This window comes from Streptococcus downei MFe28, from assembly GCF_900459175.1.
GTDB classification, from domain to species: Bacteria; Bacillota; Bacilli; order Lactobacillales; family Streptococcaceae; genus Streptococcus; species Streptococcus downei.
In genome coordinates this window covers 230,369-461,054 of record NZ_UHFA01000002.1, presented here as the reverse complement: position 1 = coordinate 461,054, position 230,686 = coordinate 230,369, and the positions used below count along the sequence as shown (strand labels likewise).

169 protein-coding genes, 22 tRNA genes, 3 rRNA genes, 1 other RNA gene and 17 pseudogenes (1 of these 212 only partly in view) are annotated in these 230,686 nt (G+C 41.9%); 98 read left to right on the top strand and 114 right to left on the bottom strand.

The genetic code is table 11. The features are described 5' to 3' along the window. The 4 genes from purD to DYE66_RS02135 all read right to left on the bottom strand — a co-directional run. A protein-coding gene (gene purD, locus DYE66_RS02150; protein WP_115324843.1) for a phosphoribosylamine--glycine ligase crosses the window boundary here: on the bottom strand, positions 1-853 show its 5' portion. 407 nt of this gene lie to the left of the window's left edge; 853 of the gene's 1,260 nt are visible here — the first part of the coding sequence; it begins with the start codon at positions 851-853; its stop codon lies off the left edge, out of view. Positions 854-1,083: 230 nt separating this feature from the next. Next, complete coding sequence (locus DYE66_RS02145) at positions 1,084-2,082, bottom strand: Abi family protein (protein ID WP_115324841.1); 999 nt, start codon at positions 2,080-2,082, stop codon at positions 1,084-1,086. Between the two features lie 158 nt (positions 2,083-2,240). Continuing rightward, positions 2,241-3,452: a LysM peptidoglycan-binding domain-containing protein gene (locus DYE66_RS02140; RefSeq protein WP_115324839.1), complete on the bottom strand. Its 1,212-nt coding sequence runs from the start codon at positions 3,450-3,452 to the stop codon at positions 2,241-2,243. A 325-nt stretch (positions 3,453-3,777) separates the two neighbouring features. Next, positions 3,778-4,299 (bottom strand): HXXEE domain-containing protein, encoded by a 522-nt coding sequence (locus DYE66_RS02135; RefSeq protein WP_002996358.1) that lies wholly within the window; start codon positions 4,297-4,299, stop codon positions 3,778-3,780. 152 nt (positions 4,300-4,451) lie between these two features. On the opposite strand from DYE66_RS02135, the gene DYE66_RS02130 reads away from it, so the two are divergent. Beyond that, the gene (locus DYE66_RS02130; RefSeq protein WP_002959581.1) at positions 4,452-4,991 is read left to right on the top strand and encodes a TetR/AcrR family transcriptional regulator; all 540 of its coding nucleotides are present in this window, start codon (positions 4,452-4,454) and stop codon (positions 4,989-4,991) included. Positions 4,992-5,194: 203 nt separating this feature from the next. Here DYE66_RS02130 and purH read toward each other — a convergent pair whose 3' ends face one another. The 9 genes and pseudogenes from purH to DYE66_RS02085 all read right to left on the bottom strand — a co-directional run bounded on the left by purH (position 5,195) and on the right by DYE66_RS02085 (position 18,655). Then, positions 5,195-6,742 carry a bifunctional phosphoribosylaminoimidazolecarboxamide formyltransferase/IMP cyclohydrolase gene (purH, locus tag DYE66_RS02125; protein WP_002996206.1) on the bottom strand — a complete coding sequence of 516 codons (1,548 nt, stop codon included), beginning with the start codon at positions 6,740-6,742 and terminating at the stop codon, positions 5,195-5,197. Beyond that, complete coding sequence (locus DYE66_RS11160; protein WP_019789041.1) at positions 6,739-7,491, bottom strand: hypothetical protein; 753 nt, start codon at positions 7,489-7,491, stop codon at positions 6,739-6,741. The genes purH and DYE66_RS11160 overlap by 4 nt, the downstream gene beginning before the upstream one ends. Then, the gene (gene purN / locus DYE66_RS02115) at positions 7,488-8,042 is read right to left on the bottom strand and encodes a phosphoribosylglycinamide formyltransferase (RefSeq protein ID WP_002996067.1); all 555 of its coding nucleotides are present in this window, start codon (positions 8,040-8,042) and stop codon (positions 7,488-7,490) included. Before purN ends, DYE66_RS11160 begins: the two co-directional genes overlap by 4 nt. After that, positions 8,042-9,061, bottom strand: a complete 1,020-nt coding sequence (purM, locus tag DYE66_RS02110) for a phosphoribosylformylglycinamidine cyclo-ligase (RefSeq protein ID WP_002996189.1) — start codon at positions 9,059-9,061, stop codon at positions 8,042-8,044. The genes purN and purM overlap by 1 nt, the downstream gene beginning before the upstream one ends. Before the next feature lie 165 nt (positions 9,062-9,226). Beyond that, on the bottom strand, positions 9,227-10,672 hold the full coding sequence (gene purF, locus DYE66_RS02105) for an amidophosphoribosyltransferase (protein ID WP_002996056.1): 1,446 nt from the start codon (positions 10,670-10,672) through the stop codon (positions 9,227-9,229). A gap of 140 nt (positions 10,673-10,812) precedes the next feature. Then, positions 10,813-14,538, bottom strand: coding sequence for a phosphoribosylformylglycinamidine synthase (locus DYE66_RS02100; protein WP_115324837.1), 3,726 nt, complete (start codon positions 14,536-14,538; stop codon positions 10,813-10,815). Between the two features lie 196 nt (positions 14,539-14,734). Then, positions 14,735-15,454: a phosphoribosylaminoimidazolesuccinocarboxamide synthase gene (gene purC, locus DYE66_RS02095; RefSeq protein ID WP_002996204.1), complete on the bottom strand. Its 720-nt coding sequence runs from the start codon at positions 15,452-15,454 to the stop codon at positions 14,735-14,737. A gap of 129 nt (positions 15,455-15,583) precedes the next feature. Next, on the bottom strand, positions 15,584-17,893 hold the full coding sequence (locus DYE66_RS02090) for an ABC transporter permease (protein ID WP_002996352.1): 2,310 nt from the start codon (positions 17,891-17,893) through the stop codon (positions 15,584-15,586). Between the two features lie 2 nt (positions 17,894-17,895). Further along, positions 17,896-18,655: pseudogene (locus DYE66_RS02085) on the bottom strand (ABC transporter ATP-binding protein). Positions 18,656-18,973: 318 nt separating this feature from the next. Between DYE66_RS02085 and DYE66_RS02080 the strand changes: the two are divergent. Continuing rightward, positions 18,974-19,849, top strand: coding sequence for a helix-turn-helix domain-containing protein (locus tag DYE66_RS02080; RefSeq protein ID WP_002996079.1), 876 nt, complete (start codon positions 18,974-18,976; stop codon positions 19,847-19,849). Between the two features lie 42 nt (positions 19,850-19,891). On the opposite strand, the gene DYE66_RS02075 is transcribed toward DYE66_RS02080, so the two are convergent. From DYE66_RS02075 to DYE66_RS01775, 59 genes and pseudogenes are all read right to left on the bottom strand, one after another. Then, positions 19,892-20,086 carry a hypothetical protein gene (locus tag DYE66_RS02075; protein ID WP_002996044.1) on the bottom strand — a complete coding sequence of 65 codons (195 nt, stop codon included), beginning with the start codon at positions 20,084-20,086 and terminating at the stop codon, positions 19,892-19,894. Between the two features lie 335 nt (positions 20,087-20,421). Next, the gene (locus DYE66_RS02070) at positions 20,422-21,324 is read right to left on the bottom strand and encodes a helix-turn-helix domain-containing protein (RefSeq protein WP_002996233.1); all 903 of its coding nucleotides are present in this window, start codon (positions 21,322-21,324) and stop codon (positions 20,422-20,424) included. A 299-nt stretch (positions 21,325-21,623) separates the two neighbouring features. Continuing rightward, positions 21,624-22,967, bottom strand: coding sequence for an alpha/beta hydrolase (locus DYE66_RS02065; protein WP_425328988.1), 1,344 nt, complete (start codon positions 22,965-22,967; stop codon positions 21,624-21,626). Between the two features lie 166 nt (positions 22,968-23,133). Next, positions 23,134-24,864 (bottom strand): ABC transporter ATP-binding protein, encoded by a 1,731-nt coding sequence (locus DYE66_RS02055; protein ID WP_002996320.1) that lies wholly within the window; start codon positions 24,862-24,864, stop codon positions 23,134-23,136. Between the two features lie 2 nt (positions 24,865-24,866). Further along, positions 24,867-25,637 (bottom strand): hypothetical protein, encoded by a 771-nt coding sequence (locus DYE66_RS02050; protein ID WP_002996240.1) that lies wholly within the window; start codon positions 25,635-25,637, stop codon positions 24,867-24,869. A 2-nt stretch (positions 25,638-25,639) separates the two neighbouring features. Beyond that, positions 25,640-26,515 (bottom strand): ABC transporter ATP-binding protein, encoded by an 876-nt coding sequence (locus DYE66_RS02045; protein ID WP_019783523.1) that lies wholly within the window; start codon positions 26,513-26,515, stop codon positions 25,640-25,642. Further along, a complete protein-coding gene (locus tag DYE66_RS02040) occupies positions 26,508-26,933 on the bottom strand; it encodes an Msa family membrane protein (RefSeq protein ID WP_019788283.1) in 426 nt (141 codons plus the stop codon). The genes DYE66_RS02045 and DYE66_RS02040 overlap by 8 nt, the downstream gene beginning before the upstream one ends. A gap of 125 nt (positions 26,934-27,058) precedes the next feature. Beyond that, complete coding sequence (locus DYE66_RS02035; RefSeq protein WP_002996116.1) at positions 27,059-27,634, bottom strand: CPBP family intramembrane glutamic endopeptidase; 576 nt, start codon at positions 27,632-27,634, stop codon at positions 27,059-27,061. A gap of 10 nt (positions 27,635-27,644) precedes the next feature. Continuing rightward, a complete protein-coding gene (locus tag DYE66_RS02030; protein ID WP_002996038.1) occupies positions 27,645-28,385 on the bottom strand; it encodes a hypothetical protein in 741 nt (246 codons plus the stop codon). Between the two features lie 1,672 nt (positions 28,386-30,057). After that, the gene (locus DYE66_RS02020) at positions 30,058-30,960 is read right to left on the bottom strand and encodes a helix-turn-helix domain-containing protein (protein WP_002996140.1); all 903 of its coding nucleotides are present in this window, start codon (positions 30,958-30,960) and stop codon (positions 30,058-30,060) included. A 789-nt stretch (positions 30,961-31,749) separates the two neighbouring features. Continuing rightward, positions 31,750-31,995 (bottom strand): acyl carrier protein, encoded by a 246-nt coding sequence (locus tag DYE66_RS02015; RefSeq protein WP_002996108.1) that lies wholly within the window; start codon positions 31,993-31,995, stop codon positions 31,750-31,752. A 105-nt stretch (positions 31,996-32,100) separates the two neighbouring features. Continuing rightward, entirely contained in the window at positions 32,101-33,099 is a 999-nt protein-coding gene (gene plsX, locus DYE66_RS02010; protein ID WP_002996334.1) for a phosphate acyltransferase PlsX, read from the bottom strand. 186 nt (positions 33,100-33,285) lie between these two features. Next, positions 33,286-34,041, bottom strand: coding sequence for a DNA repair protein RecO (gene recO / locus DYE66_RS02005; protein ID WP_002996279.1), 756 nt, complete (start codon positions 34,039-34,041; stop codon positions 33,286-33,288). After that, a complete protein-coding gene (locus DYE66_RS02000; protein ID WP_002996313.1) occupies positions 34,031-35,206 on the bottom strand; it encodes a pyridoxal phosphate-dependent aminotransferase in 1,176 nt (391 codons plus the stop codon). The genes recO and DYE66_RS02000 overlap by 11 nt, the downstream gene beginning before the upstream one ends. Before the next feature lie 104 nt (positions 35,207-35,310). Then, entirely contained in the window at positions 35,311-36,279 is a 969-nt protein-coding gene (locus DYE66_RS01995) for a ribose-phosphate diphosphokinase (protein WP_044123683.1), read from the bottom strand. Between the two features lie 116 nt (positions 36,280-36,395). Then, a complete protein-coding gene (locus tag DYE66_RS01990) occupies positions 36,396-37,715 on the bottom strand; it encodes a CHAP domain-containing protein (RefSeq protein WP_002996291.1) in 1,320 nt (439 codons plus the stop codon). Between the two features lie 90 nt (positions 37,716-37,805). Then, positions 37,806-38,309 carry a rod shape-determining protein MreD gene (gene mreD / locus DYE66_RS01985; protein WP_002996347.1) on the bottom strand — a complete coding sequence of 168 codons (504 nt, stop codon included), beginning with the start codon at positions 38,307-38,309 and terminating at the stop codon, positions 37,806-37,808. Between the two features lies 1 nt (position 38,310). Beyond that, positions 38,311-39,141, bottom strand: coding sequence for a rod shape-determining protein MreC (gene mreC, locus DYE66_RS01980; RefSeq protein WP_115324835.1), 831 nt, complete (start codon positions 39,139-39,141; stop codon positions 38,311-38,313). A 65-nt stretch (positions 39,142-39,206) separates the two neighbouring features. After that, positions 39,207-39,294, bottom strand: a tRNA-Ser gene (locus DYE66_RS01975). A 5-nt stretch (positions 39,295-39,299) separates the two neighbouring features. Next, positions 39,300-39,371: transfer RNA gene (locus tag DYE66_RS01970), tRNA-Glu, on the bottom strand. A 10-nt stretch (positions 39,372-39,381) separates the two neighbouring features. Continuing rightward, positions 39,382-39,455 (bottom strand) — tRNA-Ile (locus DYE66_RS01965). Positions 39,456-39,488: 33 nt separating this feature from the next. Next, positions 39,489-39,559 (bottom strand) — tRNA-Gly (locus tag DYE66_RS01960). Between the two features lie 13 nt (positions 39,560-39,572). Next, positions 39,573-39,645, bottom strand: a tRNA-Phe gene (locus tag DYE66_RS01955). 19 nt (positions 39,646-39,664) lie between these two features. Continuing rightward, a tRNA-Met gene (locus tag DYE66_RS01950) sits at positions 39,665-39,738 on the bottom strand. Between the two features lie 10 nt (positions 39,739-39,748). Next, positions 39,749-39,838, bottom strand: a tRNA-Ser gene (locus tag DYE66_RS01945). A gap of 21 nt (positions 39,839-39,859) precedes the next feature. Continuing rightward, a tRNA-Ile gene (locus DYE66_RS01940) sits at positions 39,860-39,933 on the bottom strand. 20 nt (positions 39,934-39,953) lie between these two features. Then, positions 39,954-40,027: transfer RNA gene (locus tag DYE66_RS01935), tRNA-Met, on the bottom strand. A 5-nt stretch (positions 40,028-40,032) separates the two neighbouring features. Then, positions 40,033-40,106, bottom strand: a tRNA-Pro gene (locus tag DYE66_RS01930). A 4-nt stretch (positions 40,107-40,110) separates the two neighbouring features. Continuing rightward, positions 40,111-40,184: transfer RNA gene (locus tag DYE66_RS01925), tRNA-Arg, on the bottom strand. Positions 40,185-40,195: 11 nt separating this feature from the next. Further along, a tRNA-Leu gene (locus tag DYE66_RS01920) sits at positions 40,196-40,281 on the bottom strand. Positions 40,282-40,290: 9 nt separating this feature from the next. Continuing rightward, a tRNA-Gly gene (locus DYE66_RS01915) sits at positions 40,291-40,362 on the bottom strand. 3 nt (positions 40,363-40,365) lie between these two features. Then, positions 40,366-40,438 (bottom strand) — tRNA-Thr (locus tag DYE66_RS01910). A gap of 14 nt (positions 40,439-40,452) precedes the next feature. Beyond that, a tRNA-Leu gene (locus DYE66_RS01905) sits at positions 40,453-40,534 on the bottom strand. 5 nt (positions 40,535-40,539) lie between these two features. Continuing rightward, positions 40,540-40,612, bottom strand: a tRNA-Lys gene (locus DYE66_RS01900). 11 nt (positions 40,613-40,623) lie between these two features. Next, positions 40,624-40,696 (bottom strand) — tRNA-Asp (locus tag DYE66_RS01895). A 23-nt stretch (positions 40,697-40,719) separates the two neighbouring features. Further along, a tRNA-Val gene (locus tag DYE66_RS01890) sits at positions 40,720-40,792 on the bottom strand. A gap of 102 nt (positions 40,793-40,894) precedes the next feature. Continuing rightward, positions 40,895-41,010: ribosomal RNA gene (gene rrf / locus DYE66_RS01885) — 5S ribosomal RNA — on the bottom strand. A gap of 156 nt (positions 41,011-41,166) precedes the next feature. Then, positions 41,167-44,067: ribosomal RNA gene (locus tag DYE66_RS01880) — 23S ribosomal RNA — on the bottom strand. Between the two features lie 265 nt (positions 44,068-44,332). After that, positions 44,333-44,405: transfer RNA gene (locus DYE66_RS01875), tRNA-Ala, on the bottom strand. A gap of 204 nt (positions 44,406-44,609) precedes the next feature. Further along, positions 44,610-46,166: ribosomal RNA gene (locus DYE66_RS01870) — 16S ribosomal RNA — on the bottom strand. Together the 16S, 23S and 5S rRNA genes with 19 tRNA genes alongside form the textbook arrangement of a ribosomal RNA operon. Positions 46,167-46,520: 354 nt before the next feature. Beyond that, a complete protein-coding gene (locus tag DYE66_RS01865; protein WP_002999671.1) occupies positions 46,521-47,918 on the bottom strand; it encodes an amino acid permease in 1,398 nt (465 codons plus the stop codon). 393 nt (positions 47,919-48,311) lie between these two features. Next, positions 48,312-50,312, bottom strand: coding sequence for an ATP-dependent zinc metalloprotease FtsH (gene ftsH, locus DYE66_RS01860; protein WP_002999512.1), 2,001 nt, complete (start codon positions 50,310-50,312; stop codon positions 48,312-48,314). Between the two features lie 18 nt (positions 50,313-50,330). Further along, complete coding sequence (gene hpt, locus DYE66_RS01855; protein ID WP_002999633.1) at positions 50,331-50,882, bottom strand: hypoxanthine phosphoribosyltransferase; 552 nt, start codon at positions 50,880-50,882, stop codon at positions 50,331-50,333. Continuing rightward, the gene (gene tilS / locus DYE66_RS01850) at positions 50,879-52,147 is read right to left on the bottom strand and encodes a tRNA lysidine(34) synthetase TilS (RefSeq protein ID WP_044123915.1); all 1,269 of its coding nucleotides are present in this window, start codon (positions 52,145-52,147) and stop codon (positions 50,879-50,881) included. The genes hpt and tilS overlap by 4 nt, the downstream gene beginning before the upstream one ends. Further along, positions 52,144-53,442: a serine hydrolase gene (locus tag DYE66_RS01845; RefSeq protein WP_002999536.1), complete on the bottom strand. Its 1,299-nt coding sequence runs from the start codon at positions 53,440-53,442 to the stop codon at positions 52,144-52,146. Before DYE66_RS01845 ends, tilS begins: the two co-directional genes overlap by 4 nt. Further along, entirely contained in the window at positions 53,432-53,545 is a 114-nt protein-coding gene (locus tag DYE66_RS01840) for an SP_0009 family protein (RefSeq protein WP_002999558.1), read from the bottom strand. Before DYE66_RS01840 ends, DYE66_RS01845 begins: the two co-directional genes overlap by 11 nt. Before the next feature lie 2 nt (positions 53,546-53,547). Beyond that, positions 53,548-53,922: an FtsB family cell division protein gene (locus tag DYE66_RS01835; protein WP_002999731.1), complete on the bottom strand. Its 375-nt coding sequence runs from the start codon at positions 53,920-53,922 to the stop codon at positions 53,548-53,550. Further along, the gene (locus DYE66_RS01830) at positions 53,909-54,181 is read right to left on the bottom strand and encodes an RNA-binding S4 domain-containing protein (RefSeq protein ID WP_002999532.1); all 273 of its coding nucleotides are present in this window, start codon (positions 54,179-54,181) and stop codon (positions 53,909-53,911) included. Before DYE66_RS01830 ends, DYE66_RS01835 begins: the two co-directional genes overlap by 14 nt. A gap of 82 nt (positions 54,182-54,263) precedes the next feature. After that, a complete protein-coding gene (mfd, locus tag DYE66_RS01825) occupies positions 54,264-57,773 on the bottom strand; it encodes a transcription-repair coupling factor (protein WP_115324833.1) in 3,510 nt (1,169 codons plus the stop codon). Then, entirely contained in the window at positions 57,766-58,335 is a 570-nt protein-coding gene (pth, locus tag DYE66_RS01820; RefSeq protein ID WP_002999472.1) for an aminoacyl-tRNA hydrolase, read from the bottom strand. Before pth ends, mfd begins: the two co-directional genes overlap by 8 nt. Before the next feature lie 74 nt (positions 58,336-58,409). Next, positions 58,410-59,525, bottom strand: a complete 1,116-nt coding sequence (gene ychF / locus DYE66_RS01815; RefSeq protein WP_002999592.1) for a redox-regulated ATPase YchF — start codon at positions 59,523-59,525, stop codon at positions 58,410-58,412. A 79-nt stretch (positions 59,526-59,604) separates the two neighbouring features. Further along, the gene (locus DYE66_RS01810) at positions 59,605-60,153 is read right to left on the bottom strand and encodes an RDD family protein (RefSeq protein WP_019783205.1); all 549 of its coding nucleotides are present in this window, start codon (positions 60,151-60,153) and stop codon (positions 59,605-59,607) included. A gap of 18 nt (positions 60,154-60,171) precedes the next feature. After that, positions 60,172-60,363 (bottom strand): annotated as a pseudogene (locus DYE66_RS01805) (DUF951 domain-containing protein). An 89-nt stretch (positions 60,364-60,452) separates the two neighbouring features. Then, complete coding sequence (locus DYE66_RS01800; protein ID WP_002999542.1) at positions 60,453-61,334, bottom strand: diacylglycerol/lipid kinase family protein; 882 nt, start codon at positions 61,332-61,334, stop codon at positions 60,453-60,455. Beyond that, positions 61,331-61,522 (bottom strand): DUF951 domain-containing protein, encoded by a 192-nt coding sequence (locus tag DYE66_RS01795; RefSeq protein WP_002999608.1) that lies wholly within the window; start codon positions 61,520-61,522, stop codon positions 61,331-61,333. The genes DYE66_RS01800 and DYE66_RS01795 overlap by 4 nt, the downstream gene beginning before the upstream one ends. Before the next feature lie 336 nt (positions 61,523-61,858). Then, on the bottom strand, positions 61,859-62,995 hold the full coding sequence (gene dnaN, locus DYE66_RS01790; RefSeq protein ID WP_002999644.1) for a DNA polymerase III subunit beta: 1,137 nt from the start codon (positions 62,993-62,995) through the stop codon (positions 61,859-61,861). Positions 62,996-63,150: 155 nt separating this feature from the next. Then, the gene (dnaA, locus tag DYE66_RS01785) at positions 63,151-64,539 is read right to left on the bottom strand and encodes a chromosomal replication initiator protein DnaA (RefSeq protein WP_002999528.1); all 1,389 of its coding nucleotides are present in this window, start codon (positions 64,537-64,539) and stop codon (positions 63,151-63,153) included. Positions 64,540-64,740: 201 nt separating this feature from the next. Continuing rightward, positions 64,741-65,514: a ParB/RepB/Spo0J family partition protein gene (locus tag DYE66_RS01780; protein ID WP_019787974.1), complete on the bottom strand. Its 774-nt coding sequence runs from the start codon at positions 65,512-65,514 to the stop codon at positions 64,741-64,743. Between the two features lie 303 nt (positions 65,515-65,817). After that, positions 65,818-67,026 (bottom strand): S1C family serine protease, encoded by a 1,209-nt coding sequence (locus tag DYE66_RS01775; RefSeq protein ID WP_002999552.1) that lies wholly within the window; start codon positions 67,024-67,026, stop codon positions 65,818-65,820. Positions 67,027-67,222: 196 nt separating this feature from the next. On the opposite strand from DYE66_RS01775, the gene rlmH reads away from it, so the two are divergent. Next, positions 67,223-67,702, top strand: coding sequence for a 23S rRNA (pseudouridine(1915)-N(3))-methyltransferase RlmH (gene rlmH, locus DYE66_RS01770; protein WP_002999712.1), 480 nt, complete (start codon positions 67,223-67,225; stop codon positions 67,700-67,702). 45 nt (positions 67,703-67,747) lie between these two features. Here the strand turns inward: rlmH and DYE66_RS01765 are convergent. Then, a tRNA-Arg gene (locus tag DYE66_RS01765) sits at positions 67,748-67,821 on the bottom strand. 188 nt (positions 67,822-68,009) lie between these two features. On the opposite strand from DYE66_RS01765, the gene DYE66_RS01760 reads away from it, so the two are divergent. Then, positions 68,010-68,081, top strand: a tRNA-Glu gene (locus tag DYE66_RS01760). Between the two features lie 171 nt (positions 68,082-68,252). Here DYE66_RS01760 and DYE66_RS01755 read toward each other — a convergent pair. Together DYE66_RS01755 and DYE66_RS01750 are read right to left on the bottom strand one after the other, a co-directional pair. Then, entirely contained in the window at positions 68,253-70,874 is a 2,622-nt protein-coding gene (locus DYE66_RS01755) for a YfhO family protein (protein WP_002999547.1), read from the bottom strand. A 60-nt stretch (positions 70,875-70,934) separates the two neighbouring features. Further along, positions 70,935-72,554 carry an ATP-binding cassette domain-containing protein gene (locus DYE66_RS01750; protein ID WP_002999594.1) on the bottom strand — a complete coding sequence of 540 codons (1,620 nt, stop codon included), beginning with the start codon at positions 72,552-72,554 and terminating at the stop codon, positions 70,935-70,937. A 172-nt stretch (positions 72,555-72,726) separates the two neighbouring features. On the opposite strand from DYE66_RS01750, the gene trpS reads away from it, so the two are divergent. After that, positions 72,727-73,752 carry a tryptophan--tRNA ligase gene (gene trpS, locus DYE66_RS01745; protein WP_002999728.1) on the top strand — a complete coding sequence of 342 codons (1,026 nt, stop codon included), beginning with the start codon at positions 72,727-72,729 and terminating at the stop codon, positions 73,750-73,752. Between the two features lie 207 nt (positions 73,753-73,959). Further along, positions 73,960-75,441, top strand: coding sequence for an IMP dehydrogenase (gene guaB, locus DYE66_RS01740; protein WP_002999539.1), 1,482 nt, complete (start codon positions 73,960-73,962; stop codon positions 75,439-75,441). 211 nt (positions 75,442-75,652) lie between these two features. Here guaB and recF read toward each other — a convergent pair whose 3' ends face one another. Together recF and yaaA (DYE66_RS01730) are read right to left on the bottom strand one after the other, a co-directional pair. Continuing rightward, positions 75,653-76,747 carry a DNA replication/repair protein RecF gene (gene recF / locus DYE66_RS01735; RefSeq protein WP_115324831.1) on the bottom strand — a complete coding sequence of 365 codons (1,095 nt, stop codon included), beginning with the start codon at positions 76,745-76,747 and terminating at the stop codon, positions 75,653-75,655. 2 nt (positions 76,748-76,749) lie between these two features. Further along, positions 76,750-77,157 carry a S4 domain-containing protein YaaA gene (yaaA, locus tag DYE66_RS01730; protein WP_115324829.1) on the bottom strand — a complete coding sequence of 136 codons (408 nt, stop codon included), beginning with the start codon at positions 77,155-77,157 and terminating at the stop codon, positions 76,750-76,752. A gap of 79 nt (positions 77,158-77,236) precedes the next feature. Between yaaA (DYE66_RS01730) and yfmF the strand changes: the two genes are divergently transcribed. The 18 genes from yfmF (at position 77,237) to rpsD (ending at position 97,298) form a co-directional block, all read left to right on the top strand. Next, positions 77,237-78,484, top strand: coding sequence for an EF-P 5-aminopentanol modification-associated protein YfmF (gene yfmF, locus DYE66_RS01725; protein ID WP_002999623.1), 1,248 nt, complete (start codon positions 77,237-77,239; stop codon positions 78,482-78,484). Between the two features lies 1 nt (position 78,485). Further along, positions 78,486-79,754, top strand: coding sequence for an EF-P 5-aminopentanol modification-associated protein YfmH (yfmH, locus tag DYE66_RS01720; RefSeq protein WP_002999714.1), 1,269 nt, complete (start codon positions 78,486-78,488; stop codon positions 79,752-79,754). A 59-nt stretch (positions 79,755-79,813) separates the two neighbouring features. Next, a complete protein-coding gene (locus tag DYE66_RS01715) occupies positions 79,814-80,671 on the top strand; it encodes a helix-turn-helix domain-containing protein (RefSeq protein WP_002999503.1) in 858 nt (285 codons plus the stop codon). A gap of 11 nt (positions 80,672-80,682) precedes the next feature. After that, on the top strand, positions 80,683-81,225 hold the full coding sequence (gene pgsA / locus DYE66_RS01710; protein WP_115324827.1) for a CDP-diacylglycerol--glycerol-3-phosphate 3-phosphatidyltransferase: 543 nt from the start codon (positions 80,683-80,685) through the stop codon (positions 81,223-81,225). A gap of 3 nt (positions 81,226-81,228) precedes the next feature. After that, a complete protein-coding gene (locus tag DYE66_RS01705; RefSeq protein WP_002999724.1) occupies positions 81,229-82,065 on the top strand; it encodes an energy-coupling factor ABC transporter ATP-binding protein in 837 nt (278 codons plus the stop codon). After that, positions 82,041-82,880, top strand: coding sequence for an energy-coupling factor ABC transporter ATP-binding protein (locus tag DYE66_RS01700; protein ID WP_002999638.1), 840 nt, complete (start codon positions 82,041-82,043; stop codon positions 82,878-82,880). Before DYE66_RS01705 ends, DYE66_RS01700 begins: the two co-directional genes overlap by 25 nt. Further along, positions 82,873-83,670: an energy-coupling factor transporter transmembrane component T family protein gene (locus tag DYE66_RS01695; RefSeq protein WP_002999557.1), complete on the top strand. Its 798-nt coding sequence runs from the start codon at positions 82,873-82,875 to the stop codon at positions 83,668-83,670. Before DYE66_RS01700 ends, DYE66_RS01695 begins: the two co-directional genes overlap by 8 nt. Before the next feature lie 136 nt (positions 83,671-83,806). Further along, positions 83,807-84,859 (top strand): LysM peptidoglycan-binding domain-containing protein, encoded by a 1,053-nt coding sequence (locus DYE66_RS01690; protein ID WP_002999710.1) that lies wholly within the window; start codon positions 83,807-83,809, stop codon positions 84,857-84,859. A 156-nt stretch (positions 84,860-85,015) separates the two neighbouring features. After that, entirely contained in the window at positions 85,016-85,654 is a 639-nt protein-coding gene (locus tag DYE66_RS01685; RefSeq protein ID WP_002999511.1) for a transglycosylase SLT domain-containing protein, read from the top strand. 266 nt (positions 85,655-85,920) lie between these two features. Continuing rightward, positions 85,921-87,633: a hypothetical protein gene (locus tag DYE66_RS01680; protein ID WP_002999718.1), complete on the top strand. Its 1,713-nt coding sequence runs from the start codon at positions 85,921-85,923 to the stop codon at positions 87,631-87,633. 142 nt (positions 87,634-87,775) lie between these two features. Next, entirely contained in the window at positions 87,776-88,897 is a 1,122-nt protein-coding gene (mnmA, locus tag DYE66_RS01675) for a tRNA 2-thiouridine(34) synthase MnmA (RefSeq protein ID WP_115325182.1), read from the top strand. A 1,006-nt stretch (positions 88,898-89,903) separates the two neighbouring features. After that, positions 89,904-90,086, top strand: coding sequence for a hypothetical protein (locus DYE66_RS01670; RefSeq protein WP_002999485.1), 183 nt, complete (start codon positions 89,904-89,906; stop codon positions 90,084-90,086). Positions 90,087-90,122: 36 nt separating this feature from the next. Then, positions 90,123-92,021 (top strand): tRNA uridine-5-carboxymethylaminomethyl(34) synthesis enzyme MnmG, encoded by a 1,899-nt coding sequence (gene mnmG / locus DYE66_RS01665; protein ID WP_115324825.1) that lies wholly within the window; start codon positions 90,123-90,125, stop codon positions 92,019-92,021. Between the two features lie 82 nt (positions 92,022-92,103). Next, the gene (locus DYE66_RS01660) at positions 92,104-94,065 is read left to right on the top strand and encodes a DHH family phosphoesterase (RefSeq protein WP_115324823.1); all 1,962 of its coding nucleotides are present in this window, start codon (positions 92,104-92,106) and stop codon (positions 94,063-94,065) included. 1 nt (position 94,066) lies between these two features. Further along, the gene (rplI, locus tag DYE66_RS01655; RefSeq protein ID WP_019783291.1) at positions 94,067-94,519 is read left to right on the top strand and encodes a 50S ribosomal protein L9; all 453 of its coding nucleotides are present in this window, start codon (positions 94,067-94,069) and stop codon (positions 94,517-94,519) included. 140 nt (positions 94,520-94,659) lie between these two features. Beyond that, a complete protein-coding gene (dnaB, locus tag DYE66_RS01650) occupies positions 94,660-96,018 on the top strand; it encodes a replicative DNA helicase (RefSeq protein WP_115324821.1) in 1,359 nt (452 codons plus the stop codon). Between the two features lie 5 nt (positions 96,019-96,023). Next, positions 96,024-96,302, top strand: a complete 279-nt coding sequence (locus DYE66_RS01645; protein ID WP_115324819.1) for a Veg family protein — start codon at positions 96,024-96,026, stop codon at positions 96,300-96,302. Between the two features lie 384 nt (positions 96,303-96,686). Beyond that, on the top strand, positions 96,687-97,298 hold the full coding sequence (gene rpsD, locus DYE66_RS01640; protein ID WP_002999566.1) for a 30S ribosomal protein S4: 612 nt from the start codon (positions 96,687-96,689) through the stop codon (positions 97,296-97,298). Between the two features lie 729 nt (positions 97,299-98,027). Here rpsD and DYE66_RS01635 read toward each other — a convergent pair. Further along, positions 98,028-98,570, bottom strand: coding sequence for a TetR/AcrR family transcriptional regulator (locus DYE66_RS01635; RefSeq protein WP_115324817.1), 543 nt, complete (start codon positions 98,568-98,570; stop codon positions 98,028-98,030). Between the two features lie 130 nt (positions 98,571-98,700). Between DYE66_RS01635 and DYE66_RS01630 the strand changes: the two genes are divergently transcribed. Further along, complete coding sequence (locus tag DYE66_RS01630; RefSeq protein WP_002999626.1) at positions 98,701-101,139, top strand: YhgE/Pip domain-containing protein; 2,439 nt, start codon at positions 98,701-98,703, stop codon at positions 101,137-101,139. 61 nt (positions 101,140-101,200) lie between these two features. Here DYE66_RS01630 and DYE66_RS01625 read toward each other — a convergent pair whose 3' ends face one another. From DYE66_RS01625 to DYE66_RS01615, 3 genes are read right to left on the bottom strand one after another with little or no spacing between them, the layout of a single operon-like run. Then, entirely contained in the window at positions 101,201-102,079 is an 879-nt protein-coding gene (locus DYE66_RS01625; RefSeq protein WP_002999690.1) for a DUF4097 family beta strand repeat-containing protein, read from the bottom strand. Further along, positions 102,076-102,648 (bottom strand): DUF1700 domain-containing protein, encoded by a 573-nt coding sequence (locus DYE66_RS01620; RefSeq protein ID WP_002999544.1) that lies wholly within the window; start codon positions 102,646-102,648, stop codon positions 102,076-102,078. The genes DYE66_RS01625 and DYE66_RS01620 overlap by 4 nt, the downstream gene beginning before the upstream one ends. Beyond that, a complete protein-coding gene (locus DYE66_RS01615; RefSeq protein WP_002999543.1) occupies positions 102,635-102,961 on the bottom strand; it encodes a PadR family transcriptional regulator in 327 nt (108 codons plus the stop codon). Before DYE66_RS01615 ends, DYE66_RS01620 begins: the two co-directional genes overlap by 14 nt. A 175-nt stretch (positions 102,962-103,136) precedes the next feature. On the opposite strand from DYE66_RS01615, the gene DYE66_RS01610 reads away from it, so the two are divergent. The 7 genes and pseudogenes from DYE66_RS01610 to DYE66_RS01580 all read left to right on the top strand — a co-directional run bounded on the left by DYE66_RS01610 (position 103,137) and on the right by DYE66_RS01580 (position 110,272). Next, positions 103,137-103,751, top strand: coding sequence for an NUDIX hydrolase (locus DYE66_RS01610; RefSeq protein ID WP_338131515.1), 615 nt, complete (start codon positions 103,137-103,139; stop codon positions 103,749-103,751). 331 nt (positions 103,752-104,082) lie between these two features. Continuing rightward, entirely contained in the window at positions 104,083-104,712 is a 630-nt protein-coding gene (locus DYE66_RS01605; RefSeq protein ID WP_002999509.1) for a helix-turn-helix domain-containing protein, read from the top strand. 382 nt (positions 104,713-105,094) lie between these two features. Beyond that, on the top strand, positions 105,095-106,888 hold the full coding sequence (locus DYE66_RS01600; RefSeq protein ID WP_002999674.1) for a heavy metal translocating P-type ATPase: 1,794 nt from the start codon (positions 105,095-105,097) through the stop codon (positions 106,886-106,888). Between the two features lie 213 nt (positions 106,889-107,101). Then, a pseudogene (locus DYE66_RS01595) lies at positions 107,102-107,671 on the top strand (hypothetical protein). A 93-nt stretch (positions 107,672-107,764) separates the two neighbouring features. Further along, a pseudogene (gene istB / locus DYE66_RS01590) lies at positions 107,765-108,307 on the top strand (IS21-like element helper ATPase IstB); the annotation flags it as partial. A gap of 145 nt (positions 108,308-108,452) precedes the next feature. Beyond that, the gene (locus DYE66_RS01585; protein ID WP_002999483.1) at positions 108,453-108,752 is read left to right on the top strand and encodes a hypothetical protein; all 300 of its coding nucleotides are present in this window, start codon (positions 108,453-108,455) and stop codon (positions 108,750-108,752) included. A 342-nt stretch (positions 108,753-109,094) separates the two neighbouring features. Continuing rightward, positions 109,095-110,272, top strand: a pseudogene (locus DYE66_RS01580) (IS256 family transposase). A 220-nt stretch (positions 110,273-110,492) separates the two neighbouring features. Here the strand turns inward: DYE66_RS01580 and DYE66_RS01575 are convergent. The 5 genes and pseudogenes from DYE66_RS01575 to rpmF all read right to left on the bottom strand — a co-directional run. Further along, positions 110,493-111,108 (bottom strand): annotated as a pseudogene (locus DYE66_RS01575) (IS982 family transposase); the annotation flags it as partial. Positions 111,109-111,502: 394 nt separating this feature from the next. Beyond that, positions 111,503-112,522 carry an IS30 family transposase gene (locus DYE66_RS01570; protein WP_002999487.1) on the bottom strand — a complete coding sequence of 340 codons (1,020 nt, stop codon included), beginning with the start codon at positions 112,520-112,522 and terminating at the stop codon, positions 111,503-111,505. Between the two features lie 77 nt (positions 112,523-112,599). Continuing rightward, positions 112,600-112,878 carry a hypothetical protein gene (locus tag DYE66_RS01565; RefSeq protein WP_002963324.1) on the bottom strand — a complete coding sequence of 93 codons (279 nt, stop codon included), beginning with the start codon at positions 112,876-112,878 and terminating at the stop codon, positions 112,600-112,602. A gap of 281 nt (positions 112,879-113,159) precedes the next feature. Then, a complete protein-coding gene (rpmG, locus tag DYE66_RS01560) occupies positions 113,160-113,309 on the bottom strand; it encodes a 50S ribosomal protein L33 (RefSeq protein WP_001265622.1) in 150 nt (49 codons plus the stop codon). A gap of 15 nt (positions 113,310-113,324) precedes the next feature. Further along, a complete protein-coding gene (gene rpmF, locus DYE66_RS01555) occupies positions 113,325-113,507 on the bottom strand; it encodes a 50S ribosomal protein L32 (protein ID WP_002963325.1) in 183 nt (60 codons plus the stop codon). A 313-nt stretch (positions 113,508-113,820) separates the two neighbouring features. On the opposite strand from rpmF, the gene hisS reads away from it, so the two are divergent. The 6 genes from hisS to DYE66_RS01525 all read left to right on the top strand — a co-directional run bounded on the left by hisS (position 113,821) and on the right by DYE66_RS01525 (position 119,599). After that, positions 113,821-115,101, top strand: a complete 1,281-nt coding sequence (gene hisS, locus DYE66_RS01550; protein WP_002999688.1) for a histidine--tRNA ligase — start codon at positions 113,821-113,823, stop codon at positions 115,099-115,101. Between the two features lie 11 nt (positions 115,102-115,112). Continuing rightward, positions 115,113-115,532 carry a hypothetical protein gene (locus tag DYE66_RS01545; protein WP_002999692.1) on the top strand — a complete coding sequence of 140 codons (420 nt, stop codon included), beginning with the start codon at positions 115,113-115,115 and terminating at the stop codon, positions 115,530-115,532. Positions 115,533-115,721: 189 nt separating this feature from the next. After that, positions 115,722-117,470: an aspartate--tRNA ligase gene (aspS, locus tag DYE66_RS01540; protein WP_002999663.1), complete on the top strand. Its 1,749-nt coding sequence runs from the start codon at positions 115,722-115,724 to the stop codon at positions 117,468-117,470. After that, a complete protein-coding gene (locus DYE66_RS01535; protein ID WP_002999708.1) occupies positions 117,463-118,404 on the top strand; it encodes a YitT family protein in 942 nt (313 codons plus the stop codon). The genes aspS and DYE66_RS01535 overlap by 8 nt, the downstream gene beginning before the upstream one ends. A 569-nt stretch (positions 118,405-118,973) precedes the next feature. After that, on the top strand, positions 118,974-119,201 hold the full coding sequence (locus DYE66_RS01530; protein ID WP_002999605.1) for a ComC/BlpC family leader-containing pheromone/bacteriocin: 228 nt from the start codon (positions 118,974-118,976) through the stop codon (positions 119,199-119,201). Between the two features lie 38 nt (positions 119,202-119,239). Then, on the top strand, positions 119,240-119,599 hold the full coding sequence (locus DYE66_RS01525) for a hypothetical protein (protein WP_019784525.1): 360 nt from the start codon (positions 119,240-119,242) through the stop codon (positions 119,597-119,599). A gap of 317 nt (positions 119,600-119,916) precedes the next feature. On the opposite strand, the gene argS is transcribed toward DYE66_RS01525, so the two are convergent. After that, entirely contained in the window at positions 119,917-121,608 is a 1,692-nt protein-coding gene (gene argS / locus DYE66_RS01520; RefSeq protein WP_002999506.1) for an arginine--tRNA ligase, read from the bottom strand. Positions 121,609-121,763: 155 nt separating this feature from the next. Here argS and argR point away from each other — a divergent pair, with 155 nt between their 5' ends. The 4 genes from argR to mutL all read left to right on the top strand — a co-directional run bounded on the left by argR (position 121,764) and on the right by mutL (position 127,365). Continuing rightward, entirely contained in the window at positions 121,764-122,192 is a 429-nt protein-coding gene (argR, locus tag DYE66_RS01515) for an arginine repressor (RefSeq protein WP_044123929.1), read from the top strand. Then, on the top strand, positions 122,192-122,545 hold the full coding sequence (locus tag DYE66_RS01510; RefSeq protein WP_002999541.1) for a YlbF family regulator: 354 nt from the start codon (positions 122,192-122,194) through the stop codon (positions 122,543-122,545). The genes argR and DYE66_RS01510 overlap by 1 nt, the downstream gene beginning before the upstream one ends. Continuing rightward, a complete protein-coding gene (gene mutS, locus DYE66_RS01505) occupies positions 122,532-125,093 on the top strand; it encodes a DNA mismatch repair protein MutS (protein WP_002999722.1) in 2,562 nt (853 codons plus the stop codon). The genes DYE66_RS01510 and mutS overlap by 14 nt, the downstream gene beginning before the upstream one ends. 316 nt (positions 125,094-125,409) lie before the next feature. Next, complete coding sequence (mutL, locus tag DYE66_RS01500; protein ID WP_002999504.1) at positions 125,410-127,365, top strand: DNA mismatch repair endonuclease MutL; 1,956 nt, start codon at positions 125,410-125,412, stop codon at positions 127,363-127,365. 271 nt (positions 127,366-127,636) lie between these two features. Here the strand turns inward: mutL and DYE66_RS10945 are convergent, their stop codons facing one another. Further along, complete coding sequence (locus DYE66_RS10945) at positions 127,637-127,783, bottom strand: hypothetical protein (RefSeq protein WP_002999575.1); 147 nt, start codon at positions 127,781-127,783, stop codon at positions 127,637-127,639. A 4-nt stretch (positions 127,784-127,787) separates the two neighbouring features. Between DYE66_RS10945 and DYE66_RS01495 the strand changes: the two genes are divergently transcribed. The 3 genes from DYE66_RS01495 to DYE66_RS01485 all read left to right on the top strand — a co-directional run bounded on the left by DYE66_RS01495 (position 127,788) and on the right by DYE66_RS01485 (position 129,543). Continuing rightward, positions 127,788-128,069 (top strand): CPBP family intramembrane glutamic endopeptidase, encoded by a 282-nt coding sequence (locus DYE66_RS01495; RefSeq protein WP_241208455.1) that lies wholly within the window; start codon positions 127,788-127,790, stop codon positions 128,067-128,069. A gap of 167 nt (positions 128,070-128,236) precedes the next feature. Further along, positions 128,237-128,827: a Holliday junction branch migration protein RuvA gene (gene ruvA / locus DYE66_RS01490; RefSeq protein ID WP_115324813.1), complete on the top strand. Its 591-nt coding sequence runs from the start codon at positions 128,237-128,239 to the stop codon at positions 128,825-128,827. A gap of 164 nt (positions 128,828-128,991) precedes the next feature. Then, on the top strand, positions 128,992-129,543 hold the full coding sequence (locus DYE66_RS01485) for a DNA-3-methyladenine glycosylase I (protein ID WP_002999657.1): 552 nt from the start codon (positions 128,992-128,994) through the stop codon (positions 129,541-129,543). Between the two features lie 35 nt (positions 129,544-129,578). Here the strand turns inward: DYE66_RS01485 and DYE66_RS01480 are convergent, their stop codons facing one another. Both DYE66_RS01480 and DYE66_RS01475 read right to left on the bottom strand, forming a co-directional pair. After that, positions 129,579-129,968, bottom strand: a complete 390-nt coding sequence (locus DYE66_RS01480; RefSeq protein ID WP_002999549.1) for a helix-turn-helix transcriptional regulator — start codon at positions 129,966-129,968, stop codon at positions 129,579-129,581. 133 nt (positions 129,969-130,101) lie between these two features. Continuing rightward, the gene (locus DYE66_RS01475) at positions 130,102-132,015 is read right to left on the bottom strand and encodes an ABC transporter ATP-binding protein/permease (RefSeq protein WP_115324811.1); all 1,914 of its coding nucleotides are present in this window, start codon (positions 132,013-132,015) and stop codon (positions 130,102-130,104) included. A gap of 909 nt (positions 132,016-132,924) precedes the next feature. On the opposite strand from DYE66_RS01475, the gene DYE66_RS01470 reads away from it, so the two are divergent. Together DYE66_RS01470 and recA are read left to right on the top strand one after the other, a co-directional pair. After that, positions 132,925-134,196, top strand: a complete 1,272-nt coding sequence (locus DYE66_RS01470) for a competence/damage-inducible protein A (protein ID WP_115324809.1) — start codon at positions 132,925-132,927, stop codon at positions 134,194-134,196. A 175-nt stretch (positions 134,197-134,371) separates the two neighbouring features. Then, a complete protein-coding gene (gene recA / locus DYE66_RS01465) occupies positions 134,372-135,520 on the top strand; it encodes a recombinase RecA (RefSeq protein WP_002999561.1) in 1,149 nt (382 codons plus the stop codon). A gap of 387 nt (positions 135,521-135,907) precedes the next feature. Here recA and DYE66_RS01460 read toward each other — a convergent pair. Further along, positions 135,908-136,942, bottom strand: a pseudogene (locus DYE66_RS01460) (IS630 family transposase). Between the two features lie 208 nt (positions 136,943-137,150). Here DYE66_RS01460 and spx point away from each other — a divergent pair. From spx to DYE66_RS01440, 4 genes and pseudogenes are all read left to right on the top strand, one after another. Further along, positions 137,151-137,549 carry a transcriptional regulator Spx gene (gene spx / locus DYE66_RS01455; RefSeq protein ID WP_002999521.1) on the top strand — a complete coding sequence of 133 codons (399 nt, stop codon included), beginning with the start codon at positions 137,151-137,153 and terminating at the stop codon, positions 137,547-137,549. Between the two features lie 109 nt (positions 137,550-137,658). After that, positions 137,659-138,473, top strand: a pseudogene (locus DYE66_RS01450) (IS5 family transposase). Positions 138,474-138,648: 175 nt separating this feature from the next. After that, positions 138,649-139,116: a MarR family winged helix-turn-helix transcriptional regulator gene (locus tag DYE66_RS01445; protein ID WP_002999704.1), complete on the top strand. Its 468-nt coding sequence runs from the start codon at positions 138,649-138,651 to the stop codon at positions 139,114-139,116. Continuing rightward, a complete protein-coding gene (locus tag DYE66_RS01440) occupies positions 139,116-140,471 on the top strand; it encodes an excinuclease ABC subunit UvrA (protein WP_002999550.1) in 1,356 nt (451 codons plus the stop codon). The genes DYE66_RS01445 and DYE66_RS01440 overlap by 1 nt, the downstream gene beginning before the upstream one ends. Positions 140,472-141,401: 930 nt before the next feature. On the opposite strand, the gene DYE66_RS01430 is transcribed toward DYE66_RS01440, so the two are convergent. Beyond that, positions 141,402-142,583, bottom strand: coding sequence for a macrolide family glycosyltransferase (locus DYE66_RS01430; protein ID WP_002999568.1), 1,182 nt, complete (start codon positions 142,581-142,583; stop codon positions 141,402-141,404). Positions 142,584-142,708: 125 nt separating this feature from the next. Between DYE66_RS01430 and DYE66_RS01425 the strand changes: the two genes are divergently transcribed. Then, on the top strand, positions 142,709-143,269 hold the full coding sequence (locus DYE66_RS01425) for a TetR family transcriptional regulator (RefSeq protein WP_002999518.1): 561 nt from the start codon (positions 142,709-142,711) through the stop codon (positions 143,267-143,269). A 171-nt stretch (positions 143,270-143,440) separates the two neighbouring features. On the opposite strand, the pseudogene DYE66_RS01420 reads toward DYE66_RS01425, so the two are convergent. Together DYE66_RS01420 and DYE66_RS01415 are read right to left on the bottom strand one after the other, a co-directional pair. After that, a pseudogene (locus DYE66_RS01420) lies at positions 143,441-143,673 on the bottom strand (IS982 family transposase); the annotation flags it as partial. Between the two features lie 28 nt (positions 143,674-143,701). Beyond that, positions 143,702-144,531: pseudogene (locus tag DYE66_RS01415) on the bottom strand (Rgg/GadR/MutR family transcriptional regulator). Between the two features lie 401 nt (positions 144,532-144,932). Between DYE66_RS01415 and DYE66_RS01410 the strand changes: the two are divergent. The 3 genes and pseudogenes from DYE66_RS01410 (at position 144,933) to DYE66_RS01400 (ending at position 149,033) form a co-directional block, all read left to right on the top strand. Then, positions 144,933-145,691: an ABC transporter ATP-binding protein gene (locus tag DYE66_RS01410; RefSeq protein WP_002999630.1), complete on the top strand. Its 759-nt coding sequence runs from the start codon at positions 144,933-144,935 to the stop codon at positions 145,689-145,691. A gap of 1 nt (position 145,692) precedes the next feature. Further along, on the top strand, positions 145,693-147,996 hold the full coding sequence (locus DYE66_RS01405; protein WP_002999555.1) for an ABC transporter permease: 2,304 nt from the start codon (positions 145,693-145,695) through the stop codon (positions 147,994-147,996). 210 nt (positions 147,997-148,206) lie between these two features. After that, positions 148,207-149,033, top strand: a pseudogene (locus DYE66_RS01400) (IS630 family transposase). A gap of 29 nt (positions 149,034-149,062) precedes the next feature. Here DYE66_RS01400 and DYE66_RS01395 read toward each other — a convergent pair. Beyond that, positions 149,063-150,589: pseudogene (locus tag DYE66_RS01395) on the bottom strand (IS1182 family transposase). Positions 150,590-151,470: 881 nt separating this feature from the next. Between DYE66_RS01395 and DYE66_RS01390 the strand changes: the two are divergent. Then, positions 151,471-152,358: a helix-turn-helix transcriptional regulator gene (locus DYE66_RS01390; protein ID WP_019782243.1), complete on the top strand. Its 888-nt coding sequence runs from the start codon at positions 151,471-151,473 to the stop codon at positions 152,356-152,358. Positions 152,359-152,380: 22 nt separating this feature from the next. Here the strand turns inward: DYE66_RS01390 and DYE66_RS10940 are convergent. Continuing rightward, positions 152,381-152,862 (bottom strand): annotated as a pseudogene (locus DYE66_RS10940) (IS982 family transposase); the annotation flags it as partial. A gap of 186 nt (positions 152,863-153,048) precedes the next feature. Between DYE66_RS10940 and DYE66_RS01385 the strand changes: the two are divergent. The 19 genes from DYE66_RS01385 (at position 153,049) to DYE66_RS01295 (ending at position 189,415) form a co-directional block, all read left to right on the top strand. Continuing rightward, positions 153,049-153,756 (top strand): thioesterase II family protein, encoded by a 708-nt coding sequence (locus DYE66_RS01385; RefSeq protein ID WP_002999478.1) that lies wholly within the window; start codon positions 153,049-153,051, stop codon positions 153,754-153,756. Between the two features lie 241 nt (positions 153,757-153,997). Beyond that, positions 153,998-154,468 (top strand): DUF6790 family protein, encoded by a 471-nt coding sequence (locus DYE66_RS01380; protein WP_002999573.1) that lies wholly within the window; start codon positions 153,998-154,000, stop codon positions 154,466-154,468. Between the two features lie 66 nt (positions 154,469-154,534). Beyond that, positions 154,535-170,704 carry a non-ribosomal peptide synthetase/type I polyketide synthase gene (locus DYE66_RS01375; RefSeq protein ID WP_115324807.1) on the top strand — a complete coding sequence of 5,390 codons (16,170 nt, stop codon included), beginning with the start codon at positions 154,535-154,537 and terminating at the stop codon, positions 170,702-170,704. A gap of 45 nt (positions 170,705-170,749) precedes the next feature. After that, the gene (locus DYE66_RS01370) at positions 170,750-174,676 is read left to right on the top strand and encodes a beta-ketoacyl synthase N-terminal-like domain-containing protein (protein WP_002999519.1); all 3,927 of its coding nucleotides are present in this window, start codon (positions 170,750-170,752) and stop codon (positions 174,674-174,676) included. An 18-nt stretch (positions 174,677-174,694) separates the two neighbouring features. Then, positions 174,695-176,011 carry an aspartate aminotransferase family protein gene (locus DYE66_RS01365; RefSeq protein ID WP_002999559.1) on the top strand — a complete coding sequence of 439 codons (1,317 nt, stop codon included), beginning with the start codon at positions 174,695-174,697 and terminating at the stop codon, positions 176,009-176,011. An 11-nt stretch (positions 176,012-176,022) separates the two neighbouring features. Beyond that, the gene (locus DYE66_RS10935; protein ID WP_244914158.1) at positions 176,023-176,874 is read left to right on the top strand and encodes a hypothetical protein; all 852 of its coding nucleotides are present in this window, start codon (positions 176,023-176,025) and stop codon (positions 176,872-176,874) included. An 11-nt stretch (positions 176,875-176,885) separates the two neighbouring features. Further along, positions 176,886-177,647 carry a thioesterase II family protein gene (locus DYE66_RS01355; protein WP_019782250.1) on the top strand — a complete coding sequence of 254 codons (762 nt, stop codon included), beginning with the start codon at positions 176,886-176,888 and terminating at the stop codon, positions 177,645-177,647. Further along, positions 177,640-178,944, top strand: coding sequence for an MFS transporter (locus tag DYE66_RS01350; RefSeq protein ID WP_002999571.1), 1,305 nt, complete (start codon positions 177,640-177,642; stop codon positions 178,942-178,944). The genes DYE66_RS01355 and DYE66_RS01350 overlap by 8 nt, the downstream gene beginning before the upstream one ends. 8 nt (positions 178,945-178,952) lie before the next feature. Continuing rightward, entirely contained in the window at positions 178,953-181,274 is a 2,322-nt protein-coding gene (locus tag DYE66_RS01345; RefSeq protein ID WP_115324805.1) for an ABC transporter permease, read from the top strand. A gap of 17 nt (positions 181,275-181,291) precedes the next feature. Beyond that, positions 181,292-182,059: an ABC transporter ATP-binding protein gene (locus DYE66_RS01340; RefSeq protein ID WP_115324803.1), complete on the top strand. Its 768-nt coding sequence runs from the start codon at positions 181,292-181,294 to the stop codon at positions 182,057-182,059. Between the two features lie 20 nt (positions 182,060-182,079). Then, positions 182,080-182,919, top strand: a complete 840-nt coding sequence (locus tag DYE66_RS01335; protein ID WP_002999654.1) for a 3-hydroxyacyl-CoA dehydrogenase family protein — start codon at positions 182,080-182,082, stop codon at positions 182,917-182,919. Between the two features lie 30 nt (positions 182,920-182,949). Further along, a complete protein-coding gene (locus DYE66_RS01330) occupies positions 182,950-183,180 on the top strand; it encodes a phosphopantetheine-binding protein (protein ID WP_002999702.1) in 231 nt (76 codons plus the stop codon). A 17-nt stretch (positions 183,181-183,197) separates the two neighbouring features. Continuing rightward, positions 183,198-184,229 carry an HAD-IIIC family phosphatase gene (locus DYE66_RS01325; protein WP_002999546.1) on the top strand — a complete coding sequence of 344 codons (1,032 nt, stop codon included), beginning with the start codon at positions 183,198-183,200 and terminating at the stop codon, positions 184,227-184,229. A gap of 13 nt (positions 184,230-184,242) precedes the next feature. Continuing rightward, positions 184,243-185,382 (top strand): acyl-CoA dehydrogenase family protein, encoded by a 1,140-nt coding sequence (locus tag DYE66_RS01320; protein ID WP_002999698.1) that lies wholly within the window; start codon positions 184,243-184,245, stop codon positions 185,380-185,382. Positions 185,383-185,400: 18 nt separating this feature from the next. Next, positions 185,401-186,168: an electron transfer flavoprotein subunit beta/FixA family protein gene (locus DYE66_RS01315; RefSeq protein WP_002999600.1), complete on the top strand. Its 768-nt coding sequence runs from the start codon at positions 185,401-185,403 to the stop codon at positions 186,166-186,168. A gap of 21 nt (positions 186,169-186,189) precedes the next feature. Continuing rightward, entirely contained in the window at positions 186,190-187,185 is a 996-nt protein-coding gene (locus tag DYE66_RS01310) for an electron transfer flavoprotein subunit alpha/FixB family protein (RefSeq protein WP_002999493.1), read from the top strand. Between the two features lie 41 nt (positions 187,186-187,226). After that, positions 187,227-187,463, top strand: coding sequence for an acyl carrier protein (locus DYE66_RS01305; protein ID WP_002999553.1), 237 nt, complete (start codon positions 187,227-187,229; stop codon positions 187,461-187,463). A 166-nt stretch (positions 187,464-187,629) separates the two neighbouring features. Next, positions 187,630-188,586 carry an ACP S-malonyltransferase gene (locus DYE66_RS01300; protein WP_115324801.1) on the top strand — a complete coding sequence of 319 codons (957 nt, stop codon included), beginning with the start codon at positions 187,630-187,632 and terminating at the stop codon, positions 188,584-188,586. 142 nt (positions 188,587-188,728) lie between these two features. Then, positions 188,729-189,415, top strand: coding sequence for a 4'-phosphopantetheinyl transferase family protein (locus DYE66_RS01295; protein ID WP_002999636.1), 687 nt, complete (start codon positions 188,729-188,731; stop codon positions 189,413-189,415). 173 nt (positions 189,416-189,588) lie between these two features. On the opposite strand, the pseudogene DYE66_RS10860 reads toward DYE66_RS01295, so the two are convergent. Both DYE66_RS10860 and DYE66_RS01290 read right to left on the bottom strand, forming a co-directional pair. Then, positions 189,589-189,702, bottom strand: a pseudogene (locus DYE66_RS10860) (phosphomethylpyrimidine kinase); the annotation flags it as partial. Between the two features lie 134 nt (positions 189,703-189,836). Next, entirely contained in the window at positions 189,837-190,199 is a 363-nt protein-coding gene (locus tag DYE66_RS01290; RefSeq protein WP_044123939.1) for a MerR family transcriptional regulator, read from the bottom strand. Here DYE66_RS01290 and DYE66_RS01285 point away from each other — a divergent pair. The 8 genes and pseudogenes from DYE66_RS01285 to nrdD all read left to right on the top strand — a co-directional run bounded on the left by DYE66_RS01285 (position 190,185) and on the right by nrdD (position 197,357). Next, positions 190,185-190,999: pseudogene (locus DYE66_RS01285) on the top strand (IS5 family transposase). The gene DYE66_RS01290 and the pseudogene DYE66_RS01285 overlap by 15 nt on opposite strands. Positions 191,000-191,140: 141 nt before the next feature. Continuing rightward, positions 191,141-191,725 carry an SP0191 family lipoprotein gene (locus tag DYE66_RS10930; protein ID WP_244914177.1) on the top strand — a complete coding sequence of 195 codons (585 nt, stop codon included), beginning with the start codon at positions 191,141-191,143 and terminating at the stop codon, positions 191,723-191,725. 157 nt (positions 191,726-191,882) lie between these two features. After that, positions 191,883-192,152 (top strand): IreB family regulatory phosphoprotein, encoded by a 270-nt coding sequence (locus DYE66_RS01270; protein ID WP_002996273.1) that lies wholly within the window; start codon positions 191,883-191,885, stop codon positions 192,150-192,152. Then, on the top strand, positions 192,149-192,568 hold the full coding sequence (ruvX, locus tag DYE66_RS01265) for a Holliday junction resolvase RuvX (protein ID WP_002996242.1): 420 nt from the start codon (positions 192,149-192,151) through the stop codon (positions 192,566-192,568). The genes DYE66_RS01270 and ruvX overlap by 4 nt, the downstream gene beginning before the upstream one ends. Positions 192,569-192,582: 14 nt before the next feature. After that, positions 192,583-192,882, top strand: coding sequence for a DUF1292 domain-containing protein (locus DYE66_RS01260; protein ID WP_002996197.1), 300 nt, complete (start codon positions 192,583-192,585; stop codon positions 192,880-192,882). A gap of 348 nt (positions 192,883-193,230) precedes the next feature. Next, a complete protein-coding gene (locus tag DYE66_RS11080) occupies positions 193,231-193,356 on the top strand; it encodes a hypothetical protein (RefSeq protein WP_002996119.1) in 126 nt (41 codons plus the stop codon). An 88-nt stretch (positions 193,357-193,444) separates the two neighbouring features. Beyond that, positions 193,445-195,049, top strand: coding sequence for a membrane protein (locus DYE66_RS01255; protein WP_002996161.1), 1,605 nt, complete (start codon positions 193,445-193,447; stop codon positions 195,047-195,049). Between the two features lie 100 nt (positions 195,050-195,149). Further along, positions 195,150-197,357, top strand: a complete 2,208-nt coding sequence (nrdD, locus tag DYE66_RS01250) for an anaerobic ribonucleoside-triphosphate reductase (RefSeq protein ID WP_002996131.1) — start codon at positions 195,150-195,152, stop codon at positions 197,355-197,357. 21 nt (positions 197,358-197,378) lie between these two features. Here nrdD and DYE66_RS01245 read toward each other — a convergent pair. After that, positions 197,379-198,231: pseudogene (locus tag DYE66_RS01245) on the bottom strand (IS982 family transposase). A gap of 107 nt (positions 198,232-198,338) precedes the next feature. Between DYE66_RS01245 and DYE66_RS01240 the strand changes: the two are divergent. From DYE66_RS01240 to nrdG, 4 genes and pseudogenes are all read left to right on the top strand, one after another. Beyond that, the gene (locus tag DYE66_RS01240; RefSeq protein WP_002996297.1) at positions 198,339-198,617 is read left to right on the top strand and encodes an IreB family regulatory phosphoprotein; all 279 of its coding nucleotides are present in this window, start codon (positions 198,339-198,341) and stop codon (positions 198,615-198,617) included. A gap of 21 nt (positions 198,618-198,638) precedes the next feature. Then, positions 198,639-198,776 carry a hypothetical protein gene (locus tag DYE66_RS10805; protein ID WP_019783800.1) on the top strand — a complete coding sequence of 46 codons (138 nt, stop codon included), beginning with the start codon at positions 198,639-198,641 and terminating at the stop codon, positions 198,774-198,776. A gap of 236 nt (positions 198,777-199,012) precedes the next feature. Then, positions 199,013-199,528 (top strand): annotated as a pseudogene (locus DYE66_RS01235) (GNAT family N-acetyltransferase). Further along, a complete protein-coding gene (gene nrdG / locus DYE66_RS01230) occupies positions 199,521-200,120 on the top strand; it encodes an anaerobic ribonucleoside-triphosphate reductase activating protein (protein ID WP_002996102.1) in 600 nt (199 codons plus the stop codon). The pseudogene DYE66_RS01235 and the gene nrdG overlap by 8 nt, the downstream one beginning before the upstream one ends. Before the next feature lie 112 nt (positions 200,121-200,232). Here nrdG and yaaA (DYE66_RS01225) read toward each other — a convergent pair whose 3' ends face one another. The 9 genes from yaaA (DYE66_RS01225) to DYE66_RS01185 all read right to left on the bottom strand — a co-directional run bounded on the left by yaaA (DYE66_RS01225) (position 200,233) and on the right by DYE66_RS01185 (position 206,967). Further along, positions 200,233-200,964 carry a peroxide stress protein YaaA gene (yaaA, locus tag DYE66_RS01225; RefSeq protein WP_002996148.1) on the bottom strand — a complete coding sequence of 244 codons (732 nt, stop codon included), beginning with the start codon at positions 200,962-200,964 and terminating at the stop codon, positions 200,233-200,235. 155 nt (positions 200,965-201,119) lie between these two features. Then, positions 201,120-201,806, bottom strand: a complete 687-nt coding sequence (locus tag DYE66_RS01220; RefSeq protein WP_002996085.1) for a rhomboid family intramembrane serine protease — start codon at positions 201,804-201,806, stop codon at positions 201,120-201,122. Continuing rightward, positions 201,790-202,329, bottom strand: a complete 540-nt coding sequence (locus DYE66_RS01215) for a 5-formyltetrahydrofolate cyclo-ligase (RefSeq protein WP_002996326.1) — start codon at positions 202,327-202,329, stop codon at positions 201,790-201,792. The genes DYE66_RS01220 and DYE66_RS01215 overlap by 17 nt, the downstream gene beginning before the upstream one ends. Positions 202,330-202,407: 78 nt before the next feature. After that, positions 202,408-203,535 (bottom strand): N-acetyldiaminopimelate deacetylase, encoded by a 1,128-nt coding sequence (locus DYE66_RS01210; RefSeq protein WP_002996072.1) that lies wholly within the window; start codon positions 203,533-203,535, stop codon positions 202,408-202,410. A 107-nt stretch (positions 203,536-203,642) separates the two neighbouring features. After that, positions 203,643-204,341, bottom strand: a complete 699-nt coding sequence (gene dapD / locus DYE66_RS01205; protein WP_002996111.1) for a 2,3,4,5-tetrahydropyridine-2,6-dicarboxylate N-acetyltransferase — start codon at positions 204,339-204,341, stop codon at positions 203,643-203,645. A 347-nt stretch (positions 204,342-204,688) separates the two neighbouring features. Further along, entirely contained in the window at positions 204,689-205,291 is a 603-nt protein-coding gene (locus DYE66_RS01200; protein ID WP_044123679.1) for a DUF4947 domain-containing protein, read from the bottom strand. Positions 205,292-205,347: 56 nt separating this feature from the next. Then, a tRNA-Lys gene (locus tag DYE66_RS01195) sits at positions 205,348-205,420 on the bottom strand. Position 205,421: 1 nt separating this feature from the next. Beyond that, positions 205,422-205,613: non-coding RNA, 6S RNA (gene ssrS / locus DYE66_RS01190), on the bottom strand. 73 nt (positions 205,614-205,686) lie between these two features. Then, complete coding sequence (locus tag DYE66_RS01185; protein ID WP_002996323.1) at positions 205,687-206,967, bottom strand: replication-associated recombination protein A; 1,281 nt, start codon at positions 206,965-206,967, stop codon at positions 205,687-205,689. Between the two features lie 83 nt (positions 206,968-207,050). On the opposite strand from DYE66_RS01185, the gene DYE66_RS01180 reads away from it, so the two are divergent. The 8 genes from DYE66_RS01180 (at position 207,051) to DYE66_RS01145 (ending at position 221,362) form a co-directional block, all read left to right on the top strand. Then, on the top strand, positions 207,051-207,521 hold the full coding sequence (locus DYE66_RS01180; protein ID WP_002996282.1) for a DUF3013 family protein: 471 nt from the start codon (positions 207,051-207,053) through the stop codon (positions 207,519-207,521). Between the two features lie 157 nt (positions 207,522-207,678). After that, on the top strand, positions 207,679-208,443 hold the full coding sequence (locus tag DYE66_RS01175) for a GIY-YIG nuclease family protein (RefSeq protein WP_420893812.1): 765 nt from the start codon (positions 207,679-207,681) through the stop codon (positions 208,441-208,443). Between the two features lie 368 nt (positions 208,444-208,811). Beyond that, positions 208,812-209,765, top strand: a complete 954-nt coding sequence (gene prmA / locus DYE66_RS01170) for a 50S ribosomal protein L11 methyltransferase (RefSeq protein WP_002996092.1) — start codon at positions 208,812-208,814, stop codon at positions 209,763-209,765. A 6-nt stretch (positions 209,766-209,771) separates the two neighbouring features. After that, on the top strand, positions 209,772-210,518 hold the full coding sequence (locus DYE66_RS01165; RefSeq protein ID WP_002996310.1) for a 16S rRNA (uracil(1498)-N(3))-methyltransferase: 747 nt from the start codon (positions 209,772-209,774) through the stop codon (positions 210,516-210,518). Between the two features lie 228 nt (positions 210,519-210,746). Next, complete coding sequence (locus DYE66_RS01160) at positions 210,747-212,969, top strand: RelA/SpoT family protein (protein WP_044123693.1); 2,223 nt, start codon at positions 210,747-210,749, stop codon at positions 212,967-212,969. 60 nt (positions 212,970-213,029) lie between these two features. Further along, a complete protein-coding gene (gene dtd / locus DYE66_RS01155) occupies positions 213,030-213,473 on the top strand; it encodes a D-aminoacyl-tRNA deacylase (protein WP_002996135.1) in 444 nt (147 codons plus the stop codon). Between the two features lie 361 nt (positions 213,474-213,834). Next, the gene (locus DYE66_RS11075) at positions 213,835-217,725 is read left to right on the top strand and encodes a glycoside hydrolase family 66 protein (protein WP_115324800.1); all 3,891 of its coding nucleotides are present in this window, start codon (positions 213,835-213,837) and stop codon (positions 217,723-217,725) included. 382 nt (positions 217,726-218,107) lie between these two features. After that, positions 218,108-221,362 carry a right-handed parallel beta-helix repeat-containing protein gene (locus tag DYE66_RS01145; protein ID WP_115324798.1) on the top strand — a complete coding sequence of 1,085 codons (3,255 nt, stop codon included), beginning with the start codon at positions 218,108-218,110 and terminating at the stop codon, positions 221,360-221,362. A 331-nt stretch (positions 221,363-221,693) separates the two neighbouring features. Here the strand turns inward: DYE66_RS01145 and DYE66_RS01140 are convergent, their stop codons facing one another. Continuing rightward, positions 221,694-222,278: a TetR/AcrR family transcriptional regulator gene (locus DYE66_RS01140; RefSeq protein ID WP_002996164.1), complete on the bottom strand. Its 585-nt coding sequence runs from the start codon at positions 222,276-222,278 to the stop codon at positions 221,694-221,696. Positions 222,279-222,477: 199 nt separating this feature from the next. Here DYE66_RS01140 and DYE66_RS01135 point away from each other — a divergent pair, with 199 nt between their 5' ends. Next, positions 222,478-223,179: an ABC transporter ATP-binding protein gene (locus DYE66_RS01135; protein WP_002996363.1), complete on the top strand. Its 702-nt coding sequence runs from the start codon at positions 222,478-222,480 to the stop codon at positions 223,177-223,179. 9 nt (positions 223,180-223,188) lie between these two features. Next, positions 223,189-225,825, top strand: coding sequence for an FtsX-like permease family protein (locus DYE66_RS01130; protein ID WP_002996061.1), 2,637 nt, complete (start codon positions 223,189-223,191; stop codon positions 225,823-225,825). 94 nt (positions 225,826-225,919) lie between these two features. On the opposite strand, the gene DYE66_RS01125 is transcribed toward DYE66_RS01130, so the two are convergent. The 5 genes from DYE66_RS01125 to treR all read right to left on the bottom strand — a co-directional run bounded on the left by DYE66_RS01125 (position 225,920) and on the right by treR (position 228,013). Then, the gene (locus DYE66_RS01125; RefSeq protein ID WP_002996050.1) at positions 225,920-226,108 is read right to left on the bottom strand and encodes a hypothetical protein; all 189 of its coding nucleotides are present in this window, start codon (positions 226,106-226,108) and stop codon (positions 225,920-225,922) included. Next, the gene (locus DYE66_RS01120) at positions 226,105-226,338 is read right to left on the bottom strand and encodes a helix-turn-helix transcriptional regulator (RefSeq protein WP_019783176.1); all 234 of its coding nucleotides are present in this window, start codon (positions 226,336-226,338) and stop codon (positions 226,105-226,107) included. The genes DYE66_RS01125 and DYE66_RS01120 overlap by 4 nt, the downstream gene beginning before the upstream one ends. After that, positions 226,335-226,904, bottom strand: a complete 570-nt coding sequence (locus DYE66_RS01115) for a hypothetical protein (protein WP_002996212.1) — start codon at positions 226,902-226,904, stop codon at positions 226,335-226,337. The genes DYE66_RS01120 and DYE66_RS01115 overlap by 4 nt, the downstream gene beginning before the upstream one ends. After that, the gene (locus tag DYE66_RS01110) at positions 226,897-227,103 is read right to left on the bottom strand and encodes a hypothetical protein (protein WP_002996183.1); all 207 of its coding nucleotides are present in this window, start codon (positions 227,101-227,103) and stop codon (positions 226,897-226,899) included. The genes DYE66_RS01115 and DYE66_RS01110 overlap by 8 nt, the downstream gene beginning before the upstream one ends. 196 nt (positions 227,104-227,299) lie before the next feature. Continuing rightward, on the bottom strand, positions 227,300-228,013 hold the full coding sequence (treR, locus tag DYE66_RS01105; protein ID WP_002996193.1) for a trehalose operon repressor: 714 nt from the start codon (positions 228,011-228,013) through the stop codon (positions 227,300-227,302). 698 nt (positions 228,014-228,711) lie between these two features. Here treR and treP point away from each other — a divergent pair. Continuing rightward, positions 228,712-230,679 (top strand): PTS system trehalose-specific EIIBC component, encoded by a 1,968-nt coding sequence (gene treP, locus DYE66_RS01100; protein WP_002996277.1) that lies wholly within the window; start codon positions 228,712-228,714, stop codon positions 230,677-230,679. The last annotated feature ends 7 nt before the right edge of the window (positions 230,680-230,686 follow it).

Genomic DNA, 230,686 nt, shown 5'->3' with positions numbered 1-230,686 from the left:
ACTCAATGACCTTAGGACCGTCAGCCGTCAGGATGAGCCCCGCATAGAGGACCCCCAGATAAGGCCGGCCTTCTGCCATCATGCCTTCCAGCACTGGCTTGACAATGGTTTCCACCGACCTATCCACCACGCTTTGAGGCAGGTGAGGAACTGGCGCATAAGCGCCCATGCCGCCTGTGTTTGGCCCCTTGTCGCCATCATAAGCCCGCTTGTGATCCTGAGCAGTCGGCAGGATGTAGAACTTGTCGCCATTGACAAAGGCAAAGAGGGAGAATTCTTCCCCGTCCAGAAATTCCTCGATGACCACGCGCGCACCTGAGTCGCCAAACTTATTGTCCAAGAGCATTTCATGGGCTGCTTCTACCGCTTGCTCCACGGTTTCCGCCACGACCACGCCCTTGCCCAATGCTAGCCCATCTGCCTTGACCACGATAGGCGCACCCTGCGCCTCGATGTAGGCCTTGGCTTTTTCAAAGTCGGAAAATGTGCCGTAGGCTGCTGTCGGAACCCCGTATTTGACCATGATTTCCTTGGCAAAGTCCTTGGACCACTCCAGCTCCGCTGCTGCCTTGGTCGGACCAAAGGCTTTGAGCCCAGCTGCATTGAAATCATCAACAATCCCAGCCGCTAGCGCATCATCAGGACCGATAAAAGTCCAGGCAATGTCATTTGCTTTGGCAAAATCAATCAGCGCAGAATGTTCGGAAATTCCGATAGGAACCAGTTGCAGACCATCAAGCGTCATCCCGTCATTGCCCGGCGCCACATAGACAGCCTCAACCCCGCTAGACTCCAACAACTTCTTAGCAATCGCATGCTCGCGACCGCCAGAACCAACAACCAACAATTTCATAAAGCTAATTACCTCACAAATTCTCAGAAGAAGCCTTCTTTACTTAAAGAGCCGATTTTTCGGAAAAACCAACTATTTCACGAATTATACAGGATTATTATAACAAAAAAGTTCGCCTATTGGTAGCAGTAGGCGAACGAAAAACGCTACAAAAAATAGGATGTTGCTATCGCAACATCCCTTACAAAAACGTCTGTTTTTTAATGTTGTGTATTATAATAACAAATGATTTATTTCTTGTCAACAATATAATTTACTAATGTTTTTATAAATTTATAATCTGATTGAATAGTTGCATTAGTTTTCAGTAAAGCTCCTTTTTCCATCATCCTATTACTGAAATAATCATTCATTTCAATAAAACGATGATACTTCACTTTAGTACTTACAATATCGTTGTACATCAATAATAAAGCTGTAAATTCTAAAATAACTCGAACACGAAGCCTTTTTTGTCTAGCGCTTTTAGATATTGAGGATATCAACTCTACTCTTTCTTTCAGAATTCTTAGAGGAATAACAGATGCATCATCTTTTAGATTTTCAAATAAACAATTATTATGAGCACACCCATTTCTTAGACTTCTAATTAGATTAATAACATTATCTTGGTTTAATAAATCGGATTCACTAATTTGCAAATTCTCATCACCAAATTCACTCCTAAGTTTTTTTTGACAGAAAAAATAAAAACTAATCAAATTACCAAACGTTAAAATTTCAACAAGAACCCATACAGGGCAATCTTGACAATTAACACTATTGTCACTCTGGCCAAATGTAAAATACTTCTTTACTAGTTTTCCACAATAAGAAGAACTTCTTAATCTACGAATGTTTTGTTTGATATAAGTATACTTCTCATTGCTAAGAAAATTATCAACATATTCATATTCATCTATATTTAATCTATCAAAACAACTAACAATATATACCTTTAATGCATGTTCAATATCTAGACACATCTTATAAACCAGATGTCTAAAATGCATATCCAGTACAGATAATTCTTGAAGATGTAAAAAATCTAAATTAATATATTTTCCTTTTTTGGAGCCACTTGAATACTTGTTAAAATTTTTCCTATAACAAGCTGTCCTAAAATAATTGTTGACACCTTCTAAATACGTCTCCGCATCCTCTTCTTTGACATACTTAAAGGTTATTCCTTTCTCATCTTTCATTTTATTAACCAATTCGGATGCACTCAACTGCCTTTTCATATACATAAAACCCTCTTGCTAAAAGTAATTTTAAATCATTTTATCAAAAACAATGATAATTTACCATAAGATTACAAGCACTCGCATCATCCCGTTCTCAATATATCAAAAACACCCAAGCGACTGGCTGGGTGTTCTGTCTATCTTTTAGCGATAAATTAGACTTAGTTATTAAATGAAACGTGGACGTGGTCCATGTGGTTGGCTGTGGCATCCCCGCGGTCTGGCATTTCATTCCAAGTATAAGCTGGTCCGTATTTGTTATCAGTTGGAGCATAGAATTTTTGCTGATAAATCACGTAAGAGATGTTATTAGCTTCCATATTTGAAGTGGCGTAATCAGCGACTTCTTGACCGAGTTGGGTGTTGTCGTAAGTCATAACGTCAACGGCATTACCGGAACCGTGGTCACCGGAATCTCCTTGACGAACGCCGTAGATATCAGTAGTGCCATATTTGTTGGCAACATCATTAGCGAAGTTAGCAGCTGATGGTTGCAGGCCGTCTGTGTTAACGTTAGAATTTTGTGGCGCCGCTTGCTCGGTTGCTGACGGTTGCTCTGCTTCTTGAGCTGCAGGGGCTTGGGCCGCTTGAACCGAATCAGCTTCGACTGGAGTTGCTTCTACTGCCTGAGCCTGACTCTCAGATGCTGTTACTGGAGCCTCAGATTGATTGTCTTCTGATGAAGCAGCTGGCATTTCTGAACTTGCTGATTGGTCGTTTGTTTGATTATCGGCTTGAGGAGCGGCTTGGGCTCCTTGGCCTTGGTCCGCTACTGGTGCAGCTTGTTCAGCTGTTGCTGATTGCGCTTGACCTTGGTCAGCTACTTCTGATGTTGCTGCAGCTTGATCACTTACTTCAGAGGTTTGGGCTCCTTCAGATGCCGGCGCCTCAGGAGCTGGCATTGCTTGGCTATTATCAGTAGCTGGAGCTTCGCTAGAAGCAGGTGTTTCGATGGCATCTAAGGATGTGGTTGTATCACCAACGGTTACTTGGTTGTTAGACAGGTCAACAGAAGCTTGCGGTGCTGATTGATCGGCCGCTTGAATGGTCACGCCAGTAGCATTGTGGTTAGCATCGTAGGTAGCTGTGATGACTGTATCAGGGTAAATCACATTGACATCAGCAATGGCATTAACCTTGGCAAAAACGTTAACATCGATCCCCATTGCTTGAGCAATCGTGCTGAGGGTATCGCCCGATTTAACGGTATAAGTTGTGGTATCACCTTGGTTAGCCAAGTCAGCCTTAACTTCTTCAACTGAACGAGGTGTCCAGTTTTGGTTGGCATTTGCTTCTTCAGCTTGCACTTGAGTTGCTGCAAAGACAGATAAGGCAAGGGTTGAGGCTAGTAGCATTTTCTTGTTGAGTTTCATGTTATAGTCCCTTCTTATTTTAAACAAAATCTTCGGCTAAATCAGCCGTCACTCTCAATATATTTTTCAATACGGTATCCATCCTATCATAGATTTTTGGAAAATCCATCCCATCGGCTCACTTTAACAAAAGATTAGTCTGGCTGTAATATTCGTTACACAGTACTAGTTAGTAACATTTGCAACTAAACCACCCCCCTGTTTTGAATCGCCTAAAAATATTAACTTTTACTGGCTGGGGGGAAGCTTCTGTTGGGTAGCAGGATTAAAAAACAGCTAACAAAAAGACCCGACCTCTCGGACGAGACTCTGTCTGATAGCAGGTTTAGTCGCTTGGCCCCTGCTTGTACTGTTCAAAGAAAACTTGAATTTTTGGCATGAGGCCGTGGAGCCAAATAACATTAAGGAAAATGAGGGGCACCACTATCACTAGGTAGAGAAGAAATAGCCCAGGGCTTGTTACCGCCTGTCCATAATGAAGCAGCATAGGGATTACCAAGGGTAATTCTATGAGAGCAGTGACGACACCTGGGACATAACCCTTAAAGCTAAAACAGATAAGATAGTGGGGAATAAAATGGAGACTGTATCCCGCTAGAACAGCTAGATAAAAAAGTTGATTCCCACTGGCCTGACAATAGAGAGCAACCAGTACTAGAAGGAGCAATTCCTCCAGCACCCCAATAGAAAATGCTGAGCCATCCGTGACAGCACCAAAGAAACGGATCTTGAATTTTTCCAATTTGTGAGCTTCTCGTTGTTTCCACAAGGGCATCATGATGATTTCCTCAAAATCATGGATAATAAATAAAATTGGTAGAAACCAGTAGGTCATAATTAAAGACATTTTTTCTCCTTTACTTGAACTAAATTAACTTATAATAGAAATAAGTTGACTGTAGTATAGAAAAATGACCCGGCAAAAACAAGAGGTTTAAAGCATTTGACACAGTTTGCAGCAAAGTGTGACAGCTGCCAGCAAGCAAAGGAGATGAGATGATGCCATTAGACATTAAGCAAGAAATTGAGGAAGCCCTGTTTGACTTATTGGCTATTAGAAAATCACTCAAGGCCATCAGTATCGCTGAACTCAGCGAGCATGCTCAGGTTTCACGACGAACCTTTTACCGCTACTACAGGTCCAAGGAGCAGGTTCTAAGGGCTTATATCGACCGCTTGATGGACGATTACTTTAGACAGATCCAGACCATAGAACTTGCAAGTCCTGAAGACCTTATCCGCTTTTTCATCGGCTATTGGACCAGAGAAGCCGAACGAATGAAGGTTTTACAAGAGGCGAATTTGCTGGGCCTGGTTCCCAACCAGTTTTACAAGTCCCTGCCAAGATTCCGAGATATTATCAAGACAGCCCCTTGGCATCCCGCCAAGCAAGACCAAAAGCAACTACTCTACGACAGTCGCTATCTGGTGGGTGGCCTCTACAGTATCCTAGATGAATGGCTGCGGGAGGACTACCCAGAAATGGGCGTTGAGGAAATCACCAGATTAGCCCTCAATGCCAGCAAACGGATGCGGTGACATGAAAATTAGACCTACAAAACACTCAGCACTGGACCGATTGCATTAAAATGACGATAAAAGAAGAGATTGGGGAAAACTCCAATCTCTTCTTTTATCAATAAACAATTTTATGCAGCAGTTGATGATTAACGGCAAACACCATTATGGGTGAGCTAACTCTAGAGTCAAACCTTACCGAGTTTGTTCTACTCCCCTTTTCATCAATGTCTAAAGTGGCGAACGCCGGTGAAGACCATGGTCAGGCCATGCTTGTTGGCGGCGTCAATGACTTCTTGGTCACGGATGGAGCCACCTGGTTGAACGATGGCCTTGATACCGCTGGCTGCGATTTCTTCCACATTATCGGCAAAGGGGAAGAAGGCATCGCTGGCTAGGACGGCTCCCTCCAGACGACCCGCGGCATGTTCCAGGGCAATCTTGACTGCACCGACCCGATTGGTTTGACCAGGGCCGACACCCAGGGTCATGTGGTCATTGGCCACCAGAATCCCGTTGGACTTGACATACTTGATGGCCTTCCAAGCGAATTCCAGGGCCTCTTTTTCTTGTTGGCTAGGTTGGCGCTCGGTTACGACCTGCCAGTCGGCTGGATTTTCCTTGATGGTGTCTTGATTTTGCACCAGCAGGCCACCGACCACGCCCGTGTATTCCGCTTCGACTTCACTTTGGTCTTGAGCATCAAATGCTAGCTCCAAAATCCGCAGATTTTTCTTCTTGGTGGTCAAGATTTCCAAGGCTTCTGGAGAATAGCTTGGGGCGATGATGATTTCCAAGAAAATGGCGTGCATCTTCTTAGCGGTCGCTGCATCGACCTGGCGGTTGAGAACAACGATTCCGCCAAAGATAGAAACTGAGTCAGCCTCAAAGGCGTAATCCCAGGCGGTCTCAATATCATCAGCCTGACCGATTCCACAAGGATTCATATGCTTGAGGGCCACAACCGTTGGACGGTCCTTGAAGTCGCGAATAATCCGAATGGCTGCATCGGCATCACGGATATTATTGAAGGAAAGTTCCTTCCCATTGAGTTGCTTGGCAGAAGCGATAGAGTAATCGGTTGGCAGACCCTTTTGGTAGAAATCCGCATCCTGTTGGGGATTTTCCCCATAACGCATGGCCTGTTTGAGGTCGTAGGTGAGGGTCAGCTTTTCCGGCTTGCTTTCGCCAACTTGCTTGGTGAAGTAGTCTGCAATCAAGGCATCATAGGCAGCCGTATGGCGATAAACCTTGGCAGCCAGGGCCTGTCTGGTTGGGTAAGTGGTTTCCCCATCTGCTTGCAATTCTTCCAAAACCTTATCATAATCAGCCGGATCCACAACCACGGTCACGCTGGCGTGATTTTTAGCTGCTGAGCGCAACATAGATGGTCCACCGATGTCGATATTTTCCACAGCATCGGCATAGGTCACATCAGGTTTGAGAATGGTTTCCTTGAAAGGATAGAGGTTAACCACCACCAAATCAATCAGCTCAATACCATTGGCCTTTGCAGCTTCAAGATGGCTGTCCAAGTCGCGACGGGCCAAAAGGCCACCGTGAATAGCTGGATGAAGGGTCTTGACCCGGCCGTCCATCATTTCTGGGAAGCCTGTCACATCGTCAATAGCAATGGTGGCAAGACCTGCCTGGTCCAAGGCCTTCTTAGTCCCACCGGTTGAGATAATTTCCCAACCTAGGTCTTTAAGGGCTGTGGCAAATTCGACAATGCCAGTTTTATCTGAAACACTAATCAGTGCACGTTTTGTCATGATTTCTCCTTTGGTAGTTCAATTTTTGAAAAGTTTTTATCTATTTCGCCAAAAAATTTTTCCACTCTATCTTTCCCAAATTCAGTGATTAAACCTTCCTTTTGAAACTTAAAACTCTTAATTTTGTCCATAAAAGTATATTCCATTTTTTCATTGTATTCTACAATCATGTCCTTATAATTTTCGAGCATCATTTTTTGTAGTTTTTTTGTGAATTCTCTAGTGAAAATACCTTTGCTTTCATGGCCAGTAAGTGGATCTAAAATTTTGGGCAAATAGATGACATTCCATGGGGCAGCGAATGCGTAGCAATTAAGTGTTTTACCAAATATATGTGATATTTGGTAATTTACTAATTTCTTTTTCTTATTACTATTCTTTTTACTATAGTCCGTGTATTTTTGTAAAACAGAAGTTGGCTTTTGGTTATTGCTTTTATCTATTTTAATAAAGTCAATACCATAAACGTGCTTATAAAAACACCTCAGCAATTCTTCAGATTCTCTATCTTTCTTATTACCAAATGTACGAACATAAACAGTATTGCCTCGCTTGTTTATGCCTTTACTTCTTTCATCAATTGACTGTTTTAAATCTTTCCAAGCTTCCTCTGCCTCTGGATACTCAATTTTATGAAGCGAAGTATTTGCAAAATTCCACAGCTCATTTAAAATATCTGTATCAGACATACTTGGAAAGACTTTTTCAAAAAAAAGTTTATAACCATCTAATTCGTTATCATTCATCATTTCCTCTCCACTCCAAGGCTTTCTAAGACCTGGGGGTAGAGTTGGTACTCCTGTTCATGAATTCTAGCTTCGAAGCTTTCGATGGTGTCATCAGCTAGGCGGGGAACACGAACTTGCTGAATGACTTGGCCAGTATCGACACTGCTATCTACATAGTGCACGGTCACCCCCGACTGGTCAACGCCTGCATTCCAGGCATCTTCGATACCGTGAGCACCAGGAAATTCAGGTAGGTAGGCTGGGTGGATATTGATAATCCGCCCCTCATAGGCTGCAAGCAAGGTCGGGCCAATAATTTTCATATAACCCGCCAGGACAACTAGGTCAATCTGGTGCTCGACCAGGAGGTCAACCAGAGCCTGCTCGTAGTCAGCTTTGCTGGCAAATTCCTTGAGCTCAAAAGCGAAACTGGCCACGCCCAGCTTTTTCGCCCGTTCAAGAACATGGGCATCCCGATGGTCACTAAAGAGCAGGTCTACAGGGAAATTTTCCGCGATGACCTGAAAATTGGAGCCGTTACCCGAAGCGAAAACTGCAATCTTTTTGGCCATTATTTAATCACCACGCTAGCGTCAGCCTTCTCGACAATCCGCCCCAGTTCGTAGACAGGCTCGTTCAAGAATTCCTTGACCCGTTCAACCTTGTCAGGACTGACGGCCAGCATGAGACCGATGCCCATGTTGAAGATTTCAAACATTTCTTGGTGTTTGATTTGGCCATATTTTTCTAAGGCCTTGAAGATTGGCAGAACTGGTACCTTGGCTTCCTCAATTTCAGCTGCCAAATGGTCGCCAAACATACGAGGAACATTTTCCACAAAACCACCACCGGTGATGTGGGCAATGCCGTTGACCAGACCTTCCTTAACCAAAGGCAGAACAGCCTTGACATAAATCCGTGTTGGCTCAAGCAGGACTTCCTTGAGGGGCTTGCCTTCCAATTCCGGCAGAACTTCGTCACCTGTATAATCGACGAAAACCTTGCGAACCAAGGAATAGCCATTGGAATGAATACCTGAGGAAGCCAGACCCAAGAGGACATCGCCAGCCTGCACCTTTGTGCCATCAATAATTTGGGATTTTTCGGCAATACCAACCGCAAAACCAGCCAGGTCATAGTCATCTGGGCCATACATGCCAGGCATCTCAGCCGTTTCGCCGCCAATCAGGGCAGCACCGGCTTGGACACAGCCTTCGGCCACGCCAGCGACAACCTGCTCCAGTTTGGCCGGTTCGTTTTTACCAGTCGCCACATAGTCGAGGAAATAGAGGGGCTCTGCTCCAGCAGCGATGATGTCATTGACACACATGGCCACACAATCCTGACCAATGGTATCGTGCTTGTCGTACTTGATGGCCAGCATTAGCTTGGTGCCCACACCGTCTGTTCCAGAAATCAAGACCGGCTCCTTGACACCCGTTTGGCTCAAGTCAAACATGCCACCAAAGCCACCCAGGGCTCCCATGACACCGAGGCGTTCGGTCCTAGCCACATGTTTTTTAATCCGCTCGACAACCTCGTAGCCGGCTTCGACATCAACACCCGATTGGGCATAAGCATTTTTAGACATAAGATTTTCCTTTTTTCTATTATTCAGTAGGGAATGAATTTTCTCTTTTAAGGTTTCATCTAAGAGCCAAGAAAACTCTTAGGGGCTTTCCCCCAGCCACCTTCTATAAAAGCATTTTGAACTGTCCAGCTCTAAAGGAGCTGAAAAACTGGCAAGACCAAACGCCTAGTTTCTAAAGAAGGAGGTCTTCTCTTTAAGGCTTTGGAGGTAGCGTTCCTCATAGTCATAGAGGGGAGTCGGATAATCGCCATCAAAATAGGCCACACAGAGGCCACCATTAGGGGCATCTGTGTCCAGACCGACCGACTCAATCAGGCCTTCCTTGGACAGGTAGGTCAGGCTATCGGCCCCGATAATTTGACGAACCTCCTCCACATCGTGGTTGGCCGAAATCAATTCTCGGCGACTCTGGATATCAATCCCATAAAAGCAGGGATACTTGAGCTCAGGACTACCGATGGCCACGTGGACCTCCTTAGCCCCTGCTTCTCGCAGGAGTTGGACAATCCGTCGACTGGTCGTTCCCCGAACGATGGAGTCATCAATCATGACCACCCGCTTGTCCTTAACGACGCCAGAGACGGCTGAAAGTTTCATTCTGACCCCTTGCTCGCGCAATTCTTGGGTCGGTTGAATGAAGGTCCGCTGGGTGTATTGATTTTTAATCAGCCCCATTTCATTAGGCAAGCCAGATTCTTCGGCGAAGCCCATGGCTGCTGAGAGGGAGGAATTGGGCACTCCAACCACAATATCGGCTTGATGCTCGAATTCCTGGGCCAGCCTGCGGCCCATGTTCTTGCGGGCTGTATGCACGTTGACCCCGTGAATGGTCGAGTCCGGCCGAGCAAAGTAGATGTATTCCATGGAGCAGATGGCCAGCTGGGTATCTGTCGTGTAGGTGTCAAATTCAATCCCGCTGTCATCAATAATGACTAGCTGACCCGGTTCGACATCCTGCACCCATTCAGCACCGACCACCTCAAAGGCACAGGTCTCGCTAGAAACCACCCAGGCTCCATTTTTCATCTTACCGATGGAGAGAGGCCGAAATCCGTTAGGATCCAAGGCAGCAATCAACTTACCCTCAGCCATGAGCAGGTAGGCAAAGCCCCCCTTAACCCTATTGAGCGCCTCCTTGACCTTGTCAATAAAGTTGCTCTTTCGGCTGTGGCGAATCAGGTGCATGATGATTTCGCTATCCGATGTGCTGGAAAAAATCGCCCCCTTATCCTCCAGTTCAGCCCTCAAGGTCTGGGCATTGGTCAGATTCCCATTGTGGGCCAGACCCAAATGGCCATCGTGAAAGCGAAAATGAAAGGGTTGGATATTGTCAATGGTCGCTTCACCAGCCGTCGCATAACGGACATGGCCGATAGCACTATTTCCCTCTAGTTTAGCAAGGTCTGCAGGATTTTTAAAAACTTCCGAAACCAAGCCAACATCGCGGTGACGTTTAAGATCGCCCCCATTATTGACTAGAATTCCAGCCCCTTCCTGTCCTCGATGTTGAAGACTGTGGAGACCGAAATAGGTCACTTGGGCGGCTTGGGGATGGCCCCAAATCCCAAAAATTCCACATTCTTCATTTAAAGATTTTACTTCGTATGTCATTGTTTTACCTAACATTGTCTTGTTTTGACATTTTTTCTGAGTTAGCACGCATGCAAGCAAGGCTCCTAGAATCCATCAGCCTTTGCCCCAATCGATTTGGCTAAGGCCGACCAGACCAAGAGAACTCTAGCTCTACACTCCTACTTACCAGTAAAGTAGCGGACTGCTGACTCAAAGAGTTTTTGATCCTTGTTACCTGGGATGTTTTGGAAAAGTCCAGCTTCCCACCGCTCCGAGTGTCCCATCTTACCAATGATTTGACCATTCTTGCTAGTAATGCCTTCAATCGCATGACTTGAGCCATTTGGATTGTATTTAGAGTCCATGCTTGGCTGGCCATCAAAGTCAACATACTGGCTCCAAATTTGACCATTATCTCGCAGTTCCTTGAACTCTTGGCCGCTGACCACGAACTTTCCTTCCCCGTGGGAAACAGGAATGGCATGAATATCACCGACCTCAATACCTGCCAACCAAGGTGAATTAGTATTGGCAACACGAGTTTCCACCATCTTAGCCACGTGTTGGTTGGCATCGTTGTAAAAGAGGGTTGGGCTAGTTTCACCAGCCTCTTCAAAATTACCATAAGGAAGCAGGCCAGATTTAACCAGGGCTTGGAAACCATTACAGATACCGATGATGAGACCCCCTCGATCTATGAAGGCATCGATAGCTCGGCGAACCTTTTGGTTGAGCAGGATATTGACAATAAACTTAGCGGAGCCGTCTGGTTCGTCGGCAGCTGAGAAGCCACCAGCGAAGAAGATAATATTGGCCTTGTCAATCTTGTCAACCATGGTGTCAACCGAAGCCGCAATCGCAGCTGCATCCAGGGTCACAAAGGGTACAAGCTCAACCTGAGCGCCCGCAGCCTCAAAGGCCTTGGCCGAGTCGTATTCGGAATTGGTCCCAGGAAAGACTGGAATGTAAACCAGAGGTTTGTCCACTTGAGTCTTCGCTGTTTTGACAAAGTCTGTCAAGACAGCTGGCACCCCTTGGAGCTCTTCTGCTTGCTTAAATTCTGTCGGGTAAACTTCTTCAAGTTTGCCTTCGAAGGCTGCTAGGAGCTTTTCTCCAGATAGGTTGACATCATTGACAAGCAGTCTAAAGTCTGAATTGGTTTGACCCAGCTTGACAAATCCGTCAATCTCGTCAGGAGAGCTAAAGACAAAGCCGCCCAACTGTCCTGTCAAGCTAGTGTCAAGGTTGTCAACTTGGACGTCAACCCCGATATGATTGCCAAAAGTCATCAAGGCTAGGCTTTCCATCAGGCCACCGTATTTGACAGCCGAGGCTGCTGTGATCCTGTATTGCTTTTGCAGGTCCGCAAATTTTTCAAAATTGCCCTTAATCAGGTCGAAATCAATGGTTTGGCTGAGGGCCTGACCAGGAAGGTAGTAGATATTTTCACCAGCCGCCTTGAATTCTGGGGAGAGAACCGCATCACTATTAGCGGTCGTTACACCGAAGGCCACCAAGGTGGGAGGAACGGTCAATTCTTCAAAGGTCCCAGACATGGAGTCCTTACCACCGATAGAAGGCAAGCCTAATTGGGTCTGAGCTTCAATGGACCCTAAGAGAGCTGCCAGCGGTTGACCGAAGCGCTCAGCCTGCTTGTCCATCCGCTCGAAGTACTCTTGATAGGAGAAACGCGCCTTGGACCAATCCGCACCCGTCGCTACTAGGCGAGCAGTGGCTTCGATGACTGCGTAGCCTGCTCCGTGGTAAGGGGACCATTCAGCCAGGTAAGGGTTATAGCCCTGAGCCATTACCGAAGCCGTCTTGGTCACCCCATGTTCGACCGGCAACTTTTGCACAGAGCTTTCAGTAGGAGTTACTTGGTAGCGACCACCTAGGGGATGATTGACGGTTGAGCGACCAACCGAGCTATCAAAGATAGTCTGTAGGCCCTTTTGACTAGTGTGATTGAGGTCGGAAAGGACAGCCAAGGTATCAGCTTCCAGACTAGCTGGCGAAGTCCGACGAACTTCTGGCAGATCCAAGTCCTTATCCACAACCTTGGCATCAACCACAACCCGAACACCGTTGGTATCAAGGAAGGACCGTTCAATATCAACAATGGTTTCCCCATTCCAGGTCATGACCAAGTTTGGTTTATCCGTTACTGTCGCTACAAGGACGGCTTGGATATTTTCCTTAGCTGCTTGGGCGATGAAGTTATCCACATCTTCTGGCCGAACCACAACTGCCATCCGCTCTTGACTCTCAGAGATAGCAATTTCGGTACCATTCAGGCCTGCATACTTAAGTGGTACCTTATCCAGGTCTATTTCCAGACCATCTGCCAACTCGCCGATAGCGACACAGACACCACCAGCCCCAAAGTCGTTGGACTTCTTAATCAGGCGGGTTACTTCCTTCTTGCGGAAAAGGCGTTGAATCTTGCGCTCTTCAAGGGCATTCCCCTTTTGCACTTCTGCACCAGCAGTTTCTACAGATTCCACGGTTTGAACCTTGGAAGATCCTGTCGCACCACCGACACCATCACGCCCCGTTTTACCACCTAGCAAGATGACAACATCGCCAGGCTCAGGCTTTTCACGGACAACATTTTCCTTAGGTGCTGCACCAACAACTGCCCCCAGCTCCATGCGCTTAGCGACAAAGCCTGGGTGGAAGTATTCCTTGACGTAGGTCGTGGCTAGGCCAATTTGATTCCCATAGGAGGAATAACCATGGGCAGCCGTTTTGGAAATAACCTGTTGCGGTAACTTCCCAGCCCTAGTTTCAGCAATCGGGGTCGTAATATCACCAGCTCCTGAAATCCGCATGGCCTGATAAACGTAGGAACGACCTGAAAGCGGGTCACGAATAGCACCACCGATACAGGTTGCCGCCCCACCAAAAGGCTCAATTTCTGTCGGGTGATTGTGGGTTTCATTCTTGAACATGAGGAGCCAGGGCTCTTTGACACCATTGACATCAACTTCAATTTCTACCGAGCAGGCATTAATCTCATCAGAAACTTCCATATCATCCAAACGACCATTGGCCCGCTCATAACGACCAAAAATGGTCGCCATATCCATCAGAGTTTGAGGCTTGTCCTCACGCCCCAATTCCTGCCGCATAGCCAAATACTTATCATAGGTTGCCTGCAATTGCTCCTGAAATTTGGACTGGGAGAAATCCAGGTTTCTAAGCTCTGTCTCAAAGGTCGTGTGACGACAGTGGTCAGACCAATAAGTATCCAAGACCTTGAGCTCGGTTTCCGTTGGCACCCGCCCCAATTTTTTAAAGTAGTCCTGAATGAAAACCAGGTCATCCACTTCCATGGCCAGGCCTTCTTGGGCCTTATAAGCCTTGAAGTCTTCAGCCGAGTAAGTCGCAAAGAAATCGAGGTTGGGAATGGTCTTATCAGAATTTGCAAAGGCCTGCGGAGCTAGGGGTTGACTAATATCCTTAAAACGAGAATCAACAGGATTGAGCAAATAAGTCTTGAGAGCTTCCAATTCATCCGCCGCAATGTCCTGATTGACCAAGTAGAGCTGGGCCGTATTGACCTCAACATCTGAGCCGCCTCCCAGTAGCAAGAGGGCTTCCTTGGCACTGGCTGCCCTTTGGTCAAACTGACCAGGCAAGGCCTCAATAGCAAAGAAGGCAGAAGCCTGCAGGTCCTTATTTAGGTCTGCCTGATCCAAGACCTGATCGGTCACCCGTTCAGAAAAAATGTGAGCCTGAGCCTTTTCCAAAAGGTCTGCTGGAAGGTTAAAAACATCGTAGACCTGAACCAGACGTAAGGTTTTCAAGCTCGACAACTGTAAATTATGGGTCAATTCCTTGACAAGAGACGTCGCCTTAACCTGAAAGTCGGCCTTCTTCTCCACAAAAATTCGCTTATCCATGATTAATTCCTTTGTATTAAATTTCCTAACTTATACTCTTGAAGAATCAAAAAATCCCTCGTCAGCTCACTTTGCTGTTCTTCGGTAATGTCTGACCTTGCGACACTCAGATAAAATAGTCGATAAGGCTATTTTATCTGAGTTAGTGAGAGAGCTAGGCAATCGCCATAACGATTGCCATTAGACATCTGCCACTTTAGTGGTTTGATGTCTTTGCTCCTTGCAATTTTTCCAAAACAACTTCGTAGACATCGGTCAGATTGCCCAAATCACGACGAAAGACATCCTTGTCCATGTGGTGGCCATCCTTGTCCCAAAGGCGACAGTTGTCTGGTGAAAATTCATCCGCCAAAATAATTTGGCCATCTTTGTCGAAGCCAAATTCCAACTTGAAATCAATCAACTTGAGACCAATTTGGCTAAACCAGTCGCTCAAAAGACCGTTGATCCGCCGGGTTTCTTCCTTAAGAAAGGCAATCTGCTGATCATCGGCAATATCCAAAAACTTGACGTGCTCATCATTGATAAAGGGATCATCCAGCTCATCATTTTTATAGTAAAACTCAACAATCGGCGTCTCAAACTTGATGCCCTCTTCCAGACCGAAACGCTTGGCAAAAGAACCTGCCGTATAGTTGCGTAAAACCACTTCCAAAGGAATAATTTTAACCTTCTTATTGAGCTGTTCTGTTTCTGACAACTGCTTGACAAAGTGAGTGGCCACACCAGCCGCATTTAATTTCTCAAAAATTAAGGATGAGATTTGATTGTTCAGCACGCCCTTGCCCTTGATGGTCTCCTTGCGAGCCCCATTGAGCATGGTCGCTTGGTCCTTGTAGACCGATACAATCTCATTCTCATCCTCTGTCGTGTAAATATCCTTGGCTTTACCGGTGTAAATGAGTTCTTTTTTCATGAAAATGTTCGCCTTCCCTTTTTGTTCTCCTAAATTTTAACATACCCCACTGACTTATTCAATGTTTTACAGACAATACAAAAAACAAAAACAAAAATAGTTCGCTATTTACGAACTATTTTTGTTTTGCTATTCTGTTAAAAGAGAATAAGGAACAATCGTTTTTATTGACCGAGATAAGAACAAACTAATCACAAAGTTTAAGCCAATAAAAACTAAGGCAAGAAGAAATAAAACTCCTAATGAAACTTGGAAATGATTTTTATAAACTCCAACCAGGCCTAAAACTTCTTGATTTAATAGGGGAATGAGATGAACTTCTAATAGAATGGATAAAAATGCAGCTAGTACTATGACAGGAATAAAGTCAAAAATTAACTGGAAAATCAGTTGCTTATCGGACCAACCTAGAGCCTTATAGATGCCTAGCTCCTGTTTCCGTCTGGTAATCAGTGAATTAATAACCACAAACAAAACTAAGCTAATCATAAATATGGAAAGTGTAAAGACAGCACCTAAGACAAGAGCAATAACTCCCGTATAGAGCCTACTACCAGTCTTAATAACTTGATCGTAATTAGTAACCTTTAAAGAACTATTCGAATGGTTCTTCCTGTATTCTTTTATGAAACGCCTGACAGACGCTCCTTTCTTCAGATAAACATTCAAATGATTCAGTCTCGTTTCAGTAATCTTATGATAGCCTGCCGCCGTCAATTCACAAACCTGTCCTTGATTGTTGACACTTTGGACATAGCCTGTAACTTTATAGGTGTGAGACCTGCCATTATTATCCAGTCTAATCCAATCACCAATTTTATAATGATGAGCTAAGGCACTGCCAATTGCCACCTCATCACTGGTCGAGGGGTTTCTACCTTTATAAATAATATCATTAGTCAACTTAGAGAAGTCTGGTGTTACAAATGCTGTTAGACCTCCATCAGGATCATTGACAGACTGAGTAGAATAGTCTAAAACTTGTTTAACTCTGGAGTCGCTTTTAAGCTCCTTTTTTATATTTTGTAACTCTTGAGGTTTGTCTACAGTAAAAATAGCAGAAGGGAGCTCTTCTGAAAGGGTTCTTAAAAAATTATCGGGCTTACCGGCAGTATTATAAAGCAGTGTCCCTGAGCAAGCGAGTAACATCATGAGTCCTACGGTTAAAACAAACAGTAGCATATTTTGCCAAAAAGACGCAAATACTTGCTTTAAGATTAAAGCCCCCGAGATTCCTAGCTTAGAATTTGCTAGGGAAAAATGATTCGAGAATCGCCGAGTAGAGTCTGTTCTCCTAACAGCATCAATAGGATTGAAGCGATGAATTTTTCTAGCACAAAGATAAGTTAACCCCCCTGTTACTCCAGTCACAAACACCACAATCAGACACAGAGCATAGCTATCAAAGGTCGGCTGAAAGGAGAATCCCGATTGAACTTCTAAAAAGGAAGCGAGAAAAGGAAGTACCAGATAGGAGGTTAGAACCCCCGTAACCGTAGCTATCATAGCCACCAATAGATAAGGAAGCACTTCTGAAAAGATAATCTTAGCACTGGTATAACCCATTGCCTTAAGCACCCCCATATTAACCACTTCTGATTTAAGGTGATTTTGAATTCGAAAAGCACTCAAGAATAAGCTAATGATAAAAACTATCCCAGCTACTGCTATAAAAATAGCAATCAATAAGGTGCTCATCATGGTTCTCGCCTGCTTGACGGTTTTACTATCTTTAATAAGCACAGCTGCAATACCTTTGTCAGACAAGAGCGAAGTCAGTTTTTTCTTCACCACACTAAGATCTGATGACGAACTTACCTTTAGAGAATATTCCGCAACTGAATGTGCCTCTTCTTCCTTGAATAGAGACTGATAAGCATTATGGGGAAGATAGATCCCAATAACATTAGTACCGTAATTGCCGTACTGCATCTCTTCCACGGTCCCAGCGACAGAATAGGTGTAGTCCTTTTTGCCTATAGTGTAGCGTATTTTAGAACCAAGGGGAAAGCCTCCTAGTTTGGAGATATAATTAGGGATATAGACACTCTGACTGGCCACTTTACTAGATTTTGACAACTCAAAGCGATTCAAATTCCTTTTCTGACTACTGTCGTAGAAAACTGTTGTCATTTCAAAGTCCGTCCCTGCAAAATGATGAACCTTAGCCTTGGTAAAAATCCCTTGATGACGCTCTACAAGAGTCACCCCCTGAATTTTATCAATCTCTTTTAATAGGTCTTTACTGTCTTGTTTCTGGGGAATCAAAACATTCAACTGGGCAGTCTTTAATCTGTTAAAGTTCTGATCATAGGCTTTTGATGTTTGAAAAGAGAGAACGAGGGATAGATTGACAATGACCGCTGTCAAAAAGAGCATCAAAGCGAAAGAAAAATAGTGACGCTTTTGCTTCCTGAGATTTTGAAAAGCAAGAAACATACTTACCACCCCATTTCTAAAAGAAACTGATCAAATTTTTTCTGACGCTCCTTGTCACCTAATGCCTCATCAAACTGACATTCACCAAAAATCTTCCCATCTTTGAGATAGATAATCCGGTTTCCTCGTAAGGCCGACTTTTTATCGTGCGTCACCATCACAATGCTTTGCCCTCCTTGATGAAGCGAAGAGAAAACATCTAAAACAGCATCTGAATTTGCTGAACTCAAAGCCCCTGTTGGCTCATCCGCAAATAAAATATTGGGCTGATTAATAATTGCTCGAACGATTCCTGCCCGCTGGGCCTCCCCTCCCGAAACTTGCGAAGGGAGTTTGGCTTGAGTTTGCTCTGAAATAGCCACTTGCGCAAACAAATTCTTGGCTTGGGCTAGCAATTCCTTTCGCTTTCTTGTCAGTAAGGTTCCTGCTATTAGCACATTATCCATAAGATTCTGCTCTTGCATGAGATAAATTTGCTGAAAAACAAAGCCACATTGTTTCCTACGAAATTTGGCCAGTTGATCGCTGGTCATTTGGGTGATATTAGTACCATCAATATAAACTTCTCCTTCTGTTAGTTTGTCCATTCCCGACAAAGAATAGAGCAGGGTGGATTTTCCTGCTCCCGAAGCTCCCATAATAACTGTAAAATCTCCTTGATAAATCTCAAGATTTAAATGAGAAAAGATCGTCTCTTGATTATTTTTTTTCACCAAAACTTTTTCCAAGCTGATGGGCCGAAATGATAACCTGTTTAATCATAAGTATCCTCCTTTTAACTAGGTCGCTCATACTATAACGAGAAAATAGAATCGCGACCAGCAACTATGATTAACAAATTATCTATTTTCGCTACGCTTTGTAGCACAATTCTTTGATACGAAAACAACCCTGACTCAACCTGCTAAATAGGTTATAATAGTGCTATGCTACGAAAAGTAGCAAAATTTTATTAAATGACAAACAAACTTGCTGGTTCTCCAGTCTCACTCAAGGTAGAGTAAAAGAGTGAATAGGCTGAGACCAGAAAATTAGACCTCAAGCTATTCACAGAACTATTAGAAATAAGGGAATAATATTATGACACTTGATCAAACCCTCCGCCATTACCGTAAAGAACTGGGCTTCTCCCAGGAAAAACTAGCCGAAAAGCTCCATGTTTCCCGTCAAGCCATCACTAAATGGGAGACGGGTGGTGGCCTGCCTGACATCAGCAACCTTCAGGCCATAGCGCAACTCTTCCAGATTTCTCTAGACGACCTGCTAGCCGAAAGTGCCAGCCCGATTGAGCCTAAGGACTTCCTCTATCAAAGCTACACCAGTTATGATATCGACAGACCAAAGCACTTCGACCTCAACTTAGCCAGCAGTCAAACCATTTACCTGCAAGCAAGAGCTAACGAAAAAATTCAGATTCGTCTCGCTTCTAATAGCATCAAAAATCTCGAACAAGCCTGCAAGATTAAACTTGATGATAGCAGGGACCTGCTTGACCTCCAGCTCAGAACTTCAGCGGACTTAAGCGAAAGTACTTGCAAAGAAGACCTGATGATTTTCTTGACCCTGCCTAAAAACTACCTAAGAGATGTTGACGTAAAAGCCAACTGCCAAAGTCTTAATCTGCTGGACCTAGACTTAGACAATCTTGAGTTAGATGGACGTGCCTCCGAAGTCTCCCTCACAGACTGTCAAGGCCATATTGAACTTAACAATAAATTAGACTGCCAAATCAAACTCAATTCCTTCTCTGGCCGACTGGATCTCAACCAAATTTCTTGCAGCTCCAAAGTCTATCTTCCCAAAGATTTTGACTTTGTGGCAAGAAAAAAAGGCTTGACGACCAAGCTAGCCTTCGAAAAAGCTGGCCAGCCAACTAACGACTTTTCAAATCCAGAAGCAGATAACACAATCGAGCTCAACGGCATCAAGAGCGAACTGACCGTTATTCAAGAATAGACCATAAAAACGAGCTCCCTTTGGAACTCGTTTTTATTTTACTTAAATTTTCACAGTTTTCTTAGGCTCTTTAGCTGCCACCAGCAAGATGCTAAAGAGAACTCCCAAGAATAAGGACCAACCAAAGCTCCCCTGGATACGATTATAAGCCACGATAGGAAACAAACCGGAAGCCGTCCCTGTAGCAAAGGCAGAGACCAGTTTACCAAAAGCAACCAGCCAAGCCCAAGCAAGCACGGTCTTAATAACTATAATGTCATTTTTTCATAATCTTCCCTTTTAAACCCTGATAAACGTAGGAATACTTTTTCAAAATAACTCCTTTCTATTTATCTATACTACCGAAACAATACTGTTAACATAGCAATTACTGTTAGTATTTCTAGAACTTTTCTCAATTTCATTTGGATTAAAAACTTCCTTTCATTTGATAAGTCTATTCTACCTATTTCTCTCCTAAAAAAATAGCGACATGGATGTCGCCTGACATCTATGTCACCCTTTTCTAAATGATAGTAGCCCTAAATACAAAGCTACTAGGATCCCGCCTTACCCACTACTAGCAAAGGAATCTATTCAATCCCATCAATTTTCATTTCTTTTTTGATATCATTAATTATTACTTGATCGCCCAGTATCTCTCCCAACATCAAGGCTTGTTGGTAGATTTCTTTTGATTTCTCTTTGTTCCCTTCCACTCTAATATGGTATCTAGCTTCAACTTCAAGAAGTCCTGGTTTATAAGTGTGAAGTTGTGCCTTATCAATAATTCGGTACCCCTTCTCTATTAAAGGCATAGTATCTTGATAGTCATCATGACTTACATAAACCCCGATTAAATTCATTACTGACATAAGTAGTTCTATATTATAAAGCTCTTCAAAAGTTAAACTTTGTTTAAGTATTTTTCTCTCAATTTTTTTTAAAATATTTTTATCGTAATACTTTTCTTTTTGACATTTAAACAAGAAATAATCAATATAAAGATAATCATTATAATGAAAGACTTTTTTCTTTAAGACCTGTTCAAAAGCATCATCATAAATTTCTTCAATATTTGGGAGTACCTTTTCATGAATTCCCCCAAGAAGACTTTCTGTCAAGTCCAAGAAGAGTAGCTCATCTTCAGGTAAAACCTCAAAGTAGTTGTCATAAATCTCCTCAATCATCTTCATCTTCTGGTCAATTCTGGCCTTATCACCATAAGTTGGGAATTTAACAACCCGATTTTTTAACTCGAAATATTCATCAGGAATTTGGAGATCATTTTCTCCTAATAATGCAGAAATAGGTAGCTCTAGCATCCTAGCAATATAATCTAACTTTTCCAAAGTCGGCAGGGATTTGCCCTTTTCAATTCTCTGAAGTTGGCGAACAGTTAGTTCTTCTTCATTGCCACATAAGTTCTTCTGCGAAAGCTTCTTCGCTTCCCTTTTTTTCTTGATGAGTTGTCCCAATTCTTCCTTCATAGCCACTACAAGTACCCCCTGAGTTTAAATCTAACTTAATTATACCCTTTTCTGATATCTCTGTACAATATCAAAAGAATGTCAATCTTGTGACAGCAATGTCATCACTAGATAGGAATAACTGATATAAGCTGAACATCCCACAAAAGACTCACCCCTTTTGAGGAGCGAGCCATTTGTTTGTACTTGAGTCTTTCACAGGGATTCCTAAGTAAAGGAAATTGTATAGTGGCAAAATGCTAAATTAACTCCAAACCTGTTCTTTAGATAGGTCTTTTTCACCTAACACTTTGCTGCTCCCTTCCTTAAATACTAACCTGAGACTTTACACTAGCCACCTGTTTGGCATCTCCAGCAATGGTCTGTAGATCATGATTGCCTGAATTAGGAATCACGTATTCCTTACTTAGGTAGACAGCACCCAACCAACGCATGGAGTTGTTGAGCCAGTCCTTGGTCGTCGTGATGCGGATAACATTGCCTGTAAAAGTCTTCATATCACTCTTGATATCTGAAATGGTCTTTTTAGCTTCCTCCTTATTAGAAGGAAGATCAAACGTTTTACGAAGAGATTCATAAACCTTATTACCAACATAAGCAAGGGCTGGGATATATAGCGGAGCAGCATTATAAACTACTGTCGTTGCCACGTTTTTCCTCAGAGCCACACGCTGGGCCACATTGCCACCCAAGGAGTGGCCTGTAATGACAATATTTTCTGCCCCATATTGACCAGCAATCTTGTCGTAAAAATCATAGGCTGGTTGGTAGTGCTGACCACGCGCCAAACCAATTCCAATCAAATCTGAACCTAGAGCATCCTGTAATTCATTCCCATCATTATTAGTAGCCGTATAAGCAATAATCACCTTATTACTAGCTTTATCACGAAAGGCCGTTCCACTAGTTCCCGTATTATCATCATAAAAATCACTAAGATAAGTCAGATTATTTGGAACCGCACGCCCTGCCTCTTGAATTTTGGCTAAGATATTAGCATCAGTGGCACCTTTGATACGGGCCTTCTCAAATTCGAGAGTTAAAGCCGCCGCATCAAGGGTCGAAATCCCCGATGAAGATCCGTCAACAATCTTATTAATGTCTGCTCGTTGAGTATTGGAGGTGACTGTGGGTGCTTCTGTTGTTACAGAAGTCGCTGGTTCCTGATTAGCATCTGCCGCCACAGGCTTTTCTTCTGACCCTTGATTTTGAGGGGCCTGCTGGATGACTGCCCCATCTGAAGCAGGAGCCACCGAAGGTAGCTCGGTGGCTTGACTTGTAGAGTCACTTGTAGAGTCAGTCTGCACGGGAGCTACTTCATTTGTAGTTTCAACAACCTGGCTCTTATGATGGTCCTGACTAGCTTCGGAAGTCGATTGTGTTGGCTGAGACTGCCCCTCTGACTGGTTATTTGCTTCTAGCGAAATAGGAATCTCTCCATCTTGGTTAGAAACCTTAGCCTGATTCCCATCGCTAGTCGCCTGGTTCTCATTTCCTACCTGAACTGATTGAGAATCTTGAGCCTGTCCTTGACTATCTGCACTAACAGAATCTGCTCCCACTGTAATAAAAGCTAGACCCGTTACTGCTGTCACAGCAAAGGTAAGCCATCTTTTCTTTACTTTACCTAGTTTATTTTTCATTTCCATGGAATAACCCCTCTCGGCCACTTGAATTTGGTCCAGGGCCAATCACTCGGCATGACATAGCCTGCCCCTCCGCTAATTTTTGACAATTGCTTATCTGTCAACATTTTAAATCCACTATTGCTTTTTTGCATTCGTTTTTCCTCTCTTTTTTTAAATCTATGCTAGTTTAAATGACTTGTCCTTCTATGTTGGTAACGCTGGATAGAAATTTCTTATACAAGGTACTCCTCTTTTGTAACTGTTCATGTGTACCAAAATCAGAAACCTGTCCCTTCTTATTTAAAACTAATATAGAATCTGCATTTCTGATTGTATTCATTCTGTGAGCGATTGTCAGTCTTGTCTTCCCTTTAGTCAATTTATCAATAGCCTTACTAATAATATTCTCAGTAACGCTATCCAAATTTGCTGTCACTTCATCTAGTAAATAGATTGGATGCTCTTTCAATAAGGCTCTTGCTATATTGAAACGCTGTTTTTGACCTTCAGAAAGACCGACTCCGCTATCAGAAATTTCTGTATCCAACCCCTTCTCTAAACTATCGACCAGGGTCAATAAGTCTAAATCGGAAAGAACCTGATTCAGACGCTCTGGAGAAATCTCTCTATTTTTCCCATATAGCAAGTTTTCTCTAATTGTCCCCTGAAATAACGTGTTGTTTTGAGGAATATATGAGATTAATTCTCTGAGCTGTCCAACAGGAAGTGAAGTTAAATTTTCACCACCAAGACTGATATAGCCGTGATACCCTTGATAAAATTTCATAAGTAAAGAAAAAATTGTTGATTTCCCGGCTCCACTAGGACCGACGATAGCTATATGCTTTCCAGAAGGGATATTGACAGAAATATCTCTTAAGACCTTATCCCTCTCATAAGAAAAATCAACATTTTTTAAAGCGATATCCCCATTGCTTACTACTTTATGGTCGGTTTTAGAATTTTCTTCTTGCTTTAACTCCAAAATTTGTGCTAGTCGTTTTGACACACTATTAAATTCTACTAATTCTGGCAAGGTGTCTGATATATCTGCGATTGGATCAATTAATTGGGTCGTATACAGGATAAAAGTCGTCAAAGTTGTCATGGTCATGTTTCCCTTTGACACTTCAATTCCTGCCAATATCAGCAAAATAATGATAAAGCTAACCATCATCCCATTAACAAGGGTTCCTTGAATTGCAGATAAACCGATGATTTTTTTAAAGCTTGTCGTTTGTTTATCAAAAAACCTATTCATCTTATCTGATTCAACAGTCTCACCTTTAAATGCCTTCATTAAACGAATATGAGTGAATTTGTGACTAATCTGACTGGAAATATTACCTAGCCCATCTTGGTAGGAACTGTAGTGTTTTTCCAACCTATTATTCAAAGGAATAATAGCTAAAAATAGAATTGGGATAACAAATAAACAGATTAGGGTCATAAAAGTGTTAATGGTAAACAGAAAGTAAACCGAGCCTGCAATAACAATAATATGCAAGAAGAACTTCGGAAGAATAATCGTTATAAAATTTAGTAATACTGATATATCGTTGGTCAGACGGCTAGATAAATCACCACTCCTAAACCGGTCAAGGTCAACGACCGAAGTCTTTAGTAAGCTGGAATAAATATACTTTTGAATTTTATTTAAAGATAGACTACCACAACTTCCAATCAAATAACTTGATAAGGACTGAATGATATAGACGCTTACAAACATAAAAAGCACAATGAGTAAGGTGACAGGATTTGAAAGCAATAAGTTCAAGAACTGTTTATCTAATAACTTTCCAATAAATTGAGGGAGAAAAAGTCCCATAATTGTTCCAACTAGGCTAAGGAAAAGTCCTAAAATAAATTTGGGTTTATTTAAAAATTGTAAGAGCAATTTTAGAATCTTCCAAACCATAACTAAAACTCCAATTTCCCGAATTTTTTCCAACTGAAGTGGTTTAAGGCGGTCACATAAATTAGAGTAATGACAAGGGGACCTAGAAGACCAATCCAAATATTATTCAAGGAAGTTGCAAATTGATTATAACCATTAGGAAAGAGGGCTGCTATTGGCCCACCAATTACCTGAGTAATCATCATAGTAATAGACAAACAGATAGCCGAGACCATGGTCATACCGACATTTGAACGCAGGGATAAAAATGCAGCAATGGCAATAGACAGAGCTCCCTTCAAGAAAAGTACCAGAGTTCCTACACATTGCATCAGGGAATTATAAAGTGAATCCGATGTGAAACGATAAGTCCCAAATGAAGTATGAACAACCCTCGTATAATGTACGAACAAGGAAATCAAGAGAAAGGTTCCTAAATAGATAATTAATATCAAAATTAGACTGAAAAATTTTGCAAAAAAGATATTTTTTCTATTAATATCCTTATACAAAAACATAGTATGGTCATCGGTTTCTCTCTTAAATACTGAAATTGTTAAAAAGAAGAGAGCTAAAGTTGGTAACATCATTGTATCTACAGCATTTAACATCATGTCTGCAAAATCCATGTAGCCAACTTTTACGCCACCTCCACTAACAATTTGCATAAAATTTGAATGGCCAAAAAATGAGGCGACGAAATAAACCAAGGGGTAGAGTGCGAAAACAAGGTATATTTTCGTTTCCTTGCGACGCCAAACCGACTCAAATACTGCTGGAAAAATTTCTTTCATCCTTACTCTCCTTTCATAAAGATATCTTTAAGATGATTTTCCTTAACCTCAATAGACTCAATGAGTTGGTGGTTTGCAAGGACGGAAAAAGCCTTATTTAAAGTTTCCGAGTTGGTGGCAACTGAAATATCTAAATAATTTTCACCTAGGGTAATCTCATCTGAAAGAATATCTTCAAAAATCCCTAAATCTACCTTTTTATTTAGATTAACAAGAAGGCTGGGGTTTTCTTTTCCTTGGAAGGAATCTGCCAATTCTCCATTTTCGATATAAACATATCGATCACATAAGGATTCTAATTCTCCTAGCTGGTGGCTAGAAATCAGCATTGAAATTTGCCGGCTATTTGACCATTTCTTCAAGATATCAATTAATTTTTGCACCCCAATTGGATCAAGTCCGACAAAAGGTTCATCTAATATTAGAAAATCAGGTTCTGCAACTAGGGCAATAGCCAAGGCCGTCCTTTGTTTCATACCAAATGAAAAACCTTTGGGTTTTCGGTTTCGGGCATCCCACAATTCCACCAATTTGAGGGTGCTTTCAATATTTCCATAGAGCTCTTTTTTTCCATGAAGTTTAAGATAAAATTTTAGATTATCAAGAACTGACATTTCAGGATAGAAGACAGGATCAATCATAATTCCAAAATCCTTTAAAAGGTTATCTTGGCTATAGAGGTCGACGCCATTGTAAGTTACTGTTCCTGAAGTTGGTTTAAGAGACTTGGCAATCATCTTCATCAGTGTGGATTTACCTGCACCATTCTTCCCAATTAAGCCAACGATTTCACCTTTTTCAATTTCCATTGAGACATCAGACAAGGAATAGAAATCATTTCCTGAGAATTTTTTGGATAAATTTTCAATTTTAAGCATATTTCTTCTCACCTTCCTTAGCGTTTACTTTATTAGAAATAATTACTGTAGCCAATGAAATACCATAAAATAGTAGGCCTACAAAAATTAGTTGTGAACTTGCAAAAAGATTGGTTGTAATGTTAAGGCTCATTTGGCTGTTTGAAAACTCATTTGCCTGAATAAATTGACTCCATGTACCTGTGCTTGAGGTTAGATAGGAGAAGCCTAAATAATATAAGAGGGAGAATGAAGGAAGAATGAGTGAAGACATTAATCTAAATCTTTTTTCTTGCAATAGCTGAACAATAAAATTAATAATGAGAGGAATTACATATAGCAAAAGTAGGAGCATCGGGACAGGGATTGATAATAAAAATTGTGAAGCTGAAATAGTGAGTAGAATATAAGCTAAAGCTGTTAATAAAAATGAAATCATAATTTTCTCCTTTTAATTGAACATGGGCTAATAACCTGATAAAAAGATGAGGGAGCTTGAAAAATTAGAAATTTCTCCCCTAGCTTTATTATCATACGTTTTTTAATGCCCTTCGTATTTTGTTGTTAAAGTATGGATTGAAGTAAGTTATAGATCCAGTGCCCTCCAATGGCATATTGGAGACCAAATTTTGTTGCTAAAATAGAAAACAGAAATCCCAAGGGTGCCCTAATAATTAAATTATCTAGAAAAGGATAATTTAAATGTAAAACTAATCCAAAGAGTAACGAACTAATCAAAATAGCAGACCAATAAGAAAAGCTTTTTCTCAGAATTTTATAGATAACAAATCGAAAGAGAAATTCTTCACACAGAGAGATGATCATCTGCTGAAAGTATTCCTCGCTTCCAAGTAAGAAATGATTGATTAAGAAAATCACAACTGCAACAACGAGATAGGACTTGAAGCTAAATGTGACATCACCCTTATCTCCTTTAAAATATAAGCCTCTCTTTTGAGCTAGATAATGAGGAATTAGGATAAAGCCTATAGGCATAGAAATTGCTGTTCCTATAAAATAAAGTAGGTTTAAACTATCTTTTGAGCCAAAAAAGACAAATGACGAACCAAAAACATAGGAAACCGAGGCAATTGCAATCAGGCCAAGTGGTAGAAGTAGATTTTTAATTTGCTGTTGCATTCTCCCCTCCTCAAAACTCAATATTTTTAAACTGCTTTACACCCCTCAGATAAAAGATTGAAATGTAAATAATAGACAGTAACAAAATTAAACAGGCAGAAATAACAAAATTCGTTCCTCCCAAATTGACATAGCCGTTTGGAAAGATGTATTTAATTCCAATTAGCATCGGAGCAACTGAAGCTGCTAATGAGAAAAATACACCAACTAAAGTTGACTGAATCGTCTTTGCCTTGATGGCAACCATACTAACTAAAATAGTTGTAATGATATTTAGACAGACGGTTGCCAAGATTGAAAGAAGGGTCGTCTTTAAACCTGCTAATTCTGCAGGGGAAAAATGACTCAATACCTGTCCTTGAGGAAGCATAATCCCATAATAGGCTATTAAACTAAGGATTGCTGTAAGGACAAAGAATAAGCCATAAAGAACTAGTAAACTCAGAACTTTTGCATTAAAAATCTTCTTTCGATTAATATCCTTGTATAAGAACATAATGCCAGAATCTATTTCTTCTTTAAACACCGACGAGATGACTAAAGAAAACAGCAGGACTGGTAAAACAAATCGAAACTGGGTACTAATTGCAACATCAAAAAAGGATAAGAAATTACTGGTTAAGTCAGATTTCATACCATCCATAAATTTTGATAGTAGTGGTACTAGAATCGGTAATAGTGAGAAAGAGAGAAAAATTTTAACGTCTCTCCTTTTAAATACCGATTGAAAGATTGAAGTAAATAAAATCATAAGTATCCTTTCGCTATATTAATTTATCAATAAAGTAGGCATTTATACTTGAAATACACTACTTTATTGATAGTTAATAGATGACATTAACTATCTTTTGTTTTTCACTTAGATGCTGTGATGGCCGCGAGTATAGGTATATGAAACGATACCCAAGTTTACGGTGTTACGCTTGCTTGCTTTTGCTTTTACTTTCTTTGCCATGTTTGTTTCCTTTCTGCTTAGATGCTATGACGGCCACGGGTATAAGTATATGAAACGATACCCAAGTTCACGGTGTTACGCTTGCTTGCTTTTGCTTTTACTTTCTTTGCCATGTTTGTTTCCTTTCTGCTTAGATGCTATGACGGCCACGGGTATAAGTATATGAAACGATACCCAAGTTTACGGTGTTACGCTTATTTGATTTTGCTTTTACTTTCTTTGCCATGTTAATTTCCTTCCTGCTTAGATGCTATGACGGCCACGGGTATAAGTATATGAAACGATACCCAAGTTTACGGTGTTACGCTTATTTGATTTTGCTTTTACTTTCTTTGTCATGTTAATTTCCTTCCTGCTTAGATGCTATGACGGCCACGGGTATAAGTATATGAAACGATACCCAAGTTCACGGTGTTACGCTTGCTTGCTTTTGCTTTTACTTTCTTTGCCATGTTTGTTTCCTTTCTGCTTAGATGCTATGACGGCCACGGGTATAAGTATATGAAACGATACCCAAGTTCACGGTGTTACGCTTTCCTGCTTTTGCTTTTACTTTCTTTGCCATGTTTTTCCTTTCTTCTATTAAGTAAATTTCAATTGTGAAATAATATTTATTTCACTAAAATCCTAACTTTCTTTTAAATTTAGGGGGAAACCTATAAACTTCATCTCCCCAAATAATCCGTTCCATCAGAATCTCCTTTCTATCAAATTTAATTCTAGAATTACTAGCAACTTGGTCTCCCTCATCGCTATGGTTATATTATAGGATAGACCTACTCAAAAAAATAGCGACATGGATGTCGCCTGACATCCATGTCACCCCTTTCTTTAATAACCTAAGACAGCTCAAAAGGTCTGGTAGACCTTTTGAGGTTGGAAATAGGGAAAGCTTCGCCTTCCTCAGTAAGTACGGCAAAATGAGTTAACGCTGCAACATGGAGTAAAACTGTCAATATTACAGTTTTTATGAAATTAGTCAGGGATATAGAGAGCGGGACCAAAATCGCGATTTCCCAGAAATCGATTTTGTCGTCCCGCCTCCGCACAGTTGATTAGGATGGCCGCTATCACTTGCCTTGCAAGGGATAAGGACTTCCAATCAACTACTGCGTCAATGTGTCTGATGTTGAAAAAGTAACGAGGCTAGGGCTTTTTGTCTCAACCTCGTAGTCACTCTAATGAGAAATCATAGAGTGACTTTATCCGTGAGAAAATTTTGATTTTCGAAGAGTATAAAGCTATGACAGACCTACCAAAACCGCCCAGCAAAAAAGCGAGCCCTCACAGGACATCACTAGACTTTTCTTTGAGTTATCCTTACTTAGGCCTCTTCTTAAAAGGTAAAAAGCACCATAGTCGCAAGACTTGCTAAGATTAAAAATAACTTTTTCATTTTCTCCAGCCTTTCTTTTTGATGGTTACATTATATATTACTTCCACCAAAAAGATAGTGACATCCATGTCACTATGCCAGGTTATCCCTATCCTTTTCTTCACGTAGGCCATCAGCCAAGACCTGATCCCCTAGCAAGGTTGCAAAATTAATGGCTTGATCATAAAGCTGGCCTGCCTGCTCCTTATCCCCTTCGACATTGAGATAGTATTTAGCTTCCACCATCATAACACTAGGGCGATAGCTGGGTTGCTGGGTCTCCTCAATCAACTGATAAACCTTCTTAAACACAGGTAGAGTTGCTCCATAATCTCCATGTTGGACATAGACACCTAACACCGAAATCAATATAGACAGCAGATCAATATTATAGAGCTCATCCGTCGAGGGCTCCTGCTCCAAAAGGCGATTTTTTAACTTATTAAAAAGCTTCTTATCATAATACTTTTGTTGCTGAATACCTATGAGATAATAACCAAGCACCATGAGGTCGTTCAAATTATAAATCTTCTTTTCTTGAAGCTGCTCAAAAGCATCCTCATAAATCTCCTCAATGGCTACCAATTTCTTGGTCTGGCTCCAGTTTAAAATTTTTTCTGATAAGTCTAAAAAGAGCAACTCCTCCTCTGGCAGGACTGTAAAGTACTTCTCATAAGCTTCCTCAATCATGGCCTGCTTTTGCCCTACTCGCTCAGGGTCACCATAGGTTGGAAACTTCACCAAGCGATGCTTGAGTTCAAAGTAGGTATCTGGAATTGTCAGTTCTTCCTCGGCCAGTAAGTCCGATGGCTTGAGTCCTAACTGCTGAGCAATATAGTCTAACTTATCAAGCGATGGCAGAGACTGCCCCTTTTCAATCCGAATCAGCTGGCGAACCGTTAAGCGACTACCATCATGGCAGAGCTTTTCCCGAGAGAGCTGTTTGGCCTCCCGCTTTTGACGAATCTGGGGTCCGATTTTTGATTTGAAAGGCATGAGGTTCTCCTTCATAGATTATTGAGCCCTTAACAAGTCAGAAAACGTAAGACTTTCAAAGCTATTAACTCCAGAAAACTTACTTTTCAAGAACCCGTTGGCTGCTTCAATGACTACTTTCATCCCTTCATCTCTCACCCCCATTCTAGCAAAACTTTGTGTCGCCAGAATAACAGACTTATATCTTTGAATTGCTAGAAAAGTTAAGAGATTGAAACTTAAGTAAAAATTAAAATTATTCTCATTTATAGAAAAAATAGCAAGATTCCTTTCATAAGACTAATTATTTATACTCAATGAAAATCGAAAGAGCCGAAGCAAGGAGCAATGACATCAAGTCACTAAAGTGACTGATATCGAACGGCAATCTCCATAGCGATTGCCTAGCTCTCTTACTAACCTTACAAAGTTGGTGAAATCGACCGACTTTGCTCTGCGTCGCACGAACTGCAGGTAGCTCAAAATGTCTGGGAGACCTTTTGAGCTTGGAAATAGGGAAAGCTTCGCTTTCACGGCAAGGTGAGTTAACGACGCGACATGGAGTAAAAACTGTCAATATTACAGCTTTTATGAAATTAGCTAGGGATATAGAAAACTACAACTGTAGTTTTCGTAGTCACTCTAATGAAAAATCATAGAGTGACTTTATCCGTGGGAAAATTTTGATTTTCGAAGAGTATAAGTTCCCTTTCGTCAGACTCGCCACTTATACTAAGTTTCCTCAGAATTTCGACAGGTATCAAATCCTGGCCATAATAAAAGAGCGAGCACACCGCCCACTCCTTTTTCTTATTTTCCAATTCGACCTTCTAAGTAATCTAACATATCTCCCAACTTTACTATATCCTCAATGTCATCATCGGGAATTTCGATGGAGAGTTCATCTTCAAGGTTGACGACAAATTCCATTAAATCAATAGAATCCACGCCAAGCTCATCCTTTAAAGATGTATCCTCCGTCACCTCCATATCCTCATGATGCATTTGTTCCTTAATCATTTGACTAATCTTGTCAAAAATTTCATTTCTGGTCATTTGTTCTCCTTTCGAGAAGACTCACAAAGCATATAGTAAGGGACGTTAGGGGGAGTTGTCACTCCATTTCTATAATAACAGTCTTAACTTTAGCTCCTTTCTTTCCTAGGCTTTCTCCTGAGAGAATTCATCTACAATCTTATCCACAACCCTATTTTCAAGCATCGTGCGGACCTGTTTGATGGTATAGTAAACAGATTTAGCATCACTGGACCCATGACATTTAACAACCGGAGCCTGCAATCCAATCAGGACTGCTCCTCCAGCAGATGAATAGTCCATAATATCTCGCAAGCTATAGAGACTATCCTTGAGGAAGAAGGCACCTAATTTCGCCTTGGCCCCTCCATCTTTTATCGCGACCTTCAGGGCACTCAAGATAGAAAGGCCAGTTCCTTCAATTGTTTTCAATACAGCATTGCCAGTAAAACCATCTGTAACAACAACATCGGCTACGCCATTTAGGAGTTCACGCGCCTCAATATTGCCAACAAAATTGATGGCAGGCTCCTTAGAGAGGAGGTCATAAACTTCCTTACGCAAGGGGTCTCCCTTGGTTCCTTCCGTCCCATTATTTAAGAGACCAACCCGAGGCTTCGTCACCCCTTGAACAGCTTCCGAATAAAAAGAGCCCAGGATAGCATACTGATGCAGGTGATGAGCCGTATTTTCAGCATTAGCTCCTAGATCCAACATGACAAAGTTTTTACCGCCAATCGTTGGAAGGGTTGATAAGAGGGCTGGTCGATCAATTCCTTTGATTCGACCGACCACAAAAAGACCAGCAGCCAGAAGAGCCCCTGTATTCCCTGCAGAAATGACGGCATCTGCCTGGCCATCCTTCACAGCCTGGGCTCCTAGAACCATAGAAGCCCCCTTCTTTTTACGAATAGACTTGACAGGTTCATCGTCCGAATTGATTTTTTCTTCTGTATGGACAATGAAAACTCGGTCATTAGGGTTTAAATAGGATTTAATTTTTTCTTCATCACCGTAAAGCTTAATCTCAATATCCGTAAATTCAGCCAGAGCCTGATTAACCCCTTCTACAATAGCCTGGGGAGCATTATCTCCACCCATCGCATCTACCGCAATTGTCTTCATTATCAATCCCTTTTTCCTCTCTTTAGTGTCAGTATTATAGCATAATTTACCCTGCTTTTCATCCCCAGTTAGTAAGAAGTGCCCTAAAAATAACCTAATACTTCTTCAATTACGGTTAAGTCCACAAAAAACCTAATTCTACCAAATCAGCAAAAAACCTGGGACTTTTCAATCCCAAGTCTCTTGCTATTTCATGATGTCTCCCCATTTGGAAAGGTCATCAATAAATTTCTTTGCCTTCAAATGCAGGCCTAAGTAATTATCATAAATGCCATCAATAAAGGTCCGTAATTTTCGCTTCACCTCTGGTTTGACCGAAATAGTCTGCAAATCTTCAAAAGAGATAGTTTGAAAACGATCTAGAAGATAGGGAACATTAGGATCCAGATGACTACGATAGCTATCTTTTTCATAGTGTTGTGGACAGAGAAGTCCTGAATACTTATAAGAAAAGTCAAAAGGTAGGCCGACACGGTGGCAAAAAACACAGTCGTGAAAATTCAGCCGAACCCCAAAACGCTCTAAAATCTGGACTTCAAAAATATTGGTCAATATCTCATAATCTAGTCCCTGCTCCATGAGCTCCAAGGTTTTCACCAAAAAGGCAAAGAGGAGAGCATCATGTTGGCCATCCTCGATGGCAGCATCCGCCAGAGCTACAAGATAGGAAGCATAGGCGAGCAAGAAAATATCTTCATTGATGGTCTTGAAGGTCTCAACCTCCCTATAATCATCAAGATAAGACAGGCCGTCCTCGTTAATTTTCATGAGAAAATCCGCAAGGGTCAGGGGCTGAATGACCGATGCCAGTTTGGAGCGACTGATATGTTTCACGAAAAACATTCGCTTACCGGCTGTCTCTGTAAAAATCTTAACCAGCTTATCATCCTCGCGATAGTTACGATTAAAGAGGACCAGACCGCGTGATTCCTTAGTCTGCATACTGGTCCATAAATTCCTTCAAACGTTTCATGGCTTCTTGAATAGTCTCCATGCTGGCCGCATAGGAAATTCTCAGATAGCCTTCCCCATATTGGCCAAAGGCCACCCCAGGAATCATGGCCACTGCCTTTTGCTGAGCGAAATCTTTCAAGAATTGGAAGGAATCCTGTCCTTCCTTTACGGGAATCTTGGCAAAGATATAGAAAGCTCCCGTAGGTTTGATGATTTTGAAGTTCATCTGGCTCATCTTTTCAATGATATAGTCCCGTCGCTTGATATACTCTTTCTTCATTGGCAGGGCATCATCCTTACCGACTGTCAAGGCCTCAATACCAGCAAATTGGGCATTCGTCGTTGCTGCCGTTACCAAATATTGGTGACTCTTAATCAGTTGAGCAGTAAATTCCTCAGGCGCAAAGATAAAGCCAATCCGCCAGCCAGTCATGGCATGGGATTTAGACAGGCCGTTCACGACAATGGTTTGCTCTCTGAGATACTCAGCTAGTGAAACATGGCCGTCGTCCGTATAGGTTAATTCCGAATAGACTTCATCACAAACCACAAAAATCTCATATTTCTTCAGAACCGCTGCCAAATCTTTAATCTGTTGGCGAGAGTAGGTCACGCCTGTCGGGTTACTTGGGTAATTGAGAAGGACTGCCTTAAGCTCTGGCCCCTGTTCTAAAATTGCTGCCTCTAGCTGTTCTGGTGTCAAAACAAAATCATTGGAGGTTGTATCAATCTCAACAATTTCTGCTTCCAAAAGATTAACAATGGGCTCATAACCAGGGTAGGCTGGTGCTGGCAAGAGAACCTTATCACCAGGTTCTAAAATTGTTGCCAAAGTTGCTGACAGCGCTTCTGTTGCCCCGATTGTTACCAAAACCTCTGACTCAGGTTTATAAGCCAAATTGTATTTTTCTTTGACGAAATCTGAAGCTGCTTGACGCAGTTCCAAAAGTCCAGCCATACCTGTGTAGTGGCTCTGGTTGGCATCAATAGCCCTCTTGGCAGCCTCTTTGACATGGTCCGGCGTTGTAAAATCCGGTTCCCCCAAAGTCATTTTCAAAATTCCCGGCACTGATGAAACCGACTGATCAAATTGCCGAATAAGGGAAATTTCGATTTTTTCCAAATTCTTATTGAAGCGTTTTGTTAAGTCCATAGGAATACCCCTTATCAAATAGTACCTTTATTATACAGGAAATCTTAAAAAATTCCAGCTAAGTGGGAAAACAAAGAAAGGACCCTATCCAAGAATCCTAGTGCTTATTTAGCCATTTCAATTTCAAATAGCGGAGAAAGTGGTCGTTTTTCGTGAATCCGAATAATAGCCTCACCAATCAAGTCGGCAATTGAGATTTGCTCAATCTTATCAATCAAGCGCTCTTCCGGCAGATAAATGGTATCCAAAACGACTAACTTCTTGATGGCAGACTTGTCAATATTATCAAGAGCAGGCCCCGAAAGAACAGGGTGGGTACAAGAGGCATAAACTTCTGTCGCTCCTGCATCAGCCAGTGCATCAGCTGCATGGCAGATAGTTCCAGCTGTGTCAATCATGTCATCAATGAGAATACAGGTCTTTCCTTTTACATCCCCGATGATATTCATCACTTCGCTGGTATTCATCTTATCAACACTCCGACGCTTATCGATAATGGCAATTGGAGTCTTGAGGCATTGCGCTAATTTACGAGCACGAGTAACGCCACCGTGGTCAGGACTGACAACGACAACATCCTTACCGACAAAGCCATGACGAATAAAGTAATCGGCAATCAGAGGAGCCCCCATCAGATGATCAACAGGAATGTCAAAGAAGCCCTGAATCTGAGCTGCATGCAAATCAACAGTCAAGAGACGATCAACACCAGCAACTTCTAACATATTAGCCACCAACTTTGAGGTGATAGGCTCCCTAGAACGAGCCTTGCGGTCTTGCCGGGCATAACCATAATAAGGCATGACCACACTAACCGTCTCCGCACTAGCCCGCTTTAGGGCATCAACCATGATGAGGATTTCCATCAAATTGTTGTTAACGGGAGAACTGGTCGATTGAAGAATAAAGACCTGGTGACCACGAATGGACTCCTCAATATTGACTTGAATCTCACCATCAGAAAACTGCCGAATGGTTGACTTTCCCAGAGGGATTCCGATAGAATCTGCCACTTTTTTAGCTAACTCTTGATTAGAAGAGAGGGCAAAGAGCTTCAAATTATTAAACGACATGATTTCCTCCATAGATTTTATCCTCTATTATTTTAACGTTTTTCATTCTCATTTTCAATGCAAAATAGAAAAGAAAAAAGAGAGGACCTAAGGACCTCTCCAATAGAATTATTTCATTATTGATAGATGAAGTAGTGTTCACCTGAAGCGTTAATATCAAAGCTTCCACGATAGTCACCAATTGATTGGTTACCAGCATAATTAGCTTCATTAACAGTAACAGTAGAACCATTTACAGATGTTACATAGGCAACGTGACCGTAGCCACCACCATCATTTGGCCAAACAACAACCGAACCAACTTGTGGAGTTGAACCAGTTGTGTGACCAGCAGCTACTGCGCTAGAACCCCATTGGTTTGCATTACCCCAGTAGTTACCAACCCAAGATGCCAATGATTTAACACCCCAAGTACATTGTCCAGCTGGATAAGTGTTTGTGTTGTCAACTGGTGCTGCTGCAGCTGGAGCTGGAGCTGGTTGTGATTCTTGGTTATCACTTGAATTATCAGCCGCAGGTGCTGGTTGAGCATCTTGCTGTTGACCTTGATCTTGGTTTTGGTCCTGTGCAGGTGCTTCTGAAGTTTCAGTAGTTGGTGCATCACTCGCAGCTTCTGAAGCAGATGTTTCAGCTGAAGCTGATTGATTATCAGCAGGCTGTTGATCTTGTTGACTTGCCGCTTCTGATTGTGCAGCTGCTTGAGAAGCCGCTACAGCTTCAGATTCAGAACTTGCTGCTGAAGCAGATGCTGCTGCACTTGCTGCCTGAGCCTCTGCAGTAGACTTAGCCATAACAAGAGCTTGCTTATTGGCTTGTGCAGTTGCAATTTCAGCTGAAATTGCTTGTTGAGCAGAATCAATAGCTGCTTGTTGTTGAGCAAGAGCAGATTGGTTAGCTTGAATAGCTACTTGGTTAGCTGCTACTTGATCCATTGCTGCTTGATTTTCTGCTTGTTTTGCTTCAAGAGCTGCTTGGTCTGCTTGTTGTTGAGCCAATTGACTTTGGCTGGCTGAAACAACTTCGTGTACGGCAACAATACGGCTAATTGCATCAGAAATTGATTTTGAATTCAAAATCGTATTGATGTAGCTAGTTGCTGTGTTATTCTTCTGTGCGTTTTGAGCTTGAGCTTGGATAGAAGCATTTCGAGCAACAATCTTAGCTGACAACTCTTGAATTTCACCTGCAAGAGTATTTGATTGAGCTTGAAGTTGAGTATTTTGTGCTTCAAGGTCAGCACTTTGTCCCGCAAGTACAGCTGATTGGTTTTGAATAATTGCTGATTGAGCTTGCGCTGCTTGTGATTGGGCAGACAAATTACTGATAACAGAATCTTGGTTAGCAATTGCTGTATCATAATCGTCGGCTTTTACAGTAGTCGTCGCTGCAAGAGCAACACCACTAAGCAATACTGTTGATAAAATACGTTTTTTCATGTTAATTAAACTACTCCCATATTGATAAGACCTTTATATTATATCAGAAAGCATCCGTCTTAGTGTTACGTAATTGTTACAGTTGTGTGATTATTTAGAGCCGATTTTATGCACTATTTTATCTAAGATAATAAATAAAACTGTATTGAACAGTAAGGTAATTACCAACTGATAAGTCACAAAAGAAAGAGGATTATAGGTTGTTAAATAGAATAAATAGGCTAAACCATAGGCGCCAACCTCGTAGACAAAGAGTAAGACAAAAAAGCTTAGAAAACTTCTGATTGGCGTGACAAAGAATCTTCTCCCCCGTTTAATTAAATAGACAAAGAGAGGAAGCATAAAGAAGGCAATTCCAATAAAATTCAGATAGTAGCTATCATATATCAGCCCTAGAATAAGGGCCAAGAGATAAGTGAAGAAGTCTGTGTCTAAAAATCTGAGAAGTAAAAAGGAGAAGATCAAAAGAAGGTGAACCTGTAGAAAAAGATTCCGCCCTGTTAGAGTCGTTAGTAAATCTGACAGTTGACCATCAATCAAAAGGACAACAAAGCCCAAAAGTGTAATAAATAATTTGTTTCTTAACAACTTCATTTTAACTTCCAATCAAGGTTACATAACTGATATTATCCAGGTCTGCTGTCGGAGTCACATAAACCTTGCGTTTTCCCAGTTCCTTAGCATCATTGACCGAGGAAACCCTCCCAACACTGATACCAGCGATACTCTTTCCATCTAAACCACTGGTTACGACACTATCATCCTTCTTCAGCTCCTTATCAGCATTCAACTCTTCAATGACAAGAAGATTCTTTTTAGCATTGTAGCCCGTCAAAATGCCGTAGACATCCCCAGAATAACCCGCGATTTTAACAGGAATCTCGTAAGTCCCTTCTGAGTTGGAAACCAATTTTATGGTCGCATTGGACTTGGATAAATCAGAAACCCTTCCAACCAAGCCTCCGTCAGAGACAGCCAACATGCTAGCGGTCGCACCGTCATTTTCGCCTACATTAAGTGAAAGACTTTCATACCAAGATAGGGTGGAACGAACGGTCACCTTACTGGTGATTGTTTTATAGTTTGAAAAAGTCTGCTCAATTTCTAAAGCCTTGGACAAACTTGAATTTTCCTCTTTTAGCGTATTCAAATCAGAAGACTGGTCACGCATTTTAGCTAGGTTCTTCTTTAAACTCTCATTCTCGCTATAAGTCTCGTACAAATCAACTAGGTCATTTTTAGCTGTTTCTACAAATTGGAATGGATAAGAAAAGATACCATCAACCTTTGAGGTAAGTCCGCTAATTGGTGTTGTTATGGTCCGAACCAGACTATTATTTCGAAAGATAAAAAAAAGAAGTACTAAAAAAATTAAAAGACTTGTCACAGTTAGGGTAAGTACACGGGAAAATCTAATTTTTTTCATAAGGGACCTCTTTTTTAAGATAAACAAAACGAGATATCTTTCGATAACTCGTTACTTCACTAATACGGAGAATGGGGGATTCGAACCCCCGCGCCGGTTTCCCGACCTAACGATTTAGCAAACCGTCCTCTTCAGCCTCTTGAGTAATTCTCCAACAATAGTCCGTACGGGATTCGAACCCGTGTTACCGCCGTGAAAAGGCGGTGTCTTAACCCCTTGACCAACGGACCTTGTTGTTAATGGGCACAAGTGGACTCGAACCACCGACCTCACGCTTATCAGGCGTGCGCTCTAACCAGCTGAGCTATGCGCCCAAACTCTTGTTTGGTTTATAATTTTCATTATAAAGCGGGTGACGAGAATCGAACTCGCGACAACAGCTTGGAAGGCTGTAGTTTTACCACTAAACTACACCCGCTAATTATTAGAAATGGCGCGAGACGGAATCGAACCGCCGACACATGGAGCTTCAATCCATTGCTCTACCAACTGAGCTACCGAGCCAAGAACCTCTTTATAGGTATTGCGGGAGCAGGATTTGAACCTACGACCTTCGGGTTATGAGCCCGACGAGCTACCTAACTGCTCCATCCCGCGTTAGTCTTAAAGGAGGATGTGGGATTCGAACCCACGCGTGCTTTTACACACCTGACGGTTTTCAAGACCGTTCCCTTCAGCCGGACTTGGGTAATCCTCCAATTATTAGAAGTAAACAATATGGACCTTGTAGGACTCGAACCTACGACCGCTCGGTTATGAGCCGAGTGCTCTAACCAGTTGAGCTAAAGGTCCAAAGTCATCCATATTATCAATAGCGGCGAAGGGGATCGAACCCCCGACCTCCCGGGTATGAACCGGACGCTCTAGCCAGCTGAGCTACACCGCCAAAAATCGGGAAGACAGGATTCGAACCTGCGACCCCTTGGTCCCAAACCAAGTACTCTACCAAGCTGAGCTACTTCCCGTATATGCACCCTAGAGGATTCGAACCTCTAACCGCCTGATTCGTAGTCAGGTACTCTATCCAGTTGAGCCAAGGGTGCCTATTCTATTATGCCGAGGACCGGAATCGAACCGGTACGAAGGTTACCCTTCGCAGGATTTTAAGTCCTGTGCGTCTGCCAGTTCCGCCACCCCGGCAATCCTCAAAGCGAACGACGGGATTCGAACCCGCGACCCCCACCTTGGCAAGGTGATGTTCTACCACTGAACTACGTTCGCAAATGCCGGCTACATGACTTGAACACGCGACCCTCTGATTACAAATCAGATGCTCTACCAACTGAGCTAAGCCGGCCTATCTTCTTCCTATGCGGGTTAAGGGACTTGAACCCCCACGCCGTTAAGCGCCAGATCCTAAATCTGGTGCGTCTGCCAATTCCGCCAAACCCGCATCTATGACCCGTACTGGGCTCGAACCAGTGACCCTTTGATTAAAAGTCAAATGCTCTACCAACTGAGCTAACGAGTCTCCTCTTCTAACGGTCCCGACGGGAATTGAACCCGCGATCTTCGCCGTGACAGGGCGACGTGATAACCGCTACACCACGGGACCTATTAAGTATTCCTACCTAATCATGGGAGTTAACGGGTTCGAACCGCTGACCCTCTGCTTGTAAGGCAGATGCTCTCCCAGCTGAGCTAAACTCCCATAACTCGGAGTTTGCTCACTGGGTCCCTGTCGTGCACTGGCTTCACCAGCTTCGACAAAGGCGAACTTACGTTCCCCTTAGCTGAGCTAAACTCCCTATGTGCTAAGCGACTTCCATATCTAGCAGGGGGCAACCCCCAACTACTTCAGGCGTTCTAGGGCTTAACTGCTGTGTTCGGCATGGTTACAGGTGTATCTCCTAGGCTAGCGTCACTTAACTCCTTGAGTGTACTCACTCAAAATTGAATACCTATCTATTGTACCAAGTCTCACCAAAACCTGTCAATGACTTTTGAAACCTTACTTATGAATTGTACGTCGGCACCTTCCTAATTTTCTGTTGCTTTCTTATTTGGTGCCTCTCGTAACTTATCTTGGATAAGTCCTCGAGCGATTAGTATTAGTCCGCTCCATGTGTCACCACACTTCCACTCCTAACCTATCTACCTGATCTTCTCTCAGGGCTCTTACTAACTTAACGTTATGGGAAATCTCATCTCGAGGGGGGCTTCACACTTAGATGCTTTCAGCGTTTATCCCTTCCCTACATAGCTACCCAGCGATGCCCTTGGCAGGACAACTGGTACACCAGCGGTAAGTCCACTCTGGTCCTCTCGTACTAGGAGCAGTTCCTCTCAAATTTCCTTCGCCCGCGACGGATAGGGACCGAACTGTCTCACGACGTTCTGAACCCAGCTCGCGTGCCGCTTTAATGGGCGAACAGCCCAACCCTTGGGACCGACTACAGCCCCAGGATGCGACGAGCCGACATCGAGGTGCCAAACCTCCCCGTCGATGTGAACTCTTGGGGGAGATAAGCCTGTTATCCCCAGGGTAGCTTTTATCCGTTGAGCGATGGCCCTTCCATGCGGTACCACCGGATCACTAAGCCCGACTTTCGTCCCTGCTCGAGTTGTAGCTCTCGCAGTCAAGCTCCCTTATACCTTTACACTCTGCGATTGATTTCCAACCAATCTGAGGGAACCTTTGGGCGCCTCCGTTACCTTTTAGGAGGCGACCGCCCCAGTCAAACTGCCCGTCAGACACTGTCTCCCTAGACGTTTAGCCTAGTGGGTTAGAGTAGCCATAACACAAGGGTAGTATCCCAACAGCGCCTCATTCGAAACTAGCGTCCCGAACTCAATGGCTCCTACCTATCCTGTACATGTGGTACAGATACTCAATATCAAACTGCAGTAAAGCTCCATGGGGTCTTTCCGTCCTGTCGCGGGTAACCTGCATCTTCACAGGTACTAAAATTTCACCGAGTCTCTCGTTGAGACAGTGCCCAAATCATTACGCCTTTCGTGCGGGTCGGAACTTACCCGACAAGGAATTTCGCTACCTTAGGACCGTTATAGTTACGGCCGCCGTTTACTGGGGCTTCAATTCATACCTTCGCGTTACCGCTAAGCACTCCTCTTAACCTTCCAGCACCGGGCAGGCGTCACCCCCTATACGTCATCTTACGATTTCGCAGAGAGCTGTGTTTTTGATAAACAGTTGCTTGGGCCTATTCACTGCGGCTGACTGAAAGTCAGCGCCCCTTCTCCCGAAGTTACGGGGCCATTTTGCCGAGTTCCTTAACGAGAGTTCTCTCGCTCACCTGAGGCTACTCGCCTCGACTACCTGTGTCGGTTTGCGGTACGGGTAGAGTATAGATTAACGCTAGAAGCTTTTCTTGGCAGCGTGACATCACTCACTTCGCTACTAAACTTCGCTCCCCTTCACAGCCTGGCGTTACAGGTATAAGCATTTGACTCATACCACGCCTCACTGCTTGGCCAGACACTTCCATTCGTCTGGTTGAGTTAGCCTTCTGCGTCCCTCCTTCACTCTATACTCTAGTACAGGACTATCAACCTGTTGCCCATCGGATACACCTGTCGGTCTCTCCTTAGGTCCCGACTAACCCAGGGCGGACGAGCCTTCCCCTGGAAACCTTAGTCTTACGGTGGACAGGATTCTCACCTGTCTTGCGCTACTCATACCGGCATTCTCACTTCTATGCACTCCAGCACTCCTCACGGTATACCTTCTGCGTACATAGAACGCTCTCCTACCATCCCCTAAAGGATCCACAGCTTCGGTAAATTGTTTTAGCCCCGGTACATTTTCGGCGCAGGGTCACTCGACTAGTGAGCTATTACGCACTCTTTGAATGAATAGCTGCTTCTAAGCTAACATCCTAGTTGTCTGTGCAACCCCACATCCTTTTCCACTTAACAATTATTTGGGGACCTTAGCTGGTGGTCTGGGCTGTTTCCCTTTCGACTACGGATCTTAGCACTCGCAGTCTGACTGCCGACCATGATTACTTGGCATTCGGAGTTTATCTGAGTTTGGTAATCCGGGATGGACCCCTTACCCAAACAGTGCTCTACCTCCAATAATCTAAATGTCGACGCTAGCCCTAAAGCTATTTCGGAGAGAACCAGCTATCTCCAAGTTCGTTTGGAATTTCTCCGCTACCCACAAGTCATCCAAGCACTTTTCAACGTACTCTGGTGCGGGCCTCCAGTGAGTCTTACCTCACCTTCACCCTGCTCATGGGTAGGTCACATGGTTTCGGGTCTACGTCAATGTACTATTCCGCCCTATTCAGACTCGGTTTCCCTACGGCTCCGTCTCTTCAACTTAACCTCGCACATTAACGTAACTCGCCGGTTCATTCTACAAAAGGCACGCTCTCACCCATTAACGGGCTCGAACTTCTTGTAGGCACACGGTTTCAGGTTCTTTTTCACTCCCCTTCCGGGGTGCTTTTCACCTTTCCCTCACGGTACTGGTTCACTATCGGTCACTAGGGAGTATTTAGGGTTGGGAGATGGGCCTCCCAGCTTCCGACGAGATTCCTCGTGTCTCGCCGTACTCAGGATCCTGCTAGGTATATAGACTATTTCGAATACGAGGCTCTTACTCTCTTTGGCTGTCCTTCCCAGAACATTCTTCTATAATCTATACGTCCACTGCGCAGTCCTACAACCCCGAAGTGTAAACACTTCGGTTTGCCCTCCTGCCTCTTCGCTCGCCGCTACTAAGGCAATCGCTTTTGCTTTCTCTTCCTGCAGCTACTTAGATGTTTCAGTTCACTGCGTCTTCCTTCTCATGACCTTAACAGTCATGGATGACAACCATTAGTTGTCGGGTTCCCCCATTCGGACATCTCTGGATCACAGCTTACTTACAGCTCCCCAAAGCATTTCGTCGTTCGTCACGTCCTTCTTCGGCTCCTAGTGCCAAGGCATCCACCGTGCGCCCTTATTAACTTAACCTTATTTCTCTTTGGTCTCTTTAAAATATAACAGCGTTTCGGTTTATTTTCTTGTTACTATTTGATAGATATTCAATTTTCAATGAACAATTGGCAACTTCGTTGCCTCTTAGGATAAGGGGTCACTGCTCTTTGAGAATAGTTGAACTCCGGACTAACTTCTTAGGAAAAAAGAGAAACTTCCTCGTGTCCTTAAGGACACTGGCGTCAGTTTCCTATTTTTCTACAGAAGTTTTCGCTAAAGCGAATCGTCCTCCGTATCCTAATGGAGCCTAGCGGGATCGAACCGCTGACCTCCTGCGTGCAAAGCAGGCGCTCTCCCAGCTGAGCTAAGGCCCCACAAAACCTCTGAAAACTAAATAGCGTCCCCAAAACGTGCTTCCGGTACTAAGCTTCAGGTACTTCTATTAACCACTTTGGCTAAATTGTACTCGGGCTAAAAGCTTGTGATTTAGATGACTGCCCTAAGAAATCAGGATTTCTTGGTCAGTCCCTAAAATCAAGTCGCTTTTTAGCGCCCTCTGTTACTTAGTTTATCCTTAGAAAGGAGGTGATCCAGCCGCACCTTCCGATACGGCTACCTTGTTACGACTTCACCCCAATCATCTGTCCCACCTTAGGCGGCTGGCTCCTATAAGGTTACCTCACCGACTTTGGGTGTTACAAACTCTCGTGGTGTGACGGGCGGTGTGTACAAGGCCCGGGAACGTATTCACCGCGGCGTGCTGATCCGCGATTACTAGCGATTCCGACTTCATGTAGGCGAGTTGCAGCCTACAATCCGAACTGAGATTGGCTTTCAGAGATTAGCTTGCCGTCACCGGCTTGCGACTCGTTGTACCAACCATTGTAGCACGTGTGTAGCCCAGGTCATAAGGGGCATGATGATTTGACGTCATCCCCACCTTCCTCCGGTTTATTACCGGCAGTCTCGCTAGAGTGCCCAACTCAATGATGGCAACTAACAATAAGGGTTGCGCTCGTTGCGGGACTTAACCCAACATCTCACGACACGAGCTGACGACAACCATGCACCACCTGTCTCCGATGTTCCGAAGAAAAACTCTATCTCTAGAGCGGGCATCGGGATGTCAAGACCTGGTAAGGTTCTTCGCGTTGCTTCGAATTAAACCACATGCTCCACCGCTTGTGCGGGCCCCCGTCAATTCCTTTGAGTTTCAACCTTGCGGTCGTACTCCCCAGGCGGAGTGCTTATTGCGTTAGCTGCGGCACTAAGTCCCGGAAAGGACCTAACACCTAGCACTCATCGTTTACGGCGTGGACTACCAGGGTATCTAATCCTGTTCGCTACCCACGCTTTCGAGCCTCAGCGTCAGTGACAGACCAGAGAGCCGCTTTCGCCACCGGTGTTCCTCCATATATCTACGCATTTCACCGCTACACATGGAATTCCACTCTCCCCTTCTGCACTCAAGTCTAACAGTTTCCAAAGCATACATTGGTTGAGCCAATGCCTTTAACTTCAGACTTACTAAACCGCCTGCGCTCCCTTTACGCCCAATAAATCCGGACAACGCTCGGGACCTACGTATTACCGCGGCTGCTGGCACGTAGTTAGCCGTCCCTTTCTGGTAGCGTACCGTCACTGTGTAAACTTTCCACTCTTACACGCGTTCTTCCGCTACAACAGAGCTTTACGATCCGAAAACCTTCTTCACTCACGCGGCGTTGCTCGGTCAGACTTTCGTCCATTGCCGAAGATTCCCTACTGCTGCCTCCCGTAGGAGTCTGGGCCGTGTCTCAGTCCCAGTGTGGCCGATCACCCTCTCAGGTCGGCTATGTATCGGTGCCTTGGTAGGCCGCTACCCTACCAACTAGCTAATACAACGCAGGTCCATCTGATAGTGATACAATGGTATCTTTTAAGTCTCTAACATGTGTTAAACACTCTCATGCGGTATTAGCTATCGTTTCCAATAGTTATCCCCCGCTATCAGGCAGGTTACCTACGCGTTACTCACCCGTTCGCGACTCATTAATATCAGTGGAGCAAGCTCCGGTGATATCAATGCGTTCCACTTGCATGTATTAGGCACGCCGCCAGCGTTCGTCCTGAGCCAGGATCAAACTCTCATTTAATCTTTACTCAATCCGTCTCTGACAGATTTATGGCTTTTCTTGACAGGTTAATTCCTTAACCCGCACGTCTTGGTTGCTTCGCTATTCAGTTCTCAAAGGTCTTTCGTCCCCTCTCGAGGACAGCTTCTTTATTCTAGCAAACACCTTCACCCTTGTCAATAGGTTTGTCGGGATTTTTTTATTTTTTGAAACTTGGAGAAAATCTTAGTGGAGACTAATATTAGCATCTTTTTATCGGGCTAAGGAAAAAGCTTGTTTCTAACAAAAAAAGGACGAACAAAACTGAATTCCGAAGGTCAGAAATAGCAATTTCGTTCGTCTTTTTGATTTAAAAATTAAACTTTCAGTGCCTCGCTACTTGCTGTCAATCGTTGAATTTTTATAGCCATAAAGGATATAGATTAGGATACCGATAGCAAGCGCTACTCCAAAGGCAATCCAAGTAATGGTCATAAATTGGCTCATTAGGGAAAGACAGATAATAATTGAAGTAACCGGTAGAACTGGAACCAAAGGGGTTTTAAACTGATCCTTTTCGGGTTTTCCTTTATCCCGTCGTAGTTTAATCAGCGCTAGGGCAAGGACAATCAAATAAGCCAAGGTACAGATATTAACGAATTCAGCCAAAGTTGCCAAGGGGATAATTCCTGTAAAAATAATCGCAAATATCCCAACAACCAAGGTTGCATAGTCTGGAATCTTGGATTTTTCCGAAATATGACTCATTGATTTTGGTAAAAGGCCATCACGACTGATACTGTAGACGGTTCGTGACAGGGCGTAGGTCATCGAAATACAAACCGTTATCAAGGTTAGGATGGCTACTGTCGAAACATAATTGGCAGCCCAATTTAGACCCACATGACGCAGGGTAAATGCCACAGCATCATCTACACCCAACTTCGAATAATGAACAATGCCTGTTAAAACAAGGGTAACTAAGATGTAAACAATTGTCACCATAATCAATGATAAACTGATTCCTCTAGGAACAGTCTTATGGGGTTCCTTGGTTTCATCAACAGCCATTGATAGGGACTCAAAGCCCAGAAAGGCGAAAAACATAATCGAGGCACCAGCCATGATTCCGGTTTTTCCACCATACAATTGACCAAATCCAAAAGGCATAAAGTTAGACCAATTGTTAGTATCGATAAAGAAGAGACCAGCAATCACAAATAGGGCTAGGGCTGAAAATTTCAGAATAACTAGAAGGCTATTAAAACGCAATACGGACTTTGAATTCATCAAGACCAAAGCGGTCACAGCCAGCATAACCAATACAGGTAAGAGATCAATATAGTTACCCTTGCTAGGATTAAAGGTTCCATTTAGGGCAGTAGGCAAGGTAAAATGAAAACTATTTGCCAATAAACCTTTTAAATAGGCTCCCCAGCCTGAGGCAACACTAGAAATAGCTGTCAGAAATTCCAAAATAATCATCCAGCCAACTAACCAAGCTGGAAATTCTCCCAAGGTGGCATAGACATAGCTATAGGCACCACCATTAGCCGGCAGGCGTGAGGCAAATTCTGCGTAAAAGAGGGCTGAAATGCCAACGGCAATGGCAGCAATGACAATGGAAATCACCAAACCTGGACCACCATACTTTGCCGCACCAGTCCCAGTAATCGTGAAGATACCAGTTCCAACCATGGATCCCAAGCCGAGAAAAACTAAATCAATGGCTCGCAAGTTGCGAGCCATTTCTGTCTTAGTCTGACGTGGATCTTTTTTTCGAAAAATATTCACTTATCTCTCCTTGATTTTTATATTTTCAAGTTTATCATAGGGGTAATTGATTGTAAATACTTTCGAACTCTAAATTAAAGAATAAATATACAAATGAAATGACATGGATTTCCACCTTAAAAAGCTAAGTGGGGAAAAATTCCCGGCTGGTAATACTCAATGAAAATCGAAATTAGCCGAGGCAACGAACCGAAGACAGTACTGAAGTACGGCAAGGTGAGTTAACAACGGAAAATTTTGATTTTCGAAGAGTGTAAGAAGAAAATTATAGCAATTTCCTCTTATTCGCTATCTAGTCGGAGAAAGAAGTATGACCATCAACTAATGCTTTCTAGAGTTTTTTCAGAAAGCTGATTTGAAGCCATAAGAAAAAAGGGATGAACTCCCTTTTTCTTATGCATTATCGGAGCTGTTTTCAGATTCAGACATCTTTTCTTTTACTTCATCGTAAGAGAGGGCATGATTTTCTTTTTCTGAGTCTTCCAAGTCTTCCTCAGGCATCTTACCTGTTTCGTAGATAGACTTGATTTGAGCAGCATCCAAGGTTTCATATTTGAGTAGGGCTTCTGCAATCAATTTGTGGGTTTCACGGTTAGAATTAATCACATCAGCAGCCTTGTTACGGGCTTCGTTCAAGAGTTGACGCACTTCTTCGTCAATCAGGACAGCTGTTTGACTTGAGTAGGACTTATCGCCAGGCATCTGACCAGGGTTCATGGCATGGTTACCTTCATACTGAACAGGGCCAAGTTTGTCACTCATACCATACTCAGCTACCATTGCTCGAGCCAGAGCTGTTGCCTGTTCAAAGTCGTTGGAAGCTCCTGAAGTTTGAACATTGAAGATAATTTCTTCAGCTACACGACCACCCATGAGACCTGCTAATTGTTCTTTCAGCTCATCCTTAGACAGAAGGTTCTGATCTTCCTTAGGAAGGGAAATCATGTAACCACCGGCACGACCACGTGGGACGATGGTAACCTTGTGGACATCACGCGCACTTGAGAGGACCAAACCAACAATGGTATGACCAGCTTCGTGGAAGGCCACGATTTGCCTTTCCTTTTCCGAAACTTTCTTATCCTTCTTAGAAGGACCCGCGATGACACGGTCTTCTGCTTCGTCAATATCGCTAGCATCAATCTTGGTCTTATTGCGACGGGCGGCAACTAGGGCTGCCTCATTCAAGACATTTTCAAGGTCGGCACCGACAAAACCAGGAGTTTGTTGGGCAATGACCTTAAGATCAACATCGTCCTTAAGTGGCTTATTCTTGGAGTGAACTTTAAGGATAGCTTCACGTCCCTTGACATCTGGCCGACCAACAAGAACCTTACGGTCGAAACGACCTGGACGAAGGAGGGCTGGGTCAAGAACATCACTCCGGTTGGTTGCTGCAATAACGATGATGCTTTCATTACCTTCAAAACCATCCATTTCAACTAAGAGTTGGTTGAGAGTTTGTTCACGTTCATCATTTCCGCCACCCATTCCGGCACCACGACGACGACCAACGGCATCGATTTCGTCAATGAAAATCAAAGCACGTTCTGCTTTTTTGGCATCTTCAAAGAGGGAGCGAACCCGACTAGCACCAACACCCACAAACATTTCTACGAAGTCAGAACCTGAGATGCTAAAGAAGGGAACGCCGGCTTCACCAGCAACAGCCTTGGCTAAAAGGGTTTTACCTGTTCCGGGAGGGCCTTCAAGGAGAACACCTGTCGGAATACGGGCACCCAAGGCCCGATACTTTTTAGGATTTTTCAGGAAGTCAACAACTTCAACCAGTTCTTGCTTTTCTTCTTCTGCACCGGCAACATCTGAGAAGCGAACCTTGATGTCATCCTTGCTGGCTGCCTTGGCCTTGTTGCGACCAAAGCTCATGGCACCGCGGGCACCACCGCCACCACCTTGGCTCATCATAAAGTAGAAGAGTAGCCCCATAATGACTAAGGGGACAAAAAGGCTAAAGACATAGGACAAAATTGTCCCACTAGAGCTCTCAGGAATAACCTTTATCTTCGTTCCAGAATCATCGGCGGCCTTTTGCAACTGATCCATTGAAGAGTCACTAGGCAGAATAACCGACGTAAACTTGGTAACTTTTTCTGTACTTGTTGAATTCAGGAGATTAAAGCTGGAATTATTGGAAGCTGTCTTTTTAGCCTTGGCGTAGTCTCCCGTCACCTTAACCACACTACCACTTGGTTGATAGGTGACAGACTTAACATCTCCAGCCTTAATTTCTTTAACTAAAGTTGAATAACCAACTTCGTGCGTCTGGCCAGAATCTCCCCGCAACCAGAAGTTAGCCGCTGTTACGGCAACAACGATTAGTACGAGATAGATATAGCCATTTTTGACGAGACCATTTCTATTTTTATTATTCATGGACTAACAAATATCTTTCTAATTGCTTGTTTTATAAATTTCTTCTTTGAGCACACCGACGTAAGGAAGATTGCGATATTTTTCAGCATAATCTAGACCGAAGCCTACGACAAATTCATTGGGAACGTCATAGCAAACGTAGTCAGCATCGATATCAACAACCCGACCTTCCGGCTTATTAAAAAGCGTTGCAATCTTGACAGACTTGGCCTGACGATACTTAAACATATCGCGCAAATACAAGAGGGTACGACCAGTATCAATAATATCCTCAACGAAGATGACATCGCGCCCCTCAATATTGGTATCAACATCTTTCAGAATTTTAACTTCGCCACTGCTCTGTGTACCACCCTGATAAGAAGAAACGACCATAAAGTCGATTTCGATATGGGTATCAATATGCTTAATCAACTCTGCCATAAAAGGGACAGCACCCTTCAGAACGCCAACCAAAAGGGGATTTTTTCCCTCATAGTCCTTAGTCAACTCTTGGCCAAGTTCTTGGGTCTTTGTCACTATCTCCTCAGCAGAGTAAAGAACTTTTTCAATATCATTATCCAGGCTCATAAATCACCATTTTTTCTAGTTTTTATACACAATTTAGCTTTAATTGTAACACACTGAGGGGCTTTTCTCAAATATAAGTGTTCCCCTGCTAGGACAAAAATTATCTGACCATTTTGCTCAGCAATAATGGCTTGAGCTCTTTCCTGCGCTGGAATTTTTTGGTCGATAAAAAGACGGCGAACTTTCTTGTGAAAAGTTCCAAAATCAATGGCATCACCAGCCTTTCTAGAACGAAGGAGGATGGGATCAAGACTGGTCAAGCTTAAGCTACCTGTCTGACCGAATTCAAAGCTCCTTTGACCAATACTGACGATATTGCCATATTCTAACACTTGAGTGGGAACAGGACTATCCGTCTGAGGACTGATTTTATTCAGCCAAAATCGCTCATTATCAATATGCAAATAATAACCTGATTTCAGGTAACTATCTCCTGATTTGGCCTTTCGAATACTTTCCAATAGACTATCAAATTGAGCCCGACTTAGCGATAAATCTGGATAGGCTTCCAAATAATCTTGGAGCAAATAAACTTGGACGGCCGGACTTTGTTTGTGGAAGACTTGAAGATCTGTCCCATCTAAATTAGCCGTCAAATCTGCTAGAGCAGCAAAGAGAGTTTGGACTTCTGTCCCCAATTCTCTTATGGCTGTTGAAATTTTAGGATTTTCCTTGGCCAATTCTGGTAGATAGTGGTGACGAATGCGATTGCGCAGGTAGGCATCACTTTGATTGCTGGCATCCTCAAAGTGGAAAACCTCTGGGAGTTCTTCTTTTCTGATGTTTAGAAAAGGACGAATGATTTGACCTGGACCAAATTCTTGGACCGCCTTAATTCCAGCTAGATGCCTAAGCCGACTGCCACGTAAGATACGCATAAAGATGGTCTCAGTCTGGTCATCGGCATGATGGGCTGTGACTAAGGTTGTATAGCCCTCCTTCTCCATAACTTTCTTGAAAAAATTATAGCGAAAGTCTCTAGCACTCTTTTCAGAGAAGTTACCTGTGAAATGAGCTAAATAAAAGGGGAGACCATGGTCCTCGGCCCAGTCTCGCAGATAAGTTTCTTCAAGGTCTGACTGCTGACGTTGCTTGTGGTTGACATGAGCTAGACCAATTTCTATAGCTAGGTCCTCTTGATGTGCCTGCAAGAAAAGGAGTAAATTCATGGAATCTACTCCAGCAGAAACGGCTACTAAAACCTTGTCGTGCTTAGCAAAATAAGCTTTTTTTTGAATGTCCTCTAGAATTTTCTGCATCGTCATCTTAATATCCTATAAACATCATCAGCGACGGCTGTGATGTCATCATAGCTGGCATTTTCTGTAAAAATGGAAAGGATAAAGGGGGTATCTCCATAGACAATAGCCACATCATGACGGTAGTCGTAGGCATCACCTATCTTATGAGCTACCTTGACGGAGATATTTTTGGAAATTCTTTGATTATCATAATCCGTTGATGCTAGGTAGTTGGTAATGTCCCCATTTTGTTTGTAGATGGCTTCCATCATTTTTCCAGCGGTCTTAGCAGAAACCTTGCGTTCCTTCATATCCCACTTTTCTCCAATTGCCGACTTTATGGTCTTTTGGAAATCCTTATCATACTGGTGGGCCACATAGTAACCCAGGATATTAGTCGCCACATTATCAGAATACTGGGTTACATGACGCTCTAAATCGCTGATAGTGTAGGGTTTATTGTCAGCTGTCTTACTAAGTGTTCCGCTACCTTCTGTCTTATAGGCATCCTTAAAACTATTGACAGCTGAACTATAGGTTAGGCTTTGGGAAGCCTTTATCTTGCCCTTATTCAATTGGTCCTGAACATAGTAAAGCAGGGGCAACTTGCTGACACTAGCGGAATACATAGGCTTATCCGCATTGATTTGGGCCACCTTGCCACTGTCTAATTGCTTCACATAAATGCTGTATTTACTGCTATCAGCATATTTCTTTTTGAGGACTTCCTCAACCTTCTCAATACGGACATCCTTTAGGGTCAGGGTTTTCTCATCCAACCAACCTTGACCTTTGACATAAAAATAACGGCCGTGATGGGTTTCTGCTTGCTGGCTAATCTGAATTTTACTATAAATAGCTAAGCTTGACTTTTTAGGACTTGCCCCAGAGACATAAGGATCTTGATAGACGACAACTCTATCAGAAGTCCAATATTTTCTTGGTTTTTCAAGGGCTTCTTTTGTCAAAACCTTATCGTCATAAAAGTCTTGAAAACTGGCCTTGGCATAGGTTCCATTTCCCAACTGGAAAACTGGTGTGCCTTTTTTGTTCGTGAGAATTTTTTTGAGGCCAATTTTAGAATTGGGTTGAAGTTGACTGGCCTTTTTAGAAAGCTCCGCATCTGAATAGGTCGTGACAGACTTGTAAACATTGGGATTTTTAGGAAGCTTAGCAAAATACATGTAGGAAAAATTTTGGGTCAAGGTCTCATTTTTAGTCCGACTGGCCTTGGCCATGGGAAAGGCAATTAGAAAAATTTGCAGTAAAACCAAAAAGGCAAAGAGTTTTACCGTCTCGTTGCCTGATTTAATCCTCATGAGTCTCCTCCTCTTTTAAGGATTGATTTTTCTGATGGAGCTCCTCCAGTTTTTCATCGGAGTAGGCTAAAAATTTTTCAATTGTCTCAATCAAATTTTCCATAATTATTGGGGAACCAGCTCAGGAATGATGAAGGTCACTTCACCTGAGTTGGAATAATGATACTTGGCCCTTGCATACTTTTCAACAAATTCGTCATCCTTGAGCTGTTTAGCTAGTTGCTCTTCCTTGCTGGTCTGCGACTTGGTCTCCTTATAATTGGCCTTTAGTTTGACAATTTCTGCCTTTTTACTTTGCAAATCTCGGTAACTAGAGACTAAGTTGTAGGTCGGCAGGATAAAAAGGAGGATGACGAAGATTAAGGTCCAGCCCATAAAACGATGACGCTTACGGGCTTCCTCTTCTTCGTATCGCTTGGTTAAATTGGTTTCCTTAATATAGTCGTTATTTAACTGGACAACCTTGTCACTCTTGCTCATCTGCCTTTATCCTTTTTTCACTAAGAATTTCATACATCTTTTGGGCATCTTCCTTCTTGGTACTGTCTTTCATCTCTAACACACGCACGGTCAAGAGTTTATTGCCAAAACGAATTTCAATTTGGTCATTTAGTTTCAAGTCTGTTGAGGACTTGCCCAGGACGCCATTAATCTTGATGCGTCCCTTATCAGCCACTTCCTTGGCGACTGGGCGACGCTTGATAATTCGAGAGACCTTTAAATATTTATCTAATCGCATGCTTCCTCCAGAATTCAAGAGAGAATTTTTTGTGCTCATAATTTTACTTATTTTATCATGAATTTCTAAAAAACGCAGGACTTTAAGCCTTTTCACCAGCTTTTCGGTTCTTAATTTCTAAAAATTTTTGACCAAACTTCTGCAGTTCTTCTAAAATTTCATAATTTTTCTTTTGTCGAACGTCAAAGACTAGCTCAATTTTACCAGCTTCTTCACCAATTCGAGCCTTGAAAGTGGTTACTGACAGGGCTTCGAAATAATCCTGAGTTAAAAATAGGCTCTGACTGACCTTTTCAAAACGTACAAGAACTTCGTATCCTTTTTTCTCAATGACCTGAACAAAGACAGCATCTAGGTAAGACTTGACCAGGCCAATCTCCAGGAGATAAGCCAACTGGTCTGGATAATCGCCAAAGCGGTCAATTAGTTCAGACTGGAGATTTTCGTAGTCCTCCTGCGAGGAAATCTCCCGAATCCGCTTGTAGATTTCGATTTTTTGTCGCTCATCGCTGATGTAATCACTAGGAATGTAGGCATCAATTCCCAGATTGATTTCTGCATTGCCCTTCTGACGAGCCTGACTTTTCCCTTGTTTATGCTGAATGGCTTCCTGCAACATCTGAGAATAAAGCTCGAAACCAACTGAATCAATAAAGCCACTCTGAGAAGCTCCTAGAATATTTCCAGCTCCGCGAATAGAAAGGTCGCGCATGGCAATCTTGAAGCCAGAACCCAGCTCGGTAAAGCCCTTGATGGCATCCAGTCTTTTCTCGGAGGCCTCACTCAAAACCTTATCAGGCTGATACATGAGGTAGGCATAGGCAATCCGGTTGCTACGGCCAACCCGTCCTCGTAGTTGATAGAGGGTTGAAAGGCCCATTTGATCAGCATTTTCAACAAAGAGGGTGTTGACGTTAGGCATATCAATTCCTGTCTCAATGATGGTCGTCGCTACTAAGACATCATAGACCCCATCTAAAAAGTCAAAGAGGGTGTTTTCTAGCTGGATTTCACTCATTTGGCCGTGGACGACACCGATATTAGCTTCAGGAACCAATTCCTGCAATTCCATAGCCTTGCGGTCAATGGTCTCCACTCGATTGTAAACATAGAAAGCCTGACCGCCGCGGTCAATTTCCCGAATAATGGCTTCACGAATCATGCCAGGATTGGTTTCCAAAACATAGGTCTGAACAGGGTAACGATTGGTCGGAGGGGTTTCGATAACCGATAAATCCCGAATTCCCAACATGGACATGTGTAAGGTTCGGGGGATGGGCGTGGCCGTCAGGGTCAAAACATCAGATTTTTTCTTGAGTTCCTTGAGTTTTTCCTTGTGTTTCACCCCGAAACGTTGTTCCTCATCAATGACAATCAACCCCAAATCCAGAAATTCCACATCCTTAGAGAGCAGGCGGTGGGTCCCGATAATAATATCAATCTGCCCCTTGCTCAGAGCAGCCAGGGTGTCCGTTTGCTCCTTCTTAGTTTGGAAACGACTGAGGATGCCAACTTGGACAGCATAGTTTTCAAAGCGTTCCTTGAAATTGTTGTAGTGTTGCTGGGCCAGAACCGTCGTCGGCACTAGGACAGCAACTTGCTTGTTATCATTAACCGCCTTGAAGGCCCCCCGCATGGCTACCTCGGTCTTGCCAAAGCCGACATCGCCGACCAAGAGCCGATCCATAGGCTTGTCGGATTCCATATCAGCCTTGACTTCCTTGATGGAACGAAGCTGGTCATCGGTTTCAACATAGGCAAAGTCTTCCTCAAATTCTCTTTGGTCGTCATCGTCAGCTGAGAAGGCAAATCCCTTGAGCTGACTGCGTTCAGCATAGAGTTTCAAGAGATCGTCGGCAATATCTTCAACCTGCTTGGAAACCTTCTGCTTGGCCTTTTGGAAGCGACCGTCGTTGAGCTTGTTGATTTTTGGCTCTTTGCCATCACTGGCCGTGTATTTGGACAGCAATTCAATCTGCTCAACGGGGATGGAGATGGTGTCGCCATTCTGGTACTGAACCGTCAGATAGTCCCGATGCACGCCCTTAATTTCAATGGTCTCAATCCCCAGAAAACGCCCAATACCATGGACATTATGAACCACATAGTCACCCTTTTGCAACTCATTGTAGTCCTTAAGTCGCTCAGCATTGCTGACGTTTTGCCGACGAATCCGCCTTTTAGGGGTCTTGTGGAAAATTTCTTTTTCCGTAATCAGAACCAATTTCTGGTCGGCAAAGTAAAAGCCATTGGTCAGACTAGCTTGACTTAACTGAGCTTGCCCCTCAACGATGCCATCACTAGGGACTATGGGTAGGTTGCAAGCGTACTCTCGCAGGTCTTCTTGCAATTTTTCTAACTTAGACTGCGAGTCAGCTTGCAAGATGACGGTAGCACCCGTTTTGAGGTAGCGGTTGACTTCATCTACCAAGAGAGGAAGTTGATTGAAAAATTCCTGCATAGCATACTGGGTGAAATTATAGACCTTCTGGAAGCGAATATTACCCAATCCCTTGTGGAAATTGGAAAAGAAAGTGGCCGGTTGATAATTTCGCAAATCCTGAAAAATATCCGCAAAATAGACCTGATTGGAAACCGCCTTGGCCTGCTGCAGATTTTCAGTCAGGTAGTTGGCTATTTCCAAATTCAACTTGGCATTGCGGTCGGTCAATTTTTGAAAATCATCAAAGAAAACTGGTGTTCCTTGAGGAAGGTAATCCAAGAGACTGTAGCTCTTGTCATAAAAGTAAGACAGGAACTTTTTAAAATCCTGGTGGCGGTGGCCATCTGCCAGAGTCGTATAGAGCCCCTCCAGATAGTCCTTAAGTTGGGCATTCTGGGCACGCTCCAACTCCAGCTCCAATTCAGCTAAAGCTTTTCGACGATTCTCTTGTGTCAAGACCGCCTCGTCAACCGGACTGAGTGTGAAGCTGTCTAAGTTTTCCAGCGACTTTTGACTCTCAGGGTCAAAAATCCGCAAACCGTCAAGCTCATCCCCAAAGAATTCCAAACGGTAGGCTTGGTCTGTCCTACCATCGTAAATATCAAGAATATCCCCTCGCTGACTAAATTCCCCTGGAGAGAGAACCTGAGAAACCTTCTTATAACCAAGACTAGTCAAGGTCTTAGCCAGACTGGTCAAATCATAATCCTGACTAACTGTAAAGGACAATACAAAGCTGGCATAGTCCTTAGGATTGGGCAGGAGAACCCTAGCCCCCAAGAGACTGGTCACCAATACCCCAGACTTGGTCTCATCCAGCAGAAAATTGAGACTCTCTACTCGAGAGAGGGATTTTTCTTGAGAAGCAACGATGAACTCTGCCCCGACAATATCATCCGCAAAGAATTGATAGACTTGGTCATCACCCAAGAGTCCAACTAAGTCACCGGCTAGGTTTTCAGCCTCATTTTGACTTGCTGTCAGAATAACTAGCTTACCTTGATTAGCCAAAAAGTTTCCAGCAATAGCCAAGCTCTTGCTGGCTCCACTGAGACCCATGACCAATTGCCGCCCCAGCAAAGTCGTCTTATCCTGCCATTCTTGCAGGTGTTTATTTTGATTAAAAAGATGTAAAAGTGTCTTACCCATTGTATTTTCGCATAGTCTGTTCAAAATCGCCAGTATCTAAATAAAAGTGAACGGCAGCCGCCACTCGTTCCAGAGAGGCTAAAATGGTCGTATAATCATCCTGACCAAAGGTAGACAGGACATGGTGGACCACCGTGGTACCAGGCTTAGGTCGACCGATACCCACCTTAATCCGGTCAAATTCCTGATTGCCAATATGCTTGATGATGGACTTGATGCCATTGTGACCACCAGCCGAACCCTTTTGTCGAAAACGAATTTTCCCAACCGCCATATCCAGGTCATCGTAGATAACCAGCAGGTCTTCAGTAGCAATATTAAAGTAAGTCAAAAGAGCCTGGACAGACTGCCCGCTCTCATTCATAAAGGTCAGAGGCTTAACAAAATAGACCTTTTCACCATTAAGAAAGGTTGAACCGACCAAGGCCTTAAAATTTTTATCCTCGGTAAAGGTCACATCCAGATTCTTAGTGATCTCATCGATGGTCATAAAGCCGATATTATGCTTGGTTTTATCATATTTAACGCCTGGATTTCCCAGACCAACAATCAATTTTGTCATTTTCTACTTCCTATTTTAGAAAGACCAAAAGGACTGGAATAAGGTTCCAGCCTTTGGTTACTATTATTTTTTGCTTAAACGTTGAAGCGGAACTCCATAATATCCCCATCTTGGACCACATAGTCCTTACCTTCTTCACGCAGGCGACCGGCTTCCTTGACGGCTTTTTCTGAGCCGTAGGTTACTAAGTCATCGTAGGACATTGTCACCGCTCGGATAAAGCCGCGCTCAAAGTCCGAGTGAATGATTCCAGCAGCTTGAGGAGCCTTAATGCCGCGTTTAAAGGTCCAGGCCCGCACTTCCTTTTCACCAGCAGTGAAGTAGGTGCCCAAGCCCAGCAGGTGGTAAGCTGCGCGTGTCAGCTTATCTACACCTGACTCTGTAAGTCCCATGGCTTCAAGAAATTCCCCCTTATCCTCGTCATCCAATTCAGAAATTTCTTCCTCGGCCCGCGCTGAAATAACTACGACTTCAGCATTTTCAGTTACTGCAAAATCACGAATCTGTTTGACGTAGTCAATAGAATCTGGATTAGCTACCTGTTCCTCATTAACATTGGCCACATAGAGAACAGGCTTAGTGCTCAAAAGAAAGAGGCTCTTAACAATCTTATCTTCCTCTTCGCTAAAATCAATCGTCCGAGCAGATTTTCCATCTTCTAAGACTGGTTTAATCTTCTGCAGAACATTAAACTCAGCGACAGAGTCCTTATCTTTTTGGGTCCGAGCTACTTTTTCCACACGGGCATAGCGCTTATTGACCGACTCCAAATCAGCCAGAATCAATTCCAGATTGATGGTGTCAATATCAGCCAGAGGGTCTACAAAGGCATCTTCACGCCCTTGCTCGCGCATAACATTTTCATCATCAAAGGCCCGAACCACATGGACGATAGCATCTACCTCACGGATATTGGCCAAAAATTTATTTCCCAGACCTTCACCCTTGGAAGCCCCCTTAACGATACCAGCAATATCGGTAAATTCAAAAGTCGTTGGTACCGTCTTCTTAGGCTTGATCAATTGGGTCAATTTTTCCAAGCGCTCGTCCGGCACTTCAACCATACCGACATTAGGGTCAATAGTGGCAAAAGGATAGTTAGCCGCTTCTGCCCCTGCCTTAGTAATTGCATTAAAAAGCGTTGATTTCCCAACGTTAGGCAAACCAACAATACCAGCTGTTAAAGCCATTTTCTTGTCTCCGTTCTCATTTCAATCATGACTATTATAGCAAAAAGGTCTGTTGAATAACAGACCTTTATTCTAGCTTTTACCCCCATCTTTCTTTTTTCACCACGACCTGGGTTCCAGCCAATAAATCTCCTAGATGACGCTTATCTTTTCTAAAAAAGCCCATAACTATCATTAAAATAACTAAAATTAGGCTGAGAGCAGTAAAAACATGTCCTGACAAACTAGTGTAATCCGTGTAAATACCAGCAATAGTTCCCATATGACCTAATTGCCAGGGTAAAAATTTAATCAGATTTCGGATAAAGGCGGAGATAAGAGGAGGATTCTTGTAAATCAATACCAATCCTGCTTTTTTCTTTCCAAGACTTCCACCTATCATATCCATAAAAGTAAAAATCAAAATAATTGGAAGAACAGATAAAATTGTCGCAATCAACTGGCTTTGTCCTTCTGTAAAATTTGAAATTTTTCCAAAAACAAGGAAATAAAATCCCATTGCTAAAATGAACAAGGTCAGCAAATAAGCAATAATGACAAAATAATCATAGAAAAGTTCTTTCAAACGACGTTGATAGGGGATTGGATTGAAATGTAACCTAGTAGCCTCCTTTTTTAATGTGTGCAAAAAAGACCAAGTTAAGTTTTACAAAACCTTCTTTATTTTTCGTTCAAAATCATGTTGGCTCATCATCACCACATGATCGCAATTGAACAACGAATTTTGATATCTGCTCCCAGGCGTGTAATTTCCCAATCATTCGCTTTTTTTTCCAGTTGCCTTAATAGTACAGGCATGAGGCTTCTTCATTTCAACATGGCTTCCTAATTCGTACATTTTTTCTCCTTTTGACGAGTAATTTCTAACTAAAATCACGGCAAAAATTGTCAACTATAGATAGAATTGCCTGAAATCTTTTTTACAAACTACAAATAAATCTTCCTCTTTTGAGCAAGCAAGTTCACCTGCCGACGATTTAGAAGTTCGCCATCGACTGCCAATAAGGTTTCATCTGGAAAAGTCAGAGTCAAACTATCCAGTATTTCGTGGTTTAAGTAAGGAGAGGTCTCATGCTTTTTAAAAACTAAAGTCAGCAAAATAGCCATACGCTGCCAAAAATTTTTTCCTTTAGCATAAACAAGGTGCAAGTTTGCATCAAAGACTGTCGAGCTGGGCCAAATCATAATACCGCCACCAAAATAAGTATTATTAGCTAGAGAGAAGAAATAGACATCCTTAATTTCTAAGAGAACACCATTAATTTTCTTAATCTGAACACTTGCGACAGGATTTTTAAACAAGGATAAAATTGCAAGTAAAATATAAGTCAACTTTCCTAAATGGAGTCGATTAAGCATCTGCTTAACAGCTGAATGAGCCGCACGATTGACCACCCAAGCTGAAAAACCAAGATCTAAGCTGTTGAGCAAGACACCAGCCTGATCCACAAAAATAGTTATTTCTCTAGTAGATTCAGCCAAAATATTGTCCATAGTTTCAGCTAGATTTGGCAATCTCAAAGCTTTGGCAAAATCATTACCTGAGCCAACTGGATAGTAGGCAAAGGGGATAGTCTCTGGTAAATAATAAAGCACCTTAGAAAGAGTGCCGTCGCCTCCTAAAATCAAGAGATAGTCTTCATCTGTCCAAGATTTTAGCACGCGCCTCACTTGGCACTTTTCATCATCTGGAGTAGCCGTATAAAAGATTTCCTGCTCAAGCTGAGGATAATTACTTTTAATTTTTTCCACAACCTGACTGGCCTGACGAGCGCCAGCATTGGGATTTGCAATAATAAAAAGGGTCATAGAACTTTCTTGAGCTTTCGCTCAAAATCATAGCGGCTGAGCATGACCACATGGTCACAATTAGTGCAGCGGATCTTAATATCAGCCCCAAGGCGTGTTACTTCCCAACAATTAGCCTTTTTGCCAGTCTCCTTAATAGTGCAGGCATGGGGCTTTTTCATTTCTACTAGCGAGCCAACTTGATACATAGCATCCTCCTGAATTTTAATCTGGCTTTATTATAAACAAATTGCCCTAGACTGACAAATTTATTAAAAATCACTAATTAGTGAAAAATAACCTGACAAAAATTCAGGGGCATCTAATATTATCAACAAGAGCTAGAAAGCCAGGACTGACGGACCCTAGTGCAGTGGAGTCGCACTAGGAAAGTTTATGTCCTTTAAGCGCACAAAAAAGAAGAAGCCCAGCAAAGCTGAACCACTTCCGGAGATTATGAAAAAGAAAAGTTTATTTAGGATTGATTATAGTATAGCCTGAAGCACTTAATTTCTGCTTAAATAATTTCACTAAAGTAAAAAGATTTAATTAGTCCGAACAGGGGTAATCAGTTGAATAAAGTTTTCCCCATCATCACCAGGAGTCAAAGTAAAGGGACGAACTGGTGAAATAAAACGAATCCGTACAGTTTCACTCTTGAGAGCCTTGAGGGCCTCAATCAAATAGGTTGGGTTGAAACTGATGGTCAAGTCACTACCATCAATTTCAAGTGTGTCAATTTCTTCGTTTACCTTACCGACTTCAGGAGAATTAACGTGAGCCGATACCTTGCCATCCACAATTTCTAGCTTAACGGTACCATTTTGAGTAGCATTAGAAATCAAGTGAGCCCGCTCCATAGCTGAGCGAAGATTATTGGTATCAAAGAGAATTTCGGTCTCAAAATCACTAACTAAAAGACGGTCTGTATCTGGGTAAGCTCCTTCTAGCATCCTAGCATAGAAGGAAATGCTTTCGCTTCTGAAAAGAATTTGGCTACCCGATAGGAAAACTTCCACAGTTTCAATATCATCAGTAAAGACAGCAACAAATTCCCGCAAAGAACGACTTGGCAGAACTACATCAAAGTTATCCCCAGAATTTTCCAAAATCAGCTTACGTTGACTCATTCGGTGAGAATCCGTAGCAACAGCCTTGAAATTCTTATTGTCGGTCAAAACCAGGTGAATCCCTGTTAAAATTGGCCGACTTTCTTGCGTACTAGCAGCAAAGGCTGTTTCGGCAATCAGAGTCTTTAAAACCTTGGTATCAAAGATTAAAGGATTGCTGGTGGCAACTTCCTGCAGGCGAGGGTACTGTTCAACATCCTTTCCCTTGAGGGTGATTTCTGATTTACCACTAGTCAAAAGGACTTGACTATGCTCAATTTCCTTAAAATCAAGACTAACATCTGGAAGGCTGGAAACAATGTTAATAAAGAAATTGGCCTCCAAGAGGATGCTACCGGTTTCTGTAATCAAAAGACCGGCATTTTCATCGCTAGTAGCAATTGAATTTTCAATAGAAATTTGTCCATTCGAACCTGTCAGGGTGATACCAGTTGAGTGAACATCAATTTTTAGACTAGAAAGAATGGGGATGGCATTTTTGCTACTGATAGCTCTTTTAGTGGTATTCAAGGCTTGAATGAAAAAGGCCTTATTTATTGAGAAGTTAATCATGAGGACTCCTTTATAGTATTAAGTATAAGTTTAGTAGTAGTAGTAGGTCTTGTGGAGGGCGTGGAAAAGTTTCGAAAGCCTAGGCTCAATAAGCCCCTAGTCCTGTGCACAAGCTGTGGATAAAGAGGTCAGTATTTCCGTCCTTATCCACAAGTCTATTTGATTTTATTTTTGATGGTTTCAATTTCAATACGCAGACTATCATCTTGGGCCAGCATATTTTTAATCTTATTATAGGCATGGAGGACAGTCGAATGATCACGCCCACCAAATTCCTTACCTATCTTGGGAAGACTGTTGTCAGTCATTTCTCTAGCCAGATACATGGCGACCTGACGGGCTAATACAATATTTTGATTGCGCTTGGTTGATTTGATTTCCTTGACAGTAACCCCGTAGAACTTGCTAACTTGAGTTTGAATCTCATCAATGGAAATAATATTGATAACAGGGGCATCCTGCTTACGAGCTCGGATGGCTTCGGCAGCTAAATCAACGGTAATGACATTGGCTTGTTTAACCGTGGCTACCAAATTGATATCCTTGAGGGCGCCTTCTAAGTCACGGACATTGGAATCAAATTGCCCTGCCAAATACTCAATGGTATCTTGGGAGAAGGTATAAGGAAAGCCTTGTTCCAAAATTTTATTGGTCAAAATGGCAATCCTGGTTTCGTAATCTGGCGGTGTAATATCCACCGTCAGTCCCCATTTAAAACGGGTGACCAACCGTTCTTCCAGATTATTGAGGTGGTCGGGTGTTCGGTCGCTGGTCAGTACAATCTGCTTGTTGTTAGCATGGAGGGCATTAAAAGTGTTAAAAAACTCTTCCTGAGTTCCTTCCAAGGTCTTCTTGGCCAGGGATTGAATATCATCAATCAGGAGAACATCTAGGCTACGGAAATTATCTTTAAGCTCCTCCATAGACTCTAGACGAATATGGGTAACAAACTCATTGATGAAGTTTTCTGCTGTGATATAGCGAACTCGGGCATTGGGATTATTTTCCAAGACGGTGTTACCGATGGCATTAAGCAGATGGGTTTTTCCCAGACCAGGCCCTCCCCAGATAAAGAGGGGATTGTAGGTTGTACCAGGACTGTTGGCAACGGCGATGGAAGCCGCCTTGGCCCACTTATTTTCGTCCCCTTGAATGAAGTTGTCAAATTGATATTTGGGATTCAAATTTGAAGGAAGGGCTGGCTGGCTGGACTGAGTTGAACCAGGCTGTGGATAGGCATTTGCCAGTCCTGCTTGTCTGGAATCAAGTCCATTAGCTAGAACAGTATCAATCTCAGCACTTTCAAAAACATATTGGGGTTTAATCTGTTTATTAAAGACTTCAAAGCCAGCAGTAATCAAGACCTGCTGGAGATTTTTTTCCCAAAAGAGTTCCTTCATGCGGTCAATATAGATGATGGCTGTATCATTTTCTACCTTAACCAGTTGAGCATCCAGAACAAAGAATTCAAAAGTCGCTTGAGTGAGATGATCTCTAGCTAATTCCAAGACCCTATTCCAAAAAATCGTTTCATTTTCTGTCATAGCTCTCTCTTTTCAAGAATATCTTGTACCGTATTTTAACATAAAAAAATAAAGTTTTCCACAGGTGCCGAAAAAGAACTGCACAATGTGTACTGGAGTTATCCACAAGTTGTGGAAAGAAAAAAGAAAGCCCTAGTATCAAGGCTTTTCTTAGATTTTTTATGTGGATAAGTAAGATCTCTAAAAAGTAGCATTCACAGATCATTTGAGCCTGTTGATAATTCTGTTCAAGTCTTCTGGCGTAGAAAAAGAAATGCTCAACTTGCCAGACTTTTTATTGGTCATAGAGAGACTGACTGGCATTCCTAGAGATCGCGATAACTCCTCTTCCAAATCCCTTTGGAAAAGATCACCCTTCTTGGACTTCTTTTGTTTGGGACGAGTTTTTAAGTTTAACTGTCTTTCCAATTCTCTGACGGATAGCTTGTTATCTTTAATCTTGTTGAGCCAAGCCAGCTGATCCTCTTCACTCAGCCCTAAAAGCAGACGGGCGTGGCCGGAGGATAAACTGCCATCCTCAAGAGCCTTTTGTAAAGGTGCGGACAAATTTAACAGTCGTAAAAAGTTGGTGATGTAGGGGCGAGATTTCCCCATGTATTTAGCGATTTCCTCGTGGGTCATCTGGCTTGTTTCAAGCAGATTTTTGTAGGCCTTGGCTTCTTCAATCGGATTGAGATTGGAGCGCTGCAGGTTCTCAATAATGGCCTGAATTCGACTATCCTGGTCAGAGAGCTCCTTAATAATGGCTGGAATTGTCTCCAGCTGAGCCAACTGACAGGCTCGAAAGCGCCGTTCACCTGCTATCAACTCATAACCAAAGACGTCTGATTTTCTCACAATGATGGGTTGAATCAATCCATTTTCTTTGATGGAATTGGCCAGTTCCTCCAATTCTTCTTGCTTAAAGTTCAAGCGAGGCTGAAAGGGATTTGGGGAAATATCGCTCAATTTTAATTCTTTTAATTCTAGGGTCATGACTATCCTCAAAATAACAAAAAAAGAGAGCGGGACAAAAATCGTGATTTCGACGAAATCGATTTTGTCGTCCCGCCTCCGCATAGTTGATTTTGGTTTTCTCCAAGGGTCTCCCAGACCCTTGGACCTATCCCTGCCTAGCAAGGGATAAGGACCTTACCACCACTTCGTTGGCATGTGATGGACTAAATGCTAAAGCATTAAATCCATCATCACAAATCAACCACTGCGTCAATGTGTCTGATGCTGAAAAAGTAAAAAGTTAAGGACTTTTGTCCTTAACTCCTTACGAGCTGTCAAGTTTTACTTACTGCTAGATGAAGATGAATCTAAATCATCACTAGATTTATTTAACTTAATATCAGTTGTCTTCTTGCTACCATCTCGGTAGAAAGTAAAGGTGACAGTATCTCCGATTTCATGCTTGTAGAGCTCCTCTTGCAATTCAGCAACAGAGCCAACATCCTTATCGTCTACCTTAGTGATAACATCGTATTCCTTCAACTTACCATCAGCAGGCATGCCTTCTTGGACTGAACCAACGACAACACCCTTAGTGACATCATCAGGAACATCGACCCTATCTTTCACAGATGAGCTTGCACTAGCCAGATCACCCATGGTAATGCCTAGAGCTGGGCGGCTAACCTTACCATTCTTTTCCAATTGGTTGATAGTGGAAACAACATCATTAGAAGGAATGGCAAATCCGAGCCCTTCAGCTCCCTCTAGAGAAATCTTGCTTGAATTGATACCAATGACTTGGCCTTCAATATTAATAAGAGCTCCCCCTGAGTTACCAGGGTTGATAGCGGCATCAGTTTGGAAGGCCTTGGTTTGAGTGGTTGTCCCATCCTCAGCCGTCAGTGTTACTGTCCGGTCTAAGGCAGAGATGATACCTTGAGTTACGGTATTAGCAAATTTCTTATCCAAGGGGCTACCAATAGCAATGGCTGTTTCACCAACCTTGACAGAAGATGAGTCAGCAAATTCAGCTACCTTAGTCACCTTATCGGAAGAAATCTTGATAACGGCAATATCTGAATAGGTATCAGATCCCACTAATTCCCCTTTGACAGCCTTGCTACGATCGGTCTCCCCACCAAGCATGAGGGTCAATTTTTTAGCCCCATAGACAACATGGGCATTGGTAACAACATAAGCATCTTTGCCATCTCTTTTATAGATAACCCCAGAACCTTGAGCGACTGGCGTCAAGCCATCCTTATCTTTTTCATAGCCGGCTTGATCCGCAGCCTTGGCCTGAGATTCGGATAACTCTTGGTAGTTATTAACTGTAACGACGGCATCTTTTACTTTGTCGACCGCCTTTGTCACATCAGAAGAGTTATTGTATTGGGTGTGACTGACCTCATTCTTACCTAAGGAGGTATTAATTCCACTCATTTTTAACATCACAAAGGTGGCCAAAAGTCCACCTAGAAAACCAATCAACAGCATCAAGAAGGGTTGTAGAATCTTTTTCCAAGAAATTTTCTTTATTTTTTTCAATAGTCGGTCCTCCGAAATAAATTTTTCTTTTTTAAAATACCTCTTTAACTATACCCTATTGTCTATTAAAAAGCAAGAATTCACAGGTTGTGGATAAGTTTACTTAAAAACGGGGAAAAAGCCCCTTGAAACAGTCCTAGAGGGATTTCTCATCTGTGGAAAACTTGTGAATAAGAGACTGTGCTATAATGAGTCCATGAAAGTCAAGTTAATTACCGTTGGAAAACTCAAGGAAAACTATCTCAAGGATGGTATGCAAGAATACATCAAGCGACTGGGTCGCTTTACAAAGTTTGAAGCGATTGAGCTGGCAGATGAGAAAACGCCAGACAAGGCTAGTGCTGCTCAAAACCAGCAGATTATGGATAGGGAAGCCAAGCGAATTATGGCTAAGATTAGTGAGCGTGACTTTGTTATTGTTCTGGCCATTGAAGGCCAGGAATGGTCTTCTGAGGAATTTTCTAGAAAGTTAGCTGATGCCACTTTGCGAGGCTTTTCTGATATTAGCTTTGTTATTGGTGGAAGTCTAGGTTTGGCTCCCCAGGTTAAAAAACGGGCCAATCTTTTAATGAGTTTTGGTCGCCTTACCCTTCCTCACCAGCTGATGCGACTAGTTTTACTGGAACAAGTCTACCGAGCCTTCATGATTCAAGAAGATAGCCCCTATCATAAATAAAATCAGGTTGAGGAAAATCCTCAACCTGATTTCTGCAGTGAAGTATGATTCCAGCAGGATTCGAACCTGCGACCGTTCGCTTAGAAGGCGAATGCTCTATCCAGCTGAGCTATGGAACCAGCTTTCTTATTCTATCAAAAGAAAGCTTGACCTGTCAATATTGTTGAATATTTAGATAGCTAGTATGTTAGTCACTTTCTAATGCTAACTTAAAGACCAGGCTTCAAAAACAGCTTAAAAAACTTTAAAATTTATTAGAAAAAACTATTGACACAGGTCCAAGTCTAGGATATACTATTTAAAGTCTGGTCCGTTGGTCAAGGGGTTAAGACACCGCCTTTTCACGGCGGTAACACGGGTTCGAATCCCGTACGGACTATGATAAGACTTTTAAGTTGTCAATTATTTGGCAGCTTTTTATTTTTGCTGAGATGACCCAAAAAGGAGCTGGGCAAAAACTCAAAATCTCACTAATTTTCTCAGATTTAAAAACAAGAAATCGCATGAAATCAGCGTTTTTAAACGAAAGATTTCATGCAATTTTGTTAATTCAGGACTTTTTGCCCAGCCCCTTTGTTTTTGATTTCCCTAGAAAATAATGATAGCCATAGCTATAGCTGATAAAAAGAATTAATCCCGCTAAAGAGAGAAGGCTGGCTAATTTGATGCCATTTGGTAAAAAGCTTAGTTTGACCTGTCCTTTACCAGCAGGGACGTCTACCACCATAAAGCCCTTTTGGGCTCTACGAATTTTAACAGGTTTCCCATTTACTGTAGCTGACCAACCCTTATCATAAGGCAGGGTGAAAAAGAGAGAACCGGCTTTTTTAGCCTGATAATTGGCTGTCACCTGATTATGATGAGTTGTAACCGAGACTGTCTGCTGGTTAATCTTATTCATGGCCCTCTGATAGGCAAGGGTATCAAGGCCATAGAAGGTCGGTTGGTCAAAGGATACCTGACTGTTTTCTGGGAAGCTAAAGGTAAGATTTAATTTTTTAGCCTCTTTGAAGTAACCAAGGTTAAAGAAGCTATAGGCATTGTCAGAGCTATAATTATAGGTTTTCCCATTTACCGTCACCAGAATAGATTTGGCAGAGTCATTACTCAAGGTGAGATTGGGCATGCTGACATAGACTTGCTGGTTGGCTGGAACGTCAACTTGGTAGGAAATTTTAGCAGTAGATTCCCCTGCACTTGCCCTTGCTGTCACCCGATTGTTTAGGAGGCCTGGACTGGACGGCTCTTGTGACAGACTTGACAACCTTGTAAAGTAATTCTGCTTGAGTCCACTCAAGTTATTAAGCAGATAGGTCTGATTATCTAGGGTATTGATAGAAAACTTGACATCTTTGTAAAGGCCTTCTGTCAGAATGGCACCTTGGCTGGCATTTTTATTCTTATAAAGGGTTAATGGTCCGGAATAATTGGTTGCTGCAAAGCCGTATTTTCCAATATCTTCATTGGCAATATTATAGGTTAAACCAAAGAGACTGTCAGCAATAATCGTATTATTCTGGTAGCGTAAATTCAGATTAGTGCCATTAGATTGAAAGCCCAGTCTGTCAAGTTGGCTGCTGGAAGCTGTATTTCGGACGGAAGAAAATTGTGAAATACCATTATAATTGAACTTCATGCTGTCATTACCAGTCTGAGGTAGAAGTCTTTCTGTGCGGTAGAAGGTCTTTTCCTCTTGTTTACTATAGTTGACAAGGTAGTCAATGTCTGGTAAATCTTGTTCATAGCCATCTCTAGATGGAAAGACCCACTCATCGTTAAGGCGACTGACCTGGTAGTAGGAATTTAGTCCAATTTCCAGAACAGAGAAGATTAAGGTGAAGACAATCATGGCCACTCGATTTAATTGCTTTTTCTTGAAGGCGGTCAGAATAACAGCATAGGCAAGGAGAAAGGCCAGCGTCAAAATCAGTTGAGTAGGTTTTAAGAAGGTGTAGTGCTTTCTATAAAGAAAAGTCAGGCCAAAGCCGATAATCAAGAAAGAGAAAACCCCCATAAGTTTTTTCAAGCCAAATGATTTGAGATGACTGAGGCTCTCACCGGCCATCAAGATAATGAGTAAGGAAAAGAGCCAGGCATAACGATGGAGAAACATATTTGGGGCGTGCATTCCCTGCCAGAGTAAATCTAGAGGGTTGAGGTAAAAACTAGCAATTATCAGTCCTAATAAGAGAAAATAGCTCAGTTTGATTTGCCAGTTAATCTCCTTTAGTGTGAAAAAGAGGATAGCCAGAACAAGGGGAAGAAGTCCTACGTAAATCATAGGAATAGCGCCAAACTTTGTCGTGTCATAAGCACCGACAAAGTTTTTAGCGAGGAGATCAAAAGTCCAAACCTTATCAGTTAGTAGGGTATTGAAGGTCGAAAATTTTTCACCATGGGTTGACAGGTCTAGATAGCTTGGTATTAGCATTATTGAGGAAGTTAAACCAGCTAGAATTGACACCACTGTAAAGTTTGTCAAGGAAGTGACAAGTTGTTTCCAAGAGGAACTTCGGCTTAAATTTGTTAAGAAGTAGAGGGTCAAAAAGATGGCCATCATAAATCCAAAATAGTAATTCTGGATAAAGAGTAAAGTTAGTGTCAAGTAATAAAGCCAAAAACTTCTTTTCTCTAAAAGACGATGAAGTCCTAATATAATCAAAGGTGCAAGAATGGAAACATCCAACCAAGTGTTAATTTCAAGTTGGCTGACTGCGAAGCTCATCAAGGCATAGGAGGTTGATAAGCTAAGAATCAATCCTTTTTCTAACTTTACAAAGAGTTGACGAAGTGTAAAGGACATTGACAGTCCCATCAAACCAAACTTAATCAGAGTAAAGAGGTAGACTGCATCAGCCATAGACTTGACACTAAAGAAATAGTAAAAGGGCGAGAGGAAGGAGCCTAAATAATAGCTGGAAAGGGCATAAAAATTTAAGCCCAGCCCAGATGTAAAGGTGTAAAAGAGACTGTCGCTACCGTGCAAGATATTACGCAATTGAATAGCAAAAATGGAATACTGGTGGAAGCCATCACTGGCTAGAATGGTTGTTCTACTTCCCCAATAGATGCCCAGACACCATAAAGATATTAGCATAATCAGGGTGGGGAGAAGAAAGGCAAGCCCGTAGAAAGCCAGACTCTTTCGATGTTTTTTCAATACTGCAATCATAATAAACTTTCCTTATTGAAAAGAGCCTGAGAATACTTCCTCAGCCTCTTTAATCGTTTTTTATTTCCACAAGTTTTGGACCTTGGCCTGAACCTCATCATTAGCCAGAAATTCATCATAGGTCTCATCAATTCGGTCAATAACGCCATTTTTGGAGATGACAACGATATGATTGGCCAAGGTTTGAATAAATTCGTGGTCGTGGCTGGCAAAGATGATAGACTCCTTGAAGTCTCTTAGACCATCATTGAGGCTTGAGATAGACTCCAGATCCAGGTGGTTGGTTGGATCATCCAAGACCAGCACATTTGATTTGAGAAGCATGAGTTTAGAGAGCATGACCCGTACTTTTTCGCCCCCAGAAAGGACATTGACAGACTTGTTAACTTCCTCACCTGAGAAGAGCATACGACCAAGGAAACCACGCAGGAAGGTGTTGTCGTTTTCTTCCTTGGAGGCAAATTGGCGGAGCCACTCTAGGATAGATTCGCCAGATGCAAAATCTCTGGAGTTATCCTTTGGCAGGTAGGATTGACTGGTGGTCACGCCCCACTTGATGGTTCCTTCATAGTCAATGTCTCCCATGAGGGCTCGAATCAGGGCGGTTGTCTGAATATCGTTTTGGCCAATTAGGGCTGTTTTATCACCTGGACGTAAGATGAAACTGATATTGTCGAGGATCTTTTCTCCGTCAATAGTGACAGACAGATTTTCCACCGTCAAGAGATCATTACCGATTTCACGTTCAGATTTAAAGTTGATGAAGGGATATTTACGACTAGAAGGAACAATTTCTTCTAATTCAATCTTATCCAACATCTTTTTTCGTGAGGTAGCCTGTTTGGATTTGGAAGCATTGGCTGAGAAACGGGCCACAAATTCTTGTAGCTCTTTAATTTTTTCTTCGGCCTTGGCATTGCGGTCAGCCTGCAACTTGGCAGCTAACTCTGAAGATTCCTTCCAAAAATCATAGTTACCGACATAGATTTGAATCTTACCAAAGTCCAAATCGGCCATGTGGGTGCAGACCTTATTTAAAAAGTGGCGGTCATGGGATACCACAATGACAGTATTTTCAAAGTCAATCAAAAATTCTTCCAACCAGGAGATAGACTGAATATCAAGACCATTAGTTGGTTCGTCCAAGAGCAGGACATCTGGCTTACCAAAGAGAGCCTTGGCCAGGAGGACCTTAACCTTGTCACCGTTAGCCAACTCGCTCATATTTTGATAGTGGAGGTCTTCAGGAATATTGAGGTTTTGCAGGAGTTGAGAGGCTTCACTTTCAGCTTCCCATCCACCCAACTCAGCGAAGGTACCTTCCAGCTCGGCAGCCTTAACCCCATCTTCTTCAGAAAAGTCAGGCTTCATATAGATAGCGTCTTTTTCTTTCATGACCTTGTAGAGTTGCTCATTTCCCATGATTACCACGTCAATGGCCCGCTCTTCTTCGTAGTCAAAGTGGTTTTGGCGGAGAACAGAGAGACGTTCATTAGGACCGAGAGTAACATGGCCAGTTGTTGGCTCAATATCACCGGCTAAGATTTTCAAAAAAGTTGATTTTCCGGCACCGTTGGCTCCAATTAGGCCGTAGGTGTTACCAGCGGTAAAGTTGATGTTAACATTGTCAAAAAGCTTGCGGTCGCTAAAACGCAGGGAAATGTCTGATACTGTAAGCAAAGTGTTACCTCTTTATTCATTAATAATACGTGTTTTCATTCTACTAGAAATAGGGGGATTTTTCAATTTAAAGTGGATGACAAGTCAAAGACAAAAAGGAGTCGGTCGCTGGCTAGGGATTTATGATATAATCTAAAGAGCTATTGAAAGAAAAACTAGAGAGAAGAAAGAAATGACAAAACCTATTATTTTAACTGGCGATAGACCTACTGGCAAGCTTCACATTGGTCATTATGTGGGGAGTCTCCAGAACCGTGTTCGGCTGCAAAATGAAGATAAGTACCAAATGTTTGTCTTTTTAGCTGACCAACAGGCCCTGACTGACCATGCCAAAGACCCCCAGACCATTGTGGAATCTGTCGGTAATGTGGCTCTGGATTATTTGGCAGCAGGTTTGGACCCTGAAAAATCAACTATTTTTATTCAAAGTCAGATTCCTGAATTGGCTGAATTGTCTATGTACTATATGAATCTGGTATCCCTAGCTCGTCTGGAACGCAATCCGACCGTTAAAACGGAAATTGCCCAAAAAGGCTTTGGTGAGTCTATTCCGACTGGATTTTTGGTCTATCCCATTGCTCAGGCAGCGGATATTACAGCCTTTAAGGCTAATTCGGTACCTGTGGGTAATGACCAAAAACCTATGATTGAGCAAACTAGGGAAATTGTCCGCAGCTTTAATCACGCCTATAATTGTGACGTATTGGTCGAGCCAGAGGGTATCTATCCTGAAAATGAAGCTGCTGGTCGTCTGCCCGGTCTTGATGGTAATGCCAAGATGTCCAAGTCGCTAGGCAATGGGATTTACTTAGCCGATGATGCCGATACGCTCAGAAAAAAAGTCATGAGTATGTATACTGACCCTAACCACATCAAGGTTGAGGACCCTGGCCAAATTGAAGGCAATATGGTTTTCCATTATCTTGATGTCTTTGGTCGCAAGGAGGACCAAGCGGATATTCAGGCCATGAAGGAGCACTATCAAGCTGGTGGTCTGGGAGATGTCAAGACCAAACGCTACCTCCTAGAAATTTTAGAACGCGAACTAGGACCTATTCGGGAACGTCGCCTAGAATTTGCTAAGGACATGGGGCAGGTCTATGATATGCTGAAAAAAGGCAGTCAGGCTGCCCAAGAAGTGGCTGCCCAAACCCTAGATGAGGTTAAAGCAGCTATGGGTATCAATTATTTTAAATAGGAAAGCTAGGTTGAGATGTAAAAATCTCGGCCTTTTTGAATTCTTGAAATGGGTAGCTTTTGAGACTGGCAGAAAGAACGAATTTTTGCTGGATTTTTTAGGTGCCCTCCCCAAAATTTTATTGACAAATTTTTTTAGCATGATATGATATTATACTAATAACAAGAGCTTTTAGGGCTAATTTTTATAGAAAAGAGGATGGATTTAATGTCAAATTGGGACACTAAATTTTTGAAAAAAGGCTACACTTTCGATGATGTTTTGCTTATTCCGGCAGAAAGTCATGTGCTTCCAAACGAGGTTAACATGCAAACTCAGCTTGCTAAGAATTTGACATTGAACATCCCAATTATTACAGCTGCCATGGATACCGTGACAGAAAGTGGTATGGCTATTGCCATGGCACGTGCTGGTGGACTGGGAGTCATCCACAAAAATATGTCTATCAAGGCCCAAGCTGAAGAGGTTCGCAAGGTTAAACGATCAGAAAATGGTGTCATCATTGATCCTTTCTTCTTGACTCCAGATCGGACTATTAAAGAAGCTGATGAGTTGATGGGACGTTACCGTATTTCTGGTGTGCCCATTGTTGAAACCATGGAAAATCGTAAATTGGTTGGGATTATTACCAACCGGGATATGCGCTTTATCTCAGACTACAATCAAGCTATCAGTACCCATATGACCGGCGCTAATCTTGTAACAGCTCCTGTCGGAACTGACCTCAAGACAGCTGAAAGTATCCTTCATGAGCATCGGATTGAAAAATTACCTTTGGTTGATGAAAATGGTCGTTTATCAGGCCTGATTACCATTAAGGATATCGAAAAAGTTATCGAATTTCCTAATGCTGCTAAGGATGAATTTGGCCGTCTCCTCGTCGCAGCCGCTGTTGGTGTTACTTCTGATACCTTTGAGCGTGCGACAGCTCTCTTTGATGCAGGAGCTGATGCCATTGTTATCGATACAGCCCATGGTCACTCTGCTGGTGTTTTGCGCAAGATTGCTGAAATTCGGGCCACCTTCCCAGACAAGACCTTGATTGCTGGTAATATTGCCACAGCTGAGGGTGCGCGTGCTCTCTACGAAGCTGGTGTTGATGTGGTTAAGGTGGGAATCGGTCCTGGTTCAATCTGTACGACCCGTGTGGTTGCCGGTGTCGGTGTTCCTCAAATCACAGCCATCTACGATGCTGCTGGGGTAGCCAGAGAGTACGGCAAGACTATTATTGCTGATGGTGGTATTAAGTATTCTGGTGATATTGTTAAGGCCTTAGCTGCTGGCGGGGATGCGGTTATGCTTGGTTCCATGATGGCTGGTACAGACGAAGCACCTGGTGAGACTGAAATTTTCCAAGGTCGTAAATTCAAGACCTACCGTGGTATGGGTTCTGTTGCTGCCATGAAGAAGGGATCTAGTGACCGCTACTTCCAAGGTTCTGTTAATGAAGCCAACAAATTGGTGCCAGAAGGTATCGAAGGTCGGGTAGCTTACAAAGGTGCTGTAGCAGATATTGTCTTCCAAGTGGTTGGTGGAATCAAGTCAGGTATGGGTTATACCGGTGCTGAAGATATTAAGGGTCTACATGATAAGGCCCAGTTCGTTGAAATGTCTGGAGCTGGCTTGATTGAAAGTCATCCCCACGATGTTCAAATTACCAATGAAGCACCGAACTATTCTGTTCAATAAAACATCAAACTGAGAGTCAAGACCGAGAATTTGGCTCTCAGTTTTTCTTTACAGGCCTGTCAAGTTGACACTGCTTGACAAGCAAAACACCATAAAAACCAGTGATTCTATACTCAATGAAAATCAAAAGTATCCAAGGCAACGAACTGTAGGCAGTACTGGGGTACGGCAAAGTGAGTTAACGATGGAGAATTTTGATTTTCGAAGTGTATTAGTCACTGGTTTTTATAGTACCCTGGCTAACCGTAAAGATTTTTAGGTCATCTGGTAGGCCCTGTAAATGATCTAAGCTGGTCGTGGTAATAAAAGTTTGGACATTTTCCTTGATGCCATCTAGTAAACGAAGTTGACGGTGGTTGTCAAGTTCACTCATCACATCATCCAGCAGGAGTATAGGACTATCTCCAGTGATGGCCTTGATTAGCTCAATTTCTGCCAACTTTAGCGATAAAATCAGGCTACGTTGCTGACCTTGACTAGCAAAAGAAGCATTCATATCATTGATAAAAAAAGCTAGATCATCGCGGTGTGGTCCCACTCCGGTATTTTTCTTGAAACTATCTCGGCTAAATGATTTGGCCAATTGTTCCTGGAAATTTTGCTTGATGTTAGCTGAGTCTTGAAATTTAACCGACGATTGGTAGGAAATTTTTAGGTGTTCCAGCTGATTGGAAATAACATGGTGGTGTTTGTCGGCCTCTTGGGTCAGGTCCTGGACAAATTGATAACGGTGCTCCATGACCCGACTGCCAAAATCAGCTAGTTGCTCATCTATGACAGCCAAATAATCTTTGTCAATGGTCTGGGCCGTCTTGAGGTAGGCATTGCGCTGCTTTAAAACATGATTATAATTAGAGAGGTCAGCCAGATAGACCGGTTTGATCTGGCCCAAGTCAATATCTAAGAACTTCCGCCGTAAACCAGGTGCTCCTTTGACTAACTGCAAATCTTCAGGGGCAAAGAGAACCACGGTCATATGACCAATATAATCGGATAACTTAGTTTGTTTGAGATAGTTAACTTTGGTCGTTCGACCCTTATCAGACAGATTGATTTCTAGGGGGAGCTTACCTCCCCTTCTTTGCAAAAGACCTGAGACTGATAAGTCCTTGGCTTGAAAATTAATGAGTTCCTTGTCTAAACGCGTTCTGTGACTACGAGTTAAGGCGAGAAAGTAGATTGCTTCGAGGAAGTTAGTCTTACCTTGGGCATTTTGTCCCAGAAAAATATTGAGACCGCTAGAAAATTCAGCAGTCATCTGAGCATAATTACGAAAATTTTTGAGAGAAATAGATTCTAACCACATCTTTAGGTACCAGGGAAACGCACAGGACGCCGATCTGATTTTTGCTTGCCCTGTCCTTCTTTTTGGGCTGGTCGTTGGGTCTTAAACTTTGGTTTCTTTTGCTTCTTAGTATTTTTCTGACTCATTTTTTTTACTAAGGCAGCGACTCTCTCTTTTTCAGCCTTATCTTCTTGGTGTTGAGCCATTTCCTCGTTGCTAGGTTGGACAAGAGTGATGGTTAAATTTTTTTCGGGGAGCTCAACGACATCCCCAATCCGCAATTTTTTTCCTCGTCTTTTTTCGTCTTGTCCATTAAAGAGAACGGTAGTTTCTGCTAAAAAGGATTTGACAGCTCCTCCACTTGCAATTATCCGTAAATCCTTTAATAAGGCCTGGAGGGTAATGTAGTCTTCAAACAGTTTGTAGTCCATTGTTTCCTCGACTTTCTAATGAGAATATTATAGCATAAAATGATATAATCTAAGGCAATAACTAAGCCGAGGAAAGTCCATGAAAATTGTTGAGGGTGTCAACCTACACCTGATAAAAGTTCAAAAGTTCAAGAACAACCATCTCACCCTTCGTTTTACAGGGGAACGCTTGAAGAAGACCTTAGCCAAGAGGGTCTTGGTGGCTCAAATGCTAGCTACTGCTAATGCCGATTACCCAACTTCGCAAAAATTCCGTAAAGCCTTAGCCCAGTTATATGGAACAAATCTGTCAACTAGTTTGTCAACCAAGGGAAAGGCTCATATCCTTGATATAGACTTGGAATTTATTAATCCAACCTATCTTGATGAGCAAGGTTTTCAACATAAAATTTTTGAACTGCTTTACACGATTCTTTACAGACCTCTCATTACCTTGGAACAATTTCAGTCCAAGGTCTTTGATGTGGAAAAGGCTAATCTTATGTCCTATCTTGAATCGGACAAGGAAGACCCCTTTTATACCAGTGAACTTAACCTTTATGACCTCTTTTATCAAGATGAGAATCTAAAAATTTCTAAGTTTGCTAATGTAGACTTGGTTGAGCAGGAAAACTCTTTTACAGCCTATCAAGAATTTCAAAGGATGCTCAGAGAAGACCAGATAGATATTTTTATTTTGGGAGAATTTGAGTCTGCTTTGATTTTAGAGGAAATCAACCGATTTCCCTTTCAGGCTAGAAAAGTTTACAAGTTTGTCAACTATAGTCAAGAAGTCTTCAATGTTACAAAAGAAAAACTTGGACGACGAAACGATTATCAGTCAATCCTACAACTCGCTTACCATCTGCCCTTGACCTATGGTCACAAAGATTTTCCAGTAGCCCTTGTTCTCAACGGTATGCTGGGAGGTTTTGCCCACTCCCGTCTTTTTACGCAAGTGAGGGAAAAAGAAGGGTTGGCCTATTCAATCGGCAGTCAAGTCCATCCCTATACAGATTTACTGCAGGTTTACGCAGGGATTGACAGGCACCAACGAGAGAAAACTCTAAGGATGATCAATCGAGAGTGGCACTACTTAAAATCCGGTCGCTTTTCTAGTCAACTCCTTCGTCAAAGCAAACAGTTACTTCTAAACAATTATGCACTGGCAGAAGACTCTCCCAAGACTCTGATTGAAAGACGCTACAATAAACTCTACCTAGGTCAGCAGGACCAGAATCCTTCCACTTGGGCTGAGAAAATCTCTAGAGTCACCAAGGCCGACATCATGCAATTGGCTCGAAACATTCATCTACAGGCTCTCTATTATTTAGAAGGAGACAAGTAGGATGCTGGAAAAAAATTATTACCCTGCGATTAAAGAAACTCTCTATAAGACTAGACTTGAAAATGGCATGAAGGTTTACCTCCTGCCTAAGCAGGATTTTCAGGAGATGACTGCTCTTCTTCAGGTGGATTTTGGAGCCCTTGATGATAGCCCATCAGAGCAGGATTTTATCAAAGAGAGCCCTGCTGGATTAGCACATTTTTTGGAACATAAACTATTTGAAATGGCCGATGGACAGGATGCCGGACTAAAATTCTCGGAATTAGGGGTAGACAGCAATGCCTTTACTAGTTTTGAGAAAACAGCCTATTATTTTACCAGTCTTGGCCAAAATCTAGAGGCTCTGGAACTTTTACAGGATTTTGTGAGAAGTCTCACCATTGATAAAAAGTCACTTGAGCGAGAGAAAAAAATCATCGCTCAAGAGGTTGACATGTACCTTGACGACCCTGACTACCAACTTTACAGTGGCGTTTTGGCAAATTTGTATCCAAATACTAAACTTGCCCAGGACATCGCTGGTAGTCGAGATAGCTTAAAAAAGATTACGCTAAAGTGGCTTAGAAAAAGCCACAAGACCTATTATCAACCAGATAAGATGACCCTCTTTCTCATTGGAGATTTCCAGCTAGAACCGGCTCTTGACAGCATCAAAAAAGCGCAGGCAAACTTTACTACTAAGTTGACAAGGCTTGACAGAAATCCCCTAAAATTGACAAGTCCTGTCAAGCGAAAATCAATCAGTTTAGATGTGGCTAAGCCCAAATTGGCCCTAGGTTTTCGTCTTCCGGCAAAAAATCATCAACTTTTTAAGCAGAAACTAGCCTTGAGACTTTTCTTTTCCCTCCTTTTTGGCTGGACCAGCCAAAACTACCAGCTTTGGTACGAACAAGGACTGATTGATGACTCCTTTGATATGGAAATTGAGTTAGGTTTCCGTTTTCGTTTCCTTATTCTGACCATGGACACCAGGGAACCAATTAAGATGGCCAATCATATCAAATCAGTACTAAGGAACTTCTCCACATCTGCTGATTTTAACAAGGAACATTTGGACCTGATTAAGAGAGAAATTTACGGGGAGTTTATGCGAAGCCTAGATTCCATTGAGAACCTGAGCAGTCAGTTGGCTAGTTTCCAGAGCCAAGATGAATCTTATTTGGAGCTGCCTAGTATTTTGTCTTCCTTGCAGCTAGCAGAGCTTGAACAAGTGGGGCAAAGTTTTATTGAGAAAATGGAAGCATCGGAGTTTACTATCTTTCCAAACTGATTATAAAAATAGGCTGAAATCTGCTATAATAGTGAGTAATCATTAGTTGAGGTGGTGCCATGAAAAAAGTGAGCATTGGTGAGTATCTGTCTACCGCTCGCCTTGCCAAGGACCTAACAGTAGAAGAAGTCTCTGTAGAGCTCAAAATCCCAATGCAGTATATTACTGTGATGGAGCATAATCAGTTTCAATTTCTAACCAAAGAAAAGGCCGATAACTATCTTAAAAGCTATGCTGACTTCTTAGCATTAGATAGTCAGCCCCTCCTAAAGGGTTATGAGGATCCTGATTTTCGAATTGAGGTCGAAGAGGAGGAAGAAGTTGAGCCTATTCTTGAGACGCAAGAGCAAGTTCCCAAAATGGTTGAACCCTTCACCAAGTGGTCTCGGTCGGATCGCTTTGAGTATCTGAAAAATCCCAAACGTCGTCTGCCCCTGGTTTTAATGTCGCTTTTGACGATTTTACTACTTGGCTTAATGGCTTGGGCGGTTTATCTTCAAATCAGTGATGAGATAAGAAAAGAAGTCCTACCTAGATCCTCTCTCAAGCAGGCGAGCAATCAGGTTCAGGCTCAAGAAAATTCTTCTTCTAGTGATAGTCAACTGACAGCTAAAACTAAGGGTTCCAATATTTCAGTCAGCCTAGCTGGTCAAAGGGATCAGGTTACCATAGAGATTTCCCAGGATTCTGATCAAGAAAATCTTGTTTCCCTAACTAATTCTGATCTGGACAAGAAGGGCATCACCTTAGACAGCAACACTAAAGAGACAAGAGCCACCCTTAAATCAGATGTTGACAAGTCCGTTATCACCCTAGCTAGAACCGATAATGTCACGGTGAAAATCAATGGACAAGACCTAGATTTATCGGGTTTAGCCAAGGATAACACTAGTTACATTACCCTAACCGTCAAGTAAAGGAAGCTACCATGATAAAAAAAGAAAACATCCCTAATTTACTGACCATCATCCGCATCTTTATGATTCCCGTCTTTTTGATTTTGACCTCGGTTTCAAATGATCTGGTCTGGCATATTGTGGCCGCAGTCATTTTTGCCCTTACCAGCTTAACCGACTATCTCGATGGCTATCTGGCCCGTAAGTGGAAGGTTGTGACCAATTTTGGTAAGTTTGCTGACCCCTTGGCCGACAAGATGTTGGTCATGTCAGCCTTCATCATGTTGGTCGGGATGAAGATGGCTCCAGCTTGGGTTGTCGCGATTATTATCTGTCGAGAGTTAGCAGTCACAGGCCTTCGGCTTCTTTTGGTTGAAAATGGCGGAACCGTTCTAGCAGCGGCCATGCCGGGAAAAATCAAAACTGCGACTCAGATGTTTTCTATCATTTTTCTCCTTTGCCACCTAAATCTGTTAGGAACCATCTTGCTTTATATCGCCCTCTTCTTTACGATTTATTCAGGCTATGATTACTTCAAGGGCGCGGGTTACCTCTTCAAAGACACCTTCAAATAAGCTATGACAGATATTATTTCAGTTGACAAGCTAAATTTTAAATACCAAGAGGAAGATGACAATATCCTCAAAGATGTAACGTTTCACGTGAAACAAGGCGAGTGGTTGGCTATCCTTGGTCATAATGGTTCGGGAAAATCGACTCTTGTCCGCCTACTTGATGGACTTCTTGAGGCTCAGTCTGGTCAAATCAGGATTGCTGGTCAGGTTCTAAGTGAGACTAATGTTTGGGATTTGAGACGTAAGATTGGTATGGTCTTTCAAAATCCAGACAATCAATTTGTTGGAGCTACTGTAGCCGATGATGTGGCTTTTGGCCTGGAAAATCAGGGCCTCCCCTATGAAGAAATGAAGGTCCAAGTTCAAGAAGCGCTAGACTTGGTTGGGATGGCTGACTTTGCAGAGCGAGAACCAGCTAGACTCTCAGGAGGTCAGAAGCAAAGGGTGGCCATCGCTGGCATTGTTGCCATGCGACCGGAAATTCTCATTCTGGATGAAGCCACTAGTATGCTGGATCCCGAAGGGCGACTAGACCTGATGGCAACTATTAAGACCGTGCGAGATAAATATGCCATGACCGTTATATCCATCACCCACGATTTGGATGAGGTGGCTATGAGTGACCGCGTTTTAGTCATGAAGGCCGGTCAGATAGAATCCAGCTCAACCCCAAGTGATTTACTGGGACGGGGTGATGACCTCTTGAATTTAGGCTTAGATATTCCTTTTAGCTCGCAATTGATTAGAGCCTTGAAAGATAATGGACTTGCTCTCAGCAAGCCCTATTTGGATGAAACTACACTAGGAGATGAGTTATGGGCATTAGTCTCAAACAAGTAAGTTTTACCTATCAAGCGGGAACGCCATTTGAAGGGCGTGCCCTTTTTGATATTAGTCTGGAAATTGAGGATGGCTCTTATACAGCCTTTATTGGTCATACTGGGAGTGGCAAGTCAACCATCATGCAACTCCTCAATGGACTCAATCTGCCCAGCCAAGGAACCGTGATAGTCGATGATTTGGAGATTAAACCAGACTCTAAAAATAAGGACATTAAATCCGTCCGCCAGAAGGTGGGACTGGTTTTCCAATTCCCAGAAAGTCAATTGTTCGAAGAAACCGTCCTTAAGGATGTGGCCTTCGGTCCGCAGAATTTCGGTGTCTCTAAGGAAAAAGCAGAGAAAATTGCCCGTCAAAAATTGGCCCAGGTTGGTCTGACAGCAGATCTCTTTGAAAAAAATCCCTTTGATTTATCGGGGGGGCAGATGCGACGGGTAGCCATTGCTGGGATTTTGGCTATGGAACCAAAAATCTTAGTGCTTGATGAACCGACTGCCGGTCTTGACCCCAAGGGACGCCGAGAATTAATGGAGCTTTTTGCCCGACTTCATCAAGAAGGGCAGACCATTGTTTTAGTCACCCATCTAATGGACGATGTGGCCAATTATGCGGATCAAGTCTTTGTTCTGGAGAAGGGTCATCTGGTAGCTTCTGGTAAGCCCAAAGAGATTTTCCAAGAGGTTGACTTCCTAGAAAGCAAGCAATTGGGCGTGCCCAAAATCACTAAGTTTGCTCAAAAAATGCAAGAACGTGGTCTAGTATTGGAGAGTCTGCCAATCACCATCAATGAATTTGTGGAGGGCCTGCATGGATAAATTAATCTTAGGACGCTATGTCCCGGGAAACTCTCTGGTACACCGCCTAGACCCCCGCAGCAAACTCATAGCCATGTTCCTTTTTATCGTGATTGTTTTTTGGGCCAACAACCTCATCACTAACCTCCTGCTGACGGCCTTTACCCTTTTTTTGATTCTCTTATCTAGAGTCAAGTTGACCTTCTTTCTTAAGGGACTTAGGTCCATGTTTGTCATCATCCTTTTCACCACGGCCTTTCAAATCGTTTTTAACCACAGAGGAAACCTAGTCTGGCAGGTCTGGATTATAAAAATCACAGACTATGGTCTAGGGCAGGCAGCCTTGATTTTTATGCGCTTCGTTTTAATCATCTGTTTTTCAACCCTACTGACGTTAACGACGACCCCTTTGAGCCTAGCCGATGCTGTCGAGTCCCTGCTCAGCCCCCTCAAGCCTCTCAAGGTACCCGTTCACGAAATTGGTCTCATGCTGTCTTTGAGCCTGCGTTTCGTCCCAACTCTCATGGATGATACCAGTCGTATCATGAAGGCCCAGCGAGCCCGTGGTCTTGAATTTGGCCAAGGGAACCTAATTCAAAAGGTTAAATCGATTGTTCCCATTCTGATTCCCCTCTTTGCTTCTAGCTTTAAGCGAGCCGACGCCCTGGCCATTGCTATGGAGGCAAGAGGCTATCAGGGCGGAGATGGCAGGACCAAGTATCGCCGTCTAAACTGGCAAGGGGTTGATAGCTTAGCTATCCTCACCCTCCTAATAGTGGGTTGCCTCCTCTTTCTACTTAAAAGTACCTAAAACGCCTGAGATAAGGCGTTTTCTTTATAGAGATTAAAAGTGTCTGTAATATTTTTAATCTAAGGCTAAAGTGAAGGTAATAAAAAAGGTGTAGTATATAGAGCATACATCTCAGAAAAGGAGCGTATTTCTATATATGTCTATAAAATCAATTTTGAAAGATAGTCTTCATTCTAAAAAATTAGCTTTGGCAGGATTGTCAGCAGCGGCAGCCTTTGGTGCTACTGCAGCAGCCAATGTTGTTCACGCTGAAACTTATACCGTTCAAGCAGGAGATACTCTTTCAGAAATTGCTGAAAGTCATAACACAACTGTTGATAACTTGGCTCAAACTAACAATATTGCTAACCCAGACTTTATCGTAGCTGGACAAACCATCGAAGTTGGTGGGACAGTTTCATCAGCAATGGGTGTTGCTCAAGATCTTGAAAATGACGCAACTGCTGCAGACACTCAAGCAGCAAGTGCAGATGAAACAGCTGTTCAACCGCAAGAAGTCGCTGACGCTTCAACTACAAGTGAAGCACCTGTAGACTACACTCAGGATGCAACAGCAACGAGTGAAGCACCTGCTCAAGAGGAAATTTCAGTAGCAGATAGCCAAGCGCCACAAGAAGCACCAGTCCAAGAAGACACCAGTGCACAAGATGCTGCAACCACAAGCGAGGCACCTGCTCAAGAACAAGCTGACCAAACGTCAACAGACCAAGCTTCAGAAGAAACCAGCCAAGCCCCTGCTTCTGAAGAAGACAATCAGGATACGGCAAGCTCTGAAGAGGCTCAAGCACCACAAGATGCTAACGCTGTTGTTTCTGAAGATAGTGCAAGCTCCGAAGCTCCACAAGAGGAAGCTACTCCAGCCAGCGAAGCCGCTGAAGCAACGAGTGAAGCACCGGCTCAAGAAGATGAAGATAGTAGCGCACAAGCTGCCCCAGCTTCATCAGGCTATTCTTCAAATCTTAGCGCAGCAGATGCCGCAGCTAAGGAAGAAATTGCTCAGCGTGAGTCAGGTGGTAATTACTCAGCTGAAAACGGTTCTTACTATGGCCGTTACCAACTAACTAGAGACTACCTCAATAATGACCTTTCTGAAGAAAATCAAGAAAGGACAGCTGATGACTACGTCAACAGTCGTTACGGTTCTTGGTCAGCCGCTCTTGATTATTGGAATGCTAACGGTTGGTACTAAAAAGGATAGAAATTTAAGTAAAAGAAGCCCCGAAAAAGAAATTCAGGGCTTTTTTGCTTAAAATAACATAAATCTGTAATATTTTTAACATTAAAACAATTAGTTAGTAATAAAACTAAGTTAAAATGATAATAGTTTATATAGAAGGAGAACTGTATGCGTAAGAGAAAAACGAATCGGACATCTGACAAGTTATTCATCGTTACAATTTTAACAACCTTTGCGGCTATCGTCTTTGGTTTTATCTCAGAACACACAAAAATCTCAATTTCAGAATCTTCTTTTGCAGAAGAAGTTTCGTCTACAAAAGAAAGTAATAAAGCTGATGGTCATCAGGAAAAGGGGCAAACTGAGGCTAAGGCAGCTGAAGCGCCTGCCTCAACAGCCACTGCTCCTACGGAAACAGCTAATCCTCAATCAGAAGGTCTAGATTCGACCTCAGAGCAGGCTCAACCACAGGTGGCCGCTAGTGAAACTAGTGCCAATAGCTCAACGGCTACTGTAGCAGCCAGCGCCAATCGTGGACCACAACCCCTCAGCAATGGCAATACTGCTGGTGCTATTGGCTCAGATGCAGCGGCACAAATGGCTGCGGCGACTGGTGTTAGCCAAGCAACTTGGGAATACATTATCGCTCGCGAATCAAACGGTAATCCAAATGTTGCCAATGGTTCAGGAGCTTCGGGCCTCTTCCAAACCATGCCAGGTTGGGGTTCGACGGCTACCGTTCAAGACCAAGTCGACTCAGCAATCAACGCTTACAATGCCCAAGGCATGTCAGCCTGGGGTATGTAATAGATATTCTTCATACCTCAAAGTCAATCTCCTCAGCGGGGTTGGCTTTTTTCTAGGGTTTCAATATTGGTATTCTAAATCCTAACTTCTGCTATCCCAGTACTTCTTAGATTGACTCTGGGCCCGCCAAATAAAAATTTTTAAGTTCACTTATAGCCCTCATAACTCTAAATTGAATTAGAGAAATAGTCTTTGCTCAAAAGTCGGTGATTAAATTTTTTATGCTATACTTAAGCTAGGTTTATGAAAAAGGAGAATTATTTAAAATGAAAAGAGATTATCGTTTAAGATTGAGGCCCTATCTTTTGGTAGCCCTATTTTCTTTTATCCTGATTATTCCCCAATGGCTTAGTAGAGGCGTTATTTTGGGAACGGATTCCGTATTTCATTATAATCGCTTCTACGAAGCTGCCATGCAGATTAAGCATTGGAACTTCTCTTATTTTCTCTCTATTTATGGCTTTCAACAATCTGGTCGGATTGTTAATGCTGTTTACGGTCCCTTCTTTGCCTATTTTCAGGGGCTCTTGGTACTGTTTGGTCACACCTGGTTTGGTTATCAATTGGTTTCAAGATTTGTTCTAGGCTTGATTGCAGGGTCGTCCATGTATGCCCTGCTCAAGTCGGCCAAAATTAAGGATGAAATTTCTCTACCGATTGCCCTACTTTACCTAACGACCTTCTCCATCCAGTATTGGACCCTCCGTCAGGGCTTTTCCAGCTGGGGAGCGGCAGTCATGCCCTTTTGCTTTATCCCAGCCATCCGTTTTACCTTTTACAAGGAAATCCATCCCTTTCAGCTGGCCTTTGCCGTGAGTTTAATCTTTCAGATCCACCTCCTCAGCACCCTCTTCCTGCTGATTATGTATATTCCTTTCTTTGCCTATGGTTTTTTCCAAAGCAAAAGGAAGTTAAAGGTTATTTTCCAGGGACTCTTATCGGTTTTTCTAACTCTACTTTTAACGGCTAATGTTTGGGTAGCTCTAATCTTTTTGAAAATGGATAATAAGCTGCTAGACCCCTTTATCAATGATTTGATGAATAACAGCGCCATTAATACAGGCTCAACCTATTGGATTACCACGCCCTATCCCTTGGTCCTTTTCTTGGTCGGTCAGGTGATTTATGTCCTCCTTCGCTGGAGGTCAATGGCAAACTGGAAGCGAATCCTACATGCGGTTTACTTGCTCTTTATCCTCCTGTCAACTAGTATGATTCCCTGGAATTGGCTGGTTAACCACGGCGTTAAGATTGCCCAACTGATTCAATTTCCTTTCCGCTTCTTTATCCCTGCGACCATCCTCTTATTGTTGATTGGGGGCATGATTCTTAATCACTTTGTCAAATGGCGTCGATATAGTAGCTGGGTCCTGATTGCCTGTCTGATTATTGGTGACTTACAAACCTATCTCAGTGTTAACCAGCAAATCAGCCATGATAAAAATGAATTTTATGTTTTTAAGCCTAGTCGCCATGTCCATCTAGTGGGAACCTACCGCCAACAAAGGGCTAGTCTGTTTGATGATCGTTTGGATAATCTTTTAACAAAGGTTCGAAAATCAACCCCCGATTACCTTCCCGTTTACAGCTCAACCAAGGGCTATAATGCCTATGATTATTACGCTGAGAAGGTTATCTTTAAATCTGGCTTTACAAAGACTGTCAAGGATAATGGGAGTCTGGCCATCACCTGGGCTTCTAAGGGTGGTCAAACGGAGCTACCAGTAACCGTCTATAAGAGGACTCGTTTAGTCCTCAATGGCAAGGCCTTGACGGCCAAGGATTATAAATTGTCGGCCTTTGGTATTCCAACTGTAAAGGACCGAGAGGGCCTCAACAGGTTGACAGTCAGCTTTACAGTTCCAGCCTACTTCACTCTTGCCCTCTGGCTGACCATTGTCAGTTGGTTAGGACTCTTGGTCTTCTGGCTCTACCATAAGGCCAAGAGAGGCGGTTTCCAAGTTTTGCTTTCTGAGTAAATCGTGTTATAATTTTCTACGGTGTCGGCAACTTTGCTGGTACCGTTTTTTCAATATCGACCTTCAAATCGTTTATTGAAAAGCAACATTCGACCTTCAAATCGAATCGTTACAAAATTTATTTGATGGGAGATTTATCATGATGACTGATAATTCTAAGACCCGTGTTGTCGTTGGAATGAGTGGCGGCGTAGATTCATCGGTTACAGCCCTCCTGCTCAAGGAGCAGGGCTACGATGTTATCGGCGTTTTTATGAAAAACTGGGACGATACGGATGAATTTGGGGTCTGTACGGCGACCGAAGACTACAAGGATGTCGCTGCAGTTGCAGACCAAATTGGTATTCCCTACTACTCTGTCAACTTTGAAAAAGAGTATTGGGACCGTGTTTTTGAGTATTTTCTAGCCGAATATCGGGCAGGTCGCACGCCTAATCCCGATGTTATGTGCAACAAGGAAATCAAATTTAAGGCCTTTCTGGACTATGCTATGAGTCTGGGGGCCGATTATGTGGCGACTGGCCACTATGCTCAGGTATCTCGTGATGAGGACGGGACGGTTCATATGTTGCGGGGAGCTGACAACAATAAGGATCAGACCTATTTCCTCAGCCAGCTCTCGCAAGAGCAACTGCAAAAAGTGATGTTCCCTTTGGGTCATTTGGAAAAGCCAGAGGTCCGCAAAATCGCGGAAGAAGCCGGTCTGGCAACCGCCAAGAAGAAGGATTCAACCGGAATCTGCTTCATTGGTGAGAAGAATTTTAAAGAATTCCTCAGCAACTACCTGCCAGCCCAACCTGGGCGTATGCTGACCCTTGATGGCAAGGATATGGGTCAACATGCTGGTCTCATGTATTACACCATTGGCCAACGTGGCGGTCTGGGAATTGGCGGCCAACAAGGTGGTGGCAACGCCCCTTGGTTTGTGGTCGGTAAAGACCTCTCACAAAACATCCTTTATGTTGGCCAAGGCTTTTACCATGATGCTCTCATGTCAACCAGCCTTAAGGCTTCCACCATCCACTTTACCCGTGACACACCAGAGGAGTTCACCATGGAGTGCACGGCCAAATTCCGTTACCGTCAGCCCGATTCCAAGGTGACCGTTCATGTCAAGGGGGACCAGGCTGAGGTGGTCTTCGACCAACCTCAAAGGGCCATCACGCCCGGCCAAGCCGTGGTCTTCTACGACGGCGACGAATGCCTGGGCGGTGGTATTATTGACAATGCCTATAAGAACGAAGTGGTTTGTCAGTATATCTAAGTTGACAATAAATTTACACGTATGTAAAGGAATTGTAAAATGAAAATTGGAGTAATTCAAGCATCCACAAGAGCAAAATTGAATGATTTGCTCTATGAAACCACTAAAAAGGCTGCAAAAGCTCTTTACAGATGAATTTGGTATTGGTTATCCCCTAAAGATGCAGAACGTAAACGAGCAGAAACTCAGTCTTTACAACAACTGGCTCATTTGACTAAACGTCCTTTTTTGGAAATTGTTGAGGAGTCGGATCAAGATTTGCTTAAGAAAGTTTTGCAACGAAATATTTTTTGGCAGTATTTACTTGAAAACGCGACCAATCAGCCTCTTTTACAAAAATTAAAAGCAATTTCAAATTGAATCTTTATGCAAGATTTGATAAACTAATAACACAAATATCATGATGGTCAAAGCTCATGAGGATTGTGCGTCTTTTGCGTACAGTTTTCGAGAGTTTTGGCCATTTTTGCGTGGAGGAAGAAGATGGTGAGGAAGAGAAAGATAAAAGAATATGAAAACATGAGTTTTGTTTTCAATCAATTTAATGATCTTGTAGAAAAAGTGGAGAAGAATGCTCATAACATGTTCTATGGGGAAAATTATAGGAAGCATAATCTATTTTTAAATATTAGCGACCTTTTTTAATTTTCCCTTTTTTGCTAACGATGTTGTTTTCGACAAATCTAAAATTGGTGATTTTGTTAATGCTTTTGACCTCGTTTGCAATAATGGGCACCTCTAAATACTCAATAAAATTGCGATTTTGTCGTTACAATTGTTGCTAAATCAACACTTTAATTTAAAAGTTTGGGGTTTTTAGAGGTGCCCATATGTTAAAAAATACGATTACTGTAAATGAATACTACAATACAATCGGAGGAAATTTCTGGGGAGGAGTTTTGATATTAGTATTCTTGCATTTTTGGACTCTACAATTATCCAACACACCAATATTTTGGAAGACTGAGAAATTCAATCTACTAAGGTGTAAAAAATTGAATTAATTTTGTTTTACCATCTAGCTGAATCAAGTAATTCCAAAGACCAAGATTCGGCAAAAGCTGTTCAAGCACAAGCATCGTTGGCCACAAACCAAAAAATCCTTGAGGCTCTCAATGCTATCCAAAAAGAAATTGCTGATTTGAATTATCCTAAAAAGATTAAAGAAAAACTAAGAGAAAGGAACTAAAAGCCGACCTTTAACGAAGCCGGCTTGGTAATGATAATGACACACGAATTTACGGAAAACTTTGATGTGATTGTGGTTGGGGCTGGTCATGCTGGGGTAGAAGCGGCTCTGGCGGCTAGTCGCATGGGCTGTAAGACCCTGATGGCCACCATCAATCTGGAAATGCTGGCCTTTATGCCCTGTAATCCCTCTATTGGAGGATCGGCCAAGGGAATTGTCGTCCGTGAGATTGATGCTCTGGGCGGTGAAATGGGCAAGAACATTGACAAGACCTACATCCAGATGAAGATGCTCAATACCGGCAAAGGCCCTGCTGTGCGTGCTTTGCGGGCACAGGCAGATAAGGCTCTCTATGCTCGGGAGATGAAGCATACGGTTGAAAAGCAGGAAAATCTGACCCTGCGACAAAGTTTGATTGATGATATCTTGGTTGAGGATGGCCATGTGGTTGGCGTAGAGACGGCAACAGGCATCAAGTATGGGGCCAAGGCGGTCGTCGTTACCACTGGGACCGCCCTGCGAGGGGAGATTATTCTGGGGGAACTCAAGTATTCCTCGGGTCCCAATAATAGCCTAGCCTCCATCACCCTAGCTGATAATTTGAAAAAACTAGGCCTAGAAATCGGTCGCTTTAAGACTGGAACACCCCCTCGGGTTAAGGCTTCTTCTATCAATTATGAGGAAACCGAGATTCAACCAGGAGATGGCAAGCCCAATCACTTCTCCTTCCTGTCTAGGGATGAGGATTATCTTAAGGACCAGATTCCTTGCTGGCTGACCTATACCAACCAGTCCAGCCACGACATCATCAATAAAAATCTCTATCGGGCGCCCATGTTTTCTGGTGTGGTCAAGGGGGTTGGTCCCCGTTACTGCCCATCCATTGAGGACAAGATTGTCCGTTTTGCCGATAAGGATCGCCACCAACTTTTCCTAGAACCGGAAGGGCGTGATACCGAGGAAGTCTATATTCAAGGGCTCTCAACCAGCCTGCCTGAGGATGTCCAAAGGGACTTGGTTCACTCCATCAAGGGGCTGGAACAGGCTGAAATGATGCGAACTGGCTACGCTATTGAGTATGACATTGTCCTGCCCCATCAACTGCGAGCTACTCTGGAAACCAAGGTCATCTCCGGGCTCTTTACGGCCGGCCAAACTAACGGAACCTCAGGTTATGAAGAGGCTGCTGGCCAAGGAATTGTCGCTGGAATCAATGCTGCACTCAAGGTTCAGGGCAAGCCTGAGCTGATTTTGAAGCGTAGCGATGCCTATATCGGTGTTATGATTGATGATTTGGTGACCAAGGGAACCTTGGAACCCTACCGTCTCTTGACCTCTCGGGCTGAATACCGCCTGATTTTGCGCCACGATAATGCCGATATACGCTTGACCCCAATCGGTCGCCAAGTTGGTCTGGTGGATGAAGAACGCTGGCTTAATTACGAAATCAAGAAGGCTCAGTTTGATAATGAAATGAAGCGTCTCTCAACCCATAAACTTAAGCCAACCAAGGATACCAATCGAGAAGTTCAAGCTATGGGCTTCAAGCCTCTGACGGATGCCGTGACGGCTAAAGAATTTATGCGGCGACCCGAAGTCAGCTATGCTGATATTATCAGGTTTATCGGTCCTGCTGCTGAAAATCTCAGTCCAAAGTTGATTGAATTGCTTGAGACTGAAATCAAGTACGAGGGCTATATCAACAAGGCCCTAGACCAGGTAGCCAAGATGAAACGGATGGAGGAAAAACGCATCCCTGCTAATATTGACTGGGACGACATTGACTCGATTGCTACCGAAGCCCGCCAGAAATTTAAAAAGATTAATCCAGAAACCATTGGCCAAGCCAGTCGGATTTCTGGGGTAAACCCAGCTGATATTTCCATTCTCATGGTCTATCTGGAGGGCAACCAGAAGGCTAGTCGAAAATCTTGATTTGACCTCTTTTGCAAGCCCAAAAGGCACCTAGGATTTTAGGGGTTCTTGTGGTATAATAAGGAGATTAAGAGGTTTAATAATGAGAAAAATTCGTTTAGAGACCATCCATCTGGTCATGATTGGCTTGATTTTCTTTGGAATTCTAGCCATCTGTGTCAGGACTATGAGCTCCCAAACTGCTCTTCTTCTGGCTATTTTTATCGTCCTGGTGGCTATGGTCGGTCTGCTTTACTACCAAAAGCAGGCCTATGAATTATCAGAATTGGAGCAGATTGAGCGGCTCAACGACCAAACCGAGCTTAGTCTCAAGTCTCTCCTTGATAAGATGCCAGTTGGAGTCGTCCAATTTGACCCAGAGACCGATGATATTGGTTGGTTCAACCCCTATGCTGAGCTTATTTTTACCAATGACCAAGGGGAGTTTAATGTTGACCTCCTACGGACCACCATCCAAGAGCAAAAGGCAGGTTCAGCCAACCACCGTATTCAGGTCAATGACCACACCTATGTGGTCAATATTGACCTAGCCGCTGGTCTTTTCTACTTTTTTGATTCTCTAGGAACAGATTCTAGTTTCGATAGCTCACTTAAGCGACCAGTCATCGGGGTCATCTCTGTTGACAACTATGATGATATTACAACAGACCTGGCAGATACTGATGTGGCTCAAATTAATGGTTTTATTGCCAACTTTATTTCTGAGTTTGCGGGTCAGCATCAGATATACTATCGTCGGGTCAGCATGGATCGCTTCTATTTCTTTAGTGACTACAAGGTTTTGGCCAGTCTGATTGACGATAAGTTTACAGTTCTGGAAAACTTCCGCAATGAAGCCAAGGATTTAGACTTGCCTCTGACCCTCAGTATGGGAATTTCCTTTGGGGAAGATAACCATCAGCAGATTGGTCAGGCTGCCTTGCAGAATCTCAATATCGCCCTTATGCGGGGTGGTGACCAGGCGGTTATTAAGGAAACAGATGAGCATAAGAAAGCCCTCTATTTTGGCGGTGGAACGGCTTCGACCGTCAAACGTTCTAGAACTAGAACTAGAGCCATGATGACGGCTATCTCTGACCGCATTAAAAGTGCGGAGCAGGTCTTTGTTGTCGGCCACTCTCGCCTAGATATGGATGCTCTGGGAGCAGCGGTCGGTATGCAGCATTTTGCGGCAAATATTCTGGAAAGCAGTTATGCTGTTTATGATGACCAGGAGATGAATACCGATATTGCTCGGGCTGTTAAACGTTTACAAGACGAGGACAAGACGAGACTGGTGACGGTTGAGCAAGCTCTGGCTCAAGCCAGCGACAACGACCTTTTGATTATGGTCGATCACTCCAAGTTGTCTCTCACCTTGTCAAGAGAGCTTTACGATAGGTTTACAGAGGTTATTGTCGTTGACCACCACCGCCGTGATGAAGATTTCCCAGACAAGGCTATTTTGACCTTCATTGAAAGTGGAGCCAGCTCGGCTAGTGAATTAGTCACTGAGTTGCTCCAATTCCAAAACGGTCATGAGCCCCTGTCCAAGATCCAGGCTAGCCTGCTTATGGCTGGTATTATGCTGGACACCAAGAACTTCTCGGCTAGGGTCACTAATCGGACCTTTGATGTGGCCAGCTATCTGCGAACCATGGGTAGCGATAGTACAGAAATTCAAGAAATTTCAGCAACGGACTTTGAGGATTATCGTCAAGTCAATGAGCTGATTTTGACCGGTCAGTCCTATGGTGGCGATATGATAATTGCCTGTGGATCTGAGGACCTGGCTTACAGCAATATCATCGCTAGTAAAGCTGCTGACACTCTCCTGTCAATGGCCCATGTCGAAGCCAGCTTTGTGATTAGCAAAAACCATGTTGGTCAGACAGCAATTTCAGCCCGTAGTCGTGATAAAATCAACGTTCAACGCATTATGGAAGAAATGGGTGGCGGAGGTCACTTCAATTTAGCAGCCTGTCAATTAGATGACAAGACTGTCAAGCAGGCTTACACCGAATTAACAACGATTATAGACCGCATTCTTGAGGAGGAAAACTAAGATGAAAGTTATTTTTCTAGCAGATGTCAAAGGTAAGGGGAAAAAGGGCGAAGTTAAGGAAGTACCAACAGGTTATGCCCAAAATTTCCTGCTTAAAAAGAAGCTAGCCAAGGAAGCTACTAGCCAGGCCATCAACGAGCTTAAGGGCAAACAAAAATCAGAAGCTAAGGCAGCAGCTGAACTTCTAGCAGAAGCCAAGACCCTCAAGGCTCAGTTGGATAAGGAAGAAACCCGTGTTCAATTCAGCGAAAAGGTTGGTCCAGATGGTCGAACTTTTGGTTCCATTACTGCCAAGAAAATTGCCGAAGAGCTCCAAAAACAATTTGCTATCAAGGTTGATAAACGGTCCATTGAATTGGACCACCCTATCCGCGCTATCGGTTTAATTGAAGTTCCAGTCAAACTTCACAAGGAAGTTGAAGGACAAATTAAGTTGAAAATCGACCAAGCCTAGTTGACAGTCCTGTCAACTAGTTGGTGAGTCTACTATTGCCTATTTTCCAAGGAAGTTTATTAGGATAGAGGCAGTCATCGTTTAGCGATTAGAATTGGGTCTGCCCCATTCGTATCAATCTTAGTAAGGAGGTAAGGCTTATGCCAGAGGCTCAGGAGTTGCGACTTCAACCGCAAGATTTACTAGCTGAGCAAGCTGTTCTGGGGTCTGTATTTATCAGCCCAGACAAGCTCATTTCTGTTCGGGAGTACATTGAGCCCGAAGATTTTTATAAATATTCGCACAAGGTTATCTTCAAGGCTATGATAACGTTGAACGACCGCAATGATGCCATTGATGCTACGACTGTTCGGGCTGTCTTGGATAGTCAGGACGACCTGCAAAATATTGGTGGTCTAGCCTATCTGGTCGAACTGGTTAATAGCGTACCAACTAGTGCCAATGCTGAGTATTACGCCAAAATCGTGGCTGAAAAGTCCATGCTCCGCAATATTATCTCCCGCCTAACTGAAACGGTCAATGAAGCCTATGATGGGGCCATTGAGTCGGACGATATTATTGCTCATGCGGAAAAAGCCTTGGTGGACATCAATGAGCGCTCCAGTAACAGCGGCTTTCGTAAGATTTCTGATATCCTCAAGGAAAATTACGAGGCTCTGGAAGAACGCTCGCAACAGACTTCTGAGGTTACGGGTCTTCCTACGGGGTTTCGTGATTTGGACAAGATTACAACAGGCCTCCATCCAGACCAGCTGTTCATTCTGGCCGCCCGTCCTGCGGTTGGTAAGACGGCCTTCGTCCTCAATATTGCTCAGAATGTCGGGACCAAGCAGAATGCTCCTGTGGCCATCTTCTCCCTAGAAATGGGGGCTGATAGCCTAGTTAATCGGATGCTAGCAGCCGAAGGTTTAGTTGATTCTCATAACCTAAGAACTGGTCAGCTGACTGACCAAGATTGGCAAAATCTGACCCTGGCCCAAGGTACTCTGGCTGATGCCCCTATTTACATTGATGACACCCCTGGTATCAAGGTGACGGAAATTCGGGCACGTTCTAGGAAACTAGCTCAAGAGCTAGGTGGTCTAGGCTTGATTGTTATTGACTATCTCCAGCTCATCACTGGAACCAGAACTGAAAATCGCCAACAAGAAGTCTCAGATATTTCTCGTCAGCTTAAGATTCTAGCCAAGGAACTCAAAGTCCCTGTTATCGCCCTTAGTCAGCTCTCTCGGGGCGTAGAGCAAAGGCAGGATAAACGGCCTGTCCTCTCAGATATCCGTGAATCAGGTTCGATTGAGCAAGACGCTGATATTGTTGCCTTCCTCTACCGCGATGACTACTATGAACGCGGAGACAAGGAAGATGGTGACCAATTTGAAGATAACACAATCGAAGTTATTCTTGAAAAGAACCGGGCTGGAGCTCGTGGAACCGTTAAACTGATTTTCCAAAAAGAATACAATAAATTCTCATCAATTTCGCAATTAGAAGAAAGGTAAAAAACATGAGTGATGCATTTGCAGATGTTGCTAAAATGAAAAAAATTAAAGAAGATGTTAAAAACCATGAAGGCCAAGAGGTTGAAATGACTCTGGATCATGGACGCAAACGGGAAAAAACGAAGGTTGGTCGTCTGATTGAGGTTTATCCTTCCCTTTTTATCGTTGAGTATAGTGACCAGGCCAGTCAACCTGGTGAAATCAGCAACACCTACGTAGAATCCTACACTTACTCAGATATTTTGACCCAAAAGAGTCTCATTCGCTATTTTGACGAAGATTAAAGAGCCAACCCAGGGCTTTTTTCTTTTGTCAAAGTTGTAACCCTTACTTTACAGACTTGACAGAACTGTAAATCTACTGTCTACTCTCTCGCCTGATACTCAATCAGGCCACTTTTTCTTCCTAATATTGGAAGGATTATTAAGTTAAGAAGGTTTGATAGGAAGGAACTTTCCGCCCCTTATGGAATTTAGAGCTTTACAGGTTTTTGTTTCTATGCTATACTAATCTTCGTGTGAAATAATAGCAGAGCAAAATAAAGCTCGTCAACAGATTTCCTGAAATACCAGTAACCTTGGCTGTTTAGGCGAAGGGCATCTGCACGAATTAGGTTTGCTCAAAACGTTATTTCCTCAAAAATTTTATTTTTAGAGGAGGACATTTTTATGTCTCGTTATACAGGTCCATCATGGAAACAATCCCGTCGCCTTGGCTTGTCTCTTACAGGTACAGGTAAAGAGTTGGCACGTCGTAACTACGTACCAGGTCAACACGGTCCTAACCATCGTGGTAAACTTTCTGAATATGGTATGCAGTTGGCTGAAAAGCAAAAATTGCGTTTCACTTATGGTCTAGGTGAAAAACAATTCCGTAACCTTTTCGTTCAAGCTACTAAGATTAAAGAAGGAACTCTTGGTTACAACTTTATGCTTCTTTTGGAACGTCGTTTGGACAACGTTGTTTACCGCCTCGGTTTGGCAACAACTCGTCGTCAAGCACGTCAATTCGTTAACCACGGTCACATCCTTGTTGACGGAAAGCGCGTTGATATCCCATCTTACCGTGTTACTCCAGGTCAAGTGATTTCTGTTCGTGAAAAATCAGCTAAGGTTCCAGCAATCTTAGAAGCTGTTGAAGCAACCGTTGGTCGTTCAGCCTTTGTATCTTTTGATGAAGAAAAACTTGAAGGTTCTTTGACTCGTTTGCCAGAACGTGATGAAATTAACCCAGAAATCAACGAAGCGCTGATTGTTGAATTCTACAACAAGATGCTTTAATTTTACAAATCAAGAAGGAGTTAGGGACAAAAGTCCTTAACTTTTTTTCTTTTTCAGCATTAGACACACTAACGCAGCGGTTGATTGGAAGTCCTTATCCCTTGCTAGGAAGGGATAGGTCCAAGGGTCTGGGAAACCCTTGGAGAAAACCAATATCAACTGTGCGGAGGTGGGAAATAAAAAGGTTCAGTGTACCTTTTTATCCCGAGCCTTGAAACGGGAAAGCGAGGATAGTCTGGGGATAGACTAGACTTCCCGCGACAGATCCGTTTCAAACTCGATGATAGTTTGAAAGGGAAACTAAGTAAGAGAGCCCAGTAGTTCGCAAAATGGCGACTACTGTAGGGACTCTCTTAAACCTTGAAATTAAAGAGTGAGGTAAATCGATTTCTGGGAAATCGCGATTTTGGTCCCGCTCTCTTTTATAGTTCTTAGTGAAGTGAGCCAGAATGGCAAAGCCGAATTTAGAGCTATTGATGCCGTTTAAACAAAAGCGAAAACTGTGTTCCACAAATCAATTAACCCTTGTCCAAACGGGCAAGGGTTTTTGAGGTTTACAATTGCTAGTATGGACAATGGGTGAACTAGTCCGGTTTTGTGGGTTGGGGCAAAGCTCCAGCTATTTAACTCGCACTACTTTCTTCCATAAAAGTTTGCAGCTTTCTGAACTAGCTGGTTTTTGTTCTTTCGAGCTTTCTGATTTTAATGACTGCCAGTTGGGTTTCCATATCAATCCAGAGGAGGGAGTAGGTTCACGAGGAGCTTAGTAATCTGCTTGGGACTCTCCTTCTTGCCGCGGGTAATCCACATTTGATAGATACCAAACATGGCATGGCTGATATAGACACTATTATAGAGTCGCTCCAGCGAGGTTCTTTGGGGAGTCAGGCCACTGTCGTAGAAATCTGAGGAAATCAACCTTTGCAAGTGGTTGCGGATAAAGTTTTGAATTTCCTTTGTGCCATTTTGGGTAATCAGGGTAGCAAAGAGGGATTCCCTATCCAAAAACTCAAAAATTTCTAGTAGAGTAGCTTCTATATCCATATGGTTTTTATCAAAGACATACTCCAGCTTATTGAAAATTGCCTGCTGGTACTGGTCAATCATATCGTATTTATCTTTATAATGGGTATAAAAGCTTGAACGGCTGATACCGGCTGTTTTGGCTAGCTGACTGGTCGTAATGGCATCAAAATCTTTTTCGGCCAGTAATTCAACCATAGCCTTCTGTAAAGCTTGACGGGTGCGAACTTTTCGATTGTCTTTTGGCATGCTAACTCCTTTTAAACAATAGTATACAAGGTGTCTAAAATATAAGATAGTAAACTTGAAAAAATATCATGTATTTGTATAATATATTATAGTAAAATTATGGACAAAGTGTCTAAAAAAGAGGAAGAAAATGCGAGAAGAAATCAAAGCTATTCTAAAAAGACCAGTAGTCTGGGTAACTATTTTTGGGGTTTCCCTGGTGCCCATGCTCTATAATGTTATCTTCTTAAGTTCCATGTGGGACCCTTATGGGAATGTCAGCCACCTGCCGGTCGCGGTTGTCAATCAGGATAAGGCCGCTAAATTCAACGGTAAAGATCTGACCATCGGTAAGAATATGGTTCGGAATATGGCTGAAAATGATAGCTTGGATTATCATTTTGTCTCACAATCAGAGGCTGAAAAAGGATTAAATCACGGTGATTATTATATGGTTGTGACCCTACCAGAGGAGCTCTCCCAAAATGCTACCACCTTGATGACTGCCCATCCAAAGAAAATGCAAATTAACTATCAAACCACCAAGGGTAGAAGTTTCGTTGCCTCCAAGATGAGTGATTCGGCCATGTCTAAGTTGGAGTCTAGTGTTTCAAACTCTCTGACTCAAACCTATACGCAAGCTGTTTTTCAAAGTATGACTAAGTTGCAAGGAGGAATGAGTCAGGCAGCTGATGGCAGTAGCACCTTAGCGACGGGTGCGGACTCGGCTAAATCAGGCAGTCAGACCTTGGGAGACAATCTTGACCTCCTGTCAACGTCAACCCAAACCCTGGCATCTGGAGCCGGTAGCCTAAATTCAGGTTTACAGACCTATGCTGGTGGTGTTGAGCAGCTATCTGCTGGCCTCAACCTTATGAATGCCAATATGGGAAGTTTGTCTAATGGCGTTTCTGCCCTTTCTTCTGGAGCAGATTCTGCTCAACCTTTAGTCACAGGGGCCAATCAGCTAGCAACAGGCATCAATCAGTTAGCCACTAATACTGGTTTATCTCCAGAGCAAAAAACTCAAATTGACCAGATTATTGCGGCCCTGCCAGCCCTCAATTCAGCCATCCAAACGCTTAATCAAAGTGTCAGTCAGATGGGAGGGACAACAACTTCTCAAACTAGCACACCGACAACAAGCCAAACCTCAACAGCACCAGACCTTTCTAGCCTGCAAACCAGTCTGGCTAGTTTGGAGACGCAATTGCAATCCTTATCTGGTACAGGGACCAGCACTACCACGGCTGATACTTCTGGTCAGTTGGCAGCAGTCCAATCGACCTCGGCCTATCAGTCCTTGACTCCTGAGCAACAGGCAGAAATTTCTGGGGCCATCACTAACAATGCTCCTCAGTCTAGTACTAGTTCGGTCGATGTCAGTGGTCTGATTGCTACTGTCCAAGGCTTGGAAACCAGCCTTGCTAATATCGGAACGACAAATAGCACGACAACGACAAGCAATGCGATGACACCAGCAGCAACCACTCCAGATTTGTCAGGTCTGCAAACTAATCTTAGCACTCTAGCGGCTCAAGCTAATGTTCTTCTGCCAGGGGCTGCTACCAGCCTGTCCAGCTTAGAGTCTGGCATGTCCACCCTTAACACGACCCTCTCTCAACAGGTTCTCCCTGGTAGTCAAGAGGTGGCTGGTGGAATTGGGACCATGCAGAGTCAGTTGGCAAGTGGTTCTTCTCAGCTTGCGACAGGGGTGTCAACCTTGAGCAATGCCACCTCAACCCTAGCTAATGGGGCCAATCAATTGTCCAGCAATTCTGGCCAATTAACCAGTGGTGCCGACCAATTAGCTTCTGGTGCCAATCAGCTGTCTTCAGGCGCTAGCCAGTTAGCTCAGGGAAGTGCCAGTTTGACAAGTGGCTTGTCAACCCTGTCAACTGGTGCGGATACCTTGTCTAAGTCCTTGGCAAAGGCTAAGGGTCAATTAGATGTGGTTTCCGTAAAACCAACTAATGCTAAGGCAGTGGCCCAACCCCTAAACGTAAAACATACGGATAAGGATAACGTGGAAACCAATGGGGTTGGTATGGCTCCCTACATGATGTCAGTTGCCCTGATGGTTGTTGCCCTTTCAGCCAATGTAATCTTTGCCAAGGCTCTCTCTGGTAATGAGCCTCGAAATCGCTTTGCCTGGGCCAAAAACAAACTCTTGATTAATGGTTTAATTGCGACGGCTTCGGCTACGATTCTTTTCTTTGCGGTTCAAGCCATTGGTGTTCACCCTAACTACACCGGCAAGACCTATCTGGTCACCCTTTTTGCGGCCTGGGCTTTGATGGCCCTTGTAACTGCCTTGGTCGGTTGGGATCAAAGGTATGGTTCCTTTGCCAGCCTCATTATCCTGCTCTTACAACTAGGATCCAGCGCAGGAACCTATCCAATCGAGCTTAGTCCAAAATTCTTTAAAATCGTTCAGCCCTACCTGCCTATGTCCTATTCGGTTTTAGGCTTACGTAAGACCATATCCCTAACAGGTGATGTGGGACGAGAACTTACGACCTTACTAGCCTTTATGGTGGGCGCCATGATTTTGGGCTTGCTTATTTACCGTCAACAGGATGACCGCTAGTTGACACAGTATTGAGAGAATATAAAAAGAGCTTGACAACTTCGTCAAGCTCTTTTACTACTTACTCAAGATTGATACTGCCAGTATCGGCCTTGAGATCTAAGAAATTCTCTTTTGAAGGAATGAGTTTATCACTGATGTTGGAACTACCTGTATCGGCATGACTGGATACGGTGAGATGGTAATCTTTGAGACTAAGGTCAATGCTGCCTGTATCAGCGGAAATCTGATTATCCTTTTTAAAGGTTAAGTTTTCTCCATTTAGGCTACCGGTGTCAACCGAAATCTTGCTCGAAGTTAGGGTGACATCACTGATGTCAATGCTACCAGTGCCGTTGGTCATAGAGAAGTTGGATACTTGTGAATTTTCAATATCGATAGCTCCTGTATCAAGTTGGGCTTGTCCAGCTCCGATAGTAGAACTGTTAATGGATAAACTGCCAGTATCAACATCAGCATCAAGTCGCTTGACCGTAAGATTATCTAGTTTTAAGCCATGAGTCCAGAGTTTACTCTTGATACTAGTGAGGCTTTGTCCCTTTGGTAGGGAAATCACAATGGTATTCAAGTTTTCGGCTTTATGATTAGCAAGATCAGCTAGGAGTGATAGATTGAAGAAATGAACCCCTCCCTTAGTTGACTGCTTGAGATTTAAGGTTTTGTCTGTGACCTTGAAGTCAACCGTGGCTTTTTTGCTGGTATAGTAGGAGATGCTAGCCTCCTTATCGGTCGTTGTTTTGACCTGGATATCATAGTAATTTCCCTCTAAATCAATTTTATCAAACTGGTCTAACTTCTTTTCCACATGGCTAACCTGACCGCGGTTTTCCTGGAGAATGCCGTCCAGGCCACCACTGACCTGTCCGATGTAGCCAATGACAGCTCCAGAAAGGATTAAAGCAATCCCAGAAATTAATGTCACTTTTTTCCATTTTTTCATGATCGTTTTCCCTTCCTAATCGCCCAGCGAGCGATGCCAACGCTTCCTCGCCCAATCCAACGGGAAGCTTCAGTCGTTGCCAAAACAAGCAGACAAGCAAGGCCTGCGAAGACCATTCCCATGCCGATGCCGAGCAGTCCACCAGACCAGGTTGAGCCCAAGTAAGTTAAACCGTCAATAAAGATGGCAACCCCAGAGATTGCACCAGCGATGCCTAGGATGAAAAAGGTAAAAATCACGGCAAAACCAACTAGCAAGAGAGAAAAGATGATGGCAATGAGGGCCCAGCCAAAGGGGTTGAAGAGGCAGGCTAGGATGGCTATCCAAATCAAGGCCAGGCGCGATTTAGAATTACCGAAATCACGCTCAGATTTTTCATCTAGGATATTATTGATAATTTCCTTAGCAGCCTCCTTGGGACTGCCCAGCTCTTGGATGACTTGGGCCTCATTTTCAGGCCCAGCTTCATCAAAGTATTCCGTGAAGTAATCCATGGCTTCTTGGTAATCCTGCTGGGGTAACTTTTTCAGGTGTTTATCCAGCTGCTTTAAGTAGTCATTTCTTGTCATGTCTGATACTCCCTTCGATAATGCCGTCGATGGTTGAAATATGATTCCGCCAATCCGCCTTTCTTTGCTCTAACTGGTTCAGCCCTTGGGGCGTGATGGAATAATATTTACGTCGTCGTCCTTGGAATTCCCGACTATAGATTGTGACATAGCCAGCCTTCTCCAGCCGTTTAAGAATGGGGTAGAGCGTTGATTCCTTAATATTAGCAATGAGTTTAATGGTTTGACTAATCTCATAACCATAGGAATCTCCTTTTTCTATAATGGCTAAAATCAGAAATTCGATGAGAATGGATGATACCGGAAAATACATAGGCACCTCCTTGTTGATATATATTTATTTTACACATTAAGTATAAAAGAATCAGCAAGATATGTCAATAAAAAATATATAATTTTTATATATATTTTGAAAATGCCTAATTCTCTATAAAAGAAAGCGAAAACATGATATGATGGTAGCAGCAAAGAGAAAAAAGGGATATTATATGAAGAATATTTTAGAGCGGATAAAAAATTATCAGCCCAAACCTCTGGGTCAAAAGCAGAGCTTTGCTGTCTTACTCCCCCTAGTTTGGGGTGAAAAGAGCCAGGGCTGGCAGATTCTCTATCAAATTCGCAGTAGACATATTTCCCAACCGGGGGAAGTTTCCTTTCCAGGGGGACGGCTAGAGCCTGGCGAAAGTTTCCAAGAAGCCGCCATTCGAGAAACCAGTGAGGAATTAAATATTCCCAGCTCGCAAATTGAGCTTATGGGGGAGATTGATTATTTTGTGCACCACGGACGGACTATCCGCTGTTTTGTTGGGAAAATTTTGGGAGATTGGCAGTCCATCCAGCCAAGCCCTAGCGAGGTTGAAAGGCTTTTTACCCTACCTCTGGATGCCTTGCTGATGACCAAGCCCAAGACTTATAATCTAACGGCCACCCCTAAACCTGCTGCTAATTTTCCTTTTGGGCGCATTCCCAATGGCTCTAACTATAATTTTGGCAAGGATAAACGTCAGGTTCTCTTCTACGATTTAGGCGGAGAAAATCTTTGGGGCATGACGGCTCAGTTTACGGCCCGTTTTATTGAGATTTTGAAGGCTGACAAGGATTGACAGGGCTGTAAAGCTATTATTGATGGATGAAAACCCTATAGTAATGACTTTCTACCGCCCTGCCCTTCCTATCTAACTTGACAGGATTTGTAAAGTCGAATAGGGTTGGGTCAGTCTTCTCTTCCTCGTGACAGCGACCTGTCGGGCTTTTGTCGGGTTATTGTCGCCTTTCTGTCGTTCTCAAATATTTGCTGAATAGCTATACTAGGACCGTAAACAAAAAGCAAAAGAGCTTCAGTTAACAGAGCAAAGATTTCATTGAAAACTTAGATAAAGCTTTTTAACCTGGTTAAATTTAGAGCTCTTTGTAAATTGAAAGGACTTTTATAGTATGGAAAACAAAACACTTGTCGCGACTCTTCGCAAACAAAGAGGTTGGACCCAAGAACGCTTGGCAGAAGAAACGGGTCTCAGCGTCAGAACGATTCAACGAATTGAAAGGGGCGATGATTCCAGCCTAGAAACTCTTGGCCTAGTTGCCAATGCCTTAGAGCTTTCTATTAAGGAGCTCTTTAAATCAAGTGACGATAGCCAAAAGATGGCAGAAATTTCGACCTACGCTGATGAGCAGGCCAGTCAGCTAGAAAAACGCCATGCTGAGAATAAGCTATTTTCCATCTTTCGCCTGGCCTACATTTTCCTGATGGTTGGCCTAGCAAGTCTTATCAATCTGATTAGGGGTGAAGTCCTACAAGTTGTCATTAGCTTGCTTTGGGTCTTTCTCTTTCTAGCTGGGTTGACGGTTTCCAAGTATATCCGCAAGACCATTTGGAAGGACCGTCTTGATAAGAAGTATCCCTTGACTAGGAATATCCCTCTATCTCGTAGAGACGGAACTTCTAGCTCCAAGGATGACTTTCTCTGGTGGAAGAATCCAGTTGCTCGTACGGTTGGGCTGATTTTTTGGAGTGTTATCATTCCCCTACTCTTTATCTGTAAATATGCTTTACATCTTTTCTAAGCCAAAATCCCGTTGATACAGCCTTTGAGCACTATTTCAAGTTTTACCTTTACAGGATTGTCAACCGACTTTGCCCCTTTAACGACCTGCCTTTTATCTCTATTATCTTCTTGGCCTGACAGAAGTTTCCCTTTTGTCTAGGCTTTTTATTTTTTATACTCTTCGAAAATCAAAATTTTCCGTCGTTAACTCACCTTGCCGTACTTACTGAGGAAAGCGAGGCTTTCTGCATCTCCAGCCTCAAAAGGTCTCCCAGACCTTTTGAGCTGTCTTCGGTTCGTTGCCTCGGCTAATTTCGATTTTCATTGAGTATCGGCTTGCTATTATTATTTATAATGATTATAATTAAGCTAGAAAAAATGAAGATGAGGTGGAGATTACCATGAGCAACTTCAAAAGACTTTTACTGGTCTCTTTGGTCGGGCTAGTAGCCCTGACGCTGACCTTTGGCTTTGGTCTCGGACACTTGGCCTATATTCTGGTAGCCATTTCAGGTGGGATTATGTCACTCTCCATGTTTTGGGGGATGATTCAGACCCTCAGGGAGGGGCGATACGGGGTCGATATTCTAGCTATCACAGCCATTATTGCCACTCTAGCTGTCGGTGACTATTGGGCTAGCTTGATTATTCTGGTCATGCTGACCGGTGGCGAAAGCCTAGAAGACTATGCTAGTCGTAGGGCCAGCCGAGAGTTGACCAGTCTTCTGGATAATACGCCTAAACTGGCCCACCGCATGGTCGGATCCGATGTTGAGGTCGTCGATGTCAATGACCTACAAATTGGTGATATCGTTCTGCTAAGACCTCAAGAAATGGTACAGGTTGATGGGGAGATTCTAGATGGACGGTCTGACTTTAATGAATCCTCCCTGACAGGAGAGTCTAAGGCTGTTGAAAAAGGACCTGGTGACAGGATTATGTCGGGTTCGCTCAATGGCTCGGATGCCATCCAATTCAGAGTTACTGCCATGGCTAAGGATAGTCAATATCAACAGCTGGTCAAATTGGTCAAGGAGTCACAAGGCAACACAGCTCCCTTTGTTCGTCTAGCCGATCGCTATGCTGTGCCTTTCACCATCTTTGCTTATCTAATTGGGGGTCTGGCCTGGTTTGTCACCAAGAATCCTGTTCGCTTTGCCCAAGTTTTGGTTGTTGCTTCACCCTGTCCCCTGATTTTGGCGGCTCCAATCGCTCTGGTAGCTGGCATGAGTCAATCTTCTAAGGAAGGTATCATTGTCAAAAATGGGACGGTCTTGGAAAAGCTCTCTAAGCTTAAGACTGTAGCCTTTGATAAGACTGGGACCATTACCCAAGGCAATCTCCAAGTTGATCAGGTTGTGCCAGAGGGTGTCAGCCAGGAAGAACTCTTGACCTATGCTGCTAGTATTGAGCAATCGTCTTCCCATGTCCTAGCTCAAAGCCTAGTGGCCTATACTCAAAGTCAAGGAATTAAATTATTACCAGTTAGTGATATTAAAGAAATCACAGCCCAAGGGGTGCAGGGCATTTGCCAGGATAGCCTCATCTCAGTCGGGAAGATGGCTTTGATGCCTGAGCTAAGCGAGGAGCAAAAAACTGATAAAACTTGTGTCTATGTCTCTAAGGATGGTCAGTATATCGGTCATATCACCTTTAGCGACCGCGTCCGGCCGGAAGCTAAGAGGACGATGGAAGAGCTTAAAAATCTAGGGGTCAGCCACTTGGTCATGCTAACGGGTGACCGTAAAGTAATTGCGGATAAGATTGCTCAAGAGGTCGAGATTACTGAATTCCATGCGGACTGTCTACCTCAAGATAAGATTTATTTTCTTAAGGCAGTCGCTCCAGACCAGCATCCCGTCCTTATGGTTGGCGATGGGGTCAATGATGCTCCAGCTCTAACAACTGCGGATATAGGGATTGCTATGGGGGCTAGTGGTTCCAGTGCTGCTAGTGAAAGTGCCGACGCTGTCATTCTTAAGGACGACCTTAGTAAGGTAGTCCAAGTTATCAAGATCGCTAAACACACTATGTCTATTGCCCGTCAGTCGGTCCTGCTTGGGCTAGCTGTATGTCTGGTGCTCATGTTGATTGCCGCGACCGGTGCCATTCCCACCCTTATCGGAGCCCTACTCCAAGAGGTTGTTGATACGGTGGCCATCCTTTCGGCCCTGCGAGCTCATAGCAAGGCTTAATAAGTAAGACTTCTAAGGGTGTGAGATCCCCATCGATGGTTTTAGGCTGTCGATCTACTGGTCTCGCATTCTTTTTTGCCCAATTTTTAAAATGCTTTTCGAATAAACGGATAAGGAGGGCAAAAAAATATTACAAAAAAGTTACAAAAATGTTGCATTTGTTGCGAAACTTGCTTATAATAAGGGTGAAAAAATAGAAAGGAGTCACCTTCCATGAAAAAACTACAGAAAATCTCAAGCCTGCTGATGTTAGCTCTAACCAGTCTTCTCCTCTTGGGAGCTTGCCAAAAGAACAGCTCCAAGAGCAAAACGGATCATTCCGCTAGCTCCAGTCAGACTAAACAAGGACAAAACAGCACTCAGGGTCAAGCAGGTTCTCAGTCTTCTTAGTCCCAAGCTCCTGCACCATCATCTAGCCAGGGACAAACCCCTCCTCAATCTCAGACCAATTCTAATGTTAATGTCGCTGCAGTGGCCAAGGGGGACCTTTCTAGTATCGCTGGCACCTATACGGGTCAAAATGGGGCCATCAACTTCACCGTCAATGCTGAAGGTACTGGCACTATCAGTAAGTCGGATGGCGACTTCCAATGCCAATTCAGTAACTACCAACAAAACGGTCAGTCAGCTAGTTTCACCAATCAATACAGTTGGAATTACTACGTTGTCCCAGCGGGCGTGGCAACTCCAGCTGGTGCTCAAGCCGCTAGTCAATGGGATGACAGCAACCGTGACCGCCTCATCGTCATTGGTGAAGGTGTTAATGTCTTCTTTTTGAGTTAAGATGTTTAAGCAGGTTCAGTGAATCTGCTTTTTTATATTCTGGTAAGGAGGAAAAATTATCTAATATTTTCTAAATAGACAAAAAGATAAGAGATTAAAATAAAAATTAAGCGTGCTCGTTTCCCAATTGTAAAAAAATTAGAAGAATTCAATTTTGACTTTCAACCAACTATAAATGCACAACAAATTAAAGAATTTTCAACAATGTCATTTCTTAATAATCAACAAAACATTATTTTTCTTGGTAGTCCGGGTGTTGGCAAGACCCATTTAGCAATTGGATTGGGTATTGCAGCATGTGAACAAGGGATTAGAACATTATTTATTAATTGCCATGAACTAATTTTACGTTTAACTAAGGCTCAAGAGAAAGGCCACTTGGAGAGAGTAATCAGGCGTTATGAAAGGTATGATCTTCTAATAATCGATGAATTAGGATACTTACCTATTGCGTCGGAAGTCGCCAACCTATTATTTCAATTAATAAATGGTCGTTATGAACGCAAATCCACGATCATAACGACCAATATCCCATTATCAAGTTGGGGAACCATATTACATAATTCTATAGCAGCAGAAGCAATTTTAGATCGGTTGGTTTATCATTCCCATGTCATTAAAGGGAAATCATATTGACTAGCTTCTACGCAAAGATAAATCGCCAAAGTCATACATTTTTATTCCGCCATAATATGACAATTTTAAACCGCCCTTGACAATTGAGAAGAATTAACATAGAATAGTCAGTGTAGTTAGAAACTCAGAAAGTAGGGCAAATACTATGAGTATGCTGAAAGATATCCATGATTACGTAAAAAAGAATTACGAAGCGGGAAACTATGATGATGCCAAGGCAGCCTATACTTCTTGGAAAACCGAGAATAACCAGCAATCTAATCTAACCGATTTTGAAATGGGTATCCAAAAAGCCCAAAGCGATTATAAAAAAAGCGGGATATTTGCGATCTATCCAAAGCTAGCAATTGATGTCGCAAACAAATTATTTAATGACAAAGCTTTTGAAATCAGTGAATTTATTCGCGGATATAATTCGGAAAAAGAAAAAATCAAAAAACATTAAAGTTATAGGCTTATAATTTCTTTGATGTAGACGAAAAGTCATAATTAATTAACAATCGTTGGACGAAACTTTAAACTGTCTTCTGGGTGGTAATAGTTCGGTAAATTGCCGAACTATTACCACCCATTTTTTCACTTAAAATGATACATCTTAAGCAGCCTTCTTCGGTCATGAGTCGTGTCGTCCTTATTCTGATTATTCTTTTTTAGGTGTCCTTACTCGTTACTAACATAGATTGTAGACTCCAATTTTTGGTAGTGTAAAATAAGTTGTGTAAACACAAAAAGGAATAAATCCGTTATAGTAGAGTTGCGAAACATTACTAGAAAGAGATTTATTCCTATGACACAGTTTACCACAGAATTGCTTAACTTCCTAGCCCAAAAGCAAGATATTGATGAATTTTTTCGTTCTTCTCTTGAAACAGCTATGAATGATCTACTTCAAGCAGAATTGTCAGCCTTTTTAGGGTATGAACCTTACGATAAAGTAGGCTATAATTCTGGGAATAGTCGTAATGGAACGTATTCACGGAAATTTGAAACCAAATATAGGACTGTTCAGTTGAGCATTCCTAGAGATCGTAATGGAAACTTTAGTCCAGCTTTGATCCCTGCTTATGGGCGTTGTGATGACCACTTAGAAGAGATGGTTATCAAACTCTATCAAACCGGCGTAACGACTCGAGAAATTAGTGATATTATCGAGCGAATGTATGGTCATCACTATAGTCCTGCCACAATTTCTAATATCTCAAAAGCATCTCAGGAGAATGTCGCTGCTTTTCATGAGCGAAGCTTAGAAGCCAATTACTCTGTTTTATTTCTTGATGGAACCTATCTTCCATTAAGACGTGGAACCGTTAGTAAAGAATGTATTCATGTCGCACTTGGCATTACACCAGAAGGACAGAAGGCTGTTCTTGGATATGAAATCGCCCCAAATGAAAACAATGCTTCTTGGTCCACCCTGTTAGACAAGCTTCAAAATCAAGGAATCCAACAGGTTTCTCTTGTAGGGACCGATGGCTTCAAGGGGCTTGAGCAGATATTATCAGTCAGGCTTACCCATTAGCTAAGCAACAACGTTGCTTAATTCATATTAGTCGAAATTTGGCTAGTAAGGTGAAGCGATCTGATCGGGCAGTTATTCTGGAGCAATTTAAAACGATTTATCGTACTGAAAATTTAGAAATGGCAGTACAAGCTTTGGAGGACTTTATCGCTGAATGGAAACCAAAGTATAAGAAAATAATGGAAAGTCTGGAGAATGCGGATAATCTTTTAACTTTTTATCAGTTTCCTTACCAGATTTGGCACAGCATTTATTCGACAAACCTCATTGAGTCTCTCAACAAAGAAATCAAACGTCAAACGAAAAAGAAGGTTCTTTTTCCTAACAAGGAGGCTCTGGAACGTTACTTAGTTACTTTGTTTGAAGATTATAATTTCAAGCAAAGTCAACGAATCCATAAAGGGTTTGGCCAATGTTCTGACACACTTGAAAGCTTATTTGATTAACACTCCGTAACTCTACTTGAGTGTTTACACAAAATTATTGACAGTATCAAGCTTCTTAAAAACAAGAAGTATAATCTAAAATTTACTGTGTTTACACATAGTTATTTCTAATGAATAGCATACAATGTCCTCTAATTTGTAAAAAAAGGCTAACTATTGCTACTTTTTCTAAGCGTGGTTAGTTCATTTTACTGCATATATATGATAGTTACCCGTGGTGTTAGTTAGAATAAAAATAGCTCAATTATAAGTCAGTATAATCTGTTCCAACATTAGTTGTAGCCCTGCTACGTCTCTAGCCAATATGTATTCCATTTCAAATAAGCGACAGAGTTCAGAAAAAAGCGTGTTTCAATGGTTCTACGCCTAGCTAGTAACTCCCAATTGTTATGCTCGGTTGACCCCTGCATATTTTGTCGCCAAGGTGTCCATAAGTGATATCCCTTTTTGATTAATTCCTCTTTGAGGGACTAACTAAGGGAACCTAAGTCTCCTAGAATAAAGGGTTGTCTACAATCTTCAAGTAAGTCGTCGACAGCTCTGCTATCATGAACAAAGGCTGGAGTGATAACGTAGTTCAAAATATAGCCTGATAAGCTCACTAACATATATACCTTAAAGCCATAAAACCACAGCCGTTTGGAAGCATTGTAGCCAATATCTGCTAAGCTATTAAAGATTTTAACTCTGTGGTTGCAAATAGATTGACAAAGGGTCAGGGGAAAGCTATCAATAATAACAATGGTATCCGCTGGTATTTGTTGGTTCAAGCTTTGTCGAATCAACTGAATGAGCCAAATCAGATTTTGGGATCGACGATTGAAGCGACTTCTTTGATTTTTGCACTTACAGTATAGTCCAATTGGGCTTTTTTCGTAACTTTTTAACTAGCACCACGGGTAAAAATATATTTGCATATGCTGCTATATATTATAAGAAGAACAATCCAGACTCGAAAATTCTAAATACTCTATGTAATTCACTAGATACAGATTCTAAAGCTATTTATGATGGAGAATTAGAGATGGGAAATAGTGTTATCGATGTAATAAAGAAAGATTTGTATACCAAGCTAGTCCGTAATTATATAGATTTTTTACCTAACTAGTACATTTTAAATCTAAAAAATACTATCAATATATGATGATTAGAAAATAACAAAATATTTTTTTAACCCGAATTGTCAAGTTAAGTGCAACAGTTGTTATCTGATACCAAGTTGAAGAGGGGCTAGGCTGTTTGGGCTAGCCCAAACAGGGTTTTCGCCGTTTGATAGTTGAGTAGTCTTCTTGGTCTTTGGTTGATAGCTAAGGTCGCCTTAGCTAAATCCTCAGCTGTGAGAGTCTTGAGCGACTTACCTTTAGGAACGAACTCTCTAAGTAAGCCGTTGAAGTTCTCATTTGTCCCACGTTCGTATGAGGAGTAAGCATGGGCATAATAGATTTGAACACCTTCTAGCTCATTCAAGGCGGCAAATTCTGAACCGTTATCAGCCGTGATAGACTTAATAGGGTAAAGTCCCATCAACTCTTTAACAGCCTCATTGACAGTCGCAGCTGTCTTACCAGCCAGGTAAGCTGTAATAGCGTAGCGGGTTTTTCGCTCAACCAAAGTCAAGATAGAAGGTTCTCCAGCTTTCTGAGTCCCTAACACGGAGCCAATTTCCCAATGTCCAAATACAGAGCGGTCATTGATGGTTTCTGGCCTCTCTTCAATGGAGACACCAAGGTGTTTCTGCGTTGAAGAGCGCTTCTTAGTCTTTTTACGAAGCCGTACAGCTTTAGGTAAATCAATGGCCTTAATAGCTAGCAAGCCTTGATGACTATAGTTGTAAAGGGTTTTGGTACTTGGAACGGTTTCACTTGGGTGTTCCTCCTTATAAGCATAAACAAAGCTGTCTACACTATGAACTCTGGGAGAGGCCTTCATGGCTTCTTCAAAGGCCTTTAGAAAGTGCTCAGATACCTTTTCGAGTTTGAGGTAGTAAATTCCTCGTTGCCCTTCAACGTAACGCCTTTGAGCTAGGTCAGCAAAGTAGTGGTCAAAGTAGACCTTTTTACCATTTACCTGCTTGACTTGTTTTGTCGTCCCACGCTTGATTTCACGTGAAATGGTGGAGCGACTTCTTCCCAAACGTCTAGCGATCTCAGCTGGTTTCACCCCTTCTGATAGGAAGGCCTCAATTTTTCCTCGTTCTACCTCTGAGAGGTGGCAATAGGGTTGTTTTGTGGTACAATTTGTGGTGGACATGCTTATCTCTTTCCTTATACTTTGTTTCGCAACTTTAGTATATCAGATAAGCTTGTCTTTTTTTGTTGCACCTCATTTTACAACGGGGCGTATTCTTTTAACTTCGATTTTGAAGCAGATTCCAAAGCATATTCGCACTCTTTAGCATGAGGTGATTTAGGATGGCTCGATAAATAGATTTTTCCTTTTTTCTCGTTTATCACTAAATCCACATCGTAACAACCAGGACAAAATAATTGGTTTTCATACTTAAGTTTTGTCCCAGCTTTATCCTTTTGATATTCCTTTTGTAGCTCATGAAGTTCTAGTCTCTCATGATCGTAAATACAGTATTGAAATTTATTTTTTGTAAACATAATAATCCTTTCTACTTATCAACAATTAAATCTTGCTTTAAAAAATCTGAAATGTGTAGTTATCTAAAAACAAACATCTAATTTTCAAAACAACACAAAAACGCTCTAGACAATATGACTAGAGCGTTTTCTATATATCCGAACATCTAATTTATTTCACAAAAAATGTAGTCAAAAATGTAGTCATTCGGTTGATTTTTATTGCAATACTATGAAATTTGAAAATTCAAGAATCGCGTTAAATCAAGGTTTTTTCGTTTCTACTGAAACGTAATGACCCACTATTTAACCTCAGTAAACACAACGTGTTTGCGAAGTTTTGGTGAATATTTCTTCAATTGAAGACGGTCTGGAGTGTTACGTTTGTTTTTTGAAGTAAGGTACAAGCGTTCACCAGATTCTTTGTGTTCAAGTGTAATATTTACGCGCATGGTATCTCCCTTCTATTATTCCGCTGCCTTAGCTTTAGCGATTTTACGTCCCTTGTAGTAACCCTTGAGGGATACGCGGTGAGAACGTGAGTAATCTCCAGTTGTTTCATCAAATTTAACAGTTGGAGCTGTCAATTTGTAATGAGTACGACGTTTATTCTTTTTAGATTTTGACGTATGACGTGCAGGTACTGCCATGATACTTCCTCCAATTATTCTTAAATAATAATGTCTTGATTTTCATCAACTTTAGTATAATAGCATATCTTTTTTGTAAAGTAAAGTTACTTGACAAGGTTTCTCATAAAATTTCCTCTAGGCTTTTAAAAATAGCTTGAAAAATGGTAAAATGAAAGAGATTTTATCTGTCTAGAAAGGAAAAGAGGTCAACTGACGAGTTGATGTGAACGCGTTCTAAAATTTCGGAAAGAAGGTAAATCATTTTGAAAATCCTGATTTTTAGTGATTGCCCATTTCCTAAGAGAGTTTATGGCCTCTTCTGTATCATGTTATGAAACTTCAAAAACCAAAAGGGACCCAGGATATCCTACCAGCTGAGAGTGCTAAGTGGCAGTATGTGGAAAATGTTGCACGTGAAACCTTTAAAAAATACAACTATGGAGAAATCCGCACACCCATGTTTGAGCACTATGAGGTTATCAGTCGCTCGGTAGGGGATACGACGGACATCGTCACCAAGGAAATGTATGACTTCCATGATAAGGGCGACCGCCACATAACCCTGCGACCAGAAGGAACGGCCCCAGTTGTCCGCTCCTTTGTGGAAAACAAGCTCTTTGCTCCTGAGGTGCAAAAGCCGGTCAAGATGTACTATATCGGCTCTATGTTCCGTTATGAACGGCCCCAGGCTGGTCGTCTGCGAGAATTTCACCAAATCGGGGTGGAGTGCTTTGGCTCCAGCAATCCTGCTAGCGATGTGGAAACTATCGCCATGGCCTATCAGCTCTTCAAGGAGCTGGGTATCAGGGAGGTGACCCTTCACCTCAACAGTTTGGGCAATACTTCTAGTCGTTTGGCTTATCGTCAGGCTTTGATTGACTACCTGACCCCGATGAAAGACAGTCTATCCAAGGACAGTCAACGTCGCTTGGAGGAAAATCCCTTGCGGGTGTTGGATTCCAAGGAAAAGGAAGACCAAGTAGCGGTAGAAAATGCACCTTCTATCTTGGATTATCTGGATGAGGAGAGTCAAGCGCATTTTGAGGCGGTTCGTCAGATGCTGGAAAGCTTGGCCATTCCTTATGTCATCGATACCAATATGGTGCGTGGTCTGGATTACTACAACCACACCATTTTTGAATTTATGGCCAAGGTTGGTGACTCTGATTTAACCATCTGTGCTGGCGGTCGTTATGATGGTCTGGTTGACTACTTTGATGGCCCCGAGACTCCTGGCTTTGGCTTTGGCCTAGGCTTGGAGCGCCTGCTTCTGATTTTGGACAAGCAAGGGATTAGCCTGCCGGTTGAAGAAGGCTTGGATGCCTATATTGCCGTTCTTGGCCAAGCTGCTAACGCTAAGGCCTTGGAATTGGTCCAAGCCCTGCGGGCTCAAGGCTTTAAGGCCGAACGCGATTACTTGGGGCGCAAAATCAAGGCCCAGTTTAAATCGGCTGACGCCTTCAAGGCCAAAACACTCATCACTCTCGGTGAAAGTGAGCTGGAGTCTGGCCAACTGACTGTTAAGAACAACCAAACTCGCCAAGAACTTGAGACCAGCTTGGATACTATCAGCCAAGACTTCGCTGGGATTTTGGAGCAATTAGGCTATTAGAGGAGTAAGCAGTGACAAGTATTGAACAGTTATTAAACGAGGAGCAGACCTTTAGCCTGTCTTTCCAGAGGGATTTGCCCTTGCAATTTCAAGAGCAGTTCTGGCAGATGATTGCCTATTTGGATCGCCATGAAATTCCCTGGTTCAATGGGGAAAAGGCCAGCGACCATTTTATGTGCCAGCAATTTTTGGGCCAACAGTGGGACCATGATTATCAAACAGTCGTCTTGGTCTTTAAGCCCACAGAGCGTTTTCTGGGTTGGCAGTATGACGAAGAGACGGATGAATGGGGTATCTCCATTCAAGATATCTATGGCTTTAGCTGGAACCATCTAGCTGACGAGGCCGACTACAGCTTTGAAGAAATCGCCGAATTTCAGGAGGAGTTCGTCGACACCAGCAATCTCCTAGCTCTTTTTGGTAAGAAGTAGGAACAAGTCTAGCTAAATTCTTAGGCCAAGCTCCAGCCGCCTTAAAGAAGCCTGAGCAAACTAGCTTGAAAAACTCCGCCCAATGGGTGGGGTTTTACTATGCTTTTTGCTATAATAGGTAGGAATGTAAAAAAGACCCAAGGAGAAAGGAATAAGCCCTGCCGGTTGGACCAGGGCTTGGGAGAAACAATGAAACGTAGTATCTATGCCGGACGTGTTCGCTCTGAACATATTGGAAGTCAACTGACCCTCAAGGGTTGGGTGGGCCGTCGCCGTGACCTAGGCGGTTTGGTTTTTATTGATCTGAGAGACCGTGAAGGGATTATGCAGCTGGTCATCAATCCAGAACAAGTCTCTAAGGAAATCATGGATAAGGCTGAGAGCCTAAGGACCGAGTACGTGATTGAGGTGACAGGCACCGCTCAAGCCCGCGAGCAAGCCAATGATAAGTTGGCAACAGGAGCTGTGGAACTGCAAGTCAGCGACCTAGTCATTCTCAACACTTCTAAGACAACTCCTTTTGAAATCAAGGATGATGCGGAAATGACCGATGATAATCGTCTGCGTTACCGCTATTTGGACTTGCGCCGTCCAAGTATGCTCAAGAACCTCAAACTGCGGGCCAAGGTAACCCACAGCGTTCGCAACTACCTAGATGAGCTGGAATTCATTGATGTGGAAACACCCATGTTGACCAAGTCAACACCAGAAGGGGCCAGGGATTACTTGGTGCCAAGTCGGGTTAGCCAAGGCCACTTCTATGCCCTTCCTCAGAGTCCACAAATTACCAAGCAGTTGCTGATGAATGCTGGTCTTGACCGTTACTATCAAATCGTCAAATGCTTCCGTGACGAAGACTTACGGGGGGACCGCCAACCTGAGTTTACCCAAATTGACTTGGAAACCTCATTCCTAGATGAGGAAGAAATCCAAGAAATTACCGAAGGTCTAATTGCTCGGGTCATGAAGGAAACTAAGGGGATTGATGTAACCCTACCTTTCCCAAGAATGGCTTATGATGATGCCATGAACAATTATGGGTCTGACAAGCCAGATACCCGTTTTGACATGCTTTTACAGGACTTGACAGATACTGTCAAGGACATTGACTTCAAGGTCTTTGCCCAAGCTCCAGCCGTTAAGGCTATTGTGGTTAAGGATGCAGCTGATAAGTATTCTCGTAAAGCCATTGACAAGTTGACAGATGTCGCTAAACAATATGGGGCCAAAGGTCTAGCTTGGGTCAAGTATATGGACGGCAAAGTGACAGGACCTATCGCCAAATTCTTGACAGCGATTGCTGATAAGTTGACAGAGCGTTTACAGTTAGTTGACAATGATTTGGTCCTCTTTGTGGCCGATAGTCTAGAAGTCGCTAACACCACCCTGGGTGCCCTGCGGACACGCCTAGCTAAGGAATTAGACTTGATTGACCAAAGCCAATTCAACTTCCTCTGGGTGGTTGACTGGCCAATGTTTGAATGGTCGGAAGAAGAGGACCGCTACATGTCAGCCCACCACCCCTTCACCCTGCCAACTCAAGAAACAGCCGACCAACTGGAAGGCGACCTGTCCAAGGTCAGAGCGGTTGCCTACGATATTGTCCTCAACGGCTATGAATTGGGTGGCGGTAGCTTGCGGATTAATCACAAGGATCTGCAGGAGCGCATGCTCAAGGCGCTTGGCTTTAGCCAAGAATCTGCCAATGAGCAATTTGGCTTCCTGCTAGAAGCCATGGATTACGGCTTCCCACCACATGGTGGACTGGCTATCGGTCTGGACCGCTTTGTTATGATTTTGGCTGGCCAAGACAACATTCGTGAAGTCATTGCCTTCCCTAAGAATAACAAGGCTTCTGACCCAATGACCCAGGCTCCTAGCCTGGTTGCCCAAAAACAATTGGAAGAACTAGCTCTGCAAGTGCAAGACCATGACTAAAAAAACACAGCCTAAACGCCAAATCAAGTATGCGGTCGGTAAGGCAGCTAAGAAGGTTGGTCTCTTACATGCGGTCCGCAGTATTTCGCGGGAAAAGTATGCCGAGAAAATTTCGGCCTCGCTCTTTTATGGGATTTTATCCAGTATTGCGGTCAATTTCTTCTTTCAACCAGGCCACGTCTATTCCAGCGGGGCGACTGGTTTGGCTCAGGTCCTATCGGCTCTGAGTGACCGCTTTGTCGGCTTTGTGATACCGGTTTCGGTAACCTTTTACACCATCAATATTCCGCTGATGATTTTAGCCTGGTTCAACTTGGGCCACCGCTTTACCATTTTTACCTTCATCACGGTAACGATCAGTTCCTTCTTTATCCAAATCATGCCCCAGATTACCTTGACAAGTGATCCCTTGATTAATGCTATCTTTGGTGGTCTGGTCATGGGGACGGGGATTGGCTATGGACTGCGGTCGCGGATTTCTAGCGGAGGAACCGACATTGTCAGCCTCTATATCCGTAAGAAAACGGGGCGGGCTGTCGGCAGTATCTCCCTCATGGTCAATGGAACCATCATGATATTTGCTGGTCTCCTCTTCGGCTGGCAGTATGCCCTTTATTCCATGGTGACCATCTTTGTCTCCAGTCGGATGACAGATGCCATTTTCACCAAGCAAAAGAAGATGCAGGCCACGATTATTACCAGCCAGCCTGAACGAGTAACCAAGCAAATTCATAAGCGACTGCACCGGGGCGTGACCCAAATTAATGATGCCGAAGGCACCTACAATCATGAGAAAAAAGCGGTACTGATTACCATCATCACCCGAGAAGAATTTAATGATTTCAAATATGCTATGCGAAAGGCTGACCCCAAGGCTTTCGTTTCTGTTGCTGAGGATGTCCGTATCCTAGGACGTTTTGTGGAAGATGACTAGAATAATACTCTTCGAAAATCTCAAGATACATCAAGCAAAGCGTAATCGGCTTTTCTTTTCTCGAGTCGCCTGGTTAACTCACTTTGCCGTACTTCAGTACAGTCTGCAGTTCGAACGACACCTCATATAAGTCGGTCGTTTCTACCAACTTTATGAGGTTAGTGAAGAAACTAGTCAGTCAACCATAGTTGCTGACGTTCTATTAGTTAAACGATAGTTTTCACTAATAGATGGTTCTTTCTTCGTCTGTTTTCAATTTTCATATAAGTACAAAATAGGACTATCGGATTTTTCGATGGTCTTAAAAGTTTCCTTCTAGGCTACAATAAAGGCTTTTCAGTTACATAATAAAAAGTGCTCTAATAAGTAAGTGTCTGTAGCAACTATAATTTCATCTATTTTAGGATATTTTTAATTGAAGGTTAATTAAAATGAAAGAAAATTATACATTAGATTTCAAAAACGTCACACAATTATTGATTTTTTAATTTTAACCCTTAATTTTTTGAAAAAAACATTAAAATAAAGATATTAGTCGGCTAGTAAAATAATTTTAAAGGAGAATGTTTATGAATTCTTTAGCTTTTGAACAATTTGAACTTATGGACACTGAAATGCTTGCTAGCATTGAAGGTGGAGTCAATTGGGATCGTGTCTTCGGTGGTGCTACAGTTTATGGTGCAGCAACTATGGCCGTTTGTATGGCTACTGGTCCAATTGGTTGGGGAGCAGGAGCAGCTTATCTAGGTCTTCGTGCAGCTTCAGGTGCCTACATTGGTTATGGTCTAGCAAGCTAAGCATCTGTTAAATCAATCTACGTTTTGAGGTGGTTATCGTGAGAAGAAAAAGTTCTTTTATTATTTGTACAGCTTTGATCATTATAGCAAATGGTCTTATGATATCAGTAATTAACAATGGTGAAGAGAAACTTTCAAACCTGCTTGTCATAGCACTTGCATTGCTTTGTTTCCCAGGATTTTTGTGGGCAATTAACAATGAAATGACTTCACTTATCAGGCTTGAATCCTCATTATTGCTTCTTCTCGCTGTTCTCTCTATCATGCGTTTAATTAACAGAATTGATCCTTTTCCTGATATGGTGAACACCCCTGTAGCTCTTGTAGCTTTCGGTTTGACGACTTTGCTACTGGTTGCTGGGATTGCCAGATGGATCAGCAAAAATAAGAGGGATTGATTCACTAATACTCAATGAAAATCGAAATTAGCCGAGGCAACGAACTGAAGACAGTACTGGGGTACGGCAAGGTGAGTTAACGACGGAAAATTTTGATTTTCGAAGAGTATAAAAACTTAAGCGAGACTAAGGACTACTTTGAAACTGTCCATTGATCTGAGACAAACTTCATTTGAGGTTTGTCTTTTTTTTGAGTCCATTCAATACAATAGAAAGTTAGACATGAATTCATAAGAAAAGCCCAGAGAAGATCGTTAATAAATCAAGAATCTTCTCTGGGATGATTTGTGGTATTTTAAGTTCTTATAAGCTCTAGTTTACATTTCATCTGGTGCATCCACGCCCAGAAGACGCAGGGCTTCTTTGAGAACCAGTGCCGTTGTATAGCTGAGAGCTAGACGGCTGTCACGCTCTGGACTCTGGTCCAAGATACGATTGTGGGCATAGTATTTATTGAAAGCCTGAGCTAGGCTGATCGCGAATTTAGCAATGATAGAGGGCTCAAAATTATCGGCAGCTCGTTTGATAGCAGCAGGGAAGTTTTGAATGAGCTTGATAATTTCCCAACTTTCAGCATCATCTAAATAGTAGCCGACAGCTGGATCGGCCTTAAAGTCCGCCTTGCGAAGGATGGATTGAATACGAGCATAGGCGTATTGGACATAGGGGCCAGTTTCCCCTTCAAAGGAAACCATGGCATCCAGATCAAAGTCATATCCATTGAGGCGGTCAGTCTTGAGATCGTAGAACTTAATCGCTCCGACACCGACAGCTTGGGCAACGGCCTCTTTATTAGGGAGGTCGGGGTTCTTGGCTTCAATTTGGTCACCAGCCCGCTTGATGGCTTCGGCGATGGTTGGCTCCAAGAGAATGACATTGCCCTTACGGGTTGAGAGCTTCTTGCCATCCTTGGTCACCAGGCCAAAAGGAACGTGGGTGATGTCATCTGACCAGTCGTAGTCCATCTCCTTGAGCACAGCCTTGAGCTGTTTGAAGTGGGCCGCTTGTTCGTTGCCGACCACATAGATGGACTTGGCAAAATCATAGGTCCGCTTACGATAGAGGGCCGCCGCCAAGTCCCTTGTGATATAGAGGGTGGCTCCGTCTGATTTCTTAATGAGGGCAGGGTTCTCAATACCGTATTTATCCAGCTTAACAACCTGAGCGCCTTGGGATTCCTGGAGGAGATCCTTATCTTCCAGGAGAGTAACAACTTCGTCCATCTTGTCATTGTAGAAGGCTTCGCCATTATAGCTGTCAAACTGGACTCTCAAAAGGTCATAAAGTCGGTTGAATTCCACCAGGCTTTCATCACGGAACCATTGCCAAAGACTGATGGCTTCTTGGTCACCTGCTTCTAGTTTGCGGAACCAGTCCCTAGCTTCTTCATCCAGTTCAGGCTGGCTCTCGGCTTCCTTATTGATGCGGACGTAGAGTTTCAGGAGCTCATTGATGGGGGTGGCCCTGACAGCCCCTTCATCGCCCCATTTTTTGTAGGCGACAATCAGCATGCCAAACTGCTTGCCCCAGTCCCCTAAGTGGTTGATTTTAACAGATTTATAGCCGATTTTTTCAAAAATTTTAGCCAGGCTGTCGCCGATAACGGTCGAACGCAGGTGACCGACAGAGAAGGGCTTAGCGATATTAGGACTGGACATATCGATGGTGATATTTTTGCACTGGCCTAGTTCTTGCTGGCCATAGTCCTTGTCCTTGGCAATGACCTCAGCTAGAACGGCCTGGGAAATTTCCTGCTTGTTGAGGAAGAAATTGATATAAGGACCGACTGCTTGGACCTTTTCAAATTTATCGGACTGGATTTTTTCAACCAGTTCGCTGGCAATGGCTTGGGGAGCCTTACGTAAGACCTTGGCCAAAGAAAAAACTGGGAAGGCCAAGTCTCCCATGCTAGAATTTTTAGGAACTTCCAATAAATTAACAATCGCCTCCAGCTCCATATCGGGCAGGGCAGCCTGGATTTCTTGAGCGATAATAAGTTTACTATCCATGTGATTCTCCTGTGAAAGTATTCATTTCATTGTAACATAAATAGCTTGATTTTGCTGGGGCATTTGGCAAATTTCATCCGACTTATCTAGGGTGAAAAAGCCAATCCTTTTTGTTATAATGGGTAAGGTATAAATTGAGAGATTTAGAGGATGACATGAATAAAATTGAACGTCAAAATAAGATAAGAGCCATTATTCAAGAGGAACGAGTGGGAACCCAAGAAGAAATCAAGGCTAGCCTGGCACGGCAAGGGATTGCCGTCACCCAAGCTACCCTGTCTCGGGATTTGCGAGAGATTGGTCTGCTCAAACGTCGCGATGAAAATGGAAAGCTCTATTATAGCTTGTCAGCCGAGGAGACTTCCCATCTGTCGGATGTGGCCAGGGACTATATTAAAAAGATTTCACGAGCTAGTTTTATTCTGGTTCTTAGTACAGAGCTGGGAGAAGCCGATGTCTTGGCTAATATCATTGATCGAGAAGGTCGCAGTGATATTCTGGGAACGGTTGCAGGTGCTGATACCCTCTTGGTTATCTGTCAAGATGCAGTCAAGGCTCAGACCATTGAGGAAGAATTGAACTAATGACGGATTTAAACCAAGCTGTAAAAAAACTACAGACCCTCATGGCCCAACATGAGAGCGTTGAGGCCTTTCAAGCGGTGCAGGCCAAGGTAAAGGCCCAGCCAAATTTGAATCATTTGGCTCACGACATGAAGACCTATCAGCAGGAGGCAGTTCTCTACGAAAAACTAGAAAAAAATCGGGCAGCCGACCAGTCAGGTCAGGCTGCCGATCGCTTAAATCAGGAACTTTCGAACCTCCCCTTGGTACAGGACTACCGTTCCAAAATGCAGGATGCTAGTGATCTTCTGCAGTATGTGACCAAGAGTTTGGAAGAAAAGATTAACGAAGGATTAGCAAATGGCAAAAGATAAAATTTCTCCAGGGATGCAGCAGTATTTAGACATCAAAGAATCCTATCCGGATGCTTTCTTGCTTTTTCGGATGGGGGATTTTTATGAGCTCTTCTATGACGATGCGGTCAAGGCGGCTCAGATCTTGGAAATTAGCCTAACCAGTCGCAATAAGAATGCCGACAATCCCATTCCCATGGCGGGCGTGCCCTATCACTCAGCCCAACAATATATCGATGTTTTGGTTGACTTGGGCTATAAGGTGGCCATTGCTGAGCAGATGGAGGACCCCAAGAAGGCTGTCGGTGTGGTCAAGCGTGAGGTGGTTCAGGTTATCACCCCAGGGACAGTAGTTGATTCCAGCAAACCTGATAGTAGCAATAATTTTCTGGTTGCCATTGACTACCTGGACGGTATTTACGGCCTCTCCTATATGGACCTCTCAACTGGGGAATTTTATGCCACCAGTCTGACAGACTTTACGGCTGTCCGTAGTGAAATTCAAAACCTTAAGGCCAAAGAAGTTGTCCTAGGTTTCGATTTGAATGATAAGCAGGAGGAGGCATTGACCAAGCAGATGAACCTCCTCCTATCGCCTGAAAAGGAAGTTTATGAGGACGTCCAGCTAATTGGTCCTGACCTATCAATCGTAGAGGCTCAAGCAGCCGGCAAGCTCCTCCAATATGTCCACACAACACAAAAACGGGAGCTCAGCCACCTGCAAGGTCTTGTCCACTATGAAATCAAGGATTTCTTGCAGATGACCTATGCCACCAAGACCAGTCTGGACCTTTTAGAAAACGCTAGAACCAGCAAGAAACATGGCAGTCTTTTCTGGCTTTTGGATGCCACTAAAACAGCCATGGGGATGAGACTCTTGCGGACCTGGATTGACCGCCCCCTAGTCAGTCGAGAGAAAATCCTGGGACGCCAAGAGATTGTTCAAACCTTTTTGGATAACTTTTTTGAGCGCAGTGACCTGACTGACAGTCTAAAGGGGGTCTATGATATTGAGCGCCTGGCTAGTCGGGTTTCTTTCGGCAAGGCCAATCCCAAGGACCTCCTGCAACTGGGCCACACCCTGTCTCAGGTTCCCAAAATCAAGGCCATTCTAGCTAGTTTTGCTAGCCCCATTTTAGACCAATTAAATGAAGCCATTGATGCCCTACCAGAATTGGAGAGTCTAATTGTTTCTGCCCTTGACCAGGATGCACCAGCCACCATCACCGAAGGGGGCATGATTAAGACTGGCTTTGACCAGCAGCTGGACCACTACCGGCAGGTTATGCGGGAAGGAACCACCTGGATTGCCGAAATCGAAGCCAAGGAGCGAGCAGCCAGCGGGATTTCCACCCTCAAGATTGATTACAACCGCAAGGATGGTTACTATTTCCATGTGACCAATTCCAATCTTTCCCTAGTACCAGACCATTTCTTTCGCAAGGCAACTCTGAAAAATTCTGAGCGGTTTGGAACTGCTGAACTAGCCAAAATTGAAGGTGATATGCTGGAAGCGAGGGAGCACTCGGCAACCCTTGAGTACGATATCTTTATGACCGTCCGCAATCAGGTGGAAAAATACATCCAGCGCCTGCAAGACCTGGCTAAAAATATTGCAACTGTGGATGCTCTGCAAAGTCTAGCTGTTGTCGCTGAAAATAATCATTATGTGCGACCCCAGTTCAATGACCAAGAGGTCATTGACATTCAAGACGGTCGCCATGCTGTTGTCGAAAAGGTCATGGGAACCCAGGAATACATCCCCAACACCATAACCTTAGACCAGGATACCGCTATTCAGCTGATTACGGGTCCTAATATGAGTGGGAAATCCACCTATATGCGCCAGCTAGCCCTGACTGTTGTTATGGCCCAAATTGGCTCCTTTGTGGCCGCTGAGTCAGCCAATTTGCCAATTTTTGATGCTATCTATACACGGATTGGGGCAGCTGATGACCTGATTTCTGGTCAATCCACCTTCATGGTTGAGATGATGGAGGCCAACATGGCCATCCAGCGGGCCAGCAGTCAGTCCCTTATCCTCTTTGATGAATTGGGTCGAGGCACCGCCACCTATGACGGAATGGCTCTAGCTCAAGCCATTATCGAACACATTCACGACCAGGTAGGGGCTAAGACCTTCTTCGCCACCCACTATCATGAGTTGACAGAACTGTCAACTAGCTTGACACATCTGGTCAATGTTCATGTAGCGACTCTGGAAAAGGATGGGGATGTCACCTTCCTGCATAAGATTACAGCTGGTCCAGCCGATAAGTCCTACGGGGTTCATGTTGCGAAAATTGCAGGGCTCCCCAAGGACCTCCTTCAGCGGGCCACCAAAATATTGACGGATTTAGAATCCCACTCGGTCAGCCTGACCAGCCAAGAGGAAGCTTCTGGGCTTGACAGGACTGTCAAGCAGGAAACAGACAATCAGCAGCTATCACTCTTTGAGGTGGCTGAACCCAATGACAAGTTAGCTCAGGCTCTCCAGAATTTGGATGTGGTCAATATGACCCCAATGGAAGCTATGAATGCCCTCTTCGAATTGAAAAAAATGTTATAAACCTAAGCCCTACTTGTCCCAAAAGATAAGGGGCTTTTTTGCAAAAATCAAAGTGTGAATTAATACTCATACTAAATAAAAATCAGATAAACTCACTTCGCCAGTCGCTAATAAACCTGAATAATTGACAGAGTTTTTCGTTTTGGAGTTTCAGCTTTTGAATTTAACTCGGCATAAAATTTTAGAAGGATTTACCCACTTTCTCAAAATAGGGTGATAGTCCATTCTGTGCTATAATGGTACTATTAACGTTTAAAAATTCGCTGGCTTATCTAAAAAAGTCTGTCGAGAAATTTTTAAACCATTGCGAGGTCTTATGTCAAAAATTATTGAATTGCCAGAGGTTCTGGCCAACCAGATTGCTGCTGGTGAAGTTGTTGAGCGACCCAGTAGCGTTGTCAAAGAACTAGTCGAGAATGCTATTGATGCGGGGAGCACGCAGATTACGGTTGAAATAGAAGAGTCCGGTCTCAAGAAAATTCAGGTGACCGACAACGGCCAGGGGATTGAAAATGACGATGTCGCCCTTAGTCTGCGTCGCCATGCCACCAGCAAAATTAAAAATCAGGCAGACCTCTTTCGAATTCGCACTTTGGGATTTAGGGGAGAAGCCCTGCCTTCCATCGCCTCAATCAGCGATTTGACCATAAAAACAGCGGTAAAGGGAGCTGACTACGGAACGCTTCTGGTCGCCAAAGGGGGAGAAATCCTCTCCCAGGAGCCTATCAGTACTCCTGTGGGTACCAAGATTACGGTTGAGGACCTCTTTTTCAATACTCCAGCCCGCCTCAAATATATGAAATCTCTGCAAGCCGAATTGGGCCACATTGTTGATGTTATCAATCGGCAGAGTCTGGGTCATCCTGAAATTGCCTTCATCCTCATTAACGAGGGGCGTGAGTTGACCAAGACAGCTGGAACAGGTGACCTCCGTCAGGCTATCGCAGGAATTTACGGTCTCACTACCGCCAAGAAGATGGTTGAAATTTCCAATAGTGACCTAGATTTTAAAGTTTCGGGCTATATCAGCCTGCCTGAGTTGACTAGGGCAAACCGCAACTACATCACCATACTTATCAATGGTCGTTACATCAAAAATTTCCTCCTTAACCGAGCCATTTTAGATGGCTATGGCTCCAAGCTTATGGTTGGTCGCTTTCCTTTGGCTGTCATTGATATCCAGATTGACCCCTATCTAGCCGATGTCAATGTCCATCCAACCAAGCAGGAAGTCCGTATTTCTAAAGAAAAGGAGCTCATGCAGCTCATTCGCGAGGCTATTGCTGAAAGTCTGCGGGAGCAGGATTTGATTCCAGATGCCTTAGAAAATCTGGCCAAGTCTAGCGTCCGTAAGGTAGAAAAGCCTGTTCAAACCAGCCTGCCTCTCAAGCAGACCAGTCTCTATTATGACCAAAAGCGTCAAGACTTCTTCCTTAAATCAGACAATCAAATAGCAGAAAATCAGTCAGGCCCAGCATCTGAGCCTGTCAATCAAGTTGACAATTCTGTCAAGTCCGTTTCCTCATCTACCTCCGTCAAGCAGGCGCAACGCCCTCAGCCTGAAGGCCAAGATGGGGAACACCCTGACATTGACTTCTCAAAGAAGGCCCAAACTCACAAATTGATGGACCGTTTAGACCGGGAAGAAAGTTCTGCCTTTCCTGAATTGGATTATTTTGGCCAGATGCAAGGGACCTATCTCTTTGCCCAAGGTCAAGGTGGCCTCTACATTATTGACCAACACGCTGCCCAGGAGCGGGTCAAATACGAATACTACCGAGAAAAAATTGGGGATGTTGACAGTTCTTTACAGCAGCTCTTGGTTCCCTATCTCTTTGAATTTCGAGCGGAAGATTTTATCAATCTCCAGGAAAAAATGCCCCTTCTCAACCAAGTAGGTATCTATCTTGAGCCCTACGGTAATAATACCTTTATCTTACGGGAACATCCTATTTGGATGAAGGAGGAAGAGATTGAATCGGGCGTCTATGAGATGTGCGATATGCTCCTCTTGACGAACCAAGTTTCCATCAAGGTTTACCGGGCTGAGTTGGCTATCATGATGAGCTGTAAACGTTCAATCAAAGCCAACCACGCCCTAGATGATTACTCTGCCCGCAATCTCTTGGTTCAATTATCCCAGTGTAAAAATCCCTATAACTGCCCTCACGGTCGACCTGTACTGGTTAATTTTACCAAATCTGATATGGAAAAAATGTTCCGTCGGATTCAAGAGAATCATACTAGTCTGCGGGAGCTGGGGAAATATTAAGCATATCAAGGAGGGCTAACCATGATGGGTGCAAAGACTCGGCAGATAACTTTTATGATGATCTACCTCATTTGCTTTGTGCTAAACCCTCTTCGGTTTTTGCCAGTATCGGGTGATGCCCGTTAATTGTTGAATTTCGGACTTTATATTCTCGTGTCTATCTTTGGCTGCTGGGTTTTTTAAGGATGATTTGCAAGGAGCTTGGTCAAAATTCAGCAAGCGCATTTGGCCTTCTTTGGGCATGATCGCCTTGCTTTTTGGGCTAGTTTTTCTAGGACAGATTTTCAGTAATCTTTTGATGGGAATTCTTTATCAAATTGTCAACCTTACAAAGGAAAAAGGGCTCAATCAAGCCACCGTAGAGCGATTGTTGACCAATCGCCAATCGCCAGCTATTTCTTCCGGCTGTATTTTCCATTGCAGTGACCGGTCCTTTTATCGAAGAATTAGTCTTTCGGAAATCCTTGATGGATACAGGAAGGAAATTCACGTCTATTCCCCTTATTATCATCCTACAGGCACTTTTATTTGCGGCAATTCACATGCACGCCTTACAAATTTCGGAATTCATCAGTGTCATCCCACAGTTGATAACAGCGCTTATTTGGGGAATTTTCTATAGCAAGACAGACCAGATTTTTTATCCAGTCACTGTGCATATACTCATAAATACAATCGGAATCCTAGTGGTCTGCCTGATTTGAGACCTGTTAAAATCCACAAGAGCGGATTTTTCTTTTGAGCAAATCCCTATCTAGATCCAGTTGAGATGGCAAGGGCTTAATCAGATTCTAAAACCAAGCGAGACCGAAAACAACAAGAATATGCTATACTGAGAAGGAACAATAAAAACAGAAAAAAAGAGGAATCCATGTACGACTATCTCAAAGGCATTCTGACAAAGATTACAGCAAAATATATCGTGATTGAGGCTGGTGGTCTTGGCTATATGGTCAATGTTGCCAACCCCTATTCCTTCTCTGACCAGATGAACCAAGACATTCAAATCTATCTCCACTACGTGGTGCGTGAGGATGCCCAACTGCTTTATGGTTTTCACAACGAGGAAGAAAAAGCTGTTTTCCTCAATTTGATTTCTGTCTCAGGTATCGGTCCAACCACCGCCCTAGCTATCGTTGCCGTCGATGATAATGAGGGTCTGGTCGCTGCCATTGATAATAGCGACATCAAGTATCTGACCAAATTTCCCAAAATTGGCAAAAAAACAGCCCAGCAGATGGTTTTGGACTTGGCTGGCAAGTTTGTCGAAGTCCCTCAAGCAGATGGCAAGACCAGCCCACAAGCTCAAAGCACCAATCAAAATCTGAACGAAGCCATGGAAGCCCTTCAAGCTCTGGGCTACAAGGCCAGCGAACTCAAGAAGGTCCGTGTCTTTTTCGAAGGAACCGACGAAACCGCAGAGAATTATATCAAGTCAGCTCTGAAGATGTTGATGAAATAAAATGCTTGCAAGGCGACTAGGATACGATAGATCTTCGAAAGTCACCCCTTGAGTAGATAACCCTAAGAAGGGACTTATCAGAGGGGGTCACCTCCTTCTTTTCAATTTGTAAGAAGAAAGGCCCTCAGAGTAGCTGGGAAGGGCCTAGGAGAAAGGATAATTCTATGAATCGCTGTGGCTGGGTCAAGATGACCAACCCCTTATATATCACCTACCATGACCAGGAGTGGGGGAAGCTCCTGCATGATGATCGATCCCTTTTTGAGTTGCTTTGCCTAGAAGGTTATCAGGCCGGTCTGTCTTGGGAGACTATTCTCAACAAACGCCAAGCCTTCAAGGAGGCCTTTCATAACTATGATATTGACCGAGTCGCCCAGATGAGTGATGAGGAGCTTGACAGCTTGCTTGACAATTCTGACATCATTCGCCACCGAGCAAAACTCTACGCCACCCGTGCCAATGCCCAGGCCTTTCAAGCTATTCAAGAGGAATTTGGCTCCTTTGACCGTTATATTTGGTCCTATCTTAACTTTACTCCCCTTGTCAACCAAGTTGACAGTTATAAGGACCTACCTGCCCAAAACGACCTGTCCCAGAAGATTGCCAAGGATCTGAAAAAACGTGGCTGTAAATTCGTTGGCCCAACCACCATTTATTCCTTCCTAGAAGCAGCTGGACTCATCAATGACCACGAGAATGGCTGTGACTTTAAATAAAAACGGACCTTCGCAAATCCGAAGGCCTATTTTTATTATCTCCTTTGGAGAAATAATTTTATTTCGTAAGCTAATGTGAAAATCGTTGCAATCAAGAAGCCCAGCATAAAGATTCTGTGAACCAAGGCAAAATAGGCAATATAGATAAGCGTTGCCAGTAGATAGGCAAGAATGAGATAGTGCCATTTTTTAATCTGATTATCTCGAACAACTTTTTCTTTGATGGCCTTGTCCTCCTTGATTAGCTTCTCTAAACTGGTATGAAAAGTTTCGCTGATAGTTAACAAGTTACCAATATCAGGTAAACCGACTTCTGACTCCCACCGAGCAATGGCTGAACGAGAAACATGGAGCTTTTGAGCTAGATCATCTTGAGTTAGTCCGTGTTTCTGACGGATTTCCTTAAGAACCTGAGAGACTTTCATAGCCCCTCCTTTCAACCTTATTTTACAGAGGTCTAGGGCTAGGAACAAGAAGTTTTCTTAATGAGGATTGTTAGGATTCATAACAAAATACTCCAGCCCTGATTACAAGGCTGGAGTGTTAATGTAAATCTGCTTATTCACTAGCTAGGGCATCAATTGGATTGAGTCTAGCTGCCTTACCAGATGGTGCAAGGCTAGCAATCAGGGCAATCAGCAAACCAATGATGACGGTCGTGATTGTCGTAGTTAGGGACACTTGGATAATGTCAAATTTAATGGTCGAGTAAACCAATTTATTAACCAAAAGTTGAACGGCTAGGGCGGTGATGATGGCTAAAATATTGGCGGACACGCCCAGCAGAAGACTTTCATTGACAAAGAGCCGGCGAATATCTTTGCGACGAGCCCCCATAGCCCGCAGAACACCGATTTCCTTGGTTCTCTCCGTAACACTCATATAGGTCGTTGCTACAATCATCAAAATGCTGACCAAGAGGGAAATACCAGCAACCAAGGCCAGAACAACCCCGACGATATAGGTGATTTGTACAATAGAGTTTAGAGTTGCGCCGACACCTGTGATGCTATAGAGCACCTTTCCGTTTTTCTTCAAGGCTCGAGCATCGTTTTGCGCCTGTTTGGTATTGTTCAAATTATCAACACTAGCTGTAATGAAATTAGGTTTTAACTTAGCTCCTTGCTTAGTCGCAGCTTTTTGTAAACTATCCATAGAAACTAGATTCATCTGCTCTGTTGTCCCTGAAATAGTATATTCTTTAGTAATGGTAATAGGTTTCCCGTCGTCACCCAAGGCGGTTAGCCCGATGGTCACCTTCTTACCAACGGCCTTTTTAACATCCTTAGAAATATTTTTCTTGGCATAATCTTTTGAAACAACAATTTGGTCTCCCTTAGGCATGGCCTTATTTGAGATATTCTTCTTTACGATAGTATCATTTGTTGTCTGTAAAATACTATTTTGTACGATTTTATCTTTATAACTGATGGTAAAAGTGGGGGCGTAATAGCCATATTCTGTCTTGGTAACATGCTTAATGTTACCAATTCTATCTTTATCCTTGCCAGTCATGCCAGTGCTAGTTAGTGCATCGGTATTTTTAAGGGTAACTTGAAAAGCCTTTGGATTAGCGATTTCATCTATAAAGCTATTCATATAGCCTCTTGCACCATTACCGAGGCCCAGGAAGAACATGACAGAAAAGAGACCTATAGCCATCCCAATCGTAATGATGAGGTTTTGCTTCCAAGCATTTTTAAAGTGAGCCCAGGCCATTTTCCAACTAGCTCCCCTGGTCAAAGGTCTGGAAGATAATTCTTCCGAGTCTTTCTCTGTTGAGAATGGGTCGCGTATGCGCTCATCGGCAGTTATTTGGCCATCGGTCAGGGAGACGATTCGTGTTCCTGCCTCAGCGACTTCTTGGGAGTGAGTAACTACGATAACAGTTTTGCCTGACCTAGCAATATCTTGTAAAATTTTAAGAACCTCTTTGGTATTTTGAGAATCCAAAGCACCGGTTGGTTCATCGGCGATGATAATCTCAGGATTGCTGGCCAAGGCCCGAGCAATAGCAACTCTTTGTTTTTGACCACCAGATAATTGGGCAGGCTTTTTCTTGCGGTGCTCATAAAGGCCAACTTGTTTCAAAAGTTTTTCAGCCTGAGCCAGCTGTTCCTTATGTGATAGCTTAGTCATTTTTAGGCTAGTCAGAACATTGTCTAGCACACTGAGGTAGTTCACCAAATTGAAGGATTGAAAGATAAAACCAATGGTTTGGCGGCGATACTCATCCATGGCCTTCTCACCCTTATTTTTTTGCGGTTGTCCATTGATAAGGACATCACCAGAATAATTTCGATCCAGTCCACCAATAATATTCATCAAGGTGGATTTTCCCCCACCAGATTCTCCCAGAATGCTGATGAAATCACCTTGCTCAAAAGAAAGGTCGATTCCTTTTAGGACGGGAAATTCTTCTTTACCTAGGTAATAAGATTTGTGGATATCTTTTAATTGTAATAGGCTCATAATGGCCTCCTCTTGTTCTATTTTGTGATATTGAAATGGTACAATTTTTTAAATAGCCTGTCAAGAATTTTCTGTTATCAGATTCCCCTTTTTAGATTTGGAGAAATGGTTATTAATCTAACTGTAATTTTCAAAGATTAACAGATCCTGAGGTTGTCCACTGGGGTTACCTAATCAAGTTCCCTTTGTTAATTTTGTTCAGTTCCTATTTATTAAGGACCTAGTCTCGTGTCGAATGAAAAAAGTTGCGCAAGGTCAAAACTCATTGTCTATTTTTAAAACTCGAGAAAAATGATTGCGCTGGGTCAAACCTACTTTCCCAATTCTGAACCCAACGGAGACCAGAGCCAACCACTATGGTGACTTGACTTGTCTCCCTTACTAATTCTGAGAGCGGGACAAAAATCGCGATTTCTAAGAAATTGATTTTGTTGTCCCGCCTCCGCACAGTTGATTTTGGTTTTCTCCAAGGGTCTCCCAGACCCTTGGACCTATCCTTGCTTAGCAAGGGATAAGGACCTCCAATCAACCACTGCGTCAATGTGTGTGATGTTGAAAAAGTAACGAGGCTAGCACTTTTTATACGAAAACTTCCAAGATTACACATTTTTATGGGTGAGGGCGAAGCCATCATGGCTGTCTGTCCCAACCTCTTCGTGTCGCCACGGACAAAGCAAGTCTATTATTGGTATTTAGACTTGCTACGAAAACTTCCAGTGAAGCTTTCTGTGTCTCTGACTAATTCAGATAAAGCAGTATTATCGACTGCTTTATCTTCATGTCGCGTGAATCTTAGTCCACTGGACCAGACTCGCTCTTTAATTTCTAGGCTCGTGAAAAATTGGTCCACCGGACCAATTTTTTGATAAAATAAGATGACTTTACGAATAGATAAGTAGAGGTGACCTAATGAAAGCTGAAATAATTGCAGTCGGAACGGAAATTTTAACGGGGCAAATCGTCAACACCAATGCCCAATTTCTTTCAGAGAAATTTGCAGAATTGGGGATTGATGTCTACTTCCAGACAGCTGTTGGCGACAATGAAGAACGGCTTCTCTCAGTCCTTGAGCAGGCTCGCCAACGTAGTGACATGATTGTTCTCTGTGGTGGCCTTGGGCCAACGGATGATGACTTAACCAAACAGACTTTGGCCAAGTTTCTCCATCGGCCCTTGGTTTTTGATGGCCAGGCCATGGATAAGTTGAATCACTTCTTTGCGGCTCGTCCAGCGGTGCTCAAGACCGCCAACAATGAGCGCCAGGCCCAGATTGTTGAGGGGGCTACCCCTCTTCAAAACCGTACAGGTCTAGCAGTCGGTGGTCTTCTTGAGGTTGAGGGCAAGACCTATATTGTTCTACCAGGCCCACCTAGCGAACTCAAGCCTATGGTCCAAGAGCAACTGCTTCCCCTAATAGACCAGGATCATCAGCAACTTTACTCTCGTGTTTTGCGTTTCTTTGGTATTGGCGAAAGCCAGTTGGTGACGATTATTGATGATTTTATCAAGAATCAGACCGACCCGACCATTGCCCCCTATGCCAAGACGGGGGAAGTGACTCTGCGCGTATCCACCAAGGCCCCAAGCCAAGATTTAGCCGAGCAAAAATTGGATCAGCTAGAAGCAAAATTGATGACCGTTCAATCGCTGGAGGACCGTCCCTTATCTAGCTATTTCTATGCCTATGGCGATGATAATTCTCTGCCTCAAGTGGCCTTTGACTTGCTCAAAAGCTCTGACAAGACTATTACAGCTGCAGAAAGTCTAACCGCGGGCCTCTTCCAAGCCACTCTGGCGGACTTTTCAGGAGCTTCGACTGTCTTTAATGGAGGTTTTGTCACTTACAGTATGGAAGAAAAATCCAAGATGCTGGGCATACCTCTGGTAGACCTTCAAGCTCACGGGGTTGTCTCAGCCTTCACTGCCGAGGCAATGGCTGCTGGTGCTAGACGTGAGACTGGAGCTGATCTTGCTATTTCCCTGACTGGGGTTGCTGGACCTGATACCCTGGAAGGTCAACCGGCTGGAACTGTCTTTATTGGTCTGGCTACTGCTGACAGTTTAGAAAGTCACCTAGTGAAAATAAATGGACGCTCTCGTAGTGATGTGCGTGAGATTGCCGTCCTCCACGCCTTTAATCTGGTGCGAAAAACTTTATTAAAGGAGAAAATTTTAGTATAATAACTAATACATGGCAAAAATAGCAAGAGGAAAAGCCTTCATTCAAGTCTAGGTGAAAGATAGGTCGCCGACTTGGGTGCTTAAAAGCTTCATACCAGAGAGTATTAGCAGGAATTGCCGAGCGTCGAGTCAGCTCCTCTTGTTATAGGCAAGTTCAACTAATAGGAGAAAAGAATTGGCAAAAAAAGCGAAAAAAACAGATGAAATTACCAAGAAGTTTGGTGATGAACGTAAAAAAGCCCTAGATGATGCCCTGAAAACCATTGAAAAAGACTTTGGTAAGGGTGCCATCATGAAGTTGGGTGAAAGAGCCGACCAAAAGGTCCAAGTCATGAGCTCAGGTAGTCTGGCCCTTGACATTGCCCTCGGTGTTGGTGGCTATCCAAAGGGGCGGATTATTGAAATCTATGGCCCTGAAAGTTCAGGTAAGACAACGGTTGCCTTGCATGCAGTAGCTCAAGCACAAAAAGAAGGCGGTATCGCAGCCTTTATTGATGCCGAGCATGCCTTGGATCCAAGTTATGCTGTAGCCCTGGGGGTCAATATTGATGAATTGTTGTTGTCCCAACCGGACTCAGGTGAGCAAGGTTTGGAAATTGCTGGCAAACTGATTGACTCAGGTGCCGTGGATTTGGTCGTTGTTGACTCCGTTGCAGCCCTAGTCCCTCGTGCCGAAATTGATGGAGATATTGGTGATAGTCATGTTGGCCTTCAGGCTCGCATGATGAGTCAGGCTATGCGTAAGCTGTCAGCTTCTATCAATAAGACCAAGACCATTGCCATCTTTATCAACCAACTGCGGGAAAAAGTTGGGGTTATGTTTGGTAATCCAGAAACCACTCCTGGTGGTCGTGCCCTGAAATTCTACTCATCCGTCCGTCTTGATGTCCGTGGAAATACCCAAATCAAGGGAACTGGTGACCAAAAAGATAGTAGCATCGGTAAGGAAACTAAGATTAAGGTCGTTAAGAACAAGGTAGCCCCACCATTTAAGGTTGCCCAAGTTGAAATTATGTACGGCGAAGGAATCTCTAGAACCGGTGAACTTGTCAAGATTGCGACTGACCTAGACATTATTCAAAAGGCGGGGGCTTGGTATTCTTATAATGGTGAAAAGATTGGTCAAGGCTCTGAAAATGCCAAGAAATACTTGGCAGACAATCCAGAAGTCTTTGATGAAATTGACAAGAAAGTCCGTATCAAATATGGCCTAATTGAAGATGATAAAACTCCAGAGGAACCAGCAACTGAAGCTGATTCAGCTAACAAATCAGAGCCAGAAGAACTATCCCTTGATCTCGATAGCATCGAAATAGAGGAATGAGAGCGGGATCAAAATCGCGATTTCCTAGAAATCACTTTTGTCCTCCCGCCTCCGCACAGTTGATTAGGATGGCCGCTATCGCTTGCCTAGCAAGGGATAAGGACCTCCAATCAACCACTGCGTCAATGTGCCTGATGTTGAAAAAGTAGCGAGGCTAGGACTTTTGTCACAACTTTATCCCGAGCCTTGAAATTGGAGAGCTAGGCAAGTCCACTAGACCTTCTCAGCAGATTTTCTACAAGACAAGGAATCTGCTGAGGTCATCTTCCTAGAATAGTAAAAAGGAGTCTTTCTTAGGCTTCTTTTTAAGTACGACGGGCATCTTGTACATCTGGGGGAGAGAGTCCCGTGGACAACTCCTACCGTTGAACCTCTCTATTGTGATACTCATCCAAAATCAAAAATAGCGGATATCCATTTTCTTCGAACAATGCTTTTTAAAGTACTCCAATGCAAGCCTCCAATCACTTCTTGGAGCTGATCAATGACTTCATTTTCTTGAAGCCACGTTTCCGAATCTCTGCCCAGACTTGTTCAATCGGATTCATCTCAGGGGTGTAGGGTGGGATGAAGGCGAACTCGATATTATGAGGAATCACTAAGCTCCTAGACTTGTGCCACACAGCATTATCCATGACCAGTACAATATAGTCATCTGGAAACTTCTCAGACAAACCTCGTAAGCATTCGTTCATCCACTCGGTATTACAACCACCTGCGATAAGGAAAAAGGATTGACCCGTGTGGGCATCGACACCCCCATAACAGTAGCGAAATTCTCGAATGTGGTGGCTGGCTACAATGGGACGAACGCCTTGCGGTGCCCAGCATTTTCCTAGCTTACTGATGCGCCCAAAACCGGCTTCATCCTGATACATCAGGCGTACTTTTTGATAGCGACGACTGTGTCGGAAGCGCTTACGGGCGCTCTTGAATGTAGATTTTATTTTTAGACGCTTCAATGACTTGGGCGTCTGCTTTTTTGGGGTGTTCTGGTCTAGGGCTAACTTTACGCCAACCGTGCCGTTTAAGGAGGGCATAAAATCCTTCGCGAGTAGTGGTACGCCCCACGCGTTTTTGATAAGCGTCAAAAAGGTCTTGGATAGTAATAAACTCACCATCCCTTGCTTGCTCAAACTGCTCTTTTAGGAAGTCCTGCTCCTCTTCAATAGTTAGATAAGAGCGTCGGCGACCACCTCGTTTTTCGTTTAAGATAGCTGAGAGGCCTCCTTCTTGATAACGTGTGATAAGGTTACGTATCGTTTAATGAACGAGACCAACTTCTTTTCCAATAGCCGTCAAACTCTTTCCCTCATAGCGTAAGAGGAGGGCATGAAGCTTTCGATAGTGTTTATCATTTGCTTTATCTTTGAGAGCTTGTTTGAGCTCTTGTGCTGGTGCTGGTGTAATTTCAATTGTCATGACTATATTATATCGCTACTTTTGATTTTTGTTAAGTATAAATCCTTTAAGATTAAGCAAGGATGTCATCTCGCTTAACCCACCCTTAAAATTTTAAGAGTTTTAGTTTTTTAGTTGACAATTTCAAAAATAGGTCCCAAGACCTATGTTCACTTGGAAGGACCTATGCTAAAATATAAGTATCATGTGATAGAAAGAGAGAAGTGACATGATTAAGATTTATACTATTTCTAGCTGTACCAGCTGTAAAAAAGCAAAAACTTGGTTAAACAACCACCAATTACCATATAAAGAACAAAACCTAGGTAAAGAAGGGCTGACAAAGGAAGAGATTCTCAACATCCTTTCCAAGACCGAAAACGGTGTGGAGAGCATCGTTTCTTCCAAGAATCGCTATGCCCGTGCCTTGGAGTTTGATATTGATGAGCTCAGCCTCAGTCAAGTGGTTGATTTGATTCAAGAAAATCCACGTATCCTCAAGAGTCCCATCCTGATTGACGACAAGCGCCTGCAAGTGGGCTATAAGGAGGATGATATTCGTGCCTTCCTTCCACGTGCGATTCGCGAGGTTGAAAATAATCAGGCTCGGATGCGGGCGGTTCTGTAAGTGATACCTGCTGGGACCAGCACTTTCTAAGTTGGAGAGTTGGGTCTTTAGGTATGGCTATCTTTAAAAAATAGACTTGTTCGGAAACCAAAAGTGGTATACTAAAACCATGACAACCGTATATGAAAAAGCTCTAAAGCTCAACTCAGAAAATTTTAAATTATTAATTGGCGTCAAAAAGTCCACCTTCCAGTTGATGCTGGAACACCTCAACGCAGCCTATCGCGCCCAGCATCAGAAAGGCGGACGAACACGCCGTCTAAGTATGGAAGACCAGCTCATTATGACCTTGCGCTATTTACGCTATTATCCGACTCAGCGACTGCTTGCCTTTGATTTTGAGGTCGGTGTCGCTACGGTTAATGCGACCATAACATGGGTAGAGGACACCCTCCGTGCTTCTGGCAGTTTTAACCTGGATCATTTGGAAGCCCCAAGTGCCTCTGTCGCTATTGATGTGATGGAGAGTCCGATTCAACGTCCCCAAAAAACCAAGGCAAACATTATTCTGGTAAAAAGAAACGACACACCTTAAAAACACAAGTGCTCCTTAATTTAAGGACCCATTGTGCTTGCCAGTTGGCTTTTGCGGATGGGCATACGCATGACTTTACCCTTTTCAAAGAAAGTATTGGCTATAGTTTGCCAGAAACAATCCTTGCTTTTGTTGATTTAGGTTACTTAGGCATCTTAAATTTTCATGAGAACACCTTTATTCCTGCCAAGAACTCCAAGTATCATCGTTTAACAGAAGCAGAGCAGCAACTGAATAAAGAGATAGCTGGGATAAGGATTGCCATAGAGCATTTCAATGCCAAGTTCAAGACATTTCAAATCATGGCTCAGCCCTATCGCAATCGGAGAAAACGATTTGAACTAAGAGCTGAGTTGATTTGCGGCATTATCAATTACGAGATGAACTAGTTTCCGAACAAGTCTATTATTTTAAGGGAGCGGTAGAAAAGTTGAAAGACTGATTAAATAATAAAAATTAAATACGACAAGGAGGAAGATAGCCTCCTTTTTTTATTTGACAGCGTCGTTGTTATAACATATAATTTAGTCTGTAATCAGACTAAATGAAGTGTAGGAAATAAATTTGGAATCAAATTTTATCAATCAATTATCAGCACAAGAAAAGGCTTTTGCTTCTCTTTACCGAACCTTATCAAAAAGATTTGGACTGTCGGAGTGTGGCATGTGGGTCTGTTATTTTTTATTGGTGAATAGCGGTGACATTACGCAACAGGATTTAGTCGAACATCTGATGTTTCCTAAGCAAACTATTCATTCTTCGGTAAAAAAGCTACTTGCTGACCAATATGTGGAAGTGACCGCGCTTCCAGGTTCTCGAAAGAGCAAAAAACTCTTATTGACTGAAAGAGGCAAACATCATACACAGCTGACTGTTGCTAAAATGCTGGAAGCAGAGAAACGGGCAATGAAGGTCATGGGGCAAAAAGAGATGCAACAGTATGTTGACCTTCAAGGGGCCTATTTGGCTCTCGTGAAGGAAGAATTTGCTAAGGCTGGTTTGCTGCCGCTAAAAAAATTGGAGGATAACTGATGGAAGTGTATGATAATATTGACATTTTGGGTGCGAAAGAGCATAACTTGAAAAACATAGATGTGACGATTCCTAAGAATAAACTGGTTGTCTTTGCAGGAGTTTCGGGCTCGGGAAAATCTTCCCTTGTCTTTGATACGCTGGCTCGGGAAAGCAGTCGTCAGTGGCAGGATAGCTATCCGCTCTTTCTGAGAAATAAATTGCCCCACTATGACCGACCGCAAGTGGACGATATCAAGAATTTACCGCCGTCTATTGTTGTCAATCAGAAATCTCTAGGAACTAATACACGCTCGACAGTCGGGACTGCCATGGATATTGCTCCGCTTGTCCGTCTGCTTTTCTCACGCATCGGTCAGCCCAGTGCGGGAGGTTCCATGGCTTACTCTTTTAATCATCCTGCGGGGATGTGCCCTGATTGCACAGGAATAGGGACGGTTTACCAGCTGATAGAAGGTAAGATCTTTGACAGCAGTAAATCGCTAAATGAAGGGGCTATTTGCTTCAGTCAATTTTCTAGTGGCTGGCAGGCTCATCTCTACCAAAATAATTCTTTGCTGGATGCAGATAAAAAACTGAATCAGTTTTCTGAGGCAGAATGGAAGATCTTGCGAGAAGGAAGCGATGAAACGATTAAGGTTGAAATCCGTTCCAATAATACAGGGCGCGTTGACCGCGTTGATTACGAAGGGGTTATTCCGCGTTTCTACCGTCTTTATCTGAAACGAGATATTTCTAAGTTGAAAAAAGCACTGCAAGAAGAAGTGCTCTCCCTTGTTACTCAGGTGCCTTGTGGGAGCTGTAAGGGTTCAGGACTTAATCCCAAGGCCTTGGCTTTTAAAATCAACGGCCGCAATATTGTTGACTATATGGATTTATCTGTCAGTGAACTCTTGCCCCTGCTTGAAGAGGTTGACAGCGACTTGGGTCAATCTTTAGTCGCCCAAATCTCATCAGCCATTAAACGGATGGAGGCTGTCGGCATTGGTTATTTATCTTTGTCACGCCGGACGGACACTCTATCAGGCGGCGAAGTGCAACGTGTCAAGCTCACCAGTCGATTGCAGGAAACCGGACAAATCTTTGTCCTCGACGAACCAAGTACAGGCTTGCATGATAAGGATGTTGAGCAGCTGCTCAGCTTACTAAGACGTCTCGTTAAACAAGGGAATACCGTTGTGATGATTGAGCATCGTTTGGAACTCATTGGTCAAGCCGATTGGATTATTGATTTAGGACCAGAGGGCGGAAGCAATGGTGGCTATATCCTATTTGAAGGCAAACCAACTGATATTATAAATTGCGAAAATTCTCAAACCGGAAAATATTTGAAAAACTATTCAAACTTTGAATGACCTATGATGATTGCCAAATCAGATAAAAATCAGACAAAACCCTATGTTGAGCAAGCTTATATTCATTTAAATTCAAAAATAGCAGTTGTTACAAAGAATATCCACTGTTTTAATCTCAGTTTATGTGAACAGAGTAGGCAAATAGGGATACTTTCGCCGTTGTGGCATTATTCCTAACAGTTACGCTGTTACGAATAACGGAAATTTTGAGACTTTTAATAGAGGCTCATCTTTAGCAATGAAATTCCGAAGGAAGTTGCTTGCGTCCGCACTACTTAACGACATGGAATTTTCAAAATCGATCTTATTTTGAAAATGGAGTTAGTAAGCTAGCTAGGTAAGTCGCCATAGCGCTTACCGTAGTTTATCAGGGATTGAAATGGCTGATAAACTTGCTAGGTTAGAAAGTATCGCAAAATGCTAATTTTGATTTTGACAGAGTATAAAAAGCTTAGAAACGTTGAGTTTTTAAGCTTTTCTTTGTTTCTGTAGACGGTGCTATACCATTCATTGTGGAAATATAGTGGTTTGATTTAGGAATAGGACTAGGCAACGAGTCGCAGATAGAACTAGGGTTCATCAAGACGAGTTAACGACGTCCTAATCTAAATTCAAAACACTATAATAGGTGAATTTGGCCTTGTGCTATTTGGAGAGTGGGATATGGTCTACAATTTCTACTGTTTGAAATGTGTGGGAGTTAGGTGATCCCATTATATGAAATAAAACCCCTGAATTAAGCGATTTCAGGGGTTTTGTAATGAAGCAGAAAAGAAATTTCGAGCAGCCGTTTGTAGATAGAAAAATCTGTTGAGGAATAGGCTGTTGATTTTTCATCAGTAAAAAAACACTCTAGTTTTACAACTGACTAAAGCGTTTCTTATTTGGCTACCCGATTCAATTTTCTATCCTAAAAAAGTAGAGATTCGTTTAAAGACAGTAGTCTAAAATCACCTGTTCAGCCTTTTCGACCCCACCGCTGGCTTTAAAGGTCCGAGCAATTTGAGAGGCTTTTGCTCTATATTTATTGTCGTTTAATAGAATATCAATACCTGTCGCAATTGTTTTAGGTTGAGTATTTTTCAGTTTAATACCAGCCCCCTTAGTTAACACTTGATTAGCAACAATGGACTGCTCATCTGTTTGGGGAAAAACAAGGAGGGGAACTTCATAATAAAGAGCCTCGCTGGTGCTGTTTAACCCACAATGGGTCAGGAAAACGTCGGCTTCTTTTAAAATAGCGATTTGATCTACCTTATGGGTGACCGTGATATTAGAAGGTATAATACCTAATGACTCAATATCAGTTTCAACACCAACTGATAAAACTACATCAAAAGGCTTATCAGCCAGAGCCTTGAAACAGTTCTGATAAAATGCACTAGCTTGATTATTGACCGTTCCTAAGGAAATATAAATAAGAGGGCGATCTTTCTTAGACCAAGTTGTTAAACTATCACGGATGATAGGACCTGTAAAGAAGATATTGTCACCGAATGTATCTCCGGTGGGTTGAAACTCTTGGGAAGTTGTGACTATGACCGGAATATCTTCTCTCGTCAAACTCAAATCAGTTACATGTCGAGTCTTGTAACCCAAGCCTTTAATCTTTTTATAGTGCTTTATGATTTTAGGAGACTGAATTAACAGTGCCAAGCTATCTGGCCACGTTAAATGAGATAGCATAGTTGGGGTGTGTTTATTAAAAGCAAAGTGTGTATTAGATGAAACACAAGGAATTGCCAGTTTGTCAGCAATGATAGAGGCCCAGAACGCAAGAGAATCTCCAACAATAACATGCGGCTGATAGTTACGGATGTCATCCAAGTAGTTTTCTATCATATCCTCAATAGCCTCAGATACCAAACTAAGTAAGATTGAAAAATGATTGGTTTGGTCATGAGTAGGTTTATTAACATGCTCTACTGTTACATAATCCATTTTTTCATCATAACAGATAACTTCCGCTCCCTGAGCCTCTAAAATTTCACGGAAATTAGTAATAGTATAGTAACGGACTTGGTGTCCGTCTTCAACGAGCTTTTTGACTAGAGCAATCGTAGGGTTGGTGTGACCAAATGCAGGAACGCCCATAAAAACAATTCGTTTCATTCGTTTGTCCTCTTTCTATTTTTGATAAGGACAGTTTATCCAAAATAGCCCATGAAAACAATGGGCAATATTAAACGAATGTTGTATAATCAGCATATATCTATTATTGTCTAGAAAGTTATCAGATGAAGAAACAAGACCGCCGTTTTAAACGAACTCAGAAAGTCATTTATAATAGTTTTTCAAACTTGCTCTTGGAAAAAGATTTTACAAGTATTACTGTTAATGATATCAGTCAACAGGCAGATATTAACCGCTCTACCTTTTATCTTCATTTTGAAGATAAATACGCACTTTTTGAAGCTTACCTGACTAGTTTATTGCCAATCGCTTCTGAGATTCACTTTACTCAGACGATTAGTCAACAAGAGCTGCTCTGTCGTGGTTTAGGTGAATTATATGATTATTTAGAAACGAATGATCTCTTTTTAAAGCGATTATTCAATGAAGAGAATTATCCTTTTACACTAAAAGCGCTCAGACCAGCGTTGAAAAATTTTTTTGATAACAACCAAGATGTTTTCTCTGAAAAGATGGCTCATTCGAGAGCATTCACCGCTCATATCAGAATAGCTAACTTAGTGGCTATGGTAGAGTGGTATTTAGCACAAAATGATTATAGCAGAGACCGATTTATCGAAGAGACTTATGAATTGATTTCAAAACTTGATAATTTCAACACCTAATAGTAAGGAGCACTATTAAGGAAGCCCAATTATCCAATCAGACAAAAACCATTTTGAGCAAGTAAAAAAGCCTAGAAATGTTGATTTCACAGGCTTTTTTGTTTTCAATTATTTAACTTCCGTAAAGCTGAAGTAATCTAAATTTAGCCTCTTATAAACATTATTAAATCACCATATGAGTTGCTTTGACCGTCTGTTAAGACGGCTTCTTTCCAATAATCTTCCATAAGGGAAAAGATGGCAGATTCTATAAAATGGCGTTGAGATTTGATCCCAAGTTCAGCATGACGATACTTTAAGAGAATTGGACAATAGTCTTGATATAACCTGTGACAAATTTTTGATAATTGCTTGATATTCCATTGTAAATGATGGGATTTAGCGGTATACTGTAAGTGGCTCATTTGGACAACCTCCTGTTTGATTTAGCATTTACAGTATAGTCCATTTGGGCTTTTTTCGTAACTTTTTAACTAGCACCACGGGTATATCTTCTATAATTGTAAGGTTAGGCAGCTCTCCGTTTAAATGGGCCATTGTTTGTTTTAAAAAGTTTAAAAAGACTATTGCGAACATATCTTGATAGGTTAAAATTTTTTCGATATTATCAATAAAATAACTGGCGTGATAAAACTTCTTACGTTCAATTAAAATGAGAATAAGATTCAAAAAAACAAGTTCCGCCCTTTTCTTATGGCTTGGAAGAGCACGATATAACTTGTCTCGATTAACAAAGGCTTTTCCTAGAAAACGAGGTCATCATCTACACCATCATGGTGTTACCCAAAATATACAGTTCATATTCTGTCCATTCTTCAATGGCATAAAGATAAGTCGTTAAAAATTCGTTTTCATCATCGGTTATAATATAATCAGTCTCTAATCCATGAATAGCCACTTTGATGACCAGTTCATTTAGCTGATTGTAGACTTCAAAAGATTCTGCATCTTGACAATTAGCAAGGATGTTTTTTAGACCCTCTAAATCTTTTTGGGACTGCAGTTCAACTAATTTCTTACCGATTTAAAAAAATGTGCTTTCTTGATATTGATTCATGGCATAACCGAATTCCGAAAAACTCATATGGATACCCTCAATAGCTAAAAGCAACTTATCGGCAACCAGCATGGTTTTGTCCATTTTCAAACTTAGATATTTGTGAAACGGATAAGTTATCTCTGGCGACATCCTTTAGTTTAAGTCCCCGAGCTATTCTCAGTTCTTTATAAAATTCTCCTAATTCAAGTGATTTGCCTAACATAATAATATACTCCTTGCTGAGAACCCACAACCTGATGTTATATGAACTTCATTTTTTATATTGCTTTTGCAATATTAGCATTTACCTCCTAAACTTGGAGAGAATTTTGGCGGATAAAATAATTATTATAAAAAGTAAAATATTATTGTCGTTTTAAATCACCGCTATTTTCCGTAGCAAACACCTCAAATCACCCAGTACAATAATATTTTATTCCTTGTTATCTATCAGTAATATTTCAATTTTATTGCCTACCTTACACTCTTATTATATCACTTAAAAATACAATACGTAACAAAGAGTAGCAAAAAATATCGGTAAAGTCAATAAGTTTTGGCAGTTTAGATTTTAATTTAATGCTATACTCAAAGGGTCATTATAATTAAAGGTAGGTTCTTATTATGGATAAACAAACCGTTATCTCAGCTCGACATTTAAAAAAATGTTTTGGAAAAGGCGATAGTATGCAAACAATCTATTCCGACTTAAACATTGATATCTATAAAGGTGATTTTACAGTTATTATGGGGTCCTCAGGAGCGGGTAAATCCACTCTAATGTACTCTCTTTCAGGAATGGATAAACCAGATTCCGGACAAATTATGTTTGATGGTGAGGATATAACACACTTGACAAGCGACCAGCTTGCTAAATTTCGAAGAAAGCAATGTGGTTTTGTCTTTCAGCAAATCTATTTAATGAATCAATTAAGTCTGATGGATAATGTCATTACGGCTGGAATACTGACAAATAAACACCGTAAAGAGGTTGTTAAAAGAGCCGAAGAACTCTTTTCGCTGGTTAATCTCCCTAAACAGACGCAAGAAAAGCTACCGTCTTTAATTTCAGGTGGTGAAGCACAGCGAGCCGGCATTGTTCGAGCAGTCATCAATACTCCCAATGTGCTGTTTGCGGATGAACCAACAGGTGCTTTAAATTCAGCCAATTCTAAGGCCGTACTTGATGTTTTTTCTTCACTGCACAATAGAGGTCAAAGTATTGTCATGGTTACACATGATAAAGAATCTGCTCTGCGCGGAAACCGTATTGTTTATGTAAAAGACGGTCAAATATCCGGTGAATGCAATCTTGATGACCACACTGACTCAATCAAGCGTAAAGCAACATTTGAAACATTTCTTTTAGAAATGGGGTGGTAAAATGAGACTTGCTATTCAGAATCTTAAGAAACATAAAAAACAATATGTTTCTTTCGGAATTATGCTCTTTATTGCAGCATTTATCATCAATATTGCCCTTGTTCTTAATTCTCAAAGCTCAGATGCTTATGATAAGCAATTCGAAAAGCTCAATACCGCAGATATCAATATTCTTATTCCACTTGCGCAGGATGATGACAATCTGTTAAACGAAATAGACAATTTAAAGGGTGTCACTCTCACAGAAAGGCATGAAGGTCTGTATTCCAAAGCAACAATTCACAACTTTGCTGGAACAAACTTTGAAATGAACACTGTCTTTTATAGGATTACTGACAAAAGAGATATCAATCTGCTGAATGTATCCAATACTGTCAAAAATTCTAAAGGGACTATTTATATCCCAGAATACGTCTCAAAGTTGGGAGGATTTTCCGTTGGCGATACGATAACTTATTCTATTGGTAAGCAAGACTATTCCTTTTCTGTTGGCGGCACTGTTAGCGAAATGGAATATGGTAACTATGGTACAAATCTAATTGGCGCTTACCTGCCAAAGAAAGCTTATAAAACATTAGCTTCAAGACACAGATCTAACCTTGTTGCTGAATATTCCGTGAAATTAAAAAATAATGCTAATCTAGATACTGTTAAAAAACGTATCAGTTCACTGATTTCTGACAAAAAAATAACACTGCTTACTATCAATAATCGTAAAACCACCAAACAAGCGCGGTCTATGATTTCCAATCTTTTAATTGCTATCTTTGTTGCTATTGCGTTTATTATCTTTTTAATTAGCTTATTTCTAAGCAGTTTCCGAATTAGAAATCATATCGAAAATGAACTGATTAACATGGGCGTCTTAAAAGCCACGGGATATACCAGTTCAAATATTATCATGTCAGAAATCATTCCCTATATACTGACAGCAGCCTTTGCCAGCATAGCTGGAACTCTCATTTCTTATACTGTTCTGCCATCAATTGCTGATTTCTTAGCAACGCAATCAGGTTTTTCCTTTAGGCCCATTTTCGATTGGTCAGCTATTTTACTCAGCACAGGTACTACGATTACAGTCACCGGAATTTGCACCTATTTTTGTGCTAGAAAAATCCGCAGGCTAGAGCCAATTAATGCCATCAGAGGAATTGATTACAAGCGCACAACTAAAAATCATTTTCCATTGGCCACGTCTAAATTCAGTGTTAAGTTCTCACTTATATTGAAACAAATTTTTGCATCATTAGGGCAAAATATACTGCTTTTTATATTGACTTTTGGCATTATGACCTTGTTGGCCTTTTCTGGAACCTTGCTCTATAATGTCAATTTTAAATCTGACAATTTTTTAAAAACTATTTCAGATGAGATGCCATCTGCAATCTTTACCGTTAGCACCCAAGATGATTTACGACAGTTGAAAAGCACTCTCCAAAATGATGATAAGGTTAAAGAGGTTTTGGGCTATACTTCTGTTTCCTTAAATTATGCTAATGGTGCTATAACTTCTTTTGTGTCTGAAGACTTCTCACGTGTTAACAATAATATAGTGTATCAGGGGAAAAACCCCGTAAAAAGCGATGAGATTGCCGTTGGAAGTGCTCTGTCTAAGCAATATAAAATTGGTAGTAAAGTAAAAATTACCAATGATGATCGAAGTTATAACTATACTGTGACAGGCTATATTCAAAGTATAAACAACCAAGGAATAGTTTGTGAGCTAACTGATGCTGGGTATCAAAAAATCAGCAAAATGACGCCAAAAAGCCTTAATGTTTATCTGAAAAAAGGGGCAACGGCGAAAAATCTGATCAAAAAATACAAAAAGAAATTCCCGAACATGACATCAACTAACTATGAACAGCTCTTAGCCAATAGCAGCAAAATGTACGCTGGTATTGTTTCATCAGTCACTGTCATCATCTTCATTATTGCAGCTTTAGTTATATTGTTAGTGATGTACATCATTATCAATGCTTTAATCATTACTCGAAAACGGGAATTTGGTATTTATAAAGCCTTAGGTTGGTCAAATAGACAGCTCATTTTGCAATTAGCTTTTAGTTTCACTCCTATTATTTCAATAGCAGCAATCTTTTCTGCAATAATTGATCTTAGTCTGGTGCCGATAATGAATAATGCGGTTTGGGGCATGTTAGGAGCAAATAAGAATCATTTTGAGGTATCCTTGGCTGTCTTATTAGCTTTTGCCTTTATCCTTATTTGCATTAGTTTTATTGTCAGCGTTGTTCTTGCAAGACCAATAAGAAAAATCAACCCTTATTCTCTTTTGAAAGAATAAGCAAACTACAGATGATAGCGATACCTATTAAAAAAATCTTCTAAAAGCCAAATTATCTGTTACAGTAGGTATAAGTTCTATATCTTTTTAGGTGAATTCGGTCATTTGCCTAGGATATAGAGCTTTTTTCTACCCCTTGTCAAGTATTTCAAAGTTTTTAAAAAAATATAATAAAATGAAATATAAATAGTACACAATATGAATCTTCTTATGGTATATTCACTAGATTTTCGTAAAAAAGTTATCGCATACTGTAACCAAACAGGTAGTATCACAGAAGCATCCAAAGTTTTCCAAATCTCACGTAATACCATTTATGGATGGTTAAAACTAAAAGAGAGAACAGGAAACTTAAACCATCAAGTAAAAGGAACAAAACCAAGAAAAGTTGATAGAGACAGACTCAAAAACTATCTTGCTAACCATCCAGATGCTTACTTGACTGAAATAGCTTCGGAATTTGACTGTCATCCAACGGCTATTCACTATGTTCTCAAAGCTATGGGATATACTCGAAAAAAAAAAGAGCCATACCTACTACGAACAAGATCCTGAAAAAGCAGCTTCATTTCTTAAAGCTTTTGATAGTTTAAAGCACTTATCACCTGTTTATATTGATGAAACGAGCTTCGATACCTATTTTTATCGAGAGTACGGTCGCTCATTAAGAGGTCAATTGATAAGAGATAAGGTATTTGGAAGAAGATTATCAAAGGATTTCTTTGGGTGCAGGTCTTACGAATGGTGAATTGGTTGTTCCTATGACTTATAAAGAGACGATGACGAGCGACTTTTTTGAAGCTTGGTTTCAGAAGTTTTTGTTACCCACATTGGGCACACCATCGGTTATTATTATGGACAATGCAAGATTCCATAGAATGAGTCAGCTAGAGCTCTTATGTGAAGAGTATGGGCATACACTTTTACCTCTTCCTCCCTATTCACCTGAGTACAATCCTATTGAGAAAACATGGGCTCATATCAAAAAGCAGCTCAAAAGAGTCTGGGACAGAAATCCGTTTGAGCTCGAAAAATAGAGGATCGCTTGTTGGTGACCCTCTATTTTTTAGGTTCGGTTGCTTCTCCTGTTATATTTGATGAGATTATTGGCCATAAGGGCCAATCCCATGTCAATCTTGACCTGTCGTTTCCCCCGCAGATTACACCTTTTGTAACCCAAACAAGCCTTTATCTGCCCAAAGACAGGCTCCACATCAACCTTGCGTTGTGCGAAAACTTGACTGCCCTCAGGAGATAAAAGCGCTTGAGCTTCTTTTTGCTTTAAGTATTGGTACCGCTCGTTGATATATAGCCCCTTTTGAGGAGCTAATTCAGGCTCCTCAGCCTGGTAGACCTTAATCTCTTGTTCAAAACCTGTTTGCGTTTTCTGGTGTTTGAGATGATGAAACACCTATTTCCAGCCCTCCGGATGGGTGTAGCTATCCTCTTTTTCATTATAGTGCCAATTGGCTAGATTCTTGTCAGACTTTCTGTAGGTCCTCTTTTGTTCCTTATCAAACCTGCCATACTTAATCAAGTGATTAATTTCCTCTTGGTCAAGAGTTAGTAGGTTCTCTTCACTACCATAACCAGCATCTGCGACAATAGTCTTGGCGTCATGGGGATAGGAGTCTAAAAATGGTAAGAGGGTCTTGGTGTCTGTCGGATTTGGGAAGCTATCATAGTGGAGAACAAATTGATTCTCAGTAGCGATTTGGAGATTGTAGCCAGCCTTCAGTTGACCATTTCTCATGTGGTCGTCTTTCATCCGCATAAAAGTGGCGTCTGTATCTGTCTTTGAAAAACTATTGCGACCAGTGAAAGTGGCTTGATAGGTCTCATACTTTTGTGCACGGGCTGAAAAATCATCCCTTACCTTTCGAAGGACTTTCTTGAGTTTCCGACGCTTTGTTTGACGCTCATCCTTTCCTTTGACAGGATTTTCTTCGATGGCTTGGTTAACTGATTTCAATTCTTCCTCAAGGATTTGGGAAAACTCTGTCAATTGTTCAGAAGTTACAGGCTCTTGGTCATCTAAGACAATGGCCTCTTGAATCAAAGGATTAATTTCCTCTTGAAAATAGGTTTTTAGAGTCGCTTGAAGTTTGGCAGAAAATTTATCAACAGCCTTCCGCCAAACAAAACTGTACCTGTTAGCGTTAGCCTCAATCTTAGTCCCGTCAATAAACAAACACTCTAAGGACACTAATTCCTCCATTTTCAACTGAAGGTTGAGGTCAATAAAGAGATTACGAATCAGCTCCTCCATCCCAGGAGCCACACGAAAACGATTGATTGTCCGGTAAGAAATCACCAGCTGACCTGTTAAGTATTGCATGGCAAGATTTTCCACCATCATTTTTTCTATCTTTCGTCCGGAAAAGATCCCTTGAGAATAAGCAAATAAAAGGGCTGCTAGGAGTAATTGGGGATGGTAAGAAGGCCGCCCAACCTCATGATAAAAGTTTAGAAAGGCATTATCATCTAGTTTATTGACCACCTTTTCAATCGTAAAAACGAGATGGTTGTGGGGTAAGAATGCGCTTAATTCTAGTGGCAGAGTCGTTTGATTTGTGTTATAGTGACTGTACATGAGGTAGCCTTTCTATTATTTTTTTGTCAACGATATTTTATCAAGACTACCTATGTCAAGCAAAAAGCAACGGCATCAAAACCGTTGCTTTTTCGTTGGCTGAGGGATGGTTTTGTCCCAAGCTCTTTTCTGAGGCTTTTTTGTCCTGCTCTTGTTTCACTTGACTATAATTAATAATGTAGTGGTTAGTCATGATTACTGCCTTATCTTTTGTTTTAGTTATCTCATTTTCAATACATGACGTTACTTCGTTCCATATACCTTGAACATATTCCCACTAAAACAAGTATTTTGCCAGTTTTTGTACGATATCTAGCGTTTAAAAGACTGATTAACAAGACGACTCTACTTTAGCACAAACAAAAAAGTAGTGAAGTCCTCTTCCATAGGAGAGTTCTCCACTACTAATTTTAACATGTTTTCTGTATAGCAATTAATAGTTAAGAAAGTAAAGATTTCTCAACTATAGAAGTGGGAGCAAAAGAATTGGCCAACATAAAGAAAGTAAGATTAATTTTTTCAACATATTTAACACCTCCTGCTTTCGTTATAGCTGCTAATAGTGTTTAAAGACGCTTTTCTCAAATATGAAAAAAAGTAAAAGTAAAAAATCAGATTTGAGAATTTTTAAATGTAAAACAAAACGATGCTATAGTTAATACTATAAGCTTTTGTTTATAGATGGTGACCAATTGACAGATAGCTCATTGGGAAAGCGATAAACAGTAAACAACTGTAAATAAAAATTCTTAAAAAGAAGGTTTTATTAAACAGAATAGTTGAACTTAGAAAGCCCATTTACTTTTAGTTGAGGCTATTATACGTAGCGAGTAAAGTATGAGACTTATCACCCAATAAAAGATTCTGGAAGGAGTGCAGTCATGACATTTGAGAAAGTGTTGAAAGAATATCGAAAACAACTAGGCTTATCACAGGAAAAGATGGCAGAGAAGATTAATGTATCTCGACAGGCTATTACTAAATGGGAATCTGGAGCTGGAATGCCTGACATTACAAATTTGAAAGCTATTTCTGACTTATTTCAGGTTTCGATTGATGATTTGCTTTTGGAAAAAAAAGTCGCGGTATCTCAGAAAGATTTTCTATATGAAAGTTATACAGAATACGATATTGAAGGTAAAAAACATTTTGACATTAGACTGGGAACTGCGGATCACGTTGTTCTAAGGTCTGTTGAGGGTGAAAAACTTCAGGTTCGCTTAGTCAGTAATAGCATAGAAGATTTAGCAGAAGTTACAAAAATTAAAATAGATGATATCAAGGGAAAAATTGATGTTAGTTTAAGAAGGCTCAGTCCTTTAACAGAATCTGTGGCCAAAGAAGAACTGACTATTTTTATTGATTTACCAAAAAAGTATCTTAGAGATACAGAACTTTCTGTAAAATGTCAAGAATTAGAACTCATTGATAGTTGGAGCAAAAACTTTGAATTAGATGGCAAGGTTCCTAGAGTCATTATTAATGGCGGTGAGGGACAAATCGAACTGAACAGTAAACTAGATATGATTGTAACAGTAATAGCATATAAGGGTGATATTGCTATCAATCAGGTATCTGCTGCCTCTAAAATTTATATTCCTGCAGATTACTCGTTCGCAGCCGTTAAGAAGGGATTGGCTACAAAACTGTCTTTTGAGGAAGATGGGAATAAGACAGAGGATTTTTCTTTTCAAGATTCAGAAAATCATATTGAAGTCAATGGTATCAGAAATGAACTGACTATCGTTAAAGATAGGCATAACAACTAACAAAAGATACTCGTGGTGTTAGTTAATTTTGAAGTATCTCAAATTGTAGTCCCGTAGGGCCTCTGGTCAGTGTTTGTTCAATATCAGACAGAGCACAGAGTTCTGAGAAACGAGGTTCAATCGTTCGTCTCATTGCCATCAGCTCACAATTGTTTTGTTGCTGGCTCTATTCATATTGTGACGTAAAGGTGTCCGTAGGTGATGATACCCTCTCTGTTTTAATACCCCTTAAGTCCCTGACTAAGTAAGGTAGCCTAAATCTGCTCAAATCGCCGATTGCTCACAATTTTCTAACAAGTCATCAACTACTTTGATATCCTAGACTGAAGCTGGTGTGACAACATAATTCAGAATATAACCTGATAGGGTTACCAGCATGTGGATCTTAAATCCGCAAAGTCATAGATGCTTAGAAGCATTATAGCTAATATTAGCTATCTTGTTGAAGATTTTTGCTTTATAGGTACGAACAAACCGGCAAAGAGGCAGAGGAAAGCTATCTATATTGTAAGTGGCTCATTTGGACTAACCTCCTGTTTGTTTTGTCACTTACAGTATAGTCCTTTTGGCCTTTTTATCGTGGTTTGAAATTAACTAGCACTGCGAGTAAAAGATGTTAATTGTGATATCCGTTAGCATTTGGTTTGTTTGTAACTACTAACGGATCAAGCATGTTTTAGAAGGAGAAAAATGAAGATAAATGTTATTGTCATTCCCCACGCAGGTGGAATGGCTTCAGCTTATTATAAATTTAAAAAATACAAACCCGAATTATTTGAATTTCATTTTGTTGAGCTATCCGGTAGAGGAGGAAGAGCTCGTGAAAAATTATATAACTCTTTTCACGAAGCTGTAGATGATATTTATATCCAAATAAAAGACATTATTTGTGAAGGACCTTATATTTTATTCGGGCACAGTATGGGCAGTTGGTTGACATATGAACTATATTATCGAATCCTTAGCGAAGAGCTGCCCCTTCCAATCTATATCTTTTTTTCAGGCAATCGTTCGCCTTTTACCAAGCAAGATTTAAGTGTTATTAATTTAGATGATCAGGCGTTTAGTGAATATATTATGAAAAATCACGAAGCACCCAAGAAAATATTTAAAGTCAAAAAATTAAGAAAAATCTTTTTGCCTATCTTACGATCAGATTATGAAATAATGGAAAAATATCAGCCAGCATTAGGTAGAGAAAAAATGAGTGTTGATATCTCTGTATTAGGCGGAGAATCAGACCCGTTGCTGAGTAAGGGATTCTATGATTGGGAGAAATTGACTTTGGGCAGTTGTGACAGTATAAAATTTGAAGGAAAACATTTTTATATTTTTGAAAAGATGAAAGAAGTGACTGATTACATGGCTGATATAATCCAAAAACATATAGATGTATGAGTGAGTCCACTGAAAAAGCAACATTCTAGATATTTTAATTTGTAAAAACCGAACTTATAGACCCTCTAACTAAGATAACAGGAGAATAAGTTCGGTTTCTGTCTAATATTCAGCTTTATTAAGTATTATTTTTTGGAAATAGCCTTTTTAGTGAACAGTTTAGTAGGGGTGGAAGATTGCTTAAAACAGAGTAGTTGAGTATTTATTATATTATAGATTTTATTGAAAAAGGAGAAGAAAGATGTTTATTTTAGTATTGATTGCAGCAGGATTTGTTACGGGTTTTATTCATCTGATTGTTATTGGCGGTTTTGGTGATCTATCAACTATTTCTTATTATTTATTGCTGCATCAGTATGTTGTAACTTTCGGATTATTGGGCATCATTGGTTTGATAACCAATATTATTAAAGCGGATGAAAATGCACAGAGTCTTGGCTGGCCAGGCGGACCGTTTCAAATTAAATATGGATTTTCTCAATTAGGCCTTGGGATTATGGGAGTTTTGTGTATTTGGTTTAAGGAAGGGTTTTGGCTAGGAACACTGATTAATATGTATATTTATGGGGTCAGCGGATTGTGGTCGCATGTGGCAGAGATGAAAAGATTGGGTAAAACAACTAAAAATGACATTGGCAATATTATCATTGATATCATTTATCAGATAATACTAACTGTTTTATACATTTATGCCAGTAAAATCTGGCACTGATAAGCAAAAGTGAGGCAAGAATTTTATTTAACTGCTAAAAGCTAAATTGTTAAGAGGATGTGTGTCATGAGTTATTCCGTAAAAATGAGTGAAATGCAAAAAGGCATTTATTATGAATGTTGTACAGGTCATCATTTAGACTATAATATTTCTGTTTCTTTAGAGATGGCTAATTGTCTTGATATAGAAAAATTTGAATATGCAGTTAATTTTGCTGCAGCTGAACAAGAAGCTCTTAGTATGTCAGTCAATTCAGATGATGAGCTATCCATGATAGTAAACGATGATGTCTATGTTCCAGTGAGAACCGTATACAGCAAGACTGAAGCAGAGACCGAAGCAATTGTTTCTGAAATTTATTCTACTCCTTTCGATCTTTTTAAAGCACCGTTGTTATCTGTTAACTATATCAAAGCAGAAGAGAGCCGGGATATTTTGGTTCTGTCTATGCACCATATGATTTCTGATGGTATCTCTCTTGATTTATTTGTAAAAAGGTTGTTTTCTTTGTATGATGCTTTAGTAAAAAATGAATCACCGGAAGTGAATTTTAAAAGCAATAAAACCTTTTCCAATTTTATTGAACGGGAAAATCGTAAATTGGAAAATGGGGACTATAGTCTGGAAAAAGAGTATTGGACAAATCTTACAAAGGGGATTTCTTCGCCGGAAATAATAAGAAATCTTTCAGAGAGCAATCAAGTAATAGAAGAGAAAAATAATTGCGGTGAAATCAATATTTTGTTAGGCAAGGATCTGTATGCTCGCTCTCAGGATTGCGCACGAACGTTAGAAGTGTCCGAATATATGTTTCACTTGGCGGTCTTTATGGCCACAATCAGTCTTGTAACAGATAAAGAAAAGTTTGCGGTGTCCTCACCGTTTACATTTAGAGAGACGGAAGAAGACGAGCAGGCTGTTGGATGCTACATTTATTATTATCCGCTAGTGTATCAATTTAAAAGCAGCACATCTTTTAGCAGTGTTATTGGAAAGATTAGAGATGAGATTTGGGAAGGCTATCTTAATATCGGGTATCCTAATAACCTTATTGCCAGAGAGTGGGACAATGCCCTATCCGATGATACGGTATTTGATTATTCGTATATTTATGATGACTATGATGGCTTTGACTCTGAATACATTTCAAATATTAAAACATGGGACTTTTGTTGTTTTTCAGGCAAACTATCTGTCATTTTACAAAAAATTGGAAATAATGTTTCCTATAAACTTCAATATAAAAAGAATTTATATTCAGAAGACTTTATTTCTTTGTTGGGCAACCGGATTCTCCGTGTATTGGGCGCTGTTTGTGCTAATCCCGATATAAAAATTGAAGATATTGATATTTTCATGCCTGATGAATATGCCTTGCTTGAAAAATATGAGAATGAGACCCACTTTTTTGATTTCAAAAATGAATGCATCGCTGATTTATTTGAAGAAAAAGTAACCGGTCACTTGGAAAAGACTGCTGTTATAACTGATGATAGAACATACAGCTATAAAGAAATAAATACTATGGCGAATCATGTTGCACAAACCATTCTTGAAACACAGGACGGTTCTGTTTCTAAAGTTGCGGCCTTGTACATGGAAAGATCTATAGAAATGGTAGTAACCATTATAGGTATTCTTAAGGCCGGTTGGACGTTTTTGCCGATGGATTTTAGCTATACACAAGATAAAATCCGATATATAGAACAAGATGCTGCTGTTGATTTGTTTTTTACCACAGATTCGCATATAGAAAAATTATCAGAAATTACAAAAAAACCACTTATTTCTGTCCAAGAAGTGATAAAAGATTCATCTGAAATAGCAAATCCAATAATCAAAAGAAATCCAAAAGATCTTGCCTATATTGAGTATACATCCGGTTCAACTGGAGAACCTAAAGGTGTAATGATAGAGAATGCTAGCATTGTCAATACAGTTAAGGATCTAGAAAGACGGTTTCCTCTGCAAGAGAAGGATGTTTACATGTTAAAAACATCTGTTACTTTTGATATTTTTGGTACTGAATTATATGGTTGGATTGTTGGTAAAGGTGCGCTGTATATTTTGAATGCAGGCCTGGAAATGGATATATTTGCTATTTTAGATGCAATTGAAAGCAATAAGATTAGCCATATTAATTTTGTTCCGTCTATGTTGCAGATATTTTTAGATTGTCTTGAAGATGAAACGAACATCGAAAAAGTTCAATCCTTAAAATGGATTTTTACTGGCGGAGAGGCTATTAATCATAATTTAGTAAGACGTTTTTTAGATCTTAACCTGCATGCAACATTAGAAAATGTTTATGGTCCGACGGAAGCTACTATGTGGGCTTCAAATTATAAATTGGATCATGTTGATGATTCTCTAAATGTACCGATAGGAAAAGCGTTAAATGAATATAGACTATACGTTGTCAATAAGAATATGAAGAAACTTCCTGTTATGGTACCTGGAGAGTTATGTATTAGTGGTCCAGGACTTGCCAGGGGTTATTTAAATAAGTCTGAGCTTATGCAAAAGGTTTTTGTAGAAAATCCTTTTTACCAAAAAGGAGAAGAGGAGTATTATAAGAAGCTATATAAAACAGGTGATCTAGTCAGAATGCTTCCAGATGGAAATTATGAGTTTCTGGGAAGAAAGGATACACAGGTTAAAATTAACGGAATTCGTATTGAATTGGGAGAAATTGAAGCAGTTTTTTCAAGATATGCAGGTATATCAAACGTTGTTGCTATGCTTGATGATACTGTTGAAAGTAATGTTAAGGTTGTCCTCTTCTATTGCTCTGCGCATGGCGAGATAGATGAGGATAAACTTGCTGAATTCGCTGAAGAAAATCTCAGTCTTGCATTAATCCCTTCAAAATATGTTTTTCTTGATAAGATTCCTCGGACTTTAAGTGAAAAAGTAGATCGAAATTCCTTGCAAAAGATGCTTAAAACAGCTCATGAAACTAGCAAGAGAGTAAGCACCCCTCAAAATATTTTAGAAAAAGAAATTTTAGCTGTTTGGAAAGAAATATTAGGAAATGCTTTCATTAGCGTTGATGATAATTTCTTTAATGTAGGTGGGCATTCTATCGCTTTGATTAAAGTTCATCAGTTATTATGTCAAAGGTTAAAACGGACTTTCCCCATTACAGTTCTTTTAAATAACCCTACTATTGAAGGAATGGCAAAAGTGCTTAGCACTGACGGAAGTAAAAATAATGAAGATAGTAGTGAAAAAATGATGGTTGACTCAGGCGCTATTCTTGATGATATAGCTATTGTTGGAATGGCTATTAATGTCCCTGGGGCTGACAGCTTACATGAATTTTGGGATAATCTTGTCGCTGAAACAGATTGCATTTATGACTATACGATCGAAGAACTTGAAGCTTTAGGGATAGATGACAAACTTATCAATAATCCAAATTATGTGAAAAGAAAAGGCAGAATTAATGGTATTGATTATTTTGATAATACCTTCTTCCACCTATCCCCGGGTGAAGTTAACATGATGTCTCCTCAGCTTAGAGTTCTATACAAGGGCGTCTTTCAAGCAATGGAAGATGCCGGGATGTCCGATGGCAGATATAATAGCCGAACAGGCGTGTATGTAGGCGCTTCTGACGATTTTGTCTGGTATCAGGATAAACTATTTGGAAATGAAAGATATAGTGATACCTATCAGATTTATACTCAGTCAACCAATCATTTTATGGCCACTAGAATTTCACATATGTTTGATTTAAAGGGTCCGGCCATGTCAATTCTTACCGGCTGCTCTACGTCATTAGTAACGGTACACACAGCCGCAAAAGCCCTTCAAAGTAAGGAATGTGATGTTGCCATTGCTGGTGGAGTTACAGTCGAATTACCTAATGAAGGGGGATATTTATATGAGCCGAACTTAATGTTCTCAAAGGATGGCAAATGCAAACCTTTTGACGATAAAGCAGATGGGACAATCTTTTCCAATGGCATGGGAGTTGTCGTATTGAAAAGGCTGACGGAAGCAAGGAAAGATAATGATCATATTTATGCGCTAATCAAAGGAAGCGCCATAAGAAATGATGGTAAAGAAAAACTCAGTTATACTGCCCCAAGCGCAACTGGTCAAGCCTTAGCAATGAAAGCTGCTTATGAGGATGCAAAGATAAGTCCGAGTTCTATTGGTTATATTGAAGCTCATGGAACAGGGACTAAGCTTGGAGATCCTATAGAAATTGATTCATTAAGCAGCGTTTTTGGAAACAGCAAAACAGATAAACCATGTATTATTGGCTCTGTAAAAGGCAATATAGGTCATACTGACACCGCTGCAGGAGTAGTCGGTCTGATAAAAACTGCTTTATGTCTGGATAATAAGTATATACCAGGCACGCTAAACTATGAAACTCCTAATCAAAATATTGATTTTGAACATACGAATTTTAGGGTAAACAAGCATGGAAAGCCCTGGACGATAAATAAGGACGATTTACCCAGAAGAGCAGCAATTAATTCCTTTGGTGTCGGAGGGACCAATGTGCATATAATTTTAGAAGAAGATTTTTCACTTAAAAAACACCCTAACGAAGAAGGCAATGATAGAGCGTTGTTTGCCCTATCAGCTGCTAGCAGAAAATCCTTAGATTATAATATGGATAGCGTGGCTCAGTATGCGAAACAGTCTCATGTTATGGACAGGAATAATATGGCTTGGTCCTTGCTCAATGGACGAAAAGATTTTTTAGATAACAGAGGATTTTTCATTATTGACAATGATGGCATAGCAGAAAAGTTCTCACAAAAAGAATTTTGTTTTAGAGAAAATAATAAGATTTGCTTTTTATTCACAGGTCAAGGAAGCCAGTATCAAGGAATGGGGAGGGACCTATTCAAAAATCATGACAGCAAAGTTTGTGAGATATACAGAAAATATGTCAATAAGATTTTAGACCTTTTGACAGAAGAAGAAAAAAAGACTCTGGAACAACTCTTGTATGGAAATGACGGCTCAGAACAAATCAATCAAACCCAATACAGTCAATTAGCTCTTTTTGTCACAGAGTATGCTATGGCTTCAACATTGACAGCGTTTGGCATACAGCCAGATATCTTGCTTGGCCACAGTATTGGAGAAGTAACTGCTGCAGCATTCGCTGGAGTATGGCGTTTAGAAGATGCGGTGAAAGTCGTCAAGCAAAGAGGAGCATTCATGCAGGCTCAACAAGAAGGGGCGATGCTGTCTGTAGCTATTCCCAGAGAGAAGGCTGACGGATATGTTTCTCAAGTCAATGACGTTTGGTTTTCATTAAATAATACGACAAATAGTTGTGTTATTGGAGGGAAGAAAGATCGTATTAGTCAGCTGCAAAAACTATTAGAAAAAGATGGGATTGACAGTTCTATTTTAAAAACCTCCCATGCCTTTCACACTCCTATGATGGAAGAAGCTTCAAAAGCATTTAAAACGCTTCTTCAAGATATTGAGATGTTTGAACCGCGCTATCCTATTATTGCTGACCTTAATGGTGAATATGCCCAAAAAGGGCAGCTGACTGATCCTGATTATTGGGCTATGCAGATTATTAAACCAGTAGAATTTGAAGCGGCTCTGTCCAATGCGCTACAGGAAAAGAATATCATATTCTTTGAATTAGCCGGCAGAACATTATGTTCGTTTGTAAACAAGCATTATCAAAAGCAAGTCAGTCATTTGTGTATAGCCTGTCTTAGACATCCAAAAGAGACGAAAAATGATGTTGAAGTATTTCTTGGCGCCTTAGGGAAAGCATGGTGTGCAGGAGTACCTGTAGATCTTCTCCATCTTTTTGATAAAAATAATAACAAAAGAGTTTACATACCTCCATATTGCTTTGATGAGAAAGAATTTCCTGTCGATGATAATCATCATACCGTTAAGCAGACAGCTCTCCATGATAAAGCAGATAATATCAATTATACCGAAAAAGTATCGCTTCTAAAAGGCAGAGAAGAGCTATCTGATGCGGTGATAGCAGCGTTTAAAGAAGTTTTTGAAATAAATGATATTAATCTTCAGAGTGACTTTTTTAAAGTAGGAGGCGACTCTATGCAGGCAGCTAGTCTTGCCGCTATATTAGGAAAAGGAACTGGACAGCAGGTTACTGTAGCAGAAATTTTTTCTAACACAACACCTGAAGCATTAACCGAACTGTTATTAGCTAAGGGTCAACTACCTGAGACAGATGATCAGATACAGAAAATAAATCCAGTTGAATCAAGAGAATATTATCTAACAACACCTGCGCAACAGCGTATTTATACACTGTATATGATGGATAATAAGAATTTGGCTTATAATCTTCCTTCAGCTACTATGATTACAGGTAAGTTGAATATTGACAAGGTTAAGGAAGCCTGTCAAAAGCTTATTAAGCGTCATGACATTTTAAGAACATCATTTGAAGTTGTAGACAATGAAGTGGTTCAGAAAATAAATGATGCTTGTCAGCTGCCAGTTGAAGTAGAGTTAGCAACGAATTCATTTGATTTATCTAAAATAGCATCTGAATTTATTAGACCGTTTTCTCTTGATAAAGCTCCATTGATGAGAGTAAAAATTATCCAGCATGAGGAAGAAACGTTGCTGCTATTTGATGTACATCATATCATTGCAGACGGAACAGCTGTCGAGCTGCTGACCAGAGATTTTAATGAATTTTACGCGGGAAATCTTGAACTCAAACCTCTTGACATACAATATAAAGATTATGCCGTCTGGTTAGAAGCATATTCAAAATCTGATATCATCAAACAACAGAAGACCTACTGGCTGGATAATCTGAGTGGAGAATTACCTATATTAGAATTAGAGAGTGACTATGAACGACCAGATGTAAAATCTGGTGAAGGAAAAAGATTCAGCTTTGATATCAGCAAATCGTTATCAGATGCCATTACAATAAGGGCAAAAGAGCTGGGAGTGACGAATAATATTTTGATGATGAGTGCCTGGAATTTAGTAATGGCTAAATATTCCGGAGCATCTGATCTGATTATCGGAACATCTGTCTCTGGAAGGACCAATGAAGCCATAAAAGAGTGCATTGGAATGTTTGTCAATATGCTAGCGATAAGAACATTCCCTCAAAAGGATAAAACACTATACGACTATATTCAAGAAGTCAAATATTACATCACTAAAGCTTTGGAAAATCAAGATTTCCAATTTGATACTTTGGTAGATAGCTTAAGTATTTCACGACAATCAAATAGAAGTCCCCTTTTTGATGTGTGCTTTGACTATCATAATATAGAACAGTTTGATCTATCGCTAGAAGGTTTAACTTTTAAACAAGAAGAACTGGATACTGGCAAGATTGATTATGATTTGGTACTGACTTGTTCCGAAGACAGCAGCCACTCCATTTCTGCCTTTATTGATTATAGTACGGCTTTATTTTCAGCAGAAACAGTCGGTGCTTATGCAGATAGCTTAATTGCAATTCTGGAACAAATATCATTCGTTGATATTGACGATACTAGGGAGTGTTGTATAAAAGATTTACATCTGACATCAGAGGCAGAATTAACAGCTATTGAAACATTCAATACATTATCTCAAAAATCCTGGAATTACAATCAAAGTATTATTTCACTACTTGAAAAACAAGTTTCTCTCAAAAATACTGAAACAGCAATTATTAACAGTGATGGTATAGAATTTTCATACAAAGAAGTCTATGAAAAAATAGAAAATCTTTCTTTGAAATTGCTAAAAGCTGGAGCTACAAAAGGAAGCCGTATTTGCATTGTTCCCGAACGTAACGAAAATATGATAATTGCGCTCTGGGCAGTCATGAGGATTGGGGCAACCTATGTTCCAATTGATGTGTCTTATCCCAAAGATAGAATTTTGGAAATCTGTTCTCAAAGTAAAGCAAGCATTGTTTTAGGGGAAGCTCACAGAAAATCTTCCTTTGCTGAGAGATATCAATTTATTGCTCTTGACAAAGAGGAGGCAGTAGAAAGCAAAAATAATATTACACTTCCGTCTGTAGCAGAACTTGGCTCTGACCCTGAAGAGTTAGCTTATATCCTTTTTACTTCGGGTTCAACTGGTAAACCTAAAGGAGTAAAGGTGACAAGAAAAAGTCTGCTCAATTTTATTCATGATACGATTGAAAAAGGGTTGATTGGTAAAAGTGAGGATAGAGTATTCAGTTTGACCTCTCCTGCCTTTGATATATTCGGATATGAGGCCATAGCAACGCTGTGCTCGGGAAGCTCTCTTTATATTTGCAGTTCACTAGAACAGTTAGATGCTAAAAAGGCCGGAGAAAAAATAGTTAAATATCAGCTTAATCATATATTAGGCTCTGTTTCAAGGTTACGTGCTTTTGCAGAAAATAAAGAGTTCGCATCCGCATTAGCTCATTTAAAATATATTCTGGCCGGCGGTGAAACATTTCCAGTATCCTTTCTTAATTTCCTAAAAAGTTACACAGATGCGCGGATATTTAACTTATACGGGCCGACAGAAACAACTATTTGGTCAACGGTCAAAGAATTAACCAATGCAGATACGGTCTCAATCGGTAAAGCAATCGCAAATACCAGCTTGTACATTGCTGATAAAAACGGCGTTACTCTGCCAAGAGGTGCTTGGGGAGAGTTATGTATTGCTGGCGATGGTGTTGCGGATGGCTATATTGATAATGAAGAAGAAACTTTGAAACATTTTACACATCATAAAGAATTACAGAACTTAAGAATTTACAAAACTGGTGATAGAGGTAGAATGCTTTATGATGGTGAGATTGAATTATCAGGAAGACTTGATTATCAAGTTAAAGTGCATGGGTGCAGAATTGAGTTAACAGAAGTCGAAAAAGCAGTATTGCAATGTCCATTGGTCAGCCATGCAGTAGCTCTAGTTGATAAAAATGATGTTAATGATCAGCTTATACTGTTTTACACTGGAACAAAAGACAGTGAGAAAGAAATAAAAAGCTTTATTGCCAAAACACTTCCAGTGTATATGATTGCTGATAAAATTATTTATCTAGATGAAATGCCGCTAAATATTAACGGCAAAACAGATCGAGCGGCCTTGCAGCTTAAATTGAGCAATGAAGATGACGAGAAGCATGCGCAAGCGGACCAGGCTAATGGGATTAGTCGAAATGTAACTTCTTCTGATATTTTAGCTATTTGGTATGATATCTTGCATGACAATACGATAACAAAGGATGATAATTTCTTTGAAGCAGGAGGCAATTCATACAGTTTAATGCTTGTTGCTAATAGAATGTCAGATTTACTTGGCAAAACGATTGAATTGACTTTACTGTTTGAGTATCCGACGGTTAATGGCATTTCTAAATATTTGAATCTTGATGATGAGCTAGGAGTGAGTGCTGCTAATACTGAGTCAGTGGCAGCTGAAGAACACTCCAAACAGGATATGTCTATTACGCAGCAAGAACAAACCCTTCAAAGTAATCAAGTAGCTGTTGTCGGTCTTGCTGGGACATTCCCGGGAGCAGGAAGTGTCAGAGAATTTTGGAATAATATTCTTCAGGGACAAGAGAGCATTAAAAATGTGACAGAAGAAGAATTATTTGCATCAGGTATTTCGAAAATTGATATTGATAATCCAAATTACGTAAAAGCAAAAGGCTATTTAGATAGTCTAGACTCTTTTGATTATGAGTTCTTCGGAATGACTAAAAGAGATGCAGAATTGATGGATCCTCAGATTCGATTGTTGATGCAGTGCTGTTATAATGCTTTGGAAGATGCCAATTGCGTTGTTGATAAGTATGATGGTGATATAGCTCTGTTTGCGGGCAGCAGTTCGAATTTTATGTGGCTGTCTAAATTTGCAGCTCAAGAGGATATTGTCAACCAATTTAATACGATGACAGTAAACGACAAAGATTTTTTGACAACACAGATTTCATACAGGCTTAATCTAACAGGGCCAAGCATAAATGTCCAAACAGCCTGTTCGACATCTCTCGTAGCGATATGTCAAGCAGCTCAATGTATTTTGGATGGCGACGCTGAAATGGCGCTAGCAGGGGGTGTATCTATATCATTTCCTCAAAAAGAAGGCTATTTATGGCATGAAAATATGATTTATTCTAAGGACGGACACTGTAGAGCATTTTCGGATGATGCGAGTGGGACAGTGTCCGGCGATGGTTGCGGGATAGTTGTGTTGAAACACTTATCTCGTGCTATGGCAGATGGCGATGCTATCTACGCTGTTATTGACGGTTTTGCTTTGAACAATGATGGCGTCAGCAAAGTTGGTTATACGGCACCAAGTGTAGCAGGACAGAAAAGAGTTATTACAAAAGCTCTTGCTAAGTCTTCGGCAACTCCAAAATCAATAGGATATGTTGAGGCACACGGAACCGGGACGAAACTAGGCGATCCGATAGAGGTGGAAGCATTAAGACAGGCCTGGCATTCAGAACAGGACAGCTATTGTGCTTTAGGGTCTGTAAAGAGCAATGTTGGGCATCTTGATACAGCAGCAGGTGTGGCGAGTTTTATTAAGACCGTAAATGTCTTGTATCACCAAGTCATTCCGCCTCAAATTAATATTAATAAAATAAATCCAATGCTGCATTTGGACAGTTCGCCATTTTATGTCAGTGATAAATCAATGGCACTGTCCGACCGTTTTAACCATGCTGCGGTAAGTTCATTCGGTATTGGGGGAACGAATGCGCATGTGATTTTAAGGAAAAAACAAATGACGGATAGAATGGATATTAATGATGATTTTGGTCTCTTTTTAATCAGTGCAAAATCGGAAGATTCCTTACTAAATACAAGTAAGGCCGTTTGCAATAACATTAGTGATAATGTCGCAGATGTTGCACATACCCTGGCAGTCGGAAGAAGAGAATATCCCTTTAGACAAGCTTTTGTAGTTTCAGCAGACTCTTCCAGATATGATATTGCTCAAAATGAAGAAATTTTTTATGTTGATGACAGTGTCAAAAAATTAACAGGAATCTGTTTTACAGATACAAGGGATGACATTATTTGTGACTTTGCTAGAAATTTAATGATTTCAAGGGCAAGACATGAAATTGTCAGAGACATGAGGAAGTTAATGTCTGCCTTCATTGAGGCAGAAGATGACAGTATCACAAGGATTACCGAAAGAGTCATTTATGCTGATAGAGCAATAAATGAGGGAGATTTTACCCCTGAGGAACTAGAAATCACATCAAAGGCGATTAAGGAAGTGCTGTCCCGACTAGTTTTAAATTACAATCGAGCAGATGATGATTATTTTGTCGTAAAAAGCAATGCTTCTCAGGAAGAAAGTATGATAAAAGAGCCATTAAAAGTATTTGATAGGCCAATTGAATCTCAAGAGTTTTTAATGAAATTATGTGGTAAATTATGGGTGCATGGCTATCCATTCAATCTTGAAAAGATGAATCCGGGGAAAAAATGTCACGTTCATGGTTATGTCTTTAAAAAGAATTTGTTGGATTCTGATGTTAGTTTGTCAAGCTTATCTTATTTATCAGAAGCTGCAGTATCTGCCAATTCAGCTCAAACCCCCAAAGAACCTGCTGTTGTAGATAACAATAATGTTTCAGCAGTATTCCAAGATATTTGGAAAGAAATTTTAGGTGAAAATGAGTTTTTTGATGATAGAGATTTCTTTGATGCCGGAGGAGACTCTCTTGGAGTAATTCGCCTTGCTTCATTGATCGAGAAAAAACTTGGAGTTCATTTATCACAAAATGAAATCTTTGATGCCAAAACATTTGGCGGTATTGTAGACTTGATTGAAAAAAATAGGACATTTTCTCCTGTACAAGGTGAAAAGATGATTGCGAACTCAATAAATCAGGAATATGAGGTAACATCATCAGCCCAAAAGAGACAATATGCTCTTCAATCTATTCAAAAAGACAGTACAGCTTATAATCTTGCTGCAGCTTACATAGTTGACGGGACTATAGACAAGCTTAAAATAAGAAATGCTGTTCAGCAATTGGCTGATAGACACGATTCATTTAGAACGTCCTTTTATATCAAAAATGGGGATATAGTTCAGCAGATTGCAGATACTATTGATGCTCCGATTGTTTTTGAAAAGCAAGAAAATATAACCATCCAAAGCTGTCTTGACGAGTTTGTAAAACCTTTTGATTTATCAAAGGCTCCTTTAGTAAAAATGAAGGTGATTAGTTTATCTAAAACGAAACATTATTTACTTATTGACATGCATCATATTATTTCTGATCAGAGTTCTTTAGATATTTTGATGAAAGATTTCTATAAATTTTACACAGGTGAGGCAGTTGATCCACTGATATTTCACTATAAAGATTTTGCGAAATGGCAAAATGACAAAATTCAATCAGGAGCAGTCAAAAAACAACTCACTTATTGGATGAATCAAATTAGTGAAGAAGCTATTCAGACTGGTTTGCAGCACGATTACCTTCTACCTTCAGAAAGAACTTATGCAGGTAAAAAAATAAGATTTAATATCGGTGCAGGAAGCAAGCTGAATCAGTTTGCTAACAAACATCAAGTGACTCCGTATATGGTTTTATTTACGGCTTTGGAACTGTTATTGTGGAAATATACTGGTAAAGATAATTTCATTATTGGAACAGGAATTGAAGGAAGGGAAAAGCCAGAGCTGTTCAACATGATGGGGATGTTTGTTAACACGTTGCCTGTATGCGTGAATATAGACGATAAGGGGAGTATAGAAAAACAACTTCAGTATACTAAAAAACTTATCTTTTCTGCGCTTGAAAACCAAGATTGTCAGTATGAAGAAATTGTTGATGAGCTTCGTAATGAATTAGGAATAACGGCTCCTCTTATCAATGTTTTAATAAATTATGTAACTAAAGGAACACAGGAACTAGAAATTGATGATTTAACATTAACACCTTATGAAAGTGATGATATTACAGCTAAGTTTGATTTAATGTTTGTCATTGAAAAAAGTGAAGATAACTATGCCTTTCAAATTGAATACGCAACTGAGATGTTTTCCCCAGAAACAATTACTCAATTAGGGAATAGATTTATAACATTACTGGATATTATCATTAATAATGCTGAGCTTAAGCTGGAACAACTGTCTATACCGTTGAACAATCAAGAAAGGGCGATTTATGCAAAAGTAAGTAATGACAGAAAAAGTGATAGTGAAAAGCCACTATGGAAATATTTTGAAGAGTCTGCCCTGCAAAATTCCGACAAAATAGCTATTAAGGAAGGTCGCAAACAGCTGACCTACGCTCAGTTGCTAGAAAAAGCCGATATTCTATACACTCACTTGGTAAATTCAGGCGTAAACAGAGGTAGCAGAGTTTCGCTCGTCCTTGACTCAGGGATAGAACAGATAGTAGCTATTTTGGCTGTTTTAAAAGCTGGTGCAAGCTATGTTCCTATTGATTCATCCTTCCCGCAAGAAAGAATTCGCTACATCCTTAAAGATAGCCAATCAGTTGGAATTATTACTAATAAAGAGTATGAGGGGCACTACCGTGAAGAGATAGATAAGATTTGGAATATTGACTATATCAAGGAGAAAGCATCTTCCTGCGTTGATGCTGATGAAAAGATTTGTATAAATGATGAAGCCTATGTCATTTATACATCTGGTACAACTGGTAAGCCTAAAGGAGTATCGGTCAGTGGTAAGAGTATTCTTCGAATTGCTTATGATATGAATTTCATGTCAATTTCTGCAGGCGACTGTATTTTAAAACTGGCTAATTTTTCTTTTGACGCTTCAATATTTGAAATTTTTACTGCTATATTAAATGGCGGCTACTGTCTATGTGTTTCTAAAGAGGGGCTTTTAGATTTAGATGCTTTTAAGGCATTGATTGATAGTCAAAAGATTCATGCTGCCTTCTTTACAACAGCTTTCTTTAATTTAATAGTTGATTTCAATGTTGATTTATTAAAAGGTATTGACTTTATATTAATTGGTGGAGAAGCACTTTCTGTAAGGCATATGAAAAAAGCTCTAGAAGTTGTTGGATCGAACCATTTGATTAATGTCTATGGTCCCACTGAGACTACAGTATTTGCAACTTATTATCCCGTCAACGACATTGCGGATAATGCCGCTAGTATTCCTATTGGACATGCTATAACCGATACTCAGCTGTATGTTTTAGATACCTCTAATCGTCTGCTGCCGTCTGGAATTCCGGGAGAGTTATGTATTGGAGGTTCTGGAGTTTCAAATGGCTATATAAATGACCCCGAGCGGACAAAACAGCATTTCCAAACGCTTTCCTTTGATACTTCTGTTGAAGGTGAACGAATTTACCATTCAGGAGATCGTGTCATCATGAGAGAAGATGGGGAAATTATCTACTTAGGACGAATAGACTCACAAGTTAAAATCAACGGGTTCAGAATTGAGCTTGGAGAAATTGAACGTTATTTCAAGAGTATTGAAGGAATTAAGGAAAGTGCTGTGATTGTTAAGATTGACGACAGAGAAGCTAAATCCTTAACTGCTTTCTATACCATCTCTGATGACAATTATAGTTACCTTACTCCAGATTATATTGCTAGCTATCTAAAAAATCTGGCTCCAGATTATCTCATTCCATCAGAAATTATCAAAATAGATGAAATGCCTCTAAATGTTAATAGAAAAATTGACAAAAAGAAATTAAGTTTGTTAACAAATTCTAAGACTTTACCAGCTGTTGAGTCTGAAAGCAAGACCAAAGATTTAAGTATCGCATATATTTTGAGCTTATTTAAGGAGGTTCTCAATTCTGATGATATCCAAGAAAAAGATAATTTCTTTTTATCAGGAGGAACTTCGATTAAAGCTATTGTTCTTGAACAAAAACTAAAAACAGCTGGTTTTGATATTTCAGTAAGTGAGATCATCAATCATCCTACTGCAAAAGAACTCTATAATTTGCATCACTTTGAACATCATATTGATGATAAAGAGCCTTCCAAAGAACAGCCATTAAAACAAGTAACTGCAGCAGAACTTTATGGACTAAGCGAATATATTTATTATAGTTTAACGATTATTGGCGAAATGATGGGAAAGATGGAAAACAGGAACGAATTTCCTATGACTCCGATTCAAAAACTTCAAAAAAATATAGTCAACAGAGCAAGTGGTATGAGCTTCAACATCCGTACAAATAAGGGGGAGACAGTTATTAGGACTGCTCTAGCCGAAGAAATTCTGCGACATCAACTGTTACATTCCAGCATTAATGTGCAAGAAGAGCGTTTGAGTGAAAAAAACGTAAATATTAGCAAAGAAGAGCTGGCTCAATATATTCCTTATAAAGATATGAGTGCTTATGATCAATTAAGTACCGAACGTTTTGAAAATATCATATATGAACGGCTTTTAGCAGAAGATTTTTCCGGTGATGATATGCCGTGGAAATTATGCCTTATTAAAGAAGATAATGAGAATTACATGGTCTTGTGGGGTATTGACCACATCATTTTCGATGGAATGAGCAGTAATATTATAAAAGATGAATTGTTGCTTTTAATCAATGGACAGGTTGACAAACTTCCAAAAGTTCAAAAATACAGCGACTATGAACAAGACATTCGCCGTGTAGCCTCTTCTTCTCAGGAGACGTCTCTTCTTATTTCTTGGCTGAAACAAAATAAAGAATGTATGGCGATATTTAATCAGAATTCTGGCGATGTTAAATCTATAGAACTGACACTGCCGATTGATAATAAGTCTGATAATCTTGTCATGTTTACTTTGCAGAATGTCATTTCACTTCTGAGTCGTTATTTGGCAAAGGATGAGATTCCTCTGATGCTGGTTGAATATGGACGTCATATAAATAGTCATGACTATCATAGCTGTGTAGGTGAATTTTTAGACTTGATTCCGTTGATTATAAATCAGAGAATTGATAACGATAATTTTGAGAAGTTATTAAAAAACCATCAAGGTAAAAATAGTGTTTCGCAATTAATAAAAGCTATCAACAAACAGGAATTTATTTATCATGGTATTGGTCAATTTCTTATTTGGAATTATCAAGGTTATGTATCAAGCAGGGACAGAGACGCTTACAAGAAAGCAAATCCGCTTCAGGATGGACATGCTTCTATTGCAGAAATTGGCATTACTGCGGGTTATGATGATGAATCAATATTTATCCATATTGAATCCCAAAATGGATTGGATGAGAAGAAATTGATGAAGGCCATGTCAAAAACACAGTTAGAAATAAGCAGGCCATAGGCCATCATAGAGTCAGTCATATTTGAAAAGGGAGGTTTTCCAATAATGGTTATCGCAATAGTTGAAGGAGACAAAAAAGATGTCAGCAAAGGCATGACGAAGGCATATGAAATGTTAGAAATGGCGGTACAATTATCACCCAATAATGGGACATATTATATAAATAGTAACGGAACAGAAGAAAAAGTAAGTTATGCCAAACAAAAAAGACTAGCTTTAGGAATTCTTGCTTCGCTCCAGAAAATTGGAGTGAAGCAAGGAGATTATATCATGGTAGATGTAGCGTCAAGCAAGGTATATCATCTGCTCATGTGGGCGTGTTTTTATGGAGGGTTTGTACTTACAACATTGCCAAGACCGGATTTCTATGATGAAAAGTCCCAGACTGTTAAAGGTATGCTAGATATTTGGCAAATGCTTAATTGTCCCGTAATGATTACAGACGATGTCGTATGTGCTGTCTATAAAAAAGTCATGCATACTAATAAAGTCTATATAATGGATGATTTGTATTCAGACAATACTGGCAAAATTGCCAGTATCTCTAGCAAGGATGCTGCCTATATTCAATTCTCATCTGGAAGCACTGGAAATAGGAAAGGCGCCATACTATCAAACGAAAATCTCATTTCTGAATGTTGTGATTTGATTGACTATGAAAATTTTAAGAAGGATGAGCGCTTGCTGACATGGCTGCCACACACACATAATTTTGGTGCTTTCACCTTTACCTTTACTTCTGCTGTTTTAGGTTGTAATTCATGGTATATGAGTACAGAATTGTTTGCTCGCAATCCTTCCTTGTTTTTGGAAAAAGTATCAATGCATAGGGTGACTAGATTATGTATTAATAATCTCGGACTTCAGATGTTATTGAAATATGCGGAACAATTTCCAGATAGTTCTTATGATTTAACAGGATTAAGGGTTATCTATATCGGAGCAGAAAACCCTTCTTATCAACTAATGAATGACTTTGCTGTGGCATATGGTGTTGACGAGTCGGTGTTTAAACCTGGATATGGTATGTCTGAGACAGTCGTGGCTGTCTGCTGTTCTCATACAGGATTTTCAAAGGGCGATATTTTATTGGCATCCAGAAAGGAGCTTATAGAAAAACGAAAGGTCGTTCTTTATTCTGGAAAGGATGAGAATAATCAGATGGCTTTAATTGAACATGGCTATCCTCTAACTAATGTTAGTATCGGTATTTTCAGCGAGGATAATTTACCTTTAGAAGAAAATATGATTGGAAGTATTAGAATTAAAGGTGACATTGTTTTTCAAGGTTATTGTAATCCTGATGATAATGTAGGAGTCTTTTGTAATGGATGGTACATCACAGGTGATTTGGGCTTTATCAGGGATAGGAAACTATATATTGTTGGCAGAACAAAAGATATTATTATTGTCAACGGTGTCAATTATATGCTTACTGACATGGAAAGTGTTATTGAAAGAAAAATGAAGGCAGCCCCTAAACTGTTGTTTATTTCTGTTGATGATCAAGCGAATGAATCTCTAGTTGCATTTATAGAAATGCCGCAATATTCTGCTGAAGAGTATCATAAAATCGCTGCCGAAATACGTAATTTTTTACGCTGTGATTATGGTATTGACGTTAAAAATATTGTCCCTATAGAAAAGATTAAACGCAATGCCAGTCGAAAAGTAGATAGATATGGCATGAAAATTTCCTACCTCAATGGAGAATTTGATGGGGTTATAGAATCACTAAAGAAGACAGACTACCAAGAAAAGACTATCCCTCAGCTGATTGATGAAGATAAATTGGTTCAAGCAATAACAGAATGCTGGAAACAAGTGTTAGAAATTCAAGAGAAAACAATTTCTTTGGACAAATCCTATAAAAGTCTAGGGGGAAACTCTGTCAGAGGCTATTTTCTAATTCAAAAGATAGAAGAAAAACTTGAAGAACTAGGATATGATAATATCAGCTTAAGTCAAGATATATTTCTGAAATGTTCAACTATACGAGAGATGTCAGATTATATTTCTTCTTTAAAGCCAATAATTGCAGAGGATGACATATCTTATTCTGAAGATGAAATAGCAATTACAGGATTGGCTTTTCGATTGCCTGATGCGCAAAATCAGGAAGAATTATGGGATGTGCTTATTAATGGACGAGAATGTGTTAAAATGGCAGGTTCTGAAAGACAGTCTCTTAGTAAGAACAGGGTATGGAATGATATTTTCGGTCAGATTGAGGATATTGATTGCTTTGATTATAATTTTTTCAATCTTTCTAAAGAAGCAGCAAGCTATATGGATCCGCAACAGAGATTGTCGTTAGAAGTGGCTTATAACGCTTTAGATGATGCTGGAGAAGGGGTTTTAGCAGAGGAGAATAAGGATATTGCTGTCATTTCGGCAGCCAGCGGCAACTTATACCTTCCGATGGTTTTAGATCATATTAAAAGTACAGGCGCAGACAATTTGCCAGAAACAGCAATGATAGATAATCTAAATAGTACCATTGCGACTAGAATTGCAAAATATCTTAATAGCAATGGTGTCGCTATGAGTATTGACTCAGCCTGCTCCTCATTTATGGTGGCCTTATCAACAGCAGAAAGGCTCGTTAAAAATGGTGAAAGTAAAGGTGCTTTGGTCATCGGCACAAACATTTTACCATCTTCATATACTCATTTATTAGCCCAAAAAGCAGGAATTTTATCTTCAGGGAATGCTACAAAGGTTTTTGCCAAAGATGCAGACGGTTCATTGTTAGGTGAGGGAGTTGTTGCAGTATATTTGGAAGGTGTTAACCAAGCTGTTCAAAACAGAAAACATATCTATGGTGTCATTGCTGGCAGTGCAATGAATAATGACGGAGCTGCCTTAAGTATTATGGCTCCTAATCCATCTGGACAGTATGATGTTATGAAAAAAGCCTATGAGCAATCCGGAGTAAATAGTAAAAGGATTTCCTATATAGAAGCTCATGGTGCCGGAACTAAAATTGGTGATCCTATTGAATTGACATCTCTGAAAGCTATGTTTGGGACAGGTCGTTCAGAAAGAGAGAAAATCATTATTGGTTCTGCAAAGTCAAATTTTGGACACACACTTGCTTGTGCTGGCGGAGTCGGATTAATAAAGGTATTAATGTGTATGAAAAATGACACATTAGTGCCTGTGTTAAATGTAGAGGAAAAAAATCCATTGTTAGAGGATTCAGATTTTCCTTTTGAATTGCTCACTGCTCCAAGAAATTGGCCTAGATCAGAAGCTGAGCCACGATATGCTGGTATCAATTCTTTTGGAATCGGGGGTACAAATGCCCATGTAATCATTAAAGATGGTCCCAAAATGCAGGGCAATGATAGTAATAAGAACAACTATCATGTCGTTGTTTGTTCCGCTAAGAGGAAAGAAGACTTGCCAATTGTCAAAGATAATATAATGACTGCTATAAAAGATGATGTCAATATGACTGATCTATGCTATACGTTAAGTCACTCCAGAAATCACTATAAGTATCGCTGCTCATTTATTATGAGCAACAACAAAGTTCTTTGTGGGGATATTTCCCAAGGTGAGCAAACCAGAATTAGCGGAAACAGAGTAGCGGTTGTCTGTGATAACAGCATAATAGATGAAAAGCTGAGAATTTTGCTGAATGAACAGCTCAACAAAGTAACTGACGGACAATGTTTCTTTGCGGACACTCCAGAAATCTTTAAAGCTGATTATGTACTTGCAATTAATCTTTCAGAAGCCAGTATTGCAAGCTTAAAAATTACAAATGAGAGTATAAAGGCAGTAAAAAAACTGTACCTGTCACCACAAGAGGTAAACGAAGAGTATTTAATGGCATGTCTATTAAGAGAAATATACACATGTGGTGCAACTATTATCTGGGATGAGTTGTGGAAGGGAAAGTTAGGAAATATTGTTAATAATCTTCCGGCTTACCCATTTAAAAAAAGCAAAGTTTGGTTATAGCAGAAAGGAATTAGTCGGATGAGAATGCAATCATATCATGAAAGAGTCAAAAAGTTACTTCCTGGTGGCGTTCATTATAATTTTAATCTTCCATGGGAAGAAAGTCCTCTGCATTTTGTTAACGCAAAAGGGAGCCGCGTTTGGGATATGGATGGAAACGAATATCTTGATTTATACGCAAGATTTGGAGCCATGATTCTTGGGCATGGGAATAAAGAGTATTTACAAGATTTAAACGATATCATGAACAGGGTCTTTTCTGTCAGTCATTGTGATATTGATGCGGAAGCACTTGAAGCAATTAACAGATATGTTCCCTCTGCAGAGATGATTCGTTTTGGCTTATCCGGTACAGAAATTGTGCAGAATGCACTGCGAATTGCCCGAGCTTACACAGGCAGAAATAAATTTGTCCGATTTAACAACCATTATCACGGGAATGCCGATAATATTATGGGGGGCAAAAGCAAGGATAAAGCCCATCCGGTTCCTAAGGATTATATTGGAGATACAAAAGGAACTGCAGGAAGAGCGACAGGAATTCTTCAAGAACAGTCATTTTTGATAGAATGGAATGATGAAACAGCTCTGGAAAATTTATTGGTAAATCATGGCGATGAGATTGCGGCTGTTATTATGGAGCCTGTCTGTGTAAATGGGGGGAGCATTATGCCAAAAAACGGCTATTTACACAAGGCAAGAGAATTATGCAATCAATATGGCATCGTTTTGATTTTTGATGAAATCATAACGGGATTTAGAATGGGATTAGGCGGTGCACAAGCTAAATTCGGGGTCATCCCTGACCTGACAACTCTTGGAAAGGCCATGGGAGGAGGCGGAGTTCCTGTGGCAGCAATCGCTGGTAAAAAAGAATTTATGCAGCTGCTGACAAATAAAACAGTTATTCATGCGGGAACCTTTAATGGCTATCCATTGGGTACTGCAGCAATATTATCAACGATAAAAATTCTTGAAAGAGATAACGGCAGTGTCTATGAAGAGATGGAATCAAAGTCTGCAAAACTATACAATATATTAACTGACATTGCAGCCAGTGAACAATTTCCATTAATTTGTCAAGGACCGGTAACTTGCGGAGCTTACCATTGTTGTTCAAAAAAACTAGAATATCCATCAGATTATTATCCCGATATAGAAATAAAGGATATTATTTTAAACTCTGCTTTTCAAAAGCATGGCATTCTTGTTTCTAGTATTTCGCGTATTTATCCCAATATTTCTCTTAACGACCAAGATATTCAATGGTTTGAAGATAGGGCTGGGAAAGCGATTAGTGAAGCAAAAGAGTTAATTAACGAATTGTATCAGTAAAGGAAAGCATCATGTTTAAAGATAAAAATTTTAAAAAATATTTGTGGATTTACTTAGGGATAACATTTGGACTTAGTTGGGGCATCAGCCTGCTTTATGTCTTATGTTATAAACAGCTGTCACCGATTTTTGGAAAATTAAATATGAGTAGTCCCTTAGTTGTTATTGCGCTTAATTCTCCGTCTATTGCAGGTGTCTTTGTCTACTATATGTATGGAGGAAAAAAAAGTTTGTTGCAGTTTTTTAAAAGATTAATTCCAAACTTGAGAGAATGCAGATGGTTTATTTATTTATTCATTGTTTCAATAGCTTTTTTTGCAGCAATGCATTATGGTTCTATACTGCTTCATATTCCTCTTCCTAAGGTAAAACTGTCTACCAACGATAGACTTGTGTTATTACTGAAAAATATCTATGAAGAAACTGGTTTGTTGGGGGGAGCATTGGGATGGTATGGCTTCTTATTGCCTTATATGCAAAAACAATACTATTCTAGTATTAAGGGAGGATTGATGACCGGCTTTATATTTGGTCTATTTGTTTTTCCAGGTTATGCTCTTTCTTCCTTTGAGACGGCTACGACTTATCCATTTTATGTACTTCAATTAATGCTGTTTTCTGTTTTTATTGCATTTGTTATGAATCAGACACGCGGCAATGTACTGTTCTTTGTTTTCTGCTTTTGGTTGGTTGCATCAGGCAGTAAACTTCAATTTTATAATTTTATAGCGGGAGTGCAGATTTTAGAAATAGGATTTTTCCTTATCACTGTTATAGGAATGTACCTCTATTATAGAATTGTTAAGAATAAAGATTTAAATACCTATTCCCTGTGTCTTTTCCCAGATTTTATTGGAAATTAGAGGAGACATCCATGAGTAAGATATTTTACGAAATCGGAGAAAACAAATGCTCAACTCAAATTATTATGTTTCCTTATTTAGGGGGAAGCGGAACTTCTGTCATGTCTCTGGCTAATGAAATCTGTGCGAAAATCCCTGTTGATATTAGAGTTGCTTTTCCACCGGGGCATACAGGGTCTGACTATGAACTTTGTGATAGTTTTCTCCAATTGATTGACTTATACTACGAAGCCCTCATCACTATTTTAAAAAAAGACAGTATACTTTTTGGTCATAGCATGGGTGGAACAATTGCATATTTTTTGGCCCAGAAAATAGCAGAGAAAAACCCGGAGTTAACTCCGAAGAAGTTGATACTTTCTGCGGCAGCGGCGCCGGACCATATGAAAAACAAACGATTGTCGGATAAGGAAGATGACATTATCTTCAGAGAAATCAAAAAAATCGGAACGATGCCAGAGGAATTGACAGACAATCAGGAATTAGCAAGTTACTTCGCGCCAATGTTGAGGGCTGACTATAAGATTCTTGAAGAAATGTCAGAAATTAAAGTACAGAAACTTGATATTCCTACCTTTTTCATCATGTGTCATAAAGACAGTCTAACTTCATGTCGAACTATTTTGAAGTGGAAGGATTATCTTGATTCGAAAATAAGTTTTTACATGATGCCTGCCGATGCAGGGCACATGTATTTGGAGAAGTATAAGGAGGTAGTAGCCGACAAAGTAATGAACTTTTTAGATTTAAATTCGGAGGAAGGAAATGATTAATAAAAGTAGATTTAGATATTTTTTAGTGATATGGGTAGGGCAATTAATTTCCAGTATTGGAAGCGGACTTACTTCTTTTGGCTTGAATGTTTACGTTTTTGAAAAAACAGGAAGTGCTTTAGCCTGTTCTTTGGTCACTTTATGTGCATTCTTCCCATTAGTTTTCTTTACTCCTATTTCGGGAACAATTGCTGATAAGTTTAGCAGGGCTAAATTAATGTTAATAGGGGATTTCTTCTCGGCTGTGTGCTTAGGAGGCATGTTTATAATGATTAGTATGGGAATAAATAATATTCCTGCAATCTGTATCTGGGTATTTCTGAGTTCGTGTTTTGCGGCCATACTTGATCCAGCATATAAAGCAGTCGTAACAGATTTACTGACGCCAGAAGAATTCTCCAAAGCCGGCGGACTTGTTCAGTTAGCTTCATCAGCTAAGTTTCTCCTGTCACCGATATTTGCTGGTCTGATTTACCAAATTTCTGGTATTTATCTCATATTGATAATAGATATGTGTACTTTCTTTACAACCTTATTTACCGTAGCTTATTCAGGTAAGGTGATGAATGAATGTCAAAAAATTAAAGATTCTAAAGTGCAGGTTATAAAAGATATTGTTGAAGGCTATAAAGAATTGACTCAGACTAAGGGAATAAAATTACTGTTAATCTTGTCTATTGTGATTACATTTTATGTAGGTATTATAGAGACGATGATAAAACCCATGCTATTGGAATTAACTGATTCTTCTACACTAGGTGTCATCCTATCTCTTAGTGCCATTGGAATGCTCATTTCAAGCTTGGCGCTAGGTGTGAAGGGAATCAAAAAGAATTATCTTAAAGCTCTTTCGTTATCATTTTTATTCATGGGTATTACAATAGCCATTATTGGTTGCACGACGAATATCATGGGGATAGCTGTTATTGCTTTTCTGTTCTTTTTAACAATCCCTGTTTCAAATGTATGTCTAGATGTATTAATGAGGTGTAATATCAGCAAAGATACTCAAGGGAGAGCTTGGGGATTGATTTCCTTTATTTCTCAGCTTGGTTATATTATTGCATATGCTACCTCAGGAGCTTTGGCAGATTATGTTTTTAATCCCTTATTATATAAAAATGGAGCTTTAGCGACTTCAGTCGGGAGAATTCTGGGGACAGGCTCTGAAAGAGGAATTGCGCTGATGCTTGTGATTTGTGGTATTTCCATGGTCATTCTAAGCCCTCTTCTTAAGAGCGGCAAGAGTTTGAAACAGATGGAGGCGAACTGCTTTAACTATAATGTGGAGGACTAAAAAATATTATGAAAAAAAGAATCATCTGGAAAGAACTACGAAAAGGTAAAATTATCTGTATCACACTGATTGTTTTTATTGCAATGGCTTCTGGACTATTTGCATCAGCAACAAATCTTTTATACTCACTAAACAATTCGCTTAATACATTTAGTGCGGCAGCAAAGACTTCACATCTTTTGCAGATGCATTCTGGAAATTTAGATGAAAATGCTGTCAAGAAATTTGCCAAAAACAATAACTCTGTTGAGAAATATGAGATTGTCAATATGCTAAATATTGCCGGCAAAGATTTATACATTAAGAATAATGGAAGTAATGAAAGTGGCAGTCTCATAGATTGTGCTTTGGTGGCACAAAACAGTCAATTTGATTTTTTGCTGAATTCAAAAAACAAGGTCGCTTCTGTTAAAGAAGGACAAGCTCTTGTTCCAGTATATTATAAGATCAAATATAATCTTAAAGTTGGAGATTCCATTAAGATAAAAGTCGGAAGTGATTATATTAGCTTTAAAATTGCAGACTTTGTCAAGGATTCCGAGATGAATTCCTCGTTTGTTACATCAAAGCGTATATTGGTCAATCAGAAGGATTGGGACAAGGTCGCTCGTCAAACTGGAACATTAGAATATTTAATAGAGTTTCGTGTAAAAGATACGAACGACATTGATGCTGTTGAAACAGCCTATCGGGACGCAAAATTGCCTTCCAGCGGGGCTACTATTACATATTCTGAGATGAAACTTTTAAATAGTTTGACAGATATACTGACAGCCTCCCTGCTGATGGTGGTTGTGGTATTCCTAGTTATTATCTCAGTACTTTGCGTGAGATTTGCGATGCTATCAAGTATCAATCAGGACTATATGGATATTGCTATCATGCAAGGACTGGGGATTCCTAATAAGTATATAGAGAGTATTTACTTTATCAAGTACTCATTAATTACTGTGATTGGCTGTACTATCGGATACCTCCTATCTTTCAAATTAACTCCAGCAGTAGAAGGGAATCTTGAACGATATATGGGAGTTGCTGATAAAGGAATTATTGATTATGGTCTCCAAATATTGGCAACTGTCCTTATAGGCGGCATCATTGTTCTCTTATGCCGAAAGAGTATCAAAAAAATTGAGAAAGTCAACACTATTAAAGCACTGCAAGATAATAATGAAATTTCCAGCGATAAAGTCATCAGGCGTCCTTCCTTATTTGGAAGAGGTAGCGCTTGGGCTAATTTTAAACTAGGTATTAAATACCTGCTAAGTTATAAGAGGCCTTATATCATTCTTCTTCTTATCTTTACGTCCCTGTCTTTTCTAGTTTTGCTGCCTGTTCAGATTACAAGCACTCTTAAATCAAGTCAATTCACGTCTTACATGGGAGTAGCTTCATCTGATCTCAGGGTTGATTTTCAGCAAGGAGGGGTTGATAAGAGCACTGTAAAGTCAGCTCTTGCTAATGATGATGCTATTACTGATTATCAAGTTTTCAATACTTACTTGGCCAAAACTGACAACTCTGATGGCAAACCGGTGACAGTAAATTTTGAAACAGGCGATTATTCGATTTTCTCTCTGTCCTGTATAACGGGTAGCCTTCCGAAAAAGACAAATCAAATAGCGATCTCCTACTTACTGGCAAATGATTTAGGCATTAAAGTTGGTGATAAGATTACTTTTACAATATCAGATCATGCATACACTTATAAAGTAAGCGGCATCTATCAAGATATTACAAACGGCGGGAAAAGCGCCAAGTCTATTGGCAGCATTTCCAATGCCGATGTCAGCAGAAGTGTTGTCAACGTTAATGTTTCATCGGAAAAGAAAAAACAGTTAGTAGAAGAAAAATTAAAATCTGATTTTCAAGATGGAAAGGTAACGGATATTTCTGAATATGTTAATCAAAGTATGGGAGATATTATCACACAGTTTAGCCTAATTACTGTGATAACTATTATCATTGCAATTCTGGTCACTATACTGACAATTACCATATTTATGAGAACTTTGATTGTTAGATACAAAGCAGATATTGCTGTTATGAAAGCTCTTGGTTATAAAAACAGTGACATCAGATCTCAGTACAGAACACGTATAATCATTCCGCTGTTTATTGGATTAATTATTGGTTCTGCCTTAGTGCTTATAGCGGGACAGCCTTTAGTAAGTGCATTTGCAGCATCTCAGGGAGCTCCTCAGATAATCTTTATCAGCAATCCGTTTATTGTTTATGGTTTGTTCCCAATGAGTATACTAGTAGTGGCAATAGTTACTATATACCTGTCTAGCAATCTGCTAAATGGCATAAAACTTATTCAAAAATAGTGTAAAGGAAGATAATAATGAGAACAATATTAAGTGTTAAAAATTTAAGGAAACAGTTTGATGACGGTAAGCAAAAAACGGCAAATGTTCTTAATGATATCAGTTTTGATGTAGAAAAAGCAGATTTTATAGCAATTATGGGACCTTCTGGTTCGGGAAAGTCAACGCTACTCTATAATATTAGCGGTATGGATCAGCCTTCAAGCGGTGATATCATTCTTGAGGGAAAAAATATCGGTGAGCTAAGTCAGGTAGAACTGGCAGATATAAGATTGCGTAAATTTGGCTACGTCTTCCAGCAACCGCATTTAATCAATTCTTTAACAGTAAGAGAGAACATCATATTAGCAGCTTCTGTGCTCAATAAGCAAGTAGATACGACTATTGCTGATAAAGCAAATAAATTGATGACATTAACTGGAATTATTGAATTAGCAGATAGGGATACGATGTCTTTATCTGGTGGGCAAGCACAAAGAGTCAGTATATGCCGCAGTTTTATGAATGATCCTAAACTAGTTCTTGCAGACGAGCCTACGGGGTCGCTAAACTCTAAGTCTTCAGAAGAAATCATGGATTTATTTGTTGACATTAATCACAAAGGAAGTACTATCATGCTTGTTACGCATGACCCTTTAGTAGCTGCCAAGGCTAATCAGGTATGGTTTTTATTAGATGGGGTCATCTACCGAAAAGAATTTCTCGGACCGTGGGACAAATCACAAACGTCTATTACTAATAGAAAAAATAAGATTAATGACATTATGTCCGAAATAGAGATTTGAGCGGATAGGAGGTGATAAGAATGAAACCAGAAATAGGAATTATAGGTGCGGGTGTAATGGGCAAAGGTGTTGCGGAGCGCTTCGCTAATTATGGTTACCAAGTCATTATCCTTGATAACGATGATAAAGTAGCAAGTAAGGTGATTTCCGACATTACAAGAAGCATAAAAATGAAAAAAATGTTCGATAAAACCTTGAATGAAGACGATATTGTAGCAAACATTAAAGTGGCGAGTAACTATTCAGACCTCAAAACGGCTGATTTTATAGTTGAAAATATCGTTGAACAAGAAGAAGCCAAGAAATCGGTTTATAAACAAGTAGACGAAGTAGTTGGTGATAATTGTATTTACTTAGCAAATACTTCATGCATACCGATTACAAGATTAGGCTCTTACACCCGAAAACCAGATAAGATAATTGGCGTTCACTTTATGAATCCAGTTCCAGTAAAAAACTTTGCCGAAGTTATTTTGGGTTGCCAGACTTCAAAGGACACACAAGAGAAAGTCTTTGAACTATTAGCTCATGTCGGAATTGACTTTGAAGCTGTCCATGACAGTGCAGGCTTTGTATCTAACCGATTGTCACATTTATTTATGAATGAGGCGGCTTTCCTAGTATATGAAGGCGTAGCAGATCCTAAACAGATTGATAATATTTTCAAAAAAGCATTTGGTCATAAAATGGGACCGTTGGAAACCGCAGATTTAATAGGATTAGATACAGTAAAGGACTCTTTGGAAGTTTTATATAAAGACTATGAGGATCCAAAATTTAGAGTATGCCCATTGATTCGTCGAAAAGTTGAAATGGGTCACTGTGGCAAAAAGAATAAAAAAGGCTTTTATCGCTATTAATGTTATGGATGATTAACGGAGGAAAACAAAATGAAAAAAACACTTAGAGAATTCTTAGGGAAATATTTTGACGAAAGCACAATTGACGATGACGATAATATTTTTGAAACGGGACTTGTTAATTCATTATTCACAATGCAATTAGTAAGTTTTCTTGAGGATTATTATGATATTAACTTCGAAAATGAAGAATTGGATATTGAAAACTTTAAGGATATCAATTCTATTGTTGCTCTTTTAGAAAAGAAAGTTAATGCTTGACAACAGGATGTGATTATATGAATGCTGAAAAAGTAAAATGCGTTATCTGGGATCTTGATAATACAATATGGGAAGGCATACTGGCAGAGTCGGATCAGGTCACGCTGAAAGATAACATAAAAACAATCATTAGAGAACTTGATAACAGAGGCATCCTTCAATCTATCAGCAGTAAAAATGATTATGATATAGCTAGGAAAAAGTTAGAAGAATTTGGTTTATGGGAATATTTTATTTATCCACAAATAAGCTGGAATCCTAAATCACAAGCAGTTCAAACAATTGCTAAAAGTATCAATATAGGTAGTGATACTTTAGCTTTTATAGATGATCAGCCATTTGAACTTGAGGAGGTTCAATTTGCCTATCCTGAAGTGAGAGTCATAGATGCTGAACGGTTAGATAAGATTTTAGATATGGACTGTATGAAACCTAGATTTCTTACATCTGATTCTCACAATCGCAGACTATTATATCAAAATGATATTAAAAGAAATACTGTTGAAAAAGAATTTACGGGCAATCAAGAGGCGTTTTTAAGCTCTTTAAGTATGAATTTCATAATTAGCAAAGCACAGAAAAGCGACCTTCAGCGCGTTGAGGAATTGACGGTAAGAACGCATCAGTTAAATTCCACAGGTTATATTTATAGCTATGATGAACTTTGCGATTGTATTACTGATGATAAATATGAGGTGCTGGTTACAAGACTTGATGATAAATATGGCAGTTATGGGACAATCGGCTTGGCATTGTTTGAAAAGTACGCAGATATCTGGGAAATCAAGCTGCTTATTATGTCTTGTCGGGTAATGTCGCGAGGTGTCGGAAATATCTTATTGAATCATATCTGCAATGAGGCTAGACAGCAAGGAGTCAAAGTACGAGCACAATTTGTCCCGACCGTTCGGAACAGAATTATGTACATAACATACAAATTTAATGGTTTTAAGGAAATTGACAAAAACGAGAATGATGTCTTGATGTTAGAAGCTGATATGAGTCAAGAAAGAAGTATACCTACTTACGTCAATGTCGTTGTTGAATAAGGAGAATAGAAATATGGATTTTTCACTTTCGCAAGAACAAAAGGAATATAAAAAAGAAATCACCAATTTTGCTAAAGAAAATCTAAATAATGAACAATATTTAGAAGAATACAGTGAAGAAATGTGGAAGAAAATTTCTGAGTTTGGTTTACTTGGATTGAATATTGGGGAAGAATATGGAGGGTTAGCAGAGAATTACCAAACTGCAGCGACGGTATATGAGGCACTTGGCTACTCGTGTAAAAATAACGGTTTTATCTTTGTTGTTAATAATCATGTCTGGGTCTCTCAAAATGTTATTTATTTACATGGTTCAAAAGAATTAAAAGATAAGTATATACCAGTTATGGTCACAGGGGAGAAAAAAGGTGCAATAGCTATCACTGAAGCTAATTCAGGCTCCGATGCTTTTGCCATGGTGACAACGGCAAAAGAAGAAGGGGATCATTATGTTCTTAATGGAAGTAAAATGTTTATTTCAAATGGACCTATTGCAGATATTTTTATTGTTTTTGCAGTAACTCAACAAGAGCCTGCTAAAAAACTAACTGCTTTTGTTGTTGATAGAGAATCTGAAGGGGTAAAAGTAGGTCCTAATATTGATAAAATGGGTCTGCTTGCCTGCCCCACCAGTGAAGTTGTGCTTGAAAATGTTAAAGTCCCTAAGGAGAATATTTTAGGGAGATTAGGATCTGGTAGTACAATTTTGACCCAGGCAATCGAGTGGGAAAGGTGCTTTGAATTTGCGCCGCATGTTGGAGCTATGCAAAGAGTAATGGAAGACTGTATAGAACAAGCAAAAACGAGAAAACAATTTGGCAAAAGTATCGGTGATAACCAATCAATCTCCCATAAAATTGCTGAGATGAAAATAGCCATTGAATTATCACGGTTGATGTTATATAAAATTGCATGGTTGAAAGACCATCAAAAAATGGCATATGCAGAGGTATCTATTTTTAAAACTTATGTCAGTGAAAACTATATTAAAACATGCCGTGATGCTCTGCAAATATTTGGGGCTTATGGATATACAAAAGAGTATGATATCGAAAGAGAGCTCAGAGATGCTTTAGCCAGTACAATTTATTCCGGCACTAATGAAATGCAAAGAAATACTATATATGAGATGGCAAAAGTCATGAGTTGGTAAATTGAAAGAGGTTGCAAAATGACTAAAAATATTATTTTATGCTTGAAACCGGTTAGCAAAGCCTTATTTAAAATGCCTAATCAAGTAGAACAAGACCCCTTTCAGATGAATCCATATGATAGCATGGCTTTAAAAAATCTGGTTTCTATAAAACAAACCAATGCTGATATCAAAATTATCTGTATATGCATGGGAAGTAAGAGCGCTGAATGTGTTTTACGAAGGGCACTTGCTCTAGGAGCAGACGATGCTTATCTAATCAGCGATCGATTGTTTGCTGGTTCTGATACAGTAGCTACCGCTTATATTTTGGGACAGGCAATTAAACAGTTTGACAATGTCATTGCTGTCATATGCGGCGTTAAATCTATTGATGGTGAAACGGGACAGGTTCCACAAGGATTAGGTGAAAGATTGGGTATCAGAAGAATTATTCGGGCTGATAACATTATTGAGTTAACAGATTCTAAAATCACCTACCGAAAGAGTGATACTGATAAAACTTATACCATGCAAACTCACCTGCCCGTTATCGTCAGATACAATAATTTTATACTAAAAGCGGATGATATTAGTCTTATAGCGATAAAAAGGGCTAAGAAAAAGAGCATTCATTATCTAAACGTTGACGATTTAGATGCTGATATCAGTAGATGTGGCTTAAAAGGTTCTAGAACAAAAGTCAGAAAGACAAGCAAGCGTTTTGATAAGCAGAAGGATAAGGTTGTATTAGAGGGAACTACAACTGAAATTGCTCAAAAGATTAGAGATATTTTGGTACATTGAGAGATTAGGAGGTGTTATTTGATGTCAAAAAATTCTGGTGGAATATTGGTGGTATGTGATTATGGAAATGGCTTTTCCGATCATATGAAACAGATGATTTCTAAAGCACATCAACTTAGCGAGGAGAGCGGTCATCAAGTTTGTGTTTTATTTATAAATAGTACAGATGAGATAGATACTGCTGAATTTGCTAAATATGGTACTGATGTCTTATATTACGGAACTGCCGATAAACTTAAAAATTGGGATTACTGCGATCTTGCCCAAAAAATAATGATAACGGACAGTCCTCAATTAGTGTTGTTTCAGGCAACAGAATTTGGAAAAACGATAGCAGCCACTTTGTCTTCAAGATTGGAGATAGGTCTAACAGCAGACTGTATTGATGCCGTATATGATGATAAAAAAGGCTATATTTTTTCAAGGGCAGCAATGAGTGATTCTGTTGTTGCACAAATTATCGGAATTAATTGCGATATAAATATGGGAACGATCAAGGAAGGTGTCTTTAAAATAAATGAAGTCACTCCTGTTCAAGATATGACTATCCAGCCTGTTGTTCCAAATGATAAACATTGGGATGTTGAAGAAGAGTGTTTAGAGAGTAGCTATCTTCCATCTAACAATGAGGAAGTTAACATTAATCATTTTTCAACTGTATTTTGCGTAGGAAGAGGAGCATCTTCACCGGAATGTTTAAGCGGAATCAATAAATTAGCGGAAAAATATAACGCCGGTGTCATAGCAACAAGACCCGTTGTTGAAGAAGGGTTAATTGACAGCAGCAGACAAGTAGGGCAGTCTGGGAAAAGTATTTCTCCCCGGCTATATGTGTCTTTTGGTGTTTCGGGAGCAAGTCAGCATCTGGTTGGAATGAGAAATTCTGATATCATAATCGCCGTTAATAATGATCCGGCTGCCCCTATTTTTGATTATGCCAATTATGCAGTTGTTGCTGATGCCTATGACATCATACAGGAACTTAATAATCTTTTACCAGGAACTGCCCTTCTATAATGGTATTGCTGCTTGTTTAGAATAATGAAAGGATCGTAAAATTGGATAAAGAACAGTTAATTAATTACATGAAAATGACTTTAGCAGAGATTATCGGCTGTGATGCTGATGATATTGATGAAAACACCAGTTTTTTTAAATTAGGCATCACTTCGGTACAAGCTCTGAAAGTCATAAATAAGATGAGAAAAAAGTTAAACGTTGAAATTAATCCAGCGGCAATCTTTCAATATAAATGCATATCAGATTTAGCTGCCTACTTTTTAACTTTGATTTAGTTTGTTATATATTATTAGAACTAATCTCGTTTAACATTTCACGTCTTCTATGTTATGGAATTACCGGATTATTGTAGTAGATAGACTTCGTTAAAAAATACAAGATATTGATACGGTTTATTCTTAATGAGCTTTTTGTTGAATTTTAAAATGAAGAGAGGTTTTTATGAAAGTAAACTATGCTATGTTGTTTCCAGGACAAGGAGCACAAACGATTCATATGTGCCAGCGCATATATCAAGAAAAAGAAAGTGCTCGACAACTCTTTAATCGCTCTTCGGAGATTCTGGGGTATGATATTTGGGAAATAATTAATAGCGGTCATTTGCGTACTTTAACTCAAACTCCTATAGCACAGCCGGCAGTATTTATCACAAGTTACCTGATGTTTTTAGATTTTATGGAAAAATGCGGTATTTTCCCAAAAGCAGTAGTAGGACATAGTTTAGGAGAAATTTCGGCTTTAGTCTGCGCAGGGGGGATTGAATTTGAAGCAGCCCTGATATTTATCAAACAAAGGGCTGAATTAATGGATAAAGTGGCAGGTGAAAAAGTTGGATTTTCAGGTCTTATCACTGATTTAAAAGAAGAAGATGTTGCTAAATTGCTTAATGAGTTAAATCAGCTAGGCTATGTGTCTATTTCAGGATATAATTCTCCCAAACAATTTATCGTAGCAGGAGTTTCTGCAATTGAAAAAAATCTAGATAAGGAGGTAGCAAAATTAGGCGGCGAATACATCCCTTTTAGGATGATTCCCATGAAAGTAAGCGCACCCTATCATACTAAATTAATGAAAAATTATGACAGCTGCATAAAAGACTATGTTTCACAACTGCAGTTTAAAGATTTGAAAATACCGGTATTATCAACCGTAAACGGAGATTTTATCAAAAGCTCCTCTGAGATTCCTGAGCTGTTAATCCAACAAATGTCTTCTCCAGTCTTGTGGAATAAGACTATGAAAATGGTGATGAATTATGGCTATGATTTTTTAGTGGACATCGGTCCAAGCTCTATCATGAAAAATTTAGTATTGGAAAGTGACAGCAGCTGCGAGGTTTACGCATTTGACGAAGAAGAAACAAAAATTGTAGATCTGCTGAAATCACCCACACGTTAAAGGCTCATTGTCAACTAGTGGAGTTAGAGAAAACCGTGAAGATCTCTTCGCCTGTTAACCTTATCTAGGATTTACCAGACGTTATAGAGCCACTTTAAAAGATTAAAAGGAATAAAAAGACTTCTAAGGAGATTAAAGTGCTATGTCCCCCAAAGCATTAATTCTGTGTTTAAATGTAGGGCAAATTAACAATGAGCGATATGACTTTCTTAAGAGAGCTATCACCAAAGAAAGGAGGTATAAGGCTGCTAGATATTTTCGTCTAGAGGATAAAATCAGATGTGTAATAGCAGAAGTGCTTCTTAAATATACTGTCTATTTATACACAGGAAAAGTAATAGATATTGCTTATAGTTACAATAAATATGGCAAGCCATTTTTAAAAAATTGCCACAATTTAAATTTTAATATTTCCCATTCAGGGGAATGGGTAGTAGTAGCTGTCGGAAAGTCACAAATTGGAATAGACGTTGAAGATAAAAAGGAAAATTGGGATTTAGTGGGTGAAAAAGTCTTTTCTGAATATGAAAAACACTGGAGTCAAAATAGTCCTAAAAAAAAGGCTATTTTATGGACTATAAAAGAGGCTTATGTAAAATATCTAGGTATAGGCCTTAGCAAAGGTATGGACTCTTTTTCAATAGATTTAAAAAAGAAAATCATTACGGAAGTCCAAGAACCATACCAAACCCAATTTGATTCCTTTGTTGTGGATGACGATTATGTTTGTTCAGAATGCGGCTATGCTAAAGGGTCTTATTATAATAGAAAAGTTTGCCAGACTGAAATAGATGCTTTTATCACATTAATTCTAGATGGCTTCTATTAAATAGAAAAAAGTTTTATTTAAAATTAGAAACTGCTCCTGTCAAGCAGACAATAAAATAATAGACTTGTTCTCTAACATATTTCTGTTTTGAACTATTTCCCATCAAGCGGGGGAAACTTTTTGTTTTTGCATAAAGCAACGTTTTGTCTGGTTGAATTAAAGAGGTCACTCATTTATTTAAGAAATTTGCTGGCAAGTTTATAGACTTGGTTGGCTTCTTTGGTTTCTAGAATCCAACTTGCTAACTCCTCTTTGATTAAGTCAGGCAAGTTCTTACTAATGTCTCTTTATGAGGGAAAGTTCAGTTTCTAAACCTTTAATATAGTTTTGTAATAGAATCGCCTCTTTATCAAGCTCAGATTTCTTTTACTAACTATCTGTGATTATATCACAATGAAAGGCCTTTGATAGCATTGCAATATTAATTTGAATTCTTTTTGTCCAGTTCTTTTTTGTAAAAGTCAATTTTTTCCAGCAGTTTTTCTCTATTATCCAGCAGAGAATGGATATTGTCATCTAAAATCTGCAGGTGCTCCTCCAGCAGTTCCAATCTTGCTTGATAGGTGCTGTCTCCTTGCTGGCGCAAGTCAGAATACTGCTTAATTTCTTTAATAGGCATGCCAACAGCTTTTAAACGCAGAATAAACAGCAGCCAGCGATAATCTGCCTCTGAGTAATGTCTTCGTTTGTTCTCATCTCTCTGCGGTTTGAGCAGACCTTCATTTTCATAATAGACTTGTTCGGAAACCAAAAGTGGTATACTAAAACCATGACAACCGTATATGAAAAAGCTCTAAAGCTCAACTCAGAAAATTTTAAATTATTAATTGGCGTCAAAAAGTCCACCTTCCAGTTGATGCTGGAACACCTCAACGCAGCCTATCGCGCCCAGCATCAGAAAGGCGGACGAACACGCCGTCTAAGTATGGAAGACCAGCTCATTATGACCTTGCGCTATTTACGCTATTATCCGACTCAGCGACTGCTTGCCTTTGATTTTGAGGTCGGTGTCGCTACGGTTAATGCGACCATAACATGGGTAGAGGACACCCTCCGTGCTTCTGGCAGTTTTAACCTGGATCATTTGGAAGCCCCAAGTGCCTCTGTCGCTATTGATGTGATGGAGAGTCCGATTCAACGTCCCCAAAAAACCAAGGCAAACATTATTCTGGTAAAAAGAAACGACACACCTTAAAAACACAAGTGCTCCTTAATTTAAGGACCCATTGTGCTTGCCAGTTGGCTTTTGCGGATGGGCATACGCATGACTTTACCCTTTTCAAAGAAAGTATTGGCTATAGTTTGCCAGAAACAATCCTTGCTTTTGTTGATTTAGGTTACTTAGGCATCTTAAATTTTCATGAGAACACCTTTATTCCTGCCAAGAACTCCAAGTATCATCGTTTAACAGAAGCAGAGCAGCAACTGAATAAAGAGATAGCTGGGATAAGGATTGCCATAGAGCATTTCAATGCCAAGTTCAAGACATTTCAAATCATGGCTCAGCCCTATCGCAATCGGAGAAAACGATTTGAACTAAGAGCTGAGTTGATTTGCGGCATTATCAATTACGAGATGAACTAGTTTCCGAACAAGTCTATTATAAAAAAGAAGGGCGAAAGCCCTTTTTTTTAGCCTTAAAATAAGCTATAATATTGCTGTGATAGTTGGCCTCAGGCCCTGACATTGGCCTTCTCATGAAGAAAAAGATATTAAGGAGCAATCATGAAAAGAAAAATTTATAGCCTCATGGCGGCCTCACTCTTGCTTGTCAGCCTAGCTGCTTGTTCCAAGGCAAGTCAGCCTAGCTCAAGTTCCAAGTCTGACTCAACTAGCCAAACCAAAAAGAAGGAATTTTCACATGAGGTCAAGAGTGTCTCTGGCAAGAAGACCATGCAGTACACCACTCAGGATAACGGGGTAACGGCTACAGTTAAGCAAACCATTGATTACGACGGGGATAACTATAAGTCCATTAAACTCAATATTGACGAGCCCATGTCTGATGATTTTAAGAAGGCAGCTGAAGGCCACGATTTTAATGAAGTCAAGCAGGTCGTCATGGAGGAATGGGAAAAGGATAGCTTTATCCAAGATTTGAAGAATACCCCTGGGGTAACCGTCAACCTTGATCTGTCACAAGACTACCATCTCAAGGTGGATGTCAATTTTGATATGACTAAGGCAGATGTGAACAAGCTTTCACAAAAGAGTGGTCTGGGCATTAGTTTTACGGCAGTCAAAAATAATACCCCCCTCGAGTATATTTTAAAGCTAGCCCAATCAGGTGCAAAAAAGGTCGATAATTAACACATTCTGGAGTTGGAAAAGATCTCTCCCTTTCAAATCTGAAAGAGACTTAAGAAAGTTGCCCCAAAGTAGAACTTTAGGGTGACTTTTCATTGAAAAGATAGGGGAAATAGGATATAATAGCACAAATTGCTCATAATAGAAAGAGGGTGCAAGTATGGGATTTACAGATGAAACAGTCCGTTTCAATCTAGATGATGGAAGTAAACAAGAAATTAGTGAAACCTTGACGGCCGTTTACCGTTCCTTAAACGATAAGGGGTATAATCCAATCAATCAGATTGTTGGTTATGTTTTAAGTGGGGACCCTGCTTATGTCCCTCGCTATAATGATGCCCGCAATAAAATCCGCAAGTACGAACGCGATGAAATTGTTGAGGAACTGGTTCGCTTTTACCTCAAAGGAAACGGGATTGACGTTCAATGAGGCTGATGGGACTAGATATCGGGTCGAAAACTGTTGGGGTGGCTATCAGTGATCCACTTGGTTTTACGGCTCAGGGCTTAGAGATTATTCCCATCAATGAAGCCAAGGAAGATTTTGGTTTCCAGCGCCTGGGGGAATTGGTCAAGCAGTACAAGGTCGAGAAGTTTGTTGTTGGTCTACCAAAGAATATGAATAACACCAGCGGTCCTCGTGTTGAAGCCAGTCAGGCTTACGGGGAAAAGATTGCTGAATTATTTGATATTCCGGTAGACTATCAAGATGAACGCTTGACAACTGTTCAAGCTGAGCGGATGTTGGTTGAGCAGGCTGACGTCAGTCGGGGCAAGCGTAAAAAGGTCATTGATAAGCTAGCAGCCCAACTGATTCTACAAAATTATTTAGAACGTATGTTTTAGAGGAGAGAAGAGACATGGCACACGAACACAATCATGATCATGAGGTTATTACCCTGGTTGATGAACAAGGCAACGAGACCTTGTTTGAAATCCTTTTGACCATTGATGGTCGCGAAGAATTTGGTAAAAATTATGTGCTCTTGGTACCATCTGGTGCGCAAGAGGATGATAATGGCGAGATTGAAATTCAAGCCTATTCCTTCACAGAAAATGAAGATGGTACGGAAGGCGACCTGCAACCAATCCCTGAAGACTCAGATGCTGAGTGGGATATGATTGAGGAAGTCTTCAACAGCTTCCTGGATGAAGAATAAAAGCAACTATTTCCAAACTAGGGTAGACCTTGAGTCTATCCTAGTTTTTTTATACTCTTCAAAAATCAAAACTATCCATCGTTAACTCACTTTGCCGTACTCAAGTACTGCCTGCAGTTCGTTGCCTTGGCTATTTTTGATTTTTATTGAGTATTAGTCTCATCGTGAGAGTAACTAGGCTTATTTATACTCACACTCAATGATACTCAAGAAAAATCAAAATCTGTTACTTTCTGACCTAGCAAGTTCGATTTTGACCAAGTAGACTTCTCGATTTACTAGATGTCTGTACTCCAGCCTATCTTATTTTTCGAAGGGCCTTACGAATAAATAGGTGGAGGACTAGCTATGCAGGAAAAAGATTCGACACTGATGGAGCAGAAATTTTTAGCTCTTTATCGCAAGCAGAGACTACACCGGTTTAGAGACCTTTTGACCTATGTTGCCATCCTTAGAAAATTGACTAAAGGGTAAATTCTGATATACTAGAAGGGATTATTTAGACAAGAGCAAGTGTTGGAGTGAACTTCTCAATAGCTTTCTAATCAAGGAGAAAACGATAGTGGCAAACAAACAAGAAGAGCAGACAACTTATAGCCGTCGACAGGCTGATTCAGTCAGGCAAGGCGACGATCAGACGAGCAAGTCCAGAGGAAAGACTTCCTACAGTATCGCGGTTGACAGCAGTCATCGCTTCTACATTTTTTTATTTAGTCTGGTCATGGCTTTGACCTCGGTGGTCAATCCCTTGCTGACTGATTTTGCCAATCCAACTCAGATGCTTCACCTTTACACAGGGCAAATGCTGAGCCAGGGACACTTGCCCTATCAGGACATTTTTGCGACGGGCGGCTTCCTTTACTATGCCTTGATTGCCCTAGCTTATTTTTTAGGTTCCAGTATCTGGTTAATGCTGGTGGAGTTCCTTGCTTTTTACATGTCGGGAATTTATTTCTATAAAATTATTAGCTTCTTGACCAAGAAGACTGAAATGGGGATGACCTACACGGCTATCTTCTTTCTTCTCAACCTGGCTCTAGGATTTGGTGGTCTCTACCCCATTCAATGGGCCTATCCCTTCATGCTCAATGCCCTCTGGTTCTTGACCAAGTATTTTGCAGGCCACATTAATGATGAGGCCTTCATTATCTATGGCTTCTTCGGAACCTTGGCAGCCCTGATTGACCCACGTAGCTTAATTTTCTGGGTCCTGTCTTTTATTATTATTGGCATCTATAATTTTCTCCAACGCCACTTTGCGCGTGGCTTCTACCAGCTCCTCTGCATGATCTTCGGAGCCATTCTAGTTTACTATACGGTCGGTTTCTTTGTCCTAAATATGGGGAATTTATCCGAATATGTCTCCCAGGCCCTCTTTTATAATTTTAAGGTCTTTGCTCTAGGGAGTGATTCTCTTCTTATTACCCTGCCCTACCAACTCTTGGTCTTGGCTGCTTCTGGCCTCCTCCTAGGTTTTCTGGGATTCTTTGGCCACCTTGGTCGTATTCTAGAATTTAAAACGGTTAAGTGGCTCTCCTTCTTTGCCTTTATTATCAGTCTTATCCTAGGAATTTTTGTGCAGACCTACTATGTTTTCACCCTGCTCTTGGCCTTGCCCTTTGGCTTGATTTTGACCTCCCTAGTCATTAACGATCGACTGGATGATGGGACAGAAGGCGAGACTAAAGAAGTCGCTGGAGCGCATCGGCGCAAACGCACGACTCATGAGTCCCAGGGAGGTTACTGGGCCAGTTTCGCTCGGAGACATTTCCAACTTCCCCTCTTGGTGATGGTGCTTGGGATTGCTACGCCAATTGTTCTGGGTATCTTATCGGTTAATGTTAACCGTGAGCGAAGAAATGTGTCTGACTATCTAAAAGCTAACACTAGTAATCAATCGATTATTTATGTCTGGGATAAGTCCTCAAAGATTTACCTTGATACTGGTCTTAAGTCGGCCTCTCAATTTCCAAATCCTGTCGTCAACACCAGCACTCAGGACAATAGTCAAAAACGCGATGATGACATCTTACAAGGAAATGCTAGGTATATCGTTTTGAATAAGTCGGAAAAACTTCCTAAGGAGGTTAGCCGGGTTGTAAGGTCTAATTATAAGAAAATTTCTTTAGACAATGCTGAGCACTTCCTCATCTATCAGAAGAAGTAATTTCATCTATAAAATCAATATATTGTGGTTGTTAAAAAATCCACCACAACATATTGATTTTTTTTTGCCTTGTGTTATAATGGTCTCCGAGGTGGAAAGAATGATTACACTAGAAAAAGAATTTATCGTAACTGATCCTGAAATTACTGTTATTAAGCGTGATGGTCGTCACGTTTCTTTTGATAGCGACAAGATTTATCAAGCTTTGATTAAGGCCAGCCAAAATGTCTCCCACATGTCTCCTTTGATGGAGGTCAAGCTCAAGGGGATTTGTGACCGAATCGTAGCTGAAATTGCCAACCGCTTTATGGCAGATATCAAGATTTACGAAATTCAGAGCATTGTTGAACATGAATTGCTCAATGCCAATGAGTATGCCATTGCCCAAGAATACATCAACTACCGTACGCAAAGGGATTTTGCTCGTTCGCAAGCGACAGACATCAACTTTACCATTGATAAGTTGATTAACAAGGACCAAACCGTTGTCAATGAAAATGCCAATAAGGACAGCGATGTCTTTAATACGCAAAGGGACCTGACAGCTGGTATCGTTGGCAAGTCCATCGGTCTGAAAATGTTGCCGCCTCATGTCGCTAATGCTCATCAAAAGGGGGATATCCACTTCCACGATTTGGATTACAGCCCTTACACGCCAATGACCAACTGTTGCTTGATTGACTTCAAGGGTATGTTGGCCAATGGCTTTAAGATTGGTAATGCTGAGGTTGAAAGTCCCAAGTCTATTCAGACAGCGACTGCCCAGATTTCTCAAATTATTGCCAATGTAGCTTCCAGCCAATATGGTGGCTGTACAGCTGACCGGATTGATGAATTCTTGGCTCCTTATGCGGAGCTCAATTACCAAAAGCATCTCAAAGATGCCAAGGAATGGGTAGCTGAGGACAAGCAAGAGGATTATGCTCGGTCTAAGACCAAGAAGGACATCTACGATGCCATGCAAAGTCTAGAATACGAGATCAATACCCTCTTTACCTCAAACGGTCAAACCCCATTTACTTCCCTAGGTTTTGGATTAGGAACTTCCTGGTTTGAACGGGAAATTCAAAGGGCCATCTTGCAAATTCGCATCAAGGGTCTGGGTAGCGAACATCGGACAGCTATTTTCCCTAAGTTGATTTTCACCCTCAAGCGGGGACTTAACCTAGAACTAGGGGCACCTAACTACGATATTAAGCAGCTGGCTTTGGAATGTGCCACCAAACGCATGTATCCAGATGTTCTCTCCTATGATAAAATCATTGATTTGACAGGTTCTTTCAAGGCTCCTATGGGTTGTCGCTCTTTCCTTCAAGGTTGGAAGGATGAAAATGGCCAAGAAATCAATTCTGGCCGGATGAACCTGGGAGTCGTTACCGTGAACCTGCCAAGAATCGCCTTGGAATCCCAAGGAAATATGGATAAGTTTTGGGATATTTTTGCAGAACGGATGCAAATTGCCAAGGATGCCCTGGTTTATCGGGTCGGTCGTGTTAAAGAAGCCAGTCCAGCTAACGCCCCAATCCTCTACCAATACGGAGCATTTGGCAAACGCCTGAGCAAGACTGGTAATGTTGACGACCTCTTTAAGAATCGTCGGGCGACAGTCTCCTTGGGTTATATCGGTCTCTACGAAGTCGCAACCGTCTTTTACGGTGGTGAATGGGAGCATAATCCCCAAGCCAAGGAATTTACTAAGGACATTATTCGAGAAATGAAGAAATTGGTTGAGGCTTGGTCGGATGAATACGATTACCACTTCTCAATTTATTCAACCCCATCTGAAAGTTTGACCGATCGCTTCTGTCGTTTGGATACAGAAAAATTTGGTCAAGTCAAGGATGTCACCGATAAGGAATACTACACCAATTCCTTCCACTATGATGTCCGCAAGAATCCAACCCCATTTGAAAAGTTGGATTTTGAAAAGGATTATCCTGAATTAGGGGCCTCAGGTGGCTTTATCCACTATTGTGAGTATCCAGTCTTGCAACAAAATCCTAAGGCTCTGGAAGCCGTTTGGGATTATGCCTATGACCGTGTTGGTTACCTGGGTACCAATACCCCAATTGATAAGTGTTATGAGTGTGGTTTTGAAGGCGACTTCACCCCAACGGAACGTGGTTTCATGTGTCCAAATTGTGGCAACACTGACCCTAAGACTGTGGATGTCGTTAAACGGACCTGTGGTTACCTAGGAAACCCACAAGCCCGTCCTATGGTCAACGGTCGCCATAAGGAAATTTCCGCTCGTGTTAAACATATGAATGGCTCAACTATCAAGAGCCCTGGACGACACGAGGACTAAAGATAAAAAATACCCGTGGTGCTAGTTCACAATAAAATAGCTCAGATTATAGGTTAGTATAATTTGTTCTAGCATTAGCTGAATCCCAGCTAGACCTCTGGCTCATGTATGCTCGATTCCAAACAAACTACAGAGCTCGGAAAAGCGTGTCTCAATGGTTCTACGCATGGCTAGTAACTTCCAGTTGTTGTGTTCAGTTGAACCCTGCATATTTTGTCGCCAAGGTGTCCATAAGTGATAGCCCCTCTTGTTTAGTTCCTCTTTAAGGGACTGACTAAGGTAACCTAAATCTCCTAGAATAAACGGTTGCCTACAGTTTTCAAGTAATTCATCAACAGCTCTGATATCATGAACAGAGGCTGGCGTGACAACATAGTTCAAAATATAGCCCGATAAAGTCACTAACATGTGAACTTTAAAGCCATAAAACCACATCTGCTTGGAAGCATTGTAGCCAATATCCGCTAACCCATTGAGGATTTTGACCCTATGATTGCGAACGGGTTGACAAAGAGGCAAGGGAAAGCTATCAATAATGACAATGGAATCTGCTGGTATTTGTTGGTTCAGGCCTTGTCGAATCAACTGAATGAGCCAAATCAGATTTTGGGATCGACGATTGAAGCGACTTCTTTTGAGTCTCTTTTCCAAGCAAAATAGATGACACATCTGGTAAAAGTAATGTTGTGACTTAATTCCCAGTTCTGCTTGTAGGACAAGTAAGGTTAAGAGGGACTCATCGGAGACATGAGCTAATTTGACATTATGTCGGTGCTTAATAGCTTCTGGACAATAGTTTTGATAGAACCTTGGACAATGGCTTCACCTTATATTGTAAGTGATGACAATTAGCGGTATACTGTAAGTGGCTCATTTGGACAACCTCCTGTTTGATTTTTGCACTTACAGTATAGTCCAATTGGGCTTTTTTCGTAACTTTTTAACTAGCACCACGGGTAAAATATAGATAAAGGAGCAAGGATGGCAGAAGATAAGAAGTTTTCCAGCGATACTGTTCTTTTCAAATTAGACGAGGAGGGCAAAACCCTCAAGGATGACCTAATGACGGTTTCTCGCTCGCTAAATGAGATTGGCTATGATGCTGTCAACCAGATTGTTGGTTACATTCTCAGCGGCGATCCGGCTTATATCCCTCGTCATAATAATGCCCGAAATAATATTCGCCGGCATCATCCTGATGAAATTGTAGATGAATTAGTGCGATATTACTTAAAGGAAAAAGCACTAATTTCACGCTAAGAAAATGTAAGGAAGCTCGCTGTGGGAAAGTATCAGTTAGACTATAAGGGTCAAGCTCAGGTGGAGCGCTATCACGAAAAACACTCTAAAGGTGGTCAGGCCAACCGTAAGGAACGCCTGCAAGCCCTCTTGAAGCAGACCCAAAAAGGAAAAAAATAGACAAAGTATAGAGTGGGACAGAAATCAGTATTTCGTCAAATTGATTTCGTTGTCCCACCTCCGCACAGTTGATTTTGGTTTTCTCCAAGGGTCTCCCAGACCCTTGGACCTATCCCTGCCTAGCAAGGGATAAGGACTTCCAATCAACCACTGCGTCAAGCGTTTAATACTGCGTAAATAAACGAAGCTGAGACATTTGTCCCAGCCTCTTTACTATTCAAGGCGAAGGATAACATATGGAATTGAGACGACCTCAGCTGGCTGATAAGACAGCCGTGCTAGACCTGATGGCAGAGTTCCAAGCAGAAGAATCTCCACACGCAGGAGGTTTTTGGGACAGTCAGAACTTTGATTATCAGGCCTGGCTAGAGAGGAATAAGGAAACTGAGCTAGGCTTAAGTCTGCCAGACAAGTAGGTTCCAGCCATCCAATTTGTGGCTTTTTCTGACGAGGGGCAGGCTCTGGGCTTTCTAAGTCTTCGCCTGCGTCTCAATGAGGCCCTGCTTAGGGTCGGTGGTCATATTGGCTATTCGGTTCGGCCCAGTCAGAGAGGCAAGGGCTATGCTAAAGAGATGTTGACAGAAGCTTTACAAGTCTGTTAAGCTAAGAATATCAAACGGGCTCTTGTAACCTGCCACAGCGACAACCCAGCCAGTCGAGCCGTCATTCTAGCTAATGGGGGCCTTTTAGGAAATATACTTGATGGCGTGGAACGCTATTGGATAGAGGTAGGGAGAGATAAAGATGAATAATCCAAAACCACAGGAATGGAAGGCTGAGGAGCTCAGTCAAGGACGTATTATTGATTATAAGGCCTTTAATTTTGTTGACGGCGAAGGGGTTAGAAATTCCCTCTATGTCAGTGGGTGTATGTTTCATTGTGAAGGTTGCTATAATGTGGCTACTTGGTCTTTTAGGGCAGGCATCCCCTACACCAAGGAACTAGAGGAGCAAATTATGGCAGATTTGGCCCAACCCTATGTGCAGGGTCTAACTCTGCTGGGAGGAGAGCCCTTCCTCAATACGGGAATTTTATTACCCTTAGTTAAACGGATTCGTAAGGAATTGCCAGAAAAAGATATTTGGTCATGGACGGGCTACACATGGGAAGAGCTCATGCTGGAAACGCCAGACAAGTTGGAATTGCTGAATCTAGTTGATATCCTAGTTGATGGTCGCTTTGATATTACCAAGAAAAATTTGATGCTTCAGTTTAGAGGGTCTTCCAATCAACGCATTATTGATGTCAAAAAGTCCCTGGCTCAAGACCGAGTAGTCATCTGGGATAAACTAAATGATGGACAGACCAGGTTCGAGCAGGTCAGCCGGGATGATTTGATTTAATTCAAGGCATCAATACTTCATTGAGGGACAAGAAGGTTAAGGGGCTAAAAAATAAAAGCATAAAACTCTCAAAAGTTTTATGCTTTTTCAATTTGGCTTAATAGGCTCCTGTTTAGGTGGACTTAACAAAGACTAGACGGTGGTCGCTTGACAATAGGGGACGATAAGTGAATCCTAAAAACTCTAGGGCCTTCAAGTCTTCGATTGAATCAATCTTTTGTTTAATTACCCGATTCAGTAATTGTCCCCGGCCTTTCTTAGAAATCGTAGAATGGGTCTTGAGCTGGCTATCCTTTTCTTCTTGAAAGAGAACTCTGACGAGTGACTTGGTTAGCTTGGGTGAGAAAACCGATTCGAACTCGCTAGACAGAAGGGAAATGACAGGCTCACTTTGGAGAATGGTCTCAAGAAAAGCGTTATAACAGGGGCGCCAGAAATTTTTTAGTGACTGGCCGTCAACCTTGACTTTACAATTAAAGTCAAGACGATGCTGGGCAATGTCGGCTTGAGCATTGATAATACCGTAGAAAGCCGTAGTGATATAAATATGTTTGCTTATAAATTCATTGTCAAGCTCTGTCAAGCCCCTGTCAATTTGGCGATACATAAGACCATTAAAAAGCCTTAATGCTGGGTAACTGAGAGCCTGATTGTCTTGTAAAGCTAGAAACCTTCTGGCCTCTTTCTCTGCAGCCTCTGGTTTAAGCAGTAACATCTGGCTAAGTTCATTTAGGCTGGCCTGGGCTAGAATTTCAAGGATGGCTTGACTAGGACGGGATAGTTCACGGGGAACCCCTTGTCCTTGGGCTCGCATTTCCTTAGCAGGGGGAATTAAGAATTTCATAGAAAGACCTCAAAATATGGTTTGTGACAACCTTGGCCAAGCCATTCACAAGTTATACTCTTCAAAAATCAAAACTATCCATCGTTAGCTCACTTTGCCGTACCCAAGTACTGCCTGCAGTTCGTTGCCTTGGCTATTTTTGATTTTATTGAGTATTAGGAGATGGCTAGGTAAATCATGCCAAGTGAGAAGACCAGATAGGCAATGAGTGCAGTGATTTTCAGACTGACTGGTATGCCAGAACGGTAACGTTTCATAGGAAGGAAAAGGGCTACTAGGCCTCCACCGATGAGCCCCCAAAAATGACCGACGATACTGATACTAGGATGACCTGACAGCAGATCCATGAGATTAAAAGCCAGATTAAGAAGGATTAAGATCAAAAATTGTCTACCCACCTGCTTGAGAACAGAGTTGTTGCCAATGTAGCCGACAATGACGACGGCAGCAAAGAGCCCAAAAAGGGAGGTTGAGGCGCCAGCTGAGACAACAGTAGGTGTGAAAAACAGGGTAGCAGCATTGCCCATTAGCCCTGCGAGAAGATAGAGGATAAGAAATTTTCCTGGGCCCCAGAGGTCTTCGGCGATACGGCCAACAAAATAGAGGGTGACTCCGTTAAAAATAAGGTGCTCCCAACCGATGTGAACGAAGATAGGGGAAATCAGTCGCCAAATTTGTCCATGGTCATACTGGACAGCTCTGCCAAACATTCCTCCAAAATTATAGATGGCCAGACTGCTGGTAGCCTCACCAAAGTAAACCAACTGTAAAGCTAGAAATACTAGAAGCGTGAGGGTCAACAAGCTATAGGTGGCAGGGTATTTTTTAAAATCCTTGAGCATAGGTAAAAACCTTTCTTACGGGAATATCATGAGGGTCAGAGCGGAAATCAACCTCCTGGCAAGGGTAAATGGTACTCATCGTGCTTCCTTGGAAATCGTCCAGGTAGCGGTCATAAAAACCAGCTCCAAAACCGATACGGTAACCTTGGCTATTAAAGGCAAGGCCAGGGACATGAATGAGGTCAATCTTATCTTTGGCAAAGGCCTGGTCACTTTTAGGTTCTAAAAGGCCAAATTTACTCATTTCTAACTCATTTGGCTTGTATTCCGTAAAAATCATACGACCTTTTGGGTAGGTTTTGGGTACTAATACGACTTTTCCGTCTTTCTGGGCCCGCTCAATGAGAGTTTGGGTATCGTATTCAAAGTCAAAAGCCAGATAAGTTGCTAGGGTTTTTGCCTTTTGGTAGTTTGGACTAGCTAGAAGCTGCTCTAGTAAAGCTCTGTCAAGTTTAGCTTTACGCTCCTTATCCTGGGCCTTTAACTGTCTTAAAACACTTTGGCGAATTTCTTTTTTCAACATGGTTCTATCTTACCATTTTTCCTGTGAATTGACAGTCACGACCAAAGAAAAAGCCTGCCCAAAAGGAGCAGACTGGGATTAATTGACACGATGGTCTAAAAACTTGCTGATGGCCTCAACTGCAAAGGGCAGGGCCTCTTCCTTGGGGCTCATCTTTGGACTGTGCAGGGGATAGTCAGAGTCGACTCCCAGCCAGAACATGACACCAGGAATCTGGTGAAGCAGGTATCCAAAATCTTCCCCAGTCATAGCTGGCAGAATGTCAATCAAATGAGCATCCGTCTCTTGGTCAAAGAAGGCCATCAAGTCTTTGGCCATCTCAGGGTCGTTTTCAACAGGTAGGTAGCCTCCCTGAATCAGCTCAATTTCAACTTCTAGGTCAAAGGATTGGGCAACCCCGTGGGCAATTTCTTGCAGGCGTTTTTGGGTTAGGAGGTTCATTTCCTGGGTTAAGGTGCGGATGGTTCCATGCAATTTAGCTTCTTCCGCAATGACATTATTGGTCGTTCCCGCATGTAGAGAACCGAAGGTCACAACAGCCCCCTCAATGGGATCTACATTGCGGCTAACAATGGTTTGCACCTGGGTCACAAAGTAAGCGGCAGCAACCAAGGCATCATTAGCCTTGTGAGGGAAGGCCGCATGGCCTCCGGTCCCCTTGAAGGTTATCAGGGTTTCGCAGGTCCCTGCAAATAGCGTATGGGTATTGGTCGCAATATCGCCCACCTTGAGATCAGGTCGAACGTGAAGGCCGTAGAATTCATCAGGTTTCCAATCTCCAAAGGCGTCCTCCTCATACATGAGCTTACCACCAGCCAGATTTTCTTCAGCCGGTTGAAAGAGAAAGAGGAGGTTGTTTTTGGGTTGTTTTTGCACCATGCTATCTAGAAGCCCAAGGGCAGTGGTCATATGGATGTCGTGCCCACAGGCATGCATGCGACCTTGGTGCTGACTGGTGAAGGGCAGATTAGTGTCTTCTTCAACTGGAAGGCCATCAATGTCGGTACGCCAGCCCACCGTTTTTTGAGGATCACTACCTTGGAGGAAGACTAAAATTCCAGTCCGCCAGTTTCTTTGTTTAACAAAGGGCTTGCCTTGAGTAATTTGTGCAATTCTATCAAGTAGGTAGACTTGTGTTTCGTACTCTTCCAAGCCAATTTCAGGAATCTGGTGGAGATCCCGACGGATTTTAATTAGGTCTAACATAAAAACTCCTTCTTTTTCTGTTAAGTCAGCCAAGCACTCTGGCTCGCTGGGACCAACTCATGGGCTAGACATAAGAAAAGAGAGCAACTAACTCTCTATCCTCAATCTTAGAGATTGCGCAGGGCATCTTCCAAGGCCGTTTTTTGTTGGGTCTTGGCATCAATTGTCTTGATTACACGGGCTGGAACGCCAGCGACCACAACGTTTTCTGGAACATCTTGGGTGACAATGGCACCAGCCGCAACGACAGAGCCATTTCCCACTTGAACCCCTTCAATAACAACGGCATTGGCTCCAACTAAGACATTATCCCCAATGCGCACTGGTTCGGCAGAAGCAGGCTCGATGACACCGGCTAAGACGGCCCCAGCTCCGATATGGCTGTTTTTACCGACAGTAGCACGGCCACCCAGGATAGCGCCCATATCAATCATGGTACCAGCACCAATTTCAGCCCCGATATTGATAACAGCCCCCATCATGACAACGGCATTGTCTTCGATAGTGACTTGGTCACGAATAATAGCTCCAGGTTCAATGCGGGCATTGAGATTTCGCTTGTCCAAAAGAGGAACAGCAGAGTTACGCCCATCTTGTTCAACCACATAGTCCTTGTTTTCAGTCAGGTTAGCCAAGAGGGGTTGAATTTCCTGCCAGTCGCCCAAAAGAACATTACCTAGCTTGGTCACTGATGCTGGGACAGAACCAGACAGTTGCCCCTCAAAGGTCACCTTGACAGGGGTTTTCTTTTGGGCATTTCCGATATAAGCGATAATTTCTTGAGCGGTCATTTTTTGAGCAGTCATGCGAGTCTCCATTCCATTTTGTTTAGCCCCTATTATACCAAAAATTCAGAAAATTTGGTGATGACTTTTTTAGTTACTAGCGACTGGGTTTGTCAGGATTACTTTGCAATTTTTATCTACCTAATGCTCTTCAAAAATCAAAACTATCCATCGTTAACTCACTTTGCCGTACCCAAGTACTGTCTGCAGTTCGTTGCCTTGGCTATTTTTGATTTTTATTGAGTATAACTCAAAGGGCTGGTTGCCCCCCACCTAGCAGGGCACAAGGACAAGATGCAAAGTCTTGGTTATCCACTCGAAATTAAGCCAAGAAAAAATCCCTTGCGGGATTACTGCTTTATCAAATTTTATCGCCAATAAACATAGGTGGGGTTGGGGGTGATATAGACGAGATTATCATTATCGCAATTAAAGAGCAGGATGATATCTTTTTCCTTATAGTAATAGATATAATAGTGGCCACTATTATTAAGGGCGAAGTCAACAGCCTTCCAGGCGAAGGCACGAGCTTCCTCTTGTGTAATATCACTATTTTTAAAAAGACTAATAATCCGTTGGGGCTCTTCCTGCCTCAGAGCATCAATAATATCTGAGCTAGTCTTGAAGGTAAGGTTTGGGTTACCCAAGATTTTCTTGACCTTATCGGCTGTGTAGCCCTTATATTCAGGTGCCGAGGCAGTCAAGCCAGAATTGGAACCTTCGTAATAAATCTCGCTACCGTCTGTCGCATAGATCTTATCTGTCTTGGCAGAATCCGCATCCTTGGGTAAGTCTGTCGGATGGCGACTTTCATTGCCATACTTTTCCTTGGTGCTGGGCTTGCTTCCCTCCCCAGTCGAACTGGCACTAGCCTTGTGAGCAGACTTGCTAGACTGGTTTTGGGGGCTACAGGCTACCAAAAAACTACTGGTTGCCAGGAGGCATATCAGTAAAATTATTCTTCTTCTCATCATAAACCCCTAGTCAATAAAAAGCCTACTCTCATAGGCTTTAACTGTTAAGATTATCCTCCCTGTAGGACTCGAACCTACGACCCATGGATTAAGAGTCCACTGCTCTACCAACTGAGCTAAGGAAGGAGAAAGAGCTGTATTGGTACCGATGATCCACGTTTTGTATTGAACCCGCAAGTTAAAGCAGGTGGGTAACTCGCTCTTGCTTAGTTGCTTCCGTGTGAGACGGCCTGCATACTGCAAGAAGACTTATGTTCCCCAAAATACAAAGATTTAGTCGGTCAACACAGTGATGTGGATTCGTATACCACAGCAGTTTTATGTTCTTATCATACCATTTTTGAAAATTATTTCAAGAGGAAAATTCGATTTTTTATTAAAATCCCCTAATTTTATTCAGAATTTTGCCTCGAAAGCTTGTCAATACGGTCCTTATTGGCCCCTAATGCACGCTCATATCTGCCGGTTTCATTGGCCGAAAAATAATTCTTCCCTAAAAGTTTATCTGGAAGATATTGTTGCTTGACCCACTTTTCCGGATAATGATGGGGATAGAGATAATCTTGGGCATTCCCTAATTCCTTACTGCCCTTATAGTGGTCATCCCGTAAATGGCGAGGAATGGAGAGGTTACCCGATTTCCGTAAATCAGCCAGGGCAGCATCCATAGCCAGATAGGCAGAATTGGATTTAGGGGAAAGGGCCAGGTCAATCACGACATTGGCAATAAGAATCCGTGCTTCTGGAAAACCAATCTTTTGTGCGGCTTCTAGGGCCGTTACGGTATGCACTTGGGCATCGGGGTTAGCCAAGCCAATATCTTCATAGGCAATGACGGTCAGGCGACGGACCAGACTGGGCAGGTCACCAGCTTCAATCAAGCGAGCGGCATAGTGCAGGCTGGCATTGACATCGGAGCCCCGGATGGACTTTTGCAGGGCGGAGAGAACATCGTAGTGGCCGTCCCCATTTTTATCCATAGTAATGTAGGAGCGCTGCAGGCTATTTTCTACAGTATCCAAACTGATATGTCGCAGGCCCTCTTGGTTAGGCTGGGTAGACAGGACGGCTAACTCCAGAGAATTTAGGGCCGAGCGTAGGTCGCCATTGGTGGCTGTGGCAATAAAGTCAAGGGCATCATCGTCGAGCTTGATATCAAAGTCAAAGCCTCGCTCCTTGTCAGAAATAGCCCGTTTTAGGGCAGTCTTAATGTCGTCTGGGGACAGAGGCTCCAGCTCAAAGATTTGCACCCGTGAGCGAATGGCAGGAGTGACAGAGAAAAAGGGATTTTCGGTGGTTGCCCCAATCATAATGATATTACCGTTTTCTAAGAGGGGCAAGAGGAAATCCTGCTTGGTCTTGTCCAGCCGGTGGATTTCATCCAACATAAGGACTAAACCACCAGAAAACTTAGCTTCCTCTGCGATTTCCTGTAAGCGTTTCTTACTGTCGGTCGTGGCATTAAAGGTGCGAAAGGCAAATTTGGTCGTTCCGGCGATGGCTGAGGCGATAGAGGTCTTACCAATGCCAGGTGGCCCATAGAGAATCATGGAAGAGAGCCGATTGGCTTCCACCATGCGACGGATAATTTTACCCTGGCCAACCATGTGCTCTTGGCCGATAATGTCATCAATAGTTTTGGGCCGCATCCGCAGGGCTAGATTGGCTGTCATAGCTTACAGCTCCTTTTAAATGTTGATTTTTATGATAGAATTATTGTAACACAAAAAAGCACCAAACAAGAAGAGGAGAGCAGATGGCTAACTATGGATTTCTGTCGGTACTGGAGGAAGAGCTGGAGCAGCACTTGGACTATGACTTCGCCATGGATTGGGACAAGAAAAACCATGCGGTAGAAGTGGCCTTTGCTCTAGAGGCACAAAATAGCGCTGCTATCGAGACGGTCGATGACCAAGGAGAGAGCTCCGACCAAGACATTCTCTTTGAGGACTACGTTATCTTCTACAATCCCCAAAAGTCTCGCTTTAATCCCGAGGACTACTTGGTGGCCGTTCCCTACCAGCCTAAGAAGGGCTTGTCCAGAGAGTTTCTGGCCTACTTTGCCGAGAGCCTCAACACCGTCGCCACCGAGGGCCTCAGCGACCTCATGGACTTCCTAGCAGATGATACCATCCAAGAATTCAGCCTCCATTGGGACGACCGAGCCTTTGAAAAAGGCAAGGAGAAGTTGGTAGAAACGGAGTGGTATGGTTATCCGAGGTATTAATCTAGGGAGAAAAGATGAGAAATCGAAGCAAAAACATTAAATCTTTTTGATGGACGGCGAGGTAACAGGAAGAATAAAATGTACCCTGTCTAACTGGATAGGGGTTATTTATAAAATTCCCAGAATCCAACTCAACAAGCTAAGAGACCGTCAGGAATTGAAACAAAGTGGCATCTACTTTTTATTTGGCAAGGATGATGAAAGGCAAAAGGATGTGACCTATATTGGCCAAGCTACAAGCCGAAAGAATGGTGAGGGCGTTTTGTTTCGTGTACAAGAACATACCAGAGATTCACACAGTGACTATTTTAATGATGTGATTATTCTGACGACCCAGAATAACTCTTTTGGTCCCACAGAGATTAGTTATCTTGAAAATAGATTTACCAACCTAGCAAAAGAGACGGGGCGGTTCATCGTTAAAAATGGGAACGAGCCAAACCTTGGTAATGTAACCGAAGAAAAGAAATCCGAGTTAGATGAAGTGGTAGAGAATGCCATCATTATTATTGGTACCCTAGGCTATAAGCTATTTGTGCCGATGGTTACAAAGTCAGAGCTAGGAAATATAGGCGAAAAAGCTGATACAAAAATTTTTTATCTCAATCGCAAGAGTAAAAAATCAAACACAACTATTCAGGCAACTTGTAAACGGACAACAGAAGGATTTGTTGTCTTAAAGGGGAGCATGGTTGAGTTAATGGATTCACCAAAAATTCCTGCGGTCGTCAAAAAAATGCGTAAGGACTTACAAGAAGCAGGCATAATAAAAGAAGGGATATTACAAGAAAATCAACTCTTTAACAGCCCGTCATATGCGGCTGCCTTTATCTTAGGCAAGCACACTAACGGTCGTACTGACTGGAAAGATGAGCAAGGGGCTAGTTTAAGAGATTTAGAAGAGCAAGAAATCAAGGAGTAAAAATCTTGAAAAAACGTAGAAAGCTTTTCCTTCCAAAAAATATTTAGCGCCTGATTGCGTTAAAACTATCTTCTTTTTGAATACCGATACCTTGAAAGCGCCCATAATTATTTAGGGCACCTCTAAAAACCCCAAACTTTTAAATTAAAGTGTTGATTTAGCAACAATTGTAACGACAAAATCGCAATTTTATTGAGTATTTAGAGGTGCCCTTTAAATAGACTTTAAAAATTCTCGAAAATGGAAAGTTTTTAAAGTCTACTTCAAAAACTTTTTACTAGAAGACTAGCTTGGAAGGGGCTCTTGAGAGGGTTACCTTCCTTTTCTATGCTATAATGAGGGTACTGTAAATCATGAGGAGGTTTATCATGGACAAGTGGCAAGAGTTGACGGTGACGGTTAATCGTGAGGCCCAGGAGGCGGTTGCCAATATTTTGGTGGAATCGGGTAGTCAGGGCGTGGCCATTACAGATAGTGCCGACTATTTAGGTCCTGTTGGCAAGTATGGCGAGCTCTTTCCTGAGGTTGAGCAGTCGGATCAGGTCAAAATTACGGCCTACTATCCTGAATCCATGGGAATTGAAGCCATTAAGGCACAGGTTAATCAAGCCATTCAAGAGCTACCAGAATTTGGCTTGAAGACAGGTCAGGCAGAGCTTTCTAGCCATGAATTGGCCGAGGCAGACTGGGCGGAAAACTGGAAAAAATACTACCAACCAACCCGTATCAGCCATGATTTGACCATTGTCCCCTCCTGGACGGAATATCAAGCTGGGCCAGGAGAGAAAATCATTAAGTTGGATCCTGGCATGGCCTTTGGAACGGGCACCCATCCGACAACCAAGATGAGTCTCTTCGCCTTGGAGCAGGTTCTGCGTGGTGGTGAAACCGTCTTGGATGTTGGGACGGGTTCGGGTGTGCTCTCCATCGCCAGCTCCCTGCTTGGTGCCAAGGATATCTACGCCTATGACCTAGATGAGGTGGCTATTCGGGTGGCTCAGGAAAATATTGACCTCAACCCTGATATGGCCAATGTCCATGTGGCTACGGGTAATCTCTTGGAAGGTGTGGACCAGGAGGCCCATGTCATTGTGGCCAATATCCTAGCTGATATTTTGGTGAATCTGACCGATGATGCCTACCGTCTGGTTAGGGAAGAGGGCTATCTGATTCTTTCGGGGATAATCGCTGAGAAATTAGATTTGATTCTAGAAGCAGCCTACACTAGTGGTTTCTTACTGGAGACCCAGATGGTTCAAGGGGAGTGGAATACCCTGATTTTCAAAAAGACCGATGACTTGTCGGGCGTGATTGGGGGATAGAGTCAGGTGCAACAATACTTTGTGAAAGGACGGCCTGAAAATCCCTTAACGATTAAGGATAAGGACACGCTTAAACACATGTTTCAGGTCATGCGTTTGAAAGCGGACGATAAGGTAACCTTGGTCTTTGATGACGGCATTAAACGCTTGGCTAGGGTCCTAAATGTGGACAGTCAGACCTTTGAAATTCTCCAGGGTTTGGAAGATAATGTCGAATTGCCTGTCTCGGTTACCATTGCCTCGGGCTTTCCCAAGGGAGATAAATTGGATTGGTTAACGCAAAAAGCCACCGAGCTGGGGGCGGATGCTATCTGGGCCTTCCCTGCCGACTGGTCGGTCGTCAAATGGGACGGCAAAAAGTTAGCTAAGAAGGAGGACAAGCTGGCTAAAATTGCCCTAGGTGCAGCCCAGCAGTCCAAGCGTAATCGCCTGCCTCAGGTTAAACTATTTGAGAAGAAGAAGGACTTGTTGAAGCAGTTGCCTGACTTTGATAAAATTTTTCTGGCTTACGAGGAAAGTGCCAAGGCTGGGGAATTGTCTACTTTAGCTAGCTCCCTCAGACAGAGCCAATCGGGTGATAAACTGCTCTTTATCTTCGGACCCGAAGGAGGCATTTCTCCTCAAGAGCTGGCTGAGTTTGAAAAGTCAGGAGCCATTCCAGTCGGGCTAGGCCCTCGGATTATGCGAGCCGAAACCGCCCCCCTCTATGCCCTGAGTGCGGTTAGCTTTTATACAGAATTACTAAAATTTTAAAGAGCGCCTGTCGAGGCGTTTTTTTACATTTCCGGTTCTAGCTAGCAAGTAATGATCTGAGGTGAGATTTTTATTCCTAGTTCCTAATTTCTTTCATCTTTCCTTCCCATTGGAAAAGTGTTAAAATTAAGGCAACTTAGGTCGGAGAATTTGCTGGCCGCAGGCTTTCATAGGGACTTGCAGGGCATTTTCACAGACCAGATTCAAGTTTTAGTTAGAGGTATCAAGATGGCGAGGAATCCAAACCTAACAGGTCCAGAAGTTGTTGATTTGGTTAAGACCTATATGACTCCAGATGATGTAGCTATAGTTCAAAAGGCCTTAGATTATGCAACAGAAGCCCATAAGACTCAGAAGCGCCAATCGGGTGAGCCCTATATTGTTCACCCTATTCAGGTGGCAGGAATTTTGGCAGGTCTCCAGCTGGATGCGGTGACGGTTGCCTGTGGTTTCCTCCACGACGTGGTAGAGGATACAGAGGTTACCCTGGAGGATCTTGAAAGAGATTTTGGCCTAAAAGTCAGCCAAATTGTTGATGGGGTCACCAAACTGGGTAAGGTGAAATATAAGTCTCACGAGGAGCAGTTGGCGGAAAATCATCGCAAGATGCTCATGGCCATGTCCAAGGATATTCGGGTCATTCTGGTTAAATTGGCAGACCGCCTTCACAATATGCGAACCCTAAAACATTTACGGCCTGATAAACAAAAACGTATATCTCGTGAAACCATGGAAATCTATGCCCCCCTAGCCCATCGTTTGGGGATTAGTGCAATCAAGTGGGAGCTGGAAGATTTAGCCTTTCGCTATCTCAATGAGGCAGAATTCTACAAGATTTCCCATATGATGCACGAGAAAAGGCGGGAACGCGAAAGTCTGGTTGATGAGATTGTTGAAAAAATCAAGGCTTATACGGCTGAGCAAGGGCTTCAAGGAAAGATCTATGGTCGGCCCAAGCATATCTATTCGATTTACCGTAAAATGCGGGACAAGAGGAAACGTTTCGACCAGATTTATGATTTGATTGCCATTCGCTGTATTATGGATACTCCTAGTGATGTTTATGCCATGTTGGGTTATATCCATGAACTTTGGCGCCCTATGCCTGGGCGTTTCAAGGACTATATTGCCAACCCTAAATCTAATGGTTATCAATCCATCCATACGACGGTTTACGGTCCCAAAGGCCCAATTGAAATCCAAATTCGGACCCAAGAGATGCATGAAGTGGCTGAATACGGGGTTGCTGCCCACTGGGCCTACAAAAAAGGGATCAAGGGCAAGGTTGACGCTCAAGAGTCAGCTATCGGGATGAACTGGATTCAGGACTTGGTTGAATTGCAGGCAGGCTCCAATGGCGATGCCCAGGAATTTGTCGATTCGGTCAAGGAGGATATCTTCTCTGCCCGGATTTATGTCTTTACGCCATCGGGGGATGTTCAGGAATTACCCAGAGACTCTGGTCCGATTGATTTTGCTTATGCCATCCACACCCAAGTCGGTGAGAAGGCTGTTGGGGCTAAGGTCAATGGTCGGATGGTCCCTCTGACAGCCAAGCTCAAGACCGGTGATGTGGTGGAAATTGTTACCAATCAGAATTCCTTTGGTCCTAGTCGGGACTGGATTAAGCTGGTCAAGACCACCAAGGCCCGCAATAAGATTCGTCAATTTTTCAAGAACCAAGACAAGGAAATGTCCATCAGCAAGGGGCGTGAGCTTCTGGTTGATTACTTCCAAGAGCAGGGCTATGTGGCCAATAAGTATTTGGACAAAAAGCATATTGATGAAATTCTCCCAAGGCTGAGTGTTCGTAGCGAGGAAGCCCTTTATGCGGCCATTGGTTTTGGTGAAATTAGTCCCGCTGCAGTCTTTAATCGTCTGACAGAAAAAGAAAGACGAGAGGAAGAGCGGGCCAAGGCCAAGGCAGAGGCCGATGAATTGATGAATGGTGGCGAGGTCAAACACCAGAATAAAGATGTTCTCAAGGTCAAGAGTGAAAACGGAGTCATCATCCAAGGTTCCTCTGGTCTGCTGATGCGGATTGCCAAATGTTGTAACCCAGTTCCTGGGGATCCTATCGAAGGGTATATTACCAAGGGGCGTGGGGTGGCCATCCACCGAGCCGACTGTCACAATATCAAGAGTCAAGACGGCTATGAGCAAAGATTGATTGATGTTGAGTGGGATGAATCTAGCCAGGCTGGTCAAGAGTACCTGGCCGAGATTGACATTTATGGTCTCAATCGTTCAGGTCTCCTCAATGACATCCTACAAATCCTCTCTACCCAAACCAAGAATATTTCCACAGTCAATGCCCAACCGACCAAGGATATGAAGTTTGCCAATATTCATGTCAGCTTTAAAATCCCTAATTTAACCACCTTAACGACGGTGGTGGATAAGGTCAAGGTGGTTCCGGATGTCTATTCCGTAAAACGCACAAATGGTTAAAATCATACCTAATACTTCGATTTCGGACCCAACAAACCAAAAGGAGGCTCTTGAACTATTATGAAAATTATTTTACAAAGAGTTCGTCAAGCCCAGGTGACTATTGATGAAAAAATGGTCGCTTCAATTAGCCAGGGGCTCCTTTTACTGGTTGGCATTGGTCCAGATGATGGCCCTGAGGATTTAGACTATATGGCCCGTAAAGTCCTTAATATGAGGATTTTCTCGGACCCTGCAGGCAAGATGAATCTCTCGGTTCTGGAAATTGGCGGACAAATCCTTTCCGTATCCCAATTCACCCTCTATGCCAGTACGAAAAAGGGGAATCGGCCTGCCTTTACCCAGGCAGCCCCACCCCAAATGGCCAGAAAACTCTATCAGGACTTCAACCAAATTCTTTCGGAAAGCTTGGTTCTTGAACAAGGAGAGTTTGGAGCAGACATGCAGGTCTCTCTGGTCAACGATGGACCGGTGACGATAATCTTGGACAGTAAAAATCCTTAAGTCTCCTTAGAGGCCTTAGGCGCTGGGACTAATGAGAGTTTGTCAGGGACTTCTAGAAGTGTTTGGCGGATAAAATTATTTCAAACATTAAAATGTTCATATATTGTAACCAAATAGTAATAATTTTAACGCTTGGAGTTTTATGCCCTTGAGAAAGGCTGAGTTAGCAGGACTCGGCCTTTCTTTTCTTTACAAAGCCAGTAAAATCAAAATAGTTTTGGGTATGAAAGAAGTTTCTCTTTTCAAGTATTCGGGTTGTGTTTTCATAAATTTTCAGTAAAATACATTTATGTTTTGAGCGCCTTTCAAGGAGAGCTCAATCATAAAAAATTAGAAGGAGAAACCGGCCGTGAAAAACCGAATGCTATCTCTCCCTAGCATGTTATGTTTACTTGCTTTCGGAATGGTCTTTTCCATTTCGGCTAAGCCTGCTCATGCCGATGAGTTTGCCAATCAACCGAGCCAGGTAGCTGATGAAGCTACTACGGTTGTTCGTCCATCGCAAGGCCTTGGCGAGCAGAGCCAGCCGCAAGCTGAAGAAGCCAGTCCAGCAAAGGAAGAGGAGACCAGCAATTTGAGTTTGAAGCCTCAGAATCAGCAAGATCAAGATAGTGAGAATTCTGAATCTAGTACAGAAGCTCAGGATCCTATCGAGCAAACACCACCTGAATCCGTTTCCCAAGCACCCGCTTCAGAAACGACTTCAGTGGAAACTCTGGCTGATCCTCAAACGCAAACTGCCAGTCAAAACCAATCATCCAACACAGACAAGAACGACGGACCTGGTGTCATCCGAGCGACCAGCGCTCAGCTAACCGCCACTCGGTCTGTCCTTTCTTCACAAACGGGCGATGCCATTGTCGACCTATCCGCCGACAAGGCCAGCTATCGTTCAGGTGAAGATGTCAACCTCTCTGTTGATTTTAAAAATACAACAGACAAGGAACAGGACATTACCGTTTATGCGGATGTCTATTATGTTGACAACAAACTTGGAACCTACAAGTTCTCTAAGCACCTCAAAGCCGGTGAAGGCTACAAGATGCAGGCTGGTGACTTGAAGATTCCTGGCTCACAATTTGAGAACAATCATGGCTACCTGCTGAAAATTAAGGTAGCTGACGCTGACAACAATACTCTCAGCCAAGTCAACAAGGCTATTGCCGTTGAAAGTGATTGGACCAAATTCCCCCGTTACGGAATTGTTGGGGGTTCACAAGATACCAGCAACAGCCTTCTGTCTAAGGATGCTGACCGTTACCGTGCAGAAATTGAAAAGATGAAGAATATGAACATCAATTCATATTTCTTCTATGATGTTTACAAGACTGCTACCAACCCCTTCCCAAGTGATGAAGCCACCTTTAAACAAGATTGGAACACTTGGAGTGGTTCTGAAATTGATACCCAAGCCGTAAAAGATATTGTCAACCAAGTTCATGATGGTGGTGCTGTTGCCATGCTCTACAACATGATTTTGGCTGAAAACACCAATACTGGTGAAGCTCCTGCTTTGCCAGAAACGGAATACGCCTATAATAGCGATGACCGTGGTTATGGTGCCCAAGGACAACCCATGTCTTATACCGTAAAAATTCCAAAAGACGGGCAAGAAGAGGAAGTCCAAATTCAACGTTACTACAACCCAACCAGCAAACTCTGGCAAGATTACATTGCTGACAAGATGGGCCAAGCCATGAAGAATGGTGGCTTTGACGGTTGGCAAGGTGATACTATCGGAGATAACGAAGTTTATGACTATGCTGATAAAGATAGCAATGACCCTTCTAAAAAACATTGGTTGACCGAAGGTTATGCAGAATTCCTGCGCGCCATTAAAGAAAAATTACCCAACTACTACTTAACCGTAAACGATGTTAACGGTGAGCAAATTTACCGCCTTAAGGACGGTAACCAAGATGTTATCTACAACGAAATCTGGCCCTTTGGTGGTTCAGCTCTCGGTGACGGCCGTAGCCAGACCGAATATGGCGACCTCAAGGCTCGTGTTGATGAAGTGCGTAAGGTAACTGGTAAATCCCTCATTGTTGGTGCCTATATGGAAGGTAGCGAAAAGGGTGGTTCAAAGGATGATGCCGAAGCAGGTAAAGCTCTGCAAACGGACGCCGTTCTTTTGACTTCTGCTTCAATCGCTGCTGCCGGTGGTTACCACATGTCCCTAGCAGCCCTTGCCAACCAGCAAGATGAAAGCGGTGGAGGCCAAGGTATTGGTGTTCTCCAAACTGCTTATTATCCAACTCAAAGCTTGAAAACATCAAGCGAATTGACCCGTAAAAACAACGATTATCAACAGTTCGTCACCGCTTATGAAAATATCTTGCGTGATGGTGTTGAAAATGATGATGCCCAAGTCAATACCTATAATTCAGAAGGTCAGCTCCTTTCGACCGATGCCAAGGGCATCAATGGCCACCAAGTGTGGACCTATGGTAAAAAAGGCGATAACTTTAGAACCGTTCAACTCCTGAACTTGATGGGAATTAACTCTGACTGGAAGAACGAAGATGGCTCTGCCGCTAACAAGACTCCAGACGAGCAAACCAACCTAACCGTTAGGTATGCTCTTGGTGATATCTCCATGGAAGATGCTAGGCGTATGGCCAAGCAAACCTACGTGACCTCACCAGATGACTGGTCTAAGTCTAATCTGCAAAAGGTTTCTGCTTCTGTGGAAACTGATGAAAATGGTAAGCCAGTCTTGATTATCAATGTGCCTAAATTGACCCTTTGGGATGTGGTTTATATCTCAAATGCCGATCAAAAATCTACCCCTCAAGCAGAGCAAACAGGAACACCTGCTGCCCAGGCTGGTGATGACAAGACGTCTCAAGACCAAGCTAGCAATGCGCAAGCGGACCAAAATCAAGCGAGTCAGCCAGCTCAAGAAGAAGCGAAAGCCCAAGAACAGTCAGCGCCAGTTGACCAAGTTCAAGCTGGAGATAAAGCTCAAGCGCCAGTAGCGCAAGAGAACTCGTCTAAGGAAGAAGTGGCTCAGCCAGCACAAGGTCAAGCGACCCCTCAAGCTGAAACGGCTACACCAGCAGCTCAAGCTGCAAGTCCAAGCCAGCCAACAAATCGTCAAGAAAACCAAGCTCCAGCGGGCGACCAAGTTCCAAAAGCTCAAGAAAATTCAGAGCAAGCTGGTTCAAATGGACCAGTCGCTCAAGAAGGTTCAAACAAGGAAGACGTTGCTCCAACTGCACAAGGTCAAGCAAGTCCTCAAGCTGACAGTCCAGCTAAGCAAGCTGAGCCTACCCAATCTGGTCAAGAAACTGGTGCCCCAAGTTCAAGTGAGCAAGACAAAGCTCAAGCTGAAACTGGTGTGCCAAGACCTCAAGCTGAAGCAGTAGCGCCGACTAAGCAGGCTCAACCAGAAGCTCAAGTCAGCCCAGCTCCTTCTGAGTCGACTAAGACCCCAGAGGCTTCGGCTCCTAGCCAGCCGGCTAGTCCAGAACAGGCAAGTGGTCAGTCTGACCAAACTCCTGCCAATAGCAAGCCTAGCCCAGAACCAAGCACTCCAGCTAACCCAGAACAAGAGGGAGATGCTGACAAGGGGCAAGCTTCTGCGCCAGAAGCTGACCAGCCAACCACTCCTGAAAATACAGGACAAAACGCTGAAGCCAGCGATGCTGATAAAAACAAGTCCAATGAGGCTGGCCCAAATCTTGATCCTAACAAGTCTGATCAGGATTCAGGCAAGGACCCTTCAACCGATAACTCTGGCAATTCAGCAACTCCAGATAAGGAGCCAGGTAACTCAGGTCAAAAACCTCTTGATCCTCAACCGCTGGATCCTAATGCGGATGCCAATAAACAGGAACAAACGGAACCAGTCCTACCTCTAGTACCAAATCCGACTCCTGATGTCAAGAAGGAAAAAGCTGATACACCTGAGGAATCTGATCCTGCCAAGGATAAAAAATCAGCAGCAGATGCTAATAAGGATAAGGCTTCAATGGAAACAGAAGACCAGCAAAAGCCGGCCGAACTTCCTAAGGAGGCTACTGAGTTGGAGAAGGTTGGTCAACCAGCCTCTCCACAGATTTCCAGTGTCCAAGAATCCGTTAGCGGTAAGACTGATAAGAAGATGAGACCTGTTTTGAAAAACACCAAGACCTCATCAGACAAGTTGCCTAAGACTGGGGATCACAAGACGGTTGGACTCATTATCCTACTAGGTCTTGCCTTTGTCGGTACAACTGGACTCTTGGCTAAACGCGAAAGAAAATAAGAGGCATTGATTGATGCGGTGGGAAAAATGGCAAGGAATGAAAGTCCATCAAGAGATTTTCATTCCTCTGGCCTTTTGTGAGGTCAAGCCTAGCCCAGCCCTACTTAGAAAAAATTGATGGAAGAAACGCTAAAGGAAGCCTGACGGTCAATCCCACATTGGGTCTGCCAAGTCAGGTGGTGGAAGGCCTGTGATTACTGGCTTTTCTCCCTTATTTCCCAGAAAATTCTAAGCTTGCCCAATAACCAATCAATCATTATGTCCAATATCAACTATTGAAGAGTAAAAAGGAAAATAAAGTAAAAGAGGCTCAGAAGGACAAAATAGCAGGAAATGGCTTAGTCACCTGAATTTTGCTCCCACCCTCTAGAAAGGAGTTCCCTTGCCATTAAGTAAGAAAAAAGCAGCGGTCCTTGTTGGTCTGCTAGCTATTGGGATGTCTTGGCAAGCTGCCACGACGGCAAAGGCTGATGAGATTGCTGAGGATTCAGCCAATCCATCAGTATCAGTGGCTGCGACTAATGAGGCGACGCCTAGTCAAGCAACCAGCCCTGTAAAGGATGACGGCGTGACAAGTGGTCAAACTAGTAGTCAAACGGCAACTGAGCAGGACCAGACGGCCCCTTCTCAAGTAGAGACTGAGAACACTCAGGAAGTGGCTCAGACAGGACCAGCGCCAGCAAGCGCTGCTGTCAATAGCTATGATAGTTCTAATTACGGTGCCCAGCTTCCCTACACAACCTACGAGGCTGAGGATGCCCAATTAGCTAATGGTGCCAACCAACAGGCCTCCGATGATGTTGATTCAACAGCCGTTGAAGCTTCTAATCAGAAGTATGTTGAGTTGCCCCATGAAGGTTCATCAGTAACCTTCCAAGTTCAAAAGCCAGCTAATGCCCTCAATGTACGCTACACCATTCCTGACGGGACAACAGGTCAATTGGATGTCCAAGTCAATGGAAATAGTGTGGCAACGCTGGATTTGAATTCTGCCTCCTCCTGGCAATACCTTGTCGGAGATAAGGAGCAGGATTCGGCTAGCGAAGGTGCCCGTGCTCGTTTTCGTTTTGATGAAGCCCATACCCTCTTGAACAATGTTCAACTGCAGGCAGGCGATAAGATTACCCTGGTCAAAAAGAAGGGGGATAATGTTGCCTACGGTATTGACTTTATCGAATTGGAAGAAGACCAAGGCCCCAAAGCCCAACCTGAAAATTCTATCAGTATTACGGATAAGGGTGCCGTTGCCAATGACGGCCAAGATGACAGCCAGGCCCTCTTGGCTGCCATTGCGGATGCTCAATCGACCGGCAAAAATGTCTACATTCCAGCTGGTCAATTTGATCTAGCCCAAAAGATTCATGTCAATGCTTCGAATATGAAGATTTCAGGTGCTGGTATCTGGCATACCAACCTGCATTTTACCAGCGACCAGGTTGGTGGTGGTGGATTTGAATTTGACCACAATGATAATGGTCTGGAAATCAGCGATTTCTTCACCGATTCAAACCTGACCTCCCGTTATAGTGAGGCTGCCAACTACAAGGCCATTGCCGGTACTCTAGGTAAGGATTCCTCTATCCACGATTTCTGGGAACAACACTTTGAAACCGGTATGTGGATTGGGGACTATGATGCCTCAAATATGCACTATACTGATGGTCTGACGGTTAAGGATTCTCGTATCCGTAACAATTTGGCCGACGGCATTAACTTTGCCCAAGGAACCAAAAATTCAACCGTCCAAAATTCAAACATCCGTGGGAATGGTGACGATGGCTTGGCCAGCTGGTCCAGCCGTGATGGTGCTTCCAACGCCAGCATGGATGAAAACAACAAATACCTCAACAACACCATCGAACTGGGATGGCGGGCCGGAGGTGTGGGTATTTTTGGTGGTAAGGGTCACGAAGTGGCTAACAACCTCATCAAGGATAACTTTGCCGGTGCCGGAGTCCGTATTAGTACGGTCTTCCCAGGTTACAATTTTGATAATAATGATACAGGTATCTCTGTCCATGACAATCTTCTTTATAGAACAGGGACAAGTAGCGACCTCTACAACCAAGAACGCGGAGCTATTGACTTCCAAACTGCCAATGGTGACATCAAGAACGTCACCATCAAGGATAACAAGTTGTTGAACTCCTTCGGCAAGAATGTCAATGCCATCAATGCCAACTTTGACCTGCCAGCTCAGGGGAATGGCGACATCCACCTTGACGGCAACACCATTGACACGACGGCTCAACTAGCCAATCAGGCTACAAGCCCTCAAGTGCAAGATTCGGCACCAGCCGACCAAGCTCAAGGGCAGGAGTCGACCCAAGCTCAGGAAGCCCCATCACAGGAGCCTTCTCAAGCTCCAGCTGGAGAGTCAAATCAACCAGCTCCACAGGCTGAAACTCAGCCAGGTCAAGAAGAACCTTCTGACCAAAATTCAGCAACAAACGATAGTGAGTCTGAGCCAAGTAGTGAAGCTCAAGCGCAAGATTCAGCACCAGCCGAGAAAGTCCCATCACAGGAGCCTTCCCAAGCACCAGCTGGAGAGTCAAATCAATCGGCTGACCAAGCTCAAGCAGGTTCAGAGAACCAGCCAGCTAATCAGACTCCACAAGCTCAACCTAGTAATGAGGAACAGGCTCAAAATAATGGAGAATCTGCCCAGGCGGATTCCCAAACGCAACCAGGTGCTGACAACCAAGCGCCAGCTCAGGGGCAAGACCAAGTTGATTCTGCACAAGGTCAAGATTCGGCTCCTACTACTGAACAGCCAGCCGACCCTGTAGCTGACCAAGACAAGGATTCAGACCAGGCTCAAGCAGGTTCAGAGAACCAAGCATCTGAACAGGCTCCTACCCAATCAGAAAGCCCTGCAGACCAAGGCTCAGCCACGAATGACAATGGTCAGGCTCAGTCAGAACTCGAAAATAGTAATGATGCCCAGTCTGATCCACTAGCGAATGCGGATTCTCAGGCAACTCCATCAGCTCTTGATGAACAAGCAGGCAACCTTCCTGCTCATCCAACGAATCCAGCTGTTCCCCAAGGGAGTCAGCCACAAGCTAGCCCAGAACCATCAGCTAACCAGCCCAGAACTCCAGCCCAGGCTCAACCGAATTTGGATCAGCCAGTTGCCGGTCAAGCGACTAGTCAACCAGATTTATCGAATCAAGACCAGGCTAGCAAGGATTCAGCTGACCCTGCAAATCAGGCTACACCTTCTGCTCAAGAGCAGGCGGTAAGCGACCAGACTCCAAGTCCGTCTTCGGAAAATCCGATTCTTCCTGATTCGTCCACAGATGCCAGCAAGGATCCTAGCGCTGATAATCAGACCGATCAAAGCCAAAAGTCACCAGATAATCTCCCAGCTCCAAGGGATTCTGCCCAAATGGGCAATGCTAGCAATGCACCTTCGGGCTCAGATGACTTACCAAATAGTCCAAGTGTCCCAGGTAAGGGAAGTCGTCCGGCTTCAAACCAGGCCCCAACAGGAAATCCCTCTGCCACTAAGACAGAGAAAAAATCCCAAACCTTGCCTGAAACGGGGGATCACCTGACGAGTGCCCTGTTGATGCTTCTCGGATTTGGTCTTATTCTAGTTGCGACAAGCTTGCATAAACACCAAATTGACTAATCGGATTGATACGCTAAAAATATTGAAGTTCAAGCAAGCCAGACCTTCAGCCTCGAGAGAGGCCAACACCTAGCTTTCACAAACGAACCTTTCGATTTTTAAAGGGAACATTCCTTTAGTCAGATATACCCAGACAGAAAAAAATACCTGCCAGTTCTATAGCTGGTAGGTATTTTCTATAGCTCTTAAAGAAATAAGCCAGAACGGCCAAGTGAAAACTAGGTTCCCTAAATCTCTTAATGAAACGAGTTAGATCTCAAGAAAGTCGAAGATAACCCCATTGAGCTAGTTTGAAGGGGAGTCAGAACTAGGTGCCTATATTTCTTACTTTTTATTTTTTGTCAGGGGCTGGCCTAGCATCAATTAAATCCTTTGGGGAGCTTTCCATCAAGTCTAAAAATTTCTTGGCGAAAACCTCTGGTGGATCGGGAAAGTCCTCGGCAATCCATTCGCCGACGATGGAAAAAATATAGTTGATGACAATCCTCATCATACTTTTATTTGAAAAAGGGCCTCGATTAGTGATGTCAATAGTCGCATATTCCAACAAATCGATGTAGTGCTCCTCCAAAAAGGTAAAAATACCAGTATCCAGCGAAGTGTGGTAAAAAACGTAAGCGTGATCGCGTTTCTGATAAACCAAGGGGATAATATCCTTAGCCACAGCTTCATAGATAGAGTGGTTTTTGGGATTGGTAATGCTAGTTTTAAAAACCTCAAAAACCTCGTCAGTCATACTTCTATGGATATAGTCAAAAATTTCCTCAACATTAGAAAAATGCTTCTGATAGATGGCTTGCCGAGAAATGCCAGCTTCCTTAGCGATTTCAGCCATAGTAATCTCCCTCTGATTAGGATTTTTTCTGGCAATCCGAAAGACAGCATTGACAATAGCTTCACGGCTTCCTTGAACCATTGTAACCTCCTTTTAGCACCAGCTTATAAAAAAATTGACGGGCTGTCAAATGAATGTCAATTTTCAGCTTTGGCAACCCAGTTTTATGGGGGAATCTCAGCCTACAATTACTTGACAATCTGTAAACATTTTGGGCTTTTTTCACTGAGCCAAATCCCCTATAATAAGGGGTGTGAAATTAGAGGTAAGGAGAAAAATAATGTCCTATATTGAAATGAAACATTCCTTTAAACGATATCAGATGGGTGATACGGAGATTATTGCTAATAATGATGTTAGTTTTGCTATTGAAAAAGGTGAACTGGTTATTATTCTTGGAGCCTCGGGGGCTGGGAAATCAACGGTCCTTAATATTCTCGGAGGTATGGATACTAATGATGATGGACAAGTGATTATCGACGGACAAGATATCTCGAATTTTTCTTCTAAACAGTTGACCAATTATCGTCGCAATGATGTTGGCTTTGTTTTCCAATTCTATAATTTGGTCCCTAATCTGACGGCCAAGGAAAATGTTGAGTTGGCTTCTGAAATTGTCAAAGATGCCCGCGATGCTCAACAGACTCTGGAAGATGTTGGACTGGGGGAACGGCTTGACAACTTTCCGGCCCAACTATCAGGCGGTGAACAGCAGCGGGTAGCCATTGCGCGTGCTGTTGCTAAAACTCCCAAAATTCTTCTTTGTGATGAACCAACTGGAGCTCTGGACTATCATACAGGGAAACAGGTCTTACAGATTTTGCAGGACATGTCGCGTGAACAGGGAGCAACAGTGATTATTGTCACCCATAATGCTGCTTTAGCCCCCATTGCTGATCGAGTCATTCAGATGCATGATGCCAAGGTTAAGTCTATTGACCTCAACGACCAGCCTCAAGATATTGCCAGTCTGGAATACTAGGAGGATGTCATGAAGAAGAAAATCTATTGGAAAGATATTTTCAAATCCTTCACTGGCTCTTTGGGGCGTTTTTTGTCCATCACTGTGCTTATGTTTTTGGGAGCCTTCGCCCTCTTGGGGCTCAAGGTGGTTAGTCCAGATATGCAAAAAACGGCCATTGACTACTTGAGTAGCCATAAAACCATGGACCTATCGGTTATTGCCAGCAGCGGTTTAAGTAAGGCAGACCAAGACGAATTAAAACAAACCAAAGGGGCTACTGTAGAATTCGCCTATATGACAGATGTCACCACCAAGGACAAAGATGACGCCGTTCGCATTTTCTCTAAAACAAAAACCTTGTCTCAATACCAACTGGTGTCTGGCCATTTACCAAGGAAAAGTCATCAAATCGCTCTATCTGAAACCTTGAAAAAGGACTATAAGCTTGGCGATACCATCAACTTTAAGCAAAAGTCAAATGGTATTTTGCGGGTAACCACTTATAAGATTGTTGGTTTCGTCAAATCTTCTGAAATTTGGTCCTTTAAAAACCTAGGTTCCTCTACGGCAGGTGATGGTAATCTGACTGGTTACGCTGTGACGCTTCCTGATAGCTTTTCTAGTCCTGTATATAGCATAGCCCGCCTGCGCTACGATGACTTGAAAAATCTCAATCCCTTCTCCACTACCTATACCAGAGGATTGGAAAAGAAGCAGGAGGACTTGGATCAGGTCCTGACTGATAATGGTACCAAGCGTCTGGAAGAGATTAAGAAAGATAAGCAGGCCAGCATCAACCAGGCGCAAGCCAAGCTCAATCAAGCCCAGGCAGCACTCAATCAAGAAGAAAAGCTCCTCCCCTATCTGAGCGGTCCACAATTGGTAGCAGCTCAAGCAAGCCTAGCCCAAGGCAAGGTTAAGTTAGCCCAGAACCAGGCTAGTATCAAGGATGCTCAGACCAAATTAGATAAGCTAGAAAGGCCGACCTATCAAACTTACAGTCGGACGACCCTACCTGGTGGGGAAGGTTATCAGACCTATCGAGATATCAGTCGTAATGTCAATCAAATTGGCAATATTTTCCCTGTTGTGCTCTACTTAGTAGCGGCCCTGGTGACCTTTACAACCATGACCCGCTTTGTCAACGAGGAGCGAACCAACTCAGGTCTCCTCAAGGCCTTGGGCTATTCCAACCATGATGTCATAAAAAAATTCGTCATCTATGGTTTAGTAGCAAGCCTGCTAGGGACCGTCTTGGGTATCTTAGGTGGCCATTACTATCTGCCTGCAATCATTGTGAAGAATGCCCTTAAGTTGACGGTTATCAAGAAGATTCACTTTTATTTCTACTGGTCCTATACGCTCTTAGCCTTTGGTCTGACCTTTATCAGTGCCGTTCTACCAGCCTTTTTAGTTGCTAGACGAGAACTGAGTGAGAAACCGGCTCAGCTCCTTCTTCCCAAGCCCCCAGTTACAGGTTCTAAAATTTTGCTGGAAAGACTAGGCTTTATCTGGCGGCATCTCAGTTTCACCCAGAAGGTGACGATGCGAAATATCTTTCGCTATAAGCAAAGAATGGCCATGACTGTCTTTGGTGTTGCGGGCTCTCTTGCCCTGCTCTTTGCTGGTCTGGGGCTTCAATCCTCCCTAGGAAAGCTGGTGGATCATCAGTTTGGTCAATTGACTCCTTACCATATGTTGCTTATCCGTAACTCCCAAGCGGATAAGGACCAAGGAGCCAAGGTCGACAGCTACATGAAATCCAACCAAGTCGCTAGTTATCAGAGCATCCACAGCGAATCCATTGATGAAAAAATTAAGGGCCAGGATGAAAAGAAGACCATCACTTTAATGACCAGTCAGTCAAGTGATTTTGGCAAGTTCATCCACCTCTTAGATGTGAAAACGAACCAATCCTTGAAGCTAGCTAAAAAGGGAGCCATCATCACCCAAAAATTAGCCGAATTTTATAAGGTTAAGCCAGGAGACACTATTAAGATTAAGGACCAGGATGGCAAAAAGCGAACCATCAAGGTCGTGGCTATCGTCCAGATGAATGCTGGTCACTATATCTTTATGAAAGATAGCTATTACGAGCAGGTCTTCGGTCATAAGCCAGATCACAATAGTGACTTGGTTCGGCTGAAAAATGCTAGTCAGTCTAATATTTCCAAGCAGTCTGCTCATTTGTTGAAGATGACGGGTGTGGCAGGGTTGACGCAAAACTCCTCTATGATTAACATGGTCAATACAGCAATCGGTGGCCTTAATGCCTCCATGAGCGTCCTCGTTGTGGTTTCTATTGCGCTAGGAATTGTTATCCTCTATAACCTAACCAATATCAATGTAGCCGAGCGGATACGTGAACTCTCAACTATCAAGGTCTTGGGCTTCCATAGCTGGGAGGTCATGCTCTATATCTACCGAGAAACGATTCTCCTATCTCTGGTCGGCATGGCTTTGGGGCTGTTTGGTGGCTATTATCTTCACGCCTTCATCATTAACATGATGAGTCAAGACCGTGTTTACCCGCAGGAAATGGATTTCCATGTCTACCTAGTTCCTATCTTTGTGGTGACAGGAATCCTTCTGGCCCTAGGCTGGGTCGTCTATCGTCGCCTAAAAACCGTTGATATGCTAGAAGCCCTCAAGTCGGTGGATTAGGCAAAGAAAAGTTTACCCCCTATCAAACTCTGTTTAGTCAGAAAGTAAGCCAAACAAAAGCACAAAAGGACTTGACCAGCATGGTCAAGTCCTTTTACAATTTTTCAACATCTTTGACAAAACTTCTGCCAACCGTGCCACAATTTTTGCAGATTTCGTGGTAGAGAGCCAAGCCTCCAGTAAAGAACTTAGCGTCTTCATTTACTAAACCAGCGTAACCTTTCACTTGTTGTTTGACGACAAATTGGTCGCCTCCACAGTAAGCACACACTTGATTTTTCATGACGATTCCCCCTCATTAAGACGGAAAATTTCTTCAACGGACTTGTCAAAGACCTGGGCAATCTTGAGAGCCAACTCTAGCGATGGATTATAGCGATTATTTTCCAGGTGGAGAATGGTTTCTCGACGAACGCCAACGGCCTCTGCTAGTTCCTGCTGGGTTAGTCCCCCTTTTTCACGAATTTCTTTTAAGTTAGTAATAACTTTGATCTTACTTTTAGCCACACTCACCCACCCTTTTCAAAAATCAAAAAGCAGACTGCAAAGAGAGTCAATACCGCTCCAATGTAGATGAACAGGGCCCCTGGTGTCAGAGAAAATGGGAACCAGTTAGTGATGATAGCTAAGGCTAAGAGAGAGCCTAGTACCAAGGATAAGCACAGGCCAGAGGCCTTGGCTAGGTCCTGATAGAAACGTTCATCGGCTTCCTCTGTAGTTTTCTTGAAGCAGAAATAGATTCCTAGTGCTAAGAGCAGGATAAAGGCGCTACCTAGAAAGAGTGGCTTAATCCAAGCTGGCTGACTATCTGGCGTTAAAATCTCAATTCCCAGACAATAGATAGCCATGGCGAAAAAGAGGGTGGTCAGATAAATTTTTTCTGTTAGTCCGAAGTTCCGCTCTTTCTTGCTGACAATCTTAATCTTAGACAGTAATCCAAAGACTAGTGCCTCAAAGAGAGCAATAAGCAGAAAGACAAGATTCTTAATCCAAGCTGGATGACTGACTGGTGTCAAAAGCCAGAGCAGAAATAGGGTGGGACCCCAAATCCAGAGAGTCCATTTATAATTTTTAAACACGGTTAGTCTTTTTATCCTTTCTCAACTGATAGCTCAGCCCCCAGAATCCTAATGAAACTCCGATGACAACAGCAAGGCTGGTAAAATAAGGGAGTGGGCGGTCAAAACCATAGCTAGAAAAGACCCAAACGATGATACCGATAGCTGTCATGAGCCCAGGGAGAATAACGGCCCATTTATAATTACTAGTTTTACGCATCTTGCCACCTACTTTCTAAAAATGAGTTGAATTTGCTGGAGGCTTGTTAGAAATACCTCACCTTTTCGTTATAAATATATCACATCCCCAAGCAGAAGACAAGAAAAAATGTGATTTATTTCTAACTTTTTTAGTTAAACTAAAACCAGCCCAACAGCCTGGCCATGGCTTGAATACTAAGCAACTGGAAAGCGGTCTAGCCCTTCTTTCGTCTAGCATAATCCACAAAGTGGAACCTCTCCAGTACATGGCGACTTTCGGTAAATTGGAACTGGGCCCGGTTGGCCAGGTAGACCTTCGACTTGACCGAGACGACGTGGCGCTCATTGCCAATATCCAGCCAAACCTTATCAGTCTCCCTGATAGCTTCAATGGTAATTTCCTTTTGCGCGTAGGCAATAGCCAATCCTAACTCGCCTTCCAGGTAGTCGTAAATGGACTGCTGGGCAATGTCTCGACTGATGGTCCTAACAAAGTCGCACAGGAGATAGTCAGTATCTAGGACACAAGCGCTCCCATCAACAATGCGTTGACGTTGGATTCGCCAGACTTGTTGGCCCTTCTGGAATCCAGTCAGCTGGGCTAGGGGGGCATCCACTAGCAGGCGGTGGAGGGAGAGGACCCTAGTCTTAGAATTCATTCCCAGTTGACTCACCAATTCCTGGTAGCTGGTTAGGTTGGATACGGGGAAGTTGAAGTGCTCTTGCCTGCGAACTAGGCTAACCCTCCCCTGGCTTTTATGAATAAGCTTGGCCTTTTCCAGGAGGCCAAGAGCCCTGCGGATGGTATCGCGACTAACCCCGTACTGCTTGGTGAGTTCCTGTTCACTGGGCAGGGGACTCTCAGCAGGATAGTCCCCCTGATTAATCTTATTCTCTAAGTCTTTATAGATGGCTTGGTACTTCTTCATGGTGTCCTCTCTTTTCTAATACTCTTCGAAAATCAAAATTTTCCCACGGATAAAGTCACTCTATTATTTCTCATTAGAGTGACTACGAAAACTACGATTGTAGTTTTCTATATCCCTGGCTAATTTCATAAAAACTGTAATATTGACAGTTTTTACTCCATGTCGCGTCGTTAACTCACTTTGCTGTACTTACCGAGGAAAGCAAAGCTTTCTGCATTTCCAACCTCAAAAGGTCTCCCAGACCTTTTGAGCTACCTGCAGCTCGTGCGATGCGGAGCAAAGTTGGTCGATTTCACCAACTTTGTGAGGTTAGCTATCAAGCCACTAAAGTGGCTGATAGCTTTGCTCCTTGCCTTGGCTAATTTCGATTTTCATTGAGATAACTTGTTTTTAGTTTAGCATACAAGTTGAGAAAAATCCCTTAAAAATCAAAGAATTTTTCCAGACAAGTTGCCTTTGGAGGACAGTTGCCTTAAAATGAAAGCGTACACAAAAGGCTCAGATACCAGAGGACGAAAAGGTTATGGTTTTAGGAGTTCGTGAAAAATCCTGATTTTTCCAGACAGTTTTCTAAATTCCTAACCTTTCCTCTTTCTGCAAGGAAAGCCTTCCACAATTAAGTACAAGATGGCAGTCCCTCAAGGCCATTAGCCCCACAAGGAGCTTGCCAACTTTAAGAAGAAAGGAACTTTCTAACTATGGGAAAATTTGAAAAAGATGCCCAAGAAATGCTGGAGGCCGTTGGTGGTAAAGAAAATATCGCTGCGGTCACCCACTGTGCCACTCGGATGCGTTTCGTCTTAAACGATGACAGCAAGGCCGATGTCGAGCGTCTGGAGGCTATTCCAGCCGTTAAGGGAACCTTTACCAATGCTGGACAATTCCAAGCCATCATCGGTAATGATGTCCCGGTCTTCTACAATGATTTCACCGCCGTTTCGGGAATTGAAGGCGTTTCAAAAGAGGCTGCCAAATCTGCAGCCCAAAAGAACCAGAACTGGTTGCAACGCTCCCTATCCATGCTGGCGGAAATCTTTACACCCATTCTACCAGCCATCATCGTCGGTGGCCTGATTTTAGGCTTCCGCAATATCTTGGAAGGGGTCCAATGGTCAGCCCTCAATGGTAAGACCATTGTTGATGTGTCGGTCTTTTGGCATGGGGTTGATGACTTCCTCTGGTTGCCAGGTGAAGCTATCTTCCAATACCTACCCGTTGGTATTACCTGGTCAGTCAGCCGCAAGATGGGGACCAGCCAGATTTTGGGAATTGTCTTGGGAATCTGTTTGATTTCCCCCAATCAATTGCTCAATGCCTATAACTTTGCCTCCACGTCAGCGGCTGAAATTGCAGCTAAGTGGACCTGGAACTTTGGCTTCTTCACGGTTGAAAAGGTCGGCTATCAAGCTCAAGTCTTGCCAGCCCTCCTAGCTGGTCTCTCCCTGTCTTATCTGGAGCGCTTCTGGCGAAAACATATTCCGGAAGTCGTTTCCATGATTTTCGTTCCCTTCTTGTCTCTGATTCCGGCCTTGATTTTGGCCCACACAGTCTTAGGACCAGTTGGTTGGACCATTGGTAGGGGCATTTCCTATGTCGTTCTGGCTGGATTGACAGGCCCAGTCAAATGGCTCTTCGGTGCCATCTTTGGTGCACTCTATGCACCTTTGGTAATTACAGGTCTCCATCATATGACCAATGCCATTGATACCCAGCTGGTAGCCGATGCTGGTGGGACTGGTCTTTGGCCTATGATTGCCCTCTCTAATATTGCCCAAGGTTCGGGCGTTTTGGCCTACTACTGGATGAACCGCCACGATGAAAAAGAAGCGCAAATTGCCTTGCCTGCAGCCATTTCGGCCTATCTCGGAGTTACTGAGCCAGCCCTCTTCGGGGTCAACCTCAAATACATCTACCCATTTATCGCAGGAATGATTGGTTCTTCTATCGCAGGCCTGCTTTGTACCAGCTTCAATGTGACAGCCAATGCCATTGGTATCGGGGGTCTACCAGGTATCCTCTCTATCCAGGCTAAGTACATGATTATCTTTGCCCTCTTGATGGTAGTAGCCATTGTGCTACCTTTTGCCCTTACAGTAGTCTTTCGTCGCATGGATCTCTTTACCAAGACCGAAGATGCAACTGTTAAGGCTCCTCAAGTAGAGGCTCTTGCCCAAGTCAAGGAAGCTACAAGTGCACCAGCTGGTACCCTGATTTCTATCAAGAGTCCCCTAGCTGGTCAAGTTCAGGACCTGTCCCAATCACCAGACCCCGTCTTTGCTCAAGGGGTCATGGGACAAGGCCTTGTCATCGAGCCTAGTCAAGGTGAACTCTTTGCCCCAGTTGAGGGAACCGTTTCCGTACTCTTCCCGACCAAGCATGCCATCGGCCTAGTAACCGAACAGGGGCTAGAAATGTTGATTCATATTGGGATGGACACGGTTAATCTGGAAGGTCAAGGCTTCACGGCCCACGTCCAACAAGGTGACCATGTCAAGCAGGGTCAAAAGCTAATTAGCTTTGATATGGATGCCATCAAGAAGGCTGGCTACTCTGTCACGACGCCAGTCATCGTCACCAATCAGAATGATTTCCAAACGGATATCAAGGGCAATCTGCCCCGTGAGGTCAAGCTAGGTGATGAAATTCTGGTCGCTAGTAAGCTCTAATAAAAGA

Coding starts and splice junctions, on each gene's coding strand:
- DYE66_RS02145 (WP_115324841.1), bottom strand. CDS start 2,082: ATGTATATGAAAAGGCAGTTGAGTGCATCCGAATTGGTTAATAAAATG.
- DYE66_RS02140 (WP_115324839.1), bottom strand. CDS start 3,452: ATGAAACTCAACAAGAAAATGCTACTAGCCTCAACCCTTGCCTTATCT.
- DYE66_RS02135 (WP_002996358.1), bottom strand. CDS start 4,299: ATGTCTTTAATTATGACCTACTGGTTTCTACCAATTTTATTTATTATC.
- DYE66_RS02130 (WP_002959581.1), top strand. CDS start 4,452: ATGCCATTAGACATTAAGCAAGAAATTGAGGAAGCCCTGTTTGACTTA.
- purH (WP_002996206.1), bottom strand. CDS start 6,742: ATGACAAAACGTGCACTGATTAGTGTTTCAGATAAAACTGGCATTGTC.
- DYE66_RS11160 (WP_019789041.1), bottom strand. CDS start 7,491: ATGATGAATGATAACGAATTAGATGGTTATAAACTTTTTTTTGAAAAA.
- purN (WP_002996067.1), bottom strand. CDS start 8,042: ATGGCCAAAAAGATTGCAGTTTTCGCTTCGGGTAACGGCTCCAATTTT.
- purM (WP_002996189.1), bottom strand. CDS start 9,061: ATGTCTAAAAATGCTTATGCCCAATCGGGTGTTGATGTCGAAGCCGGC.
- purF (WP_002996056.1), bottom strand. CDS start 10,672: ATGACATACGAAGTAAAATCTTTAAATGAAGAATGTGGAATTTTTGGG.
- DYE66_RS02100 (WP_115324837.1), bottom strand. CDS start 14,538: ATGGATAAGCGAATTTTTGTGGAGAAGAAGGCCGACTTTCAGGTTAAG.
- purC (WP_002996204.1), bottom strand. CDS start 15,454: ATGAAAAAAGAACTCATTTACACCGGTAAAGCCAAGGATATTTACACG.
- DYE66_RS02090 (WP_002996352.1), bottom strand. CDS start 17,893: ATGTTTCTTGCTTTTCAAAATCTCAGGAAGCAAAAGCGTCACTATTTT.
- DYE66_RS02080 (WP_002996079.1), top strand. CDS start 18,974: ATGACACTTGATCAAACCCTCCGCCATTACCGTAAAGAACTGGGCTTC.
- DYE66_RS02065 (WP_425328988.1), bottom strand. CDS start 22,967: ATGGAAATGAAAAATAAACTAGGTAAAGTAAAGAAAAGATGGCTTACC.
- DYE66_RS02055 (WP_002996320.1), bottom strand. CDS start 24,864: ATGGTTTGGAAGATTCTAAAATTGCTCTTACAATTTTTAAATAAACCC.
- DYE66_RS02050 (WP_002996240.1), bottom strand. CDS start 25,637: ATGAAAGAAATTTTTCCAGCAGTATTTGAGTCGGTTTGGCGTCGCAAG.
- DYE66_RS02045 (WP_019783523.1), bottom strand. CDS start 26,515: ATGCTTAAAATTGAAAATTTATCCAAAAAATTCTCAGGAAATGATTTC.
- DYE66_RS02040 (WP_019788283.1), bottom strand. CDS start 26,933: ATGATTTCATTTTTATTAACAGCTTTAGCTTATATTCTACTCACTATT.
- DYE66_RS02035 (WP_002996116.1), bottom strand. CDS start 27,634: ATGCAACAGCAAATTAAAAATCTACTTCTACCACTTGGCCTGATTGCA.
- DYE66_RS02030 (WP_002996038.1), bottom strand. CDS start 28,385: ATGATTTTATTTACTTCAATCTTTCAATCGGTATTTAAAAGGAGAGAC.
- DYE66_RS02020 (WP_002996140.1), bottom strand. CDS start 30,960: ATGCCTTTCAAATCAAAAATCGGACCCCAGATTCGTCAAAAGCGGGAG.
- DYE66_RS02015 (WP_002996108.1), bottom strand. CDS start 31,995: ATGACCAGAAATGAAATTTTTGACAAGATTAGTCAAATGATTAAGGAA.
- plsX (WP_002996334.1), bottom strand. CDS start 33,099: ATGAAGACAATTGCGGTAGATGCGATGGGTGGAGATAATGCTCCCCAG.
- recO (WP_002996279.1), bottom strand. CDS start 34,041: ATGCAGACTAAGGAATCACGCGGTCTGGTCCTCTTTAATCGTAACTAT.
- DYE66_RS02000 (WP_002996313.1), bottom strand. CDS start 35,206: ATGGACTTAACAAAACGCTTCAATAAGAATTTGGAAAAAATCGAAATT.
- DYE66_RS01995 (WP_044123683.1), bottom strand. CDS start 36,279: ATGTCGTTTAATAATTTGAAGCTCTTTGCCCTCTCTTCTAATCAAGAG.
- DYE66_RS01990 (WP_002996291.1), bottom strand. CDS start 37,715: ATGAAAAAACGTATTTTATCAACAGTATTGCTTAGTGGTGTTGCTCTT.
- mreD (WP_002996347.1), bottom strand. CDS start 38,309: ATGAAGTTGTTAAGAAACAAATTATTTATTACACTTTTGGGCTTTGTT.
- mreC (WP_115324835.1), bottom strand. CDS start 39,141: ATGAAAAAAATTAGATTTTCCCGTGTACTTACCCTAACTGTGACAAGT.
- ftsH (WP_002999512.1), bottom strand. CDS start 50,312: ATGAATAATAAAAATAGAAATGGTCTCGTCAAAAATGGCTATATCTAT.
- hpt (WP_002999633.1), bottom strand. CDS start 50,882: ATGAGCCTGGATAATGATATTGAAAAAGTTCTTTACTCTGCTGAGGAG.
- tilS (WP_044123915.1), bottom strand. CDS start 52,147: ATGACGATGCAGAAAATTCTAGAGGACATTCAAAAAAAAGCTTATTTT.
- DYE66_RS01845 (WP_002999536.1), bottom strand. CDS start 53,442: ATGAGGATTAAATCAGGCAACGAGACGGTAAAACTCTTTGCCTTTTTG.
- DYE66_RS01840 (WP_002999558.1), bottom strand. CDS start 53,545: ATGGAAAATTTGATTGAGACAATTGAAAAATTTTTAGCCTACTCCGAT.
- DYE66_RS01835 (WP_002999731.1), bottom strand. CDS start 53,922: ATGAGCAAGAGTGACAAGGTTGTCCAGTTAAATAACGACTATATTAAG.
- DYE66_RS01830 (WP_002999532.1), bottom strand. CDS start 54,181: ATGCGATTAGATAAATATTTAAAGGTCTCTCGAATTATCAAGCGTCGC.
- mfd (WP_115324833.1), bottom strand. CDS start 57,773: ATGGGTAAGACACTTTTACATCTTTTTAATCAAAATAAACACCTGCAA.
- pth (WP_002999472.1), bottom strand. CDS start 58,335: ATGACAAAATTGATTGTTGGTCTGGGAAATCCAGGCGTTAAATATGAT.
- ychF (WP_002999592.1), bottom strand. CDS start 59,525: ATGGCTTTAACAGCTGGTATTGTTGGTTTGCCTAACGTTGGGAAATCA.
- DYE66_RS01800 (WP_002999542.1), bottom strand. CDS start 61,334: ATGACCCTTTTTATTATTGCAAATCCCAATGCTGGCGCTCGTCAGGCC.
- DYE66_RS01795 (WP_002999608.1), bottom strand. CDS start 61,522: ATGTATCAAGTTGGCTCGCTAGTAGAAATGAAAAAGCCCCATGCCTGC.
- dnaN (WP_002999644.1), bottom strand. CDS start 62,995: ATGATTAACTTCTCAATAAATAAGGCCTTTTTCATTCAAGCCTTGAAT.
- dnaA (WP_002999528.1), bottom strand. CDS start 64,539: ATGACAGAAAATGAAACGATTTTTTGGAATAGGGTCTTGGAATTAGCT.
- DYE66_RS01780 (WP_019787974.1), bottom strand. CDS start 65,514: ATGACCCTAGAATTAAAAGAATTAAAATTGAGCGATATTTCCCCAAAT.
- rlmH (WP_002999712.1), top strand. CDS start 67,223: ATGAAAGTCAAGTTAATTACCGTTGGAAAACTCAAGGAAAACTATCTC.
- DYE66_RS01755 (WP_002999547.1), bottom strand. CDS start 70,874: ATGATTGCAGTATTGAAAAAACATCGAAAGAGTCTGGCTTTCTACGGG.
- trpS (WP_002999728.1), top strand. CDS start 72,727: ATGACAAAACCTATTATTTTAACTGGCGATAGACCTACTGGCAAGCTT.
- guaB (WP_002999539.1), top strand. CDS start 73,960: ATGTCAAATTGGGACACTAAATTTTTGAAAAAAGGCTACACTTTCGAT.
- recF (WP_115324831.1), bottom strand. CDS start 76,747: ATGTGGTTAGAATCTATTTCTCTCAAAAATTTTCGTAATTATGCTCAG.
- yaaA (WP_115324829.1), bottom strand. CDS start 77,157: ATGGACTACAAACTGTTTGAAGACTACATTACCCTCCAGGCCTTATTA.
- yfmF (WP_002999623.1), top strand. CDS start 77,237: ATGAAAATTGTTGAGGGTGTCAACCTACACCTGATAAAAGTTCAAAAG.
- yfmH (WP_002999714.1), top strand. CDS start 78,486: ATGCTGGAAAAAAATTATTACCCTGCGATTAAAGAAACTCTCTATAAG.
- DYE66_RS01715 (WP_002999503.1), top strand. CDS start 79,814: ATGAAAAAAGTGAGCATTGGTGAGTATCTGTCTACCGCTCGCCTTGCC.
- pgsA (WP_115324827.1), top strand. CDS start 80,683: ATGATAAAAAAAGAAAACATCCCTAATTTACTGACCATCATCCGCATC.
- DYE66_RS01705 (WP_002999724.1), top strand. CDS start 81,229: ATGACAGATATTATTTCAGTTGACAAGCTAAATTTTAAATACCAAGAG.
- DYE66_RS01700 (WP_002999638.1), top strand. CDS start 82,041: ATGGGCATTAGTCTCAAACAAGTAAGTTTTACCTATCAAGCGGGAACG.
- DYE66_RS01695 (WP_002999557.1), top strand. CDS start 82,873: ATGGATAAATTAATCTTAGGACGCTATGTCCCGGGAAACTCTCTGGTA.
- DYE66_RS01690 (WP_002999710.1), top strand. CDS start 83,807: ATGTCTATAAAATCAATTTTGAAAGATAGTCTTCATTCTAAAAAATTA.
- DYE66_RS01685 (WP_002999511.1), top strand. CDS start 85,016: ATGCGTAAGAGAAAAACGAATCGGACATCTGACAAGTTATTCATCGTT.
- DYE66_RS01680 (WP_002999718.1), top strand. CDS start 85,921: ATGAAAAGAGATTATCGTTTAAGATTGAGGCCCTATCTTTTGGTAGCC.
- mnmA (WP_115325182.1), top strand. CDS start 87,776: ATGACTGATAATTCTAAGACCCGTGTTGTCGTTGGAATGAGTGGCGGC.
- mnmG (WP_115324825.1), top strand. CDS start 90,123: ATGACACACGAATTTACGGAAAACTTTGATGTGATTGTGGTTGGGGCT.
- DYE66_RS01660 (WP_115324823.1), top strand. CDS start 92,104: ATGAGAAAAATTCGTTTAGAGACCATCCATCTGGTCATGATTGGCTTG.
- rplI (WP_019783291.1), top strand. CDS start 94,067: ATGAAAGTTATTTTTCTAGCAGATGTCAAAGGTAAGGGGAAAAAGGGC.
- dnaB (WP_115324821.1), top strand. CDS start 94,660: ATGCCAGAGGCTCAGGAGTTGCGACTTCAACCGCAAGATTTACTAGCT.
- DYE66_RS01645 (WP_115324819.1), top strand. CDS start 96,024: ATGAGTGATGCATTTGCAGATGTTGCTAAAATGAAAAAAATTAAAGAA.
- rpsD (WP_002999566.1), top strand. CDS start 96,687: ATGTCTCGTTATACAGGTCCATCATGGAAACAATCCCGTCGCCTTGGC.
- DYE66_RS01635 (WP_115324817.1), bottom strand. CDS start 98,570: ATGCCAAAAGACAATCGAAAAGTTCGCACCCGTCAAGCTTTACAGAAG.
- DYE66_RS01630 (WP_002999626.1), top strand. CDS start 98,701: ATGCGAGAAGAAATCAAAGCTATTCTAAAAAGACCAGTAGTCTGGGTA.
- DYE66_RS01625 (WP_002999690.1), bottom strand. CDS start 102,079: ATGAAAAAATGGAAAAAAGTGACATTAATTTCTGGGATTGCTTTAATC.
- DYE66_RS01620 (WP_002999544.1), bottom strand. CDS start 102,648: ATGACAAGAAATGACTACTTAAAGCAGCTGGATAAACACCTGAAAAAG.
- DYE66_RS01615 (WP_002999543.1), bottom strand. CDS start 102,961: ATGTATTTTCCGGTATCATCCATTCTCATCGAATTTCTGATTTTAGCC.
- DYE66_RS01610 (WP_338131515.1), top strand. CDS start 103,137: ATGAAGAATATTTTAGAGCGGATAAAAAATTATCAGCCCAAACCTCTG.
- DYE66_RS01605 (WP_002999509.1), top strand. CDS start 104,083: ATGGAAAACAAAACACTTGTCGCGACTCTTCGCAAACAAAGAGGTTGG.
- DYE66_RS01600 (WP_002999674.1), top strand. CDS start 105,095: ATGAGCAACTTCAAAAGACTTTTACTGGTCTCTTTGGTCGGGCTAGTA.
- DYE66_RS01585 (WP_002999483.1), top strand. CDS start 108,453: ATGAGTATGCTGAAAGATATCCATGATTACGTAAAAAAGAATTACGAA.
- DYE66_RS01570 (WP_002999487.1), bottom strand. CDS start 112,522: ATGTCCACCACAAATTGTACCACAAAACAACCCTATTGCCACCTCTCA.
- DYE66_RS01565 (WP_002963324.1), bottom strand. CDS start 112,878: ATGTTTACAAAAAATAAATTTCAATACTGTATTTACGATCATGAGAGA.
- rpmG (WP_001265622.1), bottom strand. CDS start 113,309: ATGCGCGTAAATATTACACTTGAACACAAAGAATCTGGTGAACGCTTG.
- rpmF (WP_002963325.1), bottom strand. CDS start 113,507: ATGGCAGTACCTGCACGTCATACGTCAAAATCTAAAAAGAATAAACGT.
- hisS (WP_002999688.1), top strand. CDS start 113,821: ATGAAACTTCAAAAACCAAAAGGGACCCAGGATATCCTACCAGCTGAG.
- aspS (WP_002999663.1), top strand. CDS start 115,722: ATGAAACGTAGTATCTATGCCGGACGTGTTCGCTCTGAACATATTGGA.
- DYE66_RS01535 (WP_002999708.1), top strand. CDS start 117,463: ATGACTAAAAAAACACAGCCTAAACGCCAAATCAAGTATGCGGTCGGT.
- DYE66_RS01530 (WP_002999605.1), top strand. CDS start 118,974: ATGAATTCTTTAGCTTTTGAACAATTTGAACTTATGGACACTGAAATG.
- argS (WP_002999506.1), bottom strand. CDS start 121,608: ATGGATAGTAAACTTATTATCGCTCAAGAAATCCAGGCTGCCCTGCCC.
- argR (WP_044123929.1), top strand. CDS start 121,764: ATGAATAAAATTGAACGTCAAAATAAGATAAGAGCCATTATTCAAGAG.
- DYE66_RS01510 (WP_002999541.1), top strand. CDS start 122,192: ATGACGGATTTAAACCAAGCTGTAAAAAAACTACAGACCCTCATGGCC.
- mutS (WP_002999722.1), top strand. CDS start 122,532: ATGGCAAAAGATAAAATTTCTCCAGGGATGCAGCAGTATTTAGACATC.
- mutL (WP_002999504.1), top strand. CDS start 125,410: ATGTCAAAAATTATTGAATTGCCAGAGGTTCTGGCCAACCAGATTGCT.
- DYE66_RS10945 (WP_002999575.1), bottom strand. CDS start 127,783: ATGGAAAATACAGCCGGAAGAAATAGCTGGCGATTGGCGATTGGTCAA.
- ruvA (WP_115324813.1), top strand. CDS start 128,237: ATGTACGACTATCTCAAAGGCATTCTGACAAAGATTACAGCAAAATAT.
- DYE66_RS01485 (WP_002999657.1), top strand. CDS start 128,992: ATGAATCGCTGTGGCTGGGTCAAGATGACCAACCCCTTATATATCACC.
- DYE66_RS01480 (WP_002999549.1), bottom strand. CDS start 129,968: ATGAAAGTCTCTCAGGTTCTTAAGGAAATCCGTCAGAAACACGGACTA.
- DYE66_RS01475 (WP_115324811.1), bottom strand. CDS start 132,015: ATGAGCCTATTACAATTAAAAGATATCCACAAATCTTATTACCTAGGT.
- DYE66_RS01470 (WP_115324809.1), top strand. CDS start 132,925: ATGAAAGCTGAAATAATTGCAGTCGGAACGGAAATTTTAACGGGGCAA.
- spx (WP_002999521.1), top strand. CDS start 137,151: ATGATTAAGATTTATACTATTTCTAGCTGTACCAGCTGTAAAAAAGCA.
- DYE66_RS01440 (WP_002999550.1), top strand. CDS start 139,116: ATGGAAGTGTATGATAATATTGACATTTTGGGTGCGAAAGAGCATAAC.
- DYE66_RS01430 (WP_002999568.1), bottom strand. CDS start 142,583: ATGAAACGAATTGTTTTTATGGGCGTTCCTGCATTTGGTCACACCAAC.
- DYE66_RS01425 (WP_002999518.1), top strand. CDS start 142,709: ATGAAGAAACAAGACCGCCGTTTTAAACGAACTCAGAAAGTCATTTAT.
- DYE66_RS01410 (WP_002999630.1), top strand. CDS start 144,933: ATGGATAAACAAACCGTTATCTCAGCTCGACATTTAAAAAAATGTTTT.
- DYE66_RS01405 (WP_002999555.1), top strand. CDS start 145,693: ATGAGACTTGCTATTCAGAATCTTAAGAAACATAAAAAACAATATGTT.
- DYE66_RS01390 (WP_019782243.1), top strand. CDS start 151,471: ATGACATTTGAGAAAGTGTTGAAAGAATATCGAAAACAACTAGGCTTA.
- DYE66_RS01385 (WP_002999478.1), top strand. CDS start 153,049: ATGAAGATAAATGTTATTGTCATTCCCCACGCAGGTGGAATGGCTTCA.
- DYE66_RS01380 (WP_002999573.1), top strand. CDS start 153,998: ATGTTTATTTTAGTATTGATTGCAGCAGGATTTGTTACGGGTTTTATT.
- DYE66_RS01375 (WP_115324807.1), top strand. CDS start 154,535: ATGAGTTATTCCGTAAAAATGAGTGAAATGCAAAAAGGCATTTATTAT.
- DYE66_RS01370 (WP_002999519.1), top strand. CDS start 170,750: ATGGTTATCGCAATAGTTGAAGGAGACAAAAAAGATGTCAGCAAAGGC.
- DYE66_RS01365 (WP_002999559.1), top strand. CDS start 174,695: ATGAGAATGCAATCATATCATGAAAGAGTCAAAAAGTTACTTCCTGGT.
- DYE66_RS10935 (WP_244914158.1), top strand. CDS start 176,023: ATGTTTAAAGATAAAAATTTTAAAAAATATTTGTGGATTTACTTAGGG.
- DYE66_RS01355 (WP_019782250.1), top strand. CDS start 176,886: ATGAGTAAGATATTTTACGAAATCGGAGAAAACAAATGCTCAACTCAA.
- DYE66_RS01350 (WP_002999571.1), top strand. CDS start 177,640: ATGATTAATAAAAGTAGATTTAGATATTTTTTAGTGATATGGGTAGGG.
- DYE66_RS01345 (WP_115324805.1), top strand. CDS start 178,953: ATGAAAAAAAGAATCATCTGGAAAGAACTACGAAAAGGTAAAATTATC.
- DYE66_RS01340 (WP_115324803.1), top strand. CDS start 181,292: ATGAGAACAATATTAAGTGTTAAAAATTTAAGGAAACAGTTTGATGAC.
- DYE66_RS01335 (WP_002999654.1), top strand. CDS start 182,080: ATGAAACCAGAAATAGGAATTATAGGTGCGGGTGTAATGGGCAAAGGT.
- DYE66_RS01330 (WP_002999702.1), top strand. CDS start 182,950: ATGAAAAAAACACTTAGAGAATTCTTAGGGAAATATTTTGACGAAAGC.
- DYE66_RS01325 (WP_002999546.1), top strand. CDS start 183,198: ATGAATGCTGAAAAAGTAAAATGCGTTATCTGGGATCTTGATAATACA.
- DYE66_RS01320 (WP_002999698.1), top strand. CDS start 184,243: ATGGATTTTTCACTTTCGCAAGAACAAAAGGAATATAAAAAAGAAATC.
- DYE66_RS01315 (WP_002999600.1), top strand. CDS start 185,401: ATGACTAAAAATATTATTTTATGCTTGAAACCGGTTAGCAAAGCCTTA.
- DYE66_RS01310 (WP_002999493.1), top strand. CDS start 186,190: ATGTCAAAAAATTCTGGTGGAATATTGGTGGTATGTGATTATGGAAAT.
- DYE66_RS01300 (WP_115324801.1), top strand. CDS start 187,630: ATGAAAGTAAACTATGCTATGTTGTTTCCAGGACAAGGAGCACAAACG.
- DYE66_RS01295 (WP_002999636.1), top strand. CDS start 188,729: ATGTCCCCCAAAGCATTAATTCTGTGTTTAAATGTAGGGCAAATTAAC.
- DYE66_RS10930 (WP_244914177.1), top strand. CDS start 191,141: ATGAAAAGAAAAATTTATAGCCTCATGGCGGCCTCACTCTTGCTTGTC.
- DYE66_RS01270 (WP_002996273.1), top strand. CDS start 191,883: ATGGGATTTACAGATGAAACAGTCCGTTTCAATCTAGATGATGGAAGT.
- ruvX (WP_002996242.1), top strand. CDS start 192,149: ATGAGGCTGATGGGACTAGATATCGGGTCGAAAACTGTTGGGGTGGCT.
- DYE66_RS01260 (WP_002996197.1), top strand. CDS start 192,583: ATGGCACACGAACACAATCATGATCATGAGGTTATTACCCTGGTTGAT.
- DYE66_RS11080 (WP_002996119.1), top strand. CDS start 193,231: ATGCAGGAAAAAGATTCGACACTGATGGAGCAGAAATTTTTAGCTCTT.
- nrdD (WP_002996131.1), top strand. CDS start 195,150: ATGATTACACTAGAAAAAGAATTTATCGTAACTGATCCTGAAATTACT.
- DYE66_RS01240 (WP_002996297.1), top strand. CDS start 198,339: ATGGCAGAAGATAAGAAGTTTTCCAGCGATACTGTTCTTTTCAAATTA.
- nrdG (WP_002996102.1), top strand. CDS start 199,521: ATGAATAATCCAAAACCACAGGAATGGAAGGCTGAGGAGCTCAGTCAA.
- yaaA (WP_002996148.1), bottom strand. CDS start 200,964: ATGAAATTCTTAATTCCCCCTGCTAAGGAAATGCGAGCCCAAGGACAA.
- DYE66_RS01220 (WP_002996085.1), bottom strand. CDS start 201,806: ATGCTCAAGGATTTTAAAAAATACCCTGCCACCTATAGCTTGTTGACC.
- DYE66_RS01215 (WP_002996326.1), bottom strand. CDS start 202,329: ATGTTGAAAAAAGAAATTCGCCAAAGTGTTTTAAGACAGTTAAAGGCC.
- DYE66_RS01210 (WP_002996072.1), bottom strand. CDS start 203,535: ATGTTAGACCTAATTAAAATCCGTCGGGATCTCCACCAGATTCCTGAA.
- dapD (WP_002996111.1), bottom strand. CDS start 204,341: ATGACTGCTCAAAAAATGACCGCTCAAGAAATTATCGCTTATATCGGA.
- DYE66_RS01200 (WP_044123679.1), bottom strand. CDS start 205,291: ATGAGAAGAAGAATAATTTTACTGATATGCCTCCTGGCAACCAGTAGT.
- DYE66_RS01185 (WP_002996323.1), bottom strand. CDS start 206,967: ATGACAGCCAATCTAGCCCTGCGGATGCGGCCCAAAACTATTGATGAC.
- DYE66_RS01180 (WP_002996282.1), top strand. CDS start 207,051: ATGGCTAACTATGGATTTCTGTCGGTACTGGAGGAAGAGCTGGAGCAG.
- prmA (WP_002996092.1), top strand. CDS start 208,812: ATGGACAAGTGGCAAGAGTTGACGGTGACGGTTAATCGTGAGGCCCAG.
- DYE66_RS01160 (WP_044123693.1), top strand. CDS start 210,747: ATGGCGAGGAATCCAAACCTAACAGGTCCAGAAGTTGTTGATTTGGTT.
- dtd (WP_002996135.1), top strand. CDS start 213,030: ATGAAAATTATTTTACAAAGAGTTCGTCAAGCCCAGGTGACTATTGAT.
- DYE66_RS11075 (WP_115324800.1), top strand. CDS start 213,835: ATGCTATCTCTCCCTAGCATGTTATGTTTACTTGCTTTCGGAATGGTC.
- DYE66_RS01140 (WP_002996164.1), bottom strand. CDS start 222,278: ATGGTTCAAGGAAGCCGTGAAGCTATTGTCAATGCTGTCTTTCGGATT.
- DYE66_RS01135 (WP_002996363.1), top strand. CDS start 222,478: ATGTCCTATATTGAAATGAAACATTCCTTTAAACGATATCAGATGGGT.
- DYE66_RS01130 (WP_002996061.1), top strand. CDS start 223,189: ATGAAGAAGAAAATCTATTGGAAAGATATTTTCAAATCCTTCACTGGC.
- DYE66_RS01125 (WP_002996050.1), bottom strand. CDS start 226,108: ATGAAAAATCAAGTGTGTGCTTACTGTGGAGGCGACCAATTTGTCGTC.
- DYE66_RS01110 (WP_002996183.1), bottom strand. CDS start 227,103: ATGCGTAAAACTAGTAATTATAAATGGGCCGTTATTCTCCCTGGGCTC.
- treR (WP_002996193.1), bottom strand. CDS start 228,013: ATGAAGAAGTACCAAGCCATCTATAAAGACTTAGAGAATAAGATTAAT.
- treP (WP_002996277.1), top strand. CDS start 228,712: ATGGGAAAATTTGAAAAAGATGCCCAAGAAATGCTGGAGGCCGTTGGT.